Raw genomic sequence first — 165,791 nt, forward strand, 5'->3', positions numbered from 1 at the left:
ATGGGGCGCCGCACTATGTGCGTTTCGACAACGGGCCTGAGTTCGTCGCGCATGCCGTGTCGGATTGGTGCCGATTCAACAGTGCCGGTTCACTTTTCATCGATCCCGGCTCGCCGTGGCAGAACGCCTGGATCGAATCATTCAATGGCCGACTGCGGGACGAGCTGCTCAACCTGTGGCGCTTTGATTCGCTGCTGGAAGCCCGCGTGATCATCGAGGACTGGCGAGCCGATTACAACGCCAATCGGCCCCACTCCGCCCATGGCGACCGCACCCCAGCCGAGTTTGCCCTACAGTGGGCCGCGACCCATCAACCGAAAGTCGCATAACGACTGGACCACCAAACGGGTCCCTCTCACACTCGTCGGCGCCACCGCCCACTACGTGACGGACGACCTCGACGAGGGCCCGATCATCGAGCAGGACGTGGTGCGCGTCGACCACCGCCACGACGTCACCGATCTGGCGCGTCTCGGCGCCGACGTGGAACGGGCGGTGCTGTCACGTGCGGTGCTGTGGCATTGCCAGGATCGCATCATCCGCTTCGGCAACCAGACCATCGTCTTCTGAAGACCTGCGATTCTGCCGGCGCCGCTCGTACCAGCCGAGCAGGGTGATCACCGCCGCGGCCAGCGCCCAGCCGAGCAGCAGGTCGATCACGTAGTGCTCGGCGCTGTAGACGAGGGCGAACGCCATGATCAGCGGATACGCCACCAGCAGCGGGCGCCAGCCGCGCTGCACCCGGTTCCACAGGAACGCCGCGAGCGCCGCCGACATCCCGGCGTGCAGCGAGGGGATGGCCGCGACCAGGTTGACGCTCGCCTGCCCCTGATCGAGCAGCGCCGTGGCCGAGTGGAGGTTCAGCTTGCCCCAGCCACGGCCGACGATGCGTTCCACCCAGTCGTGGGCGCCGTCCTGACTGAACTGCATCGAACCGAGCACCCCGCCGTCGGGGACACCGCGGGCGGAACCGAACATGCACCGCGGACCGGACGGGCCGCCCTGGACGTCATCCGGTGTGCAGCGCGCCGCCGCCCACGGCGGCGCGGCGGGCAGCAGGACGTAGACGATCAGCGCCGCGAAGTTCAGGCCGACGAACAACCGTACGAACGCCTTCCATTCCTCGCGGTCGCGCAGCCACAGGATCCCCGCGATCACGTACGGGAGGATGAAGAACGACATGTAGACGCTGCTGATCACCACCTCCCACCACGGCGGGTACGGCAGCTTCAAGCGCTCCTGCAGCCATACGGTCGGCATGTTGCCGAAGAACATCCAACGGTCTGCGTCGGCCTGCCAGTGCCACAGTGTGGGCCGGCCGACGAGCGTGGCGGCACCCCTGCTGAGGTCGTAAGCAATCAGCACCAGCGCGAACGGCAGCCAGTCCCGCACGACGTAGAAGACCCGCCTACCCTGGCCGATGCTCGCGGCAGCAAGTCCGGTGCAGATATAGAGCAACAACAGTTCTCGGTTGAACGCGAACCCGTCGGTGACGGTGCGCCACACCACGACCGTCGCCCACACCCCGACGGTGACCCATCGGACGATCCGCAGCCTGCGGCCACGCCGGTCGACCGGCGGTTCGGTGGTGACCTCAGACGTCAGCGCAATCGACGGCTGATCGTCAATCGCGGACACGGAGGCCTTTCGACAGGGCGCGCCGGGTTCCCGGCGCTTCCCTATTTAACCGCCTCGCCACCAGGTGTTGGATAACCGTTCAGCGACAAAGCGGGTGGCAGGGCCTCTAGAGGTGTTCGCGGAGGAAAGCGATGTCGTCTTTGCGGCCCTCGTCGGAGGTCTCGCAGATGACCGGCGCACCGGCTGCCTTGACCACGGCGACCAGCAGTTGGGGGTCGATCTGGCCCGAGCCGAAGTTCGCGTGCCGGTCGGCGCCGGAACCGGCCGCATCGCGGGAGTCGTTGCAGTGCACCAGGTCGATGCGGCCGGTGATTCCCTTGATGCGTTCGACGGCGTCGACCAGCGCTTCGCCGGCCGCCCAGGCGTGGCAGGTGTCCAGGCAGAACCCGATGCCGGTGTCGCCGATGCGGTCCCATAGCCGGGCGATGGTGTCGAAGTGCCGCGCCATGGCGTGGTCGCCACCGGCGGTGTTCTCCAGATAGACCGGCACGTCGGTGTCCAGATGATCGAGCGCCTTGACCCAGCGCTCGAAGCCGGCCTCCATGTCGTTGTCGTCGGCGTGGCCACCGTGCACGATCACCGCGGTGGCGCCGACGTCGGCGGCCGCATCGCACGTGTCCTGCAAGATCTTGCGCGACGGGATGCGCACCCGGTTGTTGGCCGACGCGACGTTGATCAGATACGGCGCGTGCACATAGACCGGGATCGGCGAGGCCTTGAGCGCCTCGGCGTCCTCGCGGGGTTTGGGCTTCTTCCAGCTCTGCGGATTCCCGAGGAAGAACTGCACGACATCGGCGCCGTCGGACTGCGCCGCGGCCAGGGGGTCGTCTCCGTGGACATGCGAACCTATGAGCACGTCGCCGAGTCTAGTGACGGGCGCCGACGGACCGGCCTCATGTCTGCGCTGCGAGCAGGAAGCCCAGGTATGCCAGGTAGGCCCCCACCATGCCGCCGCCTTCCGCCCGGCTCACCCTGCGGCCCGACAGGAAGATCGGAATGCAGATCAGCGCGACCGCGACCATGATCGGGATGTCGATGTCGACCAGGCTGGAGGGCAGCCACAGGCCCTCGGCGGGCACCAGACACGTCACGCCGAGGATCAGCAGGATGTTGTAGATGCTGCTCCCGATGAGGTTGCCGATCGCTATGTCGCGGTCGCCGCGCACTGTCGTCACGACGGTGGTCACCAGCTCGGGCGCCGAGGTTCCGATGGCCACCACGGTGAGTCCGATCAGCGCGTCCGAGACGCCGAACTGCCGGGCCATCCCGACCGCTCCGTCGACGAGCCAGTCGGCGCCGATCACGACGACGACGATGCCGCCGATCGTCATACCGACGTGGGTCATGGTCCGGCGCCGGACGTCGGTGACCGTCGCCTGGACCGGCTCCGTCCCGAACTCGGCGGCAAACTCCTCGGCGATGGCCCGCGATTCGCGCCTCGCTGACCAGATCACCGCGGCGGTGTAGCCGACGGCGGCGGTCACCAGGATGGCGCCGTCGAGCCGGGAGAGCCGGCCGTCGGCGGCCAGCGCCCACAACAGCAACGCCGCCGCGGCCATCATCGGCAGCTCGAACCGGTTCGTGCGCATCTGAAGACTCAGCGGGACCAACAGCGCGCTCAGGCCGAGTATGAGCAGGATGTTGACGACGTTGGTGCCGGCGATGTTGCCGACCGCCAGCGCACCGTTGCCTCCACCGGCCGACACCACGCCAACGGCAAGCTCGGGCATGCTGGTGCCGATCGAGACCACGGTCAGCCCGATGATGATGGGGCTGATGCCCAGCCGGGCCGCGACCACGGCGCCGCCCCGGACCATGATCTCCGCGCCGGCGATCAGCACCGCCAGTCCGATCAGGAACCACAGCGCATCGACCAGCATTCCGGGAGATTACTCGCCGCAGCCCGGTCACACCTACCGTGCACCGTTTACCTGCCGCAGCCCGGTCACACCTACCGTGCCCGCGCACGAAAAAGCCCCCACCCCGGCGGGGTGAGGGCTCTTTCGTCGACTTACCGGTAGTCCGAGTAGCCGTAGTCGTCCAGCGGCACCGCAGCGCCGGTGGCCTGACCGAAGTCCGGGCTGTAGTACTGATCCTCGTAGGACGGGATCGTGTACGCCGCGGCCCGGGCCTCCTCGGTCGGCTGAACCTGGATGTTGCGGTACCGGTTGATGCCGGTACCGGCCGGGATCAGCTTGCCGATGATCACGTTCTCCTTCAGCCCCTGCAGCTTGTCGCTGCGGCAGTTGATCGCCGCATCGGTCAGCACACGGGTGGTCTCCTGGAACGACGCCGCCGACAGCCACGAGTCGGTGGCCAGCGACGCCTTGGTGATACCCATCAGCACCGGACGACCGGCCGCGGGCTCGCCGCCCTCGGCGACCACCCGACGGTTCTCGGTCTCGAACTCGCCACGTTCGGTCAGCGAACCGGGCAGGAACTCCGTCGAGCCCGAGTCGATGATCGTGACGCGGCGCAGCATCTGCCGGACGATGACCTCGATGTGCTTGTCGTGGATCGACACACCCTGGGCGCGGTACACCTCCTGGACCTCCTTGACGAGGTGGATCTGCACCTCGCGCGGGCCCTGGACGCGGAGCACCTCGTGCGGGTCGGCCGAGCCTTCCAGCAGCTGCTGGCCGACCTCGACGTGATCGCCGTCGGTCAGCAGACGCTCGGAGCCGTCGTCGTGCTTGAACACCTTCAGGCGCTGACGACGCGAGAGCTTGTCGTACACGACCTCCTCGCCCCCGTCGTCGGGAACGATGGTGATCTTGTAGAACTTGTCGCTCTCCTCCAGGCGCACGCGGCCGGAGACGTCGGCGATCGGAGCCCGGTTGCGCGGGATACGCGCCTCGAACAGCTCCTGCACGCGGGGCAGACCACCCACGATGTCGGCACCGCCGGTGACGCCACCCTGGTGGAAGGTACGCATGGTCAGCTGCGTGCCGGGCTCACCGATCGACTGCGCGGCCACGATGCCGACAGCCTCACCGATGTCGACCAGCTTGCCGGTCGCCATCGAACGGCCGTAGCACATCGCGCACACACCGGTGCCGGTGCCGCAGGTCAGCACGGAGCGGACCTTGACCTCGGTGATACCGGCGGCCAGCAGCGCATCGATGGCCGGGTCACCGAGGTCGTGCCCACGCTCGACGACGACGTTGCCGTCGGCGTCGACCGCATCGGTGGCCAGCGTCCGCGCGTACGCGGAGGTCTCGATGTGCTGATCGCGCACCAGCGAGTCGCCCTGCAGCTCGGCCAGCGTGACGGTGATGCCGCGCTCGGTCTCGCAGTCGGTCTCGCGGACGATGACGTCCTGCGACACGTCGACCAGACGACGGGTCAGGTAGCCCGAGTCGGCGGTACGAAGCGCGGTGTCCGCCAGACCCTTACGGGCGCCGTGGGTGTTGATGAAGTACTCCAGCACCGTCAGGCCCTCGCGGAACGAGGACTTGATCGGACGCGGGATGAACTCACCCTTCGGGTTGGTCACCAGACCCTTCATGCCGGCCAGCGTCCGCGTCTGGGTGAAGTTACCCGTGGCACCCGAATCCACGATCGTGATGATCGGGTTGTCCTTCGGGTAGTGCGCCCGCAGCGCCTGACCGACCTCTTCGGTCGCGTCCTGCCAGATCTTCACCAACGCTTCGTTGCGCTCGTCGTGGTTGAGCTTGCCGCGCTGGTACTGCTTCTCGATGCCGTCGGCCTCGGCCTCGTAGCGCTCGAGGATCTCCTGCTTCTCCGGCGGCACCAGCACGTCGGCCATCGACACGGTGACACCCGAACGGGTGGCCCAGTAGAAGCCGGCATCCTTGAGCTTGTCCACGGTCTGCGCGACCACGATCATCGGGTAGCGCTCGGCCAGATCGTTGATGATCCGCGCCTGCACCTTCTTGTGCATCTGCTCGTTGACGAACGGATAGCCCCGTGGCATCAGCTCGTTGAACAGCACACGGCCCAGCGTGGTGTCGGCGGTCCAGGCGTCGCCCGGGTTCCAGCCGTCCGGGAACCGCTCGGCCTCGACGTCGGCCGGCGGGCGCAGCTGCGTCAGCCGCACCCGGATCTTGGCCCGCACACTCAGCGCGCCACGGTCCATCGCCATGATCGCCTCGGCCGGCGAGCTGTACACCCCGCTCTCCGGCTGATCGTCGGCTGCCGGGGTGTACTCGCCCTTGTCACCCTCGATCTCGGTGGTCAGGTAGTACAGGCCGGTCACCATGTCCAGACGCGGCATGGCCAGCGGGCGGCCCGACGCCGGCGACAGGATGTTGTTCGAGGACAGCATCAGGACGCGGGCCTCGGCCTGCGCCTCCGCCGACAGCGGAAGGTGCACGGCCATCTGGTCACCGTCGAAGTCGGCGTTGAACGCCTCACACACCAACGGGTGCAGCTGGATGGCCTTGCCCTCCACCAGCTGCGGCTCGAAGGCCTGGATACCCAGGCGGTGCAGCGTAGGTGCACGGTTCAGCAGCACCGGGTGCTCGGCGATGACCTCTTCGAGGACATCCCACACCTGGGGGCGCTGACGCTCGACCATGCGCTTGGCGCTCTTGATGTTCTGCGCGTGGTTCAGGTCGACCAGACGCTTCATCACGAACGGCTTGAACAGCTCGAGAGCCATCAGCTTCGGCAGACCGCACTGGTGCAGCTTCAGCTGCGGGCCGACCACGATGACCGAACGGCCCGAATAGTCGACGCGCTTACCGAGCAGGTTCTGCCGGAAGCGGCCCTGCTTGCCCTTGAGCAGATCGGACAGCGACTTGAGCGGGCGGTTGCCCGGCCCGGTCACCGGACGGCCGCGGCGGCCGTTGTCGAACAGCGCGTCCACCGACTCCTGAAGCATGCGCTTCTCGTTGTTGACGATGATCTCGGGCGCGCCAAGATCGATCAGTCGCTTGAGCCGGTTGTTGCGGTTGATGACGCGGCGGTACAGGTCGTTGAGGTCCGACGTCGCGAAGCGGCCACCGTCGAGCTGCACCATCGGGCGCAGTTCCGGCGGGATCACCGGCACGGCGTCAAGGACCATACCCATCGGCGAGTTCGAGTTGGTCTGGAACGCGGCGACGACCTTGAGTCGCTTGAGCGCCCGCAGCTTCTTCTGGCCCTTGCCGTTCTTGATGGTGTCGCGCAGCGACTCGGCCTCGGCGTCGATGTCGAAGTTCTCGATGAGCTTCTTGATCGACTCCGCGCCCATGGCGCCCTCGAAGTACTCGCCGTACCGGTCCTGCAGCTCGCGGTAGAGCAGCTCGTCGACGATCAGCTGCTTGGGAGCCAGCTTGGTGAACGTCGTCCAGATCTCGTCGAGCCGGTCGAGCTCACGCTGGGCCCGGTCGCGCAGCTGGCGCATCTCGCGCTCACCGCCGTCGCGCACCTTGCGCTTGACGTCGGACTTGGCGCCCTCTTCCTCGAGCTCCTTCATGTCGGCCTCGAGCTTCTGGGCGCGGGCCTCCAGATCGGCGTCGCGCTGGTCCTCGATGGCCTTGCGCTCGACGGCCATCTCGGCCTCGAGCGTGGACAGCTCGTTGTGCCGCATCTCGTCGTCGACCGCGGTGATCACGTAGGCCGCGAAGTAGATGATCTTCTCGAGATCCTTCGGGGCCAGGTCCAGCAGGTAGCCCAGCCGGCTCGGCACGCCCTTGAAGTACCAGATGTGCGTGACGGGTGCGGCCAGTTCGATGTGGCCCATCCGCTCACGACGCACCTTGGCACGGGTCACCTCGACGCCGCAGCGCTCACAGATGATGCCCTTGAACCGGACGCGCTTGTACTTGCCGCAGTAGCACTCCCAGTCGCGAGTCGGTCCGAAGATCTTCTCGCAGAACAGGCCGTCCTTCTCGGGCTTGAGCGTGCGGTAGTTGATGGTCTCCGGCTTCTTGACCTCACCGAAGGACCAGTTGCGGATGTCGTCCGCGGTCGCGAGACCGATGCGGAGTTCATCGAAGAAGTTGACGTCTAGCACGTAACTCCCTTTCCCCTTGCGGGATTTGTAGCCAATAACACTTAGCGCCGCGGCGGTGCCGCGAGTCAGGCGAGATCTTCGACAGAGGCAGATTCGTTGCGGGACAGGTTGATTCCGAGGTTGGCAGCGGCGCGCTCCAGGTCCTCGTCGTCGCCGTCACGCATCTCGATCGCCGCGCCGTCAGAAGACAACACCTCGACGTTGAGGCACAGCGACTGCAGCTCCTTGAGAAGCACCTTGAACGACTCCGGGATGCCCGGCTCGGGGATGTTCTCGCCCTTGACGATCGCCTCGTACACCTTGACGCGGCCTACGGTGTCGTCGGACTTGATCGTCAGGAGCTCCTGCAGCGTGTACGCCGCGCCGTAGGCCTGCATGGCCCAGCACTCCATCTCACCGAACCGCTGACCACCGAACTGCGCCTTACCGCCCAGCGGCTGCTGGGTGATCATCGAGTACGGGCCGGTCGAGCGGGCGTGGATCTTGTCGTCCACCAGGTGGTGCAGCTTGAGGATGTACATGTAGCCGACCGTGACCGGGTACGGGAACGGTTCGCCACTGCGGCCGTCGAACAACACCGCCTTGCCGTCGGCGTTGACCATGGTCTCGCCGTCACGGTTGGGCAACGTCGCACCGAGCAGGCCCTGCAGCTCGCCTTCCTGCGCACCGTCGAACACCGGCGTGGCCACGATGCTGTCGGCCGGGGCCGAGAGCATGTGCTCGGGCAGCTTGGCCGCCCAATCCGGGGTTCCGCCGGCCACATCGATGTTCCAGCCGGCCTTGGCGACCCACCCGAGGTGGGTCTCCAGGATCTGGCCGATGTTCATACGACGCGGCACACCGTGGGTGTTCAGGATGATGTCGACCGGGGTGCCATCGGGCATGAACGGCATGTCCTCGACGGGCAGGATCTTGCCGATGACGCCCTTGTTGCCGTGGCGTCCGGCGAGCTTGTCGCCGTCGGAGATCTTGCGCTTCTGGGCCACGTAGACGCGGACCAGCTCGTTGACGCCGGCGGGCAGTTCGTCGTCGTCCTCGCGGCTGAACACGCGGATGCCGATGACCTTGCCGGACTCACCGTGGGGCACCTTCAGTGACGTGTCGCGGACCTCGCGGGCCTTCTCGCCGAAGATGGCGCGCAGCAGGCGCTCCTCGGGGGTCAGCTCGGTCTCGCCCTTCGGGGTGACCTTGCCGACCAGGATGTCGCCGTCACGGACCTCGGCGCCGATGCGGATGATGCCGCGCTCGTCGAGATCGGCCAGCACCTCATCGGAGACGTTCGGGATGTCCCGGGTGATCTCCTCGGCGCCCAGCTTGGTGTCGCGGGCATCGATCTCGTGCTCCTCGATGTGAATCGAGGTGAGCACGTCCTCCTCCACCAGACGGTTCGAGAGGATGATCGCGTCCTCGTAGTTGTGACCCTCCCACGGCATGATCGCCACGAGCAGGTTCTTGCCCAGGGCCATCTCACCGTTCTCGGTGCAGGGCCCGTCGGCGAGGACCTGACCGGCCTCGACGCGCTGCCCGGCGTCCACGATCGGACGCTGGTTGGCGCAGGTGCCGTGATTCGAGCGGGCGAACTTGCGCATCCGGTAGGTGTGCCGGGTGCCGTCGTCGGCCATCACGGTGATGTAGTCCGCGGAGACCTCCTCGACCACACCGGCCTTTTCGGTGACGACCACGTCGCCGGCGTCGATCGCGGCGCGCAGCTCCATACCGGTGCCGACCAGCGGGGCCTCGCTGCGCACCAGCGGAACCGCCTGGCGCTGCATGTTGGCACCCATCAGGGCACGGTTGGCGTCGTCGTGCTCGAGGAACGGGATCATCGCCGTCGCGACCGACACCATCTGGCGCGGCGAGACGTCCATGTAGTCCACCTCGGCGGCCGACACGAACTCGACCTCGCCGCCCTTACGGCGGACCAGCACGCGCTCCTCTTCGAAGCGGCCGTCGGCGTCCAGCGGCGAGTTGGCCTGCGCCACGACGTGGCGGTCCTCCTCGTCGGCGGTCAGGTAGTCGATCTGGTCGGTGACCACACCGTCGATGACCTTGCGGTACGGGGTCTCGATGAAGCCGAACGGGTTGACCCGGGCGTACACCGACAGCGAACCGATCAGGCCGATGTTCGGACCCTCGGGAGTCTCGATCGGGCACATGCGGCCGTAGTGGCTGGAGTGCACGTCGCGAACCTCGAGGCCGGCACGCTCACGGGACAGACCGCCGGGGCCCAGCGCCGACAGGCGGCGCTTGTGGGTCAGACCCGACAGCGGGTTGTTCTGGTCCATGAACTGCGACAGCTGGCTGGTGCCGAAGAACTCCTTGATCGCCGCCACGACGGGACGGATGTTGATCAGGGTCTGTGGCGTGATCGCCTCGACGTCCTGGGTCGTCATGCGCTCACGCACGACGCGCTCCATACGCGAGAGCCCGACCCGGATCTGGTTCTGGATCAGCTCGCCGACGGTGCGCAGGCGACGGTTGCCGAAGTGATCGATGTCGTCGACCTCGACGGGAACCTCGACGCCGCCGGGGGCGGTCATCGTGTGGTCGCCCTGGTGCAAGCGCACCAGGTACTCGATGGTCGCGACGACGTCCTCTTCGGTCAGCGTCGAGCTCGTGATCGGCTGGCCGGCGTTCAGCCCCAGCTTCTTGTTGACCTTGTAGCGGCCCACGCGGGCCAGGTCGTAGCGCTTCTCCTTGAAGAACAGGTTCTCCAGCAGGGTCTGCGCGGACTCCTTGGTGGGGGGCTCGCCCGGCCGCAGCTTGCGGTAGATGTCCAGCAGCGCCTCGTCGGTGCCTGCGGTGTTGTCCTTCTCCAGCGTGCTCATCATGATCTCGGAGAAGCCGAAGCGCTCGGTGATCTGCTCGTTGGTCCAGCCGAGCGCCTTGAGCAGCACGGTGACGGGCTGACGGCGCTTGCGATCGATGCGGACGCCGACGGTGTCGCGCTTGTCGACGTCGAACTCCAGCCACGCGCCGCGGCCGGGGATCACCTTGACGCTGTGCAGCGTCTTCTCCGTCGACTTGTCGATCGACTCGTCGAAGTACACACCGGGCGAACGCACCAGCTGGCTCACCACGACACGCTCGGTGCCGTTGATGATGAAGGTGCCCTTTTCGGTCATCATCGGGAAGTCACCCATGAAGACCGTCTGGCTCTTGATCTCACCGGTGTTGTTGTTGATGAACTCGGCCGTGACGAACAGCGGTGCCGCGTACGTCATGTCCTTGTCTTTGCACTCGTCGACCGGCGCTTTGACCTCGTCGAAGCGCGGATCGGAGAACGACAGGGACATCGAGCCCGAGAAGTCCTCGATCGGCGAGAGCTCTTCGAGAACCTCCTGGAGACCGCCCTTGGGGTCTACGTCGCCGCGCTCGGCCGCGCGCCGGAACCAGTCCTCGGCGCCGATCAGCCACTCGAACGACTCGGTCTGAACGTCGAGAAGCCCCGGAACCTCAAGCGGTTCGCGGAGCTTGGCAAAGGAAATTCGGTTTGGTGCTCCGGGAACGGAGTTGTTAGTGGTTGACTCGATCTGGCGGGACCCTGCCAAGATGCATCCTTCCAGCACCTAATGCGGCTGTTCGGGAACCGGAGAAGCCGATCCCGTATTCGCCGCGTTTCTGCGTCGGTTCGGCCGGCTTCACCAACCACCCGGACGCACGGCATGCGTCTAGATCGCTGAGCGGGGGCTCAGGCTAGGACCACATGATTAGTGCGGGTCGGAAAGAGCGAGGTGGGCAGGATTCAGCCAGCGCAACGTCCAACGATAGCGCAGGACGGCCTATTCCTCAACCCTCGAGGCAGCACGGTGCGCTACGGAACTCCGGTCGCTGGCCGGCGGTCCCAACTGCTGTCATCCATGCACACATTGCTGGCCAATAGATTGGCGCGGTTTCGCCCTTCCGTCAAGAGATGACGCGGTGTTTGTGGAGTTTTCTGTGAAGACTTCGTCCGGGTCGACCGCGCAGGTGGCGAAGTCGATCCCGAACAAGATCGTCGCACCGTAGCTGAACAGCCAGTCGAGAAAGGTCTGACGCTCGGCCGGTCCGGGAAGCACGTACGCGGTCGCCGCGCCCCGGCTGGTGTGGATCGTCAGGGTGTCACCGGGAGCGCCGTAGTAGCCCGACGACGGCGACGGCGCCCCGGCGAACATGTCGGTGAGCCACCCGGCGCTGATCATCTCGGCGGCCCTGACGTTCGCCGGCCTCGGCCATCCGGTGATCAGGTTCATCGACGCCTGGATCAGCAGGTTGCCGCCGGTCATCGTGTCGCCGTGGGATCCGTGTGCGAGCTTGACGCCGTTGAAGCCGCCGGGCCGCCACTGCTCCAGCGCGGTGTTGGTCGCCCCGGACAGGTTCCAGTAGTAGGACTTCGCCCCGAGGTTGTAGATGGGAAAGTCGGCGGGCAGCTTGGCCAGGGCGCGCGGCGTGACGTCGCCGAAGCCGACACCGTCGAGCATGACCACGCCGGCGAGCTTGGTGAACGTCGCGTTCTGGCTCATGTATCCCGCGGCGCCGGCTGCGAGCCCGCCGCCGGCGGAGTGGCCCACCAGCGCGACCTTGCGCACGCCGTCGAGCAGTGTGCTGCTGTAGCCGGCGGCCAGCGCGCTCTGCGCCAGCGCGGTGTTGCCGTCGGTGAACAGGCCGGCCACCGCCTTGTGCATCGGCGATCCCCCGACCCAGCAGCCGTCACAGGCCAGGAAGTTCGACGTCAGCGACGTGGCGACGACGATGCTGTGGGTGGCCTCGGCCAGCCGGGCCGCGGTGTGGCTGTAGAACGCGCCCGACGCGAGGAAGCCGTGCTGCAGATGGATGAGGCGCGTCGGCGGCGTACCTGCGGGCACGTACCAGTCGGCCGGAACCTCGTAGCCGTCCCCGCAGTCGATCGTCAGCGACGAGCTGCGGACGGTGACGGTGCTACCCCACGGCAGCAGCGGCGGACCGCCGAGGACGCGGACGGCGAAGGTATAGATGTTGAACACGACGGCGCCCAGGGCGCTGAGCAGTGTCTCTTGTTTCGGGGCCGCGGCCGTGGACTCCGCGGCCACTTCGGGTCGAGTCGCGGTGAACGAGGCCAGCGTCGTCTGGCCGGCCTCCCGAGCGGGCGCGGCCACCGCAATGTCATCGCGGCGTTCGGAAGCAGCGATCACGTCGGTCCGCCGCTGTGTGGGTTCCTCGGCTGGTTCCTCGGGGGCGACCTCGTCGGGTTCTTCGGCCTCCGCGGGTTCTTCGACCTCCGCGCGTTCTTCGGCCTCCGCGCGTTCTTCGACCTCCGCGGGTTCTTCGACCTCCGCGGGTTCTTCGGCTTCGTCGGCGCTCTTGTCCTTGTCGGTGTCGGTGGGCGCACTCGGTTCTGCCTGCGAGGACTCCGACGTCGTCGTCGCGTCGGCCGTTTCGGACTCCGCGGCCGCCGCGCCGGCGCCGGCCAGCAATGCCGCCGACACCCCGGCGGTGATCACGCCGGCACCCACCAACACCGACAGCCGGTCGCCCATCGCTGACCCCTTCGTCCGATCGGGCAGAAACGTATCGCGGTGGCCGGGGCCCCGTCGTGGTTTGCCTAAATCACACCCGGACGGGATCGCGGCGCGGCAGTGGATCCGTGCACACGGCCACGACCGGAGCCACCGGACACACGTCCATCGCGGCTGCCGCATACGCGGTCGGGTCGTTGAGCTGCACGCTCGATGGCGGCGCGAACCAGGATCCGGTGACCAGGCTGACCGGTGACACCGACGACCGGTACAGCCGTTCGGTGTAGGTGCCGTCAAGCATGTCGTTGATCCAGCCGGCGGTCAGGATCTCGTTGGCCTCCACGTTCCACGGTGACGAGAAACCGGTCGCGAGATAGGCCATGAACTGCACGATCCCGCTGGCGCTCTGCATCGAGTCGGAGTGGTGCCCGCCCTGCACGAGCACGCCGGTGAACATGTCGGGCCGGGCCTGCTGCAGGCGTGCGCTCGCATGCCCCCGGTTGTTCCAGGAATCGGGGGCGGCGGCGAGGTTGTACACCGGAATCGATCGCGGGATCTTCGCCAGGTCGGCGCTCAGCACGCCGACCAGGCCCGCACCGTCGAGCATCACGACCCCCGCGAGAGCGTCGGCTCCACCGCGCTCGACCAGGTATCGCGCCGCACCGACGGCCAGGCCACCGCCGGCAGAGTGGCCGGCCAGCACCAGCCTGGTCGGCAGCACGCCGTGAAAACCGGCCTCGCGCGCGCTGGCAGTGAGCGCGGCGCGGTCACCGGTGAACAGGTCGGCGACGACGCGGTGCGTGCTCGGCAACATCAACGGGTAGTCGTCGGTGTCGAAGACGTTCCAGGTCAGCGTCGGCGCGACCACGATGCTGTTGGTCTTCTCGGCGAGATACGCCGCGGTGGCGCTGTAGAACGCAGCACTCGCGAGCATGCCGTGCTGCAGGTAGATCAGGCCTTTCGGCTCGGTCTTACCGGGCGGGAAGTACCAGTCGGCGGAGACCACGACGCCGTTGGCCAGCGTCAGCGAAGACCGCTCCACCCGGACCCGGCTCCCGAACGGTGCACGTGGCGGCCCGGCCAGGAACTGCATCGTGCCGGTGTACCAGTTGTAGAACATCGTGCTGAGGTCCTCGACGACGTCGAAGAGGTTGAACGCCGAGGCGCCGGTCCACGGCGACCCGGCGGCGGCGACCCGCATGACCGCGGCGCCTTCGGGCGCCGCGAGGTCGGTCTCGATGGACTCCACCAGCGTCGACGGCGCCTCGGGCGCGGACTCCACCACATCGGGCGCCGGTTCTGCGGCCGGCACCGGTTCTAAGGCGACAGGGTCGGCCTCGGCCTCGGCCTCGGTCGCGGGCTCGGGTTCGGGTTCGGCGGAGGGGTCGGTCGCCGGGATCGCATCGTCGGGCTTGGGGAACTCCCCGGCGGGGGCGTCTTTCCCGTAGTCGCCGCCCTGGTCGTCGTCGCTGGACTCGTCGTCGTCCTCGGTCTCGTCGTCGTCCTCGGTCTCGTCGTCGTCCTCGGTCTCGTCGCCTTCGGTCTCTTCGCCGCCTTCGGTCTGGGTCTCGCCGTCCTCGGACGGGCCCGCGTTCGACGCCGCGTCGTCGTTGTCGTCGGCCCCGGTCGAGGCCTGACTGCCGCCCGCGGACGGGGCGCCGTCATCGGCGGCCGCGACGCCGGCCCCGGCCAGCATCGCCGCCGAAACCCCGCCTGCGAGGACGCCTGCTCCCAGCCACACTCGATAGCGGTCGACCATCTCTCTCCCGGGTTTCGTGCGCCGATATGCGATTCTGGCAAACTGTATAGGCAAGCGGCTTAAATTTTCAAGAGGAAGTTGACGCTGATGCTCATGTCGGTTGAAACCAGTGTTCTACGCGCTGCTGAAGCCGACTGCACCTACTCCTGGAGCAGGTCCGATGCGCGTTTTGATTCCGTCGACACAGAATCAGCAACGCGGGTGTCGGGGAATGGCGCGACAACGCGCCAGACGGACACAAAAGAAGACGCGCGCGTCACAGGGACGCGCGCGTCAGCGCAGCCCAGCAGACGCCGGGCGCAGGGACTTACCTAAGGACGGCGATCAGCGCTCGCCGGCGACCGGGATACGGCCGGTCGGAGCGTCGTCGTCGTGGCGGTGTGCCGGTTCCCCAGCGAACTCGTGGGTGGGGTACTGGTGTGTGCCTTCGAGGTCGTCGCGGATCGCGGCCTGCGCGGCCGGCGGCAGGGTGTGCATGATCTCGCGCACGCGGGCCTGGCGACGGCCCACGGCCTGGCGCTCCGGCATGCCCGGGGTGGCCTGGACCTGCGGCGGCACCCCTTCGATCTCCTCGACACCACCGTCGTGGTGACCGGCGTCGATCATGGCCTGCTCTTCGGCCATCGTCGACTCGTCCTTCTCCTCCGACATACCGATCGGGCCGATACGACGGCCGTTGAGGAACTGCTTGACCACCGGCTCATCGCTGGTCAGCAGCACCTCGCGAGGCCCGAACATCACCAGCTTCTTGCGGAACAGCATGCCCATGTTGTCGGGCACCGTGCGCGCGATGTTGATGTTGTGCGTGACGATCAGGATCGTGCAGTCGATCTGGGCGTTGATGTCGATCAGCAGCTGGGACAGATACGCGGTACGCACCGGGTCCAGGCCCGAGTCCGGCTCGTCACAGAGGATGATCTGCGGGTCGAGCACCAGCGAACGGGCCAGGCCGGCACGCTTGCGCATACCGCCGGAGATCTCACCGGGGAACTTGTTCTCGTCACCTCCCAGACCGACCAGGTCCAGCTTCTCCATGACGATCTTGCGGATCTCGCTTTCCTTCTTCTTCGTGTGCTCACGAAGAGGGAACGCGGTGTTGTCGTAGAGGCTCATCGAGCCGAACAGCGCGCCGTCCTGGAACATGACGCCGAACAGCGTGCGGATCTCGTAGAGCTCCTTGGCCGAGCACTCGATGATGTTGGTGCCGTCGACGATGATCTTGCCGCGCTCGGGGCGCAGCAGGCCGATCAGCGACTTCAGAAACACCGACTTACCGGTACCGGACGGGCCCAGCAGCACGCTGACCTCACCGGCGGGCAGGTCGAAGGTGACATCTTCCCAAATTCGCTGGGCTCCGAAGGACTTGGTCAGCCCCTCAATCTGAATGCCAATGCCCACGCGAATTCCTTCCACCAAAGCCGAACGTGTCGCCACAGAATTTCACACCTGTGGCTTGAGTCACTGTAACCTACGCGCTTGCGCGGCAACACTCGGTCCGCCGAGACCGCCTGCCCGCTTTCCGATCAGACAACTGTGGGGCCGGTCTGTTTGCCAGACCGGCCCCACAGCTTCGCGATTGCGGCGAACTACTTGACGGTGACCGACGCGCCGGCAGCCTCGAGCTTGGCCTTGGCGTCCTCGGCGGCCTCCTTGTTGACCTTCTCCAGCAGCGGCTTGGGGGCGCTGTCGACGAGGTCCTTGGCTTCCTTGAGACCCAGGCCGGAGACGATCTCGCGAACGACCTTGATGACGCCGATCTTCTTGTCGCCGGCACCTTCGAGGATGACGTCGAACTCCGACTGCTCCTCGGCGGCCTCGGCGGGGGCACCACCGGCGGCGGGGCCGGCAGCGGCGACGGCGACCGGAGCCGCAGCGGTGACGTCGAAGGTCTCCTCGAACTGCTTCACGAACTCAGAGAGCTCCAGCAGGGTCATTTCCTTGAACGCGTCGAGCAATTCGTCGGTGGACAGCTTGGCCATGATTGGTCCTTCCTAGTTACTTCTGTGGGTGGTCTTGGTATCAAGCAGCGGATTCTGCTGAATCCCCTGCGGCCTTCTTTTCCTGCAGAGCTGCGGCCAGGCGAGCGACCTGGGACGCAGGCGCCACGAACAGCGCCGCGGCCTGGGACTGCTTCGCCTTCATCGCACCGGCCAGCTTGGACAGCAGCACCTCGCGCGACTCCAGGTCGGCGATCTTCTCGACCTCGGAGACGGACAGCGCGCGACCGTCCATGTAGCCGCCCTTGACGACCAGCGCCTTGTTGTCCTTGGCGAACTTCTTGAGCGCCTTGGCGGCGTCAACCGGCTCACCTTCGATGAACGCGATCGCGGTCGGGCCGGTGAAGAGCTCGTCGAGCCCCTCGATGCCGGCCTCTGCCGCGGCACGCTTCACCAAGGTGTTCTTGGCGACGGTGTAGGTCGCCGACGAACCCAGCGACCTACGCAGCTCGGCAAGGTTGGACACCGTCAGGCCGCGATATTCGGTGACGACGGTGGCCGTCGCCTCCTTGAACTTCTCGGCGATGTCGGCGACCGCGGTGGCCTTGTCAGCCTTGGCCATGCTTGCCTCCTCGTGATGGTTGGGACGTCCACCAACCGGCAGATCACGAGGGTCCGGGAAAACACAAGCGCCCCGACGCAGACAGGTCGGGGCGCATACAGAAGCACGTCAGAACGTGCCGGCCTCGTCCTCCTGCGTGGGCCGCCCGGGTGAACCCGGGACCTTCAACCGATACTTGAGCACTCGAAGCAAGCGCTCATCGGTGACCGACGGTCTTCGGTGGAACCGAGCCAGGATAGCGTGCCGCGCCGCGATCAGCCAAAACGGTGTGATCGCGCGCTGTGCCGCGCCAGTGCGGCGGCCCCCACCAGGCCGGCGTCGCCGCCGAGCGCGGCGGGCACGACCTGCAGACCGTGCAAGAAGTCCAAGCCGGCGTAGCCGGCCACCGCCGCGCGCAGCGGGTCGAACAACAGCGCGCCGGCCTTGGCGACCCCGCCGCCGACGACCACCAGATCGAGGTCGCACACCGCGCCCACCGACACGATCATCCGCGCCAGGGCGTCCGCGCCGCGTCCGAACGCGCGCAGTGCCACCGGATCCCCGCGGCCGGCCGCGTCGGCCAGCGCTCGGGCATCGGTTCCGCCCGCCCATCCGTTCTCCCGGGCCCACGCGGCCAGGTGTGGACCCGACGCAACGGTCTCGACGCAGCCGCGGCCTCCACACGCACACGGCGCACCGCCGGGTTCGACGACGACGTGCCCGACATGTCCGGCGTTGCCGCTGCGGCCCCGATAGGGGGCGCCGTCGAGCACCAGCCCGCCGCCGATCCCGGTCGACACCACCATCCCCAGCAGGAACCGGGCGTCCCGCCCGGCGCCCCTCCACCATTCGCCCAGCGTCATACACAACCCGTCCCCGCCGAGCGTGACCGGCAACCGGGTGAGCTCGGCGACGCGCTCGACGATCGGGAACCGCAGCCATTCGGGGATGTTGATGGGGCTGACGGTTCCGGCCGGGACGTCGATGGGTCCGGCGGACCCGACGCCGACCGCCGACACCGGGCCGGGTGCGGCGTCCACGGTCTCGGTGAGCAGTGACGCGACGACGGCCCACACGGTTTCGGCGTCGCCGTCGGGGGTGGGCCGCTGGGCGCGGTGGAGCAGGGTGCCGTCGGCGGCAACGACACCGGCGGCGATCTTGGTGCCGCCGATGTCGAGCGCAAGGGTGAGATCGGACATCAATGCCTATGGGTGTTATCGGGCTGCCGGGGATCCCCGGGGTGCTCATATCCCTCGTAGAGCGTGACCATTTCGGCACAACGGGAATCGAGCCACCTGCGATAGGCCCGCCGTCGGGCAGCGGCCAGCAGGTGCGTGGCGATCTCCGCGCGCACATCGCCGAGTGCCGCCGCGGTGGACGGACGGCGCCAGCCACCCCCGGCTGGCTGGGTGTGGCTGAACCGCAGGGGATTTCGGGCGTGATAGGCGGCGACGGCCTCGTCGGTGACGGTCACGTCGGAAGTGACCGCGACGTACACCGCGCGGGCAGCGGGGTCGGCCAGGGTGGCCGCGGCGACGCTGCCGATCTCCAGGCGGGCGACGGTGTCGGGCAGCAACTCGTCCTCGGTGGGCACGGCCGCCGCATCGAGTCCGGCCGACGCGGCCGCCACGACTCGTTCGGCGACGAGCACCTGGGTGAGCCAGCGGCGCAGTTGCCTCGCTTCGGCGGTGCCGGGCCGCGGCAGCGCGTACTGCCGGGGTCCGGCGCGCAGGGCCTGTTCGCGCGCGTCGATGTCGGCGACGGTGACGGTGTGCGCTCCGACCGTCGCCGCGATGGCAGTCACGACACCCTCACCCGGACCGCCGGGGAGTACACCAGCTCCCCGGCAGCCGCGACGCGGATCAGCGCCCACCACTGCCCCGGCTCGGTCCATCTCGGGGGGGTGACGTCGAAGACCAGCTCGCACGTGCCCCGCGGGGGGATCACGCCGCCGGTGATGTTGGGCGTCAGCCACTCCCACGTTCCCCACGGTGAAATCAGGTGCGCCTCCACGGTCAGGTCGGTGTGGGCGTCCGTGCCGACCGTGACGCTCAGCCGCGCAGCTGACCCCGCCTCGACGTCGACGTCGCCGGGGTCGGCGACCAGTCGCAGCAGCCGGTCGTCGTGGCGCCCGACCGACAGCACCGCCACGTCCTCGACGGTCTGATGCCAGGACGTGGGGATCGCCGCGCCGGTGGCGGCGAGCTCGGCGCGCACCGGATACAGGCCGGGCGCGACGTCGGCGGGCACCGCGACATCGACAGTCGATTCCAGATGATCTCCGGGCGGCAGCATGAACGGCAGGTCGACAACCCCGGTGTCCCAGCCGGGCGGCGCGAGGACGCGCACCATGCCGTGCAGCGCGGTGTCGGTGGCGTCACTGACGGCGGTGAGCCGGAGTGGGACGAGGGCACCGGCGGCGACGTCCAGGCGGTGCGGGTGCAGGTGCGCCACCGCGGGGAGTCCGCCCAGCGGCGCCGGCCCGCGGTTGTGCAGCCAGTACCTGGCGTAAAGGGGCTGCACCGGTTCGGCATCCGGGGCCAGTGACACCTGATCGGCGTGCGCCACCCGGGGAAAGTTCAATTGCGTTCTCAGGGTGGCGATCTCGTATCCGTCGAGCGGGCCGTGCGCTGCTGTCAGCGGCTCTTCGACGAGGTTCAGCCGCTGGGGTTCGGCGATGTGGCGCAGTCCGGACTGCAGCGAGACCCGGGCCGGGCGGCCCAGCGTCTCGGCGATCCGCACCACGACGCCGTCGGCCGGGTCGGCGTGCCGGGCACTGCCGCGCGCCGTCGGATTGCCCGCCGCCTTGAGCGCGGTGACCCGCACCGCCCCCTCGGGCTGCACCTCCAGCAGCGAACCCCAGGGCGGCAGGCCGCCGGCGCCGGCGTGGCGGCGGGCCGACACGGCGACCAGCGGCTGACTGAATTCAGCACTGCGGGAGGGAATGCCGCAGTCCCGCCAGTCGCCGTCGCCGGCGACGAGTGCGTAGTCGAAACGGTGAGTCCAGTGCTGCAGCCCGAAGCCGGATCCGTCGGGGGCGGCGCGTCGGGGCGGGTCGATCCAGGTGCCCGACGGCCATCCGGTGCACGAGCGCATCAGCGACGAGTGCAGCGTGCCGTCGGACTCGACGGCGAACCCGGGCACACCGCGGTTCATCAGCGCGACGGTGCGGGCTTCGAAGGGTTCCACGACGTCCTGGTCGACGAGGATCTCCGCGTCGGCCAGATCCTCGACCAGCGCCGCCACCGCCGCCGCGGTGTCCCCGACGGCACCGACGACCAGTACCGGCAGCGCGGCGGGATCACGTAGGTCGGCTCCGGGCACCCACACGTCGCGCAACGGCTGCGCGGCCGGCACCCACAGCCGCGCTGCCGCCGGGGCATCATCGAGAACCTGTGCCGTGAAAGAGTTTTCGTCGACATGCCCGATGGTGATGCGCATATCGGGCAGGTTGGAGTCCACCGACAGGTCACCGTAGCGCGGCGCGTCGGCCAAGCTGCAGGTCGCGGTCACGCCGGCACGGCCGAGGGCGGCGATCAGAGCGCGGACGTCGTCGTCGACTACCGGGCAGACCACCTCGGCGACCGACACCGCGCGCACCGCGCCCCCGCGGAAACGCACCCGCATCGCCGAGGACAGGCCGAACCAACCGTGGGCCGGATTGTCCAGCGTGTACGGATGCACCGCGGTGTCGACCGACGTGGCGGATCCGGGCTCGTGGAGCAGGGCGAAACCGCGGCCGACCACCGCGGCCCCGGCCTCGCTGACCGGCATCGCGCCGGGCACGGGGCAGGGCCAGCGCAACCGCACCAGCTGGTCCCGACCGCGGAAGTCGTCGATCGTGGTCCGGCAGTCCACCCTGTCGACACCGCGCCACAACGTCACTGTCTGCGTGTAGCGCAGCAGTCCGGGGATCGCGCCGCGCACGACGACGCGTTCACCGAGGTCGCTGCGGAAGGCGCGCACCGCGGTGGCCGGATGTTCGGCGGAAGTGACCAGCGGCCCCATCGGCAGCAGGTGCCAGGGACCCTCCCCGGCCACCGGATGCGCCGGATACTCCTGATAGACGGCCAGCTCGTTGCCGACGCGGCCGTCGGCGATCAGTTCCCGCCCGCCGGCGCGCAGCGAGCTGATCCCGCCTCCGCGGGCGCCGTCGACGGCGAGCCGGTAATGCTCGTTGCCGATGTCGGCGCCCTCGGCCGCTTCCCACGATGAGGACACGCCGTCACGCACCAGCCGGTAGGAGCACCAGCCCATCGACGGCACGTCACGGGCGATCCAGGTCAGCGTGTGCCCGTCGTCCTCCACCAGCACCGGCACGTTCCGGCCGTCGCTGTCGACGAGGTGCCCGGCGAGCGGCTCGTCGACGTGAAGCGTAACCACGTCGGAGCGTTTGTGCGACAACGAGTTCCACACCACGATCGACCCGCCGACCACCCTGGACAGCAGTGCCAGTGCCCCGTCACGGGCCGCCGACCCCAGCTGCCACGCGTCACGCCACCCGGTTAACAGGTCGAGGTAGACCTGGTCGGATTCCGATCCGGTGATGGCGTCGTGGTGGGCGCCGTACGCCAACTGCACCCAGGCCTTGGCCAGCGCGGCTTCGGGGTAGGTGGCACCGGTCAGCAGACCGGCGAAGACCGCGAACTGCTCGCCCTCGGACACGGCCAGTTCCGCGGCGCGGTTGGCCTGCTTGGTGTCGATGTAGGACACGTCCTTGCCGGTGTAGATCGGGTTCATGTCCCGGGTCTGTGGGGAGGCCGACCTGCCCGTGGCGTCGAGTTCGGCCCGGACCGCAGCAAAGAACTCCCGGGGCAGCGCGCACACGAACCGCGGCCAGGTGTAGCGCGCGTTCCAGTCCCGGTGGATGTCGGTGACCCACTTGTTGGGCGGGGTGTAGTCGGTGCCGACGGGCAGCAGCACGTTCCGGGTCAGCGCGACCTTCTTCATCCCGGTGAACAGCTCGTAGGTCGCGGCCTCGGCGTCACGCAGCGACGCCGACGAGTCCATCCACCAGCCCGCCGCGTAGTGCGCGGGCATGTAGTGGGTGAGCAGTCCGCGCCCGGACGGCGCCATCCACTCGAACTCGCTGGCGAACTGCATGCGCCCGGGGTCGCCGGCCCGACCGTTCTCGGAGGCCATCGGACCCCACTGGTGGTGCGGTCCGCGTGCCCACGAACTCGACGTCAAGCCGGCGTCGGCGGCCATCGCCGGGAATTGGGGGTCGTGTCCGAACACGTCGAGCTGCCACGCGGTGGCCGGCGCGGCCCCCAGCACGTCGCGCTGGAAGCCACTGCCGTGCACGAAGTTACGGATGGCCGTCTCCGGTCCGGTCAGGTTCGTGTTGGGCTCGTTGTAGGTGCCGCCCATGATCTCGACACGGCCCTCGGCGACGAGTCTGCGCAGGTCAGCCCGGTCTTGCGGATGGGTGTCCCAGTACGGCTTGAGGTAGTCGACCTCGGCGAGCACGAACTTGTACTCCGGTTCACGTCTGGCCATCTCCAGGTGCGCGCAGACTAGTTCGAAGCCGTTGGTCTGCCGGCAGCGCCCGGGCGGGTCCTCGGTCCACACGCTGGTGTAGGCGGCCTGGGTGTTCCACCACACCGGGTCGTAATGGAAGTGGCTGACCATGAACATGGTCCAGCCGGGTTCGGCGTCGACGAAGTCGAATTCGGCCCAGCTGCCGTCGGCCTCCGCGCGGGCGGCGCGACGCCGGCCCGGCACCGGATCGGAAACCCGGACGGACACCTCGACGGTCGACTGGCCGGGACGCGCCGGCGGGTCGCCGACGGTCTGCAGACCCGGCCCCACCACCCGCACCGGCACCGGCACCGGCACCGGCACCGGCACCGAGCAGTCCCGGTAGCTCACCCGCACCACCTGACACGGCATGTCGGACGGCCCGGTGAACAGCTCCGTCGACTCGGCGGAGGTGATGTCCACGCCAGCACCCTACGGCTTCCGGGAGGCCGAATATCGGTGATCAGTTAAGCCTGTGACCCGCGTGGCTGTGGATTAGCTGTATGTGAACAGACACCCTGTGGCATCATCTGCGGCGACCAGGTACGAAACGCTCGCTGACCCGTGACTGAAGGAGATTGCCGATGACCGCCCCCTCCCGAGCCCTCGCCCGCACCGCGAAAGTGCTCGGAATAGCAGCTATCGGCGCGTTCGGCGCGGCCGCGTTCATCGGCCTTGGCGCAGGCTCGGCAGAGGCGGACGTTCGGAAGGTGGCCCCCGGCCCGACCGTGAAGAGCCGGCAGGCCTCGGAGAACTCCGTGATCCGGATCAACGACTTCGGTGTCGCGCGCGGCATCTCCGAGGCGCGCGTCGCCGACGCCGGGATCGTGCACGCGCAGGGCGAGGTCCGCGACAGCACCAAAGCGGTCCAGGGCAGCAAGTCCCGGCCGTTCCGCGGCGGCTTCCCGACCGGCCCGGCCATCGGGGACTGGTGATCTGACGGGCTGACCGTCATCTGCGGGCCGCGCGCGCGATCCGGTCCGCCACCACCCGCACCGCGGCGATGACCTCGGGCGGTTCCAGCACCTCGAAGTCGCAGCCCGGCATGGCCAGCCACGGCACCATGCGTTCAGGGTCGTCGGCGCCGGTGGTCAGGATGCACGCGTACGGCCCGTCGGACTGCACGGTCACCGACGCCGCGGGGAACACCCGAGCGACCGCGTCCCGCGGGGCGAAGTACCGCACCCGCGCCACGTACGGGTAGGGCGACGACGAGATCGCGTGCTGCACGTAGGCGGCGGCGTCGGGCGCTTCCCGCGGCGTGAACGTCGTTCCCACCGCGTGCACGTCCGACATCCGGTCCAGCCGCAGGCTGCGCCAGTCGTCGCGGTCTCGGTCAAAGCACAGCAGATACCAGCGCCGCCCGGTCGTCACCAGCTGATACGGCTCCAGCCGCCGCCGGGTCACGTTCCCGCGGACGTCCACGTAGCCGGCGGTGACGTGCTCGTGGTCGCGGCTGGCGCGCGCGAGCGTCATCAGCACGTCGGGCTCAACCGGGGTGTCGGTCGCCGATCCCAGCGTCACCGTCGTGTCGTGGACAGCGGCGACCTGCGAGCGCAGCCGCGCCGGCATCACCTGATCCAGCTTGCTCAGTGCCCGCAGCGCCGACTCGCCCACCCCGGCCACGCTGCCTCCCGCAGCCACCCGCAGACAGACCGCCATGGCCACGGCCTCGTCCGGGTCGAGCAGCAGCGGCGGCAGCGCGGCGCCGGCGCCGAGCTGGTAGCCGCCGCCGTGCCCGGTGCTGGCGTGCACCGGATAGCCCAGCTCCCGGAGCCGGTCGACATCGCGCCGCACGCTGCGCGTCGTCACCCCGAGCCGCTCGGCGAGTTCCTCGCCACTCCACACCCGGCGCGACTGCAACAGACCCAGCAGCTGCAGTGTCCGGCCGGTCGTCTCCGCCATGTCGACAGTCTGCCTCAGTTGTAGGACAGAAACTGTCCTCAATGGCTGCCAGGGTGTACTCCATGAGCACCGACGTCGCTTCCTCCCTGGCCGAGCAGCTCGACTGGCACTGGACCCGTCAGCTCCGGCCCCGCCTCGACGGCCTCACCGACGAGGAGTACTTCTGGGAACCGGTGCCCGGCTGCTGGACCGTGCGCAGGGACGGCGCGCGGCTGTTTCCGGACTTCGCGTATCCACCGCCGCGGCCTGAGCCGTTCACCACGATCGCCTGGCGGATGGCACACGTGATCGTCGGCGTGCTCGCGATGCGCACCCACTCACATTTCGGCGGCCCGCCGGCCGACTACCAGACGTGGGACTACGCCGCGGACGCCGAGACCGCACTGCGCCAGCTCGACGACGCGTACCGCGGCTGGACGTCGGGCGTGCGCGCCCTCACCGACTCCGACCTCGCCGCGCCGTGCGGCCCCGCCGAGGGTCCGTACGCCGACGAGCCGATGGCGACGCTGGTGCTGCACATCAACCGCGAAGTGATCCACCACGGAGCTGAAATCGCTTTGCTCCGTGACCTTTTCATCCACACCTCCAAGGAGAACTGATATGCCTGCCATGCCCCCTCCGATCGCCGACGAGCGAGCCGGACTCACCGAGTACCTGCGCGCGCAGCAGTATGCGTTCCACGCGATCGCGTACGGCCTCACCGACGCCCAGGCGCGGTCCAAGCCGTCGGTGAGCGCGATGTCGATCGGCGGGCTGATCAAGCACGTCACCTTCTGCCAACGCGGCTGGATGGAGCGGGTGGCCGCCGCGCCGCACATGTGCGAGAGCGACACGCGTCCGATTCAGGATCAGGCCGCCGATTACGACGACCAGTTCGTGATGCGCGACGACGAGACCCTCGCCGACCTCCTGACCGCGTTCGACCGGCAGAACACCTAGACGCTGCACCTGTTGCAGACATGCGACCTCGGTGCGGCAGTACCCATTCCGCAGCAGGTGCCGTGGTTTCCCAAGGATGTGCCAGCCTGGTCGGTGCGCTGGGTGTTCTTCCACATGATCGAGGAGCTCGCCCGGCACGCCGGCCAGGGCGACATCATCCGGGAGAGCATCGACGGCGCCACCCTGTACGAGTTGGTCGCCGGGCTGGAGGGCTGGCCCGAGACCGAGTGGCTCAAGCCGTTCACCCCGGCGTCTTCCCCAGCCTGACTGACGAGCCGCCCTTCTCAAGCGCCGAAATCGCATTCCACGCGCGTCAAGTCGCCGAATCATCGCGCTGGGTGCAATTTCGGCGGCAGAGGAGTTAGCGCAGCACGAGCCGCAGCGCGTAGCCGACCACGGCCTCGAGGTCGTCACCGAGGTGCCCCGCCAGCCACTGCTGGGCGAGTTCGGCCATCGCGCCGGTGTACATCGCGGCGCCCACCACCGCAGCCGTCGGGTCGGAGTCGGGGTGCAGCCGCCACCCTTCGGTCAGCACCGCCTCCCGCAGCAGATCCTGGGTGGCGGCCCGTCGCGCCGTCAGCACCGGGTTGGCCCGCGCATCAGTGAACAGCACCCGTCCGCGACGCGGGTCGGCGGAACTGAAGTGCAACACCGCGGTCATCCCCGCGCGGGTGCGCGCGGGCAGGGACTCTCCGGCCCGGGACATCGCCTCCTCGACCACCGCGGCGAGTTCGGCGCTCACCCGGTCGTACACCGCGCCCAGCAGGTCGTCGGTGTCACGAAAGCTCTCATAGAAGTAACGGGTGTTCAGCCCGGCCTCCCGGGACACCGAGCGCACCGACACCGCGGGCTCACCGCCGTCGCCGAACAGCCGGAACGCGGCTTCGACGAGCAGCGCGCGACGCTCGGCCCGTCGGTCGGCCAGCGACACACCCGCCCACCTCGTCGGGCTCGCCACCGGAATGGCCGCCGGCGGGGTCGCCGCCGATCTGGACGGGGCATTGGACACCGCTACAGCGTAGTGGTTCTGGCCACAGGCGTACCCAGACGATATTCTGGGCACACCCGTGACCAACTTTTCGGAGGCGCCCGAATGTTCCTGCCGCATCAGATCGCCCAGCAGGCCGTGCAGAACGTGGTGGACAAACGGTTCGACCAGGACATCCGTCGGCACTTCTTCAAGGGGATGGACTTCGCCGGTCCGCTCGGCGATCCCGGCTGGTTCGGGCCCGGCAGCGCCGTCTGGCACGTGCACTCGCACATGGAGGCGCTGGTGTTCGGACTGCAGTGCGCGGCGTTCATCGAGCGTCTCGACCCGTCGATCTACTGGATGGGCATCCACCACTCGCGCCTCGTCAAGCCGGAGTCCAGAGACGATCCGATGCCCGAGATCGACCCCAAGGGCGCGCTGGTCCGGCTCGGCCATTCGGTCGCGTTCTTCATCGGCACCGCCTACGGCTCGACCGCGACCGCGGAACGCCTCGCGCTGGCGGTGCGCTCGATGCACCACACCGTCAAGGGAACCCGTCCGGACGGCGCCAGGTACGACGCCGACGACCCCGAGTGGCTGCGCTGGAACTACGCGACGGTGGTGTGGGGTATCGCCACCGCCCACGAGCTCTACCACCCGCAGCCGCTGCGCGGTAAGAAGCTCGACCGCTACTACGGGGAGTTCGTTCGGGTCGGGCACGCGCTCGGCGGCACCGACCTGCCCACCACCAAGGCCGAGACACTGGACTGCCTGAAGTCCTATCTGCCCAAGCTGGCGGTCACCTACGGCACCGCGATGGCCACCGGCCCGAATCTGCCGCTGCCGCAGGCCGCACTCAACTGGGCGATGCGCGACGCGATGCCGTCCTGGGCGAAAGGCCTGATCCAGCATCGCGATCCGAACATCCTGGAGCGCACGGCGCGGCGCGCCATGGTGTGGTCTGTCATCAACGGATTGCACGCCGCATCGGGCCCGGTCCCGGAATTCGAACAGGCCAGAGCGCGCGTCACCGACGGTCTCGACCCGGAGCTGGCGCCGCACACACTGCCGTCCTACCGGCCGGGCGACGATCCGGTGCGGACCCGGACCGAACTCGAAGACGCCTTCGCCTGAGCGCGGCACATGGGTTAGCGTGAGTGAGGGCCGGGGGGCCGAACCAGTCACCGAGGGGGAGATCGATGCGAAAGTTCCTCGCCGCGGGCTGTACCGCAGCCACGCTCACCGCCGCAGCGTTGGGAATGGCCAGCGCCACCGCGCAGCCCGAGCCGATGGAAATGCCCTCGTTCGAGGGCATGACGCTGCAGACCGCCAAGGAGATGTTTTCCGGGATCACCGGTCGCGAACTCGGCACCAGGGTCATCAACACCACCGCGCACACGCCGATGAACCCGGCGACGTGGGAGGTGTGCGGTCAGAAACCCTCACCGGGGGCCAAGCTGACCGACAGCACCTCCGCCGCGGTCGCCGTCGCCCCGCCCGGCATGTGCGCCGCCTGAGCGACGCGCTTTCTGCCGTGTGACCTGATCCACAGCTTTTTCGCCCGCCTCGCGGCTTTTGAGACACTGCAGAGATGACTGCACCGCGGAAACCATCCCACCGCGACGTTGCCAGGCTGGACCGGGTACCGCTTCCGGCCGAGGCAGCCCGCATCGGAGCGACCGGCTGGCAGATCACCCGGACCGGCGCGCGCGTCCTGACCAAACTCACCGGACGCGGCTCTCTTGCGCAGAAGATCGTCAAAGAGGTCCCGCAGGCATTCGCCGATCTCGGACCCACCTACGTCAAGTTCGGCCAGATCATCGCATCCAGCCCGGGTGCCTTCGGTGAACCACTCAGCCGCGAGTTCCGCAGCCTGCTGGACCGGGTGCCGCCGGCCGACACCGACGCCGTTCACAAACTGTTCAGGGAGGAACTCGGCAACGAGCCGCAGAATCTGTTCAAGTCGTTCGACGAGAAGCCGTTCGCGTCGGCCTCCATCGCCCAGGTCCACTACGCCACCCTGCACACCGGCGAGGAGGTGGTGGTCAAGATCCAGCGGCCGGGCATCCGCCGCCGGGTCGCCGCCGACCTGCAGATCCTCAAGCGCGGCGCCCGCCTGGTCGAGTTCGCCAAGCTCGGGCAGCGGCTCTCCGCGCAGGATGTGGTAGCCGATTTCGCCGACAATCTGGCCGAGGAACTCGACTTCCGGTTGGAGGCGCAGTCGATGGACGCGTGGGTCGCGCACATGCACGCCTCCCCGCTCGGCAAGAACATCCGGGTGCCGCAGGTGTACTGGGACCTGACCAGCGAGCGGGTGCTGACGATGGAGCGCGTGACGGGTGTGCGCATCGACGACGTCGCCGCGATCCGCAAGAAGGGGTTCGACGGCACGGGGCTGGTCAAGGCGCTGCTGTTCAGCGTGTTCGAGGGCGGCCTCCGCCACGGCCTGTTCCACGGCGATCTCCACGCGGGCAACCTGTACGTCGACGACGACGGCAAGATCGTGTTCTTCGACTTCGGCATCATGGGCCGCATCGACCCGCGCACCCGGTGGCTGCTGCGCGAACTGGTGTACGCGCTGCTGGTCAAGAAGGACCACGCCGCCGCGGGCAAGATCGTCGTGCTGATGGGCGCGGTCGGGACCGTCAAGCCCGAAGCCGAGGCCGCCAAGGACCTGGAGAAGTTTGCCACCCCGCTGACACTGAAGTCGCTGGGCGATCTGAGTTACGCCGAGATCGGCAAGCAGCTCTCCGCACTTGCCGACGCGTACGACGTGAAGCTTCCGCGCGAGCTGGTGCTCATCGGCAAACAGTTCCTTTACGTGGAGCGCTACATGAAGCTGTTGGCGCCGAACTGGCAGATGATGAGCGATCCGGCGCTGACGGGGTACTTCGCGAACTTCATGGTGGAGGTCAGTCGCGAGCATTCCGACGAACTGGAAACCTGACCGCTATCGCGCCCGCACGCTGAGCATGTCGGTGACGTCGGTCCAGTCCATGTTCGCGACGCGGGCAAACCGGTGCTCCATGCCGTACCGGTTCCACGACGTGCCGAAGCACGACTCGACGGCGACTTCGGGCAACAGCTCACCGGCCTCAGCCGGCCGCGCAAAACGCTACACGGGCAGGCGCACTCTCACATCTCTTTCCTCACGGGGTACCTGCTGTTCGCCGCAGATGTCACACATTGTCATAGTGGTAAGCGGGCACATGAACAGCGACAAGACACTGGAGGTTTGGTGGAGGTCCGGGTAGGGACGGCGAAGTCGGGTGAGCTGGACATCCACTACGAGGACATGGGCGACCCGAACGACCCGGCCGTTCTCCTGATCATGGGCCTGGGCGCCCAATTGCTGTTGTGGCGCAAGGGTTTCTGCGAGAAGCTCACCGACCAGGGCCTGCGGGTCATCCGGTTCGACAACCGCGACGTCGGCCTGTCCAGCAAGCTGCCCCACCACCATTCCGGTGCCCCGCTGGTGCCGCGGATGGCGCGGTCACTGGTCGGGCTGCCGAGCCCCGCCGCGTACACGCTCGAAGACATGGCCGACGACGCGGCGGCGCTGCTCGACCACCTGTCCATCGACAGCGCGCACGTGGTGGGCGGGTCGATGGGCGGCATGATCGCCCAGATCTTCGCCGCCCGCCACCAGGTCCGTACCAGATCGCTCGGGGTAATCTTCTCCAGCAACAACCAGGCGGCACTGCCGCCTCCCGGACCACGCCAACTCGCCGCGATTCTGCAGCGCCCCAAGGGTTCTGATCGCGAGGCGGTCATCGAGAACGCGGTGCGGGTGGCCCGGATCATCGGCAGCCCGGGTTATCCGGCGGCCGAGGAGCGGCTGCGCGCCGATGCGATCGAAGGGTACGACCGCAGCTACTACCCGGCCGGGGTCGCCAGGCACTTCGCCGCGATCCTGGGCAGCGGCAGCCTCCGGCGCTACAACCGGCAGACGACCGCGCCGACGGTGGTCATCCACGGCAAGGCGGACAAGCTGATGCGGCCGTCGGGCGGCCGGGCCGTCGCCCGGGCGATCCCCGGCGCCCGCCTCGTGTTGTTCGACGGCATGGGCCACGAATTGCCCGAGCCCCTGTGGGACGACATCGTCGGAGAACTGAAGACCACGTTCGCCGAAGCTCCCTGACTTTCGCGTCAAAGCACGTTCGGTGAAGTGCGCGTAGCATCCTCGGCAGGGCACGACGCGCCGTCTTACAGGAGATTCTCTTCGGGCTGTGTCCGGGGAAGGCCGTCTTGGCCTCGAAACGCAATCTCACGCCTCACTTCGACGACGTGCAGGCGCACTATGACCTCTCGGACGAGTTCTTCCGCTTGTTCCTCGATCCGTCCCAGACCTACAGCTGCGCGTACTTCGAACGCGAGGACATGACTTTGGAGGAAGCGCAGCTGGCCAAGGTCGATCTCGCACTCGGAAAACTCGGTCTGGAGCCGGGAATGACGCTGCTGGACGTCGGCTGCGGCTGGGGGTCGGTGATGATGCGCGCCGTGGAGTCCTACGACGTCGACGTCGTCGGACTGACGCTCAGCGCGAACCAGAAGGCTCACGTCGAGCGGCTGTTCGCGGAATCAGGCGACAGCAGACGCAAACGCGTCCTGCTGACCGGCTGGGAGCAGTTCGACGAACCCGTCGACCGCATCGTCTCGATCGGCGCGTTCGAGCACTTCGGGTTCGACCGCTACGACGACTTCTTCGCCATGGCCGCCCGGGCACTGCCCGAGGACGGCGTAATGCTGCTGCACACCATCACCGCGCTGACGATGCCCCAGATGACCGAGCGCGGGATGCCGCTGACCTTCGAGGTGGCCCGGTTCGTGAAGTTCATCCTGACCGAGATTTTCCCCGGTGGTCGGCTGCCGTCCATCGAGAAGGTCGAACAGCATGCGAGACCAGCGGGTTTCGACCTCACCCGCACGCAGTCGCTGCAGCCCCACTACGCGCGCACGCTGGACTGCTGGGCCGCGGCTCTGCGCTCGCGCCGGGACGAGGCGATCGCGGTGCAGTCAGAAGAGGTCTACGACCGGTACATGCACTACCTGACGGGCTGCGCAAAGGGCTTCCGGGTGGGCTACATCGACGTCAACCAGTTCACCCTGGCCAAGTAGCGCGGGCCTGCGGGTTGGCTCCCGTGCCACGCCGAACGCTAGTCTGATGCCTTCAGGACGCGTGTTTGCAGAAGCGCCGAGCCGCGTCTTCGGTACGGTCTTGCACAGTTGATATGGACCGGAAGCGGCGAAGCAGGGGAAATATGTCTGACCAATCCAGCGGCACGAAGGATCTGACGCCTCATTTCGAGGACATCCAGGCTCACTACGACCTGTCCGACGACTTCTTCGGTGTCTTCCAGGACCCGACCCGTAAGTACAGCTGTGCGTACTTCACCGGGCCGAATGTGACCCTCTCGGAAGCACAGATCGCCAACGTCGACCAGCACCTCGACAAGCTCGACCTCAAGCCCGGCATGACGCTGCTCGAGGTGGGCTGCGGCTGGGGCCTGACCCTGCAGCGCGCGATGGAGAAGTACGACGTCAACGTCATCGGCCTGACCTTGTCGAAGAACCAGAAGGCCTACTGCGATCAGCTGCTGGGCAAGCTCGACTCCGAACGCACGTTCGATGTCCGGCTGGAGGGCTGGGAGCAGTTCCACTCCCCCGTCGACCGCATCGTGTCCATCGAGGCGTTTGAGCACTTCGGCTTCGAGCGCTACGACGACTTCTTCAAGATGTGTTACGACGTCCTGCCCGAGGACGGCCGGATGACGATCCAGAGCAGCGTCGGGTACCACCCCTACGACCTGGCCGAACGCGGGAAGAAGCTGACGTTCGAACTGGCCCGGTTCATCAAGTTCATGATCACCGAGATCTTCCCCGGCGGCCGTCTGCCCACCACACAGATGATGGTCGAGCACGGCGAGAAGGCCGGATTCGTGGTGCCTGAGACGATGTCGCTGCGCAACCACTACATCAAGACGCTCGGCATCTGGGCCGACCGCCTTGAGGCCAACAAGGACGCGGCGATCGCGGCGACCGACGAAGAGAACTACCAGCGCTACATGCGTTACCTCAAGGGCTGCCAGTACTACTTCATCGACGAGTCGATCGACGTCAGCCTCGTCACCTACCTGAAGCCGGCCGTCGCCGCCTAGTCAGACCGCAGAGCCGGACAAGAAGAATCCCCCGCACGCCTGAATGCGGGGGATTCCTCCTGTCGGCCCTCAGGCCGCGGCCGGTGTGCCGGTGTCGGCGGTCTCGGTCTCGGTGTCGGCGGTCTCGGTCTCGGTGTCGGCGGTCTCGGTGTCGGGGTCGGCGGTCTCGGTGTCGGCGTCGGTGGCATCCTGGTCTGCGTCGTCGATGTCCACCGCATCGTGGTCGACGGTGACCTCGTCCTCGTCGATCACCGTCTCGTCGTCGGTGACTGTTTCTTCACCGGTGGTGACTTCGTCCTCGTCGATCACCGTCTCGTCGCCGGTGGTCTCGTCGCCGGTGGCGGTCTCCTTCCCGGTACCCGCGGCTTCTTCCTCCACGGTGCCCTCCGTGACGGCAGTCTTTCCGACGTCGGTCTGGATGATCGTCGACCGGCTCTGCGATGCGATCGCCGCGGCGGCGTCTTCGGTGCTCTCGCCGACGTCCGGCGACTGCACCTCATTTTTCGGGATGAAGTTCTGGATGAAGGCCTCGACGCCCTTGACGGCGGCCACCACCAGGTCGACACCGACCTTGAGCCAGTTCTGGAAGAGGTTGAACGGCAGTATCGTCGAACCCCGGCTCACCGCCGGATTGCCGCTCCAGTCGTAGCCGAGGTCGACCAGCTCCCGCAGTACCGGTTCAGCCAGGTCGATGAACGGCTTGGCCAGCCAGCCGAGCCCCGCCGAGTCGGCCAGCGAGCGGACGAGATCGGTGAGCGGCAGGCTCGTCGCAGGGATCATGATGTAGCTGTTGCCGAAGTCGTCGAAGCGACAGTTGCCGGGGTTGACCCCACAGTCGAGCTGCGGCGCCAGGGTCTGGTCGGTGTAGCCGTACGGCATCGGCAGGTCATCTTCGGCGTTCGGCGCAAGGTAGTACCCGTGCACCGTGTCGAACGCGGCGATCATGTTCGCGATGGCGAACAGGTTCCCCCAGTAGCGGGGGGCGTAGACTACCGGGTCGTATTCGAAACCTATTGTGGTGGTCGCGATTCCGGTATCGGTCGGCATGGGCGGTTCGAAGGACAGGTCGAGGATCGGCACGGGATCCCCAAGCAGGAAGCGCAGCCAGGCCAGCCGCTGCCACAACCCGCCGTCGGGATTCTGGATCCCTCCGATGGTGACGACCTTGAGCCGGTCTTTCACGGCGTCGGGAAGATCGCGACCGGCGATTTCGGCCAGCGCGTTGGCGACCACGGCGCCGCCCTGGGAGTACCCGAAGATGTAGACGTCCTCGTCGGAGTCCCCGAGGAACGGATCCAGCGCCGCCATCAGGTGGTCGACGCCTTCGTCGACCGAGACGTCCCACTTCTCACACCGGCCCGGAACACACCACCCCGGAAGAAAGGACATCGGCCAGAACGAGGCGGGATACGGAATGCCGACCAGATCCGGATCGGCACAGTCGGTGGTGCACACCAGCGGTCCGATGTACCGGCTCCAGGCGTTCTCTCGGTAACCCTCGATATCGGGGTCCGGTGTCCCGGTGCCCGGCACGATCAGCGCCGTGGCGCCGTACGCCAGCGCCGATACGAAGGCGGAGGCGACGCCCAATGCCATGACAGTGACGAAGGAGACGATGACGAGCACCAGTGCACGGGCCTGAGAACGCACGTGACAACGATCACATACCGCGGGCCACGTCGGCGGCGATTTTGCGATCTCGCCAGACCCCGATCCGGCCGCAAAGCATAGGGAAATTCCCGATTCGTCCCCATCGGACGTTCGCTTACCGTCGGAGCATGGCCGACGTGCGGGGTGCGACGAACTTTCTCGCGGAGTGGTATCTGCCCGATCTCGCCGAGACGACGGTCGACGACATCGTCTCGCGGCTCGACGCGGCCACCGCCGCCGTCTCGGATGAAGGCAGGCGTGTCCGGCTGGTGGTGACGCTGTCGGTCCCCACCGACGAGGTGCTCTACGGCGTGTTCGACGCCGAGTCCCCCGATGCTGTCGGCGCCGCCTGCCGGCGCGCAGGAGTCCCCCATCAGCGGTTATCCACACACGTGGTGGCCCGCTTCGTCAGCACCGGAGCAGCCTAAAGGCACGCAGTGCCAATACTTTGCCCCCCGCGTTCACTCCTCGGGCGCTCCGGCGCCGGTCCCACACTGTGGCCCGTGAAAGCACTGGAAGATCCCACTTCTGGCCGTCGGTGAAATTTTCTTGACGATCGATTACCGAATTGACGGCCACGGTGCTATGTTGCTGCGCGAGGGTGCTCTTCGGTCGTCGTCGCGGTAGGCCAGGGGGACACCGTCGACTTCTGGCCGAGATGCCCGGGTCTCCGTTCGTGGGGGACGGCACTCCGGCAGGGCCAGGAAGCCGGCGACCGAGGAGCACTCTCAGAAGCCAAATACCAAGAAGCCCCGCACCGGACAGGTGCGGGGCTTCTTGTCGAGCGTGGTCGGATCCGGCTCCGCCTACTCCTCCGTGAAATTCCGGGTCACCGCCGGGTCGACCGGGATTCCGGGGCCCGTGGTGGTGGAGACGACGACCTTCTTCAGGTAGCGGCCCTTCGACGAGGACGGCTTGGCGCGCAGCACCTCGTCGAGCGCGGCGCCGTAGTTCTCGGCGAGCTTCTTCTCGTCGAACGACGCCTTACCGATCACGAAGTGGAGGTTGGCCTGCTTGTCGACGCGGAAGTTGATCTTGCCGCCCTTGATGTCCGCGACGGCCTTGGCCACGTCCGGGGTCACCGTGCCGGTCTTCGGGTTCGGCATCAGACCGCGGGGGCCGAGGATACGGGCGATGCGGCCGACCTTGGCCATCTGGTCCGGCGTCGCGATCGCCGCGTCGAAGTCGAGCATGCCGCCCTGGATCTGCTCGATCAGGTCGTCGCTGCCGACGATGTCGGCGCCGGCGGCCTGCGCCTGCTCGGCCTTGTCGCCGACGGCGAACACGGCCACCCGCGCGGTCTTACCGGTGCCGTGCGGCAGGTTCACGGTGCCGCGGACCATCTGGTCGGCCTTGCGGGGGTCGACACCGAGCCGGATCGCGACCTCGACGGTGGCGTCCTGCTTCTTCGACGACGTCTCCTTGGCCAGCTTCGCGGCCTCCAGCGGCGTGTAGAGCCGGCTCCGGTCGACCTTCTCGGCGGCTTCCTTGTAAGCCTTGCTGTTCTTGCTCATTGATTTCTCCTTAATTCAGAAGTTGTGGTGCGGGCCGATGCCAGCCCTTCCACGGGATGCGGTCCTACTCGACCGTGATCCCCATCGACCGGGCGGTGCCCGCGATGATCTTGGCGGCCTGATCGATGTCGTTGGCGTTCAGGTCTTCCTTCTTGGTCTCGGCGATCTCACGCACCTGATCCCACGTCACCTTGGCGACCTTGGTCTTGTGCGGCTCGCTCGAACCCTTCGGCACCCCGGCGGCCTTGAGCAGCAGCTTGGCGGCGGGCGGGGTCTTCAGCGCGAACGTGAAGCTGCGGTCCTCGTAGACGGTGATCTCCACGGGGATGACGTTGCCGCGCTGCGACTCGGTCGCGGCGTTGTACGCCTTGCAGAACTCCATGATGTTGACGCCGTGCTGGCCGAGCGCGGGTCCGACCGGCGGGGCGGGGTTGGCCTGCCCGGCCTGGATCTGCAGCTTGATCAGCCCGACGACCTTCTTCTTCGGGGGCATGGCTGTGCTTTCTCTCTTCTCTCGTTCTATTCGAAGTGCGGCTTGGGGCCCGCGTTAAATCTTGGCGACCTGGTTGAAGGTCAGTTCGACCGGGGTCTCACGTCCGAAGATCGACACCAGCACCTTGAGCTTCTGCTGTTCGGCGTTGACCTCGCTGATCGACGCGGGCAGCGTCGCGAACGGGCCGTCCATGACGGTGACGGACTCGCCCACCTCGAAGTCGACCTCGATGACGGGCCGCTCGATGCCGCCGGTCTCCGACGCCGCAGCCGCGGCGGACGACGCGGCCGCCTTGCCGGGCTTCTTGGCCGCGGCGGGCGGCAGCAGGAACTTCACCACGTCGTCGAGCGACAGCGGCGACGGCCGCGACGTCGCGCCGACGAAGCCGGTCACGCCGGGCGTGTTGCGCACCGCGCCCCACGACTCGTCGTTGAGCTCCATACGGACCAGGATGTAGCCGGGCAGCACCTTGCGGTTGACCTGCTTGCGCTGGCCGTTCTTGATCTCGGTGACCTCTTCGGTGGGCACCTCGACCTGGAAGATGTAGTCGCCGACGTCCAGGTTCTGCACGCGGGTCTCGAGATTGGCCTTCACCTTGTTCTCGTAACCGGCGTAGGAGTGGATCACGTACCACTCGCCCGGCTGCAGCCGCAGCTCCTTCTTGAGCGCGACAGCCGGATCCTCGTCCTCGGCGTCCTCGCCAGCCGCCTCGGCGACATCGTCATCGGCACCTTCAGCGGCGGGTGCGGCGTCCTCGTCGCTGCCCACGGCCTCGGCGTCGGCACCAGCGCGAACCTCGGCGTTGGTCTCGTCGACGTCGATGGTGTCGACGGTGTCGCCCGAAGGCGCTTCGCCGTCGAAGCTAGTCACGTGTTCAGTCCTCTCTCACTGTCTGCCTGGCCCGCGGTCAGCCGAAGATCCAGGTCACGAGCTTGGCCAGGCCCAGGTCCACGCCGCCGATCAGCGCCACCATGAACACCAGGAACAGCAGCACGACCGTCGTGTAGGTCACCATCTGCTTGCGGTTGGGCCAGATGACCTTCCGCAGCTCGCCGACAACTTCCTTCAGGTAGTTGAGGACGAACAGGAACGGATTACGGGACGGGCCGTCCTTGGGCTTCCGGGCCGTTTTCTTCTTGGCCTTGGGCCCCTTGCCGCCGTCCTTGGAATCAGAAGCCTCGGTGTCGGGCGCCTGCTCGGTGTCCGTGTCGGCGCCCTCGGTCCCGGCCGGGCGCCGCGACCGCTTGCCCGTGGGACGCAGCGGACGCGTCACGACCGCGGTCTGGCCGCGGGTGTCACCGTCGTCGGTCTGTGCGCCGCTGTCGGTGTCAGCGGAGCTGACACCGTCGCGCTCGTCGCTCACCGCATGCATCCCATCTGATCGTCGTCTGATCGTCGTTTCATGTCGACACCCTCCAGTATCCAGACCCGGCGGGTGACCACACTTGTCGAGTATTCAGTTTGAGCAGGGGCGACAGGACTTGAACCTGCAACCTGCGGTTTTGGAGACCGCTGCTCTGCCAGTTGAGCTACGCCCCTTCACGGGTCCCTTGAGGCCCACACAATTCGCGCGCTCCCCGTTCGGTCGATCTGAGCCGACGGACAGCGCGCTTAACTGGGAAAACCCCGGACGCCCGAGTGTAGCGCGCCGGGGTCCCGAGTTACTAATCCACGTCCTCCAGGTCGTGCTGGACGGGCTTGCGGACCACCTGGCCGGTTTCGGGATCCCAGCCGGCCGAGATCGAGTTGTCGCCCTCATGGCCCATCAAGGTCGTGAACGCCTCCATCACGACCTCACCGTGCTGGTTGGTCAGCACGTTGCGCGTGGTCACGATGTCGGCGCCGAAACGCTCGGTGACGGTCTCGATGTGCATGACACCGGTGACCTCGTCGCCTTCTTTGATGTGCTGATGAAACAGGAACTTCTGGTCCACCTGCACGATCTGCATGGTTTCGAAGCCGACGTCGACGTGCTGGAAGAAGTGCCGCTGGATCATCACGGCGAAGATCGACAGAAACGTCGGCCCGGCGACCAGACCCGGATGACCGAGCGCGGCGGCGGCCTCCACATCGTGGGACGCCGGATCGGTGGCCTTGACCGCCTTCGCGTACTGGCGGATCTGCTCGCGGCCCACCACGTAGGGATCGGGGTACTTGTAGACCATCCCGCGGATGTCTGTCTTGAGTGCCATGGTCCGAAACCTGCCTATGCGAGCTTCGCGACAGCGACGGCGCGGCCGAAGATCTTCTTCCCACCGGCGGTGGCGCTGAGCGCGATCGTGACCGACTTGGACTCGGGATCAACCGATTTCACCCGGCCGTTGAACACGATCTCGGCGCCTCTGCCGTCGTTGGGGACGGGTACGACGGCGGTGAAGCGCACGTTGTACTCGGTGACCGCGGCCGGATCACCTACCCATTCGGTCACGTAGCCACCGCCCAGACCCATGGTGAGCATGCCGTGCGCGATCGCGGTGTCCAGACCGACCTGCTTGGCGATCTCGTCATCCCAGTGGATCGGGTTCAGGTCGCCGGACACGCCCGCATAGTTGACCAGGTCGGCCCGTGTGAGCGGGATGACCTTCTCGGGCAGCTGATCGCCGACGTTGACCGAACTGAACTCACGCAGTGCCATCTGAAAAGCCACTCTCTCCGTCTTCTTCGCTACGCCCCGCCAGGGTTGTGTAGGACTCCTGCACAACGTCGCCGTTGCGATTGCTGACGACGTTCTTGGTGACGATGATGTCGGTGCCGTGGGCCTGGCGCACCGAGTCGATCCACACGTCGCAGAACAGCTCGTCACCGGCCTTGATGGGGCGGACGAACTTGAGGACCTGGTCGACCTGGACGATCTGCGCGTCGGTGATGCCGATCCCGGCCGCGGCGAACATCGCCGACTGGGCCTGATAGCCGAACACCGAGATGAAGGTGAGCGGGGCCAGCAGCGCGTCGTAACCCAGGTCCGCGGCGGCCTGCTCGTCGAAGAAGGCGGGATCATCGTTCTTGACCGCGGTCGCGTACTCGCGGATCTTCTCTCGCCCCACGACGTAGTGGTCGGGATGACGGAAGTGCGTCCCGACGTATCCGTCCAGAAAAGACACGGTCCAGTCGCGTCGCTTAGCGCGACTCTTTGTGCGCCTGGTGCTTGCCGCAGTTCGGGCAGAACTTCTTGATCTCGAGCCGGTCGGGATCGTTGCGGCGGTTCTTCTTGGTGATGTAGTTACGGTGCTTGCACACCTCGCAGGCCAAGGTGATCTTGGGCCGTACGTCAGTACTGGAGGCCACGTCAGTCGTCCTTCGTTAAACGTTCGTACTCGTCTTGTGTAGCGGTGGGGGGGCTCGATCCCCCGACCTCACGATTATGAGTCGTGCGCTCTAACCAGCTGAGCTACACCGCCCCGGACGGATCCGGGCCGACGCACACGGTCGCTCCGCCCTTCTCCACCGAGCCCCCTAACGGAATCGAACCGTTGACCTTTTCCTTACCATGGAAACGCTCTGCCGACTGAGCTAAGGGGGCCTTCGCTCGCTGAAGTGCCGCGAGCCTTAAAGAGGGTACATTCTCTGCGTTTACCGCGCCAAACCGCTGGTCATAACCGCTGTTAGACCCCGAATCGGGGCTGCTCGCGGCGGCGCGGGCCGGCACTGCCTACGCTGACTTCATGGCTGCCACGGACCACACCGACCGCCTCTACTTCAGACAGCTGCTGTCCGGCCGGGACTTCGCGGCCGGAGACATGATCGCCCAGCAGATGCGCAACTTCGCCTATCTGATCGGCGACCGGGAGACCGGCGACACCGTCGTCGTCGATCCGGCCTATGCGGCCCAGGATCTGGTCGACGCCGTGGAGGCCGACGGCATGCGGCTGTCCGGCGTGCTCGTCACCCACCACCACCCCGACCACGTCGGCGGGTCGATGATGGGTTTTGAACTCAAGGGTCTGGCCGAGTTGCTGGAGCGGGTCAGCGTCCCGGTTCACGTCAACGCCCACGAGGTGGACTGGGTCGCGCGGATCACCGGCATCGCCCCCAGCGAGCTGACCTCGCACCAGCACGGCGACAAGGTGTCCGTGGGCGACATCGAGATCGAACTACTGCACACCCCGGGCCACACCCCGGGCAGCCAGTGCTTCCTGCTGGACGGACGGCTGGTCGCCGGCGACACGCTGTTTCTCGAAGGATGCGGCCGCACCGACTTTCCCGGCGGCAACGTCGACGACATGTTCCGCAGCCTGCAGGCGCTCGCGCAGCTGCCCGGTGATCCGACCGTGTTCCCCGGGCACTGGTACTCCGCCGAGCCGAGCGCATCGCTGTCGCAGGTGCGCAACACCAACTACGTCTACCGAGCGAGCAACCTCGACCAATGGCGCATGCTGATGGGTGGCTGACGACCGGTTTCCCGGGCCGTCTACTACTTGAACGCCGAGCCGATCCCGCACTCCCACAGCCCCAGCTTCGGGACGCCACCGTACGGTCGCTCCCGGCGGCGCCGGGCACGCCGTTCCGACTCCACCAGCTCCGCAGGCCGATTCCGCTTCGCACGCATGGCTTCCTCCTCAGGTCTGGGCGCGATACCCCCCTCAAGCACCGCGCCTGCTGTCGACGCTACGAATGCGTGTCGGCGCCGGACCGCGTAGTCGGCTACCTGTTTCCGGCCCGTCGCCGGCAATCCCGGCTACGTAGTGGCGCGTGGCCCGCTGTTAGGTTCGAGCCATGACCAGCAGCGTCTCCTACGAACTCGCACACTCCGTGGCCACCATCACCCTCGACGACGGCAAGGTGAACGTGCTCGGGCCCGCGATGCAGGCCGCGATCAACGAAGCGCTCGACCGCGCCGAAGCCGACAAAGCCAAGGCTGTGGTGCTCGCCGGGAATTCGCGGGTTTTCAGCGGCGGCTTCGACCTCGCGGTGTTCCAGTCCGGTGAGGCCGCCGCGGCGCTGGGCATGCTCTCCGGCGGCTTCGAACTGTCGATGCGCACACTGACGTTCCCGGTCCCGGTGATCATCGCGGCCACCGGCCCGGCGATCGCGATGGGTTCCTTCCTGCTGCTATCGGCCGATCACCGTGTCGGTCAGCCGAAGTCGCGCTGCCAGGCCATCGAGGTGGCCATCGGCATGACCATCCCGATCTCGGCGCTGGAGATCATGCGAATGCGGCTGACCCCGGCGGCGTTCGAACGGGCTGCCGCGCTGGCGGCGACGTTCGCCGGTGACGAGGCGATCGCAGCGGGCTGGCTCGACGAGATCGTCGAGGCCGACCAGGTACTGCCCCGCGCCCAGCAGGTCGCTGCCGAGGCGGCCGCCACCCTGCACACCGGCGCGCACCTGGCCACCAAGCTCAAGGCGCGCAAGGCTGCCCTCGATGCCATTCAGGCCGGAATCGACGGCCTGGCAACGGAATTCACGCTGGGATGACCCCCGCCGGGCGGACGTTCACGAAGCAGGACTGGATCTGACGTCGAGCGTGCCGACCACCCGACCGCCGGCCGCGTACACGACGGAGAAGCCGCCGTCCTTGTCCGTCACCGTCGACGTGTCGTAGCCGTCGCCCCAACCCCGGTATGTCAGCACGAAATCCCCGATCCGGCAGGTGAATCCGGGCACCGTGTTCCAGACAGCGGGCCGGCCCGCCGCCGTGAGCCCGGCGACGAGCCCCTGTTGGGTGGCGTCCCGCCAGTGTTCCGCGACGATCGGCCGTCCCGCCGCGACGTTGTGCGCGATCGTGACATCCCCTGCGGCATAGACGTTGCGCACCGATGTGCGCATGTGTTCGTCGACCACCACCCGGCCCCGACGGAGCGCCAGGCCCGCGTCGGCGGCCAGTCGGATGTCGGGGCGCACTCCGGTGGCCGCGACCACCACCTCCCCGCCGGCCCGGTCCCCCGACGACAGCGTCACCCCGGCGTCGTCGACCGCGGTCACCGTCGTCGACAGCACCACTCGCACACCGGCATCGGAGAGCATCTCGACGACGCGCTTGCCGACCTCGACCCCGAACCGGCGCTGCAGCGGCACCGATTCGGGCACCACCACGGTGGTCGCCGGCCCGAGCCCGGCCAGGCGGGCGGCGGCCTCGCAACCGACCAGCCCGCCGCCGATCACCACCGCGCTCGACGCGTGCCGGGCGGCCATCTTCAGCGCCACGGCGTCGGAGAAGCTACGCAACCGTTGGGCGCGATGCCCGCCGGGAACGTCCAGCGGCACCGCGGCCGCGCCGGGTGCGAGCACCAGATGCCAGTACGGATATCGGGCGCCGCCGGTCGTGACCACCTCCCGGGCGTCGACGTCGATGTGCTCGACCGTGACCCCCAGCAGCAGGTCGATGTCGTGGCGCCGGAACCAGCCGGCGCTGTGCAGGTCCAGATCCGTGTGCCCGCACCCGAGAAACTCCTTGCTCAGCGGCGGTTTCGCGTAGGGCAGCGCCGGGTCGGCCGACACGATGCGCACCGGGATGCGCGGATGCCTGCTGCGGAACGTCTCGGCCGCGCTGACGCCCGCGGGTCCACTACCGATGGCCAGGAACCCGGGTGCCACCATGGGCTGGGGATACCACTTCGGCCGGTCGTCCAATCCGAACCGTTGAGCCGCGCTGACCTGGTGTGCGAGCATCTGCCCATGGAGCCGTTCGGGGACCCTGAAGCCCGTATCCGGGATCTGGAGCGGCCCCTCGCCGATCAGGCCCGGGCCAACGAGCTCGGCGCACAGCCGAACCTCTACAACGGTTCGCCGTACTACGCTCCCCCGCAGCGAGTGGTGCACAAGCGCCCGCACAGCACCGCGCTGTGGCTGATCCCGGTCGCGCTGGTCGCCGTGATCGCCGGCGCGGTCGCCGCCGCGGTGATGTTCTTCGACACCGCCGACTCGGACGGCCGCCCGGTGCCGATCGCCGGCGGGGGCGGACCCCTCGACCCGCCACCGGGTCTCGGCGCGCAGACCCGTATCGACTCCACCGAGCAGATCGTGACGGTGGAAGCCGGCAGCTTTCTGAGCATCGGCGGCGTCGAAACCAGGCGGACGGTCATCTGCCAGGACGGCACGGTGAGCGTCTCCGGCGTGCGCAACGTCATCGAGATCCAGGGTGGCTGCCTGCTGGTCAACGTGTCGGGCGTCGAGAATTCCGTGACCATCGAGTCCGCGGGGTCTGTTCACGCATCCGGTTTCGACAACCGCGTGACCTACCGCTCCGGTGACCCCGAGATCTCGAAGTCAGGGGTCGGCAACGTCGTCGAACGGGGCTGAGGCCGTCTCCCCCGCGATCCCGTGGGCGACCGCCGCCGTCGTAGGCTGACCCACGATGGCGCTGCACCTGCACCGGGCCGACCGCACCGACCTGCTAGCCGACGGCCTCGGCGCGATGCTGGCCAGCCCACCCGCCGACCCGTTCGCCGAGGATCTGGTGCTGGTCTCGGCGCGCGGCACCGAGCGCTGGCTGAGCCAGCGCCTTTCCCACCTGCTCGGCCGCGGCGCCGGCGAGGACGGTATCTGCGCGGGGATCACGTTTCGCCATCCGCGGTCGTTGATCGCCGAGCTGACGGGCACCGATGAGGAGGACCCGTGGTCTCCCGAGGCGATGGTGTGGCCGCTGCTCGACGTCATCGACCGCTGCATCGCCGAACCCTGGTGCGCGACGCTGGCCACTCACCTCGGCCACTTCGCCGACGGCGAGGAGAGGTCACTGCGGCAGGGCCGGCGGTACGCCGTGGCACGCCGCCTCGCCGGCCTGTTCGACTCCTATGCCCGGCAGCGGCCGCAGCTGCTCATCGACTGGATCGACGGCCGCACCGAAGATCTGGACGAGGACCTGCAGTGGCAGCCCGAGCTCTACCGCGCACTGCTGCGCGCCGTCGCCGCCGACCCGCCGCACGTCCGCCAGGCGGAAGCCGTGGCACGGCTGCGTCATTCCGCCACCGAGCTGCCGGAGCGGCTGTCGCTGTTCGGGCACACCCGGCTACCGGTCACCGAGATCGAGCTGCTGGACGCGGTAAGCACCCATCACGAGCTGCACCTGTGGTTGCCGCACCCCAGCGCGCAACTGTGGGATGCGCTCGCCGACATCCACGGCGTCGCTGCCCGCCGAACCGACACCTCGCACCGCAGAGTCGGGCATCCGTTGCTGGCCACCCTCGGGCGGGATCTGCGTGAACTGCAGCGCGGGCTGCCCGCAGACGTCGGGACCGACGAGACCGTCGGCCCGGCCGGCCGGCCGGACACCCTGCTGGGCTGGCTGCAGTCCGACCTCATCGCGAATTCGGTGCGGCCGCAAGATCGTTCGTATCGCGGTGGCGATCGGTCGGTGCAGGTGCACAGCTGCCACGGCGCCGCCCGCCAGGTGGACGTGCTGCGGGAGGTGCTGCTCGGCCTGCTCGCCGACGATTCCACCCTGGAACCCCGCGACATCTTGGTGATGTGCCCCGACATCGAGACCTACGCCCCGCTGATCGTCGCCGGCTTCGGCCTCGGCGATGTCGTCACCGACGCCCATCCGGCGCACCGGCTGCGGGTCAAGCTCGCCGACCGGGCGCTGACGCAGACCAATCCGCTGCTCGGCGTCGCGCGCCAGCTGCTCGGGCTGGCGGGTGGGCGCGCCACCGCCGGTGAGGTGCTGAACCTGGCCGAGGCCGCGCCGGTGCGGGAGCGCTTCCGGTTCTCCGACGACGACCTCGACGCGATCGGCGACTGGGTGCGCGAGGCGAACATCCGCTGGGGTTTCGACCGTGACCACCGCCGCCCCTACGGCGTCGACTTCGTGCAGAACACCTGGCGGTTCGGCGTCGACCGGGTGCTGGCCGGCGTGGCGATGTCCGACGACTCCCGCGCCTGGCTGGACACCACGCTGCCGCTCGACGATGTCAGCAGCAACCGCGTCGAACTGGCCGGCCGGCTGGCCGACTACGTCGACTGTCTGCACCGGGTGGTCGAATCACTCACGGGCACAGCGTCGTTGAGCAGCTGGCTGACCCGGCTGTCGGACGGGCTGGACATGCTGACCGCGGTGTCGGATGCCGACCTGTGGCAGACCGCTCAGGTCCAGCGCGAGCTCAACGGCATCCGCACCGTCGCCGGCGCCCATGCCGGGATCGAGTTGCGGCTCTCCGATGTCCGGGCGCTGCTGGACCGCCATCTCGCGGGCCGGCCGACCCGGGCCAACTTCCGCACCGGCACACTGACCGTCTGCACCATGGTGCCGATGCGTTCGGTCCCCCATCGGGTGGTGTGCCTGGTGGGTCTGGACGACGGCGTGTTCCCGCGCGTCGGCGTGGTCGACGGTGACGACGTGCTGGCCCGCGACCCGATGACCGGCGAGCGTGACCTGCGCGCCGAGGACCGGCAGCTGCTGCTCGACGCGGTCGGGGCGGCGACCGAGAGACTCGTGATCACCTACACGGGCGCCGACGAGGTGAGCGGTCAGCGCAAACCGCCCGCCGTCCCGGTGATCGAGCTGCTCGACGCCCTCGACCTCACCACCACCGCCCCGGTGCGCGACCACGTGCTGATCGAACATCCGTTGCAGCCCTTCGACATCGACAATGTCACCCCGGGCAGGCTCGGCATGCCCCCTGACCTGCCGTTCACGTTCGACCCGACCGCGCTGACCGCCGCCCGGGCCGCGGCCGGGCACCGTGACGAGCGGCCGCGGCTGCTCGGTGCGCTGCTGCCCGCCCCGCCCCCGGCCGACATCGCCCTCGATGAGCTGGTCGGCTTCTTCAAGGATCCGGTGAAGGGTTTCTTCCGCGCGCTGGACTACACGCTGCCGTGGGATGTCGACGCAGTCGAGGACGCGATGCCCGTGGAGATCGACGCGCTGGCCGAATGGAAGATCGGCGACCGCATGCTCGACGACATGCTGCGGGGCATGAGCACGGCCGATGCGCAGCAGGCGGAATGGCGGCGCGGCTCGCTGCCGCCGGGCCGGCTGGGCTGGCGCAAGGCGCAGGAGATCGCGGCGCGCTCGGCCGCCCTGGCCGCCGAGGCACAGCGTCACCGCACCCAGGACCCGCGGGCCGTCGACGTCGACGTCGCGGTGGGGCCGTCGCGGCGGCTGACCGGCACCGTGCCGCGCCTGTACGGCGACCACATGGTGGCCGTCACGTATTCCAAACTCGACGGCCGGCACCTGCTGGAGTCCTGGATCCGCCTGGTGGCGTTGACCGTTCACCGTCCCGGCACCGACTGGACCGCGGTGTGCATCGGCCGGGGAAACAGCCGGGGCGGCAGGGACGGCGCCGTCAGGCAGCGGCTGCTCGGCCCGCCGGACTCCGCCGTCGAGGTGCTGCGGGATCTGGTCGCGATGTACGACGCCGGCCGCCGAGCCCCGATCCCGTTGCCGCTCAAGACGTCCTACGCCTGGGCCGAGACCGAGCACCACCGCGGTTCGCCAATGCGCGAAGCGGGCTGGAAGTGGCGGTCCGGTCGTTTTCCCGGCGAGGACGCCGACCGCGCCCACGTCCGGGTGTGGGGTCCGAATTTCCCGCTGTCGGGTCTGGTGGAGGCGGGCCTGCCCGATTTCGCCGCGCGGCTGTGGTCACCGCTGCTGCATGCCGAGAGGACACCGCCGTGACGGAGCCCTTCGAGCTGCTCGGCCCGCTGCCCGCCCCGCGCACCACCACGGTGCTGGAGGCCAGCGCCGGCACCGGCAAGACCTTCGCGCTCGCCGGTCTGGTCACCCGCTACGTCGCCGAGGGCGTGGCGACCCTGGACCAGATGCTGCTCATCACGTTCGGCCGCGCCGCCAGTCAGGAACTACGCGAGCGGGTGCGCCGCCAGATCGTGGACGCGGTGCGCGCATTCGACGATCCCGCCGGCGCCGCCGACAACGAGGTCCTCGCCCACCTTCTCGACGGCACCGCCGAGGAACTGGCCGACCGCCGGCAGCGGCTCCGGGACGCGCTGGCCGGTTTCGACGCCGCCACCATCGCCACCACCCACCAGTTCTGTCAGCTGGTGCTGCGCTCGCTGGGCGTCGCCGGCGACACCGACTCCGGCGTGGAGCTGGTGGAAAGCCTCGACGACCTGGTGACCGAGATCGTCGACGACCTGTACCTGGCGCATTTTGGGCAGCAGCGCGACGAGCCGCTGCTGTCCTACGACGCGGCGCTGAACCTGGCCCACGAGGTGGTCCGCAACGCGCACACCGAGTTACGGCCCGCCGACCCGCCGCCCGGCTTCGACCCGCACGTGCGGGTCCAGTTCGCCCGCGCGGTCTGCGCCGAACTGGAGACCCGCAAACGCCGGCTCGGCATCCTGCACTACGACGACCTGCTCTCCCGGCTGGCCCGGGCGCTGGAGCCGCAGGACTCCCCCGCGCGGGCCCGGATGCGGCGGCGCTGGTCGATCGTGATGGTCGACGAGTTCCAGGACACCGACCCCGTGCAGTGGCAGATCATCGACCGCGCGTTCAGCGGCCACGCCACGGTGATCCTGATCGGGGACCCGAAGCAGGCGATCTACGCGTTCCGCGGCGGCGACATCGTCACCTATCTGCACGCCGCCTCCACCGCCGGCGAGCAGAAGACGTTGGGCACCAACTACCGCAGCGACGGCCCGCTGGTCGAGAGCCTGCAGGCGGTCATGCGGGACGCGCAGCTCGGCGATCCGCGGATCGTGGTGCACCGGGTGCAAGCCCACCACAAGGAGCACCGCCTGCAGGGCGCGCCGCACAACGCGCCGTTCCGGCTCCGGGTGGTCAGCCGTGACCAGTTCGGCACCCATCCCGACAAACCCGTTCCGATCGACCGGCTCCGCCGGCACATCCCGAAGGACCTCGCCACCGACATCGCCGCGCTGCTGGCCGGTGGCGCGACGTTCTGCGGGAACCCGCTGCACCCCGGCGACATCGCGGTGATCGTGGAGAGCCACCGCGACGGCCACGCGTGTTTCGACGCACTCACCGCTGCCGGTGTCCCGGCGGTCTACACCGGCGACTCGGACGTGTTCTCCTGCCCTGCCGCCGATGACTGGCTGTGCCTGCTGGAGGCCTTCGACCAGCCGCACCGGTCCGGGCTGGTGCGCGCCGCGGCCACCACGATGTTCTTCGGCGAGACCGCTGAAACCCTTGCCGCCCAAGACGACACACTGACCGATCGGGTCGCCGAGACACTCAGGCAGTGGGCGGATTTCGCGCGGGAACGCGGGGTCGCCGCGGTGTTCGAGGCCGCTTCGCTGGGCGGCATGGGTGAGCGGGTGCTGTCCTGGGTGGACGGTGAGCGGCACATGACCGACCTCGCGCACCTGACCCAGGTGCTGCAGGCCGTCGCCCACCGCGAGCACTTCAGCCTGCCGGCGCTGCGCGACTGGCTGCGCACCCAGCGCGACGAACGCAGCGGCGCCCCCGAACGCAACCGCCGGCTCGACAGCGACGCCGCGGCCGTGCAGATCATGACGGTGTGGGTGAGCAAGGGCCTGCAGTTCCCGGTGGTGTACCTGCCGTTCGCGTTCAATCGCAACGTCCAGACCCGCGACGTGGTGACGTTCCACGAGTCCACACCGGCTGGCGACGTCCGCTGTCTGCACATCGGCGGCGAGCTCAGCCCCGACCACGCCGCGGCCCAGCAGCAGGGCCGGCGCGAGGCCGCCGGCGATGACGTGCGCCTGACCTACGTCGCGATGACGCGCGCGCAGTCCCAGGTGGTCGCGTGGTGGGCGCCGTCCCACGACGAACCCAACGGCGGGCTGTCCCGGCTGCTCCGCGGGCGTGCGCCCGGCGAGGCCGCCGTGCCCGACCGGTGCGATCCGCCCCGCATCGACGACGCCGACGCGATGGCGCTGCTGCGCGCCTGGTCCGACGCGGGCGGACCTGCCCTGGAGGAGTCGGTCATCGCGCCTGCGGTCGAGGTCGAGCTGCCCACTGCGCCAGATGATCTGGACGTCCGGCACTTTCACCGGCAGATCGACACGTCGTGGCGGCGGACGTCGTACTCCGGCCTCATCCGGGCGGTGGAGGCCGAGCAGGGCGCCGGGGTGACCAGTGAGCCCGAGGTCGCCGAACTCGACGACGAGACCGGTGAGGTTCCGGTGCAGGAGCCGGCCGAAGCCGGCGAGCCGATGCCGTCCCCGATGGCAGACCTGCCGATGGGCGCCAAGTTCGGCACGCTGGTGCACGCGGTGCTGGAGACCGCCGATCCGTTCGCCCCCGATCTGGCCGCCGAGCTGGAGGCGAAGATCGGCGACCACTCGCTGTGGTGGCCCGTCGACGTGCCGGCCGCGGAGCTTGCCGCCGCGCTCGTACCGATGCACGACACCCCGCTCGGACCGCTGGCGCCCGGAGTCACCCTGCGCGACATCGGGCTGCGGGACCGGTTGCGGGAGATGGAGTTCGAGTTCCCGCTCGCCGGCGGGGACCGCCGGTCCTCGACGCCGTCGATCACCCTGGCCGACGTCGGCCGGCTGCTCGCCGAGCACCTGCCCGCCGGCGACCCGCTGGCGCCCTACGCCGACCGGCTGACCGACAGCGTCCTGGCCGCCCAGTCGCTGAAGGGCTATCTGACCGGGTCTTTGGACGCGGTGCTGCGGATCGGGGGGCGCTACCTGGTGGTCGACTACAAGACCAACTGGCTGGGCGATCCGTCCCGCCCGCTGACCGCCGCAGACTACGGCCGGGCCCGGCTGGCCGAAGCGATGCTGCACTCCGACTACCCGCTGCAGGCGCTGTTGTATTGCGTTGTGCTGCACCGCTTCCTGCGGTGGCGTCAGTCCGGATACGATCCGGAGCAGCACCTCGGCGGGGTGCTGTACCTGTTCGTGCGCGGCATGTGCGGTCCGCAGACCCCGACCGTCGACGGCCATCCAGCCGGGGTGTTCAGCTGGCGGCCGCCGGCCGCGCTGGTCGAGGCCCTGTCGGAGCTGCTGGACGCCGGGACGGCGGCCGCATGACCGTCGACGCGTTCGCCGCACTGTTCGAACCCGCGGATGTACAGGTGGCGCAACGGCTCACGACCCTGGTCCGGGACGACGACGACCGGGTGGCGCTGGCCGTCGCGCTGGCGGTGCGCGCGCTGCGCGGCGGCTCGGTGTGCGTCGACCTGCGCACGATCGCCGGGCAGGCCGGAATGCCGGAGCTGCCGTGGCCGTCACCGGATCAGTGGCTGACCGCGGTGCGGGCCAGTGCGCTCGCCGACCGACAGGTGCTGCGGGTGCACGGCGACCTGCTCTACCTGGACCGGTACTGGCGGGAGGAACAGCAGGTCCGCGACGACGTGCTGGCGCTGCTGGCCGCCGCGCCGCGCGGACCTGTCCCGGGCCTGGAGCGGCTGTTTCCCAACGGCTGGGAAGAACAGCGCGCCGCCGCCAAAGTTGCTCTGCAGCAATCGCTGACGGTGCTCACCGGCGGGCCCGGCACCGGCAAGACGACGACGGTGGCACGGCTGCTGGCCGCGATCGCCGAGCAGGCCGAGGTGGCCGGCGGCACGCCGCCGCGGATGGCGCTGGCCGCACCGACCGGCAAGGCGGCGGCCCGGCTGCAGGACGCGGTGCACGACGAGCTCGGCAGGCTCACCGAGGTCGATCGGAAGCGGCTGGCGGGCCTGCGGGCCACCACCTTGCACCGGCTGCTCGGCAGCAGACCGGGCACGTCGTCACGGTTCCGGCACCACCGCGACAACCGGCTTCCGCACGACGTCATCGTCGTCGACGAGACCTCGATGGTGTCGCTGACGATGATGGCGCGGCTGCTGGAGGCGGTGCGCCCGGACGCGCGGCTGCTGTTCGTCGGCGACCCCGACCAGTTGGCGTCGGTGGACGCCGGCGCGGTGCTCGCCGACCTGGTGGACGGTCTGGGCAGCGCCGGGGTGGTCGAGCTCAAGACGCCGCACCGCTACGGCGAGACCATCGGATCGCTGGCGCAGGCGATCCGCGCCGGCGACGCCGATGCCGCGCTGGCGGTGCTGCGCGCGGGCGGCGACGCGGTGGCGTGGCTGGACACCGACGATGCCGCGGGCCCGCTGCGGCCCACGCTGACGTCCCGCGCCGAGCAGCTGCGCCGGGCGGCGCTGCTCGGCGACGCCGGGGCGGCGCTGGCGGTGCTCGACAGTCACCGGCTGCTGTGCGCACACCGTCGCGGGCCGTTCGGTGTGACGCACTGGAACCGTCAGGTGGAACGTTGGCTGGCCGAGACCACCGGGCAGCCGCTGTGGGCGCAGTGGTATCCGGGCCGGCCGCTGCTGGTGACGGAGAACGACTACGGGCTGGGGGTGTACAACGGCGACACCGGCGTCGTCGTCGCCTCGCCGGACGGGCTGCGCGCCCACGTCGGTGCCCTGCGGTTCGCGCCGGGCCGGCTCGGTGAGGTCGAGACGATGTTCGCGATGACCATTCACAAGAGCCAGGGCAGTCAGGCCGACGAGGTGACCGTGCTGCTGCCGCCGCCGGAGTCCCGGCTGCTGACCCGCGAGCTGTTCTACACCGCGGTCACCCGCGCCAAGAAGCGCGTGCACGTCGTCGGGACCGAGGCCTCGGTGCGGGAGGCGATCGACCGTCGGGCCACCCGCGCGTCGGGCCTGGCCCAGCAGCTGCGCACCCGCCCCTGACCCCGCCGAAATCGCCTTCCCCACAACTCCGCCGAAATCGCATTCCACGCGGTCATTTCACGCTTTTTCGCACCGCAGACGCAATCTCGGTGATCGCTTTCTGCCACGGCGCGGCCAATTGCTGCCAACGGAAATGCCCGCGCCGGCCGGCCGGTTTCCCCGGACATGAGCAACCTGACCACCACCGCCGGGATCGCCACGGGTATCGCCACCACTCTGGCCGCCGCCACGCTCGGCCTGGCCGGCGCCGCCGCTGCCGCCCCCACGGCCACCGGCGACGCGCAGTCCACTATCAGCCGGCTGCAGGCCGAGGGCAACCGCGTGATCGTCAACAAGCTGGGCAGCGCGCCGCTCGCCGAGGCCGAGGTCGTCGGCATCCACACCGGCGGAAACGTCACCGAGTGGGTCAACGAGGGCGGAGACGACGGACTGGAACTTCGCGTCGTCGGCAAGGTGTATTACGTGACCATTCGCTGAGCACCGTCGCGCGTGTACCGATCGTCACCGAACAGTCGCTATTTTGTCGGTGAGCCGATGGCGGCTTGCAGCCAATCGAAAGAGATCGTTGACATATGCGAGTTGACGGGCAGGACGTCGCTGTCACAGGCAGCCTTCTGCAGCCGTTGACCCGCCGCACCAACGACATCATGCGACTGGCACTGGCCGCGGTGTTCCTCGTGGTCGTAGTGACCAGCTCGCTGATCACCCGCTACGAGTGGGAGGCGCTGGAGCGGTCGATCTCCGAGATCGTCGGCGTCCTGAGTCCGGCGCAGTCCAACACCGTCTACCTCATCTACGGCGTCGCGATCCTGGCGCTGCCGTTCATCATCCTGATCGGGTTGATCCTGTCCCGGCAGTGGAAGCTGCTCGGCGCGTACGCCGCGGCGGGCCTGCTCGCGATCCTTTCGCTGTCGATCACCGGCAACGGCATCGCGGCGCCACGCTGGCATCTGGACCTCAACGACCGCCTCGACACCGTGCTGTCGCAGTTCCTCGACGATCCGCGGTGGATCGCGATGCTCGCCGCCGTGCTGACGGTGTCGGGTCCGTGGCTTCCCGCCCGGTGGCGGCGCTGGTGGTGGGCGCTGCTGCTGGCGTTCGTCCCGATCCATCTGGTGGTCAGTGCCGTCGTACCGGCCCGCTCGCTGCTGGGCCTGGCGGTCGGCTGGTTCGTCGGCGCGCTGGTGGTGCTCGTCGTCGGCACACCGGCGCTGGAAGTACCGCTCGACGGGGCCGTGCGGGCGATGGCCCGCCGCGGGTTCCGGGCGTCGGCGCTGAACGTGGTCCGGCCGGCGGGGCGGGGCCCGATGATGCTCGACGCCACCGAGGATGTGCCCGCCGGCACCGTGCCCGGCACCGCGATCGTCGAACTGTACGGACCGCACCAACGCGGGGGCGGCTTCCTGCGCCAGTTCTGGGGCAAGCTGCGGCTGCGCGACAGCGAGACCGCGCCGCTGCAGACCTCGATGCGCCGCGCGGTCGAACACCGCGCGCTGATGGCGCTGGCCGTCGGCAACCTCGGCATGGCCAACACCACCCCGCTCGCGGTCGCGACACTGGACCGGGGCTGGACGGTGTACGCGCACAAGCCGGCCCGCGGCACACCGCTGCAGGATTGCGCCGCCGACACCCCGGTCGCCCGCGTGTGGGACTCGCTCGGCGTCCTGCACAGCCAGCAGATCTCGCACGGCGACCTGCGCGCCAAGTCCGTCACCGTGGTCGACGGCACCCCGCTGTTCGGCGGTTTCGCCCACGCCGAGTACGGCGCCTCGGACGCGCACCTGCACAGCGACATCGCGGCGCTCCTGCTCACCACCGCGCACCTGTACGGCGTCGGCAAGGCGGTGGCCGCCGCGATCACGGTGTTCGGCTTCGAGCCGGTACTCGCCGCGTCGCGGCGGCTGACCAAGACGGCCGTCCCGAAACGCCTGCGAAACTCGGTGCCCGACGCCGCCGCGGTGATGTCGGCGGTGCGCGACGAGGTGAAGAACCAGACCGGCGCCGACCAGATCAAGACCGCGACGATCACCCGGTTCACCCGCAACCAGGTGATCCAGATGGTGCTGCTGGTCGCACTGGTCTACGTCGCCTATCCGTTCATCAGCTCGGTGCCGGTGTTCTTCTCCGAGCTGCGGTCGGCCAACTGGTGGTGGGCGCTGGCCGGTCTGGCGGTGTCGGCGCTGAAGTACCTCGGAGCCGCGGCGGCGTTGTGGGCGTGCGCCGACCGGCTGGTCAGTTTCCGCGACCTGACCATCATGCAGGTGGCCAACACGTTCGCCGCGACGACGACGCCCGCCGGTGTCGGCGGTCTGGCGTTGAGCACCCGTTTCCTGCAGAAGGCCGGGCTCGGCGCGCTGCGGGCCACCACCGCGGTGGCGCTGCAGCAATCGGTCCAGGTGATCACCCACATCACGCTGCTGATCCTGTTCAGCGCGCTGGTCGGGGTGTCGGCGGACCTGTCGCGGTTCGTGCCGAGCGCGACGGTGATCTACCTGGTCGCCGGCGCGGCGCTCGGGGCCGTCGGGATCTTCCTGTTCGTGCCGAAGCTGCGGCACTGGCTGGCCACCGCGGTGCGCCCGCGTCTGGAGGAGGTCGTCAACGACCTGTTCGCACTGGCCCGCGAACCCCGGCGGCTGGCATTGATCGTGATCGGCTGCGCCGCAACCACTCTCGGTGGCGCACTGGCTCTGTGGGCGAGCATCGAGGCGTTCGGCGGCGACGCCAGCTTCGTCACCGTCACGATCGTCACGATGATCGGCGGGACGCTCGCGTCGGCGGCACCCACCCCCGGCGGCGTCGGCGCGGTGGAGGCCGCGCTGATCGGCGGGCTGGCCGCGTTCGGGGTACCCGCGGCCGTCGCGGTGCCCGCGGTGCTGCTGTACCGGATCCTGACCTGTTGGCTGCCGGTCTTCATCGGCTGGCCGATCATGCGCTGGCTGACCCGCAGGGACATGATCTGAGCCTGCGGTCCGCCGGTTGCAGCCCGGCCGCCGAGCCGACAGCATCGGGGTATGGCGCGAGAAACCACCACGGCCGACGTCCAGCGGGTAGCTGAGGAGGCCGATTTCGCGGGGCTGGCGCACGCCCGCAGCCGAGCCGACATCCTGGCGGCGCTGCGCACCACCGCCGCCGGCCTTACCTCGGTGGACGCGCAGACCCGACTCGCCGAAACCGGCCCCAACCGGCTGCCTGCGCCCCCTCACCGCTCGCCGTTGATGCGTTTCCTCGCGCAGTTCAACAACGTGCTGATCTACATCCTCATCGCCGCCGCCGTGCTTAAGGCGATCCTGGGCGGGTGGATCGATGCCGCGGTCATCGGCGCGGCGGCGATCATCAACAGCGTCGTGGGCTACCTGCAGGAGGGTAAGGCCGAGAAGGCGCTCGACAGCATCCGCGAGATGCTGTCGGTGTCGGCGCGGGTGCTGCGCGACGGACAGTGGACGAATGTCGACGCCGCGACCCTGGTGCCGGGCGACGTGGTGCGGATCGGTTCGGGCGACCGCATCCCTGCCGATCTGCGCCTGCTCGAGGTGAACAACCTGCGGGTGGAGGAGTCGGCGCTGACCGGTGAGTCGGTGCCCACCGCCAAGAGGGTCACCCACGTCGAGTCCGATGTGGGTCTCGGCGACCGCACCTCGATGGTGTACTCAGGCACGATCGTGGCTGCGGGCACCGGTGTCGGCGTGGTGACCGCGACCGGGACGGCCACCGAGATCGGGCGCATCCAGACGATGATCTCCGAGGTCGAGGGCATCGACACGCCACTGACCCGCAAGCTGGAGCAGTTCGGCCGCCAACTGTCGGTGCTCATCCTCGCGATGGCCGCGGTGATGCTGATCATCGGCAGGGTCATCCATCAGTTCTCCATCGAGGACCTGATCTCCGCAGCGATCGGCTTCGCGGTTGCGGCCATCCCGGAGGGACTGCCGGCGGTGGTGACGGTGACCCTGGCGCTCGGCGTGCAGCAGATGGCGCGGCGTAACGCGATCACCCGCAAGCTGCCCGCGGTCGAAGCGCTCGGGTCGGTCAACGTGATCTGTTCGGACAAGACCGGCACCCTGACCCAGAACGAGATGACGGTGCGCACCGTCATCACGTCACGCCACCGCTATGCCGTCACCGGCGCCGGCTACGCCCCGCACGGCGATCTCGAACTCGACGGCGCCGCAGCAGGACTGGCCGCGCACCCCGACCTGAACGCGGTGATCGTCACGATGTCGCTGTGCAACGACTCGCGGCTGGTGGAGGTCGACGGTCACTGGCGGGTGGTCGGTGAGCCGACCGAAGGGGCTTTGCGCGCGCTCGCGCACAAGGCCGGTATCGGGCGCCCCATGCGCCGGCTGGCCGAGATCCCGTTCGAGTCGGCACACAAGTTCATGGTCACCCTCGACGAAGCACCGGACGGGGAACGGTGGCTGCACGTCAAGGGCGCTCCGGACCGCCTGCTCGAAAGGGCGGCCACACAGCTTCGCGGCGGTGTGACCGAAGCGCTGGACAGCGCGTTCTGGCACGCGCGCGTCGACGAACTCAGCCATCAGGGGCTGCGGGTGCTCGCCGCGGCACGGCGCCCCGCCGGCACCGCCGACGGCGTCGCGATCGAGGACGTCGACAGCGGGCTGGAGTTTCTGGGCATCGTTGGCATCGTCGACCCGCCCCGCCCGGAGGCCATCGAGGCGATCGCCAACTGCCACAGCGCCGGAATCCGGGTGAAGATGATCACCGGTGACCACGTCGGCACCGCCAAGGCCATCGCACGCGAGATGGGCATCGGCGCCGAGGGCGAGCCGTCGGCGCTGACCGGAGCCGACCTGCAGGCCATGAGCCAGCCGCGACTGCGGGAGGTGGTCAACCAGGTCGACGTCTTCGCCCGGACCAGTCCGGAGCACAAGCTGCGAATCGTCAGCGCGCTGCAGGCCGAGGGCGATGCGGTCGCGATGACCGGCGACGGCGTCAACGACGCGCCCGCGCTGACCCGGGCAGACATCGGCGTCGCGATGGGGGTCAAGGGCACCGAGGCCACCAAGGAGGCGGCCGGCATCGTGTTGGCCGACGACAACTTCGCCACCATCGAGCGCGCCGTCGAAGAGGGCCGCCGGATCTACGACAACATCCGCAAGTCGGTGCTGTTCCTGTTGCCGACCAACGGGTCTCAGTCTCTGGTCATCCTGGTGGCGGTGCTGTTCGGCTTCGCGCTACCGTTGCAGCCGGTGCAGATCCTGTGGGTCAACCTGGTCACCGGGGTGACGCTGGCACTGGCGCTGGTGTTCGAGAAGGCCGAGGACGGGTTGATGACCCGGCCGCCGCGGCCGGCCACGCAGCCCGTGGTCCGGCTTGCCGACGTATCGATGATCGCGCTGGTGTCGGTGCTCGTCGCCGGTGCGGCGCTGGCGATCTTCTTCATCGGCCGGGCCAACGGCTATCCGCTGCCGGTGGCGCAGACCGCGGCGGTGAACATGCTGGCGATGGGTCAGCTGGCCTACCTGTTCAACTGCCGGTTCGTGTCGCGATCGAGCTTGCGTCCGGCCGTCCTGCGGGGCAACCCGTGGGTGTGGCGGATGGCCGCCGCGCTGCTGGCGCTGCAGCTGGTGTTCATCTACGCGCCGTTCATGAACGCGTGGTTCCACTCGGCGCCGATCACACTGCTCGGCTGGGGCGTCGCGCTGCTCTTCTCCGTAATGATCTTCCTGATGGTCGAAGCCGCCAAGGCCGTCGGACTGCGGCTCGGCTACTGACCCGCCGCCCCCTTTCCCTCGGGGGCTTCCAATCGCGGTGAGGTAAACCCGTGAGCGCCGGACGCGCGGCGGGGACCATCCCGTGGTGACTTCTGCGATCAAACTGCACTGGTTCCTTCCGACCTACGGAGACAGCCGGCTGATCGTCGGCGGAGGACACGGCACGCCGGCCGGCGCGGCCCGCGGCGATCGCGACGCGTCGATCGACTACCTCGCCTCGATCGTGCGCGCCGCCGAAACGTTCGGTTTCACCGGTGCGCTGATCCCGACCGGCGCGTGGTGCGAGGACGCGTTCATCACGGCGGCGCTGCTGGCCCGGGAGACGACGTCGCTGGCGTTCCTGGTGGCGTTCCGGCCGGGCCTGGTCAGCCCGACGCTGTCGGCGCAGATGGCGGCGACGTTCTCCCGGCACGCGCCCGGCCGGATCCTGCTCAACGTCGTGGTCGGCGGCGAGGCCCACGAACAGCGCGCGTTCGGTGACCATCTCGACAAGGACGGCCGGTACGCCCGCGCCGACGAATTCCTCGACGTGGTACGCCGGCTGTGGGACGGGCAGACGGTGACCCTCGACGGTGAACACATCCGGGTCGAGGACGCGACCATCCCGACGCTGCCGAACCCGTTGCCGCCCTTGTATTTCGGTGGCAGCTCCGCTGCCGCCGGCCCGGTGGCGGCACGCCATGCCAACGTGTATCTGACGTGGGGCGAACCGCCCGCCGCGGTGGCCGAGAAGATCGCATGGATCCGCCGGCTCGCCGCCAAGCAGGGTAGGCAGGTGCGGTTCGGGATCCGCTTGCACGTGATCACCCGCGACACCGCGGACGAGGCGTGGACACAGGCGGACAAGCTGATCGGTGCGCTCGACGAGGAGACCGTGCGCAGCGCCCAGGCCGGGCTGGGCCGCAGCGAGTCCGAGGGCCAGAAGCGGATGCTGGCCCTGCACGAGGCCCATCGCGCCGACGGCACCTGGCACGACGCCCGCACACTGGAGATAGCGCCCAACCTGTGGGCCGGCGTCGGTCTGGTTCGCGGCGGCGCGGGCACCGCGCTGGTGGGCAGCCACACCGAGGTGGCCGACCGCATCGCCGAGTACGCCGACGCCGGTATCGACGAGTTCATCTTCTCGGGCTATCCGCATCTGGAGGAGCTGTACTGGCTCGGCGAGGGCGTGGTGCCGCTGCTGCGCGAGCGCGGGCTGTTCGCGCCGGACGTGAAAAGTGCTGCGCCGGGCTCGATTCCGTTCCTCGGCGCGGCGCGGTGACACCCGGCGAGGCGATCGCCGTCGCGGAACGCCTGGCCGCCGACGTCGCCGCCGACGCGGCCGCGCGGGACGCCGACCGCACCCTGCCCCACGATCAGGTCAAGGCGCTCAAGGCATCCGGTCTGCTGACGCTGTCGGTGCCGCGGAGTCTGGGCGGTCCCGACGCGCCCGCCGCGGTACTGGCCGAGGTGTTCCGGCTGCTGGCCCAGGCCGACCCGTCGCTGGCCCAGATCCCGCACTCGCACTTCGTGTTCCTGGAGGCGCTGCGGCTGCAGGGCACCGCGGCCCAGCAGGCCTGCTTCTACGACCACGTGCGCCAGGGCGCGTTGTTCGCCAACGCCCAGTCCGAACGCGGGCCGCACCCCGTCGACGTGGACACCACCACGCTGGTGCGCCGGCCCGGCGGTGACTACACGCTGGCGGGCCGCAAGTTCTACTCCACCGGCGCGCTGTTCGCCGACTGGGTCGTCGTGCGGGCGTCACTGGCCGACGGCTCCGGCCACACCCCGACCGCATCTACGCCGAAGGCGCTGGCGTTCGTGCAACGCGACGCCGATGGCCTGGAGGTCGTCGACGACTGGGACGGGATGGGCCAGCGCACCACCGCCTCGGGCACCGTGACCCTCACCGACGTCGCCGTGCCCGGCGAGCACGTCGTCCCGTTCTCCCCGATCTTCTCGGGCCCGACCACCTACGGCGCGCGGGCACAGCTCTGGCACGCCGCGATCGACGTCGGCATCGCCACGGGGGCGCTCGCCGAGGGGGTGCGCCAGGCCGGCCGGGCCCGGCCGCACTTCGAGGCGGGGGTCGACGCGGCGGCCGACGATCCGACCCTGGTCCATCTCGCCGGCGAGGCGACGGTCACGGTGCGCGGCGCACAGGCGCTGCTGGCCGACGCGGCGCGGCAGGTGGACGCCGCGACCGAGAACCTCACCGACGAGACGGCGGCGGCCGCGTCGATCGCGGCGGCCGTCGCGAAGGTCGCGGCGGTGCGGGCCTCGCTGGAGGCGTCGAACGTACTGTTCGAGCTCGGCGGCACCCGCAGCGCGTCAGCGGCGGCGAACCTGTCCCGGTACTGGCGCGACGCGCGCACGCACACCTTGCACGACCCGACGCGGTGGAAACTGCAGCACATCGGCCGCCACACCCTGTCTGGGGTCAGGCCGCCACGACACGGCCAGATCTAACGCGTGCTCAGCACGCGACTCCGGCGAACACCGCGCCTGTGACCAGCGCGATCACCAGCGCCACGGTCGGCAGCCCGCTGTACAGCGCAACCACTACGCCGGCGATCGCTGCGATCAAAAGCGCCACCATGAGCAGCACGAGCGCCCAATTGACCGAACTGGACGCGTGCGATGCGCGGTGCGACTCGACACCCTGTGGGACCATCGCGCCCTCACCCATTCCGACCATGACCACGCCCTTCTGTGATGACGCCCACAATATAGCCCAGGCATGACGCACATCACATGAATGACGGCGATGTTGTGACCAAGCCGTCAAATTCGAAAGCTCAACTAACGGAACTGATTAGGGCTGCTAACCGCGACGTCGGCTCGGGTAGGTTGGTCGGCGGTGAGGTTCGCGATGCCGGCCGCGCTGGCGGTCATGACGGCGGTGCTGGTGCAGTGCGCGTCGGCGCCTGAGCCGCCGGCGCGGTCAGGGGACCCGGCCACGGGGTCGTCCATCGCGGCGTCCCCGCGGCTGTCCCCGGAGACCGTCCGCACCGTCACCGCGGCCCCGCCGCGGCCACGCGCCGCCCAGGTGCATCCGGTCACCGCCGCCGATCTCGGGGCGACGTGGCGCCCGGGCTGCCCGTTGGACCCCGACGCCCTGCGCCGTGTCGAATTGGATTACGTGGGCTTCGACGGGCAGACACACCGCGGCCGGCTCGTGGTGCACCGAGACGTCACCCAGGCGGTCATCGACGTCTTCGCCGAACTGCACCGCTTAAGGTATCCGATCGAGAAGATGGACACCGTCGAGCGCTATCCCGGTGCCTACGACGAACTTTCGATGCGCGACAACAACACCTCGGCGTTCAACTGCCGCGACATCCCCGGCACCGGCAGCTGGTCGCTGCACGCCTACGGCCGGGCGGTGGACGTGAACCCGAAACTCAACCCGTACATCGACCGGCGCGGCGACTTCCAACCCGCCAACGCCGGTCCCTGGGTGGACCGCGGCCGCACCGATCCCGGGATGCTGCACGACGGGGACGCCGCCGTGCGCGCGTTCACCGACCGGGGCTGGCGGTGGGGCGGGCACTGGCGCACCCCGCTCGATTACCAGCACTTCGAAATCGACTGACCCTCCCGACTTCGCGGGCGATCATGTGCAATACGTGAACCCCCGCAGGGCGTATTACGTGTCGTAGATTAAGGCGCTCTACGTGGACGGGAGACTCAGCTGCTTCCCAGAATCGCCTCACTGGCTCTGGCCGCCCCCCGGCGGATCCTTCTCGCCGCGGCATTGTTGACCGTCGTGCTGGCGGTATTCGGTGTGCCGGTCGCCAAGAGCCTGTCGCCGAGCGGGTTCTCCGATCCCGGCTCCGAATCCGCCCGCGCCTCGGCGCTTCTCACCGACAGGTTCGGCCAGGGCGACGTGCAGATGCTGATCGTGGTGTCCTCGGCCGACGGTATCGACGCCCCCCGCGTGCGCGACACCGGACTCGACATCGTTCGACGCCTGGACACCGATCCCCATGTGACCGACGTGTCGTCGCCGTGGACCTCGCCTCCCGCGGCGGCCGCCGATCTGATCAGCCGCGACCGCACCGCCGGTCTGGTCGTGGCCGGTATCCGAGGCGACGAGGCCGAACAGCAGACCTACGCCAAGCAGATCTCCGAAGACGTCACCGGCGACCGCGACGGCATCACCGTGCGTACGGGCGGCACCGCGATGGTCAACGTGCAGATCACCGAGCACTCCCAGCGCGATCTGCTGGTGATGGAGGCGCTGGCGATCCCGTTGAGTTTCCTGGTGCTGGTGTGGGTGTTCGGCGGGCTGCTGGCCGCCGCGCTGCCGGTGGCCATCGGCGGCATGGCGATCATCGGGGCGCTGGCGGTGCTGCGGCTGGTCACCTTCGCCACCGACGTGTCGATCTTCGCGCTGAACCTCGCCACCGCGATGGGGCTGGCACTGGCGATCGACTACACGCTGCTGATCCTGTCGCGGTACCGCGACGAACTCGCCGCCGGCGCGGACCGTCCCGACGCGATCCGGCGCACCGTGGCCACCGCGGGGCGCACCGTGCTGTTCTCGGCGACGACGGTCGCGCTGTCGATGGCGGTGATGGTGCTGTTCCCGATGCACTTCCTGAAGTCGTTCGCCTACGCCGGGGTGGCCACCGTCGCGTTCGCCGCGGCAGCCGCCGTCGTCGTGACCCCGGCGGCGCTGGTGGTGCTCGGCGACCGCGTCGAGTCGCTGGACGTCCGCAGACTGGCGCGGCGCCTGCTGCGCCGGCCGGAACCGCAGCCGGTGCCCGTCGAACAGCGCTTCTGGTACCGCTGCGCGAAGGCGGTGATGCGCCGGGCGCTGCCGCTCGGGCTGGCCGTGGTGGCGCTGCTGCTCGTGCTCGGCGCCCCGTTTCTGGGTGTGAAGTGGGGGTTCCCCGACGAGCGGGTGCTGCCGACGTCGGCGTCCGCGCATCAGGTGGGCGACCAGCTGCGCGCCGGGTTCGCGGACAACACCGACACCGCGGTGACGGTGGTCGTGCCCGACAGTGCGGGGCTCAGCCCAGAAGAACTGTCGGGGTATGCCGCCGAACTGTCCCGCGTGCCCGACGTGCCCGCGGTGTCGGCGCCCACCGGCACGTTCGTCGGCGGCGTCCGGTCCGGTCCTCCGTCGGCGCCGGCCGGCGTGAAGGACGGCAGCACCTTCCTCACCGTCGCGAGCACGGCGCCGCTGTTCTCCGCGGCATCCGAGAGCCAGCTCGATCGGCTGCACGCCGTGGCCGGTCCCGGCGGACGAGAGGTGTTGCTGACCGGCACCGCCCAAGTCAACCGCGACAGCGTGGATGCCATCACCTCGACGCTGCCGGTGGTGCTCGCGCTGATCGCGGTCATCATGTTCGCGCTGCTGTTCCTGCTCACCGGCAGCGTCATCGTCCCACTCAAAGCCCTTGTGCTGAACATGCTTTCGTTGACCGCCGCGTTCGGCGCGCTGGTGTGGATCTTCCAGGACGGGCATCTGGGGGGTCTCGGCACCACCCCGACCGGCACGCTGGTGGCCAACATGCCGGTGCTGCTGTTCTGCATCGCCTTCGGGCTGTCGATGGACTACGAGGTGTTCCTCGTGGCACGTATCCGCGAATTCTGGCTCCGGACCGGCAATTCCGACGAGTCGGTGGCGCTGGGCATCGCCCACACCGGCCGCATCATCACCGCCGCCGCGCTGATCATGTCGATCTCGTTCGCCGCACTGATCGCCGCAAGCGTGTCATTCATGCGGATGTTCGGCCTCGGCCTGACCATGGCCGTCCTGGTCGACGCGACACTGGTGCGGATGGTCCTCGTGCCGGCGTTCATGCGGCTGATGGGCGGGTTCAACTGGTGGGCCCCGGCCTGGCTCAAACGCGTACACGAACGCCTCGGCTTCGCCGAGGCACCGAGCCCCCAACCCGAACGGATCACGTCATCATGAACAACCCGATCAGCGTCATCGCCGGCGTGCAGGGCGCACTGCCGCCATACCGCTACACACAAGCCGAGATCACCGAACGGTTCGTCCAGGAACCGGCTTTCGCCGGCGTCGGTGAGCTGCTGCGCGGATTGCACGACAATGCGAAGGTCGACGCCCGCCACCTGGTGTTGCCGTTGGAGCAGTACCCGGACCTGGTCGATTTCGGCGAGGCCAACGATCTCTACATCGAGCATGCCGTCGAACTCGGCTGCCAGGCGCTGACCGCGGCGCTCGACGAAACCGGGCTGATGCCCACCGATCTCGACATCATCATGTCGACCACCGTGACCGGGATCGCCGTTCCGTCTCTGGACGCGCGCATCGCCGCCCGGCTGGGTCTGCGCCCCGACGTCCGGCGGGTGCCGCTGTTCGGACTCGGCTGTGTGGCCGGGGCGGCGGGCATCGCCCGCATGCACGACTACCTGCGCGGTGCACCCAGCCACGTCGCCGCGCTGGTCTCGGTCGAACTGTGCTCGCTCACGCGCCCCGCGCTCGAGCCGACCATCGGCAGCCTCGTCGGCAGCGCGCTGTTCGGCGACGGTGCGGCCGCGGTGATCGCCGTCGGAGAAGACCGGGTCGGCACGATGAACGCGGCAGGCCCGGCGGTACTCGACAGCCGCAGCAGGATGTACCCCGACTCTCTGGACATCATGGGATGGTCGGTGAACCACAACGGATTCCAGCTGCTCCTCTCGCCCGACCTGCCCGAGCTCATCGAATGCTACCTGCCCGACGACGTCGCGGGCTTCCTCGGCGAGCACGACCTCGCTGCCGAGGACATCGCCGCGTGGGTGTCCCATCCCGGCGGCCCGAAGGTCCTGGAGGCGATCTCCGGCGCGCTGCACCTGCCCGACGACGCGCTCGAGCTGTCCTGGCGGTCTCTGGCCGAGGTCGGCAACCTGTCCTCGTCGTCGGTCCTGCACATCCTGCGCGACACCTTGGCCAAGAAACCCCCAGCCGGAACGCCCGGCCTGCTGATGGCGATGGGCCCGGGCTTCTGCTCCGAGCTCGTGCTGCTGCGGTGGCGCTGACCGCCATGCTCGCCTACACCCTGCTGATCGGCGCGGTCGCGCTCGAGCGCGTGGCCGAACTGGTTGTCTCGCAACAGAACCTGAAGTGGAGCCGGGACCGCGGCGGTGTCGAGTTCGGCGCCGGCCACTACCCGGTGATGGTCGCACTGCACACCGCGCTGCTGGCGGCCTGCCTGCTTGAGGCCATGCACCGGGAGTTCATCCCCGCCCTCGGCTGGCCGATGTTCGCGCTGGTGCTGGCCGCCCAGGCGCTGCGCTGGTGGTGCATCAGCACGCTCGGGCGGCAGTGGAACACCCGGGTCGTGGTGGTTCCGAACGCCGGCCGGGTCGCCGCCGGGCCGTACCGATTCCTGTCGCACCCCAACTACGTCGCGGTCGTCATCGAGGGCATCGCGCTGCCGCTGGTGCATACCGCCTGGATCACGGCGCTGGTGTTCACCGCCCTCAACGCCGCGCTGCTGTGGGTGCGGATCTCGGTGGAGAACACCGCGTTACGGTCTCTGACACCGTCGCCGCCATGATCGACCTGCTGGTGGCCGGCGGCGGTCCGGCCGGTCTGGCCACGGCGATCCACGCCGCGCGGTCCGGCCTGCAGACCGTCGTCATCGAAGCGCGGTCCGGCCCGATCGACAAGGCCTGCGGCGAGGGCCTGATGCCGCACGCGGTCCGGCAGCTGGATCAGCTCGGGGCACGTCCCGCCGGGAAACCCTTCGACGGCATCACCTACGTCGACGGCCGCCGCCGCGTCACCGCGCGGTTGCGCTCCGGGCCCGGGCTCGGCGTGCGCCGCACCACGCTGCACGCGTCGCTGCTGCAGGCGGCCGCCGAGGCGGGGGTGACGGTCGTGCACGACAGGGTCGGCCAGCCCACCCAGGACGCGGAGTCGGTGTCGGTCAACGGTTTCCGCGCCCGGTATCTGGCCGCCGCGGACGGGCTGCACTCCCCGATTCGCGCCGGCCTGGGCCTGGGGCTCCCCGCGGGCCGGACGCGGCGCTGGGGGATCAAACGCCACGTGGCCGTCGCGCCGTGGAGCGACAACGTCGAGGTGCACTGGTCACCGGACCCTGAGGCCGGGGAGATCTATGTGACCCCGGTGGCCGACGACTGCGTCGGCATCGCCGTCCTGACCTCCCGGCAGGGAGGGTTCGAGTCGCATCTGGACGCGTTTCCCGCACTGCGGCAACGCATCGCGGGACTGCCGCACCAGCCCGACCGGGCCGCCGGCCCGCTGCGGCAGCGGGTCCGCAGCCGGGTCGCCGGGCGGGTGCTTCTCGTCGGCGACGCGGCCGGCTACGTCGACGCGCTCACCGGGGAGGGGCTGGGGCTGTCCTTCGCCGCGGCCCGGCTGCTGGTCGAGTCCGTGCTGGCCGACCGGCCCGAGGACTATGAGCAGCAGTGGCGGCGGGCCACCCGCCGCTACTGGCTGACGACTGCGGGGGTGCTGCGGGCCGGTACGTCGCCGCTGCGCTCAGTCATCGTCCCGGCCTCGAGCACCTTTCCGGGTCTATTCACCGGGGTGGTGAACCTGCTCGCCGACTAGCAGCGCGTCGTCGTGGGCCACCGAAATCGCGTTGCGCCCTTTCGATTTCGCCGAGTACAGGGCCTTGTCGGCGCGGTCGAGCAGTTCACTGACCGCCGCGTCGGGATCGGCGCCGCCGAACCGGGCCTCGTCGCGCGGGAAGACGGTCGCGACACCGACGCTGACGGTGACCACCCCCGACGCGCACGCTGGGTGGCTGATCCCCAGCGCCCGGATCGCCGAGGCCAGCCCGGTCGCGAACGTGTACGGGTCGCCGCATCCGGACAGCACCACCGCGAACTCCTCGCCGCCGTACCGGGCGGCCACACAGCTGGCCGGATCGGCGAGATGGGCCAGCACCTCGGCGACCTCGCGCAGGCAGACGTCACCGGCCTGGTGCCCGAACCGGTCGTTGTACGCCTTGAAGTGGTCGACGTCGACGAACATCGCGGTCAGTGGCTCGTCGCGCTCCAGGGCGCGCAGCCAGATGTCGCGGGCCCGCGCCGCCAGTCCGCGCCGGTTCGGCAGCCCGGTCAGCGGATCGGAGTTCGCCATGTCGGTCAGCGACTCCTGCACCTCGCGCTCGAGTGTGACGTCGCGCAGTACGGCCGCCGTCAGCCCCTTGGCGGCATGGCGGGTGTGCATCACCAGCCAGCGCCACGACCCGTCGCGGGCCTTGATCCGGAACGGCAGCGACGCGCCGGGGCGGGCGGCGAACCAGTGCTCGGCGATGAGGTGCAGGTCGTCGGGATGCACCTGGTGGCGCCATTGGTGGCGCCCGATGCGCCCGGCCGGCAGGTTGAGGTCGCTGTGCCCGGTGAATGCGTGGTGCAGCACATCCCCGTGGGCGTCGACGACGATCACCAGGTCGCCGGTCAGGTCGGCGACGAGGTCGTACACCTCGTGGCTGGCGTGGTCGAGCGCGGTCAGGCGGTTGCGTTCCTCCAGCGCCGCCGCCACCAGCACCACCATCGCGTAGCCGGTGAGCAGGAACACCTGGGTGTGGATCATCGCCTCGGTGCGGTCGACGGCGGTCGCCACGAACGGCCCCATCCCGGCGAACGTGGTGCTCAGCAGGATCACCGCGCCGACGGCCATCTGCCAGAACGCCGCCGCGATCCCGAACTCGATCAGCACCAGCAGGGCGGGCACCGCGGTCAGGAACATCAGCACGAAGTTCGACTCGTAGGCCGCGACGGTTCCCAACACCACCATCAGCACCGTGAAGCCGCCGGTCATGAACACCTGGCGGGCGGTGTGCCGCCGCCAGTACCGGCGCCACCGCAGCAGCACCGGCGCCAGGAACGCGATGCCGACCGCCTCGGCGAGATACCAGATCAGCGCGACGATGCACAACGACTTCGGATCCGTGCGGCCCTGCTGATGCACCAGCACGCTCAACGCCCCGATCGTTCCGGCGAACGCCGGCGCGACGATCACCGCGTACAGCACGAAGCGGCGCCAGCTGCGCAGGGAGTCGGTCCGGCCGTGGATCCAGTCCTGGTCGGAGTGCAGCGTCGCCGCGGCGAAGACCACCGCGGTCAGCGTCGACAGCGCCGCCAGCTCCGGGGGCCGGTCCAGCAGCACCCAGGCCGGCACGTACTGGAAGAACGCGAAGGTCAGCAGATAGACAGGCCAGTGCCGGCGCCGGGCCAGCAGTAGCGCCACCAACTGCGGGGCCGCCGCCAACCACACCACCGTGAAGGTCCGGCCGTCGACCGAAGCCAGGAAGCGAACCAGTTCCGAGGCGGCCACCACGCCCGCGGTCCAGCCCACCAGACTCCAGAACGGGGGCAGCAGATCGGCCGCCGCCAACCACGCACGCCACGACTGCCGGCGGCTCCTCGCGCCGGTCAGAGGCACCGCACGGCCCTTCGACATTCAAACAGTCAACAGCGTCAATATTGTCTCGGCAATCCTTGGCCCCAAATGGCGGCGTACGTGTCGTTCACACCCCCGACCCGCCGTGGAAACGCGCGCAGGACACAATGACGCGTCCGCAACCTCGAGTTCGCGACCACAGGAGAGCACGTGACCGACGTCGTCAACCCCGCCTCGGAGGCATTCACCGAGGTCAACGGCGCGCAGAGAGGCCCGACCGGGCAGACCCGGTCCGGGCTCACCGCCGATGCGCTGCGCGCGGCCATCACCGATCACCTGGTGTACTCGATCGCCCGCCCCGCCGCGGTACTCACCCCCGAGCACTACTACCGCGCGCTATCGCTGGCGGTGCGTGACCGCATGCAGAAACGGTGGATGGCCACCACCCAGGACTGGCTGGACCTGTCGGCGAAGGTCACCTGCTATCTGTCGGCGGAGTTCCTGATGGGCCCGCAACTGGGCAACAACCTGCTCAACCTGGGCATCGAGAACGCCGCGCGGCAGGCGCTGGCCGACCTGGGTCAGGACCTCGACGTGATCCTGGACTGCGAGGGCGAACCGGGGCTGGGCAACGGCGGGCTCGGCCGGCTGGCGGCGTGCTACCTGGATTCGCTGGCCACGCTGGAACGGCCGTCGATCGGTTACGGCATCCGCTACGAGTTCGGCATCTTCACCCAGGAGATCGCCGACGGCTGGCAGGTCGAGAAGACCGACAACTGGCTCGTCCACGGCAATCCGTGGGAGATCGACAAGCCCGACGCCAGCTACATCGTCAACTGGGGCGGTCACACCGAGACCTACGAGGACGTCACAGGCAAGCTGCGGGTGCGCTGGGTGCCCCAGCGCGTGCTCAAGGGCGTCTCCCACGACACCCCGGTGCAGGGCTACGGCGTCAACACCTGCAACACGCTGACGTTGTGGAGCGCACGGGCGGTCGAGTCGTTCGCGCTGGAGGCGTTCAACACCGGCGACTTCTACAAGGCGGTCGACGAGGAGGTCGTCTCCGAGACCGTGTCGAAGGTGCTCTACCCCAACGACGAGCCCGAGGCGGGCAAGCGGCTGCGCCTGTTGCAGCAGTACTTCTTCGTGACGTGCTCGCTGCAGGACATCCTGAACATCCATCTGCAGCGGGCGCACCTGCCGCTGCGCATGCTGCCCGACAAGTGGGCGATCCAGCTCAACGACACCCACCCGTCGATCGCGGTGGTGGAGCTGATGCGGCTGCTCATCGACGAGCACCAGTTCGGTTGGGACGAGGCGTGGGACCTCACGGTGCGCACCTTCGGCTACACCAACCACACGCTCCTGCCCGAGGCGCTGGAGACCTGGCCGCTGCACATGTTCGGCGAGGCGCTGCCGCGCCATCTGGAGCTGATCTACGAGATCAACGAACGGTTCCTCGACGAGGTGCGGGCCCGGTTCCCTGGCGACGAAGAGCGGGTGCGCCGGATGTCGCTGATCGGTGAGGACGGCGGCAAGAGCGTGCGGATGGCGCACCTGGCCACCGTCGGCAGCCACGCGGTCAACGGGGTCGCGGCGCTGCATTCGGAGTTGCTCAAGGCCAGCGTGCTCAAGGACTTCTACGAGATGTGGCCGGAGCGCTTCGGCAACGTCACCAACGGGGTGACGCCGCGGCGGTTCCTGGCGCTGTCCAACCCGGGCCTGCGCGGGCTGCTCGACGACACCATCGGCCCCGGCTGGCTGACCGACCTTCAGCGCCTGCACGGACTGGAAGCGTTCGTCGACGATCCCGCGTTCCGGTCACGTTGGCGAGAGGTGAAGCGCGCCAACAAGTCCCGGCTGGCCGAGTACGTGCACTCGATCACCGGCATCGAGCTGGACCCGTCGTGGATGTTCGACGTGCAGGTCAAACGCATCCACGAGTACAAGCGTCAGCACCTGATGGTGTTGCACATCATCGCGCTGTACCACCGGCTCAAGACCAACCCGGGGCTGTCCATCCCGCCGCGGGTGTTCATCTTCGGCGGCAAGGCCGCGCCCGGCTATTTCATGGCCAAGCGGATCATCAAGCTGATCACCGCCGTCGGTGAGACGGTCAACGCCGACCCGGGCGTCAACCGTTTCCTGAAAGTGGTTTTCCTGCCGAACTTCAACGTCAAGACCGCGCACCTGGTGTATCCGGCGGCGAATTTGAGCGAGCAGATCTCCACGGCCGGTAAGGAGGCCTCCGGCACCGGGAATATGAAGTTCATGATCAACGGCGCGCTGACCATCGGCACGCTCGACGGCGCCAACGTCGAGATCCGGCAGGAGGCCGGGGCGGAGAACTTCTTTCTGTTCGGGCTCACCGAGAGCCAGGTCGAGCAGGTCAAGGCCGACGGCTACCGCCCGCTGAGCTTCGTCGAGTCCGATCCGGAACTGGCCGCGGTGCTGGAGCTGATCGCCCGCGGCGAGTTCACCCATGGCGACACCGAGGTGCTGCGCCCGATCGTCGACAATCTGCTGCACCACGACCCGTTCCTGGCGCTGGCCGACTACCGCTCCTACGTCGACTGCCAGGACGCGGTGTCGCGGGCCTGGCTGGATCGGGACGCGTGGTCGCGGATGTCGATCCGCAACACCGCGCGCAGCGGCAAGTTCAGCTCCGACCGGGCGATCAGGGAGTACTGCGACGAGATCTGGGGCGTGGGCCCGATGTCGGTCGACCTCGACTAGTTTTTCCGCCGAAATCGCATTCCACGCGCGTCAAGTCCCGAAAATCACACGCTAGACGCAATCTCGGCGGGGTCATGAGTCGATAACAAGCCGGTCACCGCCCCTGCGCGCCCGAGGAGTCCACCCCGCCGGCGCTGTTAACTTCGCGCGCGTGACGTTTCTCGCCCGCATCGCCGTCGCGGTGCTGCTCGCCGCCGGCCTGCTGACGGTGAGCACCCCGCCCTCGGCCCAGGCGTTCTCGCGGGCCGGGCTGCCGATCGAACAGCTCGACGTGCCCTCACCGTCGATGGGACGCACCATCCGCGTCGAATTCCAGGGCGGCGGACCGCATTCGGTGCTCCTACTGGACGGCCTGCGCGCCCAGGACGACTTCAACGGCTGGGACATCAACACCGCCGCCTTCGAGTGGTTCTACGAGTCCGGCGTCTCGGTGATCATGCCGGTGGGCGGTCAGTCCAGTTTCTACGCCGACTGGTACCGGCCGGCCAGGAGTCACAACGGGACGGTCACCTACAAGTGGGAGACGTTCCTGACCCGCGAACTGCCGACGTGGTTGGCGGCCAACCGAGGCCAGGACCCGTTCGGCAACGCTGTTGTGGGACTGTCGATGTCGGGCAGCGCGGCACTGACCATGGCCGCCTACTATCCCCGCCAGTACAAGTTCGCCGCCTCGCTGTCGGGGTATCTGGCGCCGTCGCAGAAGTTCTGGCCTCCGCTCATCGACATCGCGATGCAGGACGCGGGCGGCTTCGACTCTTTCGACATGTGGGGCAAACCCGGCTCACCGGCCTGGCTGCGGGCGGACCCGATGCTCAACATCAACCGGCTGGTCGCCAACCGTACCGCGCTGTGGATCTACTGCGGCAACGGAGTCGCCTCGGATCTCGACACCGGAACCGATCTCGGCGTCAACATCAGCGCCGGCTCGCTGGAGACCATCACCATCGCCACCAACAAGGAGTTCCGCGACAAGTATCTGGCCGCCGGCGGCCGCAACGCGATCTTCAACTTCCCGCCCAACGGCACGCACAGTTGGGGGTACTGGGGTGCGCAGCTGCAGGCGATGAAAGCCGACATCGTGCGGCTGCTGGCCCCGCCGCCACCGCCACCGCCTCCGCCGACGGCGTTGCCGCCGGGCGCACCCCTGCCGCCGGGCGCACCCCCGCTGCCGCCGCCGGCCGCCGCAGCACCGGCCGCGGCACCCCGCTGACTACCTGAAGTGCGGGTCGAGCAGCGTCGACCAGGCGTTGTCGAGCTGGCTCCATTCGTCCTCGCAGCCCTCGGCCCGGTCTGCCGGCAGCTGGCCGTCGCCGACGAGGTCGGCGTTGGACTGCGGGTCCGACCCGTAGATCCAGCACTGCAGGTTGTACATCCGGGCCTCGTCGAGGGTGTGCACGTCGGCGAAGTCCGCCTCGCCCGCCGCGCCGCGCTCGGCTCCGCTCGCACCGAACACCCACGCGAAGTCCTTGACCGCCTGCACCGATCCGGGATCGGCCTGGCCGTCCTCGCCGGGCTGCAACAGCACATAGGCGGCGAGCTGATCCGCGACGTCCTCTTCCCGCCCCGTGATCGGCAGGTCGTACACCGTGATCGCCATGTGGCCGACCTCGTGGTAGAACGTGGCCCACGCGGCGTTGACCGCCGCAGCCGCCGGATCGGGATCCCCGGCCTCGGCGAAGATGTCCTCGCTGGTGGAAACGTCTTCGTAGCAGATCGTGATGGACTTGGCGTCGGCGTCCCAGTACGCGTTGGCCTCGTCGCACTGCGCGCCGGTGAGCGCTATGTCGTACGGCAGGATCAGCGACTGGTTGAGGTCGTCGGCCATGTCCTCGAGCAGCTGCGCATCCTGCAGCAGCTTCCTGCCCCGGATCGCCTCGGGGCTGTCGGCGTCCTCGTAGGTCACCAGCATCGAGCCGCTGTCTTGCGGCGCCGAATCCACGTCGGGGTCGGCCGCCTGCGGGGGTTCGGGTGCGCCCGCGCATCCGACGACGAGCAGCCCGGAAGCCATCACCGGCACCACACCACGCCGCAACCAAGTTATTGACACGGTCGCAGATTAGCGGCCCGGGTCGGTTTTTGGAGTAATCCGCGCTCAGCCAGCGTTGCGGCCGCATGCCCCTCAGCCGGCGGGCACCAGTTCGAAGACGGGTATGACGCGGTCGGTCTGGGTCTCGTACTCGGCGAATCCCGGGGCGCGTTCGGCGACCACCGCGTAGACCCGGTCGCGCTCCTCACGCGGCAGCTCACGGGCCGTCACCGGCAGCGGCGCATCGGATCCGATCTCCACGCTCGCGTCGGGGTGGGCACGAATGTTGAACGCCCAGGCGGGATCTCGCTCGCGGCCGGCGGAGGATCCGACAACGTAGATTTTGTCGTCGATGTCGAAGTAGGCCACCGGATTCACCCGCCGCCGCCCGCTCTTGGCGCCGGTGGAAGTGAGCAGCAGCAGCGGAAAGCCCTCGAACTGGCCCCCGACCTTGCCTCGGTTGGCGCGGAACTCGTCGATGATGCCCTGGTTGAAGTCGCGCTCCCCGGCGGACTGGTCTGCCATGTCGTCGATCGTATGGCGGTCCGACCGCTGCCGGGCCAGGATGGTCGGATGGACCACGTCACCTTCGTCCCGACGCCCGATCAATTCAGCTTCACCTTCGGCGGTGCGGAGCCGGTGCGACGGATCCGTCCGGGCACCGTGCTGACGCTGTGGACCGAGGACGCCTTCGGCGGGCGCATCACCAGTGGGGACGATGTCGCGTCGATGGCGCTGGACACCGAGGACCTCAACCCGCAGACGGGTCCGTTCTGGATCGAGGGCGCCGAACCCGGCGACACGCTGGCCGTCCACCTGGTCGACCTGACCCCGGCGCGCACCTGGGGCGCGTCCACGCTGATCCCGTTCTTCGGCGGGCTGACCAGCGTGCCGGTCAGCCCGACCCTGCAGGACGCGCTGCCCGAGCGTACCTGGATCTACGAATATGACTCGGCAGCAGGCACTTTGGCATTCAATGCGAAAGGCAGCGATTTCAGTGTCGCGCTGCCGTCCAACCCGATGCTGGGCACCGTCGGGGTGGCGCCGGCCCGCCGCGAGGTACGGACGTCACTGGTGCCCGACGTGTTCGGCGGCAACATGGACACCCCCGAGATGACGACCGGCGCGACATGCTTCCTGCGCGTCAACGTGCCCGGGGCGTTGTTCTCCCTCGGCGACGGGCACTACCGCCAGGGCGAGGGCGAGTCGTGCGGCACCGCCGTCGAGGGGGCCATGCACGTGACCGCGATCGTCGACCTGATCAAAGGCGGCGGCCCGGCATGGCCGCGGTTGGAGACCGACACCCACCTGATGTGTGTCGGGTCCGGGCGACCGCTGGAGGAGGCCTGGCGCGCCGGTCAGGTCGAGATGATCACTTGGCTGGGCGAACTCTACGGCCTCGACCGGCTCGACGCCTACCAGTTGCTCACCCAGATCTCCCTGGCGCCGATCGCCAACGTGGTCGACACCAACTACAGCTCGGTAACCAAGATCGACAAGCGGCTGCTGCCCGCGTCCTCCTCGTACGGCGGTATTCATGCTGAACTTCGTTCGGCGGCAAAGTCATTGGGTGCGATCAACTACTGAGAAGGAGTGCCATGGATCTGGGGCTTTCGGGTAAGCGGTTCGCGGTCACGGGTGGCACCCGCGGTATCGGCCGCGCGGTCGTCGAGGGTCTGCTCGCAGAAGGGGCGTCTGTCGCCTACTGCGCCCGCACCTACGAAGCCGTGCCCGGCGCGGTGGGCACCGCGGTGGATGTCGCCGACGGTGCCGCGCTCGCGACGTGGGTGGAGGCCACCGCCGAAGCGTTCAACGGACTGGACGGCGTGGTCGCCAATGTGAGCGCGCTCGCCATCCCCGAGTCGAACGAGAACTGGCGCACCACCTTCGAGGTCGACATGATGGGCACCGTCGGTCTGGTCGATGCCGCGCTGCCGTATCTGCTGGAATCCGACGCCGCGTCGATCGTGACGATCTCCAGTGTGTCGGGCCGCGAGATCGATTTCGCCGCAGGCCCGTACGGCACGATGAAGGCCGCCATCATCCACTACACCCAGGGGCTGGCGTTCAAGCTGGCCGGCAACGGGGTGCGGGCGAACACCGTCAGCCCGGGCAACACCTACTTCCCGGGCGGGGTGTGGCCGTCGATCGAGCAGAACGACCCGGAGTTGTTCGCCGCGGCGCTGGCACTGAATCCGACGGGCCGGATGGCGACACCTCAGGAGGTCGCCAACGCGGTGGTGTTCCTGTCCAGCCCCGCAGCCGGCTTCATCACCGGCACCAACCTGCTCGTCGACGGTGCGCTGACCCGCGGCGTCCAGTTCTGAATCCCCGGGGGGTTTCACTCCTCTCCGAGCGCCACCGGGCGGTCCGGATCCGAGCTCCACTGCGACCACGAACCCGGGAACAGTGCGGCGTCCACGCCGGTGACGGCCAGCGCCGCGACGACCAGCGACGCCGTCACTCCCGATCCGCAATAGACCGCGACGTCGGAGTGGTGGGCACCCAGACGCTGCGCGAGCCCGGGATCGGCCAGCAGCGTACCGTCGCCGGCCAGCAGGCTGGTGCTCGGCACGTTCACGGCGCCGGGGATGTGCCCGGCGACGGGGTCGACGGGCTCGTTGTCGCCGCGGTAACGCTCGGGGGGACGGGCGTCGATCAGCGCCGGCGCGTCGAGCGCGTCGTCGGCGGTGATGGTCCTGCGGGCACCCCGGTACAGGTCCTCGTGCGTCACGGTCACGTTGCCGGGGGCGGGAATCACTGTGCCGGAATCCAATTCGCGTGTCCATGCACCGAGGCCGCCGTCGAGGATGCGCACATCGGAGATGCCCGCCGCGGTGAGCACCCACCACGCACGGGCAGACCCGGCGCGGTTCCAGTCGTCGTAGACCACCACCGGCACACCGTCGCGCACTCCCCAGCGTCGGGCGGCGTCCTGGACGGCGGACCCGGACGGCAGCGGGTGGCGGCCGCGCCCCGGCACGGTGTGGTCGGACAGTTCGTCGTCCAGGGACACGTACACCGCGCCGGGGAGGTGCCCCGCCTCGTAGGCGGCGGTGCCGTCGGGTTCGGCCAGCGTCCACCGCACATCGAGCAGGGTGACGGGCTCACCGGCGTCGAGGAGCCGGGCCAGTTCCGTCGCGGTGATGAACACGTCGTCGCGGGCAGTCATGATTACCTCCAGGACCTGAGGCTACCTCCGCGCTTTCGGGGTGCCCGTGCTCGCCGACCGGCGATCTCGCCACCGCAATCGGGGGTTAGGGCAGGATTGCGGGGGCATGGCTGACATCGACGACACTCCCGGAACTTCCCGGCGCAGGCACATCACCCGGCTCGCCCTGTTCGCGGCCGTGCTGTCGGTGCTGTTCTATCTGACCGCGATCGAACGGGTCATCGACGTCGAGTACGTGCGCGGGCTCATCGAGTCGACAGGCCCGCTCGCGCCGTTGACCTACGTCGCGGTGTCGTCGGTGCTCGGCGCGCTGCTGGTGCCGGGCCCGCTCCTGGCGGCCGGCAGCGGCTTCCTGTTCGGCCCGCTGCTGGGCACCTTCGTCACCCTCGGCGCGACGATCGGGTCGGCGGTGATCACGGCGTTCGCGGGCCGCCGCGCCGGCCGCGACAGCGCCCGCGCGCTATTGGGCGCGGACCGCGCGGCGCGCGTCGACGGTCTTATCCGGCGCGGAGGCCTGTGGGCCGTGGTCGGACAGCGCTGGATCCCGGGCGTCAACGACGCGCTGGCCTCCTACACGTTCGGGGCGTTCGGAGTGCCGCTGTGGCAGATGGCCGCGGGCGCGTTCATCGGGTCGGCGCCCAAGGCGTTCGCCTACACCGCGTTGGGGTCGACGCTGGGCGAGTTCTCCGCGCCGCTACTGACCGCCGCGATCGTGGTGTGGTGCGCGACGGCGGTGGTCGGCGCACTCGCGGCGCGCCGCGGCTGGCAGCGGTGGCGGTCCCGGGAATGACGGGCCTCGTCCTCACCGACGAGTTCCGCCACGCGTTGGCGCGGCTGTCCGACGGTGAGCACCTGTTCCTGACCGGCAAGGCCGGCACCGGCAAGTCGACGTTGATCCGCCGCTTTCTGGCCGACACCGACCGCACCACAGTCGTTGTCGCGCCGACGGGTATCGCAGCTCTGAACGTCGACGGCTACACCATCCACCGGCTCTTCGGCTTCCGGTCGACCACCACACTGGAGGACATCCGCACCGGCGGTTACCGGCCGGGCCGATTCACCAAGACGCTGGCCTCGCTGCAGACCCTGATCGTCGACGAGGCGTCGATGGTTCGCGCCGACGTCTTCGACATGGTTGCCGCCGCGCTGCAGCGGTTCGGCCCGGTTCCGGGTGAACCCTTCGGCGGTGTGCAGATCGTGCTCGTCGGCGACCTGTACCAGTTACCGCCGGTGATCCGCGAGGACGAAGCCCATTTCTTTTCGTCGGCCTCCCCACCTCGTTACGAGACCCCGTACTTCTTCTCGGCGCACTCGTTCGATCGCGCCGACTTTACGACCGTGTCGTTGACGACGGTGTTCCGCCAGCTCGGCGATGACCGGATGACGGCCATTCTCAATGAGATTCGCGAAGGCGTGCTGCTCGGCCACGCGCAGGAGCAATTGAACGCCCGCGCCGACAACGACTTCGTCCCGCCCGACGACGAGTTCTGGTTGACGCTGGCGCCGACCAACCGGCTCGTCACGGCGCGCAACCGGCAGCAGCTCGAAAGACTGCCCGGGGACGAAATGGTGCACCACGCCAAGGCATCCGGTGACCTGACGCTGTTCGACCCGCCTGTCGAGGAGACACTGCGCTTCAAGGTGGGCGCGCAGGTGATGATGCTCAACAACGACCAGGGCAACCGCTGGGTCAACGGCACGGTGGGCCGCGTCGTCGGCGTCGGCTATGACCGCTACGGCGCGGTCGTCGACGTGGAGTTCCCGGACGGCACCAGTGCCGAGGTCACCGCCTTCACGTGGGAGGTGACGCGACCGGTGATGTCCGGTTCGTCGCTGGGCCGCGAGGTGGTCGGCTCCTATACACAGTTGCCGTTCAAGCTGGCGTGGGCGATCACCATTCACAAGAGCCAGGGCCAGACGCTGGACAGGGTGGTCGTCGACCTGACCGGGGGCATGTTCTCGACGGGACAGCTCTATGTGGCGCTGAGCCGGTGCACCTCGCTGGCCGGTCTGGTGCTGAAAAGGCCTGTGCTGCCGAAGGACTTGAAGACCGACCGGCGCATCGCCCGCTTCCTGCGTACCTCGGCGGCGGACCCGGCGGTGCGCCGGTACTGCGCGATCGGGATGCTGACCGTCGGCGACGAAGGGCGGATGTCGCGTCCACGGCCGGTGGAGCTGGCCGTCGCGTTCGACGACGGCACCGCGATCACCACGCTGGTCAACCCGCAGCGCGACCTCGCCGACGCGCGAACACGATTCGGGATCACCGTCGCCGACGTGCTGCTGGCCCCGACCCTGCGCGAGGCGTGGGCGGTGATCGCTCCGATGCTGGCGGGATGCACCCCGGTCGGCGTCGGGATCGACGAACAACTCGGGCTGATCGATTTCGAGCTCAAGCGCCTGGGCTATGTGACGGCGATGCCGCTGGGGGTCGAGCTGCGCGGCGCGCGAATGACGGGCCGCACCGCGCTGGAGCGCGCCCGCTCGGCGTTGCACGCCCATCGCGCCGCCGAGTCCCGCGCAGGCTCTTCGGCGTTCGACGAACCCGAATCCGTCGAGACGGCAGGGCTTCTCGTGAGCCGGGATACGTCGGCGCCGACACCCATCGCCGATCACCTACCGGGTTTGTCGGCGGTGTTGCGGATCAGTCGGGACGTCGGTGCCGTGTTGTTGGGACATGACGAGGTGTCACCCGACGGGGAGGGGACGGCCCCGCGCGGCGATACCGGGTGGGAACCGGCGGCCCGGCAATCGGTGGCCGATCAATTGCGCGCGGCGGCGGCGCGGGTGCAGCTGACCGAAGACGTCGTGGATCGCCTGCGTCGCGTCGAGGAGTTGCTCGGTGTGGAGATCCTTTCCGGCACCGAGCTTCTGGCCCGCCATGACATCGGTGCGACGTTGACGCCGGGTATGCGCATCTGTTTCACCGGCACCGCACAGGATGCTTTGGGGCGCATCGTCGAGCGCGACGAGATGGAGCGCATGGCCGCCGCGGCCGGGCTGACACCGGTGAAATCGGTGACCAAGACCCGCTGCGACGTGCTCGTGACGGCCGAAGCGGGCACGCAGTCGGGCAAGGCCCGCAAGGCGCAGGAGTACGGCAAACCGGTGTTCGGCGCCGACGATTTCTTCACCTGGCTGCGCACCCACACCACCACCCCCGCGGAATAGCATTCCTGGCTGCGTTCAGCCCCTCGATCACAGCCCTGGCTTCTCGCTCGGCGCACAATGGAGCGCGTGCCGTCTTCTGCCTTCGCCTCCGACAACGCCGCACCGGCTCACCCGAAGGTGCTCGAAGCCCTGCTCCGGGCCAACGCCGGGTCCGCCCCGTCGTACGGCAGCGACGCGCTCACCGCGGACGCGGCCGACGCGATCAGGACCGCGTTCGACTCCCCCGACGCCGACGTGCTGTTCGCGTTCACCGGCACCGCGGCCAACATCATCGCGCTGGCGTCGGCGGTGCGACCGTGGCATGAGATCTTCTGCAGCGACGTCGCGCACGTCCTCGTCGACGAGGCCGGCGGGCCGGTTCGGCTGTCGGGGGCTCAGCTCACCCGGCTGGCCAGCGACGACGGACTGATCGCACCGGACGAGCTTGAGCGACGAGTGCTGGGCCGCAAGGCCGTGCACCACTCACAACCGCGCATCGTGTCGGTCACCCAGTCCACGGAGAACGGCAGGGTGTGGACCGCCGCGGCGCTGGCCGAGTTCGTCGACCGCGCCCACGCGCTCGGCCTGCTGGTGCACGTCGACGGCGCGCGTATCGCCAATGCTGTTGCCACTCTGGGCGTCTCACCGCAGGAGGCGATCGCGGACGCTGATGTCGTCAGCGTGGGCGGCACCAAGAACGGTCTGCTGTTCGGCGATGCGATCCTGGTCCGTCGGCCCGAGCACTTCGACGGAATCCACTTCGTGCAGAAGCAGATCGGTCATCTGGCCAGCAAACACCGGTTCGTCGCCGCGCAGTTCGCCGCGCTGTTCGACGATGGGCTCTGGCTGCGCAACGCCGCCCACGCCAACGCCATGGCGCGCAGGCTCGGCACCGGCATGGAGGCGCTGGGTCTGCAACTGGCGTCGCCGACCGAATCCAACGAGGTCTTCGTCAAGCTCGACGCGGACGCCCAGCGCCGACTCAGCGCGGCGTACTCGGTGCACCAGCCCGACCCCGGGGTGCCCGTCGTGCGGTTCGTCTGCTCGTGGGCGACCACCGAGACCGAGGTCGACGACGCGCTCGATGCGCTGCAACGCGTCTGCGGGTGACCGGCCCGGTTACCCGGCGCCCGACCGCGGGTACGCCCCGGTCATGAACAGCACCTTGCACACCCGCCCCGCGCGTCCGCTCGCCGCAGAACCGCCTGTCACGCGCGTCCTTCTGAACCGGTGCGACAGCGCGCCCGACGAACCACCCGAGCGGCTCACGCCCGTCGAGGTTCCCGAACGGCTCGTCCCCGAGGAGGTGCCCGAGTCGCCGATTGGACCGTCCACCACACCCGATCCGGGTCCGCCGCAGAAGACCTAAGCGCTGGTTTCGCGGTCGGGTTCGGCGACGGCCTTGGACTCCGCCGAGCCGCGCTGACGCAAGAAGATCGACAGCCCGACGATCGCCGCGACCGCGATGAACTCGCTCTGCCAGTTCTGCATCGACTCGAACCAGAACTGCGGTGTCGTCACGTATTCGGCGATCGACACCGCAGATTGCCCGTGTTGCACCTGTTCGTCGCTGTACACCGCGGCGCCGCCGACCGCGTGCAGTGCCCACGATGCGAAGAACAGCACGAAGAACGCGATCGCCAGGGAATGTTCGTAGATGCGGAGCGCCACGCCGCCGCGCCGCACCGGCCACGGCGCGCCGGGGTCGAACCGGGCCAGGCGTGGATCGTCGTCCTGCGGCGCCTGCCCGTCGATCGGCTTGGACTCCGAAGAGCCCCGCTGGTACAGGAATGCCGTCAACACGACGTACATCCCCATCTGCAGGAACTCCGATTCCCAGTTCTCGAACGTCGCCTCCACGAAGTCACCGCTGGCCAGGTATCCGATCACCGAGACCGTTTCCGTCGAGCCGTGGTCGCGCTCTTCCTGGTTGTGATTCGCGGCCCCGGACACGATCATCGCCGCGAAGAACACCACGAACAGGCCAAGGCACGCCAGCAACAGACCATGGTCGTGCATCCAGCGACCGTTCCGGGCTTTCACCTGGTCACGTGTACCCCCGATCGGGTGCGGGTATGCGCTCGCCATGCCCGCGAGGACACCGCTGCATGGCTATCTGACCGAGCAGGCCGGCCTTGTGCTCGACGGCATGGCCGGGCTGCGGGACGGCACCGACCCGATCCACGACACCCGCGTGGCCATCCGACGCGTCCGTAGCACCATCCGCGTCTTCGGCAAGGCGCTCGATGACGACGCCGGCGCGCTCGAAGACGACCTGAAGTGGTTCGCCGGTGTGCTGGGTGAGGTGCGCGATCCGCAGGTGCAGCGGCGGCGGTTGCGGGCCGCGGTCGCAGAGCTGCCCGACGAGCTGGTGCTGGGGCGGGTTTCGGGCCGGATCAAACGCGACCTGCGGGGTGTGGAGGCACCGGCCCGGCGGCGGGTGACCGAGGCGATGGCGACGGCGCGGTTCGAGCACCTGGTCGGCGAACTTCAGCGCTGGCGGGAAGCCCCGCCGGTCCAGAGCAAGGTCGGCGCCAAGGTGTTGCGGAAGCGGGCACGCCGCGCCGGCGCGAAGGCCGACCGTCGGCTCCAGGAGGCGCTCGACGGCGCCGACGACGCGCTGCTGCATCGCGCCCGCAAGGCCGCCAAGCGTGCGCGGTATGCCACCGAGCTGATCGAGCTTGATGATCCGTCGACGAGGAACAAGCGGAACAAGAAGCGCTACAAGCGCATTCAGAGTGTCCTCGGCGATCTCCAGGACACTGTGGTGGCCCGGCCGATGCTGCGGCAGATGGGCGCACAAGCCGGCACCCGATCCGGTGAGAACGGCTTCACCTTCGGCCTGCTCTACGGCCGGGAGGAACAGCTCGCCCGGCAATGCCGCCGCGCCGTCGCCCAGCTGTAGGAAGCCTCCCCCGCGAACGTGCGTGTCTGCGGCCCTCCACCCGGTGTGTCGACAAAGTCGCACGCTCGCGCGCCGCGGTAGCCCTGTTTCGTGCCTGCCCGGCCGGGCAGCCCACGGTCGACACGGTCCACGGCGACACGCTCACCGGGACGCGACCGCCGGTACGCCATCTCGCACCCCCAGCCCGCGAGCGTGCGGCCTACCCCAGCGAGTCCCAGAACGCGGTCAGCGCCGCGGCGCCGCGATGCGGATCCTCGACCATCCACCAATGTCCCAGTCCCTCAAGCACTTCGACGCGGGCACCAGCACGTTCGGCGGCCCGGCGCCGGTTGTCGTGAGGCCCGATGAACGGGTCGTCGGTCGGCTGCAGCGACAGGCCCGGCCGCGCCGCGGCCGCCTCCAGAGCACGGCCCGCTTCGGCCATCGCCGGTTGTGCGGCCGAGCGGTACAACGCCAGGATCGCCTTCCGCATGTCGTCGTTCTGCTGTTCGGCGAGCGCGGCGCCGACGTCGGCCGGAATGCCGAAGGAGACCATCAGTTCCGTGCGCGCCGGCACTCCGCCGCCCATCATCGCGTCCAGCGACTCCTCCCCCGCTCCGGCCGTCTGCCACACCTGCGCCATGTCGTGCCAGACGTAGTCGGCGTCGAACAGGCCGACCGAGTCGCTGACCCAGCTGCGCACCAGTTCGGGCCGGTGCATCACCGCGTTGACGACGTGGCCGCCGCCCCAGTCATGGCCGACGAGGTCGATCGGGCCCTCGATTCCCTCCAGCGCGGACTCCAGCCAGTCCCGATACTCCAGCATCGTCGCGCCGAACCCGTCCGGCAGCGGCGCACCGAATCCCGGCGGCGACAGCAGCACCACGTCGTCGCGGCCCAGCACGGCCGTCAGCGGCCCCCAGATCGCGTCGGTTTCCGGATTGCCATGCACGAACACCACCGTCATGGCCCACATCCTGACACGGCCCCGATAATGGGCCGGTGCAAACGCAGTGGTCGACGGCGATGAACCTCGACGTGCCGATCGTCAACGCGCCGATGGGCGGCGTGGCCGGTGGCGAACTGGCCGCCGCGGTCAGCCGGGCAGGGGCGCTGGGCATGATCGGCATCGGCAGCTCCGGATCCGCGGCACAACTGCGCCAGCACCTCAGGCACACCGCAAACCTGAACCGCCCGTATGGGATTGGACTGATCAGTGGGGTAATTCAGAAGGAACCCGCACTTCTTGAGACGGCGCTGGACGCCGCCCCGGCGCTGCTGTCGGTCAGCTTCGGTGACGACTGGTCCTGGGTGCCGCGCGCCCACGACGCCGGCTGCGTGAGCGCCACACAGGTCGCCGACCTGGCCGACGCGCAGCGCGCCGTCGACGCCGGCGTCCAGGTCCTGGTGGCCCGTGGCGCGGAGGGCGGCGGGCACGGCCGGCCCGCGGTCGCCACCCTGCCGCTGCTGACCGAGGTCCTCGATCGGGTCGACGTGCCGGTGCTGGCTGCCGGCGGCATCTCCTCGGGCCGGTCCCTGACCGCGGTGCTGGCGGCCGGTGCGGCCGGCGCGTGGATCGGGACGGCGTTCGCGGTGTGCCCGGAGTCCACGCTGCCCGAGGCGGCCCGACAACAGATGCTCACCGCCGACGACAGCGACACCGTCACCACCCGCGCCTTCGACGTCGCGCTCGGCTACCCGTGGCCGGCGACGATCCCCGAACGGGTGCTGCGCAACGCCTTCACCGACGCCTGGGACGGCCGTGAGGACGACCTCGACGCCGACGCCCGCGAGCAGCTGCGTTCGGCGATCGCCGCCGACGACTACCGGTGGGCGCCGGTCAACGCCGGGCAGGGGGTCGCCGACGTGACGACCGCCCAGGCCGCCGCGGCCGTCATCGGCCGGCTGGTCGGCGACGCGCGCGCAATCCTCGCGAGAACGCCACCAGCGTCGTGATTTCCCCCGCACCACTACCGTGGTGGCGGTCTCGCGAAACCCCAGCACGCACTGCAATCCCGCTGGTCACACGAGTCACACAGGCGGGCAAAAAGGCCGCGACACTCCCCTCCCTGCGCCCGGCGATGTCTGCGCCGTGCCCTATGTTGGGGCGTCCGGCAACGGACAAACGACGCACACATCGAGGGGCCAGGTGGACGACAACGCAACCGTGTCTGCCGTCGAGCTGTTCGAACTCAATCGCGACCTGCAGTCTTCGCGCGCGATCCGGCTGCTGGCCACCACCAACCTGAGCCTGTACGCGACGCTGATGGAGCGGCATCTGGCCGACGGGGTGATCCCGGAGACCGAACTGGTGGTCCGGCTGGAACGCGACCTCGACGACCTCGGCGACGACCAGTCGGGCCTGGCGTTGATCAAGTCGTGGGCCAGCCAGGGCTGGGTGCACCGCATCGTGGATGACCGGGGACTCGCAGGCGCCGCAGGCCGCAACGTCTGCTACCTGACCCAGGACGCGCGCCGGGCGCTGGACTTCCTGCGCGGCATGCGCCGCCAGGACACCATCGCCACCGGCGGGTCGATCACCGGCATCGCGTCGCGGCTCAAGCATGTGGCGCTGAAGGTGGGCAACGACCCGGCCCGCATCCGCAAGAGCATCGAGGCCGAGATCGAGGCGCTGCGTCACGAGCTCGAGCTCCTCGATGCCGGCCAGTCGCCGTCGCCCGACGACGCCGACCTCACCGACGCCTATGACGAGGCCCGCGCGATCGCCATGCAGATGGAGCGGCTGATCACCGACATCGGCCAGTACGGCGCGATGATCGAGCAGGCCACCGCCGCGCTCGACGAGCCGATCGACTCCAATGTCGAGTACCGCGACCGGCAGCGCCAGATGTACGCCGACTACCAGGCCGCTTGGGATTCGCAGGGCCGGGACAGCCACCGGGCGTTCCTGCGGATGATCAACGATCCCGATCAGCGTGCCGAGTTCGAGGCCGATGTCGCCGCCGTCGCCGCCGCGCTGCCCGGGCTGGACCCGGCCCTGCGCAAGGTCATGGCCGGGTTCTTCGAGCTTGTCGGCCATCAGATCGACGAGGTCGAGCGGATCCAGCAGCGCTGCGCGCAGCGGGTCAAGCGGTTCACCGCGTTCGGCACGCTGGAGCAGAGCCGCGGCGTGGCCCGTCAGCTCAACGAGGCCATCGGCGCGGCACGCAATCTACTCAAGTCGAGCCTGATCGACTCGCGGCTGGACATCGAGCTGCCGCTGGCCCGCCACGCGATCAGCTCCGTCGGGGCGCTGAGTTTCAAGATCGGCGACCTGTCCACCCCGAAACCGGCCAAGCCGGCGGCGGGCGAGGTCGACCTGTCCAGCTTCGCCGCGCTCACCACCCAGGTCGATGCGCCGGCGATGTCGGACATGCTCAACACCGCGGTCGCCAAGGGGCCGGTGTCGCTGCCGGAGGCCATCGGCATGCTCGGTAGTTCAGGCCAAGGGGCCTACCTCGGTCACGTCATCGTGTTGTGGTCATGGGCGCTCAAGCAACCCGGCACCGAAAGCCCTGAGTCGACCACCGTGCGCTTTCGGTCCCTGGACGGCAAGGACCGCGAAATCGCCGTTCCCCAATTGATGTTCACAGAACCGATCAGTGTCGGAGCCGCGCAGTGACAACCGAACACGACACCGACTTCGAGGCGTTCTCCTCGCTGCCGCAGGTCGACCAGACCGCCCGTCCCCCGCACCAGCGCCGCCCGCGCTTCGACGGCGACGTCTCCGAGCTGCCCGACCGCGCCTGCTGGGCGTTGCAGCACCTGCTGACCCGCCGCTACATCAGCGCCGAGACCGACAGCGACATCTACGCCTGGGTGCTCGAGTACCGCCACCAGCTGTCGGTCCGGCTGTCCGAGCTCGACCTGATCCTGCGGGTGGTGGAGGTTGGCTACGAAAACGACGGAGTCGCGTTCGTCGAGCAGGCCCGCTACGAATCCGCCAAGGGCATCAAGCTTCTGCGCCGTGAACCGCTCGGCACCTACGACTCCATCCTGGCGCTGCACCTGGCGCAGATGATGCGTGCGGCGGGCGGGCAGAGCGTGCTGATCTCCCGCGAGGAGATGCACAATCTGTTCTCCGGCGTGCTCAACGACACCGACCGCGACGCGGTCACGTTCGCCGGCCGCATCGACGCCGCGATCGCGCGGCTCGCCGGCCTGGAGATCCTGCGTAAGAGCCGCGACGACGAGGACAGCTACACCATCTCCCCCGTCATCACCGCGGTGATGACGGGCAGCGTGATCACCGAGCTGCAGCAGCAGTTCGAGCTGCTGTTGGGCGGCGGCACCCCGGCCGAGGAGGACACCAACCTTGACTGAACAGTTCCATCTGTCCCGGCTGCAGGTCATCAACTGGGGTGTGTTCGACGGCTACCACGACATCCCGTTCAGCCGGGGCGGCGCGCTGATCGCCGGCGCCTCGGGCAGCGGCAAATCCTCACTGCTGGACGCGATCTCGCTGGGGTTCCTGCCGTTCAACCGGCGCAACTTCAACGCCTCCGGCGACAACACCGCCGCGGGTTCCAGCGCGGGCCGGCGCACCGTCGACAAGTACGTGCGCGGCGCGTGGGGGCAGCGCAGCGACGGCGGCACCAGCCGGGTGATGTACCTGCGCGGCGACGGCACTGCGTGGTCGGCGGTGGCGGTCACCTACTCCAGCGACTCGGGCCGCACCGTGACCGGCCTGGTGCTCAAATGGCTGACGGGCGAGTCACGCAACGACTCGTCGAGCCGCTTCGTCCTCGGTGACGGTGACCTCGACATCGAGGACGTCTGCAACCGTTGGGCGGCAGCACGATTCGACACCGGCGTGTTCAAAACTCACGGCTGGCGGTTCACCACCAAGGTCGAGTCGCAGTACCTGGCTCAGCTGTACGCGACCATCGGCATCCGCGCCTCCGACGCCGCCCAGCAGCTGCTCGGCAAGGCGAAGTCACTGAAAAGCGTTGGTGGGCTGGAACAGTTCGTCCGCGAGTTCATGCTCGACGAACCCGAAAGCCTGGCCCGCCTGCCTGAGGCGCTCAAGCAGATCGACCCGCTGGTGGAGGCCCGCGAGCTGCTCGCGGTCGCACAGAAGAAGCGCAAGATCCTCGGCGACATCGAGAAGATCCAGCAGCGCTACGCGTCGGAGTCGACCGATCTGGGCATCATCGATCTGGTCGATCTGCCGATGGTGCGGGCCTACACCGACCACATCCGGTTCGCGCAGTGCCCGGCTCAGATCGCGCAGCTCGACACCACCATCGAGCAGCTCGACAACGAGTACGAGGACGTCACCCGGAGCCTGAATCTCGCCAAGGCCGAGGCAGATTCGCTCAATGCGCAGATCAGCGGATCCAGCGCGAGCATCGGTCCGCTGCAGTCGCAGGTGACCGCGGCCGAGACCGAGGCCGAGCAGGTGTCGCGTCGGCGCGGCGCCTACGAGGACATGCTGGCCGCGCAGCAGCGCGACATCCCGGAGACGGCCGACGACTTCTGGAATCTGCGCGAGGAGCTGCTGGCCGAGGCCACCGAGCTGCTCGCCAAAGTGGAGCGCAACCGGGAGGCATCCACCGACGCGGAGTACGCGCAGAAGTCGGCGCGGATGGCCCGCGACGAGGCCGCCAAGGAACTCAAGCGTGTCGAGCACGTCGGGTCGGCGCTGCCGGAGTTCGCGCTGCTGATGCGGGAGCAGATCTGCACCGCCGTCGGGGTCGACGCGGGCGAGCTGCCCTACATCGCCGAACTGTTGGATCTGCGCCCGGACCAGACCCGGTGGCGCACCGCGGTCGAGAAGGTGCTGCGCGGAGTCGGTCTGCGGCTGATGGTGCCCGATCAGCACTGGACCACGGTGCTGCAGTTCGTCAACGAGACCAACATGCGGGGACGGCTGCAGCTGCACCATGTGCGGGCCAAGTTCCTCGGCGCCGAGCCGGTCGCTCCGGAGTCGAACACGTTGGCGGGCAAGCTTTTCCCGGTCGACCCGAGACACCCCTGCGCGGCCGAGGCCGTCGACGTGGTCGCCTCCGCCGGCGACCACGTGTGCGTCGACACCCCGGATGTGTTCGCGCGTTTCCGCCGCGCGGTCACCGACACCGGCCTGTACAAGGACTCCGACCGGCTCGCGATCAAGGACGACCGCCGTCCGCTCAAACAGTCGGAATACCTGTACCAGGGGGACGTGTCGGCGAAGATCAACGCGCTGACGGTCGATCTGGCCGCGGCCGAGGAGGCTTACCAGAAGGCGCGGCGCACCGCCGACGACATCGCCGCCCAGCGGCAGCAGTGGCGCGACCGGGCCGCGGCGTGCAAAGCGATCTGCGAGCAGTTCCCGCAGTGGAGCCAGATCGACACCGAGACCGCCGACGGGCACGCCGACCGGTTGCGTGAGCAGTACGAGCTGCTGCTGGCCGACCACCCCGACATCGAGGCGCTCAACGCCCGCGCCGACGAATGCTGGACGCAGATCCAGAAACTGATGACGCGCCGCGGCGCGATCCAGACCCGCCGCGACGACCTCGACTCCCGGCGCACGCAGCTTCTGGAGCTGCAGGAGCGGCTGCAGCCCGCGTTCGTGTCGGAACCGTTGACGGAGCTGCTGAACCGCTACGCCGCCCAGCTGCCGGTGCCGTTGGAGCTGCTCGATCCCGAGCCGCACCGCGACGCGCTTTTCGGCGCGATCAAGAAGGAACGCGAACAGCTGCGCGAGAGCCGACGTCGCTCCTACGACGAGTTGGCTCGCATCCTGAACACGTTCGACACGTCGTTCCCGGACGCCATCCCGAACAACTCGGACAATTTTGAGGAACGCGTGCACGACTACGTCGCACTGTGCCGGCACATCGACGAACGCGAGCTGCCCGAGGCCTATGAGCGGATGATGCGTCTGGTCACCGAGCAGGCCCCGGACGCGATCCTGACGCTGCACCGGGTGGCCGAGCAGGAAGCGCGCCGCATCAGCGACCAGATCGCCCGTGTGAACACCGGTTTGGGAGCGGTGGAGTTCAACCGCGGCACCCGGCTGACGCTGCGGGCCACCCCGCGGGCGTTGACGGCGGTGTCGGAGCTGACCGAGATCGTGCGGGCGATCTCGCGGCGCATCGCCGAGGTGGGGCTCGGCGACAAGCAGGCCATCCTGGACCAGTACGCCGACATCCTGCGTCTGCGCAACCGGCTGGCGTCGACGGCGCCGGAGGACAAGGCGTGGACCCGCGACGCGCTCGACGTGCGCAACCGGTTCACGTTCGACTGCGCCGAGTGGGATGTCGCCAGCGAGGAGCTGATCCGCACGCACTCCAACGCCGGTGACAACTCCGGCGGTGAGCAGGAGAAGCTGATGGCGTTCTGCCTGGCCGGTGCGCTGAGCTTCAACCTTGCGGCGCCCGGACACGCAGGAACAGACGAAGCCAACCGTCCGGTGTTCGCGCAGCTGATGCTCGACGAGGCGTTCTCCAAGTCGGATCCGCAGTTCGCCCAACAGGCGCTGCAGGCGTTCCGCAAGTTCGGGTTCCAGCTGGTGATCGTCGCGACCGTGCAGAACGCGACGACGATCCAGCCCTACATCGACAGCGTGGTGATGGTGTCCAAGACCGAGGCGACGGGCCGCAATGCCCGACCCGTGGCGACGGTCACGACGCGCACCATCTCGGAGTTCGGTGCGCTGCGCCGCGAGATGCGGGCCACCGCGAAGGTGCCCGCTCCAGTCTGACGCGGGGAACGACTTTTCTGCGTAGGGTGCCGATCGTGCATGTCGACGTGATGACGACTCCCCAGCCGCTCCTGCAGACCGGCGATCTCGCACGCCGCACTCAGAAGGCCGGCTTCGACGGGCTGCTGTTCACCGAAACCGGCAGGACCGCCTACCTGAACGCGGCGATGGCGGCGCAGGCGGCGCCGGGACTCCAGTTGTCGACGGGCGTGGCGGTGGCGTTCCCGCGCAGCCCGTTCGTCACCGCCGCGACGGCGTGGGAACTCCAGGAGGCGACAGGCGGCAACTTCCGGCTGGGTTTGGGCACCCAGGTCCGCACCCATGTGGTCCGCCGCTACGGCGCCGAGTTCGCCCATCCCGGTCCGCGGCTGCGGGACTACGTGCTGGCGGTCAAAGCCTGCTTCACGGCGTTCCGCACAGGCACCCTCGACCATCACGGCGAGTTCTACACGCTCGATTTCATCACCCCGCAGTGGAGCGCAGGCCCGATCGACGCCCCGGATCCCAAGGTCGACATCGCCGCGGTCAACCCGTGGATGCTGCGGATGGCCGGCGAGGTGGCCGACGGGGTGCATGTGCATCCGCTCGGCGAGCCCGGCTACATCGCGCGCCACGTCGTTCCGAAAGTTGCTGAGGGAGCTGCGAGGTCGGGACGATCACCGCATGAGGTGGCGCTGATCGTGCCGGTGATGACGATCGTCGGCGATTCCGACGAGGAACGGCATCGCGAGCGCGAACTGGTGCGGGCGAGCATGAGCTTCTACGGCAGCACACCCAACTACGCGTTCATCTGGGACGAGGCCGGCTTCGAGGGCACCACGGCTCGCATCCGCGAGAAGCAGAAGGCCGGCGACTTTCAGGGCATGGCCGCGCAGATCACCGACGAGCACATCGCGACGTTCGCCACCGAGTCGACGTGGGACGGTCTGGCCGACGCGCTCACCGCCAGGTACGGCGCCACCGCGACCCGCATCGTGCTCTACAACGCCCTGGCCGACGCGGAGCGCTTCGAACGCTACGGCATTGTCGCGCAACGGTTGACCCTGCAGCCCCCACCGGGGACTGGCATGACCGCCGCTGCATCCCGCGCCTGAACGCAGCCCAACGCGTGAACCCACCCTTCGCCGGGTAAGCAGTCGCGGGCCTACAGTGTCCACGGAGCCGGTATGGGAGACGGATGACATCGACGGAGTCGACCTCGACATGGGCGCCGCTGCGATCGCCGATGTTCCGCGCACTGTGGATCGCGCAATTCGTCTCGAACCTCGGCACCTGGATGCAGACCGTCGGCGCGCAGTGGATGCTGGTCGACGATCCGCGCGCCGCGGTCCTGGTGCCGCTGGTGCAGACCGCCACCACGCTGCCGGTCATGCTGCTGGCGCTGCCGTCCGGCGTGCTGGCCGACCTCGTCGACCGGCGCCGGCTGCTGATCGCCACCCAGGGCGCGATGGCCGCCGGGGTAGGCCTGCTCGCCACCCTCACCGGTGCCGGGCTGACCACGCCGACCGTGCTGCTGACGCTGCTGTTCCTCATCGGATGCGGGCAGGCTCTCACCGCACCGGCCTGGCAGGCGATTCAGCCGGATCTCGTTCCCCCGCATCAGATTCCGGCCGCAGCGGCGTTGGGCAGCATGAGCATGAACGGCGCCCGGGCGATCGGACCCGCAATCGCCGGCGCGCTGGTGTCAGTGGCCGGGCCGACGATAGTGTTCGCCCTCAACGCCGTGTCGTTCGTCGGGATCGTGCTGGTGCTCGTCTCGTGGCGGCGTCCTCCGGAGCGGAGCGACTTCCCGCCCGAGCGGGCGCTGGCCGCGCTCAGCGCCGGCGGCCGCTACATCCGCAGCTCCCCGGTCGTGCGCCGCATCCTGCTGCGGACCGTGCTGTTCATCGCCCCCGCCAGCGCGGTGTGGGCGCTGCTGCCGGTGATCGCCCGCGACCAGCTCGGCCTCGGCTCGGCCGGCTATGGTGTGCTGCTCGGTGCGCTCGGGGTCGGCGCGGTTCTCGGTGCGTTCGCGTTGTCGCGGCTGCGGGCCCGGTTCGGCCAGAACGTGTTGCTCATCGTCGGTGCGGCCGGGTTCGCCGTCGCCACCGGGGTGCTCGCGCTGGTGCACAACGTCGCCGCCGTGGTGGCGGGGCTGGTGGTCGGCGGCGCCGCATGGCTGCTGACGCTGTCCACGCTCAATGCGTCAATGCAGCTCAGCCTGCCGCGATGGGTGCGCGCCCGCGGGTTGTCGGTGTATCAGCTGGTCTTCATGGGCGGTCAGGCGATCGGGTCGCTGGTGTGGGGTGTGCTCGCCGGAGCCACCAGCAGTGTCACCAGCCTGCTGGTGAGCATGACGCTGCTCGTGCTCTGCGGTCTGTCCCTGCTGTGGTGGCCGCTGCACGCCAGCACCGGCAATCTCGATCTGACGCCGTCGTCGCACTGGCCGGAGCCGACGCTGCTCTTCGAACCCGAGCCGCTCGACGGGCCGGTGCTGGTGATCACCTCCTATCGGGTGGCACCGGAGAACGAGGAGGCGTTCCTGGCCGCGATGGCGGTGCTGGGCCGGTCCCGGCAGCGCACCGGGGCGTCGCTGTGGCGACTCTTCCGCAGCGTGGAACAGGAGTCGACGTTCGTGGAGACGTTCATCGTGCGCTCCTGGGGCGAGCACATGCACCAGCATTACACCCGGCTCACCGCGCAGGACCAGCTCATCGAGCAGAACGTCGAGCGCTACACCGAAGGCCCGGCGGTCTCCCAGCACTACCTCGCGGTGCGCGAACTCGACTGATCCACACACTGAACGCGAGATCGACACCACGGCCGTGGACACCCGGCACGGCGACAGCAACAGCCCTCACGTCGATCTCGTCCACAGCGTCGGGACAGGGATGCATCAGGCTCGCGCTTCGGCTGCGAGCCTCACCCGCGCTTGCGCTCCGCGGTGAACGACACCGTCACCTCGTCGGCGACTCTCATCGCGCCCATCATCATCGAATAGGGCTTGAGACCGAAATCAGAATGACGCACCGTCTCCTGGCACGACATCCGCCAGCGGTCGCCCGCCTCCTCGACCCGGAGCTCCACCACCCGGTCGCGGACCTTGCCGTGGATCTCCAGCCTGCCGGTCAACCGATAGCCGAGGTCGGCCCGCTCCACCGACTCAGTCCGAAAAACAATGTGCGGGAACCGTTTCACATCCAAGACCTTGAGTGCGTTGGAGCGTGCCAGTGCCTTCTCCGGGCCGGACAGTCCGGCGACGCCACCCTGGCCGCCCAGCACCGCCAGGCTCCCGACGTCCACCGTCAGCTGCACCGACGCCGGCTCGTCACCTGCCCACTGCACGGTGGCCCGCCACGTCATCGCGATGGTCAGCCGGTGACCCATCTTCGCCGCCGGGCCCGTCACACCCGTTCTCAGCCGAAGCTCACCGTCGGAGGAATCCAATTCCCACACCGTGTCCGCCACCGACAGAGGGTACCGATCTCGCTACTCCGGCGGATACGGCAACCCGAACTGATCGGCCAGTAGGCTCTGCACGATGATCATCGCCGCCTGCGAGCCCGACGCGATTGCGCCGGCGATGTGTGGCTGCTGGGTGCAGACATCGCCGGCGGCGAACACCCCTCCCGCACTGGTCCGCGAGATCGTGTCGACCGTCAGCGGTTCGGTGCCCAACGGGCCCGGCGTGCACGTCGCGCCCAGCTGTGCGGCCAGCGGCGACCGCTGCCGCACCGGCGCCTCGACCAGCAGGCCGTCCCGCTCCAACCGGGTCCCGTCCGCGAACGCGATGCTCTCCAATTGACCTTCCGTACCGATCAATTCGACGACGCGCCGGTCGTCGACAGTCACGCCGGCATCGTGCAGCAGCCGCTGGTCGTCGGGGCCGAGCTGCGAGCGTCCGTCGGTCAGCAGCACCACGTCGTCGCTCCAGCCGCGCAACATCAGCGCGGTGTGCACCCCCTGCTCCCCGGAGGCCAGCGCGGCCAGCCGGGTGTCGCGCACCTCCCAGCCGTGGCAGAACGGGCACTGGAAGACCGAGGTGCCCCACAGCTCGGGCAGCCCGGGCAACTGCGGCGGCGCGTACGCCATGCCCGTCGCGAGCAGCACCCGCCGCGCGTGCACCCGGCTGCCGTCGTCGACGTCGAGGACGAACCCGCGGTCGACCGCTCGCCCGCCCAGCACCTCCGCGCGCCGGTACTGCACGCTCGGATACTCCGTGAGTTCGTCGCGCCCGGCCGCGTAGAACTCGTCGGGCGGGCGCCGGTCGTAGCCGAGCAGCCCACCGATCACCGGGGCCGCGCGATTGCTCGGGTCGTCGGCGTCGAGGACGATCGTGGTGCGCCGGGCCCGGCCCAGCACCAAGGCCGCGCTCAGGCCGGCCGCGCCGCCACCGACAACTGCACATTCGAATTCCACAGACCGTCTGTTCCCCGAAAACGCGGAGTTAGACGTCAGCGCGCGTCGAGACGCTCCCGCTGCGGCACCACCACGTACTTCGGGTCCTTCGTCGAGGCCACACCCGCTTCGAACACCCCGGACCGTTGTAGCGCGGCGCCGGCGAGCAGCGCCGCCCCCGACAGCGCGACGGCCCAGCGGCGCCGGCCCGACACCACCGCGCCGACGGCCCCGGCAAAGGTCAGGACCTCAGAGGCCCGCCTCAGCGTGTGCGGCCGGCCGGTGGTGTAGGCCTCGCCGGCCAGTCCCAGCCGGCGCTCCATGGTGCGCGACGCCGCCACCTCCAGCACCGCGCCCGTCGCCGCCATCCGCCGCGCCGGCCCGCTCTCCGCCACCGGCGCCAGCAGCATGCCCAGACCGCCACCGCCGGCCGCCGCCGAACCGGTGAAAATGAACGGCAGATACGGGTGCGCCTCGTTCCAGGCCGGGACCGCGGTGTGCGACAACAGCACCGCCGTGTATGCCGCCAGCCCCGGCGCCACCGCGGCGGCTTCCAGTCCGGCAGGCCGGGCCAGCCGAGAAACCAGGCGGCCCAACCATGTTCGCCGCAGACGACGCGGCATCAGCTCCGCGGCGGCGGCGATGCCTGCGCCCGGGCCGTAGCCGAACAGGATCCAGGTGCCCACGCTCATCGGCGAAGTCGGCTTGGCCACCCGCAGCATGTGATGGAACCGCCCGGGCCGGCCCAGGTCGCCGATCAGGAAACACATGCCGGCCAACAGGCCCGCCAGCGCACCGAGCCGGGACACCTTCCGCAGCCGCGGGCGTCCGGTCAGATCGGCCCCGGCGGCCAGCAGCGCCGAGCCCGCCGACAAGCCGCCGGCGAAGAGGTACGCCGCGATCATCCAGTTCCACACCGGCGTCTTGAGGATCTGCCGGCCGTAGTACGACCGGAAATCAGCGGGCGGGACGGCAGTGTCGTCACTGCCGAGCTTTTCCTTCATGATCGCCCCACAAACGCCGACACCACGACCCCGACCAGGGCCGACGCTGCAATCCCGGCGTAGCGCCACATCGCACCGGCGTCGCGGGTGGGCACCACCGGATCCGGCGGCAGCCCATACACTTCCGGTTCGTCGAGCAGCAGGAAGAACGCGCCGTCCCCGCCGACACCGTCGTTGGGGTCGTGCCCGTACAGCCGCGCCTCGGTCACCCCGCGCTCGTGCAACTCGTCGATGCGCAGCGCGGCGCGCTCGCGGAGCTCGTCGAGCACCCCGAACTGGATGGAGTCCGTCGGGCAGGCTTTCGCGCAGGCCGGTTCCAGACCGTCGTGCAGCCGGTCGTAGCACAGCGTGCATTTCCAGGCCCGGCCGTCGCCTTCACGGCGTTCGATCACCCCGTACGGGCACCCGGACACACAGTACCCGCACCCGTTGCAAATGTCCTGCTGCACAACGACTGTCGAGAACTCGGTGCGGAACAACGCGCCGGTCGGGCAGACATCCAGGCAGCCGGCGTGCGTGCAGTGCTTGCACACATCCGAGGCCATCAGCCAGCGGAAGTCCTGCCGGGTCTCGGCGCCGGTCGCGTCGCCGGGACGTTCGAAGCCCGGCATCCCCAGATCCTCGACCGGGCGGCCGGGTTGCTCGATGAACGCCACATGCCGCCACGAGTTCGCGCCGAGGTTGCCGGTGTTGTCGAACGACATGCCGAGCAGGTCGAACCCGTCCCGATCTCCTGAGACGGGCACGTCGTTCCATTCCTTGCACGCCACTTCGCACGCCTTGCACCCGATGCACACCGACGTGTCGGTGAAGAAGCCGACCCGCGGCGGGTGCTCGTCGTAGCCGGCGTCAGCGGCCACGTCGTCGAGCGGCCCGTAGAAACTGGTGGGTCCGATGCGCGATCCGCCGCGCTTCTCGCTGGTGCTCATGGCGCCTCCTCAGTGTGGTCGCGCGACGGCCCGGTGGTGTCCAGAACGGTGCCGGTCGACGGGGTGATCTGCGCGCGGTCGCGGTATTCGCGCAGGTACTCCAGCAGCAGCGGGCCACGCGGGCGGCGGCCGGGCTGGATGTCACAGGTGGCGACCTTGCTCTCCTGGATGAAGACGTTCGGGTCCGCGACGACACCGAGCAGATCGTTGACGACGTCGCCGTCGACCAGGCCCGCGTGGCCCCAGTGGTACGGCAACCAGATCTGGTGCACCACACGGTTTTCGACGTGCAGCGGGCGCATCCGGTCGGTGACGAACACCCGGGCGTCGACGGCGGCGCGGCTGGTCACCACGTGCGCCCAGTCCATGTGCGTCAATCCGCGGACCCGCGCCAGTTCGGGTGACACCTCGACGAACAGCGCCGGCTGCAGCTCGGCCAGGTACGGCAGCTGCCGACTCATCCCGCCGGCGGTGTGATGCTCGGTCAGCCGGGCCGCGGTGAACACGAACGGAAACACCTCCCCGTGCGCGTCCGGCCAGGACGGGTTCGACGGATTGTCCGCCCGCCCATACACTTTGCGCGCCGGATTACTCTGCTGCTGATACAGCGGGTTGCGCACCGGGGACTCGTGCGGCTCGTAGTGCGTCGGCAGCGGGCCGTCGACCACCCCGTTCGGCGCGAACAGCCACCCCTTGCCGTCGGCCTGCATCACGAACGCGTCGTCGCCGCGCAGCGCCTCCACACCGACCGCGCCGGGCTCGGGATAGTAGTCCGGCGGTTTGGTCTTCTCGAAATCGGGGACGTCGTGCCCGGTCCACTCGCCGGCCTCCCCCTTGTCCGGATCCCACCACACCAGTTTCTTGCGGTCGCTCCACGGCCGGCCCTGCGGATCGGCCGACGCCCGGTTGTAGAGCACGCGCCGGTTCAGCGGCCACGTCCAGCCCCACTCGTGGTCGTAGGGGCCCTCGTCTGATTGCCGGCTCTGCCGGCGGTGTTCGGTGTGCGGTTTTCGGCGGGCGGCCTGGTTCACCTCGTCGGCGTACACCCCGCTGTAGATCCAGCAGCCGCACGCGGTGGAGCCGTCGGCCTGAAGTTCGGTGTAACTGTTCACCACCCGGCCGGTGGTCAGGTCCACACCGTTGATGCGGCGCAGCACGTCCGCAGCGGACGGCTCGTCACCGTCGAGTTCGTAGTCCCACCACAGGTCCAGCAGCGGCCGGTCACGGGGATCGGTTGAGGCGGCCAGCTTTTCGCGCAGGATGCGGCCCAGATGGTAGAAGAACCACAGCTCGCTGCGCGCGTCGCCCGGCGGTTGCACGGCCTGCTCCCGCCACTGCAGCATGCGCTGGGTCTGGGTGAACGTGCCGGCCTTCTCGACGTGCGACGCAGCCGGGAGCAGGAACACCTCGGTGCGGCAGGTCTGCGGCGAGACCTCGCCGGTCTCGATCTCGGGTCCGTCCTTCCAGAAGGTGGCGCTCTCGATCTCGACGAGGTCGCGCACCACCAGCCAGTCGAGGTTGGCCATGCCGAGCCGCTGCAGCCGTCCGTGCGCCGACCCGACCGCGGGGTTCTGGCCGAGCAGGAAGTATCCGAACACCATGCCGTCGACCATGTCCATCACGGTGCGGTAGGTGCCGTGGTCGCCGTTGATGCGGGGCAGGTAGTCGAAGCAGTAGTCGTTCTCCGCGGTGGCCGCCTCGCCCCAGTACTCCTTGAGCAGCGACACCATGTAGGTGTCGGCGTTGTACCAGAACCCCTTCTGGTTCCGGCTCTTGATGTCGTCGAGGTAGTCGGCCAGCGTCTCCTGGCCGGCATGGGGCATCGCCAGGTAGCCGGGCAGCAAATTGAACAGCGTCGGCACGTCGGTCGAGCCCTGGATGCTGGCATGCCCGCGCAGCGCGAACACCCCGCCGCCGGGGCGGCCGATGTTGCCGAGCAGCAGCTGGATGATCGCCCCGGCCCGGATGAACTGCGCGCCCACCGAATGCTGAGTCCAGCCAACCGAATACACTAGCGCGGCGGTCTTCTCGCGGCCCGAGTTCTCCGTCCACGCGCGCGCCACTTCGACGAACACGTCGGCGGGGATGCCGCACGCCCGCTCCACCATCTCCGGGGTGTAGCGGGCGTAATGCCGTTTGAGGATCTGGTAGACGCAACGGGGATGCTGCAGCGTCGGATCGCTGGGGATGTCGCCGGCGCCGCCCTCGATCAGCGGGCCGCCGGACCCGTAGCGGTCACCGGCGCTCTGCTCCTTGGCCTCGGCGCCGCCCTCCCCCGCATCGGTGTTCTGGTACTGCCACGTCGACGGGTCGTAGGAGGCGGTCGCGTCGTCGTACCCGGAGAACAGACCGTCGAGATCCTCGGCATCGGCGAAGCGTTCGTCGATGAGGAACGGCGCGTTGGTGTACGCGGTGACGTACTCGCGGAAGTCCAGCTCGTTGCTCAGGATGTAGTTGATGACGCCACCGAGGAACGCGATGTCACTTCCGGCGCGCAGCGGCACGTGCCGGTCGGCGAGCGCGCTGGTGCGGGTGAACCGCGGGTCGATGTGCACGACGCCGGTGCCCCGCGCCTTGGCCTCCATCACCCACTGGAATCCGACCGGATGAGCTTCGGCCATGTTGGAGCCCATGATGACGATGAAGTCGGAGTTGACGAGATCCTGCTGGTAGTCCGTCGCCCCGCCGCGACCGAAGGAGGCTCCCAGACCGGGAACCGTGGCGCTGTGTCAAATACGCGCCTGGTTCTCGATCTGGAGGGCGCCCAGCGCGGTGAACAGCTTCTTGATCAGATAGTTCTCTTCGTTGTCCAGGGTGGCGCCGCCGAGGCTGGCGATGCCCAAGGTGCGGCGCAGCGTGTGGCGGTCATTGTCGAAGTCCTGCCAACCCTTTTCGCGGGCATCGAGCACCCGGTCGGCGATCATCTGCATCGCGGTGTCGAGGTCGAGGTCCTGCCACTCGGTGGCGTACGGCGCGCGATAGCGGACCTTGGTCAGGCGCTGCGGCCCGGTGACGAGTTGCTTGCTGGCCGATCCCTTCGGGCACAACCGCCCGCGCGAGATCGGGCTGTCCGGATTGCCCTCGATCTGAACGACCTTGTCGTCCTTGACGTACACCTTCTGCGCGCAGCCGACCGCGCAGTACGGGCACACCGAATACGCGACGCGTTCGGCGTCGGCGGTGCGCGGGGTCAGGGTCAGGCTGCGCCTGGATTGCGCGGCCTTGCCGCGACCGAGCGTGTCCTCACCGGTGAGCTGCCGGTACACCGGCCACGATTCGAAGAGTCTCCTGATGTCCACCCGTCCACCTTCGTCCGCCTCGCTGCCTCAAGGTACCCCTTGGCGGCCAGGTCAACCCCACACTCTCAGGTACAAAGGGACCATGCTCGAGATCAGCCTGATGACCTGGGCGGCAACCATCGGCCTCATCGTCGCGTTGCTGGCGGTCGACCTCGTTCTCGCGGCAGTGCGGCCGCACCGGGTGGGCTTCCGGGAGGCCACTGCATGGTCGGTGTTCTACATCCTGGTGGCCATCGGTTTCGGGGTGTGGTTCGCGATGACCTACGGCGGCGACTTCGGCACCCAGTACTTCGCCGGCTACGTCGTCGAAAAGAGCCTGTCGGTCGACAACCTGTTCGTGTTCGTGATCATCATGGCCACCTTCGCGGTGCCCGAGGAGCATCAGCACAAGGTGCTGACCTTCGGCATCATCCTGGCGCTGATCATGCGGGCCATCTTCATCGCGCTCGGCGCGACCCTGCTGTCGCTGTTCTCGTTCATGTTCCTGATCTTCGGGCTGTTGCTGATCTTCACCGCGATTCAGCTGTTCCGGCATCGCGACGAGGACCCCGACGTCGAGAACAACATCATGATCCGGGCCACCCGGCGGTTCATCCCGATCAGCGAGGAGTATGACGGCGGCAAGCTGTTCACCCGGGCCAACGGACGCCGGGTGGCGACTCCGCTGCTGGCGGTGCTCATCGCGATCGGCAGCGTCGACCTGCTCTTCGCGCTGGACTCGATCCCCGCAGTCTTCGGCGTCACCAGCGAGCCCTACATCGTGTTCGCCGCGAACGCGTTCGCCCTGCTGGGTCTGCGGGCGTTGTTCTTCTTGGTCAAGGGGCTGCTCGACAGGCTGGTGTACCTGTCGACCGGGCTGTCCATCATCCTGGCGTTCATCGGCGTCAAGCTGGTGCTGCACTGGGCGCATGTGGACATCAACCCGAGCATCCCGGAGATCAACACCTACCTCAGCCTGGTGGTCATCGTGGTGATCCTGACCATCGTCACCATCGCCAGCCTGATCAAGACCCGCAAAGACCCAACCGCCAAGGCGCATCCCGGTTCGCTGCGCGCCAGCCGCCCCGCCAAGCAGCGGCCCGACAGCGGTCAATGACAGCGCTCCGGCGAACCGTCCGCTGAGCACGTCACGCAGCCGATCCGCCAGTCCCGGGTGCGCCGCTGCAGGTCACCTCTGGCCGCCGGCGACGACAACCCTGGTACCGTCCTGGTTTCGCCGCGTAATCTGTTGCTGGTCAAGGCTTTCCAGAAGCGGCACCGCGATCCGGCGGGTGGTCTGCAATGCGCGTTTGGCTTCGGCGACGGTGAACGGCTGCGGCAGTGTGGCCAGCACATCGGCGGCTCGGACGTGCGCGCGGGGTCCGAGCACCACGCCGTCGGCGATCTTGGCGAGCCGCCCGGCGCGCACCGCGGCGCCGAGTTCTTTCGGTCCCAGTCGCAGCTCGGCGAGTTCGTCGGCTTCAGGTGCGCGGAACGGCTCCGCGGCCAGCCGCTCCTCGATCACCCGAACCGCCTTGTCGACCCGTTCGGGCAGCGTCACCCCCGGTCGGCGCACCCGCCCGTCGGCCGGCACCAAACCGCTGTTCTCGAGCAGCGGCGCCAACAACTCCACCGACGGCAGGTCGAGTTCCCGGCGCAGAGCCTCCATCGGCATACCGGCGGCGATGTCGTGCTCGGCCGACCACGCCGTCACCGCCGCGGTCAACTGTCTGCGCCGCCCGGACCACCACCGCGCGTCGGCCACCCACTCGCCCACGGTCACACCGTGCACGTCGAAACCCATGGCGTGCAATAGGTCCGACCGTTCGCACACCGGCGGCGCGACCCGTCCGGTCGCGAGTTCGGCGGCCCGCGCGCGGGCGTCGCCGCGACGGCGCAACGCAGGCGGTCGCACGTCGAGCACCTCGACGCCTGCCGCGATGCGGTGCTCGCCCGGATCGCGCAGCAGCCCGATGTCCCCGATACGCAGTGGCAGCGGCCGGCTCAGCCGCAGCCGGGCGCCGGTCTCGCCCAGCGGCCGCACCCGCACCGGCACCGCGGCCGACCCGATGTGCAACACCAGCTGCTCGTGCAGCTTCCCGGCGGTCCGCAGCCCGACGTCGATCTCGCCGGTCTCCAGCCATGCGCCGGGCGTGCGCAGGGTGTCGCCACGCCCGATGCCGCGGCGGTCCACCCCGCGCAGGTTCACCGCGACCCGGGCTACCGCCCCCACCTCGGCGCGGTCGCGTTCCAGCGTTTGCAGGCCGCGCACCGTCACCCGCCGGCCGGCGTGCTCCAGTTCGTCGCCGACGCGCAGCGTGCCCGCCGCCAGCGTGCCGGTGACGACCGTGCCGACCCCACGCACGGTGAACGAGCGGTCCACCCAGAGCCGGACGTCGGCCTCCCGGTCCGGCGGGGGCAACGCGTCGACCAGCGCGACAACCCGGGCGCGAACCTCGTCGAGGTCCCCGCCGTTCACCACCGGCGCATCGGGCAGCCGCTGCCGCACCTGAGCGGTCGCCGCAGCCGGGTCGGCCAGGTCGGTCTTGCTGATCACCACCAGCAGGTGCCGCACACCGAGCGCCTGCAGCGCGGCCAGATGCTCCTCGGTCTGCGGCATCCAGCCTTCGGTCGCGGCGACCACCATCATCACCGCCGGCACCGGCCCGACCCCGGCGAGCATGTTCGCGACGAATCGCTCGTGGCCGGGCACGTCGACGAACGCGATGTCGCGCCCGTCGATCGTCGTCCACGCGAAGCCGAGGTCGATGGTCAGCCCGCGGCGCTGCTCCTCGGCCAATCGGTCCGGCCACATCCCGGTAAGCCGTTGCACCAGTGTGGATTTCCCGTGGTCGACGTGGCCCGCGGTCGCTATGACATGCATGCCCGCACCGCCTCCAGCAGCCGCGGGTCATCGTCCGGCGCGACCGTGCGCAGGTCGAGCAGGCAGCGGCCGTTCTCCAACCTGCCGACCACGGCGGGGTCACCGACGCGCAGGGCGGCGGCGCAGGACTCGGGCAGGCTGACCGCGAAGCTGGCCAGCTCGACTCCGGGCGCCCCGCCGCCACCGACCGCGGCGACACACGCGACGGCCTCGGCGCCCGGCAGCGCGGCGGCCAGGCGTTCGGCGCGCCGCCGCAGCATGTCCACGTCGACGTCGAGCGCCTGCGCGACCGGCGCCGGTGGGCCGACGAGCGTCGCCTCCAGTGCGGCCAGCGTCAGCTTGTCGACGCGCAACGCCCGCGCTGCGGGATGACGACGCAGCCGCTCGATCAGCTCGCTCGCGCCGAACAGCAGACCGGCCTGCGGACCGCCGAGCAGCTTGTCGCCGCTGGCGGTGACCAGATCCGCGCCGTCGCGCAGCACGGTCGTGGCGTCGGGCTCGTCGGGCATCAGCGGGTGCGGAGCCAGCAGCCCTGAGCCGATGTCGACCACCAGCGGCACCGGGCCGTCGTCACGTTCGCCGTGGCACAGTCCGGCAAGCTCACGCACCGACACCCCCGAGGTGAACCCGCTGACCAGATAGTTCGACGGGTGCACCTTGAGCACGAAACCGGTGTCGGGGCCGATCGCGTCGGCGTAGTCGCGCACGTGGGTGCGGTTGGTGGTGCCGACCTCGCGGATGCGCGCACCCGTCGACTCCATCAGCGCGGGCAACCGGAAGCCGTCGCCGATCTCGATCAGCTCGCCGCGGCTGACGACAATCTCCCTGCCCGGCGCCAGGCTCAGCGCGGCCAGCAGCAGAGCGGCGGCGTTGTTGTTGACCACATGCACGCCCCGCGCGGTCGCCACGGCCGAAGCCAGCGCAGCGAGGGCGCCGCGGCCGCGCCGGGCCCGCCGGCCGGTGGCCAGGTCGAACTCGACGTCGGTGGCGCCGGCGGCGGTGACGATCGCGTCGACGGCGGCCTGCGACAGCGGTGCCCGCCCGAGGTTGGTGTGCACGACGACGCCGGTGGCGTTGATGACGGCGCGCAGGGTGGTGGCGCCGGCGGGCAGCGCGGCGACGGCATGGTCGGCGACGTCCTCAGGGCTGATGTCGCCGTCCCTGGCCCGCTGCTGCGCGTCGGCGATCACGCGCTTGACCAGGGTGCGGCCCAGCCGCTGCCCCGCCTCGGCCAGGCGCGGGTCGGCCAGCAGGGCGTCGGTGCGCGGCACCCGCCGCCGCGGGTCATCACCCATGGCGGAGGCGGACGGGAATCGAACCCGCCAGCGACAGCAACTGCCGCTCACCGATTTTGAAGATCGTGCCGGTCACCAGACCGGAAACGCCTCCCTGGCCCACCCGTCCATCATGACAGGGCAGGATGGACGCCATGGCTACCGCAGAGAGTTTCCGCCTGACGCAGTTCGCGCACGGCGGCGGATGCGCCTGCAAGATCCCGCCCGGCGAGCTCGAAGACGTGGTCCGCGGACTCACCGCGGCGACGCCGACGAACCCGGTCGGGGAACTGCTCGTCGGACTCGACGACGGCGACGACGCGGCCGCGGTGCGCATCGAGGGCGGCATCGCGCTGATCGCGACGACGGACTTCTTCACCCCGGTGGTCGACGACGCCTACGACTGGGGCCGGATCGCGGCGACCAACGCACTGTCGGACGTCTACGCGATGGGCGGGCGGCCGGTGGTGGCGGTGAACCTGCTCGGCTGGCCCCGCGGCACGCTGCCGTTCGAGCTGGCCGCCGAGACGCTGCGCGGCGGGCTCGAGGTGTGCGGCGTGGCGGGCTGTCATCTGGCCGGCGGGCACAGCGTCGACGACCCCGAACCCAAGTACGGTCTGGCCGTCACCGGAATCGCCGACCCGAATCGGTTGCTGCGCAACAATGCCGGCAAAGCCGGTGTGCCGCTGTCACTGACCAAGCCGCTCGGGATCGGCGTGCTCAACAGCAGGCACAAGAGCACCGGTGAGCGCTTCGATGAGGCGATCGCGGTGATGACGACCCTCAACTCCGGGGCCGCCGAGGCAGCGGTGTCGGCCGGTGTCGAATGTGCCACGGACGTCACGGGTTTCGGTCTGCTGGGCCACCTGCACAAGTTGGCCCGCGCCAGCGGTGTCACGGCGGTGCTCGAGTCGGCGGCGGTACCGTATCTCGACGGGGCGCGGGAGGCGCTGCGCGACGGCTACGTCAGCGGCGGCACCCGGCGCAACCTCGACTGGGTCGCCCCGCACACCGACCTGTCCGCGGTCGGCGAGGATGAGGCGCTGCTGCTGGCCGACGCCCAGACCTCCGGCGGGCTGCTGATCGCCGGCGAGATCCCGGGCGCGCCGGTGATCGGCGAACTCGTCGCGCGCGGCGACCACACCATCGTCGTCCGGTAGGCGGTGTGGCATCGTGGACGCTGGATGAGTCTGGGGAGGTTGATCCGTGTCCGTTGACCAATCGTGTGCTGACGATGAACACGAGCGGGTGATCGCCGCCGTCCATGACGAGGTCGCCCGCTGGGGCATAGATCGCTTCGATGTCGGCGCAATGGCGCACCGCCACGGGCTGGACATCGCGGCCATTCAGCAGCGGTGGCCGGATTCCGACACGCTGGTCTTGGAGGCGCTCGCACGGCGTCCGGGTGTCGAGCAGTCCCTGCCCGACACCGGTTCCTTGCGCACCGATTTGTTCGCGCTGGCCGTCGGGATGGCCGCGATGGTGACCTCCGACGCCGGCCGCAGATTGCACGGCGGGCATCTGATCGCCGATTCCCATGTCGCCAGCGTCGAGGTTCGGCGGTCGGCGTGGCGATCCCGTGCAGACGGCCTTCGGGTGGTGTTCGAACGAGCCGGCCAGCGCGGGGAACTGCGCGACGGCATCGACCATTTCACCGCGCTGGAACTGTTGTTCGCACCGATCAACATGCGGGCGCTGTACACCGGCGAGCCTGTTGACGACGCATACTGCCGAACGGTCGCCGACCTGGTCTACCGCGCGGTGTCCGCCGCATGACCGGCGAGTTCCTCAAGGCGTTCTGACGCACCTGATCCCGGCACCGGGAGGTAGGCCACGATCTGCACCTCCGGCACATCGACGGGCGCGAGTTGGTGGTGCTCCAGCCTCAGCTCGCCGACCACCGGGTGGCGGAAGAGCCGCTCGCGGGAGGTGAACCGCTCGATGCTGGTGGCTCGCCACGCCGCCGCGAAGTGCTCACTGCCGGCCGACAACCGGGAGACCAGCGCCGTGTAGGACGCCTCCCCCACCCGCGGCCCGGCATCGGCGCGGAACTCGGCGAGGAAGCGCCGACTGTCGGATTCCCAGTCGGGCAACAACTCTCGGATGTAGGGGTCCATGAACACCAGCCACAGCAGGTTGCGGTCGGCGACCGGCGCCCGCTCGATGTTCGGGTACAGCGCCGCGTAGGCGGCGTTCCAGGCGGCGATCCCCCAGTCCGGGGTGATCGCGAACGCCGGATAGCCGTCCAGCGCGTCGAGGAACCGCTGGATCTGCGGCGGCAGCGGGCCGTCGGACACCGCCGGGTCCACCACGTAGCCACCCAGGGCCAGCACGTACTCGTGTTCGGCGGCCGAGAGCCGCAGGGTTTTCGCGACCGCGTCGAGCACCTGCTTGGACGGGTTGATGTCGCGGCCCTGCTCCAGCCACGTGTACCAGGTGACGCTGACCCCGGCCTGCACCGCGACCTCCTCGCGGCGCAGCCCCCCGGTGCGCGAGCGCGGCAGGTCGGGAAGCCCGAGGTCGGCGCGGGACACGGCGGTGCGGCGCGCACGCAGGAACTCGCCGAGGGCGTGGCGTTGCTGCGTGCGTCGGTCCACGCCTTCCGAGGGTATTCGAGGGTGGTGGTGCCGCTACCAGTATCGGCACCGTCTTCCCGACCTGCGGCGCGAAGCGGCAGCGTGGACGGCATGGAGCTGAGGTCACGGACGGTCACTCACGGACGCAACATGGCGGGGGCACGGTCACTGCTGCGCGCGGCGGGCGTGGACGGCGCCGACATCGGCAAGCCGATCGTCGCGGTCGCCAACAGCTTCACCGAGTTCGTGCCGGGCCACACCCATCTGCAGCCGGTGGGCCGCATCGTGTCCGGGGCGGTCAAGGCCGCGGGTGGCGTGCCGCGGGAGTTCAACACGATCGCCGTCGACGACGGTATCGCGATGGGCCACGGCGGCATGCTGTACTCGCTACCGTCCCGGGAGCTGATCGCCGACTCCGTCGAGTACATGGTCAACGCGCACTGCGCTGACGCGCTGGTGTGTATCTCCAACTGCGACAAGATCACTCCGGGCATGCTGATGGCCGCGCTGCGGCTGAACATCCCGACGGTATTCGTCTCGGGCGGCCCGATGGAGGGCGGAACCGCGGTGCTGGTCGACGGGACGGTGCGGACCCGGCTCAACCTGATCTCGGCGATCGCCGACTCCGCCAGCGCCGAGGTGTCCGATCAGGACCTGGCGCGCATCGAGGAGTACGCCTGCCCGACCTGCGGATCGTGTTCGGGCATGTTCACCGCGAACTCGATGAACTGCCTGACCGAGGCACTCGGCCTGGCGCTGCCGGGCAACGGCTCGGTGCTCGCCACCCACACCGCGCGGCGGCGGCTGTACGAGGACGCGGGCACGACGGTGATGGAGTTGTGCCGACGCTACTACGACGAGGACGACGTGAGCGTGCTGCCGCGCGCGATCGCCGACCGGGACGCGTTCGACAACGCGATGGCGATGGACATCGCGATGGGAGGGTCGACGAACACCATCCTGCATCTGCTGGCCGCGGCCCGCGAGGCCGAACTCGACTACACGCTGGAAGACATCGAGAAGCGCAGCCGGGCGATCCCGTGCCTGTGCAAGGTGGCGCCCAACGGGCACTACCTGATGGAGGACGTGCACCGTGCCGGCGGTATCTCGGCGATTCTCGGTGAGCTGTGGCGTGCCGGGCATCTGCACGAGACGGTGCATTCGGTGCATTCGCGCTCGCTGCCGGAGTGGTTGCGCCGCTGGGACATCCGCAGCGGACAGGCGAGTTCGGAAGCGCTCGAATTGTTCCACGCCGCGCCGGGCTGCGTGCGCTCGGCGTCGGCGTTCTCCCAGTCCGAACGCTGGGAGTCGCTGGACACCGACGCGGCCGAGGGCTGCATTCGCGATGTGCGCCACGCCTATTCGCAGGACGGCGGCCTGGCGGTGCTGCGCGGCAACCTGTCGGCGGACGGCTGCATCGTCAAGACCGCGGGAGTGGACGAGTCGATCCTGGCGTTCTCCGGGCCGGCCGTGGTGGTGGAGTCCCAGGAGGATGCGGTCGACGCGATCCTGTCGGGGCGGGTGCAGCCCGGCGACGTCGTGGTGATCCGCTACGAGGGACCCAAAGGCGGGCCGGGCATGCAGGAGATGCTGTATCCCACCTCGTTTTTGAAGGGCCGCGGGCTGGGAACGGTGTGCGCGCTGGTCACCGACGGCCGCTTCTCGGGAGGGTCGTCGGGTCTGTCGATCGGTCACGTGTCGCCCGAGGCAGCAGCCGGCGGCACGATCGCGCTGGTCACCGACGGTGATCCGATCACCATCGACATCCCGCACCGCACGATCGAACTCGACGTCGCCGACGCCGAATTGGCCCGTCGCCGTGCGGCGTTGGAGGCCGGCGGCGGATACCGGCCGAAGAACCGCGACCGGGTGGTGTCGGCGGCGTTGAGAGCCTATGCGGCGCTGGCATTGTCGGCGGACAAGGGCGCGGTGCGCGATGTGGACGCGGTGTGAGGCCACGACACGCGGTGCGCCGTCAGCCGCCTCACGACGGCACCCGCACCACCATCTCGATCTCGATCTGCAGATCCGGGCCCGCCAGTGCCTGCACGCCGATTCCGGTGAGGCTCGGTAGCGAGGTTCCGAAGAACTCGCCCAGCGCCGGGAACGCCTCCTCGAGCCGCTCCGGTGTCAGGTTCACGACGTAGATCCGCGCCATCGCGATGTCGTCGCGCGTGGCGCCGACGGACTCCAGACACACCTGCAGGTTGTCGGTCACCATCCGTGCCTGCTCGGCCAGCGAGGACGGCGGCGTCGGCCGGGCCGGGCTCCACGCCACCTGCCCGGAGAAGAACGCGAGCTTGCCTGCCTCCACCACGGTTCCCTGCGAGTGGTGGTTGGCGGTCGAGTCGAACAGCTGAGGTGGGTTGATGCGCTGAATCGGCTGGCTCACGGTGAGCTCCTCTCGGTGTCGTCGGTATTGTCCCGGACCTGGTCAGGGCGGGGCGAGCACGTGCCGCGCGGCGCCGGCCGCGGAGTTTGCGGCAGTACCTTGCCGGCAACCGCACAAGACTTCACGCCGACGCCGACTGACCGACACCGCCCCCACGAATGGACCCAGCCTGCAGTTTGCCCGACAAGTCATTTGTATTGGAAAGTTGGTCCAATATCTAAGGGCTTAACCGAAATCCGGTGATCCAGACGTTGTTATGGCAGTCTTTGGAGTATGTGCGGCTTCGCTGTACACCTGATCGGCGAGAAATAACCGCTTCCGGTTTTGGCGAATGGTCTTTGATAAGGGAAACTTACCTGGTGTCAAGGCCGGACAGCTCCGATAGTCTGCGGGAGCGCAAGAAGCGGCAGACACGTCTGGCGATACGCCGGGAGGCCTTCCGGCTGTTCGACAAGCAGGGCTTCGCGAACACCACTGTCGACCAGATCGCCGAAGCGGCCGACGTCTCGCCTCGGACCTTTTACCGGTATTTCCGGTTCAAAGAGGCCCTGCTGATATCGGACGACCAGAGCGCCCCCATCGTCGCGGCCTTTGCCGCCGCCCCGCGGGAGATGTCGGTCGTCGGCGCGTACCGGCACGCGGTGGAAGAGGTGTTCGGCAACCTGTCCGCCGACGAGTACGACGACGCCGTCACCGGGCAACGGCTGCTCTACCAGGTGCCCGAGGCGCGGGGTCTGATCTACACCGAATACGTCCAGCTGATCGACTCGATCGCCGAGGTTCTCGATGGCCGCCTCGGCCACGGCGCCGAACCTCTCGAGCGGCGGGTGATCGCCGGAGCCATCGTCGGGGTCCTCATCGCCATGTCGCACAACAATCCGCTGCCCCAGGAGGCGTTGTCGAAGGCGCTGACCATCCTGGACACCAAAATGTCGTGATTCAGCGCAATTCCTGTTCGATGTCAATGACTTATTTCGCAATCCTGGGAAACGTCGCCCCTGTTGGAGGGCGAGCCCGATGAGAGAAACTGGGAGAGTGTCAGCGCCGGTCCCGAGCCAGAGTTTGCGAGAGCGCAAGAAGCTCCGCACGCGCCTGGCTATTCGCCGGGAGGCTTTCCGCCTCTTCGATGAGCAGGGCTACACCAACACCACGGTGGAGCAGATTGCCGAGGCGGCCGAGGTCTCCCCGCGCACGTTCTACCGGTACTTCGGGGTCAAGGAGAGGCTGCTGCTCTCTGACGACAAGATCTCCCCGATCGTCGAGGCGTTCATCGCCGCGCCCACGGAACTGTCCATCGTGGCCGCCTACCGGCATGCCGTCGCCACCGTGTTCGGGCACCTGTCGCAGGAGGAACGCGACGACGTCCTCGCCGGCGAGCAGTTCATGTACGCGATCCCGGAAGCCCGCGGCCTCATCTACACCGAATACGTGCGGCTCATCGACCTCATCGCCGACGCGCTGACCGAGCGCCCCGAAGGGCCGGACGACGAGATGGAGCGGCGGGTGATCGCCGGAGCGATCGTCGGCGTACTGATCGCGGCGTCACACAACAACCCGTTCCCCGAGGAGGCTCTGGCGAAGTCGCTGGAAATCCTGGAACACCGGCTGAACTGACCGACCGCCGCAGACGGTTGACCTTGACGCGGCCAGATGAGCGATTCAAGATCAGCGGGTGAACGCCGAGTGACAGCGCAGAAGGCGCCGGCGTGTGTACAGTCTCCATCTCGCCGAGCGCGTTGGGCAGCCGTGAAAGAGAATGAGTTATGGACAGTTCCGAGTTGAGCATCGCGGCTTGGGATTTGGTGGAGCACTGCCAGACGGGGATGACTCCCACCGAGCGGAACACCGCGTATGTGCGTCTGGGGGTCGGTGACTACAACGACGCGATGGTCATCGCGCTGCAGTCGGCAGCCCGCGGCGACGAGCCGCTCCCCGGTCCACTGCTGGCCCGGCTCCTGACCCTGCAGCAGGTGTACTACTTCGATCGGGATCTCGCCGAGTTGCTCAGCACCGCTGCGCGGGCGTGACGCTCAGCTGGCGACGGCCTGCTCCTGGATCTTCTCCACCTCGACGAGGTTGTCGCCGTACACCCCGGCATTGCCCAGACCGCAGTGCCGGTCGGCGGTGATCGCGTTGACGGTGGTGCCCGAGGTCTTGCCCTGCCAGTGCCCGACGTTGGCCATCACCAGTCCGGGCATCAGGCCCGGTTCGTAGGCCGCCGGCCCCTGGAAGGAGCCACGGTCGTTGAAGACCCGCACGACGTCGCCTTCGGCGATGCCCCGCTCGGCCGCGTCGGCGGGGTGGATGAACACCTGCTGACCGCCCTGCACCTTCTGCTTGTCCGCGGCGTTGCCGTATTGGCTGTTGAGGAAGGCGTGCGGTTTCGGCGAGATGATCGACAGCGGATAACGTTCGGCCAGTTCCGGATTGGATTGCGGCGATTCGAACGGCGGCACGTAGTCGGGAACCGGGTCGACGTAGCCGCCCGGTTGCATGCCCTCATACATCGACCGCCAGACCGGGACGACGAAGTTGCCGCCCGCGGCGAGGCTGGACGTGAACTCGCACTTGCCTGACGGGGTCGGGAAGTTGCCCTCGGCGTGCGGCGCGCGGGTGTCGGGGGTGCCGACGGCCAAGCGCATCCAGCCGACCTCTTCGAGTTTCTCGTAGGTGATGCCGGCCAGGGCGGGGGCGTCCCAGTCGTGGAAGTCGATGAGCATCTCCCGGTCGGTGCGCTCCCAGTACGCCATGGACTCCTCGTCGAACTCCATGGTTCTGGCCAGTCGCCGGAACAGCTCCACGTTGGGCACGCACTCCCCGGGCGGCTCGATCGCGGGCTGGTTCAGCGAGATGTACAGGTGGCCCCAGGTCACCATGACGTCGAGTTGTTCGGCCTGCATGGTGGCCGGCAACAGCAGGTCGGCGAATTTCGCTGTGTCGGTGACGAAATGCTCGCTGACGACGGTGAACAGGTCTTCGCGCATCAGGCCGCGCATCGTCTTCTCCTGCGCGGGCCCCTGCGACACCGGGTTCGAGTTGTACACGAACAACGACTTGATCGGCGGGTCCAGGTCGAGCTCTCCGGTCAGCGCCATGCCGAGGTCGAGTTCGTTGACCACGCGGGTGCCCTCCGGGATCCACTCCGGCTTGCAGATCGCGTCGAACTTGGTGGGGAACTCCCAGATCGGCATCTCCATGGTGCCGCCGCCGACGTGCCGCCACGCACCGACCAGCGCGGGCAGACAGGTGATCGCCCGGATCGCCTGTCCGCCGCCGCGGCTGCGTTCCAGCGCGACACCCTGCCGGATCGCCGCGGGCTGCGTGGTGGCGTACTCGTAGGCCAGCCTGCGGACGTCGTCGGCGGGGATGCCGGTGATCTGCTCGACGCGTTCGGGCGGGTAGTTGGCGGCGCGGGCAGCGAGTTCCTCGTAGCCGACGGTGTATTTCTCGACGTACTCGGTGTCGACCAGCCCCTGCGCGATGATCTCACCGATCATGCCCATCGCCAGCGCCCCGTCGGTGCCGGGCCGGATCGGGATGTGCCAATCAGCCTGCCGCGCAGTGCGGTTGCGGACCGGGTCGATCACAACGATCTTGGCGCCGTTGTTCTTGCGCGCTTCCAGCAGGAAAGGCCAACCGTGCAGATTGGTGCTGGTCATGTTCATGCCCCACACGATGATGTACTTCGAGTGCGCCATCGATTCGACATCCAGGCCGCCGCTGCCGCCGACGGTCATGTGCCACGCGGTCGACGAGCCCGACTCGCAGTAGGTCTTCTCCGCGACGGTGGAGCCGAGCCGGTTGAAGAACGCGTCCCCGGACGTGAGCCCGTTGAGCACGCCCTGATGTCCGAGATAAGCGTGCGGCATGATCGCCTGGCTGCCGTACTCGTCGATGATCTGCGACCACCGCGCCTTGATCTCGGCGAGTGCCTCGTCCCAGGTGATGCGCTCGAACTCGCCGGCTCCCTTGGGGCCGACCCGGCGCATCGGGTACAGCAGACGGTCGGACTGGTAGTGGTGCTCGTGAAAGTTCTTGACCTTGACGCACAGACCGCCGCGCGTCATGGGATGGTTCGGATCACCCTGGACGTCAACGAGTTTGCCGTCTTCGACGTGGTAGAGCATGGCGCAGGTGTCGGGACAGTCATGCGGGCAGGCGCCACGCACGATCTTCAGTTCTTTCACGGTGGTGTCCTCGTGACGGGGGCTGCGGACATCTCCCAGTAGAAAACACCGGTGTGGCAGGGCAATTGCGCCGATATTACGATGCTGTGACCGCGGCGGGTGGGTTATACGCCCAGGCGGCCGGACAATTTGGTCAGCCGTTCCAGGCTCGCCCCGTCCACCCCGGAGAGCACGACGCTCTTGCCTCGCGCCTGGTACTTCTGCCGGATCGCGTCAAGTGTCGCGACCGACGACGCATCCCAGATGTCGGTGCCGGAGAGATCGATGACCACCTCGTCGGGATCGTCGGCGTAGTTGAACTGGTGAATCAGGTCGTTGCTGGACGCGAAGAACAACTCGCCGCGCACCCGGTAGGTCCTTCGGCCGGACGGCTCGTCGGCGCATTCCACAGTGGTCAGATGGGCGACCCGGCGCGCGAAGCCGACCATCGCGGCGACCACCCCCAGCGATACCCCGATCGCGAGGTTGCCGGTGGCGACGGTGCCGAGGACGGTCACCAGCATCACCGCGGTTTCACTGCGCGGCATCACCTTCAGCGTGCGGGGCATGACGCTGTGCCAGTCGAGGGTCGCCACCGATACCACGAGCATCACGGCCACCAACGCGGCCATCGGAATCATCCCGACCACAGGCCCCAGCGCGACGACGAGCACCAGGATGAACACCCCGGACAGCAGCGTCGACAACCGCGTACGCGCGCCGGCGACCTTGACGTTCATCATCGTCTGTCCGATCACCGCGCACCCGCCCATGCCGCCGAACATCGCGGTGACGATGTTGGCCGCCCCCTGCCCGAATGCCTCCCGGGTCTTGTTCGACGGGGTCTCGGTGATGTCGTCGACCAGCTTCGCCGTCATCAACGACTCCAGCAGCCCTACCAGTGCTGCACCCAGTGCATAGGGCGCGATGACACGCAGCGTCTCCACAGTCATCGGTACGGCCGGAATACCCAGCACCGGAAGTGAATCCGGCAAGGCACCCTGGTCGCCGACATCGGGAACATCCCACCCGAACAGCACCACCGCCGCGGTCAGCACCAGCACGACGACCAGCGGCGCCGGCACCGCGGTCGTCATCCTAGGCAGCAGCACCATCACGGCGATGCCGACCGCGGTGAGCGGATACACCAGCCACGGCACCCCCAGCAGGTGTGGCACCTGCGAGACGAACACCAGGATGGCCAGCGCGTTGACGAACCCGATCGTCACGCTGCGCGGGATGAACCGCATCAGCTTTGCCACGCCCCCGACCGCGAGCAGCACCTGGAACAACCCGGCCAGCACGATCGTCGCCACCAGGTACCCCACGCCGTGCTCACGGGCCACCGGCGCGACCACGAGTGCGACAGCCGCGGTCGCCGCCGAGATCATCGCGGGCCGGCCACCGGCGATCGCGATGGTGATCGCCATCGTCACCGAGGAGAACAACCCGACCCGGGGATCGACCCCGGCGATCACCGAGAACGCGATCGCCTCCGGGATCAGCGCCAACGCCACCACCAGTCCGGCCAGCACCTCGGTACGCAACAGCGCAGGAGACCGAAGTGCCTGCAGCACAGTGGGTGCCGCCGGGACACGGTCCCTCGTCCGGGCAAGGGTGGTGCTCACGATGATCTCCTGGTGATGACGTCAGGCGCTCTGCGCGGGACTGTGGCCGAGGAAGCCGAGGATGTCGCGGCGCAGCAGTTGGTAGTCCTCGTGGAACTGCGCCTCGGGCGAACGGGGCCTGTCGATGGTGATGACCTCGGCGACGGTCGCCGGTCGGTGGCTGAGCAGAACGACGCGGTCGGCCAGCAGCAGCGCCTCGTCGACGTCGTGGGTGACGAACAGGATCGTCATCTTCTGCGTCTCCCACACCGACATCAGCAGCTGCTGCATGTCGAGCCGGGTCTGGGCGTCGAGGGCCCCGAACGGTTCGTCCATCAGCATCACCCGCGGTTCGCACGCCAGAGTGCGGGCCAGCTGTACGCGTTGGCGCATACCTCCCGACAGCTGAGCGGGCAGATGGTCGAGATAAGCGCCGAGGCCTACCTGTTCGAGGCGCGCGGTGGCCGCCTTCTTCAGTTCCCGGCCACGGACCCCGCGCAGCCGGAGGGGGTACTGCACGTTTTTCAGAGCGCTGCGCCACGGGAACAGTGCATCCTCCTGGAAGACCATGGCGCACTGGGCCGCGTTGCCGGTCACCGCGGCGCCGTCCACCGTGGCGGTGCCACCCATCGGGGTGAGCAGGCCGGCCATCGCCCGCAGGATCGTCGACTTGCCGCAGCCCGACGGACCGAGGAAGACGATAACCTCGCCGGGGTCCACGGTCAAGGTGATGTCGGCGGCCAGAACGCCGTTGAATCCCAGCCTCAGCTTGTCGAGGGTGACGGCTCCGGTGCTCATCGGGCGGCCCTCGGCAGCCAGCGGTTGACCCGGCGTCCGACGTACTCGACGAGCCACGCGGTGGCCAGTCCGAGGGCGCCGATCGAGAGCATGCCGACCACCACGCCGGCGTAGTCGAGCAGTCCGTAGGACTGCCACGTGTAGTAGCCGATACCGAACTGTCCGGAGATCATCTCGGCGCTGACCACACAGATCCACGCGACGCCCATCGCCACCGACAGGCCCGCGAAGATGCCCGGCAGCGCTCCGGGCAGGATCACCTGGAACAGCAGCGACACCCGGCCGGCGCCCATCGTCTTGGCGGCTTCCTCCCACACCTTCGGCAGCGAGTCCATCGCGTGGATGGTGCTGACCACCACCGGGAAGAACGCCGCGAAGAACGTGATGAACACGATCCCCTGCTCGCTGGACGGGAACAGCAGGATCGTCAGCGGCACCAGCGCGATCGCCGGAATGGGCCGGATGATCTCGATGAACGGCCTCAGCGTCATTCGTGCGATCTCGGAGCGGCCCACCAGGATGCCCAGCGCGATACCGATCACGGCGGCCAGGCCGAAACCGAACAGGATGCGCTGCAGGCTCGCCAGCAGGTCGTCATAGTAGGAGCCGGAGCCGACCCGGGCGACGAACGCATCGAGAACGCTCGCCGGGGTGGGCATCCGGTTGAAGCGCAACCACGCGACCACCCCGTAGGTGGTGAGCAGATGCCACAGCACCAGGAAACCGGCGATCGGGATCAGCGGCAGCACGAATGCCGCGCTGCGGCTTCGTAGCCGGGCCGGCAACAGGCCGGCGAGGGATTCGCGCAGCGGGGTTCGGGGCGGGGCGGCCGGTGCCGGGGTGGGCACCGCGCCGAGGTCGTCGACGGTGAGGGTCATCTCGTGTCTCCTTCGTTGGGTGGGGGCGAGTGGTGGGTCAGCCGGACGATCTCGACTGCGAGACCGCGGTGTCGAATCCGATAGGCGTGGCCCGCGGATGGTCGGCGCGATAGGTGTCGGCGCCGGCGCCGGTGGCGAACGGCTTGTACCGCCGCAGCGGTGGAGCGTCCGGGTCGTGCAGCCACGCGGCATGGTCGGCGAACAGCCGGATGCCGGTGAGGGTGTCGGGGACGTAAGCGGCGCGCACCTGCTCGATCGCGGCGACCCGGCGCAACAGGCAGGTAGGGGTCGCGGCGACGAACGTGGCGTCGGCGCCGGCCGGCCACACCTCCGACGCCTGTCCCGGGTCGTCGACAGGCAGCCGGCACAAATCATCAGTGCCGCTCAGCGCCGCCGGGTTGGTGACGTCGTCGCGGCGTCGTTCGTAATCCGGCCCGTACAGCGCGCGTAGATAGCTGTCGTCGACGAATCCGGGGACGTCGAAGTCGGCGGTGACCGAACCGCGGTTCACCAGGAACTGCTTGACCTGATCGAACGCGGCGGCGAACTGCGTTTTGATCGTCATGTCGAACGACACCAGGCCGTTGGGCCCGTTGTAGAGATAGACCACCTCGGGCTCGATGCCGGTGAGCTCGCTGACCCGCTGCGCGGCCCGCAGCGGGTCGTCCACAATCGCCTCGGTGGTGGTCCTGACCGCCTGCATGAACGCGGACATCACCTCGGGGTTGTCGTCCGCGAAGTGCTTGCGGACGACCACGCCGTGGAAAGTGGGGACCTCGTTGTCACCACCGTCGTAGAGCAGCCTTCCCTGGTCCCGGAAGATCACCAGTTGGGGCCACGGGACGAACTGCGCGAGCCCATCGACCTGCCCGCCTTCGATCGCCGCGGCTCCGACCGCCGGGTCCTGGTTCACGACGTGCACGGCGTTCTTGTCGATGTCGTTGCGCTGCAACGCCGTCGAGAACATGCCGTCACCGGCGGAGCCCAGGCTGGTCGACACCCGGCGGCCGGTCAGGTCATCGAGGGTGCGAGCATCCGAGTTTTTCTGCACCACAACTTGATTGAGCGAGCCGCGCAGGCTGTAGCCGGTGGTCGCGATCATCTCGGCCTCGGCGTCGGCGTACCTGCGGGTCTTGGACCCGTTGGTCAGCAGAGGGTAGTCACCCATCGACCCGATGTCGACGTGGGTGGCCATCATCTGCGCGGTCAGCGGAGCACCGGACGAGAAATCCTGCCACACCACCCGGTATCTCTGGCCGGTCTCGGCGCCGAGGCGGCGCAGCGCCTGCTCGAACTCCTGGCTGTCACGCAGCAGCGTGCCGGCGTTGACGGTGTTTATGGTCTTCGACTGGTATCCGACGTTGACGGTCACGGTCGGTTCGGCCAGAAGACCACACCCGGTGAGCGCCTGGCTGCCCACCGTGGCCAGCGTCGCCAGCACGGCGGCGGCACGGCGACGCCGGGACGGGACATTCTGCGTTGGTCGTTCACGCAACCCAGAGTCGAGGTCTTCTGTTACCTCGCCGTCACTGGACGTTGCCTGACAGTTACGCCATCGGCGCTGTTCATCGTCCCAGGTCGAGGATGCAGCGGGCGACGGTTGCCCGCAGTTTCGCCGGGCGCACCACCGTCGTGATCGCCGGCGCGACCGTCGACGCCGTCTGATCACGCCCGCCGGGCGGTCCCGGCGCCCCCGCCCGGTGAAGACTTGGTTACGCCACCGACACCGTGCTGGCCATTCGCATCGACCCCCGGAACACTGGGACGGTGCAATCCGAACATGTTGTCGCCGAGGGAGACTCGGATCTCCTCGAGCCGGACTACCGGTTCACCCTGGCCAACGAACGCACGTTCCTGGCATGGCAGCGCACGGCGCTCGGGTTGCTGGCTGCCGCGGTCGCGGTGGTGCAGTTCCTGCCCGAGCTCGCTTCGCCGGGCCTGCGGCACGCTCTCGGCGCCGCGGCCGCGGTGGTCACCGGCGTCGTGATTTTGATCGGGGTCGTGCGCCGCCGTACGCTTGCCGCCCGGCCGCGCACCGCACGACGGGCGGTGATGGGCACCGGGGCGGCGGTGCTCATCTTGGCGGCGCTGGTGGTCACCTATCTGGTGCTGCCGCTGCTGTGACGGGCACAGTCCGGATTCAGATGTCGAGGAACCGGGTGTCTTTGGCGTTGCGGGTGATGAAGCTGCGCCGTGCTTCGACGTCGTCGCCCATCAGGATCGAGAACACTTCGTCCGCAGTCGCGGCGTCGTCGAGCGTGACCTGCCGGAGCACGCGCACCGACGGATCCATCGTGGTCTCCCAGAGCTCCTTGGCGTCCATCTCGCCCAGACCTTTGTAGCGCTGGATGCCGTCCTCTGCGTTGATCTTCTTGCCCGCGGCGCGGCCGGCTTCGAGCAGACCGTCGCGTTCCCGGTCGGAGTAGGCGAACTCCGGCTCGCTGCGCTGCCACTTCAGCTTGTACAGCGGCGGCTGGGCCAGGAAGATATGGCCGTTCTCCACAAGCGGTTTCATGAACCGGAACAACAGCGTCAGCAGCAGGGTGGAGATGTGTTGGCCGTCGACGTCGGCGTCGGCCATCAGCACGATCTTGTGATAGCGCAGTTTGGAGAGGTCGAACTCGTCGTGGATACCGGTGCCCAGCGCGGTGATGATCGCCTGGACCTCGGTGTTTTTCAGCACACGATCGATACGGGCTTTCTCGACGTTGATGATCTTGCCGCGCAGCGGCAGGATCGCCTGAAACATCGAGTCACGACCGCTCTTGGCCGAGCCGCCGGCCGAATCACCCTCCACCACATACAGTTCCGACTTGCTCGGATCGGTGGACCGGCAGTCGGCCAGCTTGCCGGGCAGGCCGCCGATGTCGGTGGCACTCTTGCGCCGGACCAGATCACGAGCCTTGCGGGCTGCGGCTCGGGCCCGTGCTGAGGACGTGACCTTGGTGATGACGATCTTCGCCTCGGTGGGATTGGCCTCGAACCAGTGAGTCAATCGGTCGTGGCAGATCTTCTGCACGCAGGAACGCACCTCGGCGTTCCCCACCCGTGTCTTGGTCTGGCCTTCGAACTGCGGTTCGGCGATCTTGACCGCGATCACCGCCGCCAGGCCCTCGCGGATGTCGTCGCCGGTGAGGTTCGGATCCTTGTCCTTGAGCAGCTTCCTGTCCCTGGCGTACTTGTTGACTACCGAGGTCAGCGCCGCGCGGAAGCCCTCCTCGTGGGTGCCGCCCTCATGGGTGTTGATGGTGTTCGCGAAGGTGTGCACCGATTCGGAGTAGCCGGCGTTCCACTGCATCGCCACCTCGACCTCGATGCCGGGCCCGGCTCCGGTGAACCCGATGATCGACGGCTGGATGGGCTCCTTGGCCCGGTTGAGGTGCGCGACGAAGTCGATCAGGCCGTCGGCGTAGTGGAAGGTGCGCCGCTCGCCGTCGTCGTTTAAGTCGCCACCGTCATGGAGATCGCCACCGTCACGCAGATCACCGAGGGTGAGCGTGAGGCCGCGGTTGAGGAACGCCATCTCCTGCAGTCGGCGGGCGACGGTGTCGACGCGGTAGGTGGTGGTCTCGAAGATGTCGGGGTCGGCCCAGAACCTGACCGTGGTTCCGGTTGTTGTGGTGGGCGCACCTATGGCGAGCACGCCCGGCAGGGAGCGGTCGTAAGTCTGCGACCAGCAATGCCCGTCACGGCGGATCTCCACCTCAAGCCGGGTGGACAACGCGTTGACGACCGAGACGCCCACCCCGTGCAGACCGCCAGAGACGCTGTAGGAATCGGAGTCGAACTTGCCGCCGGCGTGCAACTGGGTCATCACGACGTCGATGGCGGGGATCCCGGTGGCGTGCTGCGCCACCGGGATCCCGCGTCCGTCGTCGATGACCTCGACCCCGCCGTCAGGAAGCAGGGTCACGTCGACCCGGCTGGCATAGCCGGCCATCGCCTCGTCGACGGCGTTGTCCACGACCTCCCAGATCATGTGGTGCAGGCCGCGTTCGCCGGTGGACCCGATGTACATCCCGGGCCGTTTGCGAACGACGTCGAGCCCTTCCAGGATCGTGATGGATTCGGCGCCATAGCTTTCCGACGAGGCCACGGCTGCTCCTACTGGGTGCGGGCCGGCACGAAGTCGAGAGGGGCACCGGCCGGGATCAGTTCCTCGGTCTTGACGCTCTCCTCGAACGCCTGGATGAAGCGGTAGGCGTGCTGCATCACCCACCACCGCACCCACGTCTGGTTGACGGCCTCGCGCTCCTTCGGGTCCTCGAGCAAGTTGGTGATGCGGGCGAACCCCAGCGGGATCTCCGGGTCGTGGAAGTGCTGCTGGCGCTTGAAGTTGATCTTGAACTGTGACCACTTCACGGCGTGCAGTTCCTCGTTGAGCCACACCATGCAGCCGTCGCGTTGGGATTCCTCCGTCTCGCCGGCGAAGAAGTCGCGCTGGTCGATGCCGTCGATGATGCGGTCCTCCGGGATGTCGGCGCCCGCCCAGCGCAGCAGGGTCGGGAACATGTCGGTGACGTGCACCATCTCGTTGCTCTCCCGCGGCGCCACCTTGCCGGGCCAGCGGATCAGGCACGGTGTGCGGATACCGCCCTCGGCCGAACTGAAGTAGGAGCCGTCGAAGAAGCCCGCGGTGCCGCGTCCGGCCAGGTGGTCCTCCGCTCCGTTGTCGCCGGCGAACACCACGATGGTGTTGTCCTCGATGCCGAGTTCGGTGAGCGCATCGAGGATGCTGCCGAAGTCGTGGTCGAGCATCAATAGCGAGTCACCCCAGGCGCCGTTGGTGCTCTTGCCCTTGAACTCCTCGCGCACCTCCATCGGGAAGTGCATCAGAGAATGGTTGTGGTACAGGTAGAACGGCTTGCCGGCGTCGACGCTGCGCTTCATGAACGCTTTGGCCCGGCGGTCGTACTCGCCGTCCATCTCACCCTTGAGCTTCACCGTCAGCTGCTGGTCGGTTGTCGTGACACCGTCGGCTTTGGTCCCGTCGTACATGTAGGAGTAGCCATCGCGCTCGCCGTCATACCAAGGGTCGTCCGGCCACAGGCATTCGTCGTAGGCGCGGGCCGGACCGTACCACTCGTCGAAGCCGTGGTCGGTCGGCCAGCGACCGTCCTCGGCGCCGATGTGCCACTTGCCGAAACATGCAGTGGCATAACCTGCTTCGGACAGGATGTCACCCATCGTTCGCTCCCAGGCGACGATGCCGCCACCGTTACCGCCGAGCGCGATGGTGTGGTTGCCGGACCGGATCGGGTACCGTCCGGTCATCAGCGCCGACCGGGTCGGGGTGCACTGCGGTTCGACGACGAAGTGCGACAGCTTCAGCGACTCGGCGGCGAAGGCGTCCGCACGGGCGGTGTCGGCGCCGCGCAGGATGCCGCCGCCGTAGCAGCCGAGCTCACCCATGCCGAGGTTGTCGACGTGGAAGTACACGATGTTGGGTTGTTCGGGCATGACGAATAGACCTCTCTACTCATTGCGGTGGATTCCCTGCCGGGCGCGGACGAGCGACGCTCGGTCAGGATGGAGGAGCGGTACCGCGGGTGGCGGTGGTCACCAATGAACACCTGTCGCCGCGGTACCGCACGGTCTCAAGGTCGAACGGGGTGCCGTCCTCGAGATGGGTGAGCCGGTGGAGCAACAACAATGGTGCGCCAGGGCGGATCTGGAGAAGTTCGGCGGTGGTGGCGTCCGCCGCTACGGATTCGACGGTGATCTCCGCCCAACCCAGGCGCACGCCGAGTTCCTGCTCGATCAGTGCGAACACATCCTGCTGGGTCAGTTCGGCATCGACGGGGATGGCACCGATCCGCAGCGATGTGGTGTCCAGCGACAGCGGCAACCCACCGACGGACCGCAGCCGTTCGATGAACAGGATCGGCGCGTTCTCCGGCAGCTGCAGTTTCGCGGCGACGAACGGGGTGGCGGTGGACTCGCGCACCGACAGCACCTCGTTGTCGACGGGAAGCTGATGTCCGGCAAGGGATTCCGCCAGGCCCTCCAAACGGTCCAGGTGCTGGCGCAGTTTGGCACCGGTGACGAAGGTGCCCGAACCCTGCACCCGGGTGCTCAAACCTTCACCGCGCAACAGTTCCAGTGCCTCGCGAATCGCGTTGCGGCTCACGCCGAGTTCGGCGGCGAGCTCGGATTCTGAGGGCAGCGCCGGCCGGGCCGCCGCCAATCCACCGAAAGCTCCCTCCAGGATCTGGCTGCGCAGCACGTCGCGCACCCAGCGGGCGGCATCGGCCCGGGTACCCGCGTACTCGCGCACCGAGGGACGGGGAAAGTCCTTCGGGGGAATCTTCGGGCGGCGGGGCATGCCCTCACTGTGCCACTTCGCGGCCCAGGTGGCGGATTACCGAATGTTACGCCACCCGACGGGCCGGAAACGCGGAGGCCAGCGGCTTCACGGCGGCGGAAGTGACGGTGTTCCGCCACCACGCTTGGCGGGTCAGGCGATGCAGCGGAACCCGATGTGCGTGGTCGCGCTGTCCTGCGACTGCGACGAGCGGGCGGCCGGCCGGTAGCGGTGGCAGTATTCGGGCGCACACAGGTGGGATCCGCCTTTGAGCGCCTGGTGCACGGTGGGATCCCCGGCCGGCGGCGGTGCCGGGCAGCAGCCCCCGGCGGGTTGGTCGACTCGGTGGTGGCGCGTGTAGCGGGTCGTGGTCCACTCCCACACGTTGCCGATCATGTCGAGCAACCCGAACCCGTTGGGCGGGAAGGTGCCCACCGGGGAAGTGCCCTGCCAGCCCAGCGCACCCTCGTTGCGGTACGGGAAGTCGCCCTGCCAGGTGTTGGCCATGAGCGTCCCACTGGGTCGGACGTCATCACCCCACGCGTAGGCGGTCGTCGTGCCGGCGCGGGCGGCGTACTCCCACTGCGCCTCGCTGGGCAGCCGGCGTCCGGCCCAGCGGGCGTACGCCGCGGCGTCGGGATAGGCAATCTGCACCACCGGGTGATCGAGTCGGTCGTCGATCGACGAGCCCTGCCCGAACGGGTGTCGCCAGCAGGCGCCCTGCTCCCATGTCCACCACTGCCGCCAGTCGCGCAGATTAACCGGGCCTGGGGTTTGCCGGAACACCAGCGCACCGGGGATGAGCTCGGCCGCTGGAACCCCGGGAAAGTCGGCGGGGTCGAGTTCACGCTCGGCTACGGTGACATATCCAGTCGCAGAAACGAATTCGGCGAACTGCGCGTTGGTGACCGGATGGCGTTCGATCGCAAACGGGGCCACCGACACCGTGTGCACCGGGGCTTCCTCGGGATAGAAATCCACCGATCCCATCCGGAATGAGCCACCGGGCAGATCGACCAATTCAGTAAGCACCACGCCAGGCTAGGTCGTCCCGGCCGGTGGCGACACCCGACGCCCGCGTGAATGTGACGCACACGGCGCCGAGCCGGCGTGTGACCGCGTCAGCGGGTCGCGGACCAGACATCGCGCTGGTGCACCGGTACGCCGTGGCCCGGCAGCAGATGCTCGACCGTCAATGCCCGCAGCCGGCGCTCGCTGCGCGCGGCGAGCCCGTCGTCGACGGTCTCGGGGGTGAACCAGGCGCGACCGTCGGCGGTGAGCACCGCGTCGCCGGAGAGCAGGGTGGCGCTGTCGGCGTGCCAGAACGCCGTCGAATCGTCGGTGTGCCCGGGGATGCTGAGGACCTGCCAGCCGGGGACGGCCGGTAGCGGTTGGCCGTCGGACAGCGGACGCGCGGCCTTCAGTGGATCGCCGACCATGCCGGCGGCGCCGCCGTAGCCGGCGATCCGCCCGCCGCGCACGAAGCCGGTCAGGGCAGTGCGGTCCAGCGGCCGGCTCAGCAGCGTCGGCCAGATGCGGGCCACCTTGGACAGCGCCGGGGTACGGGGCCGTTGCGAACCGTCCAGGTATCCGACCGTGATCTCGGGAAGGTGCAGGGCCGCACCGGTTTCGGCGACGAGTGCGGGAGCGCCGGCGACGTGGTCGCTGTGCCCGTGGGTCGCGACGACGGCGGTGACGGTGCCGCCGAACACGGCCAGCACGCCGGCGATGTCGTCGGCACTGGCGGGCAGTCCGGCATCGACCACGACACAGTCGGTGCCGCTCCGGATGAGGTAGCAGTTGAAGATCCAGCGTGACAGCCGGGTGACCCCGAGGTCCGGATAGTCCTCAACGACCAGTGCCATCGGGTGCTCCTGGGGCATCCGGGTCAATCCGGACGACGGGGAGTCGTGCTGCGATGGATTCGAATTCGTCGACGGGCGCATGACGGCTGATCGGAAAGTGCGGGCGGGCACCGATGACGACCGGCACACTCACCATGGCGCCGCTCGTGAACCGGCGCACCTGCAGGGCGACGTCACGCCGACGCGAGAACAGCCGCGCGGCGAGCATGTTGGATACCCGGGCCGGCCCGTTCGGGCGGTTGCCGCGGTACATCCAGCGTTGCAGCTGGCCGAGTGGGCGGACCACGAGCTCATGCTAAGGCCGCCGGGTCGGGCCAGAGCCGCTATTGCCCCGCCCGGGTTCCGCCTTCCGGCAGGCGCCCGGCCAGCCAGCGCAGCAGCGGCCGGCAGGCGGGCCACGAGTCCGACCGATCCAGGGACGGTTGTCTGAGGCCGGGCTGCAGCCACCCCCGCGCATCGGCGAGGCTCATCGCGACGAAGCGGGTGTCCGGGTCGGTGTTGCGGTCGGCGGCCGTACGGATCACGTCGTCGATCGCCTCGGGTACGACGAACGCGTCCTTGACCGCCGACGACGCGTCGACGAACGCCACCGCGGTCAGCTCCGCACCGCCGGCCAGCCGCGCCCCGATCAGCACCTCGTCACCGGCCCCCGGCGCGTGGGCCATCGCACCGCGCGGTACACCTCGACGCCGCCCAGTCCGGTGAGCCACCGCGGCAGGGTGTCGCGTCGCGCGTCGAGCTCCTGCCGGCAGCGCGCCCGCTGCCCGACGTCATCGAGGAGTTCGGCCAGCACGGCCAGCAGCGCGGTCGTCTCGGTGTTCGGCACGTCGACGAAGCCGTCGAGCAGGCGGTCCAGCTCGACGGTCTCCCGCTCGTCGCGTGACGGCAGCCAAGGCATCGAGTCGGGCGTGGTGGCCTCGACGATCACGCTGACCACCCCGAGCAGCTCCAGCGGGTGACCGGTCAGCGCCTCGCGCACCTCGTCGAGCAGCGGCGTCTCCTCCAGGACCTCGGCTTCCCATGTGCCCTGCGGGTCGCGGGTGTCCTGCCGCCGGGCCTCGCGGCGCGCCTGCTTGGCCTTGCGGCGCCTGCGTCCGTCGTTCATCCCGCGGACGCTACCCGCGGCCGCTGGAGCTGCGCGCCGGCGCTCCGGTCCTCGGCAATCTGGAAGAATCGCCGGATACGTCCGCCACAGCCGAGGCGCGAAAGGTACCCCGATGAAACGCCGTGTCCCCCGCGTCAGGGACCTCGCCCCGCTGATGCAGTTCAAGAAGCCCGAGTTCAACGCGAGGAAACGCCGGCTGGACCAGGCCCTCACCATCGAGGACCTGCGCACCATCGCCAAGCGCCGCACACCCAGGGCGGCGTTCGACTACACCGACGGCTCCGCGGAGGCTGAGCTGTCCCTCGCGCGGGCCCGGCAGGCGTTCCAGGACATCGAGTTCCACCCGTCGATCCTGCGCGATGTGTCCAAGGTCGACACCAGCTGCACGATCCTCGGCGGCCGTTCGGAGCTGCCGTTCGGCATCGCGCCGACCGGCTTCACCCGGATGATGCAGACCGAGGGTGAGTATGCCGGCGCCCACGCGGCCGCCCGTGCCGGTATCCCGTTCTCGCTGTCGACCATGGGCACCGCGTCCATCGAAGACGTCAAGGCCGCGAACCCGCATGGCCGCAACTGGTTTCAGCTGTACATGTGGAAGGACCGGGACCGGTCGATGGCGCTGGTCGAGCGGGCTGCCGCGGCCGGTTTCGACACCATGCTGGTGACCGTCGACGTGCCGGTGGCCGGGGCACGGCTGCGTGACAAGCGCAACGGAATGTCGATCCCTCCGGCGCTCACCGCTAAGACTGTGCTCAACGCGATTCCGCGCCCGCAATGGTGGATCGACTTCCTGACCACGGAGCCGCTGGCGTTCGCGTCGCTGGACCGGTGGTCAGGCACCGTCGCCGAGCTGCTGGACACGATGTTCGACCCGACGGTCACGTTTGAGGATCTGGCCTGGATCAAAGCCCAGTGGCCGGGCAAGCTGGTGGTCAAGGGCATCCAGACGCTGGAGGACGCGGTAGCGGTGACCGACCTCGGCGTCGACGGCCTGGTGCTGTCCAATCACGGTGGGCGGCAACTGGATCGGGCGCCGATCCCGTTCCACCTGCTGCCCCGGGTCGCGAAGGCCGTCGGCGAGCGCACCGAGATCATCCTCGACACCGGCATCATGTCCGGGGCCGACATCGTCGCGTCGATCGCGCTCGGCGCGCGCTTCACGCTGGTCGGTCGCGCCTACCTGTACGGGTTGATGGCCGGCGGTGAGGCCGGTGTCGATCGGGCCATCGCGATCCTGTCCGAACAGATCACCCGCACCATGCGGCTGCTCGGGGTCAACGCGCTCGACCAGCTGGAGCCCGGCCACGTGACACAGTTCGAACGGCTGGTGCCGCGACCCCGGCCGTAGATACACACGGACGGGTCGCCGCCGCCTTGAGGGCCGTCGCTGCCCATACGGAAGCTCCCGAGATACGCGGATGCGCTGACGTTTGGCGAATCCTGGCTAGCAATGAGCGGATTGCCAACTGGGAATGTCACGTTGCTGCTCGCTGACGTCGGGGCGTCGACGCGGTTGCGGGAGAGAGCCGCCGTCGCCGACCCCAAAAGACGCTGACCAAGTTGGTGAAAGCCCATAACCGGTTCTCAGGTGATGCCGGCACCAGCGCAGGCGGCGGCCACATGATGCCGGCGCCATAGAATCCGGCGGCCAAGCCATCCTGTTGCACGGGTCAACGAACCCCGCGACCGTCAGGCCGCTTGGTTGCCGGGTGGTGCGGGTCCGCCGGGTTCGCCGGGGTCATCGGCCGGCCGTGGAGGACCCGGTTCGGCGTCGTCGACCGTCCCACCATCGGCGGGTTGGGTTGGCGCACTGGTGTTCTGGCCCTCCGGTGGCAGATCCTCGGGGGGACGCAGCAGCCGTTCGGGGCGGTGGTAGTAGTTGAGCCGGGCCTGACCGGTGTCCAGGCCCGGAGGTGGAATCCATTCCACCTCACAACGGTCGTTCATCCGGGTCGACCAACCACCGCCGTCAGCGCCGACGCTGCGGTTATCCGGCCCGCACGCCAGGCCCATTTCATCGACGTTGGTGTTCCCGCCATCGACCCAGTCCGCGACGACGTGATGAGCCTGGGAGCCGTACGCGCCGACCGTGCAGCACGGCTTGGTACACCCGCCATCACGGGCGATCAGCATGATCCGCTGGGACGGGGAGGCGACGCGTTTGGTGCGGAACAACTCCAGCGCCGAGCCGGTGGCCCGGTCGAACACCGCCAGATAGTGGTTGGCGTGCCCGGCCATCCGGATCACCTCACTGATCGGCACCACCGTGCCCCCGCCGGTGACACCGACCCCGGCGCGGGACTCCAAATCCTGCAGCGTGGTACGGATGATCACCGACACCGGCAACCCGTTGAGCTGCCCCAGCTGCCCACTCATCAACGCGATCCGCCCGGCCGCAACGAGCGCATCATGCTGGCGCTGGGCCAGGCTGCGATGATCGTTGTCGATCTGGGCCTGCGACGGCGTCCCCGACGTACACGGCTGGTCGTCGTCGGGATTACACATCCCCGGCGCGGCCAACCTCGCGAAAATCGGCTCCCACACCGCCCACGCCTCCGGAGTCAACGTCGCAGACAGGTCGACCATCGCGTCGCCACGCTGCTTGTGCTTGGTGACCCCGCGCTTGCGGGCACGTTCGGTGTCATCGGGTTCGGGACCGTCCTGATCGAGCAGGAACAAGGTGCGGTCGGCCGAGTCTTTCAGCTCCTTGGGTCCATTGCCCACCGCGGTGCGGACCAGGTCGACCTCGATGCGCTCCCGGGTGGCGCTGTCTACCCAGCCCGGCACCTTGTTGAGCGATCGGCGGATCACGTCGACGTGTTCGGCGTTGATCAGCCCGTGCGCTTGGGCGATCGCCGTGGCGGGCAGCACCGGCGGCAGGGCCGGGCCGGTCAACGACGGCCGCGGCGCCAACACCGCGGCCTCGGTCAGCCGGCGGTGGGCCTCACCAGCCGAGATCCGCCACCGGACGGTCAACACTTCTTTCCACGATTTCGCACCCATCTGCTGCGGTGTCGCCTCAGTCTGCAACCGCGCCAGCAACCGATGACCCACCGCCGGCAATCGGCACGACAACGTCTCCAGTTCATCCAGGGCCGCAACAAGATCAGGCCCGGTCAACAAATCGACGTCACAGCCGGCCACCTCATCGAAGGCAGCCCGCAAAGCGGTCACCGCGCCGAGTAGGTCCCCACCTGACATACTTCGAACATACATTCGACCACCGACAAGTACGGACATCGCGGATGTCACCCCGCGACACGGCCACAGTCCCGCATCACGACTTCGCTGAAACAGTTCCGAGTGGACGGGCGAAGACGCTCCAGCCTCCTGTGGCCACTGACCCACATCTACACCGAACTCGCTTTGACCTCGCGAGTGCAGAAAGCTGCCGAAGGCTCTAGCCTCTTCCGCCGGGTGATATCACTCGGCGAGCCAGCCGGTGTCGCCGCCGGCGTGCCAGTCGGTGCTGCGGCGTCTACGGCGCTGCTGGTACATGGCCTGATCGGCGGCGTCGAGGACGGCATCGACGTCGCGGCCGTCGCCTGGGCGGTGGGCGGAGAAGCCGATCGTCAACGTGACCGGCATCCGGGTGCCGTCGGCCAGCATGATCGGCGCGGTGTCGAACTGCTCGGTGATCTTGCGTGCCAGCAGCGCCAGTCCGTGGTCGTCGACGGTATCGGTGATGACCAGGAATTCATCGCCGCCCCAGCGGGCGACGAGGTCGTCGTCGCCGACGACGCACAGCAGCCGGGCCGCCACCTCGACCAGCAACTGGTCGCCGGCGTGGTGGCCGCGGCTGTCGTTGACGGCCTTGAATCGTTCGATGTCACAGAACAACACGCCGTAGCCGGCGCCGTCGGTGTCACGTTGCTCGAGCCGGCTCCATCCGGCGGAGCGGTTCGCGATCGCGGTGAGCGGATCGGTGGCCGCCTGATGGGCCAGCTCGGCCTCACGGATTCGGTCGGCGGTGACATCCACGACTTGGGAGACGAAGCACAGCGGTTGTTCTTTCGGCGCGTGCACCAGCACCACGGTCAGCGCGCACCACACCACGTGCCCGTCGGCGGCGATGTAGCGCTTGTCGATGCGATACGAGCGCCGCCTCCCGGCGATGCAATCAGCCATCAGGGCCAGGTCGGAGTCCAGGTCGTCAGGATGGGTGATTTGCTGAAAGTTCATCTCGCCCAACGCCCGCCGGTTGTAGCCGAGCATCGTGCGCAGCGCCCGGTTGGTGCGCAGGAACGTGCCGTCGAGTGCGACGACGGCCATCCCGATCGGGGAATGGGCCAGCGCGAGCTCAAACGGGCGCTCTCCCAACAGATCTACGGCCGACGACGGCGGGTCGGCTGCCGCGGCGATCGCGTGCGAGGTCGGGAAGCCGTGGGCGTGCGGCTTGGGCCGGCTGAGGCAGAAGCCCTGCGCCCAGGAGATACCGGAGGCGACGACGGCGTCGAGCTCGCCCTGACTCTCCACGCCCTCGGCGATCACGGTGGCGCCGATCTGACTGGCGAACTGCGCGATGGCCTGCGCGAGCCGGCGGCGCGCGTCATCAGTGTCCATGTGCCGGGTGATCGACTGGTCGATCTTGACGAATTCGGGGGCCAGTTCGAGCACGTGGGAGAACGACGCGAAGCCGGCTCCTACGTCGTCGACCGCAACGCGCATGCCGCGGGCCCGGCACGTATCGAGCGCGTCATCGAGGGCGCCGTAGTTGGGGACGGCGTCGTGTTCGGTGATCTCCAGGACGATGCGTGACGGGTCGACGTCGTCGAGCAGTTCGGACCACGGGGCGGCCAGAGCAGCGGCCGGGGAGATGTTCATCGAGACGAACACGTCGTCGGGCAGTTGGGGTATCAGCGACAGCACACGGCTGACGATGGCGGTCTCGAGCTCGATGTCGAGGCCGAGCAACGCGGCCTGTTCGAAGAACTTATCGGGTCGGAACGGTTCGCACGGGAACCGGGCGAGCGCCTCGACACCGACCACCTTGCCGGTTCCGGCGTCGTGGATCGACTGGAACACCACCTCGAAGTCCCGTTCGGCCACCACCCGGCGGATCGCCTTGCGCTGATCGGCGGTGGGGTCCTGGCAGCGGGCGGGAGTCTCGATCAACGTGCCGATCAGGTCGGCGACCTGCTGGACGATGTGGAGGTCCTCGTCGGCCAGATAGGGCTTGGGCTTCTCGCTCACCACGCAGACCATGCCAACCGTGACACCGTCCTGGCCGAGTACCGGGACGCCGACGTAGGCGCGGAGACCTGTTTCGTGCGTGATGGGCAGCGCGGCGGTGATCTGGTTGGCCGTGGTGTCAGGGATGACCGCCGGCAGCCGGCCGTCGATGACGCGCACACAGTAGGACTCGGACAGGTGCGAGCGCTGCCCCGGTGAGACGCCGAGCGTGTCGGCGTCACCGTCGAGCACCTCGATCACTTGCATGCCGTCGTGGAACACCGACAGCCACGCGGTATCCAGCCCGAGACGCTGCCGGAGGACACCGAGAAGGGTACGAACCAGGTCGACGGGGATCTCGGGTTCACGCCCCACGAGGGCCCCCGACACCTGCTCGACCGACATAGCAAAAAATAATAAGGCCGTTAATAACTAGCTGCTCGTTTTTGGAGGTTCCCGTTTCAATGACGTTACCCCGCCGTGACCGCGACTGAACTGCGGGAACTGTGGCAGTGCATGCCGCTTCCTCCAGGTATGCGCTGATCGCGGCGTTATCTCTCCACTGCCGCTGCGATTCCAGCAAGCGTCGGCGGTCCGGCCGGATTGGTGCAGTAGGGGCGGGTGGACCGCACCGATAATGAGAGTCATGGCACGGGCGGCAGCGGGGTGAGTGCACTCGAGGCGTTCCTGTCGACGTGGGCCAAGGCCCGGGCGACCTTCGGGTCGGGCGTTCCGCAGCCGGGTGCGTCGTATGACCACAGCGCCGCGCTGCGGCGGTTGACCGACGACCTCGACGCGGCGGCGCCGACGACGTTCTGGTCCGGCGGCGCAGCCACCGCGTACGGCGCGCTCAACACCGACCATCAGGGCGTCGTGCGCGAGCTGAGCGGCCTCGACCGGCGGCTGGCTGAACAGATAGACCGGTCCGCCCAGATCGTGACCGCCGGACGGCAGAACCTCGACGCGATCCGCGAGTGGGTGGTGGCCGCCGCGGCAAGTGTGCCCAAGAACCGGGCCGGCGAGCTGATGGTGGCGCCGATCGTGCAGAAGGGCCTGGCGCAGCTGACCGAGGTCGTCACCCGCGCCAACGGCGAGTTGAACGCCGTGGGCGGTGACATCGCCACCATCGGAGGCGAGTTCCAGGCGCTGGGCATGGGGCAGAAGTTCGGCGGGCCGCCGGAGGCTCCGGCGCCCGGAGACGACGAACTCGACGAGTCCGCAGAACCGGACGAGTCCGAACGCAGGAAGAACCAGATCGACGCGTTCCGCGAGGTATTCGGCCGGGACCCGGTCAGCGACAGCGACTGGCTGACCGCCTCGGCGCTCGACCCACACAGCTATGACCCGAAAAACCAGGGCGTGGACGCGAATATCGTGGTCGGGCGGATCGAGCCGGTGCCGGGGCAGGGCGTGGTGCGCACCAACCTGTTCATCCCGAGCGAGGACGTATGGGCGCCGACGGTCGGGATCCCGCCGTACGACAACAATCTCGGCGACAACCGCGGCTTCTCCCCCACCGCCGGACCCGAGGCATCGCGGGTGGCGATCTACACCGACTTCGACAACGGGATCATCGTGGCCCGCCAGAACCCGTCGATCAACGCCGACACCGGCCAGGTGCGCACCGGCACACCGTCTATCGGTGCGGTGCAGACCTCCGGCGGCGGGGTGCTGATCAACTACAACGCCGCGGATCCCTTCTCGCCCGGCGGTGAGGGTCTGGCCAAGGGTTCCGGAATCAGCGTGAACGGGACGCTGGGCATCGTGCCGTCAGACGCCGGGCCGCGGGTGGGCGGCGACGACGTGACCACGTTCCCGGCGCTGGAGATCTACAGCGATCGTGGCGGGACCACCACCACCGTGCTGCAGGAATGGCCGACGTTCTTCGACAACGCCGCCGGCCCGCTGGCCGGGCTGCCGTTCGACAAGGACGTCGGCGACCCGACGGTGGTGCCGAGTTTCAACAGCGTTGTCCCGCAGATCGTTCCGCCGGCGATTCCCAGTGTGGGTGTGGGTGAGCCGGCACCGATTCCGGTGACGCCGCCGATGTCGGTCGTGCCGCCGGGGAATTTCACGCCGTTCGGGCCGGCCGGGGACGCGCCGACGGTGCGGGTCTATACGCCGCTGCAGGGCACCGAGTTTCTGCCGGGCCGATGAGCGGCGCGTACCTACAATCGGTGAATGCGGGAGGCTGAAGCGGTGATCGACTGGACACGGGCGGCGGTGATCGGAGCGTTGGCGGGGGCGGCGTTCTGGGCGGGAGCGGTGTACGCGCTGATCGCCTCCGACGGGGCGGTGGCCGCGTGGGTGGCGGTCGGCGTGGTGGCGGTGACGCTACTCATCGTCGGCGCGGCGCTCTACCGCGGTGCCGGTTCGGCCGAGAGGCGCTGTTACGGTGCGGGACTGGTGCTGGCACCGCTCACCGGGCTGGTGCCGGTGGTGGTGTTCAGCGCCGCCGGGTTTCTCGTCGAGGCGGGGGCCTCGGTATGACGGAACATGTTCGCACGCAACGGCCGGGGGTGCTGCTGGCGGGATTCTTCGTCGGGTTCGCGTCGGTGTGCCTGACGCTGGGGGTGTTCTGGCCGTTCGCACCGCTGTTCCCGGCGGTCGTGGCCGCAGTGGCCGCGGTGATTCCGATCAAGGGGCACTTCGAGTTTGCGAAGGGCGCAATGATCGCGGTGCTGGGCGTGGTGGCGTTCGAGATTCTGTTCGTGGTGCTGATGTTTGTCGGGGCGGGGCTTCGTTGAGTTCTGACATGGATCGCTTCTGCTGCTTATGGTTGAGCACATGACCATCGACGAGTCGACGGATTCTCTACTCGCAGCCTTGACTAAGACCCGCATTCCTGCGGGGAACCACGAGTTCATCCGGAAACTCACGCAAGCCGTCGGCATCGCCGACTTCCGCGCGGTCGTGAGGGAGGACAAGTCCCACGTTGTTGCCAGAAGACGGGACGGTCGCCCCGATCTTCATATCTACTACGGCTACACGAACGGATTCACCTCCACGGACGAAATCCGCAGTGTGGCTGGGCCTGGGGTGGTCGGCCGGCCGAGTTCGCGGAAGGGCACCTGGTACGTCGAGCATCCCATCAATCACGTTCGCCCGGCGGGCGAGCGATCCCGTGATGTTCGGCGCCAATCCGGCTTTTGCAGGTGCGGCATGCAGTTGTCGCTGACAGGCGTGTGTGACAGCTGCGACTAATCCGGAATGTTCAGCCGCCGAGCCAAATCCGGGCCTCCGACTTCCCGCAGGAAGTCGGGATCTCCGCACACGACGAGTTGATCCCGGGCTCTGGACAATCCGACGTACAGCCGCTCACGGGACCGCTCGAACGCGGACTCCTCGTTGACCACCAGCACCACCGCGCGGCGTTCCAGGCCCTTGAAGCCGAGCACGTGCCCGTAGAACACCTGCTCGGCGTCCCAGAAGCTGTCCCAGTAGGCGGCGCTGCCCGCCGCCTGCCGCTCCCGCTGCTCGGGGTGACGCGTTCCCGTCGTCAGCAGCGCGACATCCTCAGGCCGCCAGCCCTCCTCAAGCAGCAGCTCCACCTCGTCGTCCCCGGCGTCCATCGCCTCCGCCGGCGTGCACGGCACATACTTCACTGCTGGTCCTTCCCCGCCGAGGAACCGCATCGGGTGATCCACCAACGGCTGGAACGCATTCGCGATCTGGCGGGTGTTGCGCAGATTGTGGTCGAGCACCAGCGGAACCAACGGAACCGGCGGCGAGCCGTGCCGATTGAACACCCGCTGCCCCTCGTCGGTGAACACGTACAGCCCGCCGGAGTCCTCGTCCTTCAGCGCCGCCAGCAGCGGATCCCACCAGGCGTCGGCGAAATCCTGCGCTTCGTCGACGACGATCGCGTCGAACCGGTGCCCGTCGTCGAGTTGCGTTGCCAGTTCCGTCATCTGCGCCGGCAAATCATGCTCCCAGAACTGCACCGTCTCCTCGGTGCGCAGCGACTCATCGGGCCCTTCCGGAGCACCCCACCGCTTACCGAGATCGTGGAACTCGCCGACATAGGCGGGCTGCTGACGCCGATTCCAGGCGGCCGTGATGCGCTCCAGATAGGACGCCAAACCGTGCGAGTAGCAGACCAGCGCCACCCGCTGCCCGGCGCGGGCCAACCGGCGGGCCTGCTCCATCGCCAGGAACGTCTTGCCGCTGCCGGCGCCGCCGCGGATCTCGACGCGGTGCAGCATCCGGACGGCGTCGAGGATCACCGACTGGTGCTCGGTGAGAATGTCTGCGGCGTCCTCGTTTTCGAGGGCACGGGACACGACACTGCGTTGCGGCAGCCCGCGCCCGCTCAACGCTTCACCGAGCTGTGCGATACCGTCACGGCTCAGCAGCGGGCGGTCGAGTTCCTGGCCGTGCAGCACCGCGCGCAGCTTCGCGGCGATGTCGGTCAGGTCGGTTCGGTCGATCACCTTCCAGCGCGGGCAGTCGGGCAGTGCGAAGTCGTCGGGCAGATCGGTGTTGGGCAGCACCACGATGTGGTCCCAGCGCAGCCGGCCCTGGGTCCATCGCGGGTCGTTCTCGATGAAGCTGCGCAGTGCGTAGCACGCTTCGCGGGCCTGCCGGACGGGGTCGATATCGACCTCCCGGCCGCGGCGCTTCATCCGCCACGTCTCCCCGTCGTGCCAGACCTCCCCGCCCTTGACCTCCAGGCAGATGATGCCGGCGCCCTCGATCGCGACGAAGAAGTCGACCTCGTGGTCCTTGAGGTGGTCGGTGACCCGCTTGCCCGGGATGACCAGATCACCCGGCTCGAGTTGGTCGATCAGGGCCTGCCACACTTTGCGCTCGGCGCCGTTGGCCAGCCGCGGCGTCTCTGCGGCGGTGATGGTCATGGTCGACGTCCCCCTTCGTCAGGGGTGATAGTAGCCAGCAAAGCCGACACCGGGTGCGAGGTCCACCGGGCCGCTGCCGTCACCCGTCTACTCCGCCAGGCGCTCCAGGGCGTAGTGCCGCACCGTGTCGCTCAGCCGGTACTGCGCGCGGCCGTCCCGGTCGTCCCAGCTCAGCAGCGACTTGTCCACCAATGCGATCACGACATCCTGCACCGCGCCGACGTCGAATCCGTCGGCACACCGCGCGAGTTGGCACAGCACCGATTTCTCGCAGTCGGCGAGCAGCCGATACGACCAGTCAAGGCACGCGCGCAACGTCCGGTGTCGCGCCGCGACGCTGCGGCAGGCGGGATGCGGCGCATGAAGCCGGCCGCAAAGGCTGTCCCGAATACCGCTGAGCGACAGTGTCCGCACCCGCGACGCGGCGATCTCGATCGCCAGCGGCAGACCGTCGAGCCGGCGGCAGATGTCCGCCACCGCCGCCCGATCTTCAGAGCGGACACTGAACGCCGCATCCACCCGGCGCGCGCACTCGAGAAACAACGCGGTCGCGTCCCCGGGTGCCAGCGGCGGCACGCGGTAGAGCTGCTCACCGCCGACCCCCAGCGGCTCGCGGCTGGTGGCCAGCACGGTCACCGCCGGGCAGCCCCGCAACACCGCAGCGATCAGCGCCGCGGACGCGTCGAGCAGGTGCTCGCAGTTGTCCACGACCAACAGCAGGTGCCGGTCACCGATGTGTCGGGCCACCTCAGTCGCGCCGACAGCTTCCGACATCACGAGCGCCTGGGCTGCCGCGTGCGGCACCTGGGCCGGGTCGGTGACGTCGGCGACGTCGACGTACCAGGCGCCGTCGTCGAACCGGTCACGGGCACGGTCGGCGGTTTCCACCGCAAGCCGGGTCTTGCCGGCTCCTCCGGGCCCGCACACGGTGATGAGCCGGCGGCAGTCCAGAAGCCGGGATAGATCGTCCAGTTCGGTTGCGCGCCCGACGAACTCGGATAGATAGCTCGGACGGTGGTGGAAAGTGTTGACCGCGCCGGCACGCAACGGCGGGAATTCATTGTCCAAATCAGGATGGCACAGCTGCGCGACCCGCTCGGGCCGGGAAAGCCCGCGCAGCGCATAGCTGCCAACACCGGTGATCCACGCCTGCGGCGGCAGCGCATCCTCGACGAGAGGTGTTGTGGTGGAGGACAACAGGATCTGGCCGCCGTGGCCGAGGTCGCGCAGCCGTGCGGCGCGATTCACCAGCGGGCCCATGTAGTTGGCCTCGTCACGCAGGTCGGCGGCGCCGGTGTGGATGCCGATGCGTAACCGGATCGGCGACAGCGCGGCGAGCTGCAGATCGAGTGCGCACGCCACCGCGTCGCCGGCGCGGGCGAACGCGAGGACGAAACTGTCACCTTCGCCCTGCTGGACCGGGCACACACCGTTGTTCAGGCAGGCCAGCTCGTCGACGACGCGGTCCAGGGCGGCCAGCGCGGTCGCCATCCGGTCGGGCTGGGTGTCCCACAGCCGGGTCGACCCTTCGATGTCGGCGAGGAGCAGGGTGACGGTGCCCGTCGGGAGGCACGTCGTCCACGCCGTGTCCGGGCGTGTCCCTCGCAGCTGGTCTGAAGTCTTCACGGCTGACATGCGATCTCCACCGGATTGAGAAGTCGTTCACCGGATTCGGGCGATGCCTCTCATCCTGCTGCGGCCGTCACCGGCTTTCGACAGTGTGGGCAACACAATCGGCGGGGGTGCACGCACCACCACTCACACATCCGCGACGTCGACGGTCGCGGTGACGCGGGTGCCGCGTCCGGGTGCGGTGTCGATGGCCAGGTGTCCGCCGATCGCCGACAGGCGGTCGGTCATGTTGGTCAGTCCGGTGCCCGCCGTGTCCGGCCGGAAACCGCGGCCGGTGTCACTGATCCGCAGCGTCAGCCACCGGCCGTCGACACGGCCGGAGACGGTGGCGGTGGTGTCGGGACCGCCGTGCTTGGCGGCGTTCTGCAGCGCCTCGCTGCAGCAGTAGTACAGCGCCGCTTCGGTTGTCGGCGGGTAACGGCCGAGCTCGTGCAGATCCAGGTGCACCGGGATGACCGCCCGCGCGGCCAGTGCGGGCAGCGCCTTGGTGAGTCCTCCGCTGACGAGCAGCGGCGGGTAGATGCCGTGGGCCAGGCGGCGGATCTCGGCGATGGCGCTGTCGACCAGTCCAGACGCGTCGGCGAGCAGTTCCGCGCGTTTGTCGCCGTCGGTGTTGCGGGCCAGTCCGATCAGCACGGACAGCGCGACGAGGTGTTGTTGGGCGCCGTCGTGCAGATCGCGTTCGAGGCGGCGCCGTTCCTCGTCGGCCGCGGTGATCAGGCGGGTGCGGGAGGCGGCCAGTTCGGTGGCGCGTTCGGCGAGTTGGGATTCCGACGTCCGCAGCGCGGCGGCGTTGTTCCACACGATGATCATCAGATGCAGCGCGTTGACCGGCACCGCCACCAGAACAAACGCCGTCGCCATCCACTGCGGCGCCTGCACCACGTGATCGGGGAACGGATAGAACAGCGCGATCGCGGACGCGGCCAGCACACAACCGGCGGTGATCACCGTGAAGATCAGCCCGCGCCGCAGGCTGATGTACGGCTCGGCGAACACGACCGGAACCAGCGCGAGCAGCGCCATCGCCGGCAGCAACGGCGGCGATACGAACACCACGCCCAGTACGGCCAGCCAGTTCCCGATGCACACCAGGGTGATGGATTGCTCGAACCTGTTGTGGCGAGCCAGGTTCAACGCGACCGCGAGCACGACGCATTGGACGGAGGCGACGGCGACGAAACCCAGCATCCAGGGTGACCGGAAGACCCAGAAGTACTCCCACAGCGGCAGCACGATGCCCGCGCTGAGCCACAGGCCGAGGTGACCGGACAGGAACACCTCGAAGCGTTCGGCCCGGAATCGGTGGATCAGGTCGTGCCCGAACCATGACGACGACCGAAAGGCGGCGGTGAGAAGCAGTTTCGGGATCCGCCAGTCGGGGACGGATCCGGGTGCGGGCGCCATTTTCAGCTTGCCGTTCGCCATATGTCGGTCAATACCTCGGGGCACAGGCGTTGCTTGGGCAGGTAGGTCGCGCCGCATTCGGTCGCCGTGGCCGGGAGTTCGTCGGCGTCGTAGGTGGACATCAGCACCACGACGATGCGGGGATGGCGGGCGCGCAGCCGGCGGGCGGCTTCGATGCCGCCGATGCCGGGCATGTGGATGTCCATCAGGACCAGGTCGGCGTCGGCGTCGTCCAGGCGCTCGAGCGCGGATTCGCCCGTGGCGCTCTGGCCGGCGAGCACGAAGCCGTCGGTGGCCTCCAGCGTCGCTGCGCTGGCCCGGCGGAAGCTGGGCTGGTCATCGACGACCCAGACCCGGACCTGCTGGTGCCCCACGGTCCCAGCGTGGTCGCCGCCGGACGGGCGCGCCAGGGTGTACACACCACTGTTGGCGGTCATGACGGTCCGCCGTCGAGGAACATCAGCACTGCCTTGACGCGTCGGTCCACCGAGTCGTCGACGGTCAGTTCCAGCTTGGCGAAGATTGAGTTGATGTGCTTCTCGACGGCGCGCTGGGACAGCACGAGCCGCTGCGCGATGGTGCGGTTGCTGAAGCCGGTCGCGAGTTCGCCGAGCACCTCCCGCTCGCGGGCGGTGAGCCGGCTCAGCGCGGCGGCCTGCCGAGGCTGGGCGAGCAGGGCTTCGACGACGAGCGGGTCGAGCACGGTGCCGCCGGCGGCGACCTGGCGGACGGCCTCGCCGAGTTCGTCGAAGTGGGCGACCCGTTCCTTGAGCAGGTATCCGCGGCTGGCCGAGCCGCCGTCCAGCAACTCCGATGCGTAGGTGTGGTCAACATACTGGGACAGCACGATCACGCCGACGTCCGGGTGTGCGGTGCGCAGCCAGTTGGCCAGGCGGATACCTTCGTCGGTGGACGTCGGGGGCATGCGCACGTCGGTGAGCAGCACGGTGGGCTGATGGGTGGCGACGAGTGCGGCGGCGGAGTCGTAGTCCTCGGCGACGCCGACGACGGTGGTGTCGGGGTTCATCGACAGCGCGCGGGCAACGCTGTCGCGCACCAGCAGGCTATCTTCCGCGATGACGATCGAGATCTGATCACTCACCTGGGCGGCACCCCCTCCCCGCCGCCGGTCCCCCACCGCGCAGCGACTACCTGGTGATTATCCGCTGCGGGAAGGTGTTCGGGGCGGTTAGCGCGGTTATCGCATACCGTGGTCGCGTGCCAGCGGAACTCGACCCGACCGAAGCCCTTGCGGCGATCCTGACCGAGCACGGCCCCCTCCCCGAGGACGCGATAGCGCAGCGCCTGCGCGAGATGGGCGTCGCAAACCCGGACGATCTCCTCCCGCAGCTGCTGAACGAAATCGACTGTGCCGCTGTGCCGTTGATCGACGACAGCTGGGTGTGGCTGCCTGCGCTGATCGCCAATCGGATCTTCACGCACCGGCTCACAGCCCAGGAGCTGGCCCACGACGTCCTGATCGTGACCCCGGACCTCGGCGCGATCACGCACCTGTGCGAATTCGAGCAGTACGCGCGGCTGGCCGACGGCTCGCCGGTCAGCGTCGCGTTGCCGGCGTTCGACGAGCATGTGCTCGACGAGCGCGGCGTTCCGCCGGAGATGGTTGACGACGGCGGCGCGCTGGTGCTGCCGCCGGGCACGCTCGGTGCCCTTGACGTCGTCGACGGCGATCTGGTGGGCCTGCGGTTGACGCCCGAGGGGCTCACCCTGGCGCGGGTCACTGCGGACCCGTCGCCGTCGGCAGGCGCCACGCTGGCGGCCGCACTGAACCCGGACGAGCCGGCGTCGTTCGACGCCGCGGTGTGGACGGCGTGCGTGGCCGACCCGGCGCTGTTCACCGACCCCGCACCGCCGTTGTCGGAGATCGCTGACGATCAGGGTCTGGCGCGCCGCGGAGATCTGCTCGCACCCGCAGGTTTCGACGTGGACCGGTGGCGCTTCGATCTCGAGTGCGAGGTGCTGCGCCGGCGGTATGACCTCGACGAGGACGAGGCGCTCGCCATACGCATCCTGGTGTCGGTCTACGAGGACATGGCGCATCTGATCACGGCGTTCCCTTCGGACGAGGACGCGGCAGAGGACGGAGACGACGACACCCTTGCACCGCCCCGCGATGAGTACCGGGAGCTGGTTGCGGAGTTCGGCGCCGACCTGGCCGATCCGCGACTCGCCGAGGTGCTGCTGGCCGAGACTCTGGGCCGCAATCCCGAGGGCGCCGCGGCGCTGGGCTTGTTCGCCGAGACGCTGGAGTCCCAGGTGCCGCGCCGCGCGCGGGTGGCGTTCCGCTGGCTGCGGGCGGTGGCGCTGGAGCGCATCGGCGACATCGAGGCGACCGAACGGGAGTTGCTGGCCGCCGAGTCAATGGACACCGCCTGGCCCTTGCCGTTGTACGAACTGGCCCGGATCGCCTCCGACCGCGGGGACGTCGAGCGCGGGTTGGCGTTGCTTCGCCGCGCAGGCGCCCCGCCGGACGATCCGCTGATGGCGCTGCTGAGCAGCTACCGGGCCGAGGCACGCGCCGGCCTCGGCCGCAACGAGCCGTGCTGGTGCGGGTCGGGCCGCAAGTACAAGAAGTGCCATCTCGGGAAGGAGCAGCCGTCGCTGCCCGAGCGGGTGGGTTGGCTGTACGCGAAGGCCGCGCAGCACGCGCTGATGGGCGGCTGGGGCGAGGTGGTCGCCGAATTGGGCTACGTACGCAACGAGTATCGCGACGGGGTCGACGAGACACCGGACCCGTTGCTGATCGACGCGGTGTTGTTCGAGGGCGGCGCGTTCGAGGAGTTCCTGGCCGTCCGTGGATCGCTGTTGCCCGAGGATGAGCGGCTGCTGGCCGGGCAATGGCTGCTGGTGGAGCGGTCGTTGTTCGAGGTCGAGGAGGTGCGCCCCGGCCACGGGGTGACGGTGCGCGACGTCCGCACCGGTGACATCCACGAGGTTCAGGAGCGCACCGCCAGCCGTCAACTCACAGTGGGACAGCTGATCTGCACCCGGGTACTGCCCGCCGGCGATGATACCGCACAGTTCTTCGGCGGGCTGGAACCCGTTGCGCTGCAACAGCGTGACGCGCTGCTTGCGATGCTCGACGAAGGACCCGACCCGGTGGACCTCGTCGCGTTTCTGAGTCGCCGGTTCGCTCCGCCGACGCTGACCAACACCGAGGGCGACCCGCTGACGATCTGCGAGGCCACTGTCCGCGTCAGCGATTCCGCGGCGATGGAGTCCGCGTTGGACGACACCTACGACTGCGTCCAAGACGCTCAGCCCCCGCAATGGTTCGAACACGTCACCACAAACGGCAGGACGCACATCCGCGCGACGTTGGTGCTCGACGGTGACACGCTGCGGGTGGAGACCAACAGCGAGGAACGGGTGGACCGGGTGCTGGCCGCCCTGCGACGATTCGACCCGGCGATACGCATCCTTGAGGACACCCGCGAACCCGTAGAGGACCCGGGCACGATGGTTGCGGGCATGCCGGAAACTGCCAAGGGGGCGATCGATCCGGAAGACCCCCAGATCGCCGCGCTGCTCGACGCGATGATCCTGGACCACGAGGCCCAGTGGCTCGACGAACCCATCCCGGCGCTCGATGGGAACACCCCACGCCAGGCCGCTGACGACCCGACCCGCCGGCCGGACCTGATCCGGCTTCTGAACTCGTTCCCGACCGACGCGGGCCGGCACGCAATGAGCCCGGATCGGCTTCGGGCGGCGTTGGGGCTGCAGTAGGCCCCTCCGGGTTCGCCGTTTCGGCGATGACGATCGAGATCTGATCACTCACCTGGGCGGCACCCCTCCCCGCCGCTGGTCCCCAACCGCGCAGCGACTACCTGGTGATTATCCGCTGTGGAGGGCCACGTGTGGGCCGGTTAACGCGGCTTGGGGTTGGCTGTGAGACTGCGCTGAGGGCGGCAAAGATCGAGTGCGGCCCGCCCTGGACGCAGTCTCATTGGCAAAGAGCCGCCCGGGTTTGTCGGACCTGCCCCATACAGTGCCGTCACCGCTATCCAGCTGGGGAGGAGACGAAGATGGCACCCAAGCCCGTGGCCACGGCCCGCCCGATCAACATCGTGCCCGCACGGCCGCGCCCGATGACCTCGGTCGCGATCGCGCTCGCCCGGCGCGGCGAGTCGCTGTACCGGTACTCGGCGCGCTCGACCGGGCGCCGCTGGACCGGAACGGTGGACGCCGAGTCGGTCGACACCGCGGTGCTCGACGTCATCCGCCGCATCCGCGACGCCTCCGATGGGGAGCGGATCCGGTTCCTGGTGCAGGTGCCGCCGCGCAGCACGCTGTGGGCGCTGCGCGACGAGATCGCGCTGTTGATGCCCGGGGTGTGGATCGAGCGGCCGCGATTGTCGGACGAGGCGCTGGTGCGGCAGGCATGCGCAGGGCTGCGGGAGGTTGAGCCGGTGCCGGCAGGTCCGGTGTGGGTCGCGACCGACGGCTCGGTGCGGGGCAAGATCACCGGCTACGGCTGGCTCGCGTCCAGCGGCGAGTACGGGCTGCAGGGCTTCCGGCATTCGACCAAGCTGATCGGCCCGCAGGTGGTGCTGGTGGCCGAGCTGCGCGCCATCGGCGCGGCGGTGCAGAAGCTGCGGGGCCACGACATCACGGTGCTCAGCGACAGCCGGCTCGCGGTCGCGATGGTGCAGCAGTGGATGGCCGGCGATGACGTGCTACCGGAGGGCTACGCCGTCTATCGGGAGAGCGGGAAGACGCCGGGACTGGTTCGCGCCCGGCAGATGATCTACGAGGAGCGCGACAAGATCACTCCGATCTGGGTGAAGGGCCACCGCGGCGAGCCGCTCAACGAGGGCGCCGACGCGCTGGCCCGGTTGGCGTCGCGATATGCGTTGGGCGACAGCGGTCTTGACGGCCCCGAGTATCACCGCCGCGCCCAGGACCTGGCGGAGACGTTCTCGCAGGAGTTCACCCGCGAGCGGACGGCGTAGCAGGTCGCGTTGTCAATCGACCGCCACTCAGCCCAGCGGTGTAGCATTCTGCTACGCGATGAAACAAATTGCTACAGCGGAGGGCTCCATGTCCGACACCACTGATCGAGTGACCCGGGTCGCCGCGGATCTGATGGACAGCGCCGCCGCCGAAGGTGCACGTCAGAGCAGATCGGCGAAACAGCAGCTGGACCACTGGGCGCGGGTAGGGCGAGCGGTTTCCAGTCAGCACAGCGTTGCCCGCCGCAGGGTGGAAGCCGCCCTTGCGGGCGACATTCATCTTCGGGAGCTCACCGATGAAGAAGGAGTCGTGTTCAACGCTGAGATCTCCGCGGCTGTCCAGGAACGCCTTGCGAGCGCCGACTACGGCGCAGTGCTGGCCGCGCGGGGAATCACCGCGGTGGCGCTCGACGATGACGGCGAGATCGTGCAGTACGCGCCTGACGGCAGTTCGGTACGGCTGCACCGCGGGGCATGACACTTGTTGGTCAGTAAGGCGACGAATGCTTCACTTCGGTGAAGCGCCTCGACCTCGTCGTCGGATCCAACGGTGCCGGCAAATCGACGTTCATCGAGCTGACCCTCGCGCCGCTGCTGCCCCTCAGCATGTACGTGAACGCCGACGAGATCGCCAAGCGGCGCTGGCCCGAGGACCCTGCTGGACACAGCTACGAGGCGGCGCGGATTGCCGCGGACACTCGCGCACGGCTCATCGAACGTGGCGAGTCCTTTATCGCCGAGACAGTTTTCTCACACCCCTCAAAACTGGAACTGCTCGATGCCGCCCACGCGGCGGATTACACAGTGATCCTGCACGCGGTGCTGATCCCGGAAGATCTTGCCGTGCTCCGCGTCCGACACCGAGTCCAGGCCGGGGGTCACGACGTGCCCGAATCCAAAATCCGCCAGCGTTATCAACGGCTTTGGGACCTGGTCGCCACCGCCGCCAACCGCGCGGACGAAGCAACGTTCTACGACAACAGCACGACTCGCGGTCCGCGCATCGTCGCTCAGCTCGCCGCTGGAATCGCAGTGGGTTCAGCCACGTGGCCGTCGTGGACTCCGGCCCCACTCGCCCACGGCTGGGCAGGCAGGTAACGGAGAATCCGGCTGCTGACGGTGCGTGTTGTCCCCGCGCATCGGGGCGCCCTTCATGGGCCGACCACGCAGATGGTCGTCAGAGCCCCTGGGCCTGAAGCGCCTTCATCAGCGACGGTCGGCGACCGTAGTCCTGGCGGATCTGCGCGATGAAAGCCGCGAAATCCTCACCGCGCCCGCCACGTTCGTAGAGCTGCGCCATGGTCGCCAAGGTCGCGGCGATACCGGGATAGAGCCTGGTGTTGGCGTACCGAAGATCCTCCTCGAGTTGAGGCCGGTACAGGTCGGCAGCCGCTGCAGGCCTTGCCTCGGCGCCGCGATCGGCGAGTTCCTTCCATGCTCCGCCGGGCCCGTAGCGGTCGGCGGCCTCCCAGGCGGCGTCGACATCGCCTTCGCTCAATAACAGCTGCACCACGATCGCGCCGCCACCCGGACGGTCCGAGGCCAGCTGCCGCGCATGGTCGAACGCCCACTGGCGTTCAGTTTCGCCGCGGTCGATGCCTGCGGCGAAGCCGCACAGGGCCTGATAGGAACGGATCGAGGGCTGCCTGACGAAGTCCGCGCGCAGGACAGCGATCGCGTCCTCGACGCGGCCGCGTTCTTGGTACGTCCTGGCGACCTCGGTGGGGCTCAGCCAGTACGCGTTGCTGCCGCCGTGCCCGCTGACGCGTCCGTCGGCGACGGCGCGGTCGATCCACGTCAGGGCTTCGTCGTCACGCCCGGCCGCGCGCAAACGGGCGATGATCGCCACGTACTGGGGATGGTCGCGCTCGTTCAGCAGCTGGATCGCCCGGTCGACGTCGCCGTCGTGGTCGGCGAGCTCCAGCAGCATCGTGTCGAGTTGAAGGCGTTTCCAGCGATCGCCTTCTGCGAGTTTGTGATCGAGTTCGGACACCGCTCGGCGGTAGGCAGCGAGCGCGTGGTCGTCGAACGCGTCGACGAAGTCCGCCAACGCCAGATCCGGCCATCCCGGCGACTCCGCACGGAAGTTCACCAGCCAGAGAGCGAGTTCGACAGGGTCGGGCGCACCTTGCCGACAGGCCCGCGCATACAGGTCGGCAGCCCGCTGGCATTCACCACCGATAACGCCTGATGAGTCGTCGGCTTGTTCGGTGATCTCGCGCAGCAGCGTCACCGCGGACAACAGAGCCGGCCGCACCATCTCGGCGGCACCATCGTTCAAGTGATTTTCCAGCTCGTCGAGCACCTGCCCGGCCGTTTCGGCCACCACGAACGATTCCCGGTAATCGGTGAAGCCGTGGAGCTGCAGCGCGTTTCGCACATAGTTCTCGAACTCGGCTTTGACGGCGGTGTCGTCTCCGGACACCGACGTCGCACGTACCTCGAGCATGCGGCGCACTTCACCATCGCGCTCTGCGAGCATCAGGACGAGTTCGCGAAGCTCGTGCACATCCATAGCCTCCACGGCGGCCTGCACCCCGGATTCAGCCGTGCCGACGGAGCCGCCCTCGTCGCGGTCGATCACCGCAAGCCCGACCGCGACCAGATGCTTGCAGAAGTAGCCGTCGGCGTGATCGAGGCAGGTACAGGAGCCGACGGGCAGTGGACCGGACCAGTCCAATTCCACGGTGTAGACCCTCTTGGCCTGGAGCGACGCCTGGGCCTTGTCGGCCGCGACTCGCAGACCTCGGACGTAGCGGACGTATTCTTGGCCTCGCACGAAGACCCGGTCTCCGGCCACGTTGAGAAGCATCGTCTCCGATAACGCCATACCGGCATAGTGCTCGATCAGCACGCGCGCCCGCCACCGCCGTCGCTCTTTACAGTGATCAGGATGAAGTCCGTGCGTCTTGACATGGGTACCCGATGACCGCCCGCTCGCACCTGCGGCTGGTGACCGACCTGGAGTCGCGGCCCGATCTGCGGCACCCGCGGCGACGTGATGTCGTCGTCTACCGGGTCAGGGTGGACATCGACGGCGCCGATCCACCAATCTGGCGACGGATCGATCTGCGCTCGGACCTGACGCTGGATTTCGTGCATCAGGTCCTGCAGTTGGCGTTCGACTGGACCGATTCGCACCTGCACCGGTTCTCGCTCGGTGGCGGCGCTTTCGAGCGTGCCAGTCAACTGTTCCTGTGTTCGTTCGACGTCGAGGAGGCCGATGTCGAGGACGACGGCGTTCCGGCCGCCGAGACGCGCCTCGACGAGACCCTGACCGAACCCGGCGATGTCCTGCATTACCTGTACGACTACGGCGACAACTGGGAGCTGACGCTGCGCCTGGAGCAGATCCTGCCTAACGAGAGTGGCGGTGCTGCAGCGGTGATCGTCGACGGTGAGCGTGCTGCACCGCCAGAAGACTGCGGCCATCTGGTCGACGCGAGCAGCTTGGCCGAGGTGCTGCCCGATCCCGCGCTCTTCGAGCCGGATCGGATCAACAAAGGGTTGGGAGGCGCGTACTTCGCGCTGCGCGAAGCGGGCGTCGACCCGCGGCTGGTCGATCTGGTTCATCGACTCACCTACACCGCGCACGGCGACAGCCTGTCGGAGGCGGCGCTGACGCTCGCAGCGGAAGCCGCGACGCCGGACGCTGACGACCTGACCAGAAGCCTGCGTGCCTTCCAGTGGTTCCTGGACCGGGCGAACAATGGAAGCATCGCGTTGACGGCAGCAGGCTATATGAAGCCGGACGACGTGATCGAAGCATCGAAAGTCGTTCCGGTGATGGCGGATTGGATCGGGACGAAGAACCGGGAGGCGCACTGTTACCCGTTGCTGCGGTTCCGTGAGACGCTGCAGGACCTCGGATTGCTCCGCAAAGTGAAGGGCCAATTGCTGCTGACCAAGGCCGGTCAAACGGCTCGGGGCGATGCCAACGTGCTGTGGGGGCATCTGGCCAGCCGGCTGATCCCCAAACCCGTTGACAAGTTCGGCGTGCAGGCCGCGCTGCTGATGCTCGCCTACGCAGCGGCGTCCCCGAATGCGGACCTGCCCTTGCCCAGGATCGCCGCGACGCTGACCGAACTTGGGTGGCGTCACGCAGACGGGAGCCCCGTCACCGATTCCGCGCTGCGCCATCTCCCTGCGTACGAGGTCCTGACCAACGCCACCGATCAGCCGGTCACCTGGCGTCGGCGGAACGTAATCAGTCCGGTGGCGGCCGCGCTGGCGCGCCGGGCGCTCGGCGTTTAGGGTCGGGCGGGCTGGGCCAGCGATTCGGCGGGAACTGGATTGGTGAGCATGCTGGCCGCCTTCCTGGCTATATGGTCGGCTGCGTCGCGCGGAATCCCTCACCAAATTTCGCATCACCTTCGCAGACTCCGAAAGACGCCGCGGATCCGAGAGGTCACTAGGTGACCGAGCACAGTTGCTGCTCAACCCAATTCCAGTCGATCCGCTCCTGTTCAAGGCGAACCCGGTCACCCAACGCCGCCTCGACCAAATCCGTATAGAGGCCGAATTCGTCGACCGTCAGGCGGGTCAGCGCCGACCGCGCCGGGCGGTCTTCGGTCACCCACCGGTCGCGGTGCGTCAGCAAGGTCTCCCGGTCCATCAACACTGAACGGGTGTCCGGCAACCACGCCCGCAACCGGTCCAGGATCGCGAACCCGTGTGTATCGATATCTCCCCAGTACACTACGTCAGCACCGCCCAGCCAGGGCAGTCGGCCTACGTTGTCGACGTCGAACCCTCTGCCCCACAGTACTATTCCATCCTTTGGGACTTTCACGCTCAGATAGCTGATCTCGTTCTCGACGATGATCGCCACCCGTGGTTGTACCTCAAGTTGGGCGAGCTCGTGAGTACGGACTGCGAGTTCGGTCAGCGCCGCGGGCAGACCCAACGAGGGAGACGGCCGCAGCCGGACCAGAGCAGGTTTGAGCCGCAGCCCGAGTTCGCTGATGAACCCCGACGAGGACGGTGCGACCCCCAGCATGGCCGCCAACTCCGGTCGGTGCCGCTCCACGAACTTCGTATCCACGCCCGGCGCGCTGATCTCACGGAGGTAGCGTCGGGACTGGCGGTGCGCGTCGAGCCATTCGTAGGCTGCTATCAGCTGGAGCATCTGCGGCGTCAACGCCAAAGCACGGTGCGGATTCTCAGTGATCCATTCCCGCACCCGGGGTTGCCGGCCTGACAACTCCAGGAGGTCGTCGAAACGACGCACTGTGCCGGTGACGCCGAGCAGCGTCCACACCTGTTCGCGTCGACGTAGCACCGCTCGGGCGGGTAGTTCGTTTCGGCCGATCTTTCTGCCGCCGACCGATTTCCACTCCAGCTCATAGCAGCTGTCGTCGCGCCGCCCGGCATCCAATGCGGCCACCCACTCTCGCACAGCGGCAATGTCATCGCCGATCGAGGCTGGTGTGGGGCCACGCAGCGGGAACTCGACCGGATCAAACGGTTCGGCCTTGGCGTGACCCGCGAGCAGCGAACCATCGTCCCATCGCCGCCTCAGCCTGGCGACGATATCCTCAACCGTGGTCCATGCGCGCGAATTCACCGTCGTGGCCGGTCTCGTCTGTCCCGGTATTCCTCGATGGTCATCGTCTGCAATCGTGAATAGGTTCCGGTCGGATTGTCGACGATGCCAATTGCTTTCACATAGGGCTCGATGACGTGCACCTTCTGCAAGGGTGTCACGATCAGCAGCTGCAGGCCTAGTGTCGCAAACAGATCGAGGGCATATCGTGTGGATACATCGGAACCCCTGCCGAAAGCCTCGTCGATGACAGCGAACCGGAAGTCACGTGACTGCTCGACGCCCCACTCCAGACCGAACTGGTAGGCCAGCGACGCCGCGAGAATGGTGTAGGCCAATTTCTCCTTCTGCCCACCGGACTTACCGTCGGAGTCGCTGTAGTGCTCCCACTCGAGATCGGTTTCGACATCACGCTCGGAGGCCGAGAACACAAACCAGTTACGCACATCGGTAACGCGACGGGTCCAGTTCTTGTCCGATTCGGCGTAACCGTCGCGACCCCGGAAGCGCTCGATAATTCGCTTCACGTCCAGAAAGCGCTGCTCGGAGTATTGGTCACCGTCGACGGTCAGCGTGTCGTTGGTGAGATTGCGGAGATCGGAACGAAACTGCGCGACGTCCTGATTGCTGGTCGGTTCCTTTTCCAGCTTGATGTATCGGCCCGGGTTGTAGGGCACTGCGCCCAGGGCGTCGTTGATTCGGTCGACACGCTCGTCGATGGCCGACGCCTGCCGACCCAACCAGTTGTTGAATCCCGCCAACTCTTGAATGGCATTCTTGTTGAGCTGTTCTTTGAACTCGCTCTCGAACCGGGGCAGGTCGTCGGTGGCGACTCGCTCCCGGAATGCCAGGAATTCTGCTCGGGACTCGACATTGACGTCCATGTCCGCCCGCAGCTCCTGCCATCGGTTCAGCACTGCCGTCATGTGCTGGGTCAGATTCAATGCGTGCCCGTTGAGCTGACCGGACAACCGCTCGATGCGCCGGTGCAGGTCATCGGACAATGCCGCCTCGGAGGCAGCGCAATCCGCCGCGCGGTTGGGCGGGCGATCCGCCAGTCGTGCAGTCAGGGCCGGGTAGGACGCACGAGCCTTCTCCCGTTGATCCGGCGCTTGCGCAGCGACGAACTCGTCATCATGCGTTCGGTCCTGCTTGGCCTGATTCACTCTCGATTGCGCCGTCGCCAGCATGCCGGTGATCTTCTTGATCAAATCAGCTACCGCGGCAGCATTGTCGGCGTTACGCTCCAGCGCCTGCGTGATCTCCGTCAGCCTCGACGAGCCGGCCTGAAGCCGGATTCTCTCGGCATCATGCGCTTTCGCACGCGACTCGGCCTCGTCGGCGTCGAGTTCGCCCCAGGAGCGGAAACCCTCGACACTCCGGAACGCGTCCAGTCGACACTGCACGGCGTCGCGTTGTTTCACGAGTCGCGCGGCTTCGGCCGCTGCCTCGTCACGTTGGCTTTCCAACTCGGCCAGTTCCGCACGCATCGCGGCGATCTTACGTTCGTTGACCCAGCCCAGCACCCAACGCCTGGGGTCGTCGACCCGGTGCCGATCATCCTTCTCGTGCCGGTCCCCCGAGCGCACCTGGCCCTCGCGGGTGACGGCACGACGCTCATTGCGGAACACGTCGAGTGTTGCTGCACAACGAAAATCAGCGCGTTTCATCAGCTCGGCGCGCAGGTACTCTTCAAACTCTCCGCCTCGAACCTCGATGCAATCGGCCAGCAGCAACCCATCGTGCGCCGTCGGCTGCAGCCGCACCCGATGCTGGGGGACGCGTTCATAGACCAGTTTGGCACCGCGGCCGCCGACGGTGAGCCTGCGCCCGTTCACCCATGCGGTGACGGCGTCGTAGTGCCGCTGCGGCACCAGCAAGGACAGCGCGAACCCCCGCAGCACACGTTCTGCGGCGCCCCGCCACTGCGCATGCTCGTCGTAGACATCGAGCAACTCGCCGGCATATGGCAGGTCGTCCGGCCTCAGTCCCAGCGCCGCGCACAACTCGGCGCGCACCACCACCTGCTCCTGAGGCAAATTGTCGGTACGCTGCTCCAGGCTCCCGACCTCCTCGGCGATCACATCGCACCTGCGTTGGTGCTCCCGCTCGCGACCGATCGCGTCAACGGTCGCGGTGTCGAGGTCGCGTTTCTCCCCGGTCAGTCGGGGGCGTTCGGCGGCGACCACGGCGCCAAGCGCGGCGAAGGCGTCACCGTCGGCGACGGGTTCCAGTCCGGCCTCCGCCACCGCGGCGTCGAACAATGCCTTTGCCTGGCCTCGCGTTCTCGCCTGCTCGCGGGCGTCAGCGGCAAGTCGTTCCAACTCGCCGATACGGTCGCCACCCGCTTTGGCGCGCTCCTCGATCAGCGAGTCGCGCTCGTGACCGAGCCTGCGCTGTTCAGCTTCGGCGGTATCGAGCTGAGTCACTAACGCCGCTCCATCGGCTTCCAGCCGCACGATCTCATCAGTGAGCAGCCCGGAGCGCAGCTCAGCGATGAACAGGCGGACCGCCGCGCGCTCAAGCTCCAAACCAGCACGTTCGGTGAGTGCCGCGTCGTATTTCGCCGCGGTGTCCACAATCGGCTGCAGCGCCTCGAGTTGCTCGCGGGCGCGTTTCACGGCGTCGTGCGCTTTGGTCAAATCCTCGAAATGCCCGATGATCTCGCGGACGCGTTCGGTCGAGTCGCTGGGTTCGAGCATGTGATCACGAACGAAATCGTTGAGATTCCCGACCGATTTCATCGATACCGTCTGGTGGAACAGTTCGAGCGCCTGCTCCGAGCGGATACCGAGCAGTCGGCGCAAGGAGGTGGAGTACTTGGGGAACTCATCGAAGATCTCGGCCCCGGCACCACGGAGCCGTCTACGTAGTTCGCGGAGGTCGGTGCCGAAGTCGGCGAAATCGGTTGCGATGGACAGCTCCTTGGTGGCGGTCACAAAGAACCGGTAGGGCTGCCCGGTGCTCTCGCGCTGCTGGAACACCTGAGCCAGGCTGACCGTCTCGTCACAGCCGTGGTTGCGGAACACACCGAGAATCACCGAGTAGGTTTTCTTGTTCTCTCGTAGACCTTTCGGACGGGATCTACCGGTGGATTCGTTGCGCTCGGATTTGTAGTGGCCTTCGACGTAGGAGCGCAGCGTGCGCTCCTTGGCATCGGCGCCGGCCGCCTTGTTGTAGGCGGCCTTGTGCGCGGGCACCAGCAAGGTGGTCAGTGCGTCGACGATTGTCGATTTCCCTGAACCGATGTCGCCGGTCAGCAGCGCGGTGTCGGTGCCGGGGGTGAACCGCCAGGCATGGTCGTCGAATGTTCCCCAGTTGTAGACCTCGGCGTACTGGAGTCGGTACCCGGCCCCGGGTTGGGTCGCATCGCAACGTAATTCATTCATCGTCGGTGGACGCTCCGGCGTATTCACGAAGTTTGGCAGCGAAATCGTTCAGAGTCTGGGCGTCGACGTAGGCCTTGAGTATGCGTCGCACCTCCCAGTGGTCGCGCTGGCCACGAAGCTGACGCAGGAAACCGAGTTCGGCCGCCTTTTTGATGGTGGTCTCGGCCTGATCGACGACCCGCGCGTCGTTGGTGGAGTCCGCCTGGAACAGCCGCAGCATTTCGACGATCTGCTCAGTGCTCAACACCAAGCGGCCCTCCCCGCCGCCCGTTTCGAACTCGACTAGCCGTTTACGCAACAAGACCAGCAGCAAACTGACGTTGTAGGTCAGGGCACGTCTGCGCACCAGCCGCGGCAACGCCTCGTCGCCGTCCTCCTCCGGACGTGAGCGCAAATACGCGTAGCCCTCGGTGTCATCGATCACGACGTCGACGCCGATGGTCGAGAAATGGTCGCGGACACCGGCGCCCAGCCGTTCCAGTGTCAGCCAGGTGTCCTCATCGGAAGTGCGGTAGACGACGCCCTGCATGAGCCGGATGATGGCCGCGGCGACGGCACGTTCGTTGCTCATAGTCACTGGCCCCCGTGCCGTCGCACCGTCACCTTCGGTAGGCGGGCGCGCTTGGTGACGTCGGGCTGGGCCGGGTCGGGATAGTCCAGCACGGTCTCATCGGTGTCGTCCATGTCGATGCTGACGTCGTCATCGTGGAGGGCCAGGTAGCCGACGATCTCCGCGGCGCCCTGCTCAATCGGATGTACAGCGATGACGTCGGACAGCAGCGCCGACGAGTTCTCGGGCAGGACGGAGCGGATGGTCTCGGCCAGCCGGACCTGGTCGACATAGGTCTGGGTGAACAGCAGGTCGGCGTCGACATTTTCGGTGCCGTCGGCGATACGGCTCTCGACGGCCACCGCGACCGGCGTTTGATAGAGCGGGCGCTCGAATGGCAGGGCGATGTCGATGCCCGGTTCGTCGACTTCGAGCCCGAACGACGGCGGGGCGTCGCGGACATCGAGGGCAGCGGCCTCGACGGCCCTCACCAGATCCAACACCCGCCGATTCTCCAGCCACACCTGGTCGTCGAGGAACCGGCGAAGCTGTTCGGAGATCTGGCGAACGGTGCGCTGGGCGCGGTCGGCAGCCTCGGACCAGTCGTGGTGGATACCCCTGATCCGCTCGTCGGCATCGACGCTGTCCAGGGCGGTCACCTTGGCGAGCAGGTCGGCAAGCTCGGTTTGGCGCTGCTCGGACAGCAGGAAATCGAAGAAGGCCTGAAAGCTGCGCCCCTGGTCAGAGCCGGTGATCTCGGAGCGACTGCCGATCAGTTCGGCCAGCAGTTCCCCTTTGGATCCATCCCAGGCGGCGATCTTCTCTCGAGCGGCCCGGTCCAGCAGGCGGAAGTTCTCCTCGACCTCACGGAAATCAGACAACAACTCGCGCGCGGTGGTCGACAACTGTTGGTAGCGATCGCGGATTCCGGTGGCGTCCAAGATGGCGACGTGCCCTGCTTCAACCGCCGCGATCTCGGCGTCGAGTTCATCGCGGCGACGGCGCAGATCGGCCAGCCGGACTTCCGGCTCCGTCTCGGTGCCCTGCACGATCTGGCGCAGCAGTGCGATCACCGTGTGCAACCGGGATTCGGTACCCACGAAGGACCTGCCCTGCAAGCTGTGGACCCAGGCGTATGCCTTCTCGAACGCCGGGGTGGCCTCGTAGTGGACCTCATCGTCGCCGGGCGGGTAGAACCTCCTGAGGTATCCGGCGTCGGTCGCGGCCCAGTCCTCCAGATACGCACGCGGCTGCTTCGGGTACCGCACCTCGTCGGCGTTCAGGGCGTAGAGGTGGTCGTCCAGGGCGTCGGCGAGCACACTGGCCGAGCATGCGCCGCGGTTGGCTTCGACGAAGAACTGGCCGAGGAAGGACAGGACCAGCGCGGCATTGCCCGCGCGCAACAGCCGCCAGGCGGGGTGTCGCTCGCGCAGCGTGGTGAGGGCCGAGTAGTCCACGACCTTGAGACTAGGTAGGCGCGGCGACAAGTTCCTACTGCGGATCGCCGGTTAACGCGTCAGAAGGTGCACCGCCCCGACCGGCCGCGGCGTACGGTGTCAGCGATATCGGGAGGTCAGGCGCATGGCAGATGTGTTGATCAGGGGTTTGTCAGACGCGGCCGTGGCACATATCGATGCCGCCGCCGCGGCACAAGGGCTGTCGCGGCAGGAGTATCTCAGGCGACGCTTCGAGGCCGAGCGCACTCATGGCGAGTCTCGCGGTCGGTTGACGATCGAGGATCTGCGCCGGGCGGCGGCAGCAGCTTCCGACCTTGATGACCCAGAGGTGATGGACCGCGCGTGGCGCTGAGATCGTGGCTGATCGACAAGTCGGCGCACACGCGACTCGCGGACTCACCCGACGTCGATAACTGAATGCAACGCATCGAACGCGGGCTGGTCCACATCAGCACGGTGACGTTCCTCGAGATCGGCTATTCGTTTCGCACAGCGGCGGAGGCGCACTTCGAAGTTGTCTCGCCGCCCTTGGCACTTATGCCCGTCGAGTACATGACGCCGGCCATCGAAGATCGCGTCCGTGAAGTACAGCTCATCCTCGCCGACCGCGGTTTGCACCGCGCGCCATCGATTCCCGACTTGCTCATCGCCGCCACGGCCGAAGTCGCCGGATTGACGGTTCTCGGCCTCGACAAGGATTTCAGCCTGATCGCACAGATTTCGGGTCAACCAGTAGAGGCGCTGCGGATTGCGTGACACCGCCCTACGGACGTCGCGGTCGTGCACCCGACCACGCGTCTCTCAGCGTCCCGTCACAGACACCAGCCGGTGAAGCGCCGCCCCGCTCGCAGAGCGCGTGCTCGCGACTCAAAGGAACGAGGAGCGCCCCACGTCACGTAGTGGCGCGCCGGAAGCGGTTCACGTACGCCGGCCAGTCCCAGGTTCTGAGGAACTCGGCAGCCGCCGCGTAGCCCTTGTCGTAGAGCGCGTCAGCCTCGGCGCGGGTGATGCCGAAGTCGAGGACGCCGACGTCGGTCGAGTCCACCTCGATGGCGCGCACCTTGACCCACGGTTGGTCGAGGTAGGCCTGGTCGTGGCCGACCAGCATGGTGGTGAGCAGACTTTCCAGGAACGTCGGCCCGTCCCACGGCAGCCGCAGGCCGGGAATGAGCTGTTCGGCGGTCGCGGCAGGCAGGTAGGGCAACACCGTCACCCCGAACGTCGGCCAGCGAGGCTCCGCGCCGTCGAGGCGGTCGAGCGAGTCGATCGGGAAATTCGACAGCACCCCGCCGTCGACCAGCGTGCAGCGTTGGCCGGCAGCGTCTTTCAGCGTGACCGGCCGGAACAGAAACGGTATCGACATCGAGGCCCGGACCGCGTCGGCGACGGACTGCTCGTCGGGGTCGAGGCCGTAGAGGCGCTCGTAGTCCCACGGCAGCCGCACCAGCTGACCGTTGGTCAGGTCGGCCACGGTGACCACCAGCCGGTACCGGCGCTCCGGCAACAGGCTGTCGTCGTCGATCGCCAGGTCACCGAACGTGCTGACACCCAGGTTCTTCAGCTCACCGCGGATCCATTGGTGCGCGAAGTCGCCGCGGTAGATGCCGGTCCCCCGCACCAGACCCCAGGTCGTACCGACCAGCGGGATGCGCTCGATCGGGCCGCTGTCGCTGAACCTGCGGTAGGGCACGTCCACCGCGAGGTCACGCAGCTGGTCGGCGGTGATCCCGCCGGCCTGGGTCGCCGCGGCCACCACCGAGCCGACCAGCGAGCCGGCCGAGGTTCCCGAGATGCGCTGGAGCGCATAGCCTGCGTCGCGCAGCGCACCGACCGCCCCGACCAGTCCGATCCCCTTGACCCCGCCGCCGGACAGCACGAGATCCGCGCGGTGCGAATTCCGCTTCGCAGTCATGACTCCAGGCTGACACGCGCCGCGTTCCGACCGCAGCCGCTACGGCGAATTCACCGAAATGTGGGATTGATCAAACCTGACCGCCGTCCGGGTCGATCGACGCCTCAGCGCACCGGCGGTTCACGCAGATCTTCTGTCACCATCCCTCCACGCGAGGGCAGCGATGGTCTGTGCGGTCAAGCGCTCGCGGATTCCACTTCGCTCGTGCGCAAACGGGATGAAAGCCCGCAGCAGGTCGGGCACATCCAGGAGCACCTTCAGCGCGTGCCTACTCTCCAACAGCGGTGATCCGAGAACCTGTTCCACGCGCGCCGCGCTCCAGCGGAAAGGGTCTGCCGTCCCCGATTCCATGAGTTCGCGTAGGAGGTCCCGGTGGTCGTGACTGTTGTAGACGGCTCCGGCCTCGGACGCAAAGAACTCATCGAGCAGCGCCTCGGTCGCGGCGTGATCCCAACTCGGTGGCCGATACATATCGCCGCCGTCGGGCAGTCGACTGACCAACCACTTCACCAACGGCCGGCAATCGGGCCATGACGCGGTCTCCCGAAAGAAGAATGGCCGCCTCAACCCATAGTCGATCCAGACCCGTGCATCGGCGAGGGTCATGTCGGAGGGTGAGACGTCAGGACCGGATAGCTCGGCCACGACATCGTCGAGCTTCGCGACACAAACTGCAGCATCGGCGATCTCATAGTCGTCGAGGTGATCGATCCAAACCCCACACGTTGCTTCCTGACCGTCGACGAGTCGGGCCCCGAGCAGGATCTGGTCGAAGTCTCCGAGGACGTGCGTGAGGCGCACGGCGCGGTACACGTCGACGTCGCGCAGTGCGGCCACCCACGGCACCAACGGACCGCTGTAGGCGTCCAACGCTTCCCGGAAGCGCAACTGCTGTTCGCCGTCCAGCAGTTCGGCGAACAGCGCTACGGCGGACGCGGACTCTGGGGTGGGGTCGTCGACGAGGCTCTTGATGAGGTAGTCGAAGTCGAGTAGATCTTCCTGGTGGGAACGGAAGTTCGCCAACGGGTCGGGCTTCGCTGCCTCGACCTGCTTGCTGGCGTACACCAGAAAACTCCATAGGCTCAGATGTCTCGTCTGGTCCTGTTGCGGAGGGTCAGGAGGCGGTTCAGAGCCTGCGTCAGCGCGACGTTTCCGTGCCCGCTGTGCGTTCCGACGCGCCTGCTTGGCTTTGTGTCGTCTGTGTCTGTCAGTCATGGCGCGGACGCTACCTGGGAGCAGTGACATGTCGGACCGCCCAATTACCGTCCATCTCAACGTCTTGGGGAGGAGACGCAGATGGCACCTGAACCACCGGGGGACGTACCGGCGATGCTGAACGGCGAGATGTCGTCCGGCGTCACGCCGACGGCGGCTCCTCTGTTTGTGGCGACGGACGGCTCGGTGCGCAAGAGGATAATCGCCGGCTCCGCCTGGCTCGCATCGTCTGGCGAGTACGGACTGGACGCTGTTCGGCACTCGACAAAGATGCACGGCTCAGCGGTGGTGCTGGTGGCCGAGGTACGCGCGATCGGCGCTGCCGTGCGGAAACTGTGCGGTCGCGACATGACGATCTACAGCGACAATGCCGCCGCGGTGGAGCTCGTAAATCGGTGGATGGACGGTCACGACGTGCTGCCGAAGAGATATCCGGCCTATCGCGAAAGCGGCAAGACACCTGGACTCGTCCGCATTCGGCACACGATCTACGAGCATCGGGATCAGATCACGGTGCACTGGGTCAAGGGCCATTCAGGTGAGCCGCTCAACGAAGGTGCGCACCGCCTGGCACGGCTGGCCTCGCGCTTCAAACTCCGCGACGGCACGCTCAATCGTGACGAGTACCGCTGCCGCGCCGAGGATTTGGCTGACACGTATTCCCGCGAGTTCAACCGCCGACGCACCGGCGACGCTCAGCTCACCGGCGGTCAGGCCCCGCACACCACCTTGGGGATCGGGTCATAGCGCACGGTGTGGGATTCTCGGCGGGCATCTCCGGTGACGATGTCACGCAGGGTGCGGGTGTCGGTGATGGTGAATCCCGGTGCGCCGCTGCTGGCGCTGCACGACTCCCCTGCCGGGATCGTGATCGTCCTCGGGCTCGTCGGCGCCGAGCGCGGACTCTGCGCCGACGTCACCTCGTAGCGTTTGATCCCCACCAACTGGACGGTGACCGCCGACGACGTCCAGGTGGTCTGGATCTGCACCGGGATCGGTCCGTCGTTGCGGAACTTGACGTCGATTTCGTCGCCGAACACGGTGGCCTCGCGGCCCGCGGGATAGCGGCTGATGTAGTAGCTGTGCTCCTGATGCTCGACGAGCTCCATGCCCGCGAAGTACGCGGCGTTGAACAGCGTGGTGGCCACCTGGGACACACCGCCGCCGACGCCGCTGTCCGGTCTGCCGTTGAGGATGATGCCGGCCTCGACATAGCCGTTGGCGGCGGTGCGCGGGTTGGTGGCGCCGTTGAGGCTGAACGTCTCGCCGGGCGGGACGACGATGCCGTCGATGGCACCGGCGGCGCGTTTGATGTTCACGCCGGAGTCACCGGAGAAGCCGGATGTCTGGAATTGGCCGATGACCTGGACGGGACCGAGCGCGTCGATGTCGGCGGTGGTGAACGTCGCCGGCTCGTCCACATAGACGGCCGTGATCTCGCGGTCGGTGGTGTCGGTCAGCACGTCGATCAGGTTGGCGAGGGTGTCGTCGTAGTCGATGCGACGGCCGTCCTGCGACGGCACCTTCGCCGGCGGGGACGCGGTGAAGTCGATGGTCGCGTCGCGCAGCGGGACCTCCGAGTCGGCGAGTTGGGGGCGGGCGGCGTCGGCGATGGCGTTCTGGTCGACGGTGGCCACGATGTCGCCGTCGTCGACATCGAAGGTCAGGGTCGCGGCGATGACGTCCTCGGAGATGACGGCGCGGGCGTCGTCCTCTCCGGTGATGACCAACGGTCCGGACACCGCGGGCTCGGCGATGTCGGCGACGGCGGCCTCGACGTCGGACGTTGTTGTGCGGGGCTCCAATTCGATCATCGGTAGGTCGACGGTGCTGCCGGTGGCCCAGTCGCGCTTGAGCAGTTCGGTGGCAGCGTCGACGTCGAGCCGGCGGCCGGCCTCCGGGTTGACGCCGACGGGCTCGCGGCCCTCAAATCGAACGGTGCCCTCAACTGGATCCTGGGCGACGCGGGCGGCCAGTCCGTCGATCGCGGCGGTGAGCGCCGCGTCATCGGCGGTGGAGACGACGCCGATCTCCCGGGTGGTGAAGAACGACGACAGCCGGGTGATCGGGTTCAGCGGCTGCGCGCCGGCCTGGTCGACGGTGGCGCGCCAGTCGACGGACAGGCCGGCCGCCGTCGGGTCAATCTCGCGGCGCTCGGGTCCGGCGGTGACGGGGACCGGTCGGGTGGTGCGTGGGGAGACTGCGGCACGCAGTTGCTCCTCGGCGTCGGTCAGCGTCATACCACCGATGGGCACCCTTGCAGCGGTGGTCCCTCGGACCACCCGGTCTTTGCTGTACAGCAGATCGCCGAGGTATGCGGCGGCCAGCAGCGCGAACGGGGCGACGATGAGGGTCAGCAGTAGCTGTCGACGGCGGGGCCTTGGGGGTTCGACGGGTGCGGTCGCGGCGATGACCTGTGGTTGCGCTCTGTCGGCCCGCATAGCTTTTCGATCCTTAACCCATCGCTCGCGCTGCTCTCGCACACGTCGGCACGCAGCGCACTGCCGCCAGCCTAGCGATTCGAATTGGGCGGTGCCTTGGCGCGACCGGGCGACAGGCGCTTTCCGGGGCACCGTTCGCGGCTTGCTGTCGTTTGCTGCCGTCGTGCGGAACCGCAGATGTCAGACCCCGCTTCTATCGTGATGACTCCACGATCCGGCCTGGGGAGGAGACGGAGATGGCATCGAAGGGGCGCTATTCGCAGCCGAGCGACGGCTCGGTGTTCTGCGCCATCCTGCTGCTGCTCCTCGCGGTCGGGTTCGTCATCAAGTACATCTGGTGGTTCGTCGGCGGCGCGGCGCTCGTGGGTGTGTTCGCCGGGATCTATTGGCTCGCGCAGAAGGCCGAAAAGGAACGCCGGCTGGAGGCGGACGAGGCGGCCGAGCGGGAGTTCGAGATGACTCGCCGCGCCGAGCGGCAGAAGCGGTGGACGCTGATCGGCGACAAGCGGGCCATCTACGGGGAGGACGGCGCCCAGGCCATGCGCAAGGTCACCGACGACCCGGACGTCGATGCTGAAGCTGAACCGGCGCAGGATGATTCGTCGGTCGCGCGGTTGGCTACCACACCGGCCGAGCTGGATGCGCTGGCGCGGGACAAACCGAAGGCTTGGGAGCAGGCGTTGTTCGTATCGGTCCTGGTGCAGCGGGCGGCGCCGCTGCAGTCACGGTTGCGGGACAGCGAACTCGGCTTCACGTCGCCCAGTTCGGGTGTCCGGCTGTCGCCGGGGCATTTGGCGTCCACGGTGGTGGGTCTCATCGACGAGATGATCAGGACCGCCGAACAGTTGCACGGGTTCATGTCGGCGCCGGCGTTCATGGCGGCGTTCACGGGCAAGGGTGATGAGGAGGCTGATCCGGAGGCGATCAAGCACATTGCGCATCGCACGATGGACTACCTGGAACGGTTCCTGGAGCTCTCGGAACGCTGCCGGGCGCTGCCGGTGCGATCCGAGCACGTCGACATCGTCGCCGATTGCGCGCGCATGCTTGACGATCCGTTGGCGAGCTATCGGGAGTTCATCGCGGACTTCGTCGACATCATCGAGGCGCTTCCGAGGGTGCTCAAGCACACCACCGGCCCGGTCGACATGGGTTCTCTCGGACTGTATTTGAAGATCGACGACAAGCGGCACTCGCACATTCTCAAGCGGCTCGACGCGATCACCAAGGCGTAGCCGCGATCGGCAAGTTCGACAGCACTCCCCCGTCGACCAGCGTGCAGCGTTGGCCGCGAGCGCCTTTCAGCGTGACCGGCCGGACCAGGAACGGTATCGACATCGAGACGCGGACCGCGTCGGCGACGGAGTGTTCGTCGGGGTCCAGCCCGTGAAGGGCGCCTGTAGTCCCGCGGCCGTACCAATTGGCTCGTGGTCAGGTTGGCCAGGGTGACGACAGGTTGGTAACGGCGCTCCGCGAGCAGGTTGTCGTCGTCGACGACCAGGTCACCGAACGTCGAGTTTGCCCATCTTGTGCCCCATCCTCGTCATAATGCGTTGGTGCAGGTGTACCTGGCCGGGGCGATAGCGAGGTCCGTCGGTGACCTCTGAGGCGGTGGACCCGCTGATGCTCGGCCAGCGGGTGGTCGCGATTCTTGAGACCGGCCTGCGGACGGCGACGTACAAGCTGGCGACGCTGATGGCCCTCATCGAGCACTGCATCGAGAACCTGCCCGAGAACCCTGACGACACACTTCGGGTGCCGATTCCCGCGCTGGCGCACCGGGTGTTGGAGACCTACTGGCGGCAAGTACGACCGTTCGACGGGCATGAGCTGCGGCAGTCGACACAACCGCGCGCACGGATACTGATCGCCACCAACGAGTTCCGCACCGCCTCCGGCCAGGCCGGCTCGGTGGAGATCGCGCAACTGCGGGCACCGGTCGCCTACCAGAAGGCAATCGACGAGATCGTGCTGTGCCTCGCGCAACAGCCGTTGCACCGCTTGCAAAGGCTGCCCGGCGCGACGGGCAGCGACCCGTTCCTCTACGACGACGGTTTTCTGCATGACCATGTGTCACGCTCAACGCTGCGCGCGCACGGTGACGCGATCGAACTCCGGCCCGGGGTCGCGGCCGGACTGGCACGCCTGGCCGGCCTGTTGAAGCCGGCCCTGGAGATCATGTGGGTCGAGGACGTGCGCCGGATGAACAGGTTTCTCGACGCGGAGGTCCCCGACGTCGCCGGTCACCTGTTCGGGCGCGAACGGACTGCCCTGGCGGCGGTGCGTGAACCGTTCAAGGAGGCATTCGGACCGCACTGCTTCTACTGCCACACCCATTTGCCCGCGAACAACCCCATCGACCACGTCCTGCCGTGGTCCCTTGTGGGTATTGATGGACTGTCGAATCTGGTGTTGTCGTGCGCGCGATGCAACGGCGACAAGAGCGGAGCCCTTCCCGCGGTCCGCTTGGTCGACCGCGTACTGCAGCGCGACCAGGAGGTTCTGGAGGACATCGCTACCACGTTGCAGTGGCCGACCCAGCACCAGCGCGTCATCGCCGCCGCTCGAGGCATCTACCGCGGCCAGCCTCCGGGCGTGCCGACGTGGGCGGGATACAAGCAGCGGGAGCGCTTGGACGTCAGCTTTCCGACGTGGTGGGCGTAGGCGGCACCGATCGGCGCGGCAGGCATCTCATCCCAGGACCAGCGCCACGCCTCCGGCCTGAAGTTCGTCGAACGAGTAGCTCAACTCGCCCCGCTTCCCCACCGCCACGACGTAGCGCTCCTGGCCTTCAGTCACGTCGAAGGTGAAGCCGAAGGTGCATCGGAACCGTCCGCCCTTGCCCTCCTCCAGGTACGTGGTCGTGAGGATCTCGCCCTTGCCGTTCTTCACCGTCACCGGGGTTCCGGGATTGACGTCGGAATACCCGCCCGCTCCGACGCACGACGAGCCGTCGACTTCAATCGCCGGGAAGTACGGGTTGGGGTCGTCGTCGTTGAGCGTGAAGCTGCCCGAGATCGTCGCGGTCTGCAGCACGTGGAAGCCGTCGACGAACTGTGGGCAGAAGTACTGCACCGCAACCTCGTCGGCCGGCATCCCCTGCTGCGGGCCGCCGTCCTCGAGGGTCCTGCACACCTGCTTGCCGTGCGCGACAGCGTTGGCGTCGGAATTGAACTCGCCCGAGAACCCGGACTGCTTGAGCGCCACCAGGTAGCGTTCGTCCACTGTCGTCCGGTCGCGGTGGAGGTAGGCATACGTTCCCACCCCGGCGCCGACCAGCACCAGCAGAGCCAGGACCGCCGCGGCGACGATCCACCACCGCCGTCCCGTTCGAGCTTCGACCGGTGTCGACATTGGTCCAGCGCTAGACATTTCGAGCCGATGCTTTCCCATCGGGTCCAACGCCTCGACGCCGCCGTCGCGGATCAGATCGGTGGGCTGTCCACCGACGAAGTAGCGGCCCTCGTGCCGACCGGTCGGATCCGGGTGCCAACCGGCACCCACACCCGCTCCGCCGGACACGACGTAAGCCGACTCGTGCCAGGTGCCGCCCACGTTGACCGCTCCGCACGCGGTGCACCGCATCGTGTCGGTGAGCTCGCCACCGCAGAACACACAGAAGCCCATCCCCGACCTACTTCCGATACACCGTGGTGCCGTCGACACCGAACAGCGAGCTCACGAACTTGGCAAAACAGTCGTCGGCGCCTAGGCCGTTCGCGTCACACCACGCGTTCGCCTCGGGCGGTGACAACTTCGGCGCCCCGACGACGGTCACCCAGAAGTCCGCGGAGCTGAAGGTCGTCCACTGCGCCGACGACACCAACAGCACTCCGCTGTACCTGTCTCTCAGCTCGAGGTGGTCGCGTAGCACGTCGGCGCTGGTGAGCGTCCTGCCATCAACGACCAATCCGGACTTCTTCGCGCTGATCTGCGGCACCCAGCGATTCGCGAGTGACCCGGACACGTACCCGTAGTCCGCGTCCCGAAGTTCCCGCAGCACAGCTTCGGCCACCCCGTCGATGCTGCCGTGCTCGGGTTCGGCGGCGGACTGGGCGACCAACCGGTCCGAACCCGACGACGCGGCCGTCCTTGCTTCGGCCTGCTCGCCGGGATGGAATACCAGTTGCGGAGCGCCGGTGAACATCGCGGTGGTCCGCCAGTATGTTCCCGCGGGGAACACCAGTGTGCGACGCGCCGTCTCACCCGGCTTCATCGTCAAAGGTGCGGCGGAGAAGTCGAAAACCCCTGCCGCGATGTCCCGTTGGCCGTCGGCGACGGTGATCCGCGCAGATGGCGAGGCCTCGGTATTGCCGCCGGCGCACTGCGACATGAACGCGGCGTCGACGGTCATCCCGTCGGCTGTCATGGCGACCGACTCGGCCTGCACCAGCGGTGCCATCGTGCAGGCCGGCACCATGCCCGCCGGGTTCGCCGTGCCGGCCGTGAAACCGTCTGCCTGCGGGGTGGTTTCGTCATCTGTGGATGACCGGGTGATCAGAAACCCGACCGCGGCGACGACCGCCACCAGGAGCACCGCGGCGATCGCAGCGCCGATGACCAGACTGCGGCGCCGCAGCGGGCGTTCGTCTTCGGCGACAGCATCGTCGTCGGGAAACGCCACGACGCCGATCGGCGATCCACACTGTCCGCAGAACTTGTAGTTCCCCGCGTTGAGGTGCCCGTGCGGGCAGGCCACCATCGGTGCGCCGTCATACCCACTACTCACTGTGCACCCCCACAATCTGTGCCGGGCGCCGGCCGCAGCCCCACCCGACCGGACACCCGCGACACCCCCAGTGCCTGCTCTCTGTTTGCCGTCAACGATCAACTGCAGTCGTTCCGATTCCTTATGCACGATGATGCGCTTGCACACCGACAAAGGGAATCGGGGATTCCCCTCTTCGTAGGAGCTACCCGACATCAATTGCCCGATTAGCCACAGCAGTCACATTCGTCACGCTCAACCCCCGTCAGCGCGACGATCGAAGCGACTCAGCTCAGGCTCCCCCGATTCCCCCGCGGCGCGGTCACCCGTGATCCCCCGCAATCACTGATGTCGCCGACAGATGCAGCAGCGTTACCGTCATTTCCGCAACCCTTGCTCGCGCAAAAGTTAGCCGAGCCAATGTTGCTTCGCGGTTGGGCGGCATCCCTCATCGGCGCTACGATGCCGGGCAGAGACAGGAGCCTGCGGTCGCGGGCCACAGCTGCTGTGTTTGCTGAAGCCCGGTTGGTGCTTCAGCGGCTCGATCCACCTAGGAATCGACATGACGACACTCACCAGGCTCACGATCGCAGGCATGGCCGCGGCGGCGACCGTCGGGCTGGCAGCACCCGCTGCCGCCGCACCACAGGACGCCGCGTTCCTCGACCGGCTGCAGAAGGTGGGCATCACCAGTTCCAACCCGTACGCGACCGTCCACAGCGCGTACGCCGTCTGCCGTCAGCTGGACCTCGGTACGCCGCATTCGCAGATCGTCGGCTTCGTGATGAGCGACAACCCAGACCTCGACTGGGACAGCGCCGCAGACTACGTCGTGCTCGCGAACATGACGTACTGCCCGCCGGTGTAACCGTCATATCGGAAGCGCCGCAGCCTAATTTGGCGGCGCGATCCCGACCTCTGCGAGCACTTCGGCCGTGTGTTCCCCCAATCGTGGCGCACCACCGCGCACCCGGCCGGGAGTGCGCGAAAAGCCGGTCGGCACACCGGAAAACCGTACCGGGCCGGATGTGGTCTGCACGGTCTCGAAGAAGCCGACCGCTTCCAGATGCGCGTCGGTGAACAGCTCGTCGGTGGTGCGCAGCGGGGACGCCGGTGGGGTTCCCCAGAAAAAGTGGACGCGGTTAGCTTGCTTCCAGGGTGACACTCATGGTGCGTTCGTAGCTAATTGGTGAGCGCTGACCGATCGCCGAGTGCCTACGTTGATGATTGTAGAATCGCATCCAATTGTCAACTGCTGCAATCAATTCGACTTTCGTCGCGAAAGTGTGCCGGTAGTAGAACTCATGCTTGAACGTCGACCACAGCGATTCGGCACCGGCGTTAT

At 68.3% G+C, this 165,791-nt stretch carries 138 protein-coding genes, 4 tRNA genes and 5 pseudogenes; 67 read left to right on the forward strand and 80 right to left on the reverse strand.

The window, feature by feature from the left end; all coding sequences use genetic code 11:
• Together ACTWP6_RS08200 and ACTWP6_RS08205 are read left to right on the forward strand one after the other, a co-directional pair.
• On the forward strand, positions 1–329 hold a 329-nt coding region (locus tag ACTWP6_RS08200), incomplete at its 5' end, for an integrase core domain-containing protein (protein ID WP_443187341.1).
• A 31-nt stretch (positions 330–360) separates the two neighbouring features.
• A pseudogene (locus tag ACTWP6_RS08205) lies at positions 361–570 on the forward strand (formyltransferase family protein); the annotation flags it as partial.
• Here ACTWP6_RS08205 and ACTWP6_RS08210 read toward each other — a convergent pair.
• From ACTWP6_RS08210 to ACTWP6_RS08270, 13 genes are all read right to left on the reverse strand, one after another.
• The gene (locus ACTWP6_RS08210; RefSeq protein ID WP_443187342.1) at positions 502–1,638 is read right to left on the reverse strand and encodes a phosphatase PAP2 family protein; all 1,137 of its coding nucleotides are present in this window, start codon (positions 1,636–1,638) and stop codon (positions 502–504) included. The pseudogene ACTWP6_RS08205 and the gene ACTWP6_RS08210 sit on opposite strands and share 69 nt — an antisense overlap.
• A gap of 106 nt (positions 1,639–1,744) precedes the next feature.
• Positions 1,745–2,494, reverse strand: a complete 750-nt coding sequence (locus ACTWP6_RS08215; protein WP_260757198.1) for a deoxyribonuclease IV — start codon at positions 2,492–2,494, stop codon at positions 1,745–1,747.
• A 37-nt stretch (positions 2,495–2,531) separates the two neighbouring features.
• A complete protein-coding gene (locus ACTWP6_RS08220) occupies positions 2,532–3,518 on the reverse strand; it encodes a calcium/sodium antiporter (RefSeq protein ID WP_260757197.1) in 987 nt (328 codons plus the stop codon).
• A gap of 131 nt (positions 3,519–3,649) precedes the next feature.
• On the reverse strand, positions 3,650–7,600 hold the full coding sequence (locus ACTWP6_RS08225) for a DNA-directed RNA polymerase subunit beta' (RefSeq protein WP_443187343.1): 3,951 nt from the start codon (positions 7,598–7,600) through the stop codon (positions 3,650–3,652).
• Between the two features lie 65 nt (positions 7,601–7,665).
• Complete coding sequence (gene rpoB, locus ACTWP6_RS08230) at positions 7,666–11,169, reverse strand: DNA-directed RNA polymerase subunit beta (RefSeq protein ID WP_260757195.1); 3,504 nt, start codon at positions 11,167–11,169, stop codon at positions 7,666–7,668.
• Between the two features lie 285 nt (positions 11,170–11,454).
• The gene (locus ACTWP6_RS08235; RefSeq protein WP_443187344.1) at positions 11,455–13,095 is read right to left on the reverse strand and encodes a hypothetical protein; all 1,641 of its coding nucleotides are present in this window, start codon (positions 13,093–13,095) and stop codon (positions 11,455–11,457) included.
• A gap of 70 nt (positions 13,096–13,165) precedes the next feature.
• The gene (locus ACTWP6_RS08240) at positions 13,166–14,833 is read right to left on the reverse strand and encodes an alpha/beta hydrolase (RefSeq protein ID WP_443187345.1); all 1,668 of its coding nucleotides are present in this window, start codon (positions 14,831–14,833) and stop codon (positions 13,166–13,168) included.
• Positions 14,834–15,157: 324 nt separating this feature from the next.
• Positions 15,158–16,231 (reverse strand): ABC transporter ATP-binding protein, encoded by a 1,074-nt coding sequence (locus ACTWP6_RS08245; protein WP_260757192.1) that lies wholly within the window; start codon positions 16,229–16,231, stop codon positions 15,158–15,160.
• A gap of 188 nt (positions 16,232–16,419) precedes the next feature.
• Entirely contained in the window at positions 16,420–16,812 is a 393-nt protein-coding gene (gene rplL, locus ACTWP6_RS08250) for a 50S ribosomal protein L7/L12 (protein ID WP_260757191.1), read from the reverse strand.
• Positions 16,813–16,852: 40 nt separating this feature from the next.
• Positions 16,853–17,392 (reverse strand): 50S ribosomal protein L10, encoded by a 540-nt coding sequence (gene rplJ, locus ACTWP6_RS08255; RefSeq protein ID WP_260757190.1) that lies wholly within the window; start codon positions 17,390–17,392, stop codon positions 16,853–16,855.
• A gap of 254 nt (positions 17,393–17,646) precedes the next feature.
• Positions 17,647–18,570, reverse strand: coding sequence for an ROK family protein (locus ACTWP6_RS08260; protein ID WP_443187346.1), 924 nt, complete (start codon positions 18,568–18,570; stop codon positions 17,647–17,649).
• Positions 18,570–19,175 (reverse strand): DUF7158 domain-containing protein, encoded by a 606-nt coding sequence (locus tag ACTWP6_RS08265; RefSeq protein ID WP_260757188.1) that lies wholly within the window; start codon positions 19,173–19,175, stop codon positions 18,570–18,572. Before ACTWP6_RS08265 ends, ACTWP6_RS08260 begins: the two co-directional genes overlap by 1 nt.
• Positions 19,172–23,314: a glycoside hydrolase family 38 N-terminal domain-containing protein gene (locus tag ACTWP6_RS08270; protein WP_443187347.1), complete on the reverse strand. Its 4,143-nt coding sequence runs from the start codon at positions 23,312–23,314 to the stop codon at positions 19,172–19,174. The genes ACTWP6_RS08265 and ACTWP6_RS08270 overlap by 4 nt, the downstream gene beginning before the upstream one ends.
• Positions 23,315–23,475: 161 nt before the next feature.
• Between ACTWP6_RS08270 and ACTWP6_RS08275 the strand changes: the two genes are divergently transcribed.
• Positions 23,476–23,826 carry a hypothetical protein gene (locus ACTWP6_RS08275; RefSeq protein WP_260757186.1) on the forward strand — a complete coding sequence of 117 codons (351 nt, stop codon included), beginning with the start codon at positions 23,476–23,478 and terminating at the stop codon, positions 23,824–23,826.
• Between the two features lie 16 nt (positions 23,827–23,842).
• On the opposite strand, the gene ACTWP6_RS08280 is transcribed toward ACTWP6_RS08275, so the two are convergent.
• A complete protein-coding gene (locus tag ACTWP6_RS08280) occupies positions 23,843–24,796 on the reverse strand; it encodes a helix-turn-helix transcriptional regulator (protein ID WP_260757185.1) in 954 nt (317 codons plus the stop codon).
• A 62-nt stretch (positions 24,797–24,858) separates the two neighbouring features.
• On the opposite strand from ACTWP6_RS08280, the gene ACTWP6_RS08285 reads away from it, so the two are divergent.
• Together ACTWP6_RS08285 and ACTWP6_RS08290 are read left to right on the forward strand one after the other, a co-directional pair.
• Positions 24,859–25,395 carry a DinB family protein gene (locus tag ACTWP6_RS08285; RefSeq protein WP_443187348.1) on the forward strand — a complete coding sequence of 179 codons (537 nt, stop codon included), beginning with the start codon at positions 24,859–24,861 and terminating at the stop codon, positions 25,393–25,395.
• Position 25,396: 1 nt separating this feature from the next.
• A pseudogene (locus tag ACTWP6_RS08290) lies at positions 25,397–26,002 on the forward strand (DinB family protein).
• Between the two features lie 94 nt (positions 26,003–26,096).
• Here ACTWP6_RS08290 and ACTWP6_RS08295 read toward each other — a convergent pair.
• Positions 26,097–26,693 carry a TetR/AcrR family transcriptional regulator gene (locus tag ACTWP6_RS08295; RefSeq protein WP_443187417.1) on the reverse strand — a complete coding sequence of 199 codons (597 nt, stop codon included), beginning with the start codon at positions 26,691–26,693 and terminating at the stop codon, positions 26,097–26,099.
• Between the two features lie 135 nt (positions 26,694–26,828).
• On the opposite strand from ACTWP6_RS08295, the gene ACTWP6_RS08300 reads away from it, so the two are divergent.
• From ACTWP6_RS08300 to ACTWP6_RS08310, 3 genes are all read left to right on the forward strand, one after another.
• Entirely contained in the window at positions 26,829–27,839 is a 1,011-nt protein-coding gene (locus ACTWP6_RS08300; protein ID WP_443187349.1) for an oxygenase MpaB family protein, read from the forward strand.
• Positions 27,840–27,904: 65 nt separating this feature from the next.
• Positions 27,905–28,222: a hypothetical protein gene (locus ACTWP6_RS08305; RefSeq protein WP_260757181.1), complete on the forward strand. Its 318-nt coding sequence runs from the start codon at positions 27,905–27,907 to the stop codon at positions 28,220–28,222.
• Between the two features lie 74 nt (positions 28,223–28,296).
• On the forward strand, positions 28,297–29,652 hold the full coding sequence (locus ACTWP6_RS08310) for an ABC1 kinase family protein (RefSeq protein ID WP_443187350.1): 1,356 nt from the start codon (positions 28,297–28,299) through the stop codon (positions 29,650–29,652).
• Positions 29,653–29,655: 3 nt separating this feature from the next.
• On the opposite strand, the gene ACTWP6_RS08315 is transcribed toward ACTWP6_RS08310, so the two are convergent.
• Complete coding sequence (locus ACTWP6_RS08315) at positions 29,656–29,787, reverse strand: hypothetical protein (protein ID WP_443187351.1); 132 nt, start codon at positions 29,785–29,787, stop codon at positions 29,656–29,658.
• A gap of 156 nt (positions 29,788–29,943) precedes the next feature.
• Between ACTWP6_RS08315 and ACTWP6_RS08320 the strand changes: the two genes are divergently transcribed.
• From ACTWP6_RS08320 to ACTWP6_RS08330, 3 genes are all read left to right on the forward strand, one after another.
• Entirely contained in the window at positions 29,944–30,846 is a 903-nt protein-coding gene (locus tag ACTWP6_RS08320; protein WP_443187352.1) for an alpha/beta fold hydrolase, read from the forward strand.
• 107 nt (positions 30,847–30,953) lie between these two features.
• Positions 30,954–31,823 (forward strand): cyclopropane mycolic acid synthase family methyltransferase, encoded by an 870-nt coding sequence (locus ACTWP6_RS08325; RefSeq protein ID WP_260757178.1) that lies wholly within the window; start codon positions 30,954–30,956, stop codon positions 31,821–31,823.
• A 143-nt stretch (positions 31,824–31,966) separates the two neighbouring features.
• Positions 31,967–32,863, forward strand: a complete 897-nt coding sequence (locus tag ACTWP6_RS08330; protein ID WP_443187353.1) for a cyclopropane mycolic acid synthase family methyltransferase — start codon at positions 31,967–31,969, stop codon at positions 32,861–32,863.
• A gap of 69 nt (positions 32,864–32,932) precedes the next feature.
• Here the strand turns inward: ACTWP6_RS08330 and ACTWP6_RS08335 are convergent, their stop codons facing one another.
• Positions 32,933–34,513: a PE-PPE domain-containing protein gene (locus tag ACTWP6_RS08335; protein ID WP_443187354.1), complete on the reverse strand. Its 1,581-nt coding sequence runs from the start codon at positions 34,511–34,513 to the stop codon at positions 32,933–32,935.
• A 128-nt stretch (positions 34,514–34,641) separates the two neighbouring features.
• Between ACTWP6_RS08335 and ACTWP6_RS08340 the strand changes: the two genes are divergently transcribed.
• Entirely contained in the window at positions 34,642–34,941 is a 300-nt protein-coding gene (locus tag ACTWP6_RS08340) for a hypothetical protein (RefSeq protein ID WP_260757175.1), read from the forward strand.
• Between the two features lie 378 nt (positions 34,942–35,319).
• Here ACTWP6_RS08340 and rplA read toward each other — a convergent pair whose 3' ends face one another.
• From rplA to ACTWP6_RS08395, 11 genes are all read right to left on the reverse strand, one after another.
• Entirely contained in the window at positions 35,320–36,027 is a 708-nt protein-coding gene (rplA, locus tag ACTWP6_RS08345) for a 50S ribosomal protein L1 (protein WP_260757174.1), read from the reverse strand.
• Between the two features lie 64 nt (positions 36,028–36,091).
• Positions 36,092–36,520, reverse strand: a complete 429-nt coding sequence (gene rplK / locus ACTWP6_RS08350; protein ID WP_260757173.1) for a 50S ribosomal protein L11 — start codon at positions 36,518–36,520, stop codon at positions 36,092–36,094.
• Positions 36,521–36,574: 54 nt separating this feature from the next.
• Complete coding sequence (gene nusG, locus ACTWP6_RS08355) at positions 36,575–37,390, reverse strand: transcription termination/antitermination protein NusG (RefSeq protein ID WP_260757172.1); 816 nt, start codon at positions 37,388–37,390, stop codon at positions 36,575–36,577.
• 37 nt (positions 37,391–37,427) lie between these two features.
• Positions 37,428–37,883 carry a preprotein translocase subunit SecE gene (gene secE / locus ACTWP6_RS08360; protein ID WP_260757171.1) on the reverse strand — a complete coding sequence of 152 codons (456 nt, stop codon included), beginning with the start codon at positions 37,881–37,883 and terminating at the stop codon, positions 37,428–37,430.
• A 103-nt stretch (positions 37,884–37,986) separates the two neighbouring features.
• A tRNA-Trp gene (locus tag ACTWP6_RS08365) sits at positions 37,987–38,059 on the reverse strand.
• Between the two features lie 125 nt (positions 38,060–38,184).
• A complete protein-coding gene (gene hadC, locus ACTWP6_RS08370) occupies positions 38,185–38,712 on the reverse strand; it encodes a (3R)-hydroxyacyl-ACP dehydratase subunit HadC (protein WP_260757170.1) in 528 nt (175 codons plus the stop codon).
• Positions 38,713–38,726: 14 nt separating this feature from the next.
• Positions 38,727–39,155 carry a (3R)-hydroxyacyl-ACP dehydratase subunit HadB gene (gene hadB, locus ACTWP6_RS08375; protein WP_443187355.1) on the reverse strand — a complete coding sequence of 143 codons (429 nt, stop codon included), beginning with the start codon at positions 39,153–39,155 and terminating at the stop codon, positions 38,727–38,729.
• A complete protein-coding gene (gene hadA, locus ACTWP6_RS08380) occupies positions 39,142–39,621 on the reverse strand; it encodes a (3R)-hydroxyacyl-ACP dehydratase subunit HadA (protein ID WP_260757169.1) in 480 nt (159 codons plus the stop codon). The genes hadB and hadA overlap by 14 nt, the downstream gene beginning before the upstream one ends.
• Positions 39,622–39,637: 16 nt before the next feature.
• A complete protein-coding gene (gene rpmG, locus ACTWP6_RS08385) occupies positions 39,638–39,805 on the reverse strand; it encodes a 50S ribosomal protein L33 (protein WP_003929651.1) in 168 nt (55 codons plus the stop codon).
• Positions 39,806–39,844: 39 nt separating this feature from the next.
• A tRNA-Met gene (locus tag ACTWP6_RS08390) sits at positions 39,845–39,918 on the reverse strand.
• A gap of 49 nt (positions 39,919–39,967) precedes the next feature.
• A tRNA-Thr gene (locus tag ACTWP6_RS08395) sits at positions 39,968–40,040 on the reverse strand.
• 142 nt (positions 40,041–40,182) lie between these two features.
• Here ACTWP6_RS08395 and ACTWP6_RS08400 point away from each other — a divergent pair.
• Positions 40,183–40,908: an MBL fold metallo-hydrolase gene (locus ACTWP6_RS08400; protein ID WP_443187356.1), complete on the forward strand. Its 726-nt coding sequence runs from the start codon at positions 40,183–40,185 to the stop codon at positions 40,906–40,908.
• Positions 40,909–40,931: 23 nt separating this feature from the next.
• On the opposite strand, the gene ACTWP6_RS08405 is transcribed toward ACTWP6_RS08400, so the two are convergent.
• Entirely contained in the window at positions 40,932–41,066 is a 135-nt protein-coding gene (locus ACTWP6_RS08405) for a hypothetical protein (protein ID WP_260757156.1), read from the reverse strand.
• Positions 41,067–41,233: 167 nt separating this feature from the next.
• On the opposite strand from ACTWP6_RS08405, the gene ACTWP6_RS08410 reads away from it, so the two are divergent.
• Positions 41,234–41,935 carry a crotonase/enoyl-CoA hydratase family protein gene (locus tag ACTWP6_RS08410; RefSeq protein WP_443187357.1) on the forward strand — a complete coding sequence of 234 codons (702 nt, stop codon included), beginning with the start codon at positions 41,234–41,236 and terminating at the stop codon, positions 41,933–41,935.
• 18 nt (positions 41,936–41,953) lie between these two features.
• Here ACTWP6_RS08410 and ACTWP6_RS08415 read toward each other — a convergent pair whose 3' ends face one another.
• Positions 41,954–43,057 (reverse strand): NAD(P)/FAD-dependent oxidoreductase, encoded by a 1,104-nt coding sequence (locus ACTWP6_RS08415; protein ID WP_260757153.1) that lies wholly within the window; start codon positions 43,055–43,057, stop codon positions 41,954–41,956.
• Between the two features lie 78 nt (positions 43,058–43,135).
• Here ACTWP6_RS08415 and ACTWP6_RS08420 point away from each other — a divergent pair, with 78 nt between their 5' ends.
• From ACTWP6_RS08420 to ACTWP6_RS08460, 9 genes are all read left to right on the forward strand, one after another.
• Positions 43,136–43,759: a DUF3060 domain-containing protein gene (locus tag ACTWP6_RS08420; RefSeq protein WP_443187358.1), complete on the forward strand. Its 624-nt coding sequence runs from the start codon at positions 43,136–43,138 to the stop codon at positions 43,757–43,759.
• A gap of 55 nt (positions 43,760–43,814) precedes the next feature.
• Complete coding sequence (recC, locus tag ACTWP6_RS08425; RefSeq protein WP_443187359.1) at positions 43,815–47,078, forward strand: exodeoxyribonuclease V subunit gamma; 3,264 nt, start codon at positions 43,815–43,817, stop codon at positions 47,076–47,078.
• A complete protein-coding gene (gene recB / locus ACTWP6_RS08430; RefSeq protein ID WP_443187360.1) occupies positions 47,075–50,389 on the forward strand; it encodes an exodeoxyribonuclease V subunit beta in 3,315 nt (1,104 codons plus the stop codon). Before recC ends, recB begins: the two co-directional genes overlap by 4 nt.
• Complete coding sequence (gene recD, locus ACTWP6_RS08435) at positions 50,386–52,041, forward strand: exodeoxyribonuclease V subunit alpha (protein ID WP_260757148.1); 1,656 nt, start codon at positions 50,386–50,388, stop codon at positions 52,039–52,041. Before recB ends, recD begins: the two co-directional genes overlap by 4 nt.
• A 165-nt stretch (positions 52,042–52,206) precedes the next feature.
• Positions 52,207–52,518 carry a hypothetical protein gene (locus ACTWP6_RS08440; protein ID WP_260757147.1) on the forward strand — a complete coding sequence of 104 codons (312 nt, stop codon included), beginning with the start codon at positions 52,207–52,209 and terminating at the stop codon, positions 52,516–52,518.
• A gap of 95 nt (positions 52,519–52,613) precedes the next feature.
• Positions 52,614–55,001, forward strand: coding sequence for a lysylphosphatidylglycerol synthase transmembrane domain-containing protein (locus tag ACTWP6_RS08445; protein ID WP_260757146.1), 2,388 nt, complete (start codon positions 52,614–52,616; stop codon positions 54,999–55,001).
• 51 nt (positions 55,002–55,052) lie between these two features.
• Positions 55,053–57,773 carry a cation-translocating P-type ATPase gene (locus tag ACTWP6_RS08450; protein ID WP_260757145.1) on the forward strand — a complete coding sequence of 907 codons (2,721 nt, stop codon included), beginning with the start codon at positions 55,053–55,055 and terminating at the stop codon, positions 57,771–57,773.
• An 85-nt stretch (positions 57,774–57,858) separates the two neighbouring features.
• Positions 57,859–59,034: an LLM class flavin-dependent oxidoreductase gene (locus ACTWP6_RS08455; RefSeq protein WP_260757144.1), complete on the forward strand. Its 1,176-nt coding sequence runs from the start codon at positions 57,859–57,861 to the stop codon at positions 59,032–59,034.
• A complete protein-coding gene (locus tag ACTWP6_RS08460; RefSeq protein WP_260757143.1) occupies positions 59,031–60,221 on the forward strand; it encodes an SfnB family sulfur acquisition oxidoreductase in 1,191 nt (396 codons plus the stop codon). Before ACTWP6_RS08455 ends, ACTWP6_RS08460 begins: the two co-directional genes overlap by 4 nt.
• A gap of 7 nt (positions 60,222–60,228) precedes the next feature.
• Here ACTWP6_RS08460 and ACTWP6_RS08465 read toward each other — a convergent pair whose 3' ends face one another.
• Positions 60,229–60,450: a hypothetical protein gene (locus tag ACTWP6_RS08465; RefSeq protein ID WP_260757142.1), complete on the reverse strand. Its 222-nt coding sequence runs from the start codon at positions 60,448–60,450 to the stop codon at positions 60,229–60,231.
• Positions 60,451–60,624: 174 nt separating this feature from the next.
• Between ACTWP6_RS08465 and ACTWP6_RS08470 the strand changes: the two genes are divergently transcribed.
• The 5 genes from ACTWP6_RS08470 (at position 60,625) to ACTWP6_RS08490 (ending at position 66,291) form a co-directional block, all read left to right on the forward strand.
• Positions 60,625–61,347, forward strand: coding sequence for a M15 family metallopeptidase (locus ACTWP6_RS08470; protein WP_260757947.1), 723 nt, complete (start codon positions 60,625–60,627; stop codon positions 61,345–61,347).
• 99 nt (positions 61,348–61,446) lie between these two features.
• Entirely contained in the window at positions 61,447–63,681 is a 2,235-nt protein-coding gene (locus ACTWP6_RS08475; protein ID WP_443187418.1) for an MMPL family transporter, read from the forward strand.
• Between the two features lie 8 nt (positions 63,682–63,689).
• Complete coding sequence (locus ACTWP6_RS08480; protein WP_443187419.1) at positions 63,690–64,751, forward strand: type III polyketide synthase; 1,062 nt, start codon at positions 63,690–63,692, stop codon at positions 64,749–64,751.
• Between the two features lie 5 nt (positions 64,752–64,756).
• Positions 64,757–65,272: an isoprenylcysteine carboxyl methyltransferase family protein gene (locus ACTWP6_RS08485; protein WP_260757945.1), complete on the forward strand. Its 516-nt coding sequence runs from the start codon at positions 64,757–64,759 to the stop codon at positions 65,270–65,272.
• Positions 65,269–66,291 carry an NAD(P)/FAD-dependent oxidoreductase gene (locus tag ACTWP6_RS08490; protein WP_443187361.1) on the forward strand — a complete coding sequence of 341 codons (1,023 nt, stop codon included), beginning with the start codon at positions 65,269–65,271 and terminating at the stop codon, positions 66,289–66,291. The genes ACTWP6_RS08485 and ACTWP6_RS08490 overlap by 4 nt, the downstream gene beginning before the upstream one ends.
• Here the strand turns inward: ACTWP6_RS08490 and ACTWP6_RS08495 are convergent.
• Positions 66,256–68,151: a diguanylate cyclase gene (locus ACTWP6_RS08495; RefSeq protein WP_443187362.1), complete on the reverse strand. Its 1,896-nt coding sequence runs from the start codon at positions 68,149–68,151 to the stop codon at positions 66,256–66,258. The two genes, ACTWP6_RS08490 and ACTWP6_RS08495, sit on opposite strands and share 36 nt — an antisense overlap.
• Before the next feature lie 150 nt (positions 68,152–68,301).
• On the opposite strand from ACTWP6_RS08495, the gene ACTWP6_RS08500 reads away from it, so the two are divergent.
• Complete coding sequence (locus tag ACTWP6_RS08500; protein ID WP_443187363.1) at positions 68,302–70,827, forward strand: glycogen/starch/alpha-glucan phosphorylase; 2,526 nt, start codon at positions 68,302–68,304, stop codon at positions 70,825–70,827.
• 151 nt (positions 70,828–70,978) lie between these two features.
• The gene (locus ACTWP6_RS08505) at positions 70,979–72,037 is read left to right on the forward strand and encodes an esterase family protein (RefSeq protein WP_313901371.1); all 1,059 of its coding nucleotides are present in this window, start codon (positions 70,979–70,981) and stop codon (positions 72,035–72,037) included.
• On the opposite strand, the gene ACTWP6_RS08510 is transcribed toward ACTWP6_RS08505, so the two are convergent.
• A complete protein-coding gene (locus tag ACTWP6_RS08510; RefSeq protein WP_443187420.1) occupies positions 72,038–72,859 on the reverse strand; it encodes a DUF4344 domain-containing metallopeptidase in 822 nt (273 codons plus the stop codon). It abuts the gene before it with no gap.
• 87 nt (positions 72,860–72,946) lie between these two features.
• Entirely contained in the window at positions 72,947–73,378 is a 432-nt protein-coding gene (locus tag ACTWP6_RS08515; RefSeq protein ID WP_443187364.1) for a nitroreductase/quinone reductase family protein, read from the reverse strand.
• Positions 73,379–73,426: 48 nt separating this feature from the next.
• Here ACTWP6_RS08515 and ACTWP6_RS08520 point away from each other — a divergent pair, with 48 nt between their 5' ends.
• Together ACTWP6_RS08520 and ACTWP6_RS08525 are read left to right on the forward strand one after the other, a co-directional pair.
• Positions 73,427–74,440: an acetamidase/formamidase family protein gene (locus tag ACTWP6_RS08520; protein WP_443187365.1), complete on the forward strand. Its 1,014-nt coding sequence runs from the start codon at positions 73,427–73,429 to the stop codon at positions 74,438–74,440.
• A gap of 11 nt (positions 74,441–74,451) precedes the next feature.
• Positions 74,452–75,180, forward strand: coding sequence for an SDR family NAD(P)-dependent oxidoreductase (locus ACTWP6_RS08525; protein WP_443187366.1), 729 nt, complete (start codon positions 74,452–74,454; stop codon positions 75,178–75,180).
• A gap of 14 nt (positions 75,181–75,194) precedes the next feature.
• Here ACTWP6_RS08525 and ACTWP6_RS08530 read toward each other — a convergent pair whose 3' ends face one another.
• Entirely contained in the window at positions 75,195–76,025 is an 831-nt protein-coding gene (locus tag ACTWP6_RS08530; RefSeq protein ID WP_443187367.1) for a sulfurtransferase, read from the reverse strand.
• A gap of 106 nt (positions 76,026–76,131) precedes the next feature.
• On the opposite strand from ACTWP6_RS08530, the gene ACTWP6_RS08535 reads away from it, so the two are divergent.
• Genes ACTWP6_RS08535 through ACTWP6_RS08550 form a run of 4 tightly spaced genes read left to right on the forward strand, consistent with a single transcriptional unit; the run spans position 76,132 to position 80,544 of the window.
• Positions 76,132–76,815 carry a TVP38/TMEM64 family protein gene (locus ACTWP6_RS08535; RefSeq protein ID WP_443187368.1) on the forward strand — a complete coding sequence of 228 codons (684 nt, stop codon included), beginning with the start codon at positions 76,132–76,134 and terminating at the stop codon, positions 76,813–76,815.
• Positions 76,812–79,196 carry an AAA family ATPase gene (locus tag ACTWP6_RS08540; RefSeq protein ID WP_443187369.1) on the forward strand — a complete coding sequence of 795 codons (2,385 nt, stop codon included), beginning with the start codon at positions 76,812–76,814 and terminating at the stop codon, positions 79,194–79,196. The genes ACTWP6_RS08535 and ACTWP6_RS08540 overlap by 4 nt, the downstream gene beginning before the upstream one ends.
• A gap of 57 nt (positions 79,197–79,253) precedes the next feature.
• Positions 79,254–80,285 (forward strand): threonine aldolase family protein, encoded by a 1,032-nt coding sequence (locus ACTWP6_RS08545; RefSeq protein ID WP_260757130.1) that lies wholly within the window; start codon positions 79,254–79,256, stop codon positions 80,283–80,285.
• Positions 80,286–80,328: 43 nt separating this feature from the next.
• A complete protein-coding gene (locus tag ACTWP6_RS08550) occupies positions 80,329–80,544 on the forward strand; it encodes a hypothetical protein (RefSeq protein ID WP_443187370.1) in 216 nt (71 codons plus the stop codon).
• Here the strand turns inward: ACTWP6_RS08550 and ACTWP6_RS08555 are convergent.
• Positions 80,541–81,194, reverse strand: a complete 654-nt coding sequence (locus ACTWP6_RS08555) for a DUF6766 family protein (RefSeq protein ID WP_443187371.1) — start codon at positions 81,192–81,194, stop codon at positions 80,541–80,543. The two genes, ACTWP6_RS08550 and ACTWP6_RS08555, sit on opposite strands and share 4 nt — an antisense overlap.
• Positions 81,195–81,261: 67 nt before the next feature.
• Between ACTWP6_RS08555 and ACTWP6_RS08560 the strand changes: the two genes are divergently transcribed.
• On the forward strand, positions 81,262–82,080 hold the full coding sequence (locus ACTWP6_RS08560) for a CHAD domain-containing protein (protein ID WP_260757126.1): 819 nt from the start codon (positions 81,262–81,264) through the stop codon (positions 82,078–82,080).
• 199 nt (positions 82,081–82,279) lie between these two features.
• Here the strand turns inward: ACTWP6_RS08560 and ACTWP6_RS08565 are convergent, their stop codons facing one another.
• A complete protein-coding gene (locus ACTWP6_RS08565; protein ID WP_260757125.1) occupies positions 82,280–83,026 on the reverse strand; it encodes an alpha/beta fold hydrolase in 747 nt (248 codons plus the stop codon).
• Positions 83,027–83,085: 59 nt separating this feature from the next.
• On the opposite strand from ACTWP6_RS08565, the gene ACTWP6_RS08570 reads away from it, so the two are divergent.
• From ACTWP6_RS08570 to ACTWP6_RS08595, 6 genes are all read left to right on the forward strand, one after another.
• Positions 83,086–84,015 (forward strand): NAD(P)H-dependent flavin oxidoreductase, encoded by a 930-nt coding sequence (locus tag ACTWP6_RS08570; RefSeq protein WP_443187421.1) that lies wholly within the window; start codon positions 83,086–83,088, stop codon positions 84,013–84,015.
• A gap of 193 nt (positions 84,016–84,208) precedes the next feature.
• Positions 84,209–85,681: a DUF3375 domain-containing protein gene (locus ACTWP6_RS08575; protein WP_443187372.1), complete on the forward strand. Its 1,473-nt coding sequence runs from the start codon at positions 84,209–84,211 to the stop codon at positions 85,679–85,681.
• On the forward strand, positions 85,678–86,382 hold the full coding sequence (locus ACTWP6_RS08580) for a DUF4194 domain-containing protein (RefSeq protein ID WP_443187373.1): 705 nt from the start codon (positions 85,678–85,680) through the stop codon (positions 86,380–86,382). Before ACTWP6_RS08575 ends, ACTWP6_RS08580 begins: the two co-directional genes overlap by 4 nt.
• Entirely contained in the window at positions 86,375–89,749 is a 3,375-nt protein-coding gene (locus ACTWP6_RS08585; protein ID WP_443187374.1) for an ATP-binding protein, read from the forward strand. Before ACTWP6_RS08580 ends, ACTWP6_RS08585 begins: the two co-directional genes overlap by 8 nt.
• Before the next feature lie 35 nt (positions 89,750–89,784).
• Complete coding sequence (locus ACTWP6_RS08590; RefSeq protein WP_443187375.1) at positions 89,785–90,843, forward strand: TIGR03617 family F420-dependent LLM class oxidoreductase; 1,059 nt, start codon at positions 89,785–89,787, stop codon at positions 90,841–90,843.
• Positions 90,844–90,926: 83 nt separating this feature from the next.
• Positions 90,927–92,519, forward strand: a complete 1,593-nt coding sequence (locus tag ACTWP6_RS08595) for an MFS transporter (RefSeq protein WP_443187376.1) — start codon at positions 90,927–90,929, stop codon at positions 92,517–92,519.
• Between the two features lie 131 nt (positions 92,520–92,650).
• Here the strand turns inward: ACTWP6_RS08595 and ACTWP6_RS08600 are convergent, their stop codons facing one another.
• Genes ACTWP6_RS08600 through fdh form a run of 5 tightly spaced genes read right to left on the reverse strand, consistent with a single transcriptional unit; the run spans position 92,651 to position 99,358 of the window.
• Positions 92,651–93,196 carry a YceI family protein gene (locus tag ACTWP6_RS08600; protein WP_443187377.1) on the reverse strand — a complete coding sequence of 182 codons (546 nt, stop codon included), beginning with the start codon at positions 93,194–93,196 and terminating at the stop codon, positions 92,651–92,653.
• A 21-nt stretch (positions 93,197–93,217) separates the two neighbouring features.
• Entirely contained in the window at positions 93,218–94,147 is a 930-nt protein-coding gene (locus ACTWP6_RS08605) for an NAD(P)/FAD-dependent oxidoreductase (RefSeq protein WP_443187378.1), read from the reverse strand.
• Between the two features lie 35 nt (positions 94,148–94,182).
• Positions 94,183–95,130, reverse strand: coding sequence for an NrfD/PsrC family molybdoenzyme membrane anchor subunit (gene nrfD, locus ACTWP6_RS08610; RefSeq protein WP_443187379.1), 948 nt, complete (start codon positions 95,128–95,130; stop codon positions 94,183–94,185).
• Positions 95,127–96,059: a 4Fe-4S dicluster domain-containing protein gene (locus ACTWP6_RS08615; protein ID WP_443187380.1), complete on the reverse strand. Its 933-nt coding sequence runs from the start codon at positions 96,057–96,059 to the stop codon at positions 95,127–95,129. Before ACTWP6_RS08615 ends, nrfD begins: the two co-directional genes overlap by 4 nt.
• Positions 96,056–99,358, reverse strand: coding sequence for a formate dehydrogenase (gene fdh, locus ACTWP6_RS08620; RefSeq protein ID WP_443187381.1), 3,303 nt, complete (start codon positions 99,356–99,358; stop codon positions 96,056–96,058). Before fdh ends, ACTWP6_RS08615 begins: the two co-directional genes overlap by 4 nt.
• An 82-nt stretch (positions 99,359–99,440) precedes the next feature.
• Here fdh and ACTWP6_RS08625 point away from each other — a divergent pair, with 82 nt between their 5' ends.
• Positions 99,441–100,454: a TerC family protein gene (locus ACTWP6_RS08625; RefSeq protein ID WP_443187382.1), complete on the forward strand. Its 1,014-nt coding sequence runs from the start codon at positions 99,441–99,443 to the stop codon at positions 100,452–100,454.
• Positions 100,455–100,526: 72 nt separating this feature from the next.
• On the opposite strand, the gene ACTWP6_RS08630 is transcribed toward ACTWP6_RS08625, so the two are convergent.
• The 3 genes from ACTWP6_RS08630 to ACTWP6_RS08640 form a co-directional block, all read right to left on the reverse strand.
• Positions 100,527–102,221 (reverse strand): SelB domain-containing protein, encoded by a 1,695-nt coding sequence (locus ACTWP6_RS08630; protein WP_443187383.1) that lies wholly within the window; start codon positions 102,219–102,221, stop codon positions 100,527–100,529.
• Positions 102,209–103,516 (reverse strand): L-seryl-tRNA(Sec) selenium transferase, encoded by a 1,308-nt coding sequence (gene selA, locus ACTWP6_RS08635; RefSeq protein WP_443187384.1) that lies wholly within the window; start codon positions 103,514–103,516, stop codon positions 102,209–102,211. Before selA ends, ACTWP6_RS08630 begins: the two co-directional genes overlap by 13 nt.
• Positions 103,516–103,610: transfer RNA gene (locus tag ACTWP6_RS08640), tRNA-Sec, on the reverse strand. Before ACTWP6_RS08640 ends, selA begins: the two co-directional genes overlap by 1 nt.
• 40 nt (positions 103,611–103,650) lie before the next feature.
• Between ACTWP6_RS08640 and selD the strand changes: the two genes are divergently transcribed.
• Positions 103,651–104,655, forward strand: a complete 1,005-nt coding sequence (gene selD, locus ACTWP6_RS08645) for a selenide, water dikinase SelD (RefSeq protein WP_260757113.1) — start codon at positions 103,651–103,653, stop codon at positions 104,653–104,655.
• 46 nt (positions 104,656–104,701) lie between these two features.
• A complete protein-coding gene (locus tag ACTWP6_RS08650; RefSeq protein WP_443187385.1) occupies positions 104,702–105,271 on the forward strand; it encodes a TetR-like C-terminal domain-containing protein in 570 nt (189 codons plus the stop codon).
• Here ACTWP6_RS08650 and ACTWP6_RS08655 read toward each other — a convergent pair.
• A complete protein-coding gene (locus ACTWP6_RS08655) occupies positions 105,247–106,092 on the reverse strand; it encodes a helix-turn-helix transcriptional regulator (protein ID WP_443187386.1) in 846 nt (281 codons plus the stop codon). The genes ACTWP6_RS08650 and ACTWP6_RS08655 overlap by 25 nt on opposite strands.
• 90 nt (positions 106,093–106,182) lie before the next feature.
• Here ACTWP6_RS08655 and ilvD point away from each other — a divergent pair, with 90 nt between their 5' ends.
• Entirely contained in the window at positions 106,183–108,024 is a 1,842-nt protein-coding gene (ilvD, locus tag ACTWP6_RS08660) for a dihydroxy-acid dehydratase (RefSeq protein ID WP_443187387.1), read from the forward strand.
• Positions 108,025–108,055: 31 nt separating this feature from the next.
• Here ilvD and ACTWP6_RS08665 read toward each other — a convergent pair whose 3' ends face one another.
• Complete coding sequence (locus tag ACTWP6_RS08665; protein ID WP_260757109.1) at positions 108,056–108,463, reverse strand: RidA family protein; 408 nt, start codon at positions 108,461–108,463, stop codon at positions 108,056–108,058.
• A 359-nt stretch (positions 108,464–108,822) separates the two neighbouring features.
• Here ACTWP6_RS08665 and ACTWP6_RS08670 point away from each other — a divergent pair, with 359 nt between their 5' ends.
• The 3 genes from ACTWP6_RS08670 (at position 108,823) to ACTWP6_RS08680 (ending at position 110,490) form a co-directional block, all read left to right on the forward strand.
• The gene (locus ACTWP6_RS08670; RefSeq protein ID WP_260757108.1) at positions 108,823–109,401 is read left to right on the forward strand and encodes a TetR/AcrR family transcriptional regulator; all 579 of its coding nucleotides are present in this window, start codon (positions 108,823–108,825) and stop codon (positions 109,399–109,401) included.
• Between the two features lie 97 nt (positions 109,402–109,498).
• On the forward strand, positions 109,499–110,077 hold the full coding sequence (locus ACTWP6_RS08675; protein WP_396885115.1) for a TetR/AcrR family transcriptional regulator: 579 nt from the start codon (positions 109,499–109,501) through the stop codon (positions 110,075–110,077).
• 149 nt (positions 110,078–110,226) lie between these two features.
• Positions 110,227–110,490, forward strand: a complete 264-nt coding sequence (locus ACTWP6_RS08680; RefSeq protein WP_443187388.1) for a hypothetical protein — start codon at positions 110,227–110,229, stop codon at positions 110,488–110,490.
• 3 nt (positions 110,491–110,493) lie between these two features.
• On the opposite strand, the gene ACTWP6_RS08685 is transcribed toward ACTWP6_RS08680, so the two are convergent.
• The 5 genes from ACTWP6_RS08685 to ACTWP6_RS08705 all read right to left on the reverse strand — a co-directional run bounded on the left by ACTWP6_RS08685 (position 110,494) and on the right by ACTWP6_RS08705 (position 117,407).
• A complete protein-coding gene (locus ACTWP6_RS08685; protein WP_260757105.1) occupies positions 110,494–112,650 on the reverse strand; it encodes a molybdopterin-containing oxidoreductase family protein in 2,157 nt (718 codons plus the stop codon).
• Positions 112,651–112,754: 104 nt separating this feature from the next.
• A complete protein-coding gene (locus ACTWP6_RS08690) occupies positions 112,755–114,257 on the reverse strand; it encodes a SulP family inorganic anion transporter (RefSeq protein WP_260757104.1) in 1,503 nt (500 codons plus the stop codon).
• 21 nt (positions 114,258–114,278) lie between these two features.
• Positions 114,279–115,034: an ABC transporter ATP-binding protein gene (locus ACTWP6_RS08695; protein ID WP_260757103.1), complete on the reverse strand. Its 756-nt coding sequence runs from the start codon at positions 115,032–115,034 to the stop codon at positions 114,279–114,281.
• Entirely contained in the window at positions 115,031–115,912 is an 882-nt protein-coding gene (locus tag ACTWP6_RS08700) for an ABC transporter permease (RefSeq protein WP_260757102.1), read from the reverse strand. The genes ACTWP6_RS08695 and ACTWP6_RS08700 overlap by 4 nt, the downstream gene beginning before the upstream one ends.
• A 37-nt stretch (positions 115,913–115,949) precedes the next feature.
• Positions 115,950–117,407, reverse strand: a complete 1,458-nt coding sequence (locus ACTWP6_RS08705; RefSeq protein WP_260757100.1) for an ABC transporter substrate-binding protein — start codon at positions 117,405–117,407, stop codon at positions 115,950–115,952.
• A 272-nt stretch (positions 117,408–117,679) separates the two neighbouring features.
• Here ACTWP6_RS08705 and ACTWP6_RS08710 point away from each other — a divergent pair, with 272 nt between their 5' ends.
• The gene (locus ACTWP6_RS08710; protein ID WP_443187389.1) at positions 117,680–118,036 is read left to right on the forward strand and encodes a DUF202 domain-containing protein; all 357 of its coding nucleotides are present in this window, start codon (positions 117,680–117,682) and stop codon (positions 118,034–118,036) included.
• Positions 118,037–118,052: 16 nt separating this feature from the next.
• On the opposite strand, the gene gyrB is transcribed toward ACTWP6_RS08710, so the two are convergent.
• From gyrB to ACTWP6_RS08750, 8 genes are all read right to left on the reverse strand, one after another.
• A complete protein-coding gene (gene gyrB / locus ACTWP6_RS08715; RefSeq protein ID WP_443187390.1) occupies positions 118,053–120,008 on the reverse strand; it encodes a DNA topoisomerase (ATP-hydrolyzing) subunit B in 1,956 nt (651 codons plus the stop codon).
• An 8-nt stretch (positions 120,009–120,016) separates the two neighbouring features.
• Complete coding sequence (locus tag ACTWP6_RS08720) at positions 120,017–121,372, reverse strand: arylsulfatase (RefSeq protein ID WP_443187391.1); 1,356 nt, start codon at positions 121,370–121,372, stop codon at positions 120,017–120,019.
• Positions 121,373–121,436: 64 nt separating this feature from the next.
• Positions 121,437–122,237, reverse strand: a complete 801-nt coding sequence (locus tag ACTWP6_RS08725; RefSeq protein ID WP_443187392.1) for a GntR family transcriptional regulator — start codon at positions 122,235–122,237, stop codon at positions 121,437–121,439.
• Positions 122,238–122,369: 132 nt separating this feature from the next.
• Positions 122,370–123,248: a formylglycine-generating enzyme family protein gene (locus ACTWP6_RS08730; RefSeq protein WP_443187393.1), complete on the reverse strand. Its 879-nt coding sequence runs from the start codon at positions 123,246–123,248 to the stop codon at positions 122,370–122,372.
• 89 nt (positions 123,249–123,337) lie between these two features.
• Positions 123,338–124,081: an MBL fold metallo-hydrolase gene (locus ACTWP6_RS08735; protein ID WP_443187394.1), complete on the reverse strand. Its 744-nt coding sequence runs from the start codon at positions 124,079–124,081 to the stop codon at positions 123,338–123,340.
• The gene (locus tag ACTWP6_RS08740; RefSeq protein WP_260757090.1) at positions 124,065–124,367 is read right to left on the reverse strand and encodes a hypothetical protein; all 303 of its coding nucleotides are present in this window, start codon (positions 124,365–124,367) and stop codon (positions 124,065–124,067) included. Before ACTWP6_RS08740 ends, ACTWP6_RS08735 begins: the two co-directional genes overlap by 17 nt.
• Before the next feature lie 37 nt (positions 124,368–124,404).
• Complete coding sequence (locus ACTWP6_RS08745) at positions 124,405–124,746, reverse strand: hypothetical protein (RefSeq protein ID WP_260757089.1); 342 nt, start codon at positions 124,744–124,746, stop codon at positions 124,405–124,407.
• Positions 124,710–125,186, reverse strand: a complete 477-nt coding sequence (locus ACTWP6_RS08750) for a hypothetical protein (protein WP_260757088.1) — start codon at positions 125,184–125,186, stop codon at positions 124,710–124,712. Before ACTWP6_RS08750 ends, ACTWP6_RS08745 begins: the two co-directional genes overlap by 37 nt.
• Positions 125,187–125,298: 112 nt before the next feature.
• Between ACTWP6_RS08750 and ACTWP6_RS08755 the strand changes: the two genes are divergently transcribed.
• Complete coding sequence (locus ACTWP6_RS08755; RefSeq protein WP_260757087.1) at positions 125,299–126,534, forward strand: alpha-hydroxy acid oxidase; 1,236 nt, start codon at positions 125,299–125,301, stop codon at positions 126,532–126,534.
• 341 nt (positions 126,535–126,875) lie between these two features.
• On the opposite strand, the gene ACTWP6_RS08760 is transcribed toward ACTWP6_RS08755, so the two are convergent.
• Both ACTWP6_RS08760 and ACTWP6_RS08765 read right to left on the reverse strand, forming a co-directional pair.
• Positions 126,876–128,402: an HNH endonuclease signature motif containing protein gene (locus ACTWP6_RS08760; RefSeq protein ID WP_443187395.1), complete on the reverse strand. Its 1,527-nt coding sequence runs from the start codon at positions 128,400–128,402 to the stop codon at positions 126,876–126,878.
• A 207-nt stretch (positions 128,403–128,609) separates the two neighbouring features.
• Positions 128,610–130,763 carry an EAL domain-containing protein gene (locus ACTWP6_RS08765; RefSeq protein ID WP_260757085.1) on the reverse strand — a complete coding sequence of 718 codons (2,154 nt, stop codon included), beginning with the start codon at positions 130,761–130,763 and terminating at the stop codon, positions 128,610–128,612.
• 261 nt (positions 130,764–131,024) lie between these two features.
• On the opposite strand from ACTWP6_RS08765, the gene ACTWP6_RS08770 reads away from it, so the two are divergent.
• Genes ACTWP6_RS08770 through ACTWP6_RS08785 form a run of 4 tightly spaced genes read left to right on the forward strand, consistent with a single transcriptional unit; the run spans position 131,025 to position 133,562 of the window.
• Positions 131,025–132,515, forward strand: a complete 1,491-nt coding sequence (locus tag ACTWP6_RS08770) for an EspA/EspE family type VII secretion system effector (protein WP_260757084.1) — start codon at positions 131,025–131,027, stop codon at positions 132,513–132,515.
• Between the two features lie 24 nt (positions 132,516–132,539).
• Positions 132,540–132,848 carry a hypothetical protein gene (locus ACTWP6_RS08775; RefSeq protein WP_260757083.1) on the forward strand — a complete coding sequence of 103 codons (309 nt, stop codon included), beginning with the start codon at positions 132,540–132,542 and terminating at the stop codon, positions 132,846–132,848.
• Positions 132,845–133,105: a hypothetical protein gene (locus tag ACTWP6_RS08780; RefSeq protein ID WP_260757082.1), complete on the forward strand. Its 261-nt coding sequence runs from the start codon at positions 132,845–132,847 to the stop codon at positions 133,103–133,105. The genes ACTWP6_RS08775 and ACTWP6_RS08780 overlap by 4 nt, the downstream gene beginning before the upstream one ends.
• A gap of 40 nt (positions 133,106–133,145) precedes the next feature.
• On the forward strand, positions 133,146–133,562 hold the full coding sequence (locus tag ACTWP6_RS08785; RefSeq protein WP_260757081.1) for a hypothetical protein: 417 nt from the start codon (positions 133,146–133,148) through the stop codon (positions 133,560–133,562).
• Here ACTWP6_RS08785 and ACTWP6_RS08790 read toward each other — a convergent pair.
• The 5 genes from ACTWP6_RS08790 to ACTWP6_RS08810 all read right to left on the reverse strand — a co-directional run bounded on the left by ACTWP6_RS08790 (position 133,559) and on the right by ACTWP6_RS08810 (position 139,355).
• Positions 133,559–135,214 (reverse strand): NERD domain-containing protein, encoded by a 1,656-nt coding sequence (locus ACTWP6_RS08790; protein ID WP_443187396.1) that lies wholly within the window; start codon positions 135,212–135,214, stop codon positions 133,559–133,561. The genes ACTWP6_RS08785 and ACTWP6_RS08790 overlap by 4 nt on opposite strands.
• 87 nt (positions 135,215–135,301) lie before the next feature.
• The gene (locus tag ACTWP6_RS08795; protein ID WP_443187397.1) at positions 135,302–136,849 is read right to left on the reverse strand and encodes an ATP-binding protein; all 1,548 of its coding nucleotides are present in this window, start codon (positions 136,847–136,849) and stop codon (positions 135,302–135,304) included.
• Positions 136,850–136,972: 123 nt separating this feature from the next.
• Complete coding sequence (locus ACTWP6_RS08800; RefSeq protein ID WP_443187398.1) at positions 136,973–138,274, reverse strand: sensor histidine kinase; 1,302 nt, start codon at positions 138,272–138,274, stop codon at positions 136,973–136,975.
• Entirely contained in the window at positions 138,256–138,690 is a 435-nt protein-coding gene (locus ACTWP6_RS08805; protein ID WP_443187399.1) for a response regulator, read from the reverse strand. The genes ACTWP6_RS08800 and ACTWP6_RS08805 overlap by 19 nt, the downstream gene beginning before the upstream one ends.
• Entirely contained in the window at positions 138,687–139,355 is a 669-nt protein-coding gene (locus ACTWP6_RS08810; RefSeq protein ID WP_443187400.1) for a response regulator, read from the reverse strand. Before ACTWP6_RS08810 ends, ACTWP6_RS08805 begins: the two co-directional genes overlap by 4 nt.
• A gap of 116 nt (positions 139,356–139,471) precedes the next feature.
• Between ACTWP6_RS08810 and ACTWP6_RS08815 the strand changes: the two genes are divergently transcribed.
• The 4 genes from ACTWP6_RS08815 to ACTWP6_RS08830 all read left to right on the forward strand — a co-directional run bounded on the left by ACTWP6_RS08815 (position 139,472) and on the right by ACTWP6_RS08830 (position 144,327).
• On the forward strand, positions 139,472–142,003 hold the full coding sequence (locus ACTWP6_RS08815; RefSeq protein ID WP_443187401.1) for an SEC-C domain-containing protein: 2,532 nt from the start codon (positions 139,472–139,474) through the stop codon (positions 142,001–142,003).
• 299 nt (positions 142,004–142,302) lie between these two features.
• Positions 142,303–143,229, forward strand: coding sequence for a ribonuclease HI (locus ACTWP6_RS08820; RefSeq protein WP_443187402.1), 927 nt, complete (start codon positions 142,303–142,305; stop codon positions 143,227–143,229).
• An 88-nt stretch (positions 143,230–143,317) separates the two neighbouring features.
• On the forward strand, positions 143,318–143,707 hold the full coding sequence (locus ACTWP6_RS08825) for a TA system antitoxin ParD family protein (RefSeq protein ID WP_443187403.1): 390 nt from the start codon (positions 143,318–143,320) through the stop codon (positions 143,705–143,707).
• Between the two features lie 38 nt (positions 143,708–143,745).
• On the forward strand, positions 143,746–144,327 hold the full coding sequence (locus ACTWP6_RS08830; protein ID WP_443187404.1) for a zeta toxin family protein: 582 nt from the start codon (positions 143,746–143,748) through the stop codon (positions 144,325–144,327).
• A gap of 79 nt (positions 144,328–144,406) precedes the next feature.
• On the opposite strand, the gene ACTWP6_RS08835 is transcribed toward ACTWP6_RS08830, so the two are convergent.
• Positions 144,407–146,059, reverse strand: coding sequence for an SWIM zinc finger family protein (locus ACTWP6_RS08835; RefSeq protein ID WP_443187405.1), 1,653 nt, complete (start codon positions 146,057–146,059; stop codon positions 144,407–144,409).
• 95 nt (positions 146,060–146,154) lie between these two features.
• Between ACTWP6_RS08835 and ACTWP6_RS08840 the strand changes: the two genes are divergently transcribed.
• Positions 146,155–147,483: a plasmid pRiA4b ORF-3 family protein gene (locus ACTWP6_RS08840; RefSeq protein ID WP_443187406.1), complete on the forward strand. Its 1,329-nt coding sequence runs from the start codon at positions 146,155–146,157 to the stop codon at positions 147,481–147,483.
• Between the two features lie 157 nt (positions 147,484–147,640).
• Here ACTWP6_RS08840 and ACTWP6_RS08845 read toward each other — a convergent pair whose 3' ends face one another.
• Genes ACTWP6_RS08845 through ACTWP6_RS08860 form a run of 4 tightly spaced genes read right to left on the reverse strand, consistent with a single transcriptional unit; the run spans position 147,641 to position 154,170 of the window.
• Entirely contained in the window at positions 147,641–148,795 is a 1,155-nt protein-coding gene (locus tag ACTWP6_RS08845; protein WP_443187407.1) for a Wadjet anti-phage system protein JetD domain-containing protein, read from the reverse strand.
• Entirely contained in the window at positions 148,792–152,163 is a 3,372-nt protein-coding gene (locus ACTWP6_RS08850) for an ATP-binding protein (protein WP_443187408.1), read from the reverse strand. The genes ACTWP6_RS08845 and ACTWP6_RS08850 overlap by 4 nt, the downstream gene beginning before the upstream one ends.
• Positions 152,156–152,734 (reverse strand): DUF4194 domain-containing protein, encoded by a 579-nt coding sequence (locus ACTWP6_RS08855; protein WP_443187409.1) that lies wholly within the window; start codon positions 152,732–152,734, stop codon positions 152,156–152,158. The genes ACTWP6_RS08850 and ACTWP6_RS08855 overlap by 8 nt, the downstream gene beginning before the upstream one ends.
• A gap of 2 nt (positions 152,735–152,736) precedes the next feature.
• Positions 152,737–154,170 (reverse strand): DUF3375 domain-containing protein, encoded by a 1,434-nt coding sequence (locus ACTWP6_RS08860; protein ID WP_443187410.1) that lies wholly within the window; start codon positions 154,168–154,170, stop codon positions 152,737–152,739.
• A 124-nt stretch (positions 154,171–154,294) separates the two neighbouring features.
• On the opposite strand from ACTWP6_RS08860, the gene vapB reads away from it, so the two are divergent.
• The gene (gene vapB / locus ACTWP6_RS08865; RefSeq protein ID WP_105387169.1) at positions 154,295–154,522 is read left to right on the forward strand and encodes a type II toxin-antitoxin system VapB family antitoxin; all 228 of its coding nucleotides are present in this window, start codon (positions 154,295–154,297) and stop codon (positions 154,520–154,522) included.
• A pseudogene (locus tag ACTWP6_RS08870) lies at positions 154,513–154,926 on the forward strand (PIN domain-containing protein). Before vapB ends, ACTWP6_RS08870 begins: the two are co-directional and overlap by 10 nt.
• Before the next feature lie 136 nt (positions 154,927–155,062).
• Here the strand turns inward: ACTWP6_RS08870 and ACTWP6_RS08875 are convergent.
• Both ACTWP6_RS08875 and ACTWP6_RS08880 read right to left on the reverse strand, forming a co-directional pair.
• Positions 155,063–156,082 carry a patatin-like phospholipase family protein gene (locus ACTWP6_RS08875; RefSeq protein WP_443187411.1) on the reverse strand — a complete coding sequence of 340 codons (1,020 nt, stop codon included), beginning with the start codon at positions 156,080–156,082 and terminating at the stop codon, positions 155,063–155,065.
• Between the two features lie 120 nt (positions 156,083–156,202).
• Positions 156,203–157,147, reverse strand: coding sequence for a hypothetical protein (locus ACTWP6_RS08880; RefSeq protein WP_260757062.1), 945 nt, complete (start codon positions 157,145–157,147; stop codon positions 156,203–156,205).
• Positions 157,148–157,411: 264 nt separating this feature from the next.
• Here ACTWP6_RS08880 and ACTWP6_RS08885 point away from each other — a divergent pair, with 264 nt between their 5' ends.
• Positions 157,412–158,044, forward strand: coding sequence for an RNase H family protein (locus tag ACTWP6_RS08885; protein WP_443187412.1), 633 nt, complete (start codon positions 157,412–157,414; stop codon positions 158,042–158,044).
• Here the strand turns inward: ACTWP6_RS08885 and ACTWP6_RS08890 are convergent.
• A complete protein-coding gene (locus ACTWP6_RS08890; RefSeq protein ID WP_443187413.1) occupies positions 158,008–159,738 on the reverse strand; it encodes a VanW family protein in 1,731 nt (576 codons plus the stop codon). The genes ACTWP6_RS08885 and ACTWP6_RS08890 overlap by 37 nt on opposite strands.
• A 236-nt stretch (positions 159,739–159,974) precedes the next feature.
• Between ACTWP6_RS08890 and ACTWP6_RS08895 the strand changes: the two genes are divergently transcribed.
• Positions 159,975–160,973 carry a hypothetical protein gene (locus ACTWP6_RS08895; protein WP_260757059.1) on the forward strand — a complete coding sequence of 333 codons (999 nt, stop codon included), beginning with the start codon at positions 159,975–159,977 and terminating at the stop codon, positions 160,971–160,973.
• 4 nt (positions 160,974–160,977) lie between these two features.
• On the opposite strand, the pseudogene ACTWP6_RS08900 reads toward ACTWP6_RS08895, so the two are convergent.
• A pseudogene (locus ACTWP6_RS08900) lies at positions 160,978–161,254 on the reverse strand (patatin-like phospholipase family protein); the annotation flags it as partial.
• Positions 161,255–161,361: 107 nt separating this feature from the next.
• Between ACTWP6_RS08900 and ACTWP6_RS08905 the strand changes: the two are divergent.
• Entirely contained in the window at positions 161,362–162,402 is a 1,041-nt protein-coding gene (locus ACTWP6_RS08905; RefSeq protein WP_260757940.1) for an HNH endonuclease, read from the forward strand.
• 27 nt (positions 162,403–162,429) lie between these two features.
• On the opposite strand, the gene ACTWP6_RS08910 is transcribed toward ACTWP6_RS08905, so the two are convergent.
• Together ACTWP6_RS08910 and ACTWP6_RS08915 are read right to left on the reverse strand one after the other, a co-directional pair.
• Entirely contained in the window at positions 162,430–163,365 is a 936-nt protein-coding gene (locus ACTWP6_RS08910; protein WP_443187414.1) for a DUF732 domain-containing protein, read from the reverse strand.
• 7 nt (positions 163,366–163,372) lie between these two features.
• On the reverse strand, positions 163,373–164,467 hold the full coding sequence (locus ACTWP6_RS08915) for a hypothetical protein (RefSeq protein ID WP_443187415.1): 1,095 nt from the start codon (positions 164,465–164,467) through the stop codon (positions 163,373–163,375).
• Between the two features lie 541 nt (positions 164,468–165,008).
• Between ACTWP6_RS08915 and ACTWP6_RS08920 the strand changes: the two genes are divergently transcribed.
• Positions 165,009–165,314 carry a DUF732 domain-containing protein gene (locus ACTWP6_RS08920; RefSeq protein WP_260757056.1) on the forward strand — a complete coding sequence of 102 codons (306 nt, stop codon included), beginning with the start codon at positions 165,009–165,011 and terminating at the stop codon, positions 165,312–165,314.
• Between the two features lie 24 nt (positions 165,315–165,338).
• On the opposite strand, the pseudogene ACTWP6_RS08925 reads toward ACTWP6_RS08920, so the two are convergent.
• Both ACTWP6_RS08925 and ACTWP6_RS08930 read right to left on the reverse strand, forming a co-directional pair.
• Positions 165,339–165,560, reverse strand: a pseudogene (locus tag ACTWP6_RS08925) (CoA transferase); the annotation flags it as partial.
• Positions 165,561–165,588: 28 nt separating this feature from the next.
• The coding region (locus tag ACTWP6_RS08930) for an integrase core domain-containing protein (protein WP_443187416.1) at positions 165,589–165,791 on the reverse strand (203 nt) is incomplete at its 5' end.

The sequence above is a fragment of the Mycobacterium sp. 4D054 genome (assembly GCF_052245755.1).
Lineage (GTDB): Bacteria > Actinomycetota > Actinomycetes > Mycobacteriales > Mycobacteriaceae > Mycobacterium.

Excerpts from the sequence above, each read along its gene's own strand:
- ACTWP6_RS08800 (WP_443187398.1), bottom strand. The coding sequence starts at position 138,274 with ATGGCGAACGGCAAGCTGAAAATGGCGCCCGCACCCGGATCCGTCCCC.
- ilvD (WP_443187387.1), top strand. The coding sequence starts at position 106,183 with ATGGAGCTGAGGTCACGGACGGTCACTCACGGACGCAACATGGCGGGG.
- ACTWP6_RS08400 (WP_443187356.1), top strand. The coding sequence starts at position 40,183 with ATGGCTGCCACGGACCACACCGACCGCCTCTACTTCAGACAGCTGCTG.
- rplL (WP_260757191.1), bottom strand. The coding sequence starts at position 16,812 with ATGGCCAAGCTGTCCACCGACGAATTGCTCGACGCGTTCAAGGAAATG.
- ACTWP6_RS08550 (WP_443187370.1), top strand. The coding sequence starts at position 80,329 with ATGAACAGCACCTTGCACACCCGCCCCGCGCGTCCGCTCGCCGCAGAA.
- ACTWP6_RS08235 (WP_443187344.1), bottom strand. The coding sequence starts at position 13,095 with ATGGGCGACCGGCTGTCGGTGTTGGTGGGTGCCGGCGTGATCACCGCC.
- ACTWP6_RS08775 (WP_260757083.1), top strand. The coding sequence starts at position 132,540 with ATGCGGGAGGCTGAAGCGGTGATCGACTGGACACGGGCGGCGGTGATC.
- ACTWP6_RS08280 (WP_260757185.1), bottom strand. The coding sequence starts at position 24,796 with ATGGCGGAGACGACCGGCCGGACACTGCAGCTGCTGGGTCTGTTGCAG.
- ACTWP6_RS08465 (WP_260757142.1), bottom strand. The coding sequence starts at position 60,450 with ATGGTCGGAATGGGTGAGGGCGCGATGGTCCCACAGGGTGTCGAGTCG.
- selA (WP_443187384.1), bottom strand. The coding sequence starts at position 103,516 with ATGGGTGATGACCCGCGGCGGCGGGTGCCGCGCACCGACGCCCTGCTG.
- ACTWP6_RS08300 (WP_443187349.1), top strand. The coding sequence starts at position 26,829 with ATGTTCCTGCCGCATCAGATCGCCCAGCAGGCCGTGCAGAACGTGGTG.
- ACTWP6_RS08920 (WP_260757056.1), top strand. The coding sequence starts at position 165,009 with ATGACGACACTCACCAGGCTCACGATCGCAGGCATGGCCGCGGCGGCG.
- ACTWP6_RS08525 (WP_443187366.1), top strand. The coding sequence starts at position 74,452 with ATGGATCTGGGGCTTTCGGGTAAGCGGTTCGCGGTCACGGGTGGCACC.
- ACTWP6_RS08275 (WP_260757186.1), top strand. The coding sequence starts at position 23,476 with ATGACCGCCCCCTCCCGAGCCCTCGCCCGCACCGCGAAAGTGCTCGGA.
- ACTWP6_RS08755 (WP_260757087.1), top strand. The coding sequence starts at position 125,299 with ATGAAACGCCGTGTCCCCCGCGTCAGGGACCTCGCCCCGCTGATGCAG.
- ACTWP6_RS08795 (WP_443187397.1), bottom strand. The coding sequence starts at position 136,849 with ATGTCAGCCGTGAAGACTTCAGACCAGCTGCGAGGGACACGCCCGGAC.
- ACTWP6_RS08820 (WP_443187402.1), top strand. The coding sequence starts at position 142,303 with ATGGCACCCAAGCCCGTGGCCACGGCCCGCCCGATCAACATCGTGCCC.
- ACTWP6_RS08565 (WP_260757125.1), bottom strand. The coding sequence starts at position 83,026 with ATGACGGTGGTGTTCGTGCATGGCAATCCGGAAACCGACGCGATCTGG.
- ACTWP6_RS08905 (WP_260757940.1), top strand. The coding sequence starts at position 161,362 with ATGCTCGGCCAGCGGGTGGTCGCGATTCTTGAGACCGGCCTGCGGACG.
- ACTWP6_RS08440 (WP_260757147.1), top strand. The coding sequence starts at position 52,207 with ATGAGCAACCTGACCACCACCGCCGGGATCGCCACGGGTATCGCCACC.
- ACTWP6_RS08825 (WP_443187403.1), top strand. The coding sequence starts at position 143,318 with ATGTCCGACACCACTGATCGAGTGACCCGGGTCGCCGCGGATCTGATG.
- ACTWP6_RS08420 (WP_443187358.1), top strand. The coding sequence starts at position 43,136 with ATGGAGCCGTTCGGGGACCCTGAAGCCCGTATCCGGGATCTGGAGCGG.
- ACTWP6_RS08850 (WP_443187408.1), bottom strand. The coding sequence starts at position 152,163 with ATGAATGAATTACGTTGCGATGCGACCCAACCCGGGGCCGGGTACCGA.
- ACTWP6_RS08340 (WP_260757175.1), top strand. The coding sequence starts at position 34,642 with ATGGCCGACGTGCGGGGTGCGACGAACTTTCTCGCGGAGTGGTATCTG.
- ACTWP6_RS08560 (WP_260757126.1), top strand. The coding sequence starts at position 81,262 with ATGCCCGCGAGGACACCGCTGCATGGCTATCTGACCGAGCAGGCCGGC.
- ACTWP6_RS08310 (WP_443187350.1), top strand. The coding sequence starts at position 28,297 with ATGACTGCACCGCGGAAACCATCCCACCGCGACGTTGCCAGGCTGGAC.
- ACTWP6_RS08450 (WP_260757145.1), top strand. The coding sequence starts at position 55,053 with ATGGCGCGAGAAACCACCACGGCCGACGTCCAGCGGGTAGCTGAGGAG.
- ACTWP6_RS08330 (WP_443187353.1), top strand. The coding sequence starts at position 31,967 with ATGTCTGACCAATCCAGCGGCACGAAGGATCTGACGCCTCATTTCGAG.
- hadC (WP_260757170.1), bottom strand. The coding sequence starts at position 38,712 with ATGGCACTCAAGACAGACATCCGCGGGATGGTCTACAAGTACCCCGAT.
- ACTWP6_RS08735 (WP_443187394.1), bottom strand. The coding sequence starts at position 124,081 with ATGGCACTGGTCGTTGAGGACTATCCGGACCTCGGGGTCACCCGGCTG.
- ACTWP6_RS08720 (WP_443187391.1), bottom strand. The coding sequence starts at position 121,372 with ATGCCCGAACAACCCAACATCGTGTACTTCCACGTCGACAACCTCGGC.
- rplK (WP_260757173.1), bottom strand. The coding sequence starts at position 36,520 with ATGCCCCCGAAGAAGAAGGTCGTCGGGCTGATCAAGCTGCAGATCCAG.
- ACTWP6_RS08835 (WP_443187405.1), bottom strand. The coding sequence starts at position 146,059 with ATGGCGTTATCGGAGACGATGCTTCTCAACGTGGCCGGAGACCGGGTC.
- ACTWP6_RS08910 (WP_443187414.1), bottom strand. The coding sequence starts at position 163,365 with ATGGGCTTCTGTGTGTTCTGCGGTGGCGAGCTCACCGACACGATGCGG.
- rplA (WP_260757174.1), bottom strand. The coding sequence starts at position 36,027 with ATGAGCAAGAACAGCAAGGCTTACAAGGAAGCCGCCGAGAAGGTCGAC.
- ACTWP6_RS08445 (WP_260757146.1), top strand. The coding sequence starts at position 52,614 with ATGCGAGTTGACGGGCAGGACGTCGCTGTCACAGGCAGCCTTCTGCAG.
- ACTWP6_RS08630 (WP_443187383.1), bottom strand. The coding sequence starts at position 102,221 with ATGCATGTCATAGCGACCGCGGGCCACGTCGACCACGGGAAATCCACA.
- ACTWP6_RS08700 (WP_260757102.1), bottom strand. The coding sequence starts at position 115,912 with ATGACCCTCACCGTCGACGACCTCGGCGCGGTGCCCACCCCGGCACCG.
- vapB (WP_105387169.1), top strand. The coding sequence starts at position 154,295 with ATGGCAGATGTGTTGATCAGGGGTTTGTCAGACGCGGCCGTGGCACAT.
- ACTWP6_RS08595 (WP_443187376.1), top strand. The coding sequence starts at position 90,927 with ATGACATCGACGGAGTCGACCTCGACATGGGCGCCGCTGCGATCGCCG.
- ACTWP6_RS08240 (WP_443187345.1), bottom strand. The coding sequence starts at position 14,833 with ATGGTCGACCGCTATCGAGTGTGGCTGGGAGCAGGCGTCCTCGCAGGC.
- ACTWP6_RS08785 (WP_260757081.1), top strand. The coding sequence starts at position 133,146 with ATGACCATCGACGAGTCGACGGATTCTCTACTCGCAGCCTTGACTAAG.
- ACTWP6_RS08530 (WP_443187367.1), bottom strand. The coding sequence starts at position 76,025 with ATGACTGCCCGCGACGACGTGTTCATCACCGCGACGGAACTGGCCCGG.
- ACTWP6_RS08790 (WP_443187396.1), bottom strand. The coding sequence starts at position 135,214 with ATGACCATCACCGCCGCAGAGACGCCGCGGCTGGCCAACGGCGCCGAG.
- ACTWP6_RS08890 (WP_443187413.1), bottom strand. The coding sequence starts at position 159,738 with ATGCGGGCCGACAGAGCGCAACCACAGGTCATCGCCGCGACCGCACCC.
- ACTWP6_RS08745 (WP_260757089.1), bottom strand. The coding sequence starts at position 124,746 with ATGGCCCACGCGCCGGGGGCCGGTGACGAGGTGCTGATCGGGGCGCGG.
- ACTWP6_RS08490 (WP_443187361.1), top strand. The coding sequence starts at position 65,269 with ATGATCGACCTGCTGGTGGCCGGCGGCGGTCCGGCCGGTCTGGCCACG.
- recD (WP_260757148.1), top strand. The coding sequence starts at position 50,386 with ATGACCGTCGACGCGTTCGCCGCACTGTTCGAACCCGCGGATGTACAG.
- ACTWP6_RS08520 (WP_443187365.1), top strand. The coding sequence starts at position 73,427 with ATGGACCACGTCACCTTCGTCCCGACGCCCGATCAATTCAGCTTCACC.
- ACTWP6_RS08840 (WP_443187406.1), top strand. The coding sequence starts at position 146,155 with ATGACCGCCCGCTCGCACCTGCGGCTGGTGACCGACCTGGAGTCGCGG.
- ACTWP6_RS08470 (WP_260757947.1), top strand. The coding sequence starts at position 60,625 with ATGCCGGCCGCGCTGGCGGTCATGACGGCGGTGCTGGTGCAGTGCGCG.
- ACTWP6_RS08305 (WP_260757181.1), top strand. The coding sequence starts at position 27,905 with ATGCGAAAGTTCCTCGCCGCGGGCTGTACCGCAGCCACGCTCACCGCC.
- selD (WP_260757113.1), top strand. The coding sequence starts at position 103,651 with ATGGCTACCGCAGAGAGTTTCCGCCTGACGCAGTTCGCGCACGGCGGC.
- ACTWP6_RS08855 (WP_443187409.1), bottom strand. The coding sequence starts at position 152,734 with ATGAGCAACGAACGTGCCGTCGCCGCGGCCATCATCCGGCTCATGCAG.
- ACTWP6_RS08555 (WP_443187371.1), bottom strand. The coding sequence starts at position 81,194 with ATGCACGACCATGGTCTGTTGCTGGCGTGCCTTGGCCTGTTCGTGGTG.
- ACTWP6_RS08680 (WP_443187388.1), top strand. The coding sequence starts at position 110,227 with ATGGACAGTTCCGAGTTGAGCATCGCGGCTTGGGATTTGGTGGAGCAC.
- ACTWP6_RS08415 (WP_260757153.1), bottom strand. The coding sequence starts at position 43,057 with ATGGTGGCACCCGGGTTCCTGGCCATCGGTAGTGGACCCGCGGGCGTC.
- ACTWP6_RS08695 (WP_260757103.1), bottom strand. The coding sequence starts at position 115,034 with ATGAGCACCGGAGCCGTCACCCTCGACAAGCTGAGGCTGGGATTCAAC.
- ACTWP6_RS08750 (WP_260757088.1), bottom strand. The coding sequence starts at position 125,186 with ATGAACGACGGACGCAGGCGCCGCAAGGCCAAGCAGGCGCGCCGCGAG.
- ACTWP6_RS08220 (WP_260757197.1), bottom strand. The coding sequence starts at position 3,518 with ATGCTGGTCGATGCGCTGTGGTTCCTGATCGGACTGGCGGTGCTGATC.
- ACTWP6_RS08515 (WP_443187364.1), bottom strand. The coding sequence starts at position 73,378 with ATGGCAGACCAGTCCGCCGGGGAGCGCGACTTCAACCAGGGCATCATC.
- ACTWP6_RS08780 (WP_260757082.1), top strand. The coding sequence starts at position 132,845 with ATGACGGAACATGTTCGCACGCAACGGCCGGGGGTGCTGCTGGCGGGA.
- ACTWP6_RS08625 (WP_443187382.1), top strand. The coding sequence starts at position 99,441 with ATGCTCGAGATCAGCCTGATGACCTGGGCGGCAACCATCGGCCTCATC.
- rplJ (WP_260757190.1), bottom strand. The coding sequence starts at position 17,392 with ATGGCCAAGGCTGACAAGGCCACCGCGGTCGCCGACATCGCCGAGAAG.
- ACTWP6_RS08485 (WP_260757945.1), top strand. The coding sequence starts at position 64,757 with ATGCTCGCCTACACCCTGCTGATCGGCGCGGTCGCGCTCGAGCGCGTG.
- ACTWP6_RS08570 (WP_443187421.1), top strand. The coding sequence starts at position 83,086 with ATGAACCTCGACGTGCCGATCGTCAACGCGCCGATGGGCGGCGTGGCC.
- ACTWP6_RS08540 (WP_443187369.1), top strand. The coding sequence starts at position 76,812 with ATGACGGGCCTCGTCCTCACCGACGAGTTCCGCCACGCGTTGGCGCGG.
- recC (WP_443187359.1), top strand. The coding sequence starts at position 43,815 with ATGGCGCTGCACCTGCACCGGGCCGACCGCACCGACCTGCTAGCCGAC.
- ACTWP6_RS08805 (WP_443187399.1), bottom strand. The coding sequence starts at position 138,690 with ATGACCGCCAACAGTGGTGTGTACACCCTGGCGCGCCCGTCCGGCGGC.
- ACTWP6_RS08615 (WP_443187380.1), bottom strand. The coding sequence starts at position 96,059 with ATGAGCACCAGCGAGAAGCGCGGCGGATCGCGCATCGGACCCACCAGT.
- ACTWP6_RS08405 (WP_260757156.1), bottom strand. The coding sequence starts at position 41,066 with ATGCGTGCGAAGCGGAATCGGCCTGCGGAGCTGGTGGAGTCGGAACGG.
- ACTWP6_RS08410 (WP_443187357.1), top strand. The coding sequence starts at position 41,234 with ATGACCAGCAGCGTCTCCTACGAACTCGCACACTCCGTGGCCACCATC.
- ACTWP6_RS08545 (WP_260757130.1), top strand. The coding sequence starts at position 79,254 with ATGGAGCGCGTGCCGTCTTCTGCCTTCGCCTCCGACAACGCCGCACCG.
- ACTWP6_RS08885 (WP_443187412.1), top strand. The coding sequence starts at position 157,412 with ATGCTGAACGGCGAGATGTCGTCCGGCGTCACGCCGACGGCGGCTCCT.
- ACTWP6_RS08495 (WP_443187362.1), bottom strand. The coding sequence starts at position 68,151 with ATGTCGAAGGGCCGTGCGGTGCCTCTGACCGGCGCGAGGAGCCGCCGG.
- ACTWP6_RS08760 (WP_443187395.1), bottom strand. The coding sequence starts at position 128,402 with ATGTATGTTCGAAGTATGTCAGGTGGGGACCTACTCGGCGCGGTGACC.
- ACTWP6_RS08535 (WP_443187368.1), top strand. The coding sequence starts at position 76,132 with ATGGCTGACATCGACGACACTCCCGGAACTTCCCGGCGCAGGCACATC.
- hadB (WP_443187355.1), bottom strand. The coding sequence starts at position 39,155 with ATGGCACTGCGTGAGTTCAGTTCGGTCAACGTCGGCGATCAGCTGCCC.
- ACTWP6_RS08765 (WP_260757085.1), bottom strand. The coding sequence starts at position 130,763 with ATGTCGGTCGAGCAGGTGTCGGGGGCCCTCGTGGGGCGTGAACCCGAG.
- ACTWP6_RS08895 (WP_260757059.1), top strand. The coding sequence starts at position 159,975 with ATGGCATCGAAGGGGCGCTATTCGCAGCCGAGCGACGGCTCGGTGTTC.
- ACTWP6_RS08875 (WP_443187411.1), bottom strand. The coding sequence starts at position 156,082 with ATGACTGCGAAGCGGAATTCGCACCGCGCGGATCTCGTGCTGTCCGGC.
- nrfD (WP_443187379.1), bottom strand. The coding sequence starts at position 95,130 with ATGAAGGAAAAGCTCGGCAGTGACGACACTGCCGTCCCGCCCGCTGAT.
- ACTWP6_RS08285 (WP_443187348.1), top strand. The coding sequence starts at position 24,859 with ATGAGCACCGACGTCGCTTCCTCCCTGGCCGAGCAGCTCGACTGGCAC.
- ACTWP6_RS08725 (WP_443187392.1), bottom strand. The coding sequence starts at position 122,237 with ATGCCCCGCCGCCCGAAGATTCCCCCGAAGGACTTTCCCCGTCCCTCG.
- ACTWP6_RS08260 (WP_443187346.1), bottom strand. The coding sequence starts at position 18,570 with ATGTCCGATCTCACCCTTGCGCTCGACATCGGCGGCACCAAGATCGCC.